This is a genomic window from Natranaerobius thermophilus JW/NM-WN-LF (genome assembly GCF_000020005.1).
GTDB classification, from domain to species: domain Bacteria; phylum Bacillota; class Natranaerobiia; order Natranaerobiales; family Natranaerobiaceae; genus Natranaerobius; species Natranaerobius thermophilus.
In genome coordinates this window covers 315,001-545,686 of record NC_010718.1, presented here as the reverse complement: position 1 = coordinate 545,686, position 230,686 = coordinate 315,001, and the positions used below count along the sequence as shown (strand labels likewise).

226 protein-coding genes, 1 tRNA gene, 2 rRNA genes, 1 pseudogene and 1 riboswitch (2 of these 231 running past the window's edge) are annotated in these 230,686 nt (G+C 36.0%); of the genes and pseudogenes, 45 read left to right on the top strand and 185 right to left on the bottom strand.

The annotated features are described in order from the left end of the window. The 34 genes from NTHER_RS02760 to NTHER_RS02600 all read right to left on the bottom strand — a co-directional run. A protein-coding gene (locus tag NTHER_RS02760) for a hypothetical protein (RefSeq protein WP_012447006.1) crosses the window boundary here: on the bottom strand, nt 1-125 show its 5' end (the start). 277 nt of this gene lie to the left of the window's left edge; the window shows 125 of its 402 coding nt (coding positions 1-125); its start codon is at nt 123-125; its stop codon lies beyond the left edge, outside the window. Nucleotides 126-242: 117 nt separating this feature from the next. Then, complete coding sequence (rodA, locus tag NTHER_RS02755) at nt 243-1,361, bottom strand: rod shape-determining protein RodA (RefSeq protein ID WP_012447005.1); 1,119 nt, start codon at nt 1,359-1,361, stop codon at nt 243-245. 76 nt (nt 1,362-1,437) lie between these two features. Then, nucleotides 1,438-1,677, bottom strand: coding sequence for a cell division topological specificity factor MinE (gene minE, locus NTHER_RS02750; protein ID WP_012447004.1), 240 nt, complete (start codon nt 1,675-1,677; stop codon nt 1,438-1,440). A gap of 13 nt (nt 1,678-1,690) precedes the next feature. Next, on the bottom strand, nt 1,691-2,488 hold the full coding sequence (gene minD / locus NTHER_RS02745) for a septum site-determining protein MinD (RefSeq protein ID WP_012447003.1): 798 nt from the start codon (nt 2,486-2,488) through the stop codon (nt 1,691-1,693). 14 nt (nt 2,489-2,502) lie between these two features. Next, on the bottom strand, nt 2,503-3,189 hold the full coding sequence (gene minC, locus NTHER_RS02740) for a septum site-determining protein MinC (protein WP_012447002.1): 687 nt from the start codon (nt 3,187-3,189) through the stop codon (nt 2,503-2,505). Nucleotides 3,190-3,330: 141 nt separating this feature from the next. Continuing rightward, nucleotides 3,331-5,202 (bottom strand): penicillin-binding protein 2, encoded by a 1,872-nt coding sequence (gene mrdA, locus NTHER_RS02735; RefSeq protein WP_052291933.1) that lies wholly within the window; start codon nt 5,200-5,202, stop codon nt 3,331-3,333. A 19-nt stretch (nt 5,203-5,221) separates the two neighbouring features. Continuing rightward, on the bottom strand, nt 5,222-5,713 hold the full coding sequence (gene mreD / locus NTHER_RS02730; RefSeq protein ID WP_012447000.1) for a rod shape-determining protein MreD: 492 nt from the start codon (nt 5,711-5,713) through the stop codon (nt 5,222-5,224). Further along, nucleotides 5,710-6,663, bottom strand: a complete 954-nt coding sequence (gene mreC, locus NTHER_RS02725; protein WP_012446999.1) for a rod shape-determining protein MreC — start codon at nt 6,661-6,663, stop codon at nt 5,710-5,712. Before mreC ends, mreD begins: the two co-directional genes overlap by 4 nt. A gap of 14 nt (nt 6,664-6,677) precedes the next feature. Continuing rightward, nucleotides 6,678-7,709: a rod shape-determining protein gene (locus NTHER_RS02720; protein ID WP_012446998.1), complete on the bottom strand. Its 1,032-nt coding sequence runs from the start codon at nt 7,707-7,709 to the stop codon at nt 6,678-6,680. Between the two features lie 113 nt (nt 7,710-7,822). Then, nucleotides 7,823-8,515, bottom strand: coding sequence for a RadC family protein (gene radC / locus NTHER_RS02715; RefSeq protein ID WP_148206796.1), 693 nt, complete (start codon nt 8,513-8,515; stop codon nt 7,823-7,825). Between the two features lie 40 nt (nt 8,516-8,555). Then, the gene (locus tag NTHER_RS02710) at nt 8,556-9,134 is read right to left on the bottom strand and encodes a Maf family protein (protein ID WP_012446996.1); all 579 of its coding nucleotides are present in this window, start codon (nt 9,132-9,134) and stop codon (nt 8,556-8,558) included. Nucleotides 9,135-9,153: 19 nt separating this feature from the next. Continuing rightward, a complete protein-coding gene (locus NTHER_RS02705; protein WP_041367331.1) occupies nt 9,154-9,411 on the bottom strand; it encodes a DUF4321 domain-containing protein in 258 nt (85 codons plus the stop codon). Nucleotides 9,412-9,447: 36 nt separating this feature from the next. Next, nucleotides 9,448-9,981, bottom strand: coding sequence for a Gx transporter family protein (locus tag NTHER_RS02700; RefSeq protein WP_012446994.1), 534 nt, complete (start codon nt 9,979-9,981; stop codon nt 9,448-9,450). A gap of 30 nt (nt 9,982-10,011) precedes the next feature. Then, nucleotides 10,012-11,073: an FAD:protein FMN transferase gene (locus NTHER_RS02695; RefSeq protein WP_012446993.1), complete on the bottom strand. Its 1,062-nt coding sequence runs from the start codon at nt 11,071-11,073 to the stop codon at nt 10,012-10,014. 85 nt (nt 11,074-11,158) lie between these two features. Then, nucleotides 11,159-13,405: a complex I subunit 5 family protein gene (locus tag NTHER_RS02690; RefSeq protein WP_012446992.1), complete on the bottom strand. Its 2,247-nt coding sequence runs from the start codon at nt 13,403-13,405 to the stop codon at nt 11,159-11,161. 19 nt (nt 13,406-13,424) lie between these two features. Further along, a complete protein-coding gene (locus NTHER_RS02685; RefSeq protein WP_012446991.1) occupies nt 13,425-14,924 on the bottom strand; it encodes a complex I subunit 5 family protein in 1,500 nt (499 codons plus the stop codon). A 6-nt stretch (nt 14,925-14,930) separates the two neighbouring features. Then, on the bottom strand, nt 14,931-15,299 hold the full coding sequence (locus tag NTHER_RS02680) for a sodium:proton antiporter (RefSeq protein ID WP_148206794.1): 369 nt from the start codon (nt 15,297-15,299) through the stop codon (nt 14,931-14,933). Further along, nucleotides 15,262-15,714 carry an MnhB domain-containing protein gene (locus NTHER_RS15000; RefSeq protein ID WP_012446989.1) on the bottom strand — a complete coding sequence of 151 codons (453 nt, stop codon included), beginning with the start codon at nt 15,712-15,714 and terminating at the stop codon, nt 15,262-15,264. Before NTHER_RS15000 ends, NTHER_RS02680 begins: the two co-directional genes overlap by 38 nt. A 4-nt stretch (nt 15,715-15,718) precedes the next feature. Beyond that, on the bottom strand, nt 15,719-16,000 hold the full coding sequence (gene mbhE / locus NTHER_RS14995) for a hydrogen gas-evolving membrane-bound hydrogenase subunit E (protein ID WP_012446988.1): 282 nt from the start codon (nt 15,998-16,000) through the stop codon (nt 15,719-15,721). Then, nucleotides 15,997-16,242, bottom strand: coding sequence for a Na(+)/H(+) antiporter subunit B (locus NTHER_RS02670; RefSeq protein ID WP_012446987.1), 246 nt, complete (start codon nt 16,240-16,242; stop codon nt 15,997-15,999). The genes mbhE and NTHER_RS02670 overlap by 4 nt, the downstream gene beginning before the upstream one ends. After that, the gene (mnhG, locus tag NTHER_RS02665; RefSeq protein WP_012446986.1) at nt 16,239-16,571 is read right to left on the bottom strand and encodes a monovalent cation/H(+) antiporter subunit G; all 333 of its coding nucleotides are present in this window, start codon (nt 16,569-16,571) and stop codon (nt 16,239-16,241) included. The genes NTHER_RS02670 and mnhG overlap by 4 nt, the downstream gene beginning before the upstream one ends. A 13-nt stretch (nt 16,572-16,584) precedes the next feature. Beyond that, a complete protein-coding gene (locus NTHER_RS02660) occupies nt 16,585-16,848 on the bottom strand; it encodes an MrpF/PhaF family protein (RefSeq protein ID WP_012446985.1) in 264 nt (87 codons plus the stop codon). Beyond that, nucleotides 16,838-17,344, bottom strand: a complete 507-nt coding sequence (locus tag NTHER_RS02655; RefSeq protein ID WP_012446984.1) for a Na+/H+ antiporter subunit E — start codon at nt 17,342-17,344, stop codon at nt 16,838-16,840. Before NTHER_RS02655 ends, NTHER_RS02660 begins: the two co-directional genes overlap by 11 nt. A gap of 77 nt (nt 17,345-17,421) precedes the next feature. Further along, nucleotides 17,422-17,901, bottom strand: coding sequence for a cyclic pyranopterin monophosphate synthase MoaC (gene moaC / locus NTHER_RS02650; protein WP_012446983.1), 480 nt, complete (start codon nt 17,899-17,901; stop codon nt 17,422-17,424). A gap of 74 nt (nt 17,902-17,975) precedes the next feature. Next, nucleotides 17,976-18,782, bottom strand: a complete 807-nt coding sequence (gene rnfB, locus NTHER_RS02645) for an RnfABCDGE type electron transport complex subunit B (protein WP_012446982.1) — start codon at nt 18,780-18,782, stop codon at nt 17,976-17,978. 38 nt (nt 18,783-18,820) lie between these two features. Then, nucleotides 18,821-19,396: an electron transport complex subunit RsxA gene (gene rsxA / locus NTHER_RS02640; RefSeq protein WP_012446981.1), complete on the bottom strand. Its 576-nt coding sequence runs from the start codon at nt 19,394-19,396 to the stop codon at nt 18,821-18,823. A 109-nt stretch (nt 19,397-19,505) separates the two neighbouring features. After that, nucleotides 19,506-20,126: an electron transport complex subunit RsxE gene (rsxE, locus tag NTHER_RS02635; RefSeq protein WP_012446980.1), complete on the bottom strand. Its 621-nt coding sequence runs from the start codon at nt 20,124-20,126 to the stop codon at nt 19,506-19,508. Between the two features lie 38 nt (nt 20,127-20,164). Continuing rightward, on the bottom strand, nt 20,165-20,698 hold the full coding sequence (locus NTHER_RS02630; protein ID WP_012446979.1) for an RnfABCDGE type electron transport complex subunit G: 534 nt from the start codon (nt 20,696-20,698) through the stop codon (nt 20,165-20,167). Continuing rightward, entirely contained in the window at nt 20,699-21,625 is a 927-nt protein-coding gene (locus NTHER_RS02625; RefSeq protein WP_012446978.1) for an RnfABCDGE type electron transport complex subunit D, read from the bottom strand. A gap of 34 nt (nt 21,626-21,659) precedes the next feature. Continuing rightward, nucleotides 21,660-22,982, bottom strand: a complete 1,323-nt coding sequence (gene rsxC, locus NTHER_RS02620) for an electron transport complex subunit RsxC (RefSeq protein WP_012446977.1) — start codon at nt 22,980-22,982, stop codon at nt 21,660-21,662. 101 nt (nt 22,983-23,083) lie between these two features. Next, on the bottom strand, nt 23,084-24,298 hold the full coding sequence (gene queG / locus NTHER_RS02615; protein WP_012446976.1) for a tRNA epoxyqueuosine(34) reductase QueG: 1,215 nt from the start codon (nt 24,296-24,298) through the stop codon (nt 23,084-23,086). 1 nt (nt 24,299) lies between these two features. Continuing rightward, a complete protein-coding gene (nth, locus tag NTHER_RS02610; protein WP_012446975.1) occupies nt 24,300-24,956 on the bottom strand; it encodes an endonuclease III in 657 nt (218 codons plus the stop codon). 34 nt (nt 24,957-24,990) lie between these two features. Next, on the bottom strand, nt 24,991-26,055 hold the full coding sequence (locus tag NTHER_RS02605; RefSeq protein ID WP_012446974.1) for a cation diffusion facilitator family transporter: 1,065 nt from the start codon (nt 26,053-26,055) through the stop codon (nt 24,991-24,993). Nucleotides 26,056-26,164: 109 nt separating this feature from the next. Continuing rightward, complete coding sequence (locus NTHER_RS02600; protein WP_012446973.1) at nt 26,165-26,353, bottom strand: ferredoxin; 189 nt, start codon at nt 26,351-26,353, stop codon at nt 26,165-26,167. Between the two features lie 121 nt (nt 26,354-26,474). Between NTHER_RS02600 and NTHER_RS02595 the strand changes: the two genes are divergently transcribed. Further along, on the top strand, nt 26,475-28,214 hold the full coding sequence (locus NTHER_RS02595) for a glycosyl hydrolase family 18 protein (protein ID WP_012446972.1): 1,740 nt from the start codon (nt 26,475-26,477) through the stop codon (nt 28,212-28,214). A gap of 82 nt (nt 28,215-28,296) precedes the next feature. Here the strand turns inward: NTHER_RS02595 and NTHER_RS14990 are convergent, their stop codons facing one another. Beyond that, nucleotides 28,297-28,845, bottom strand: coding sequence for a GNAT family N-acetyltransferase (locus NTHER_RS14990; protein WP_012446971.1), 549 nt, complete (start codon nt 28,843-28,845; stop codon nt 28,297-28,299). A gap of 251 nt (nt 28,846-29,096) precedes the next feature. Between NTHER_RS14990 and NTHER_RS02585 the strand changes: the two genes are divergently transcribed. Beyond that, nucleotides 29,097-29,807: a coenzyme F420-0:L-glutamate ligase gene (locus tag NTHER_RS02585; protein WP_012446970.1), complete on the top strand. Its 711-nt coding sequence runs from the start codon at nt 29,097-29,099 to the stop codon at nt 29,805-29,807. Here the strand turns inward: NTHER_RS02585 and NTHER_RS02580 are convergent. Beyond that, the gene (locus tag NTHER_RS02580) at nt 29,782-30,378 is read right to left on the bottom strand and encodes a PH domain-containing protein (RefSeq protein ID WP_012446969.1); all 597 of its coding nucleotides are present in this window, start codon (nt 30,376-30,378) and stop codon (nt 29,782-29,784) included. The genes NTHER_RS02585 and NTHER_RS02580 overlap by 26 nt on opposite strands. Nucleotides 30,379-30,566: 188 nt before the next feature. Between NTHER_RS02580 and NTHER_RS02575 the strand changes: the two genes are divergently transcribed. Beyond that, nucleotides 30,567-30,761 (top strand): DUF378 domain-containing protein, encoded by a 195-nt coding sequence (locus NTHER_RS02575; RefSeq protein ID WP_012446968.1) that lies wholly within the window; start codon nt 30,567-30,569, stop codon nt 30,759-30,761. A 232-nt stretch (nt 30,762-30,993) separates the two neighbouring features. Beyond that, a complete protein-coding gene (locus tag NTHER_RS02570; RefSeq protein ID WP_052291932.1) occupies nt 30,994-31,695 on the top strand; it encodes a cell wall hydrolase in 702 nt (233 codons plus the stop codon). A gap of 92 nt (nt 31,696-31,787) precedes the next feature. Here the strand turns inward: NTHER_RS02570 and NTHER_RS02565 are convergent, their stop codons facing one another. The 15 genes from NTHER_RS02565 to NTHER_RS02485 all read right to left on the bottom strand — a co-directional run bounded on the left by NTHER_RS02565 (nt 31,788) and on the right by NTHER_RS02485 (nt 48,465). Then, nucleotides 31,788-32,375, bottom strand: coding sequence for a uracil-DNA glycosylase (locus NTHER_RS02565; protein ID WP_012446966.1), 588 nt, complete (start codon nt 32,373-32,375; stop codon nt 31,788-31,790). Nucleotides 32,376-32,520: 145 nt separating this feature from the next. Beyond that, on the bottom strand, nt 32,521-32,736 hold the full coding sequence (locus NTHER_RS02560) for a hypothetical protein (protein ID WP_012446965.1): 216 nt from the start codon (nt 32,734-32,736) through the stop codon (nt 32,521-32,523). A 17-nt stretch (nt 32,737-32,753) separates the two neighbouring features. Further along, entirely contained in the window at nt 32,754-33,755 is a 1,002-nt protein-coding gene (locus NTHER_RS02555) for an ABC transporter ATP-binding protein (protein WP_012446964.1), read from the bottom strand. A gap of 3 nt (nt 33,756-33,758) precedes the next feature. Continuing rightward, entirely contained in the window at nt 33,759-34,742 is a 984-nt protein-coding gene (locus NTHER_RS02550) for an ABC transporter ATP-binding protein (RefSeq protein ID WP_012446963.1), read from the bottom strand. Nucleotides 34,743-34,754: 12 nt separating this feature from the next. Then, nucleotides 34,755-35,669 (bottom strand): oligopeptide ABC transporter permease, encoded by a 915-nt coding sequence (gene opp4C / locus NTHER_RS02545; protein ID WP_012446962.1) that lies wholly within the window; start codon nt 35,667-35,669, stop codon nt 34,755-34,757. 62 nt (nt 35,670-35,731) lie between these two features. Further along, a complete protein-coding gene (locus NTHER_RS02540; RefSeq protein ID WP_012446961.1) occupies nt 35,732-36,697 on the bottom strand; it encodes an ABC transporter permease in 966 nt (321 codons plus the stop codon). 111 nt (nt 36,698-36,808) lie between these two features. Beyond that, complete coding sequence (locus tag NTHER_RS02535; protein WP_012446960.1) at nt 36,809-38,530, bottom strand: ABC transporter substrate-binding protein; 1,722 nt, start codon at nt 38,528-38,530, stop codon at nt 36,809-36,811. 813 nt (nt 38,531-39,343) lie between these two features. Continuing rightward, nucleotides 39,344-40,504, bottom strand: a complete 1,161-nt coding sequence (gene grdD, locus NTHER_RS02530) for a glycine/sarcosine/betaine reductase complex component C subunit alpha (protein WP_012446959.1) — start codon at nt 40,502-40,504, stop codon at nt 39,344-39,346. Nucleotides 40,505-40,515: 11 nt separating this feature from the next. Further along, a complete protein-coding gene (gene grdC / locus NTHER_RS02525; RefSeq protein ID WP_012446958.1) occupies nt 40,516-42,069 on the bottom strand; it encodes a glycine/sarcosine/betaine reductase complex component C subunit beta in 1,554 nt (517 codons plus the stop codon). A gap of 119 nt (nt 42,070-42,188) precedes the next feature. Next, nucleotides 42,189-43,496, bottom strand: a complete 1,308-nt coding sequence (grdB, locus tag NTHER_RS02515; RefSeq protein ID WP_012446957.1) for a glycine reductase complex selenoprotein B — start codon at nt 43,494-43,496, stop codon at nt 42,189-42,191. A gap of 27 nt (nt 43,497-43,523) precedes the next feature. After that, on the bottom strand, nt 43,524-43,991 hold the full coding sequence (gene grdA, locus NTHER_RS02510) for a glycine/sarcosine/betaine reductase complex selenoprotein A (protein ID WP_012446956.1): 468 nt from the start codon (nt 43,989-43,991) through the stop codon (nt 43,524-43,526). Between the two features lie 57 nt (nt 43,992-44,048). Then, complete coding sequence (locus tag NTHER_RS02500; RefSeq protein ID WP_012446955.1) at nt 44,049-45,335, bottom strand: glycine/sarcosine/betaine reductase component B subunit; 1,287 nt, start codon at nt 45,333-45,335, stop codon at nt 44,049-44,051. Between the two features lie 48 nt (nt 45,336-45,383). Next, nucleotides 45,384-45,701 carry a thioredoxin TrxA gene (trxA, locus tag NTHER_RS02495; RefSeq protein WP_012446954.1) on the bottom strand — a complete coding sequence of 106 codons (318 nt, stop codon included), beginning with the start codon at nt 45,699-45,701 and terminating at the stop codon, nt 45,384-45,386. A 76-nt stretch (nt 45,702-45,777) separates the two neighbouring features. Further along, complete coding sequence (trxB, locus tag NTHER_RS02490) at nt 45,778-47,007, bottom strand: thioredoxin-disulfide reductase (protein WP_012446953.1); 1,230 nt, start codon at nt 47,005-47,007, stop codon at nt 45,778-45,780. A 336-nt stretch (nt 47,008-47,343) separates the two neighbouring features. Then, nucleotides 47,344-48,465 carry a DUF362 domain-containing protein gene (locus NTHER_RS02485; RefSeq protein ID WP_012446952.1) on the bottom strand — a complete coding sequence of 374 codons (1,122 nt, stop codon included), beginning with the start codon at nt 48,463-48,465 and terminating at the stop codon, nt 47,344-47,346. Between the two features lie 182 nt (nt 48,466-48,647). On the opposite strand from NTHER_RS02485, the gene NTHER_RS02480 reads away from it, so the two are divergent. Beyond that, nucleotides 48,648-49,256 (top strand): NUDIX hydrolase, encoded by a 609-nt coding sequence (locus NTHER_RS02480; RefSeq protein ID WP_012446951.1) that lies wholly within the window; start codon nt 48,648-48,650, stop codon nt 49,254-49,256. On the opposite strand, the gene rlmD is transcribed toward NTHER_RS02480, so the two are convergent. Continuing rightward, nucleotides 49,237-50,601 (bottom strand): 23S rRNA (uracil(1939)-C(5))-methyltransferase RlmD, encoded by a 1,365-nt coding sequence (rlmD, locus tag NTHER_RS02475; protein ID WP_012446950.1) that lies wholly within the window; start codon nt 50,599-50,601, stop codon nt 49,237-49,239. The two genes, NTHER_RS02480 and rlmD, sit on opposite strands and share 20 nt — an antisense overlap. Before the next feature lie 140 nt (nt 50,602-50,741). On the opposite strand from rlmD, the gene NTHER_RS02470 reads away from it, so the two are divergent. Continuing rightward, nucleotides 50,742-52,019, top strand: a complete 1,278-nt coding sequence (locus tag NTHER_RS02470) for a DUF401 family protein (protein WP_012446949.1) — start codon at nt 50,742-50,744, stop codon at nt 52,017-52,019. A gap of 81 nt (nt 52,020-52,100) precedes the next feature. Here the strand turns inward: NTHER_RS02470 and gatB are convergent, their stop codons facing one another. From gatB to proS, 31 genes are all read right to left on the bottom strand, one after another. Then, the gene (gene gatB, locus NTHER_RS02465; RefSeq protein WP_012446948.1) at nt 52,101-53,534 is read right to left on the bottom strand and encodes an Asp-tRNA(Asn)/Glu-tRNA(Gln) amidotransferase subunit GatB; all 1,434 of its coding nucleotides are present in this window, start codon (nt 53,532-53,534) and stop codon (nt 52,101-52,103) included. 2 nt (nt 53,535-53,536) lie between these two features. Next, nucleotides 53,537-55,012 (bottom strand): Asp-tRNA(Asn)/Glu-tRNA(Gln) amidotransferase subunit GatA, encoded by a 1,476-nt coding sequence (gene gatA / locus NTHER_RS02460; RefSeq protein ID WP_012446947.1) that lies wholly within the window; start codon nt 55,010-55,012, stop codon nt 53,537-53,539. A 17-nt stretch (nt 55,013-55,029) separates the two neighbouring features. Beyond that, entirely contained in the window at nt 55,030-55,317 is a 288-nt protein-coding gene (gatC, locus tag NTHER_RS02455) for an Asp-tRNA(Asn)/Glu-tRNA(Gln) amidotransferase subunit GatC (RefSeq protein ID WP_012446946.1), read from the bottom strand. Between the two features lie 84 nt (nt 55,318-55,401). After that, nucleotides 55,402-57,393, bottom strand: coding sequence for an NAD-dependent DNA ligase LigA (gene ligA, locus NTHER_RS02450; RefSeq protein ID WP_012446945.1), 1,992 nt, complete (start codon nt 57,391-57,393; stop codon nt 55,402-55,404). Between the two features lie 10 nt (nt 57,394-57,403). Next, the gene (locus NTHER_RS02445) at nt 57,404-59,584 is read right to left on the bottom strand and encodes an ATP-dependent helicase (RefSeq protein ID WP_012446944.1); all 2,181 of its coding nucleotides are present in this window, start codon (nt 59,582-59,584) and stop codon (nt 57,404-57,406) included. Nucleotides 59,585-59,659: 75 nt separating this feature from the next. Continuing rightward, nucleotides 59,660-59,929 (bottom strand): YerC/YecD family TrpR-related protein, encoded by a 270-nt coding sequence (locus tag NTHER_RS02440; RefSeq protein ID WP_041367320.1) that lies wholly within the window; start codon nt 59,927-59,929, stop codon nt 59,660-59,662. A 95-nt stretch (nt 59,930-60,024) separates the two neighbouring features. Continuing rightward, nucleotides 60,025-61,314, bottom strand: coding sequence for a phosphoribosylamine--glycine ligase (gene purD, locus NTHER_RS02435; RefSeq protein WP_012446942.1), 1,290 nt, complete (start codon nt 61,312-61,314; stop codon nt 60,025-60,027). Nucleotides 61,315-61,342: 28 nt separating this feature from the next. After that, on the bottom strand, nt 61,343-62,866 hold the full coding sequence (gene purH / locus NTHER_RS02430; RefSeq protein ID WP_274377063.1) for a bifunctional phosphoribosylaminoimidazolecarboxamide formyltransferase/IMP cyclohydrolase: 1,524 nt from the start codon (nt 62,864-62,866) through the stop codon (nt 61,343-61,345). A 2-nt stretch (nt 62,867-62,868) separates the two neighbouring features. Next, nucleotides 62,869-63,492 (bottom strand): phosphoribosylglycinamide formyltransferase, encoded by a 624-nt coding sequence (gene purN, locus NTHER_RS02425; protein WP_012446940.1) that lies wholly within the window; start codon nt 63,490-63,492, stop codon nt 62,869-62,871. Continuing rightward, nucleotides 63,479-64,561 carry a phosphoribosylformylglycinamidine cyclo-ligase gene (gene purM / locus NTHER_RS02420; protein WP_012446939.1) on the bottom strand — a complete coding sequence of 361 codons (1,083 nt, stop codon included), beginning with the start codon at nt 64,559-64,561 and terminating at the stop codon, nt 63,479-63,481. The genes purN and purM overlap by 14 nt, the downstream gene beginning before the upstream one ends. 34 nt (nt 64,562-64,595) lie before the next feature. Continuing rightward, a complete protein-coding gene (gene purB / locus NTHER_RS02415) occupies nt 64,596-65,888 on the bottom strand; it encodes an adenylosuccinate lyase (protein ID WP_012446938.1) in 1,293 nt (430 codons plus the stop codon). Continuing rightward, a complete protein-coding gene (gene purE, locus NTHER_RS02410) occupies nt 65,888-66,412 on the bottom strand; it encodes a 5-(carboxyamino)imidazole ribonucleotide mutase (protein ID WP_012446937.1) in 525 nt (174 codons plus the stop codon). Before purE ends, purB begins: the two co-directional genes overlap by 1 nt. Next, nucleotides 66,402-67,565, bottom strand: a complete 1,164-nt coding sequence (locus NTHER_RS02405; protein ID WP_012446936.1) for a 5-(carboxyamino)imidazole ribonucleotide synthase — start codon at nt 67,563-67,565, stop codon at nt 66,402-66,404. Before NTHER_RS02405 ends, purE begins: the two co-directional genes overlap by 11 nt. Nucleotides 67,566-67,717: 152 nt before the next feature. Then, a riboswitch (purine riboswitch) is annotated at nt 67,718-67,819 on the bottom strand. Nucleotides 67,820-67,858: 39 nt separating this feature from the next. Next, nucleotides 67,859-69,391: a glutamine-hydrolyzing GMP synthase gene (gene guaA / locus NTHER_RS02400; RefSeq protein ID WP_012446935.1), complete on the bottom strand. Its 1,533-nt coding sequence runs from the start codon at nt 69,389-69,391 to the stop codon at nt 67,859-67,861. Between the two features lie 45 nt (nt 69,392-69,436). Next, complete coding sequence (locus tag NTHER_RS02395; protein ID WP_158438196.1) at nt 69,437-70,180, bottom strand: tetratricopeptide repeat protein; 744 nt, start codon at nt 70,178-70,180, stop codon at nt 69,437-69,439. 162 nt (nt 70,181-70,342) lie between these two features. After that, on the bottom strand, nt 70,343-71,989 hold the full coding sequence (gene groL, locus NTHER_RS02390; RefSeq protein WP_012446933.1) for a chaperonin GroEL: 1,647 nt from the start codon (nt 71,987-71,989) through the stop codon (nt 70,343-70,345). A 26-nt stretch (nt 71,990-72,015) separates the two neighbouring features. Then, on the bottom strand, nt 72,016-72,303 hold the full coding sequence (gene groES, locus NTHER_RS02385; RefSeq protein ID WP_012446932.1) for a co-chaperone GroES: 288 nt from the start codon (nt 72,301-72,303) through the stop codon (nt 72,016-72,018). A gap of 257 nt (nt 72,304-72,560) precedes the next feature. Further along, entirely contained in the window at nt 72,561-73,073 is a 513-nt protein-coding gene (locus NTHER_RS02380; protein WP_012446931.1) for a MogA/MoaB family molybdenum cofactor biosynthesis protein, read from the bottom strand. Nucleotides 73,074-73,087: 14 nt separating this feature from the next. After that, nucleotides 73,088-75,016, bottom strand: a complete 1,929-nt coding sequence (locus NTHER_RS02375) for a molybdopterin biosynthesis protein (RefSeq protein ID WP_012446930.1) — start codon at nt 75,014-75,016, stop codon at nt 73,088-73,090. Nucleotides 75,017-75,031: 15 nt separating this feature from the next. Then, complete coding sequence (locus NTHER_RS02370) at nt 75,032-76,273, bottom strand: molybdopterin molybdotransferase MoeA (protein ID WP_012446929.1); 1,242 nt, start codon at nt 76,271-76,273, stop codon at nt 75,032-75,034. A 41-nt stretch (nt 76,274-76,314) separates the two neighbouring features. Next, complete coding sequence (locus NTHER_RS02365; protein WP_012446928.1) at nt 76,315-76,497, bottom strand: hypothetical protein; 183 nt, start codon at nt 76,495-76,497, stop codon at nt 76,315-76,317. A 252-nt stretch (nt 76,498-76,749) separates the two neighbouring features. Continuing rightward, nucleotides 76,750-78,198 (bottom strand): asparagine synthase-related protein, encoded by a 1,449-nt coding sequence (locus tag NTHER_RS02360; RefSeq protein WP_012446927.1) that lies wholly within the window; start codon nt 78,196-78,198, stop codon nt 76,750-76,752. Between the two features lie 197 nt (nt 78,199-78,395). Next, complete coding sequence (locus NTHER_RS02355; protein WP_012446926.1) at nt 78,396-79,217, bottom strand: ABC transporter substrate-binding protein; 822 nt, start codon at nt 79,215-79,217, stop codon at nt 78,396-78,398. A gap of 466 nt (nt 79,218-79,683) precedes the next feature. Further along, on the bottom strand, nt 79,684-80,469 hold the full coding sequence (locus tag NTHER_RS02350) for a nuclease-related domain-containing protein (protein ID WP_012446925.1): 786 nt from the start codon (nt 80,467-80,469) through the stop codon (nt 79,684-79,686). A 33-nt stretch (nt 80,470-80,502) separates the two neighbouring features. Beyond that, complete coding sequence (locus tag NTHER_RS02345) at nt 80,503-81,282, bottom strand: MBL fold metallo-hydrolase (protein ID WP_012446924.1); 780 nt, start codon at nt 81,280-81,282, stop codon at nt 80,503-80,505. A 4-nt stretch (nt 81,283-81,286) separates the two neighbouring features. Further along, nucleotides 81,287-83,533 carry a transglutaminase-like domain-containing protein gene (locus NTHER_RS02340; protein ID WP_012446923.1) on the bottom strand — a complete coding sequence of 749 codons (2,247 nt, stop codon included), beginning with the start codon at nt 83,531-83,533 and terminating at the stop codon, nt 81,287-81,289. After that, nucleotides 83,530-84,807, bottom strand: coding sequence for a DUF58 domain-containing protein (locus NTHER_RS02335; protein WP_012446922.1), 1,278 nt, complete (start codon nt 84,805-84,807; stop codon nt 83,530-83,532). The genes NTHER_RS02340 and NTHER_RS02335 overlap by 4 nt, the downstream gene beginning before the upstream one ends. Nucleotides 84,808-84,812: 5 nt before the next feature. Next, on the bottom strand, nt 84,813-85,763 hold the full coding sequence (locus NTHER_RS02330) for an AAA family ATPase (protein ID WP_012446921.1): 951 nt from the start codon (nt 85,761-85,763) through the stop codon (nt 84,813-84,815). Nucleotides 85,764-85,838: 75 nt separating this feature from the next. Next, complete coding sequence (locus NTHER_RS02325) at nt 85,839-87,086, bottom strand: DUF401 family protein (protein ID WP_012446920.1); 1,248 nt, start codon at nt 87,084-87,086, stop codon at nt 85,839-85,841. Between the two features lie 119 nt (nt 87,087-87,205). Then, complete coding sequence (locus tag NTHER_RS02320; protein WP_012446919.1) at nt 87,206-87,811, bottom strand: 5-formyltetrahydrofolate cyclo-ligase; 606 nt, start codon at nt 87,809-87,811, stop codon at nt 87,206-87,208. Nucleotides 87,812-87,960: 149 nt separating this feature from the next. After that, the gene (gene proS, locus NTHER_RS02315) at nt 87,961-89,412 is read right to left on the bottom strand and encodes a proline--tRNA ligase (RefSeq protein ID WP_012446918.1); all 1,452 of its coding nucleotides are present in this window, start codon (nt 89,410-89,412) and stop codon (nt 87,961-87,963) included. A gap of 492 nt (nt 89,413-89,904) precedes the next feature. Here proS and NTHER_RS02310 point away from each other — a divergent pair, with 492 nt between their 5' ends. Continuing rightward, entirely contained in the window at nt 89,905-91,053 is a 1,149-nt protein-coding gene (locus NTHER_RS02310; RefSeq protein WP_012446917.1) for a polysaccharide deacetylase family protein, read from the top strand. An 85-nt stretch (nt 91,054-91,138) separates the two neighbouring features. Here NTHER_RS02310 and NTHER_RS02305 read toward each other — a convergent pair whose 3' ends face one another. After that, nucleotides 91,139-92,419 (bottom strand): ATP-grasp domain-containing protein, encoded by a 1,281-nt coding sequence (locus tag NTHER_RS02305; RefSeq protein WP_012446916.1) that lies wholly within the window; start codon nt 92,417-92,419, stop codon nt 91,139-91,141. Nucleotides 92,420-92,530: 111 nt separating this feature from the next. Beyond that, the gene (locus tag NTHER_RS02300) at nt 92,531-93,796 is read right to left on the bottom strand and encodes a metal-dependent hydrolase family protein (RefSeq protein ID WP_012446915.1); all 1,266 of its coding nucleotides are present in this window, start codon (nt 93,794-93,796) and stop codon (nt 92,531-92,533) included. A gap of 227 nt (nt 93,797-94,023) precedes the next feature. Between NTHER_RS02300 and NTHER_RS02295 the strand changes: the two genes are divergently transcribed. After that, nucleotides 94,024-95,274: a Gfo/Idh/MocA family protein gene (locus NTHER_RS02295; protein ID WP_012446914.1), complete on the top strand. Its 1,251-nt coding sequence runs from the start codon at nt 94,024-94,026 to the stop codon at nt 95,272-95,274. Nucleotides 95,275-95,279: 5 nt separating this feature from the next. Here NTHER_RS02295 and NTHER_RS02290 read toward each other — a convergent pair whose 3' ends face one another. After that, a complete protein-coding gene (locus NTHER_RS02290) occupies nt 95,280-96,176 on the bottom strand; it encodes a diacylglycerol/lipid kinase family protein (RefSeq protein ID WP_012446913.1) in 897 nt (298 codons plus the stop codon). 90 nt (nt 96,177-96,266) lie between these two features. On the opposite strand from NTHER_RS02290, the gene NTHER_RS02285 reads away from it, so the two are divergent. Next, complete coding sequence (locus tag NTHER_RS02285) at nt 96,267-96,512, top strand: hypothetical protein (protein WP_012446912.1); 246 nt, start codon at nt 96,267-96,269, stop codon at nt 96,510-96,512. A 56-nt stretch (nt 96,513-96,568) separates the two neighbouring features. Here the strand turns inward: NTHER_RS02285 and NTHER_RS02280 are convergent, their stop codons facing one another. Then, on the bottom strand, nt 96,569-97,207 hold the full coding sequence (locus tag NTHER_RS02280; protein WP_012446911.1) for a cyclodeaminase/cyclohydrolase family protein: 639 nt from the start codon (nt 97,205-97,207) through the stop codon (nt 96,569-96,571). A gap of 168 nt (nt 97,208-97,375) precedes the next feature. On the opposite strand from NTHER_RS02280, the gene NTHER_RS02275 reads away from it, so the two are divergent. Then, a complete protein-coding gene (locus NTHER_RS02275) occupies nt 97,376-98,746 on the top strand; it encodes an FAD-dependent oxidoreductase (protein ID WP_012446910.1) in 1,371 nt (456 codons plus the stop codon). 1 nt (nt 98,747) lies between these two features. Here NTHER_RS02275 and NTHER_RS02270 read toward each other — a convergent pair whose 3' ends face one another. From NTHER_RS02270 to mtnA, 8 genes are all read right to left on the bottom strand, one after another. After that, a complete protein-coding gene (locus tag NTHER_RS02270) occupies nt 98,748-100,367 on the bottom strand; it encodes an amidohydrolase (protein WP_012446909.1) in 1,620 nt (539 codons plus the stop codon). Nucleotides 100,368-100,370: 3 nt separating this feature from the next. Next, nucleotides 100,371-101,111 carry a YczE/YyaS/YitT family protein gene (locus tag NTHER_RS02265; protein ID WP_052291931.1) on the bottom strand — a complete coding sequence of 247 codons (741 nt, stop codon included), beginning with the start codon at nt 101,109-101,111 and terminating at the stop codon, nt 100,371-100,373. A gap of 85 nt (nt 101,112-101,196) precedes the next feature. Beyond that, entirely contained in the window at nt 101,197-102,354 is a 1,158-nt protein-coding gene (locus tag NTHER_RS02260; protein ID WP_012446907.1) for an MFS transporter, read from the bottom strand. Nucleotides 102,355-102,487: 133 nt separating this feature from the next. Next, nucleotides 102,488-103,390: an ABC transporter permease gene (locus NTHER_RS02255; RefSeq protein WP_012446906.1), complete on the bottom strand. Its 903-nt coding sequence runs from the start codon at nt 103,388-103,390 to the stop codon at nt 102,488-102,490. Next, nucleotides 103,390-104,565: an ABC transporter permease gene (locus tag NTHER_RS02250; RefSeq protein WP_012446905.1), complete on the bottom strand. Its 1,176-nt coding sequence runs from the start codon at nt 104,563-104,565 to the stop codon at nt 103,390-103,392. The genes NTHER_RS02255 and NTHER_RS02250 overlap by 1 nt, the downstream gene beginning before the upstream one ends. Then, the gene (locus tag NTHER_RS02245; protein WP_012446904.1) at nt 104,562-106,094 is read right to left on the bottom strand and encodes an ABC transporter ATP-binding protein; all 1,533 of its coding nucleotides are present in this window, start codon (nt 106,092-106,094) and stop codon (nt 104,562-104,564) included. Before NTHER_RS02245 ends, NTHER_RS02250 begins: the two co-directional genes overlap by 4 nt. 203 nt (nt 106,095-106,297) lie before the next feature. Further along, nucleotides 106,298-107,440: a BMP family lipoprotein gene (locus NTHER_RS02240; protein WP_012446903.1), complete on the bottom strand. Its 1,143-nt coding sequence runs from the start codon at nt 107,438-107,440 to the stop codon at nt 106,298-106,300. Nucleotides 107,441-107,690: 250 nt separating this feature from the next. After that, nucleotides 107,691-108,734 carry an S-methyl-5-thioribose-1-phosphate isomerase gene (gene mtnA / locus NTHER_RS02235; protein WP_012446902.1) on the bottom strand — a complete coding sequence of 348 codons (1,044 nt, stop codon included), beginning with the start codon at nt 108,732-108,734 and terminating at the stop codon, nt 107,691-107,693. A 123-nt stretch (nt 108,735-108,857) separates the two neighbouring features. Between mtnA and NTHER_RS02230 the strand changes: the two genes are divergently transcribed. Further along, nucleotides 108,858-109,778, top strand: a complete 921-nt coding sequence (locus NTHER_RS02230; RefSeq protein WP_041366836.1) for a diacylglycerol/lipid kinase family protein — start codon at nt 108,858-108,860, stop codon at nt 109,776-109,778. Nucleotides 109,779-109,783: 5 nt separating this feature from the next. On the opposite strand, the gene NTHER_RS02225 is transcribed toward NTHER_RS02230, so the two are convergent. After that, nucleotides 109,784-109,981, bottom strand: a complete 198-nt coding sequence (locus tag NTHER_RS02225) for a DUF6485 family protein (RefSeq protein ID WP_012446900.1) — start codon at nt 109,979-109,981, stop codon at nt 109,784-109,786. Between the two features lie 105 nt (nt 109,982-110,086). Further along, nucleotides 110,087-110,263: a hypothetical protein gene (locus NTHER_RS15850; protein WP_012446899.1), complete on the bottom strand. Its 177-nt coding sequence runs from the start codon at nt 110,261-110,263 to the stop codon at nt 110,087-110,089. A 135-nt stretch (nt 110,264-110,398) separates the two neighbouring features. On the opposite strand from NTHER_RS15850, the gene NTHER_RS02220 reads away from it, so the two are divergent. From NTHER_RS02220 to NTHER_RS02190, 7 genes are all read left to right on the top strand, one after another. Further along, a complete protein-coding gene (locus NTHER_RS02220) occupies nt 110,399-110,593 on the top strand; it encodes a MoaD/ThiS family protein (RefSeq protein ID WP_012446898.1) in 195 nt (64 codons plus the stop codon). Nucleotides 110,594-110,610: 17 nt separating this feature from the next. Further along, on the top strand, nt 110,611-111,552 hold the full coding sequence (locus NTHER_RS02215) for a PP-loop family protein (protein ID WP_012446897.1): 942 nt from the start codon (nt 110,611-110,613) through the stop codon (nt 111,550-111,552). Nucleotides 111,553-111,573: 21 nt separating this feature from the next. Next, nucleotides 111,574-112,410 (top strand): P-loop NTPase family protein, encoded by an 837-nt coding sequence (locus NTHER_RS02210; protein WP_012446896.1) that lies wholly within the window; start codon nt 111,574-111,576, stop codon nt 112,408-112,410. A 147-nt stretch (nt 112,411-112,557) separates the two neighbouring features. Then, complete coding sequence (locus NTHER_RS02205) at nt 112,558-114,339, top strand: 2-oxoacid:acceptor oxidoreductase subunit alpha (RefSeq protein ID WP_012446895.1); 1,782 nt, start codon at nt 112,558-112,560, stop codon at nt 114,337-114,339. Further along, the gene (locus tag NTHER_RS02200) at nt 114,339-115,193 is read left to right on the top strand and encodes a 2-oxoacid:ferredoxin oxidoreductase subunit beta (protein ID WP_012446894.1); all 855 of its coding nucleotides are present in this window, start codon (nt 114,339-114,341) and stop codon (nt 115,191-115,193) included. The genes NTHER_RS02205 and NTHER_RS02200 overlap by 1 nt, the downstream gene beginning before the upstream one ends. Nucleotides 115,194-115,279: 86 nt before the next feature. Next, nucleotides 115,280-116,398 (top strand): mechanosensitive ion channel family protein, encoded by a 1,119-nt coding sequence (locus NTHER_RS02195; protein WP_012446893.1) that lies wholly within the window; start codon nt 115,280-115,282, stop codon nt 116,396-116,398. A gap of 162 nt (nt 116,399-116,560) precedes the next feature. Further along, nucleotides 116,561-117,445, top strand: coding sequence for a HesA/MoeB/ThiF family protein (locus NTHER_RS02190; protein ID WP_012446892.1), 885 nt, complete (start codon nt 116,561-116,563; stop codon nt 117,443-117,445). 61 nt (nt 117,446-117,506) lie between these two features. Here the strand turns inward: NTHER_RS02190 and NTHER_RS02185 are convergent, their stop codons facing one another. Beyond that, the gene (locus tag NTHER_RS02185; protein WP_041366833.1) at nt 117,507-117,881 is read right to left on the bottom strand and encodes a hypothetical protein; all 375 of its coding nucleotides are present in this window, start codon (nt 117,879-117,881) and stop codon (nt 117,507-117,509) included. A 114-nt stretch (nt 117,882-117,995) separates the two neighbouring features. Here NTHER_RS02185 and NTHER_RS02180 point away from each other — a divergent pair, with 114 nt between their 5' ends. Continuing rightward, nucleotides 117,996-119,900, top strand: coding sequence for an ABC-F family ATP-binding cassette domain-containing protein (locus NTHER_RS02180; protein WP_012446890.1), 1,905 nt, complete (start codon nt 117,996-117,998; stop codon nt 119,898-119,900). A 65-nt stretch (nt 119,901-119,965) separates the two neighbouring features. On the opposite strand, the gene NTHER_RS02175 is transcribed toward NTHER_RS02180, so the two are convergent. The 8 genes from NTHER_RS02175 to tsaE all read right to left on the bottom strand — a co-directional run bounded on the left by NTHER_RS02175 (nt 119,966) and on the right by tsaE (nt 129,563). Then, nucleotides 119,966-122,143 (bottom strand): O-antigen polymerase, encoded by a 2,178-nt coding sequence (locus tag NTHER_RS02175; RefSeq protein WP_158438192.1) that lies wholly within the window; start codon nt 122,141-122,143, stop codon nt 119,966-119,968. A gap of 76 nt (nt 122,144-122,219) precedes the next feature. Next, nucleotides 122,220-123,458 carry a glycosyltransferase family 4 protein gene (locus tag NTHER_RS02170; RefSeq protein WP_012446888.1) on the bottom strand — a complete coding sequence of 413 codons (1,239 nt, stop codon included), beginning with the start codon at nt 123,456-123,458 and terminating at the stop codon, nt 122,220-122,222. A gap of 5 nt (nt 123,459-123,463) precedes the next feature. Further along, nucleotides 123,464-124,840: a DUF512 domain-containing protein gene (locus NTHER_RS02165; protein ID WP_012446887.1), complete on the bottom strand. Its 1,377-nt coding sequence runs from the start codon at nt 124,838-124,840 to the stop codon at nt 123,464-123,466. Between the two features lie 4 nt (nt 124,841-124,844). Then, complete coding sequence (murC, locus tag NTHER_RS02160) at nt 124,845-126,242, bottom strand: UDP-N-acetylmuramate--L-alanine ligase (protein ID WP_012446886.1); 1,398 nt, start codon at nt 126,240-126,242, stop codon at nt 124,845-124,847. Nucleotides 126,243-126,674: 432 nt separating this feature from the next. Then, the gene (gene tsaD, locus NTHER_RS02155; protein WP_012446885.1) at nt 126,675-127,709 is read right to left on the bottom strand and encodes a tRNA (adenosine(37)-N6)-threonylcarbamoyltransferase complex transferase subunit TsaD; all 1,035 of its coding nucleotides are present in this window, start codon (nt 127,707-127,709) and stop codon (nt 126,675-126,677) included. Nucleotides 127,710-127,905: 196 nt separating this feature from the next. After that, nucleotides 127,906-128,397, bottom strand: coding sequence for a ribosomal protein S18-alanine N-acetyltransferase (gene rimI / locus NTHER_RS02150; RefSeq protein WP_012446884.1), 492 nt, complete (start codon nt 128,395-128,397; stop codon nt 127,906-127,908). Further along, a complete protein-coding gene (gene tsaB / locus NTHER_RS02145; RefSeq protein WP_012446883.1) occupies nt 128,390-129,100 on the bottom strand; it encodes a tRNA (adenosine(37)-N6)-threonylcarbamoyltransferase complex dimerization subunit type 1 TsaB in 711 nt (236 codons plus the stop codon). Before tsaB ends, rimI begins: the two co-directional genes overlap by 8 nt. Next, nucleotides 129,081-129,563, bottom strand: a complete 483-nt coding sequence (tsaE, locus tag NTHER_RS02140; RefSeq protein WP_012446882.1) for a tRNA (adenosine(37)-N6)-threonylcarbamoyltransferase complex ATPase subunit type 1 TsaE — start codon at nt 129,561-129,563, stop codon at nt 129,081-129,083. The genes tsaB and tsaE overlap by 20 nt, the downstream gene beginning before the upstream one ends. A 166-nt stretch (nt 129,564-129,729) precedes the next feature. Here tsaE and NTHER_RS02135 point away from each other — a divergent pair, with 166 nt between their 5' ends. The 4 genes from NTHER_RS02135 to NTHER_RS02120 all read left to right on the top strand — a co-directional run bounded on the left by NTHER_RS02135 (nt 129,730) and on the right by NTHER_RS02120 (nt 134,121). Further along, entirely contained in the window at nt 129,730-130,779 is a 1,050-nt protein-coding gene (locus NTHER_RS02135) for a PRC-barrel domain-containing protein (RefSeq protein WP_012446881.1), read from the top strand. Between the two features lie 265 nt (nt 130,780-131,044). Next, complete coding sequence (locus NTHER_RS02130) at nt 131,045-132,427, top strand: TldD/PmbA family protein (RefSeq protein ID WP_012446880.1); 1,383 nt, start codon at nt 131,045-131,047, stop codon at nt 132,425-132,427. Then, nucleotides 132,420-133,730, top strand: coding sequence for a TldD/PmbA family protein (locus NTHER_RS02125; RefSeq protein WP_012446879.1), 1,311 nt, complete (start codon nt 132,420-132,422; stop codon nt 133,728-133,730). The genes NTHER_RS02130 and NTHER_RS02125 overlap by 8 nt, the downstream gene beginning before the upstream one ends. Before the next feature lie 154 nt (nt 133,731-133,884). Then, nucleotides 133,885-134,121: a hypothetical protein gene (locus NTHER_RS02120; RefSeq protein ID WP_012446878.1), complete on the top strand. Its 237-nt coding sequence runs from the start codon at nt 133,885-133,887 to the stop codon at nt 134,119-134,121. 103 nt (nt 134,122-134,224) lie between these two features. Here NTHER_RS02120 and NTHER_RS02115 read toward each other — a convergent pair whose 3' ends face one another. Together NTHER_RS02115 and NTHER_RS16435 are read right to left on the bottom strand one after the other, a co-directional pair. Beyond that, a complete protein-coding gene (locus NTHER_RS02115) occupies nt 134,225-135,850 on the bottom strand; it encodes a recombinase family protein (protein ID WP_012446877.1) in 1,626 nt (541 codons plus the stop codon). A 23-nt stretch (nt 135,851-135,873) separates the two neighbouring features. Next, complete coding sequence (locus NTHER_RS16435) at nt 135,874-136,077, bottom strand: DUF6870 family protein (RefSeq protein ID WP_331446319.1); 204 nt, start codon at nt 136,075-136,077, stop codon at nt 135,874-135,876. Nucleotides 136,078-136,325: 248 nt separating this feature from the next. On the opposite strand from NTHER_RS16435, the gene NTHER_RS02110 reads away from it, so the two are divergent. Further along, complete coding sequence (locus tag NTHER_RS02110; RefSeq protein WP_012446876.1) at nt 136,326-136,754, top strand: hypothetical protein; 429 nt, start codon at nt 136,326-136,328, stop codon at nt 136,752-136,754. A gap of 149 nt (nt 136,755-136,903) precedes the next feature. Here NTHER_RS02110 and NTHER_RS02105 read toward each other — a convergent pair whose 3' ends face one another. Continuing rightward, nucleotides 136,904-138,079 (bottom strand): DUF2325 domain-containing protein, encoded by a 1,176-nt coding sequence (locus NTHER_RS02105; protein WP_012446875.1) that lies wholly within the window; start codon nt 138,077-138,079, stop codon nt 136,904-136,906. 587 nt (nt 138,080-138,666) lie between these two features. Here NTHER_RS02105 and NTHER_RS02100 point away from each other — a divergent pair. Further along, the gene (locus tag NTHER_RS02100) at nt 138,667-139,188 is read left to right on the top strand and encodes a DUF6557 family protein (protein WP_012446874.1); all 522 of its coding nucleotides are present in this window, start codon (nt 138,667-138,669) and stop codon (nt 139,186-139,188) included. 210 nt (nt 139,189-139,398) lie between these two features. Here NTHER_RS02100 and NTHER_RS02095 read toward each other — a convergent pair whose 3' ends face one another. Together NTHER_RS02095 and NTHER_RS02090 are read right to left on the bottom strand one after the other, a co-directional pair. Beyond that, entirely contained in the window at nt 139,399-141,183 is a 1,785-nt protein-coding gene (locus tag NTHER_RS02095) for a hypothetical protein (protein ID WP_012446873.1), read from the bottom strand. A gap of 136 nt (nt 141,184-141,319) precedes the next feature. Then, complete coding sequence (locus NTHER_RS02090) at nt 141,320-141,889, bottom strand: hypothetical protein (RefSeq protein ID WP_012446872.1); 570 nt, start codon at nt 141,887-141,889, stop codon at nt 141,320-141,322. Between the two features lie 531 nt (nt 141,890-142,420). Between NTHER_RS02090 and NTHER_RS02085 the strand changes: the two genes are divergently transcribed. Beyond that, nucleotides 142,421-143,812, top strand: coding sequence for an ISNCY family transposase (locus NTHER_RS02085; RefSeq protein WP_202943851.1), 1,392 nt, complete (start codon nt 142,421-142,423; stop codon nt 143,810-143,812). A gap of 96 nt (nt 143,813-143,908) precedes the next feature. Continuing rightward, on the top strand, nt 143,909-145,033 hold the full coding sequence (locus tag NTHER_RS02080) for an IS256 family transposase (RefSeq protein WP_012446870.1): 1,125 nt from the start codon (nt 143,909-143,911) through the stop codon (nt 145,031-145,033). Between the two features lie 25 nt (nt 145,034-145,058). Here NTHER_RS02080 and NTHER_RS02075 read toward each other — a convergent pair whose 3' ends face one another. The 8 genes from NTHER_RS02075 to NTHER_RS02040 form a co-directional block, all read right to left on the bottom strand. Further along, entirely contained in the window at nt 145,059-145,343 is a 285-nt protein-coding gene (locus NTHER_RS02075) for a hypothetical protein (protein ID WP_012446869.1), read from the bottom strand. Nucleotides 145,344-145,399: 56 nt separating this feature from the next. Then, nucleotides 145,400-145,714, bottom strand: a complete 315-nt coding sequence (locus NTHER_RS02070) for a hypothetical protein (protein WP_012446868.1) — start codon at nt 145,712-145,714, stop codon at nt 145,400-145,402. A gap of 275 nt (nt 145,715-145,989) precedes the next feature. Continuing rightward, nucleotides 145,990-146,304, bottom strand: coding sequence for a hypothetical protein (locus NTHER_RS02065; RefSeq protein ID WP_012446867.1), 315 nt, complete (start codon nt 146,302-146,304; stop codon nt 145,990-145,992). A gap of 514 nt (nt 146,305-146,818) precedes the next feature. Continuing rightward, complete coding sequence (locus NTHER_RS02060) at nt 146,819-147,403, bottom strand: tyrosine-type recombinase/integrase (protein ID WP_012446866.1); 585 nt, start codon at nt 147,401-147,403, stop codon at nt 146,819-146,821. 232 nt (nt 147,404-147,635) lie between these two features. Continuing rightward, nucleotides 147,636-148,292, bottom strand: coding sequence for a hypothetical protein (locus NTHER_RS02055; RefSeq protein ID WP_012446865.1), 657 nt, complete (start codon nt 148,290-148,292; stop codon nt 147,636-147,638). A gap of 97 nt (nt 148,293-148,389) precedes the next feature. Then, on the bottom strand, nt 148,390-149,352 hold the full coding sequence (locus NTHER_RS02050) for a hypothetical protein (protein ID WP_012446864.1): 963 nt from the start codon (nt 149,350-149,352) through the stop codon (nt 148,390-148,392). 245 nt (nt 149,353-149,597) lie between these two features. Beyond that, on the bottom strand, nt 149,598-150,143 hold the full coding sequence (locus NTHER_RS02045) for a hypothetical protein (protein ID WP_012446863.1): 546 nt from the start codon (nt 150,141-150,143) through the stop codon (nt 149,598-149,600). A 436-nt stretch (nt 150,144-150,579) separates the two neighbouring features. Continuing rightward, nucleotides 150,580-150,942 (bottom strand): helix-turn-helix domain-containing protein, encoded by a 363-nt coding sequence (locus NTHER_RS02040; protein WP_012446862.1) that lies wholly within the window; start codon nt 150,940-150,942, stop codon nt 150,580-150,582. A 137-nt stretch (nt 150,943-151,079) separates the two neighbouring features. On the opposite strand from NTHER_RS02040, the gene NTHER_RS15750 reads away from it, so the two are divergent. Continuing rightward, nucleotides 151,080-151,220 (top strand): hypothetical protein, encoded by a 141-nt coding sequence (locus tag NTHER_RS15750; RefSeq protein WP_012446861.1) that lies wholly within the window; start codon nt 151,080-151,082, stop codon nt 151,218-151,220. Continuing rightward, entirely contained in the window at nt 151,213-151,395 is a 183-nt protein-coding gene (locus NTHER_RS02035) for a hypothetical protein (RefSeq protein WP_012446860.1), read from the top strand. The genes NTHER_RS15750 and NTHER_RS02035 overlap by 8 nt, the downstream gene beginning before the upstream one ends. 236 nt (nt 151,396-151,631) lie before the next feature. Here NTHER_RS02035 and NTHER_RS02030 read toward each other — a convergent pair whose 3' ends face one another. The 21 genes from NTHER_RS02030 to NTHER_RS01940 form a co-directional block, all read right to left on the bottom strand. Continuing rightward, nucleotides 151,632-152,312 carry a hypothetical protein gene (locus tag NTHER_RS02030; RefSeq protein ID WP_012446859.1) on the bottom strand — a complete coding sequence of 227 codons (681 nt, stop codon included), beginning with the start codon at nt 152,310-152,312 and terminating at the stop codon, nt 151,632-151,634. 121 nt (nt 152,313-152,433) lie between these two features. Then, a complete protein-coding gene (locus NTHER_RS02025) occupies nt 152,434-152,997 on the bottom strand; it encodes a DUF6557 family protein (protein WP_041366829.1) in 564 nt (187 codons plus the stop codon). Between the two features lie 398 nt (nt 152,998-153,395). Then, the gene (locus NTHER_RS16110) at nt 153,396-153,530 is read right to left on the bottom strand and encodes an SEC-C metal-binding domain-containing protein (protein ID WP_202943861.1); all 135 of its coding nucleotides are present in this window, start codon (nt 153,528-153,530) and stop codon (nt 153,396-153,398) included. Next, complete coding sequence (locus NTHER_RS02020) at nt 153,512-154,120, bottom strand: hypothetical protein (RefSeq protein WP_012446857.1); 609 nt, start codon at nt 154,118-154,120, stop codon at nt 153,512-153,514. Before NTHER_RS02020 ends, NTHER_RS16110 begins: the two co-directional genes overlap by 19 nt. 190 nt (nt 154,121-154,310) lie before the next feature. After that, entirely contained in the window at nt 154,311-155,348 is a 1,038-nt protein-coding gene (locus NTHER_RS02015) for a PDDEXK family nuclease (RefSeq protein ID WP_012446856.1), read from the bottom strand. A gap of 59 nt (nt 155,349-155,407) precedes the next feature. Then, the gene (locus NTHER_RS02010; protein WP_041366827.1) at nt 155,408-156,085 is read right to left on the bottom strand and encodes a hypothetical protein; all 678 of its coding nucleotides are present in this window, start codon (nt 156,083-156,085) and stop codon (nt 155,408-155,410) included. Nucleotides 156,086-156,156: 71 nt separating this feature from the next. Beyond that, the gene (locus NTHER_RS02005; protein ID WP_012446854.1) at nt 156,157-157,251 is read right to left on the bottom strand and encodes a hypothetical protein; all 1,095 of its coding nucleotides are present in this window, start codon (nt 157,249-157,251) and stop codon (nt 156,157-156,159) included. 73 nt (nt 157,252-157,324) lie between these two features. Further along, nucleotides 157,325-158,227, bottom strand: coding sequence for a hypothetical protein (locus NTHER_RS02000; protein ID WP_158438190.1), 903 nt, complete (start codon nt 158,225-158,227; stop codon nt 157,325-157,327). Between the two features lie 115 nt (nt 158,228-158,342). After that, a complete protein-coding gene (locus NTHER_RS01995) occupies nt 158,343-159,251 on the bottom strand; it encodes a ubiquitin family protein (protein ID WP_012446852.1) in 909 nt (302 codons plus the stop codon). Between the two features lie 31 nt (nt 159,252-159,282). Then, a complete protein-coding gene (locus tag NTHER_RS01990) occupies nt 159,283-160,194 on the bottom strand; it encodes a copper amine oxidase N-terminal domain-containing protein (protein ID WP_012446851.1) in 912 nt (303 codons plus the stop codon). A gap of 30 nt (nt 160,195-160,224) precedes the next feature. Further along, complete coding sequence (locus tag NTHER_RS16105) at nt 160,225-160,515, bottom strand: abortive infection family protein (protein ID WP_202943860.1); 291 nt, start codon at nt 160,513-160,515, stop codon at nt 160,225-160,227. Nucleotide 160,516: 1 nt separating this feature from the next. Then, a complete protein-coding gene (locus NTHER_RS16100) occupies nt 160,517-161,029 on the bottom strand; it encodes a hypothetical protein (RefSeq protein WP_202943859.1) in 513 nt (170 codons plus the stop codon). 35 nt (nt 161,030-161,064) lie between these two features. After that, on the bottom strand, nt 161,065-164,001 hold the full coding sequence (locus NTHER_RS01980; protein WP_012446850.1) for a type III restriction-modification system endonuclease: 2,937 nt from the start codon (nt 163,999-164,001) through the stop codon (nt 161,065-161,067). Between the two features lie 11 nt (nt 164,002-164,012). Further along, on the bottom strand, nt 164,013-165,926 hold the full coding sequence (locus NTHER_RS01975) for a site-specific DNA-methyltransferase (protein ID WP_012446849.1): 1,914 nt from the start codon (nt 165,924-165,926) through the stop codon (nt 164,013-164,015). A gap of 30 nt (nt 165,927-165,956) precedes the next feature. Then, nucleotides 165,957-166,709 (bottom strand): DUF4391 domain-containing protein, encoded by a 753-nt coding sequence (locus NTHER_RS01970; protein ID WP_012446848.1) that lies wholly within the window; start codon nt 166,707-166,709, stop codon nt 165,957-165,959. A gap of 8 nt (nt 166,710-166,717) precedes the next feature. Continuing rightward, on the bottom strand, nt 166,718-169,969 hold the full coding sequence (locus NTHER_RS01965) for a helicase-related protein (RefSeq protein WP_012446847.1): 3,252 nt from the start codon (nt 169,967-169,969) through the stop codon (nt 166,718-166,720). 79 nt (nt 169,970-170,048) lie between these two features. After that, nucleotides 170,049-170,381 (bottom strand): YjcQ family protein, encoded by a 333-nt coding sequence (locus NTHER_RS01960; protein WP_012446846.1) that lies wholly within the window; start codon nt 170,379-170,381, stop codon nt 170,049-170,051. A 263-nt stretch (nt 170,382-170,644) separates the two neighbouring features. Further along, nucleotides 170,645-171,175 (bottom strand): hypothetical protein, encoded by a 531-nt coding sequence (locus NTHER_RS01955; protein WP_012446845.1) that lies wholly within the window; start codon nt 171,173-171,175, stop codon nt 170,645-170,647. 27 nt (nt 171,176-171,202) lie between these two features. Beyond that, nucleotides 171,203-171,427, bottom strand: coding sequence for a hypothetical protein (locus tag NTHER_RS01950; RefSeq protein WP_012446844.1), 225 nt, complete (start codon nt 171,425-171,427; stop codon nt 171,203-171,205). Continuing rightward, nucleotides 171,420-172,220, bottom strand: coding sequence for a ParM/StbA family protein (locus tag NTHER_RS01945; RefSeq protein WP_012446843.1), 801 nt, complete (start codon nt 172,218-172,220; stop codon nt 171,420-171,422). Before NTHER_RS01945 ends, NTHER_RS01950 begins: the two co-directional genes overlap by 8 nt. 375 nt (nt 172,221-172,595) lie before the next feature. Beyond that, on the bottom strand, nt 172,596-173,126 hold the full coding sequence (locus tag NTHER_RS01940; RefSeq protein WP_012446842.1) for a hypothetical protein: 531 nt from the start codon (nt 173,124-173,126) through the stop codon (nt 172,596-172,598). 394 nt (nt 173,127-173,520) lie between these two features. Here NTHER_RS01940 and NTHER_RS01935 point away from each other — a divergent pair, with 394 nt between their 5' ends. Beyond that, nucleotides 173,521-174,810, top strand: coding sequence for a hypothetical protein (locus tag NTHER_RS01935; RefSeq protein ID WP_012446841.1), 1,290 nt, complete (start codon nt 173,521-173,523; stop codon nt 174,808-174,810). 1,222 nt (nt 174,811-176,032) lie between these two features. Here NTHER_RS01935 and NTHER_RS01930 read toward each other — a convergent pair. The 3 genes from NTHER_RS01930 to NTHER_RS01920 all read right to left on the bottom strand — a co-directional run bounded on the left by NTHER_RS01930 (nt 176,033) and on the right by NTHER_RS01920 (nt 179,088). Next, on the bottom strand, nt 176,033-176,365 hold the full coding sequence (locus NTHER_RS01930) for a TM2 domain-containing protein (protein WP_012446840.1): 333 nt from the start codon (nt 176,363-176,365) through the stop codon (nt 176,033-176,035). A 140-nt stretch (nt 176,366-176,505) separates the two neighbouring features. Continuing rightward, the gene (locus NTHER_RS01925) at nt 176,506-178,113 is read right to left on the bottom strand and encodes a right-handed parallel beta-helix repeat-containing protein (RefSeq protein ID WP_041366824.1); all 1,608 of its coding nucleotides are present in this window, start codon (nt 178,111-178,113) and stop codon (nt 176,506-176,508) included. A gap of 33 nt (nt 178,114-178,146) precedes the next feature. Further along, the gene (locus tag NTHER_RS01920; protein WP_012446838.1) at nt 178,147-179,088 is read right to left on the bottom strand and encodes a YIP1 family protein; all 942 of its coding nucleotides are present in this window, start codon (nt 179,086-179,088) and stop codon (nt 178,147-178,149) included. 201 nt (nt 179,089-179,289) lie between these two features. Between NTHER_RS01920 and NTHER_RS01915 the strand changes: the two genes are divergently transcribed. Beyond that, complete coding sequence (locus NTHER_RS01915) at nt 179,290-180,501, top strand: hypothetical protein (RefSeq protein WP_012446837.1); 1,212 nt, start codon at nt 179,290-179,292, stop codon at nt 180,499-180,501. A gap of 200 nt (nt 180,502-180,701) precedes the next feature. Then, nucleotides 180,702-181,358 (top strand): polysaccharide deacetylase family protein, encoded by a 657-nt coding sequence (locus NTHER_RS01910; RefSeq protein ID WP_148206790.1) that lies wholly within the window; start codon nt 180,702-180,704, stop codon nt 181,356-181,358. Nucleotides 181,359-181,474: 116 nt separating this feature from the next. On the opposite strand, the gene NTHER_RS01905 is transcribed toward NTHER_RS01910, so the two are convergent. Both NTHER_RS01905 and NTHER_RS01900 read right to left on the bottom strand, forming a co-directional pair. Further along, nucleotides 181,475-183,025 carry a hypothetical protein gene (locus NTHER_RS01905; RefSeq protein ID WP_012446835.1) on the bottom strand — a complete coding sequence of 517 codons (1,551 nt, stop codon included), beginning with the start codon at nt 183,023-183,025 and terminating at the stop codon, nt 181,475-181,477. Then, the gene (locus NTHER_RS01900; protein WP_012446834.1) at nt 183,012-183,734 is read right to left on the bottom strand and encodes an ABC transporter ATP-binding protein; all 723 of its coding nucleotides are present in this window, start codon (nt 183,732-183,734) and stop codon (nt 183,012-183,014) included. The genes NTHER_RS01905 and NTHER_RS01900 overlap by 14 nt, the downstream gene beginning before the upstream one ends. A 513-nt stretch (nt 183,735-184,247) precedes the next feature. Between NTHER_RS01900 and NTHER_RS01895 the strand changes: the two genes are divergently transcribed. Further along, nucleotides 184,248-185,177 carry a DMT family transporter gene (locus NTHER_RS01895; RefSeq protein WP_012446833.1) on the top strand — a complete coding sequence of 310 codons (930 nt, stop codon included), beginning with the start codon at nt 184,248-184,250 and terminating at the stop codon, nt 185,175-185,177. Nucleotides 185,178-185,327: 150 nt separating this feature from the next. Next, on the top strand, nt 185,328-186,209 hold the full coding sequence (locus tag NTHER_RS01890; protein WP_012446832.1) for a DMT family transporter: 882 nt from the start codon (nt 185,328-185,330) through the stop codon (nt 186,207-186,209). 34 nt (nt 186,210-186,243) lie between these two features. Here NTHER_RS01890 and NTHER_RS01885 read toward each other — a convergent pair whose 3' ends face one another. Beyond that, nucleotides 186,244-186,540 carry a DUF2325 domain-containing protein gene (locus tag NTHER_RS01885; RefSeq protein WP_012446831.1) on the bottom strand — a complete coding sequence of 99 codons (297 nt, stop codon included), beginning with the start codon at nt 186,538-186,540 and terminating at the stop codon, nt 186,244-186,246. 304 nt (nt 186,541-186,844) lie between these two features. Between NTHER_RS01885 and NTHER_RS16225 the strand changes: the two genes are divergently transcribed. Then, entirely contained in the window at nt 186,845-187,621 is a 777-nt protein-coding gene (locus tag NTHER_RS16225; protein WP_012446830.1) for a J domain-containing protein, read from the top strand. A 136-nt stretch (nt 187,622-187,757) separates the two neighbouring features. Here the strand turns inward: NTHER_RS16225 and NTHER_RS01875 are convergent, their stop codons facing one another. The 4 genes from NTHER_RS01875 to NTHER_RS01860 are packed head-to-tail and all read right to left on the bottom strand — an operon-like array spanning nt 187,758 to nt 189,903. Next, nucleotides 187,758-188,138: a P-II family nitrogen regulator gene (locus tag NTHER_RS01875; protein WP_012446829.1), complete on the bottom strand. Its 381-nt coding sequence runs from the start codon at nt 188,136-188,138 to the stop codon at nt 187,758-187,760. After that, nucleotides 188,131-188,490 (bottom strand): P-II family nitrogen regulator, encoded by a 360-nt coding sequence (locus NTHER_RS01870; RefSeq protein ID WP_012446828.1) that lies wholly within the window; start codon nt 188,488-188,490, stop codon nt 188,131-188,133. The genes NTHER_RS01875 and NTHER_RS01870 overlap by 8 nt, the downstream gene beginning before the upstream one ends. Continuing rightward, nucleotides 188,453-189,214: a DUF1538 domain-containing protein gene (locus tag NTHER_RS01865; RefSeq protein WP_012446827.1), complete on the bottom strand. Its 762-nt coding sequence runs from the start codon at nt 189,212-189,214 to the stop codon at nt 188,453-188,455. Before NTHER_RS01865 ends, NTHER_RS01870 begins: the two co-directional genes overlap by 38 nt. After that, on the bottom strand, nt 189,211-189,903 hold the full coding sequence (locus NTHER_RS01860) for a DUF1538 domain-containing protein (RefSeq protein ID WP_012446826.1): 693 nt from the start codon (nt 189,901-189,903) through the stop codon (nt 189,211-189,213). Before NTHER_RS01860 ends, NTHER_RS01865 begins: the two co-directional genes overlap by 4 nt. A 308-nt stretch (nt 189,904-190,211) precedes the next feature. On the opposite strand from NTHER_RS01860, the gene NTHER_RS01855 reads away from it, so the two are divergent. Continuing rightward, nucleotides 190,212-190,421 carry a TOBE domain-containing protein gene (locus NTHER_RS01855; RefSeq protein ID WP_012446825.1) on the top strand — a complete coding sequence of 70 codons (210 nt, stop codon included), beginning with the start codon at nt 190,212-190,214 and terminating at the stop codon, nt 190,419-190,421. 91 nt (nt 190,422-190,512) lie between these two features. Here NTHER_RS01855 and NTHER_RS01850 read toward each other — a convergent pair whose 3' ends face one another. The 10 genes from NTHER_RS01850 to NTHER_RS01805 form a co-directional block, all read right to left on the bottom strand. Next, nucleotides 190,513-191,217 (bottom strand): BUD32 family EKC/KEOPS complex subunit, encoded by a 705-nt coding sequence (locus NTHER_RS01850; protein ID WP_012446824.1) that lies wholly within the window; start codon nt 191,215-191,217, stop codon nt 190,513-190,515. Then, nucleotides 191,201-191,968, bottom strand: a complete 768-nt coding sequence (locus tag NTHER_RS01845) for a molybdopterin-guanine dinucleotide biosynthesis protein MobB (protein WP_012446823.1) — start codon at nt 191,966-191,968, stop codon at nt 191,201-191,203. Before NTHER_RS01845 ends, NTHER_RS01850 begins: the two co-directional genes overlap by 17 nt. 11 nt (nt 191,969-191,979) lie before the next feature. After that, nucleotides 191,980-192,750, bottom strand: a complete 771-nt coding sequence (locus NTHER_RS01840; RefSeq protein ID WP_012446822.1) for an energy-coupling factor transporter transmembrane component T family protein — start codon at nt 192,748-192,750, stop codon at nt 191,980-191,982. Continuing rightward, on the bottom strand, nt 192,716-193,402 hold the full coding sequence (locus NTHER_RS01835; RefSeq protein ID WP_012446821.1) for an energy-coupling factor ABC transporter ATP-binding protein: 687 nt from the start codon (nt 193,400-193,402) through the stop codon (nt 192,716-192,718). The genes NTHER_RS01840 and NTHER_RS01835 overlap by 35 nt, the downstream gene beginning before the upstream one ends. A 76-nt stretch (nt 193,403-193,478) precedes the next feature. After that, nucleotides 193,479-194,165: an energy-coupling factor ABC transporter ATP-binding protein gene (locus tag NTHER_RS01830; protein ID WP_012446820.1), complete on the bottom strand. Its 687-nt coding sequence runs from the start codon at nt 194,163-194,165 to the stop codon at nt 193,479-193,481. Next, a complete protein-coding gene (locus NTHER_RS01825; RefSeq protein WP_012446819.1) occupies nt 194,162-194,674 on the bottom strand; it encodes a molybdopterin-dependent oxidoreductase in 513 nt (170 codons plus the stop codon). Before NTHER_RS01825 ends, NTHER_RS01830 begins: the two co-directional genes overlap by 4 nt. Beyond that, the gene (locus NTHER_RS01820; protein WP_012446818.1) at nt 194,667-196,214 is read right to left on the bottom strand and encodes an alkaline phosphatase family protein; all 1,548 of its coding nucleotides are present in this window, start codon (nt 196,212-196,214) and stop codon (nt 194,667-194,669) included. Before NTHER_RS01820 ends, NTHER_RS01825 begins: the two co-directional genes overlap by 8 nt. A 27-nt stretch (nt 196,215-196,241) precedes the next feature. Further along, nucleotides 196,242-196,793 (bottom strand): ECF transporter S component, encoded by a 552-nt coding sequence (locus tag NTHER_RS01815; RefSeq protein WP_012446817.1) that lies wholly within the window; start codon nt 196,791-196,793, stop codon nt 196,242-196,244. Between the two features lie 35 nt (nt 196,794-196,828). After that, nucleotides 196,829-197,974, bottom strand: a complete 1,146-nt coding sequence (locus NTHER_RS01810; RefSeq protein WP_012446816.1) for a molybdopterin-dependent oxidoreductase — start codon at nt 197,972-197,974, stop codon at nt 196,829-196,831. A gap of 460 nt (nt 197,975-198,434) precedes the next feature. After that, a complete protein-coding gene (locus NTHER_RS01805; RefSeq protein ID WP_012446815.1) occupies nt 198,435-198,785 on the bottom strand; it encodes a winged helix-turn-helix domain-containing protein in 351 nt (116 codons plus the stop codon). A gap of 223 nt (nt 198,786-199,008) precedes the next feature. On the opposite strand from NTHER_RS01805, the gene NTHER_RS01800 reads away from it, so the two are divergent. The 3 genes from NTHER_RS01800 to NTHER_RS01790 are packed head-to-tail and all read left to right on the top strand — an operon-like array spanning nt 199,009 to nt 201,304. Then, nucleotides 199,009-199,845, top strand: coding sequence for an ABC transporter substrate-binding protein (locus tag NTHER_RS01800; protein ID WP_041366819.1), 837 nt, complete (start codon nt 199,009-199,011; stop codon nt 199,843-199,845). A 27-nt stretch (nt 199,846-199,872) separates the two neighbouring features. After that, a complete protein-coding gene (locus NTHER_RS01795) occupies nt 199,873-200,577 on the top strand; it encodes an ABC transporter permease (RefSeq protein ID WP_012446813.1) in 705 nt (234 codons plus the stop codon). Beyond that, entirely contained in the window at nt 200,570-201,304 is a 735-nt protein-coding gene (locus NTHER_RS01790) for an ABC transporter ATP-binding protein (RefSeq protein ID WP_012446812.1), read from the top strand. Before NTHER_RS01795 ends, NTHER_RS01790 begins: the two co-directional genes overlap by 8 nt. Nucleotides 201,305-201,514: 210 nt before the next feature. Here the strand turns inward: NTHER_RS01790 and NTHER_RS01785 are convergent, their stop codons facing one another. After that, nucleotides 201,515-204,307 (bottom strand): YheC/YheD family endospore coat-associated protein, encoded by a 2,793-nt coding sequence (locus NTHER_RS01785; protein WP_238526132.1) that lies wholly within the window; start codon nt 204,305-204,307, stop codon nt 201,515-201,517. 129 nt (nt 204,308-204,436) lie between these two features. Here NTHER_RS01785 and NTHER_RS01780 point away from each other — a divergent pair, with 129 nt between their 5' ends. Further along, nucleotides 204,437-204,748: a carboxypeptidase-like regulatory domain-containing protein gene (locus NTHER_RS01780; protein ID WP_012446810.1), complete on the top strand. Its 312-nt coding sequence runs from the start codon at nt 204,437-204,439 to the stop codon at nt 204,746-204,748. 135 nt (nt 204,749-204,883) lie between these two features. Here the strand turns inward: NTHER_RS01780 and NTHER_RS01775 are convergent, their stop codons facing one another. The 5 genes from NTHER_RS01775 to NTHER_RS01755 all read right to left on the bottom strand — a co-directional run bounded on the left by NTHER_RS01775 (nt 204,884) and on the right by NTHER_RS01755 (nt 209,390). Next, on the bottom strand, nt 204,884-206,488 hold the full coding sequence (locus tag NTHER_RS01775; RefSeq protein ID WP_012446809.1) for an ABC transporter permease: 1,605 nt from the start codon (nt 206,486-206,488) through the stop codon (nt 204,884-204,886). Next, a complete protein-coding gene (locus NTHER_RS01770) occupies nt 206,478-207,386 on the bottom strand; it encodes an ABC transporter ATP-binding protein (RefSeq protein WP_012446808.1) in 909 nt (302 codons plus the stop codon). Before NTHER_RS01770 ends, NTHER_RS01775 begins: the two co-directional genes overlap by 11 nt. Further along, the gene (locus NTHER_RS01765) at nt 207,355-208,026 is read right to left on the bottom strand and encodes a TetR/AcrR family transcriptional regulator (RefSeq protein WP_012446807.1); all 672 of its coding nucleotides are present in this window, start codon (nt 208,024-208,026) and stop codon (nt 207,355-207,357) included. Before NTHER_RS01765 ends, NTHER_RS01770 begins: the two co-directional genes overlap by 32 nt. Nucleotides 208,027-208,271: 245 nt before the next feature. Then, nucleotides 208,272-208,997 carry a DUF421 domain-containing protein gene (locus NTHER_RS01760; RefSeq protein ID WP_012446806.1) on the bottom strand — a complete coding sequence of 242 codons (726 nt, stop codon included), beginning with the start codon at nt 208,995-208,997 and terminating at the stop codon, nt 208,272-208,274. A 186-nt stretch (nt 208,998-209,183) separates the two neighbouring features. Next, the gene (locus NTHER_RS01755; RefSeq protein WP_012446805.1) at nt 209,184-209,390 is read right to left on the bottom strand and encodes a cold-shock protein; all 207 of its coding nucleotides are present in this window, start codon (nt 209,388-209,390) and stop codon (nt 209,184-209,186) included. A gap of 158 nt (nt 209,391-209,548) precedes the next feature. On the opposite strand from NTHER_RS01755, the gene NTHER_RS01750 reads away from it, so the two are divergent. After that, a complete protein-coding gene (locus NTHER_RS01750) occupies nt 209,549-210,694 on the top strand; it encodes an aldo/keto reductase (RefSeq protein WP_012446804.1) in 1,146 nt (381 codons plus the stop codon). On the opposite strand, the gene NTHER_RS01745 is transcribed toward NTHER_RS01750, so the two are convergent. Next, the gene (locus tag NTHER_RS01745; protein ID WP_012446803.1) at nt 210,656-211,852 is read right to left on the bottom strand and encodes a DUF362 domain-containing protein; all 1,197 of its coding nucleotides are present in this window, start codon (nt 211,850-211,852) and stop codon (nt 210,656-210,658) included. The two genes, NTHER_RS01750 and NTHER_RS01745, sit on opposite strands and share 39 nt — an antisense overlap. A 209-nt stretch (nt 211,853-212,061) precedes the next feature. Between NTHER_RS01745 and NTHER_RS01740 the strand changes: the two genes are divergently transcribed. From NTHER_RS01740 to NTHER_RS01725, 4 genes and pseudogenes are all read left to right on the top strand, one after another. Beyond that, on the top strand, nt 212,062-213,270 hold the full coding sequence (locus NTHER_RS01740; RefSeq protein WP_012446802.1) for a DUF1576 domain-containing protein: 1,209 nt from the start codon (nt 212,062-212,064) through the stop codon (nt 213,268-213,270). Continuing rightward, nucleotides 213,270-213,620, top strand: coding sequence for an ATP-binding protein (locus NTHER_RS01735; RefSeq protein ID WP_012446801.1), 351 nt, complete (start codon nt 213,270-213,272; stop codon nt 213,618-213,620). Before NTHER_RS01740 ends, NTHER_RS01735 begins: the two co-directional genes overlap by 1 nt. A 291-nt stretch (nt 213,621-213,911) precedes the next feature. Next, a pseudogene (locus NTHER_RS01730) lies at nt 213,912-214,223 on the top strand (pseudouridine-5'-phosphate glycosidase); the annotation flags it as partial. 10 nt (nt 214,224-214,233) lie between these two features. Then, nucleotides 214,234-214,866 (top strand): protein-L-isoaspartate(D-aspartate) O-methyltransferase, encoded by a 633-nt coding sequence (locus NTHER_RS01725; protein WP_012446800.1) that lies wholly within the window; start codon nt 214,234-214,236, stop codon nt 214,864-214,866. A 119-nt stretch (nt 214,867-214,985) separates the two neighbouring features. Here the strand turns inward: NTHER_RS01725 and NTHER_RS01720 are convergent, their stop codons facing one another. From NTHER_RS01720 to NTHER_RS01635, 18 genes are all read right to left on the bottom strand, one after another. Further along, nucleotides 214,986-216,014 carry a M42 family metallopeptidase gene (locus NTHER_RS01720; RefSeq protein ID WP_012446799.1) on the bottom strand — a complete coding sequence of 343 codons (1,029 nt, stop codon included), beginning with the start codon at nt 216,012-216,014 and terminating at the stop codon, nt 214,986-214,988. Nucleotides 216,015-216,120: 106 nt separating this feature from the next. Further along, entirely contained in the window at nt 216,121-216,936 is an 816-nt protein-coding gene (locus tag NTHER_RS01715) for a M55 family metallopeptidase (protein ID WP_012446798.1), read from the bottom strand. 46 nt (nt 216,937-216,982) lie between these two features. Beyond that, entirely contained in the window at nt 216,983-217,987 is a 1,005-nt protein-coding gene (locus NTHER_RS01710) for an asparaginase (protein ID WP_012446797.1), read from the bottom strand. Nucleotides 217,988-218,019: 32 nt separating this feature from the next. After that, nucleotides 218,020-219,027 (bottom strand): 1-aminocyclopropane-1-carboxylate deaminase/D-cysteine desulfhydrase, encoded by a 1,008-nt coding sequence (locus NTHER_RS01705; protein ID WP_012446796.1) that lies wholly within the window; start codon nt 219,025-219,027, stop codon nt 218,020-218,022. Between the two features lie 55 nt (nt 219,028-219,082). Beyond that, entirely contained in the window at nt 219,083-219,433 is a 351-nt protein-coding gene (locus NTHER_RS01700; protein WP_012446795.1) for a type II toxin-antitoxin system PemK/MazF family toxin, read from the bottom strand. 5 nt (nt 219,434-219,438) lie between these two features. Then, nucleotides 219,439-219,690, bottom strand: coding sequence for a CopG family ribbon-helix-helix protein (locus NTHER_RS01695; protein WP_041367295.1), 252 nt, complete (start codon nt 219,688-219,690; stop codon nt 219,439-219,441). Between the two features lie 164 nt (nt 219,691-219,854). Beyond that, entirely contained in the window at nt 219,855-221,027 is a 1,173-nt protein-coding gene (alr, locus tag NTHER_RS01690) for an alanine racemase (protein WP_012446793.1), read from the bottom strand. Between the two features lie 171 nt (nt 221,028-221,198). Continuing rightward, nucleotides 221,199-222,224 (bottom strand): hypothetical protein, encoded by a 1,026-nt coding sequence (locus NTHER_RS01685; protein ID WP_158438188.1) that lies wholly within the window; start codon nt 222,222-222,224, stop codon nt 221,199-221,201. Nucleotides 222,225-222,291: 67 nt separating this feature from the next. After that, the gene (locus NTHER_RS01680; protein WP_012446791.1) at nt 222,292-222,735 is read right to left on the bottom strand and encodes a CBS domain-containing protein; all 444 of its coding nucleotides are present in this window, start codon (nt 222,733-222,735) and stop codon (nt 222,292-222,294) included. Between the two features lie 65 nt (nt 222,736-222,800). After that, nucleotides 222,801-224,402 (bottom strand): bifunctional ADP-dependent NAD(P)H-hydrate dehydratase/NAD(P)H-hydrate epimerase, encoded by a 1,602-nt coding sequence (locus NTHER_RS01675; RefSeq protein ID WP_012446790.1) that lies wholly within the window; start codon nt 224,400-224,402, stop codon nt 222,801-222,803. A gap of 210 nt (nt 224,403-224,612) precedes the next feature. Then, nucleotides 224,613-225,026 carry a Fe-S cluster assembly scaffold protein NifU gene (gene nifU, locus NTHER_RS01670; protein WP_012446789.1) on the bottom strand — a complete coding sequence of 138 codons (414 nt, stop codon included), beginning with the start codon at nt 225,024-225,026 and terminating at the stop codon, nt 224,613-224,615. Between the two features lie 14 nt (nt 225,027-225,040). Then, nucleotides 225,041-226,219: a cysteine desulfurase NifS gene (gene nifS, locus NTHER_RS01665; RefSeq protein ID WP_012446788.1), complete on the bottom strand. Its 1,179-nt coding sequence runs from the start codon at nt 226,217-226,219 to the stop codon at nt 225,041-225,043. Further along, nucleotides 226,212-226,667, bottom strand: coding sequence for an RrF2 family transcriptional regulator (locus NTHER_RS01660; protein ID WP_041366811.1), 456 nt, complete (start codon nt 226,665-226,667; stop codon nt 226,212-226,214). The genes nifS and NTHER_RS01660 overlap by 8 nt, the downstream gene beginning before the upstream one ends. Nucleotides 226,668-226,847: 180 nt before the next feature. After that, nucleotides 226,848-227,225: a holo-ACP synthase gene (acpS, locus tag NTHER_RS01655; protein ID WP_012446786.1), complete on the bottom strand. Its 378-nt coding sequence runs from the start codon at nt 227,223-227,225 to the stop codon at nt 226,848-226,850. Between the two features lie 36 nt (nt 227,226-227,261). After that, on the bottom strand, nt 227,262-228,188 hold the full coding sequence (gene glsA, locus NTHER_RS01650; protein ID WP_012446785.1) for a glutaminase A: 927 nt from the start codon (nt 228,186-228,188) through the stop codon (nt 227,262-227,264). A 195-nt stretch (nt 228,189-228,383) separates the two neighbouring features. Further along, a tRNA-Asn gene (locus tag NTHER_RS01645) sits at nt 228,384-228,458 on the bottom strand. A 12-nt stretch (nt 228,459-228,470) separates the two neighbouring features. After that, a 5S ribosomal RNA gene (gene rrf, locus NTHER_RS01640) occupies nt 228,471-228,587 on the bottom strand. 125 nt (nt 228,588-228,712) lie between these two features. Then, nucleotides 228,713-230,686 (bottom strand): 23S ribosomal RNA (locus tag NTHER_RS01635) (it continues 1,157 nt past the right edge of the window).

The window sequence follows — 230,686 nt, the reverse complement described above, 5'->3', positions numbered from 1 at the left end:
GAATCTTCCTTATCATATGAACGTGATTTTCGCGATACACCACTTGTTCTTCTGACCTGGTGACGCTTTAGGCGAGACCGTAATGCTGGTCGTTTTTTACTTGTAGTTCCAGAAAACATTTTCATAGCTTGTCACCATCCTTTGAATCTATCCTTCTATATTTATGTATATAAATCTTGAGATATTTTATGAATTAAAAAAGTCCTTCTCAAGTGGGACATCCCCATGAGAAGGACTTGAATTCAGAACATTATTTTATGTCTTCGCATACCTACGTTAAGAACTAATCCAATGGCCATCATATTCATCAGATAACCACTCCCCCCATAACTAATAAAGGGCAGGGGTAAGCCAGTAACTGGCATCATACTAACAGTCATAGCTACATTCACTACCATTTGGAATAACAACATAGTAGCCACTCCTCCACAAATAACCGTTCCGTAAAAGTCTTTAGACAAATAAGCTATTTTTAAAATCCTGTATATTAAAATCAAAAATAACAACAAGACAATGGATGCACCAATCAGGCCAAATTCCTCACCAATCACCGAGAAAACAAAATCGGTATGAGCTTCTGGTAAAAATTCCAACTTATTTTGAGTTCCTTCAAATAGACCTTTACCCGTAATTCCTCCCGAACCAATTGCCACCATGGATTGCCATAGGTGAAAACCATCTCCCAAAGGGTCAATATTGGACGGATTCAAAAATACAATAAGTCTTTGCCTTTGATATTCATGAAGTAATAACCAAAAAGATGGAACTCCTACTAAAATTCCTGCACCAATTAAATAACCAAGTAATTTTAATTTAACTCGATAAAAAAACAATCCTCCAAATAAAATAGCTATAAAGACCATGGCAGTTCCTAGATCAGGTTGTAAAAAAATCAGACCCATGGGCACTAGCACATGACCTATAGGAAGTATTAAGTCGTAAATATCTTCAATACCATTCTTTTGATCAACTAAAAATTTAGCTAAAGTTATAATTATAATTATTTTGGCAAATTCTGCTGGTTGAATATCGATAATACCTAAACTCAACCAACGCTGGGCACCACCCCCTGCTGCTCTACCCAATCCTGGTACAAAAACTGCAGTTAGCAATAACAGATTGATTATATATAGTGGTTTAGCTATTCTTAATATGCTATGATAGTCAATACTCAACATAGTTAATAAAACTAATAACCCTGCCGCAATATAAGCAATTTGCCGCCTTGTATAATAATAGGAATCACCCGTGGGATTTAGCTGGGTAGCACTTGTAATTATAATTACCCCAATAACTGATATAAGTAATACTACTATCAATAACGTGTAATCAAAATTTCGCAACAATTTTTTATCAAACATATCTCTGCTAACCCCACTTCGATTTTATTTACTTTATATATTATATATCAAATAGCCCATCTATGTAAAAGATGGGCTATTTCTGTCTTTTGATACTTTTTACCATCATATTAGCCTCTAGTTGGGCAGAATTTCTACCTCTTGTAAGATTCACTTCACTTGATTCCTCATCAATTTCCATATACTTATTAATAACGTCAATAATTTCCTGTTTAACTTCTTGTAATAGCTCCGGAGACATGTTGGCCCGATCGTGAACAAGTAAAAGACGCAACCGGTCTTTAGCAATATCTTTACTCATATTTTTTCTTAACATTCTACACTACCCCCTAATTAGCTAATCCGATAAATTTTTTCAATTTATTCATAATCCCAGAGTCATGATCTAAAGTCATGAGAGGCACTTTTTCTCCCATTATCCTCCTTGTTATATTTTGGTATGCACGACTAGCCTTTTTACCCGTCTGACTTGCTAGTGGTTCTCCCTTGTTAGTGGAAACAATCACCTGTTCATCGTCAGGTACTACTCCCAGCAATTCAATTGACAACAAACCTATAATATCATCTATGTCCAACATATCATTTCTATGTACCATATCAGGTCTAATTCGATTGATTATTAATTTATGGTCATTAATTTCTTCAGCTTCCAATAAACCAATTATTCTATCTGCATCCCTTGCAGCTGTAACTTCTGGAGTAGTTACTACAATTGCCCTATCTGCACCTGCTATTGCATTTTGAAATCCCTGTTCTATACCGGCCGGTGAGTCTACTATTACGTAATCAAACTTACTCTTCAATTCGCCACATAAATTTCTCATTTCATCTGGATTAATAGCTGTTTTATCCTTAGTTTGAGGTGCAGGAAGCAAATAGAGATCAGGGAAACGCTTATCTTTAATTAAGGCTTGATTTAGTTTGGCTTGTCCCTGTGTTACATCAACCATATCATATACTATCCGATTTTCTAAACCCAAAATTACATCCAAGTTACGTAAACCTATATCGGCATCCAATAAAGCTACACTTTTGTTTTTTAAAGCTAAACCAGTGCCTACATTGGCCACAGTTGTAGTTTTACCGACACCACCCTTACCACTGGTAACAACAATAACCTCTCCCATACAATTAGACCTCCTTACAATTTATCAGTCAGAGTTTTTTGGTCTATATCTTCGACAACTATTTGATTACCGTTAATAAATGCCCGCTCCGGATATTGGGGAACTGGCTGAGCATCGTCAGGGGCACGGGAAACTATATCAGCTATTCTTAATTGGCTAGCCATTAACCGTAGTGCCATAACAGAGGCTTCCGAATCACCATCTACTCCTGCATGACAAATACCTTTTAGTTCTCCAAACACAATAATATCTCCATTGGCTATTAATTCTGCTCCCGGATTAACGTTGCCTATTATAATAATCGTTCCGGGAAATTCAACTTTTTGCCCAGATCTAATAGTCCGTCGGATTACCAAGCTATTATTGATACGATAATCTTGAGATTCTTGTTTACCTAGTTCTTTCCGAAATGTTGATGGAAAGCTAACTAAAACTTCTCCAGAATCTGAAATGATTTCTCCAAGTTCTAAACGTGTTTTTTCTGAAAATAGCCGAGTAATAAGATTTAATTCATTGGAATTTAACTGCTTGTTTTTTACTTGAACTTTGACTTGACCCTCTTGAAAAAAATTTTCAGATTGCTGAAGCTTTGTATACATAATTTCTAACAATTCATCAAAGGGATATTCGCCATCTAGTAAAATTAAAAGTCCCTTTTTAGTTCCTTTAAATTCAACAGGTTGATGCTCTTTGTTGATCATATACTACTCCCACCTCAAAATAGATCCATTATTTTTGACAAATATTTATCTATTAGGTAATTATTCTTTTTATCTTTAAAATTTTCCTGCCAAGCTAATAAAAAAAGGGGCCTACAAGCCCCTTAATTTTATTTTTCAGAATTATTCATCAACATAGCCTGAGTCAGTATCCATATCTAATTCTTCAGGTTCTTCTTCATCTTCCTCCATTAAGTCAAAATAGTAATCAATTAAAGCCCTTGCAACAGGAGTAACTCTACTTGAACCGCCACCGTGTTCAATAAAAATACTAAAAGCTATTTCCGGATCTTCATAAGGAGCAAATCCTACTATCCAACCATGAGACGGCCTTCCTGCCACTTCCGCTGTCCCTGTCTTTAATCCGACATCAAATTCTAGATCATCAAACATCCAGCCAGCAGTGCCTCCAGGTTGGGCCACTTGTCGCATCCCTTCTTTTACCAAATCCCAATTTCCTTGAGAGATATCCAACTCATTAAGAGTTTCAGTGCCGGTTTTTTCTACAATTTCACCTTGAGAGTCAGTCACTTCACTAACTAGATGAGGCCGGTAGTGGATTCCTTCATTTGCTAACATAGCAGCATAATTAGCTAATTGTAAAGGAGTATAAGTATGATAACCCTGGCCCATAGCAGCTATGATGGTTTCTCCCGGATACCAAACCTGCTGTTCTGCTTCTTGAAAATGTCGCTCTTTATATTCTACCCCGGCTACTATCCCGGTATGTTCACCATCTAAATCCTCAAGACCAGTAGTCGCACCAAATCCAAAATTCCTACTCCATTCGGATAGTAGATTGATACCTAAGCGATGTCCCATTTCAGAAAAGAACACGTTAGAAGAATATTTCAAGGCATCAACTACGTCTATTCTACCAAGGGCACGATTTTGAAAGTTCCTCGGTCTTGGCGGATTCCAGTATCTACCTTCATCTAAAATTGTTTCTTCGGCTGCCAGCTCATTTTCTTCAAGGGCAGCTAAGGCTGTTACCATCTTGTAGGTTGAGCCTGGTGGATAGGTTTCAGAAATAGCTCTATTTCTGAGTGGCCGTGTGCTATCTTCTATCAAATCAGCATAATTCTCGTATAATGTATTGGGATCATACTTAGGTAAGCTGACCATCGAAAGTATTTCACCATTATCAGGATTCATAACAACAGCAGAGGCCCCTCCTAGGTGATCTTCATATTCTTCCCCTTCTTCTTCGCGGATGGTTTCAATGGCATGGTCCAAGGATTCCGACACAAATTCTTGAAGTTCAACATCGATGGTTAGGTGCAGGTTATTACCTGGAATTGGTTCTTCTTCACCCATATTATTGATCACTCGACCGAATCTATTAACTTCTACCTGGCGAAATCCAGGTTCTCCCCGCAGCTCTTCTTGGTATGTTTTTTCTAGCCCCGATTGGCCTACAATATCACCTGGCCTATAACCTTCTTCCCCCATGCCTCTATCTAACTGTGTCCTGGTGATTTCACCGGTATAACCTAACACATGACCTAATAATTTGTCCTGTGTATAGATTCTATCTGGCTGTATTTCGAGAATAACTCCTGGTAATTCCGTCCTTTTTTCTGCCAAGTGTGCTACCTGTTCATAACTCAATCCTGATTTTATTCGTATAGGTTCAAATTGACGAAATCGTTGCGAATCAATCTTATCCTTTATTTCTTGTTCTTCAATTTCCAGGTAATCACTTAAAAAATAGACCACCTTTTCTTCGTCAGCTCCACCTACATCCATAAGAGATACCGTATACCCAGGGGTGTTTTTAGCCAACAATTCGCCATCCCGACCATAAATTTCTCCTCTCGGTGGGTCAATAGTTATCCTACGCATGCGGTTTTCTTCTGAAACTTGTTCGTAATAATCCCCTTCTAATACCTGTAGATAGGCAAGGCGCGCTACCAGTATGAAACACAAAAAAATTGTAATTACAAAAAAAGCCTGTATTCTTTTAAAAATAACTTTATCTTTCTCTTCAGACATTAGCATCATCCACCTCTGTCTAATACTTAAATAAGTAGCCGCCTTTTTTAAATAAAGGTTTAATATATGAATACAAAATTATACCAATTAGGCTTTGCAGTAATATAATAGCCCAAAACTCAAGTTTAGCTATGTTGGCGAAAGTAATTCCTGTCTCATAGAACAATTCCATTAAAGCCCAATATGTTAGTTCAAAGATGATATTACTGAAAAATATAGCCAGAAACAAATTAAGCAAGTTCCCATAAATAGCCTTATAAAGTGATAGATAACCTATCAAGTATGCAGCCAGTAAGTATGAAATAGCAAAAAAACCTATTGCCCTGCCAATCATAATATCTTGAATTAATCCTACGGCCAGGCCCATTGTTCCTCCTGCAACTCGACCCATCATAACCGAATAGATCAGTACTAATAGTAAACCCAATTCTGGTAACTCTATATAAGGGCCCAAGCCTATACGAACAATATTAACCATAACAATTGCTAACAAGAAATAAAGATGTTTCATTCTTCCATCCCATCTTCCTCATTATATTCTTGTTCCCCATCTTGGTACCCATCATCTTGTTGAAGAGATTCATCCTCGGACTCCTCTAACTCTTGCAAGTCTTGGTAGTCTTCTTCGTCAATATACTTACCTCCATCTTGAATCAAGAAAACCTCTTCTAATCTAGAAAAATTTACTGATGGTTTTATTATTGCTTTATTGGTAAATCCACTCATCTCTTCTTTAAGCTCAACTACTTCTCCAATTACCAATCCCTTAGGAAATACAGGTCCAAGTCCAGAAGAAATAATTTTGTCTCCATCGGACAATTCGGCATCCTTAGGAATATTGATCATTTGTAAATCTCCTGAAACTTCATCTTTACCTTCAACAATGCCCATTTCCCGAGTGTCTTGGATTAAACCACTGACAGCACTATCAGGGTCTATCAGTAACAATACTTTGCTAGAAGATCTGCTTACAGAAATAATCTGGCCTACTAAACCGTTATCAGTGACTACTGGCATATTTAGTTCAACACCGTCTTGCCTTCCTTTATTCAACACAATAGTTCTGTTCCAGTTATCAGCGGACCGACCAATTACTTTAGCAGGTTTCAATTCGTATGCTTCTCGCTCCTCAAATCCAAGCATATCCCGTAACCGTTGGTTTTCTTGGCGAAGTTCTTCAACTTCAACTTCTAACCGTTCATATTCTGATAACTTGTCTCGAAGTTCCCTATTTTCTTCACTTAATTCTTGTAACTCTGCAATAAAAGTATAGGCAGCCTGTATCCGGCCACCTATACCGCTAACAATTCCTTGAAAGGGAGCAGTTATTTCGATCACAGCTTCTTCAACAAAAGTTAATTGTTCCCGCTCCTGCTTGGTCCAACCAATAATCGTAAGTAAAAAAATAACTATAACTACTAAACCAATTGCTCTTTGAAATTTTCTAAAGGGAGCAAACAAGGCGCTTGTCACTCCTAACTAATCTTTTTTGAGGTAATTGTTACCCTTTTTAACAAGTCAAGTTGATTTAAAGCCTTACCTGTACCAAGGGCAACGCAGTCTAAGGGGTCCTCAGCAATAACTACGGGCATTCCAGTCTCTTGAGCAACTAACTTATCCAAACCATGGAGTAAGCTACCTCCACCTGTCAGGACAATCCCCTTGTCCATTACATCAGAAGATAACTCAGGCGGAGTCTGTTCTAAAGTTAATTTTATTATTTCCAAAATATTATTTACCGGCTCTTTTAAAGCTGAAGCTATTTCTTCTGCTGTAATAGTTTGATTATGTGGAAGCCCTGAAACCAAGTCTCTTCCCCTGATTTCCATATGAGTATTCTCTTCAAGATAAGCACTTCCAATTGTCATTTTAATTTCTTCGGCTGTTCTATCTCCTATCATTAGGTTATATTTTTTCTTAACATATTGTATTAGAGCTTCATCTAGTTCATCGCCACCAAGCCTAATCGACTTGGAAGTGACTATTCCTCCCAGAGAAATTATGGCTACTTCTGTTGTGCCACCGCCAATATCTACCACCATACTTCCCGTGGGTTCTTCTACAGGAAGCCCAGCTCCTATGGCAGCAGCCATGGGTTCCTCTATTAAATGAGCTTCCCGGGCGCCCGCTTGATTGGTAGCGTCTAATACTGCTCGTTTTTCAACTTCAGTAACTCCAGATGGAACGCAAACCATCACTCTAGGTCGAAAAACAGTCATTCGCTTATAAGCCTTATTTATAAAATGTCTTAACATTGTTTGCGTCACATCAAAATCCGCAATAACTCCATCTTTCATAGGCCTTATGGCCACAATATTACCGGGTGTACGCCCGATCATATTTTTAGCTTCAGATCCGACAGCTAGAATTTCTCCGCTATTTTTTCTAATAGCAACAACAGAGGGTTCTCTCAGAACTACATCTTTGCCTTTAACATATACAAGTGTATTTGCTGTTCCCAGATCAATACCGATATCTTTTGAAAAATAATTTGCAATAAATTTCATGTTCAAGCTCCTTTCGGGAGATTAAGATAATATTTTTACGCTTTTATTAGCCCAGTTATAGCTAAATTAAATTATACCAATCTTTGTTTCAAAATAGCAATAGGTATGATATGTCATAAGTGATTTTCTCTGGAAAAACTATAAAACTTTTGATGACCAATAATAACGTGATCCATGATAGGTATTCCAAGTAAATCACCAGCTGCCACCAACCGATTTGTTAATTTGATATCATCTTGACTTGGTTCAGGATCACCACTAGGATGATTATGAACTAGTATAACGCCGCAAGCTGAAGCTCTAATCGCCCTATTAAAGACTTCACGTGGATGAACTATTGTTGCATTTAAGCTTCCTATAGATATCAAATCTATTTTTAATAGATAACTTTTGGTATTTAGCATTACTGCCAGAAAGTGTTCTCTAGTTTCGGTTTTTAACCTAAAATTCATCAGCCGAAAAATATCTTCGGGGCTTGTAATTTTGTCCATGGTCAATTGTTCTCTAGCCATACATCTGTTAGCTAATTCAAAGGCTGCTTTCAATTTAATTGATTTTGCATAACCAATCCCTGGAATTTCACATAATTCAGAGATAGTTGCCTGTAAAAGGTTAAAAATACTCACATAATTTGAAAGAATAGAATTTGCCAGGTCTAAAGCCGAGCTTTGTTTAGTGCCAGTACCTAAAATTATAGCAATCAATTCAGAATCGGAAATAGCTTCGGGCCCCAGTTTTAAAAATCTCTCCCTAGGACGATCAGCTTCTGGGAGAGATTTAATTGTCCTATATGGTGTTTTTTTCACGCCCTCACCTCTAAAATTATAGTCAACTTCCAAATTCCAACTACTTGAGTACCTGTACACCAAAGGCTTCCAGCATTTTAGCAAGCACAGACAGCGGAAGACCTACCACATTATAATAACAGCCGTAAATCTTATCTACGAATAACGATCCATAACCCTGAATACCATATGCTCCTGCTTTATCCATGGGTTCACCAGTAGCAATATAATTTTCTATTTCAAAGGCCTTTACATTCCTAAACCACACGTCAGTTATTCCTCGATCTGTTAAAATAATTTTATCACTTGCATTTACAAGAGCTACACCTGTTATTACTTTATGCTTGTTACCGCTCAAAGTAGACAACATTTCTTTAGCGTCAGTCTCAGATCTTGGTTTTTCAAGAATTCTATTGCCAAAAACCACCATTGTGTCAGCTCCAATAACCAATCCTTCTGACTGTTTATTAGCCACATCATTGGCTTTCGCCTTAGCCAATTCCACAGCTCGTTTTTCTATTGGTAGCTGATAAAATTTGTCTTCATTGATATTACTTGGACAAACGGTAAAATCCAAATTCAATTGTTGTAATAATTCCTTACGCCGAGGTGAAGCAGATGCAAGACACAAATTTGTCATCAATGGACCTCCTAGCATATTACAATCTTCTAAACAACCAAATTGCGAGCAGAAGACCTATAACTCCCGCCAAATTTAATTTTATTAATAACGAAAATTGTAAATAAATGAAATTGAGATCTAGTTCTACAGGGCTTGTAAATCCTACCTCCCTGCTTATCTGTAGTAAAGGAAAATATTGCCCAAAAAATTCCCCAATTAAATTACCCAAGATCCCTCCTACAGCAAAGATAAGCAGTAATAACAGAAAATTAGTTCCTGACGATCCTTTATGCATTGCCAATTAAATTCCTCCCTAATGGCATCTAGACCCTTATACCCTGGTAACATGTTGCAAGTTAGTATAAATAACATCAATTATCAAAGTAGAGACCAAACCTGTAAAAAGTCCCGTGGGGATAGCAAAAATCAGCAAATAGGGTAGGTATAAAAACAAAATTCCCAGTTGTTCCATAAGCAAGCTTGCCACAAATAGTTGAGCTACATTATGCGTGACTGCCCCTAATAAGCTTATACCTACCAAACTAAGAATACCTTTATTTTTTAACGGGATAGTTATCGCCATAACTGCCATACTCAGTACCGCACCTGTTAAACTAAGGTAAAAGGGAAATCCTAAAATAGTACCCCCAAGCAAGCTTCCTAAGAAGACCCTTAGAACTGCAACGAACATAGCATCCTTGGCACCATATAGCACAAGGGCTACCAGGGTTATGATGTTAGCAAGTCCCAGTTTGGCCCCAGGTAAAGGGAATGGATTAGGAATAGCTTGTTCAACTAAGTGCAATACCAAGCCAAAAGTTACCAGTAATCCTAAATATATCAGCTTCGATAAGTTTTTATTCATGGGACAACTTCCTTTACTAGAAATATAATATTATTTTAACTGTTGATCTTTGTATTGATCGGGAATTTCAATCCCATCCAAACCAGAAGTCATATGATATTCACCGTTATCATCTACTATAATAGCTTCAACGTCATCCAGTTCTTCAAAAAGTTCTAAACTTCCTTCTAAACCCAGTCCAAAAGCTCCAGTTGACAAAATATCCGCCCTAATAGCATTATCTGCCATAACTGTGGCACTAATCATACCTTCGGTTGGGTAACCGGTATAAGGATCGAGAATGTGATGATATTTAACCCCGTCCTCTTCAAAATACCGCTCATAATCCCCAGAAGTGTCCACAGCTTCTCCATTCAATTCTAAAACTGCAAAGTAATTTTGTCGATCTCTGGGGTGAGTAACACCTATCCTCCAAGGCTCGTCATCGTGTTTTGGACCAACTGTATTGATATCTCCACCTGCATCGACCAAACCAGATTCGATATCATGTTCTGCTAAAACCTCGGTGGCTCTATCTACAATATAACCCTTTGCAGCTCCACCTAAATCAAGCCTCATATCTGAGTCAGGTAAATAAATAGTGTGTTTTTCCTCATCCATTTCAATTTCATTATGATTTACAAGAGGAAGTAATTCAGAAATTTCTTCATCACTTGGTAAGTGATGTTCATCTTCTCCAAAACCCCAAAGTGTTAACAGGGGAGCAATGGTTACATCAAAATACCCGTCCATCTGTTCACCTAATTCTATTGATTCAGCAACTACTTCCCAGGTTTCTTGGGATACTTGAATAGGTTGTTCACCAGCATTGCGATTAACTTCATCTATTTCACTACCAGCTACATGTCTTGACATTTTGTTTTCTAGGCGATTGATTTCATCTTTAGCTGCATCAATTGCTTCATCGGCAATAGACTCATTCCTAGCTTCAACAATAATATCAACCCTGGTGTCCATATAGATTCCTGTATCTCTATATTCTTCTACTTCGTAGTCACAAGCCATCAATGAAGTCATCATAACTAGCAGTATTGTAAATATAGTTAACAGTTTAATTAGCTTGGCTCTAGATTGAGATTTGTTTGTATTCATATAGTAACCTCCTTAGAGATATCATAACATTAAAAACGTTTAAATTGATAAAAAATTACGGGGTTATCTTTGCCAATATTTTCAACTAAAATATTCTATGGTAAAAAATTAAGATCAGTAAAGAAATTCCTAGCATAAAAGCTATCACAAAAGAATCAAAGTTTAGATTTTTAACCGTTAATTTTGATGGATCAAAATTAATCTTACCCAAGAAACCAGTCCTGGCTTTTCTATCCCGGGTAACATACTTACTTACCTTTCCCTGTTTACTAGAAGCCTTTTCAAGTTCTGCTTCAAACTCTTTTTGGGCTAAAGTTTTATCTCCATCTTTTGAAACAGGCCAAAGAACTGTCATAGAGCTTGCTTTTTCACCTGTTGAATCATAGAATCTATCAAGCTGACGGTCTAATTGACCAGTCTTTTCTGATAACTTCATAGCGCCTTCACCACTCTTATCATACGCATCAGTTAGAGTTTTGTCCAGTTCACTTAATTTTCGACAGACCTTAACAGAGGTCCTTCCAGTAGTTTCATAAAAATCTTGCACTGAAACATCAAAGGTGGTTCCTAATTTTTCAATCCCTGACATAAGTTTTGTAATGGCATTTCGATAAACTAAGGCTTCTATACTTAACCAATAGGGCGGAGTAATTCTAGACCAGTGGAATTTTTGATCAGCAAGAGTTATTGTGCCAGCAATTAAAAATACAACAACTACCTTGGACAGATCTTTACTTGTAAACAAATCCATACCTTGTAATTGTGAAGTCACAACTTCACTTTCGTAAGGAAAGCCTGCCATAGTAGGCATAACGAACTGTTCCAAAACAAAATTCGGGAAAACACCGATAGCGATTATTAACACTACGAATACTGATACCACAACTTTAATTATAGGGGCTACAGAAAAATTGGTGTTTTGCCATTCTTGAGGTAGTTTCCCCAAAAATAACCCCCTAAACAATTTAATAAAATAGGATACTGTTAAGGCACTTGTAAATACAAAAATTTTATCAGCAATAAACATAGCCGTCCCTGGTGTTAAATACGAAACTTCAGATAATGCATGATGCAATATGGTTTTACTAGCATAACCATTGAAAAGAGGCACACCAGCTATTCCTAGTGCAGCAATGATAAAAGCAATTCCCATAAATGGCATTTGTTTGAACATACCTCTTACCCTGTCTATATCTAAGAGATGAGTCCTGATAAATATAGCACCGACTATTAAAAATAAACAAGCTTTGAAGAGCGCGTGATTTATTACATGCATAATTCCACCAGCAAATCCTATGGGACCATCTGTACCCAAGTATACAGCAGCACCTAAACCCATAATAATAAAACCGACTTGACTCACGCTACTGTAAGCTAACATTTTTTTAGCACTGGTTTGTAATAAAGCCATTAAGGCTCCCAAAACCATTGTAATAATACCGATCCAAAATAGTCCCATACCCCAATTTGTAATATATTGCTGGTACAGTTCCACCTCTTGGCTTGAAGCCGGTCCCATAACCATCAAAAATACCCGCCACAAACCATATACACCTGTTTTTATCAATAAGCCCGACAAGATTGCACTAGCAGGTGTAGGAGCTACTGGATGAGCTTTAGGCAACCATATATGCAATGGTACAATCCCGGCTTTAATTCCAAAACCGATAATAAATAATAATAACAGAACAGGAATATTAACTCCAGCTGCCACCATATCTCCTAACATAGGAGCGATTTCCAGAGTTTCCAGGTTAAAGTACATAATAAATAATCCAAATAATATAGCCAAACCGCCACCTATCCCTAAAAATAGGAATAGATTACCTGCTCTCATAGCATCTTTATCTTCTTCATGAATTACAAGGACATAACTGGTCAAACTCATCATTTCAAAAAATACAAACAGACCAAACAAGTCTCCTGTTACAAATACACCTAAAGTAGCACCAAAGGTGAACAACCAAAAAAAGTAAAACCGATTGCGATTATGTTCATGACTGATATATTCTGTTGCATATAAAGTCGCTAAAAACCAAATCAATGAAATTAGAGCCGTAAATAAGAAACCAAGTGAGTCCAATCTAAAAATCAAACCAATTTCTAAAAACCACTCTATATTATACTGAACTATTCCCTGTTGTACCAATGGATACATCACTGCTAACAGTACAAGAGGGACAGCAGAAATAATGACTGTATAGATATCTCTAAGCTTTTCTGAAACAGAACTTATTAAAATAACGCCAAAAGATCCCAATAAGGGGACAAATATAATTAATATAGGCAATATTGACGTAAATTCTGCTTGTTCTGTTACCAGATCCGTCATGGACAACGCCCCCTTTAAATTACAATTCCGGCATTAAAAATTCTACAGCAGGTTCTACCAAGCTCAAGGGAAGTGCCGGATATAATCCGATAAAAATAATCAAAAAACCACATAAAACGATGGGAAAAAACATTTGCCAGGGTAGCTTGTTACATTTTATAAAATTAATGTCTGCATCCTGCATATCTCCAAAAAAACTGTTGACAACTATCGGCAAATAATAGACACCATTTAACAAACTACTCACTAGAATAACTAGTACAAAAAAAGGCCTCCCCGCATCTAAGGCTCCTAAGGCCAAGTACCATTTACTTATAAAGCCATTAGTTCCCGGAATCCCAATCATAGCAAAGGCTCCTAAAGTGAAACATATCATGATTAAGGGATAACGCAAGCCCACACCATGCATATGAGATATCTTGCGGATACCCGAAGTATATATGATAGCCCCTGCAATTAAAAATAGCATAGATTTAATTATAGCGTGATTTAAAATGTGAAGCAATCCACCTTGAAAACTAGTAAGACTCAATAATCCTATTCCTAAAAAAACATAACTTATCTGAGCAACAGAAGAGTATGCCAACATTTTTTTAATATCTTCCTGAGCAATAGCAAACATGGAGCCCAGAATCATACCAGCAGCAGCAAACCAAAGAAGAATTTCTCCAACTGGCATTAACTCCAAAATTTCTTCAGGAAGAACAATAAAATAGAATCTTATTAAAGATACTACATAAACTTTAATAACTAATCCACTCAATACTGCACTAGAAGGGGATGGAGCAGAACCGTGAGCATCCGGCAACCATACATGCATAGGAAACAATGCACTTTTGACTCCAAATCCCACAAAGAACAGCGCCACAATGGCCATAATTACAGTCGGATATTGCTCAAAATTAACCGCCAATTCTTGAGCAATATATGTCATATTTAAATGACCAGTAATGATATATAGCAATGCAATCCCCATCAAAACCGTTGCAGAACCCAAGGCATTTAACATTAGATACTTTAAGCTTGCTTCAATGGTATCTTTATTTTCTTTAACGCATATTATGGCAACCGAAGTCAATAAAGTTATTTCTAATAATACGAATAAGTTGAAAATATCATTGGTTAGAACCATTCCTATCATAGAAGCCATTAATAACATGTATAAAGGATAATATAATGATAAAGCATTTTCCTGCAATTCATGATGTAAATCACGAGAAGCATACAATAAAGCGAGAAAACCTATCCCTGTTATAATAAGTGTCATATATACACCTAGATAATCTACATTAAACTCAATCCCCCAGGGCGGGGCCCATTCACCTACAACGTAGGTAAAGGGTCCATTACTGGAAACTTCTATTACAAGATAAATAGCTATTACCAGCATCAAAATCATGGCAGAGAGTGAAACATATTCATTTAGATTTTTTTTGATAAAATGTAATCCCGGTAATATAAATGATACGAAAATACCGATTAAAACTATAATGATTGGCAGGTGAAAATGGCCTTCCAATTAAAATCAACCCCTCATTTTGGAAATTTTGTCCGCATTCAAAGTGCCATAATATTTGTATATTTTCACAATTAAGCTAAGTAACAATGAAGTAATACTAATTGCTATGACAATACCAGTTAGTATTAATGCGTGGGGAAGAGGATTTACATATACCTCTTCATTTCCGGTGACTATAGGTGCCCGTCCACCGGCAACATATCCACCAGAAACGAACAGTAAAAAAACTGATGTTTCCATGATATTGAGCCCAATTACCTTTTTTAATAAATTAGGATGAGTCAACATGGTATAGATACCAATCAAAAATAATAGAATTGCAAACAAAAAATAGTAATTAGCGGCTATGCTTTGTAATAGACCCAATTTTACCATCCTCGCTTTCGAGAGTACTTAATAAGTAGAATAATTTCACCAAACTAAGAGCTACTTTAAAGCCATTAGCCACATTAAACCAGTTTCCATGTAATGAGATCGGTACAGGAAAGATAATTATCAAAAAGATTATCCCGATCAAAAACGTATATAAACCTGTTATAGCTTGCATCATCATGCCTTTGTGCTCAAGCATATCAGAAAATACTTTCATTTTTGAGTTTATCGTGATTCCAGGGTCTACTTCAGCCCCTTTATATGTTAATCGATACAATATTAACCCAGCTCCCAGAGTTGCTCCTCCGGAAAAACCTCCACCTGGAGAGACGTGTCCAAAAACTATTACGTATAAACCATACATTATCACAAAGGGGATCAGTGCCCTGGCAACGACTCTGAGTATAAGGTCTCTCATGGTATCACTCCTTCTTATTGCCTTCCATTACCAGCAGTACTCCGGTAATAGCCGTGTATAATACTGTGATTTCACCGAAGGTATCAAAAGCCCGGTATTCTACCAGTACTGCCGAAACAATATTACTATTTTCCGTTTCTTCAGGACCCTGTTCTAAATACCTTTCGGACACTTCATTGAAAGCCGGATTATCTTCTACACCAAATTCGGGTAGTTCAGCAACCACTAACAGCATAGAATATCCTATCATTAAGAGTAACCCGATTGTAAAGAGTTGCTTAATCAATCTTCATACCTCCTCGTTCTGCTGATAGTGACAACGAAAACCAGAGAAGTTACTCCTGCACCAATGGCAGCTTCGGTAATTGCTACATCAGGGGCATGAAGTTGTTCCCAGGTTACAGCCATTACCAGGCTGTAGGCACTAAAAATTATCACAGCACTCAATAAATCCTTAGTCCGTTCTACAGCAAGGGCACAAACAACTAAAAATGATAGCAGTAAAATATTCAGCACATGATGTATCATGAATTGCCCTCCTCTTCTGTCATATCTATATATTGAGTATCGGGATACTGGGGCATTCTAGTGTGGTAAGAAGCTCGAGCAATAATATGGGCCGCCGTGGGATGAGTTATCCAGATAAAAACTATTATAAAAACGGTCTTAAGAGTGGCAATAGTTAATGGTTGTGCCAAAATTAAGGCTAACAAAAGCAAACCAGCACCCAAAGTATCACATTTTGTAGTGGCATGCATTCTGGTATAAACATCCGGCAATCGAATCAAACCCACTACTCCGATAAAGAAAAAGAATGTTCCACTGATTAACAATAAAATTATCAATATATCTAACATTTTTACCCCTCCATCAGCAGCTACCGTGTTCTACATACTTGGCAATTCCAACTACCGTCACATAACTGATCAGTGCATAAACTAGTGCTACATCTAAGAAGAACTCTTGTTGATAAATATAAGATACCAGGGCAATGATAGTCACAACTTTGGTACTAATTATATTTATAGCCACAACACGATCAAAGCAGGCTGGTCCTACATAAGCCCTGTACAAACTCACCATGATTAAAATGGCTAGGGCTATTGCCGTATACATAAAAAAGTTACCTACCATGTTTACCTTCCTCCTCCATCTTTACCAGGTAATCTATCATATACCAATCCAACAATCCTTGAACATGGGATTTTGTCAATCCGTGAATTATAAACTCGTCCTCTTCTATCTCTACGGTTAAAGTACCAGGAGTCAGAGTGATGGAATTACCTAATATGGCTTTAGAAGTATCGGTATTTAGCTTACCTTTGAATCTTACAAAGGTCGGCGATAAGTCCATATTGATTGATAATACAATTTTGGCTACCTGAATATTGGCAATTATTATTTCATAGATTAAACTACCAATATATATTATCAATCTGCCAATATTCCGAAATATTAAAGGGAAGCGATATTCCACAGTCAACAGATGTTCACTGAATAAGTACACAATTCCAATACTGGCAATAGAGCCTACTACTATCCCAAAGGAACTGAGCTCACTGACCATAATTAACCAAAACACTAACAGTAAGCAAGCAGTACCCAGATAAGTATAATCTCGTCCCTTCATAAAGGAAAACCCCTTTGAATTATATTATTGTCACTAATAGTTTACTCCTTTGTCCAAAAAAACACAACAGGGGATTTTTACTCATTTTCTATTTCACCACTTTGACCACCAGATTTTTTGGCCAATCGTATATGCTCTATCTTCATAGTTTTATCAATAGATTTGCACATATCATAAATGGTTAAAGCAGCCAAACTAACCCCTGTCAAAGCTTCCATTTCGACTCCAGTTTTCCCTGTAGTTTTAACAATCACTTCAATATCTATTTTACAATTTTCTTCATCAAAATTAAAGTTTACTTCAATTCCAGTTAACATCAAAGGATGGCACATGGGAATAAGATCTCCCGTTCTTTTAGTCCCCATTATAGCTGCCACACGAGCCACTCCTAGTACATCACCTTTTTCCATTTCGTTAGTTTTAACTTTTTGTAGTGTATTAGCTTTCATGTAGATAGATCCACGAGCAACTGCCCTACGACTTGTATCAGGTTTTTGATTAATTTCTACCATTCTAGCCTTTCCTTGATTATCTAAATGGGTAAATTCATCAACCATGAATTTAACACCTCCCAATAACAAAAGCAGTGCGAAAGGGGTAACCCCAATCGCACTGTCCCTTGTACTTAATATTATGCCTTTGTAGTATATTCTAGATCACTAGTTATACAATCTCTAGGGCATTTTTCCTTACATTTTCCACAGTTAACGCATTCGTGGCTGTCTATATAGGCCAGGTTATTTTCAATAGTAATAGCATCAACAGGACAAACCTTGGCACAAACACCACATCCGATACAACCAACTTCACAAACCTGTCTAACTGTTTTCCCCTTGTCACATGAATTACATCTAACATGGTGTTTAGTATTTGCATTAATCATTTTAATGACATCTTTGGGGCAAGTATTAGCACACTTATTACATCCTGTACATTTTTCTGGATCAATATGAGGTATCCCATTATCTTGCATTTCAATGGCATCAAAAGGACAGATGTGTTCACAAGTACCTAAACCTAAGCAACCATAATCGCAAGCTTTAAATCCGTTAGCATACATCATAGCTGCTCTGCAGTCCTGAACACCATCGTAATCAAATTGTTCCTTACAATGTTCACTTCCACCAAGGCATGCCACTTCGGCTACATATCTTTCCTCAGATTCCTCATGGCTAACTCCTAAAATGTCCGCAATAGTCTGGGCTGTATTTTCTCCGCCTGGAGTACACCCGTCAATAGGAGCTTCTCCATTAGCTACAGCTTCTGCAAAAGCGCCGCAACCGGGATAACCACAAGCCCCACAATTAGCGCCAGGTAAGCTCTCATCAATGGCTTCCACTTTTGGATCTACCTCTACTGCGAATTTTTGGGAAGCATAAGCTAGCACCAGGCCAAAAAACAGCCCTAATCCTCCTAGACTCAGTACTGCTGCATACAATTATTTCACCTCCCAAGTTCAACCTCTACCTCTATTCATTATATTACACCAAGAAAACCAGTAAAAGCAATGGAAAGAATTCCTGCTATAATAAATGCCACTGAAGCACCTTGAAATAAATTGGGCATTTTAGCGAATTCCAACTGTTCTCTAATACCTGCCATAACTACCAGGGCTACAGTAAAGCCTATGCCAGCTCCAACGCCATGAATTGTAGATTCTAGTAAGTTGTAACCTTCTAAAATGTTTTGCAAAGCTAGGCCTAAAATAGCACAGTTGGTAGTTATTAAAGGCAAATAGATCCCAAGTGCTTTATATAAATTAGGACTTACCTTTTCAAGTAACATCTCAATAAACTGTACTAGGGAAGCAATTACTAGAATATATGCAACATATTCTAGATACTCAGCTTCAAAGGGCACCAAAATCATTTCATGGATTAACCAGGTAATAATTGAAGCCAAGGTCATAATAAAAGTTACGGCTAAGCCCATTCCCACTGCTGTTTCTACTTTTTTGGAAACTCCTAAAAAAGGACATATTCCCAAAAACTGAATCAATACTATATTATTGACAAAAATGGCGCCAATAAATATCGCCAATAATTCTTCCATTATTAAGCCCCCTTTCCACTCTAGTTACTACCAACTCAGTAATCACTTACTCTCCCTGTATTACTATATCGACTTACAAGGTACTTTAAGTAATAGCAGCCGTTTCTTATTAATCATACTGCAAACGCTTGTAGACTATATTCATTAGGGCTAGAAGGATACCTAGGGCAAAGAATGCACCAGCTGGTTGGATGAAAATCAAGGCTGGCTGAAATTCTAATCCAAAAGCCCCGAATAGTTCATGGAGTACAGGCCAACCAAACAAGCTACCTTTACCGAATAGCTCTCTAACTACTCCTAGGGACAGTAACCCCAAGGTAAAGCCAATACCCATACCCAAAGCGTCTCCAATGGCTGAAGTTACTTTTTCTTTGGAGGCAAAGGCCTCAGCTCGTCCCAAGATTAAGCAGTTGGTGACAATTAATGGAATAAATATTCCCAAAGCAGCGTGAAGATCCGGTGTGAAAGCTTCTAAGAACATGTCTACTATAGTAACAAAGGTTGCTATAATGACTATATATGAAGGAATTCTTATTTTTTTGGGAATAAGATTTTTAACTAAAGAAATCACTATATTGGCAGCAAGCAAAACAGCCATTGTAGCGGCACCTAAACCCAAGCTATTCATAGCAGTTTGTGTAACAGCCAAGGCTGGGCACAGTCCTAAAAGTTGCCTATACAAACCATTTTCTTTTAGTAAACCTTGCGTAAAAGCTTCACTAAATTTCAATAAAGTCACCCCCGTTTCCTGCATTTAGTCAGTTTTCATTAGTTTCCTAAATAATCTTCAACTATATTGTCAAGGGCCAATTCGACACCTTCTATTACAGCTTCACTGCTCACTGTAGCACCTGAGATTATATCTACTTTTTCCTCTCCCATGATATCTTGTGAGGCAGATAAACCGATAAATTGTTGTAACCACTCGGGTTCCTCTATTTCACTACCAAGTCCAGGTGTTTCAGCATGAGATAATATATCAACACCACTAACGGTACCTTCTGCATCGGCAGCAACCATCATTTCAATTCTTCCTCCGTATCCTCCTGGATCAACTACAGTAGCTACTCCGCTCACTTCACCCTCTGTTTTCACTACATAATATTCTTGTTCATCAATCTCGTCGATGATAAATTCTTCTGCTTCAGGAAAGAATTCAAACATGGAGTTTTCCAGTTGCTCCATTCGCCTTTCCTGGATGATGGGATCAGTATAAGAATTGGAAAAACCTAGCAAGGTGGCTGAGAGCGCAGCAACCACCATTAAAACTCCACCTAATTTTAACAGATCATTAAGTTTCATTTAGTTGGACACCTCCCCATAAATTTTGGGCCTGGTATACTTGTTAATAAATGGCACTAGGGCATTCATCAGCAAGATTGCATATGTCACTCCTTCAGGTGCAGATCCGAACATCCTGAACAATGCTGTGAAGAGGCCACAACCGAAACCAAATATCAATTTACCAGTCTTAGTATAAGGTGAGGTTACCATACAAGTAGCCATATAAACCGCAGCAAAAAAAGCACTGCCGCTAAATAAATGATACATAATATCCTGGCCAGTTACTAAGGCCATTACAGCTACAGCACCCATATATGCTGCCGGTATTCTAATATCAATATGACCTTTTACCAGCAGGAATACAGCACCTAGTAAAATTGCTAATATTGATGTCTCACCAATAGAACCCCCAGTGGTTCCTACAAACAAATCAGACAAGGATACCGCATCGGAATCCACTACTAGTGGAGTAGCCGCTGTTGCTGAATCAAAATCAACGGCTTGGAATGGCTCTGTCCAATGTGTTAAGTAACTGGGCCATGCTAGCACAACAAAAGCTCGCCCTACAAGTGCTGGATTGAAAATATTGTAGCCTAATCCACCAAATACATGTTTTCCTACAGAGATAGCTATAAACGCTCCAATGGCTACTACCCACCACGGAGTTCCAGGCGGCAAGCTCAATCCATAAATAACCCCTGTTACGGCGGCACTCCAATCGCCTTTAATTTTAGAAAGACTTACAGATTTATGAACCATAACTGCTTCGCTCACCATGCAAACCACCGTAGCCACAACTACCATCCAAATTGAATATAAACTAAATAACCAGGCACTGACTATTAATGGTGGAATCAGAGCAATCAAAACATCTCTCATTATACTGTCTACTGATTCAGGTGTTCGCAAGTGTGGTGAAGAAGATACTACTAATTTATTCGCCATTCTAACTACCCTCCAATCTCTTCTTAATTAGAATTTACTTGTTTTGCCGTTTTGCCATTATTTCGCCTTTAGCCACCCTGATATAATGTACTAGGGGACGTCGAGCAGGGCAGATATAGGTACAACAACCACATTCAATACAGTCGAGAGCATTAAAATCCTCTGCTTTGTCTGGGCGTTCATGCTCCATAAAAGTCCCTAGTAAATTGGGCAATAAAGAAATCGGACAACTGTCAACACAACGGCCACAGTTTATACATGGTCTTTCTTCAAAAATCTGTACCTCTTGATCAGTTAGAAGTAAGACACCGGATGTTCCTTTAATCACTGGAAAATCAGCATTTGGCTGACTAATTCCCATCATAGGGCCACCCATAATGATTTTTCTCGTTTGATCCCCCATTCCACCTAGCTGTTCAATCAAATCTGAAGCCAGGGTTCCAAGTCTAACCATAAAGTTACCCGATTGTTCGATTCCAGGACCAGAAATAGTTACAACTCTCTCCAAAATTGGTTTATTAGTCCTTAAAGCATCAGCCACAGCTAAAGCAGTGCCGGTATTATTTACAACACAACCTACATCCATGGGGAGTCCGCCTGAGGGAACCTCTCTATCTAAGGCTGCTTTGATCAGCTGTTTTTCCGCTCCCTGAGGATATTTAGTTTCAAAAGTCATCACTTCTAAAGAGTCATCATCAGTTACCAAGGAATTCATAGCCTCAACAGCATCAGGTTTATTATCTTCAATGGCAATTATGCCTCTGTCACAGTTGACGGCTTTCATAATAGCCCGCAACCCAAATATAATTTTTTCTGCTTGCTCAACCATGAGCCTGTGGTCTGATGTTAAAAAAGGTTCACATTCAGCACCATTAATCAACACCGTATCAATAGGCTTGTCCTCAGGAGGAGAAATTTTAACATGAGTTGGAAATGTAGCACCTCCTAAGCCGACGATTCCGGCTTCTTTGACTACATTTTTAATTTCTTCAGCTGAGAAGCTATCCAAATTAACTGTTTGTTCTTCATCCTGATAATCCGGTTCATCCTGCCCATCAGATTCAATTACTACAGTTTGAGATGTGTTACCTAAAGGATGATTATACTGAACAATGTCCACAACTTCACCAGATATGCTGGCATGGACTGGAGCTGATACAAATTTATCACTTTCTCCAATCTTTTGACCTGTTTTTACATAATCCCCAACTTCCACAGTTGGAGTGCAGGGGGCACCAATATGCTGCTCCATAGGTATATAAACTTTTTTGGGAAGTTCCAAGGATTCTATAGGCTTGTCCTTAGTATCTTTAAAATGACCAGGAGAAATGCCACCTGGAAAAGTTTGATTAGCCATCACTTACCCTCCCTTGTTAAAGATTTCTCGATTTAGATAAAAAATATAACAAACTCATCACAATAAAGTATTTTATCATAAGCTATATTTTAATAAAAGACTTATTTCGACAAATTTAACAGTGAAGACTTCAGTTCATCAATTACTAGCGGGTCTGATTCTTTCAAATATTGCTGCTCCAATTTGTGATATATCCAACTCTTTTTATGAATAGGCAATTGGGTACTAATTTGTTCCAGAGACCAGGGTACATGCGCCCTGATAATAGGACTTGGATTAGCTAATGTTTCTAGTATAAGTGGTAATCCCTTGGGATCTTTTAAATTTCCCAAAGCAATAACAGCATTTCTCTTAAGAACTTGTTTGCCGCGCCAAAAGACTGCATTATCCTTATACTTTTTTCTAAATGTTTGATTGCTTAAATTTAAAATTTTAGTTATTTGAGGATACAGATCTTCTATTGTCAGGTGTTGTTCATCCCATTTTGGCAAAGAAAAGGTTTTTACGCAATCATTATTAGTGGAACCAAAATTATTACTTGAATTTTCAGGGCAAACATTCTGACACTCATCACAGCCATATAAATAATCTTTAATAATAGGACGTTTCTTGCGAGGAATTATTCCTTTGACCACTGTTAGGTAAGCTGCGCAATTTTCTAGTTGTATTTTACTCTCATGATTAGAGTCTTCCAGGGCTTTCCCAGGACATACTGTAATACATTCATCACAAGATTTACAAGTAGAAAAAATCTCATCGACAGGTTGTTCATTAGTAGGTAACATTGTATCAGTTAAAATTCCACCAATTACCACAAAGGAGCCATAAGTTGGATTAATTAAACAACCATGTCTGCCTGGGTAACCTAATCCAGCTCTAAAGGCAAGTTCTCGCTCAGCAAAAGGGCTGGTGTCAATAAATGTTTCATAAGTCTCCGAGATGATATCCTCATTTACCAAATCACTAGCTAAATCTTGCAAAGCTTTCTTAACTACTAAGTGATAGTCTCTTCCCCAGGAAATTTTCGAAAATCTACCTCGTAACACGCCATCATCTGGCTTTGGGGGATGATTCCCATTAGACCCGCCGTAAGGATATAGGACTAAAATGACAGTTTTTACCCAATTTGCGTATTTAGAAGGATTTACTCTAGTAGCTAAATTTTGTGATTTATTGATAAATGGCATCAGATGCCCTCGAGCTTGAGCTTGCTCCTGTCTTGATTTCCCTTCTTTATACTCATCAGGAGAAATGACTCCAGTAGAAACAAAGCCATTATTTAAAGCCATTTGTCGCAGTTTGCTTAAGCTGTTCATATTATCTCCCCGTACTGTTTGGATATTGATAGTTATCATGATAGTACTTACAATGTTCTATAATACTGCAATTTTCACATTGAGGCTTCCTGGCCTTACATACTGCTCGTCCGTGGTATATTAATAAATGATGTCCTACATTCCAGTCATCTCTATCAAATACTGACATAAGGTCTTGTTCCACTCCGCGGGGGTCCTCTTTATCAGTCAATCCCAATCTTTTGGACACCCGTAAAACATGAGTATCTACCGCAAAGGCAGGAATGTTAAAAGCATTAGCCAAAACTACATTAGCCGTTTTTCTACCTACTCCCGGTAGTTTTTCCAATTCTTCTCTCTTAGCAGGAACTTCTCCTTCATATTCATCTACTAAAATTTCACATGTTTCCAGGATGTTTTTACTTTTGTTTTTATATAAGCCAGCCCCTTTTATTATTTGTATTAGTCGTGGGCGGCCAAGTTTTAAAATATCTTGAGGAGTATTAGCTAATTCAAATAGTTCTTTAGTAATTTCATTAACCCTAATATCAGTACACTGAGCCGATAAGATTGTTGCAATTAACAACTCAAAAGGTGAGTTAAACTTTAAGGCAGTTCTCGCACTAGGGTAATTAGCTTTCAACTTAGATAATATTTGTTCAGCCTCTTTTTTCTCCATAAATACATCATCCTTTAACACATCATCCTTATTTTCAAGATGTTCTCTCCTTAGCCTCACTGCAAATAGCTTCATGGCAGTCACTACATTGAGGAACATCATCTTTGCAAGGATTTACATGAATTAAAACATCTCTAATTTGTGGTATTTCATGGATAATCTTGTGTTTAGCAGTTCCTGCATAATGGTGTCCCTGGGCCACAGTTTTATTTCTATCAACACACACTTTAATATCAACAAATACGTCGGTACCATGATATCTAGCCTTTATATCATGTACATTTTCTATCCCCTCAGTTTCATTTACGATTCTTTCAATTTCCGAAATCACTTGTGTTGTAGGGGCTGTATCAATTAATTCTTTAATTGATGTTAAATATATTTCTATACCTACTTTAAGTATTAAAACAGATACTATCAAAGCTCCTAAAGGGTCTAAAGCGGGAAAACCTAGACGAGCCCCTGCAACCCCGATCAAGGCTGCAACTGAAGTGATAGCATCAGAACGATTGTGCCATGCGTCAGCCTTTAAAGCACTACTTTGATAGCGTTCACCCATTGTAATATTGTAACGATAAAGTAATTCTTTCACTATTATTGAAACAAAAGCTCCTATCAATGCCCCTGTTCCAGGCAAAGTAGCCGGTTGAAAAAACATATTGATGGCATTATGTCCAAGTAGCAAAGCTGTTACAATTAACACCAGAGCAACTACTTTAGAAGCCACTGATTCAAGTTTACCATGACCGTAATGGTGAGAGTTGTCCGCGGGTTTATTGGCAAATTTTATACCCAAAAAAACTATTCCACTAGATAGGATATCGCTGATGGAGTGAAATGCATCGGCCAACAAAGCAGCACTATTAAAGAAAATGCCAAATATGGCTTTGAAAATTGCTAAAGCACCGTTAACTGTAATAGTTACCAAGGAAACTTTTTGAGTTGATGAACTATTAATTTTGTTGCTTCCCATAAAATCGCCCCTCAAACTTCTAACTAGCAATTTAAACATCTTACTAGCAATTTTGCAAGAAAAGTCTTCTATTTTTCCGGGATATTCTCCTGTAATAATACTAGAATATGAATGATAAAGCAACAATGATACTAGCCCACCAAATACAATTTCACCAATATAAGAGAGGCTGTTCCAAAACTATTGAGAACAGCCTCTCTATAAGGTATCCAAAACGATATAACTTTAAAGTTAGTTATAATTCTTTAATAGCATCGGTAGGACATCCTTCTACCGCCTGTTTAGCTTCTGTTTGGCTATTTTCAGGTACTTCTTTTGCTTTTTCCTCAGCCTTTCCATCATCATTCCATTCAAAAACCTCAGGACACTCATCTACACAGAGACCACAACTTATACATAGATCTTGATCAACTTCAACTCTCAAAATATGTTCCCCCTTTTCATGTTCTTAATAATTAATCAAGTAACTCGTTTCTAAGGTTCTCAAAGTTACCATTTTTTATGCTATAATTATGACAAATATTAAAGAAAGGAAGTCAAAAATAATGGAAGTTCAAAAAAAGACTGTTTTAAAATTTAATATTCCAACTTTAATTTTAGGATTGATTATTTTCATTTTAATCTTGGCTAGTTTACTTACTTATCTCTACCTCACACCTAGTCGCCAAAAGGTAGAACCCTATCCGGACTCAGAACAAACACGACTCATTTACGAAGACCAAGATTTAGGAACTGAAAATACTGCTTTAGTAGAAGATGAAGTTTATTTGTCAAAAAGTTTTATTGAGAAGTCATTAGACCCCTACATATATTACGATGATCAGGGTGACTACATAACAATAACTACCAAAAATAAATTTTTCCAAATGCAAACAGATAATTTAACTGCTGCAGTGAATGATGAAGAAAGAGAATTACAGTTCTCTCCAAAACTTATCCAAGGTGAGCCTTTTCTTCCCTCGGATATTTTGGAAGAACTCTACCCTATCACTGTCCAACATAATCAAGATGATAATTTAGTCTTAATAGATAATTTAGAAAAACAGGTACTTAAAGGATATGCCAAAGAAAACGAAACAAGGGTTAGAGAAGAACCAAGTATTCGAACTGGAATCATAGAAAGTTTGGACAAGCAATCTAAGATAACCATATATCATCAAAGTGGAGATTGGTTTTTTATACGGACCGAAAAGGGTTATTTAGGTTATGTTCAAAGTAGTGATATAACTTTAGATGAACTTTCAATTAGAGAAAAACATATTGAAGACGATGATGTTGATCCCCCTAGCCGTCCCTTCGGGGAACCCATTAATTTGACCTGGGAACATGTAATCAGTGAAAATCCAAATCCCAATGATCTCCCTGATTTACCAGGGGTGAATGTGATCAGTCCCACCTGGTTTCACTTGCAAGATCCGGAAGGTAATATTGTCAACCAAGCAGATAAATCTTACGTAAATTGGGCCCATGATAATGATATGCAAGTATGGGGGTTGTTCTCCAATAACTTTGATCCAGATCTAACTTCTGAGTTTTTAGAAGACCCTGAGGCAAGAAGGAATGCAATTGAACAAATTTTGCTTTATTCTGATATATATAATTTAGACGGTATCAACTTAGACTTTGAAAATATTCATATCGATGATAGAGATGCCTATACTCAGTTTGTCAGAGAAATTTCGCCTTTTTTAAGGGAACAGGGGTTAGTGGTTTCAATTGATGTGACCTTTATATCTCAAAGCGAAAATTGGTCTTTAAGTTACGATAGACATGCTTTTAGCAAGACCGTAGACTATATTATGGTTATGGCATATGATGAACATTGGGGGGATAGCCCGGTAGCAGGTTCAGTATCAAGTCTTCCCTGGGTAGAAGAGAATTTAGAAGAAATTTTATCGGTGGTTCCCAATGATCAACTTATCTTAGGTATCCCTTTTTATACTAGATTATGGGAAGAAGAAAAGAACGATGATGGCTCAATTTCAGTGTCTTCATCTGCCTATGGTATGGAACAGATCAAAAACATATTAGAAAACAATGATGCAGATATCACCTTTGATGACGATACTAAGCAATATTACGCTGAATATGAAGATAACGACACACGATACAGGACCTGGCTTGAAACTGAAGAGTCAATTAAAAAAAGGTTAAATTTAGTTCATGAATATAACTTGGCAGGTGTTGCCTCTTGGAGAAGAGGATTTGAAAAAGAGGAAATCTGGGAGGTAATTAAAAACAAGATGGGAATCCCTAAGGATCCGGGATCTAAAATAACTGATTGATAAAAGAAAGCAGGGTATATACCCTGCTTTCTTTTATGTGTATAAATGTATAAATCGTATTAGTTATTAGTTCAATTTCTATTTATGGTGACAATCTAGCAAATTTAGTTTTATGAATGCTCATAATCTTCCAGGTTAACTCGGGATATTCCGAATCCATCATCTTCCCTGTTTCTATAAAGCCACATTTTTCATATAATCTAATAGCTCTTTGATTAAAAGATGCCACTTTTAACCAGGCTTCTTCTAGACCTTTTTCGAAAAATAAATAAGCTAATAACTCGCCAATAGCAACTTGCCCTATTTCTTTGCCCCAATGATCGCGCCCTAGTCTAATAGCTATTTCAGTGCGCCGCTTTTTCCATTCAACTTGTCTATACCTGATATAACCTACAGGAATTTCTTTAAAAAAATCATCCCACATAACAATGGTAAACCAACCAGGTACATAACGTGTTTTAACCTGTTTCTTGAAGTCAGCAACAGCTTTACTGGAAGGTTTACTATTTTGCCTACCTAAGTCTAAATAATTTGACAAAGGTTCTTGCCACCACTTTTGATAATAAACAAGGTCGGCCATTTTTGGGGGTCTTAAATAAACTTTACCTAGGGATTGACATGAAACTGCCATGCTGACCTCATCACCCCTTTCTGAACCACGTTAATATCCTACAAAGTATTTTTATCTGCAAAATTCGTCTACAGTCAACTTATATTTCGAGGTTTTTTTAATTTTTCCTTCTCATTTATTAATTTTTCGACAAAATGAGCAGCCAGGCCTAAATCATAATAAACTTTAGTGCTTATTTCCTGTATCCTGATATATTGTGTTCAAACAGGGAATAATAAGCTATTGAGAATTAAGTCGAGGAGTTGTCGAAAATGACTGCAGATAATCCTAATAAAACAATGGCTGGAAAACCTCTAACTGTAACAGTTAACAATCAAAAATTTATGCGTAAAGCCATCAAAACACATTTTATAACTACCCAAGATAGTTATTTAGATATTATTCATAAATACGTAGGGCCTATTCATCGGGAAAATGATATTTTAGCCGTAAGTGAAAAAGTCATTTCCGTTACACAAAATCGTTTAGTTTATAAGTCCCATATCAGAGTTGGTACACTGGCTAAAATACTGTCAAAATTTGTCCATGTTACTCCTGCCGGTAAAGGTGTAGGTAATCCTTATAAGATGCAAGTAGCCATAGAATCAGCTGGAGTTTTACGTATCTTAATAGGTGCTTTATTAGCAGCAATTACTCGGCCCTTAGGTATCAAAGGAATATTTTATAAAGTGGTAGGTAATGAAGTTTGGGCAATAGATGGATTTAATGATCTGGCCTTTGACTATTATGACGATAAAGGAGTCTTGACGCCTGAAAATCCAACTGAAATTTGTAATGTAATTCAAAATGAACTTGGAATTAAAACTATTATAGTTGATGCCAATGACATTAATGTGGAAATACTTGGTAAATCTCAAGGTGTATATTTATCTGATGACACTATCAAACAAATCTTACAGGATAATCCGGCTGGTCAAAGTAATGAGCAAACTCCCTTTATTCTGGTTCGAGAAGTCGAATAAACTGTACCCTTTTATTGATTTCCTCAATAAATTCAGCTTCATTTTGTGGGCTTATACCAATGATTCCACTTTTTGTTCTAATCAACACTATATCTTTCATTGCCCTAGTTGAACACATGAAAATTTTACCTTCGCCGCGATATGAGTTGACCCACTGGGCAAAACCCGGAACTATCACACCTATTCCTAGAGAAGGAACCAAACTTTTGATTTCCACCTCATTGACCAAATATAAATCAATTTGGTAAGCAAAAGGGCCAAAATGTAATACTAATTTATCTCCCGAAAGTTCATATTTCATATTGAAAAACCATATTAACAATAGAATGCCACATATAGCAAGGATAATAAAAATTCCAATGGATACTAATGCACCTAGTCCTCCTGTAATTCGATAAGACAGAAATGCAACCCAACTTAAAAACGCAAATAACAATGTCAACAATAAAAGTGATAACCATCCAAAAGATTTCTTAGGATAAAAAAAATAATTATTTCTCATTAATTGTTCTTGATTGCTGGAATGACCTTCTACGGATTGTATGCCAGGCTGATTAGTGTTACTTCTCATAAAATTATTCCCCTCAATCAATATATTAGTTGAAACCTTCTCTTTCTTAGTTTGCTATATAATGATATCAAAAAATTCATAGATAGTTAAGTCATTTTGATTCTATTTATTATGTAATATATAAAATTTTCCTGGGAATAATACTTGTGAGGTCAATTTACTAAAACATACTTAAAGGAGTGAAAACAATGGATAGAGTAGCTCTTATACTGATGATTATTGGAGCCATTAATTGGGGGCTTATTGGCTTTTTCGGTTTTGATTTAGTTGCTAACCTATTCGGAGGTCAGTTGGCTCCACTAAGTAGAATAATATATGGCCTTGTCGGGTTAGCAGGTTTATATTCAATTTCATTGTTGGTTCGAGACAGAGAACAAGTTTAATTTTTATTTATGTGAGAGACCGCCTAAGGATGGCGGTCTTTTTTATATTCTTGGCAACCAAACCATATTAACCCAAGATCTAATATTATGTTAACAAAATAAGTTTGAAGATGTTTTTTAATCACATTCTGTTTAGATTACTATACAGGAAATTTTACTGATTTGTAAGCTTGTACCCCCCCTGTTATAATCGATGGAGTACAATTTTATGTTAACAAAAGGGGGGATCAGATTGTTACGAGTTTCAAAAGTGCTAGTAGTTTGTCTGTTAGTCAGTGGGTTATTATTCACATCCTTAGGAGGTGGCCAAGTTCAGGCAGCTTCTGAAACCCACACAGTATCTTCCGGGGAAACTCTTTGGAGAATTTCCCAGTGGTATGATGTATCCTTGGAAGATTTGAGAAGTGTAAACAACATATGGCACAATTATATTTATCCTGGACAAACTTTAACAATTCCATCAGGTCAGGAAACTGAAACCAAGGAATCCAGTAATGAGATTCAGGAAACTGAAACCGAGGGATCTAATAGTGAGAGCCAGGACACTGAAAGTGAATCTAGTTGGCGCAGACTAGATATATCTAGTTATGAACGAGACTTAATCGCCCGTATAGTTTATAGTGAAGCCAGGGGAGAACCCTATGAAGGGCAAGTAGCTGTTGCCTCAGTAGTTATCAACAGAGTTCTCGATAATCGATGGCCAAACAATGTAGAAGGGGTAATATTTGAACCATTAGCATTTACACCTGTTCATAATGGCCAATTCTGGCTAACACCAAATCAAACTGCCTACGATGCTGTAGAAGATGCACTCAAAGGTTGGGATCCCAGTGATGGAGCGACCTTCTTTTACAATCCCATCACCGCTACATCAAGCTGGATTTTCACTAGAACGACAATTAAACAAATTGGAAGCCATGTATTTGCCTATTAAGCATTAACGACTCTCCTTTTGGAGGGTCGTTTTTTAATTAAAGGTCTATAGCAAGGTGGTTAAGATGTTTTTTTCGCATACCAAATTACAAGTTAATCGATGTCATTGTTAGTTAATTCCATATATTTTGCTTTTAAATTTTGTAGATCTTCCCATGATTCCTTTTTTTTGGCTGGATTCCTCAGTAAATAAGCTGGATGGTATGTAGGCAAGATATGTATTCCTTTGCGTTCTAACCAACTTCCTCGGGCTTTAGTAATTTTCATATTTTTGTCTATTAACCCCTTTAATGCGGCTCCTCCCAAGATAACTATAATTTTAGATTGAATTAAGCGGATCTGCTGTCGTAATATAGGTAAACAAGTATCCATCTCTTCTTGATTCGGGGTTCTATTATTAGGTGGTCGGCATTTGACTATATTAGTAATATAAACATCATCTCTAGAAAAATTTATAGCTGCTAACATTTTTGTCAATAATTCTCCCGCCGGTCCAACAAAGGGGCGTTGCAGTTCATCCTCTTTTGCCCCGGGACCTTCACCTATTAACATAATATCGGCTTGTTCGTCCCCTTCACCAAATACTACCCCATTACAAGTTTCCCTTAAGTGACAATTTTTACATATAAGTGCTTCTTTCTTTAGCGATTCTAAATCTGTTAAATGGGTATAGGATTGCACAGAAATATCCCCCTTTATGAAAGTTAACTATTTTTTATTATAAAATAAAAACACAGCTATTACCAGTAATTGACTGGCAGTAGCTGTGTTTTTTAGAATGTGCTTTTAAAAAACAGTCACTGACATGACAGTTTATTAATCAAAGTTAAACAAAGATCAGAAAAAAGAGCATAATCAAGAATAAGTAACTAAACAAAATTATAAGGAATCGCGGAGCGAGAACACTCGCTGCTGCCACTGTTAAAGCTACGGCATCTTTCCAGTCCATGTCATCCACATTATCTTGAACTATTTGTTGAGTTTCGCTGTCTAAATCCTCATTTTTATCTTTTTTTACTCTAGCTCTATCTTCAAAAAACATGGGATTCCCCCCACAATTTAATATAAATGGCACTCCACATAGTGATCTGGAGCAACCTCTTTAAATTCCGGAACTTCTTGGGAACATCTCTCTTCTGCTTCTGGACAGCGCGGATGAAATTTACAACCCGAAGGTGGATTTGCAGGACTGGGTATAGTCCCTTTTAGAACTATTTGTTCTCTAGCCCCTCTATTTCTAGGATGAGAAGGCGGTATAGCTGATAGCAGCGCTCTTGTATATGGATGATGTGGATTGTCAAACAACGCTTTCTTGTCTGCCAGTTCAACTAAATTCCCTAGATACATAACACCAATCCGATCACTGATATGCTTTACTACACCTAAATCGTGAGCAATAAATAAATAAGTTAGTCCCATCTCTTCTTGTAGATCCATCATCAAATTCAATATCTGGGATTGAATGGAAACATCAAGGGCAGACACAGGTTCATCAGCTACTATAAATTCTGGATTTAATGCCAGGGCTCTAGCTATTCCAATCCGTTGTCTCTGACCTCCACTAAATTCGTGGGGATAACGACGAACATGGTGACCCTGTAAGCCACTCTTCTCAATAGCATCTTTTACCCGATCTCTTAGTTCTTTGCCTCGAGCAATTCCGTGTTCTTTTAAAGATTCACCAACAATTTCTGACACATTTAACCTGGGATTTAAAGAACTATAGGGGTCTTGAAAAATTATCTGCATTTTTTGACGCAAATTTTTCATTTCATGTTTATTCAAATTATAAACATCTTGACCTTGATAGAATACTTCCCCTTGAGTTTTTTCTAATAACCTTAGAATGGTTCTACCTGTTGTTGATTTACCACAACCTGATTCTCCTACCAAACCCAAAGTTTGCCCTCTTTTTATATTAAATGAAACGCCGTCCACAGCTTTCACGTGTCCAACTACCTTTTTTAGTAGTCCACCCCTAACAGGGAAGTGTTTTTTTAAATTATTAACTTCGAGGATATTTTCTCCTGCTTCTGGCATTCTGTTAACTGCTTCCTGCATTTATTAGCCCACCTCCTTATCTTCCGAATACAACCAGCATCTCACCTGGCGACCATTTAAATCCATAAGGGGTGGCATCTTTTCTCTACATTTAGTCATTTCATGATCACACCTGGGATGGAAGGGACAACCTTCTGGCATAGTCAATGGATTGGGAACAACTCCTCTAATAACTTTTAACCGCTCGGCTTCTGTATCCATTGTTGGTATCGATTCATGTAATCCACTTGTATAAGGATGAAGTGGCTTATCAAAGATTTCAAAAATATCAGCTTGTTCTACAACTTTGCCAGCATACATAACTACAACCCGGTCAGCCATATCTGCAATTACCCCTAAATCGTGAGTTATAAGGGTTATTCCAGTGTCATACTGTTCTTTCATATCCTTAATGAGCTCTAAAATCTGTTTTTGGATAGTAACATCCAAAGCTGTGGTAGGTTCGTCAGCCAGTAGTAGACTAGGATTACAAGATAGTGCCATGGCGATCATAGCTCTTTGTCTCATACCACCACTAAACTGATGCGGATACTCATCAATGGCTTCATTGGCACGGGGAATGCCAACTGTTTTTAACATCTCAACGGCATGATTGCGTGCTTCTTCCATAGACATATTTCTGTGAAGCAGTAATGCTTCCATAATTTGATCTCCCACTGTAAAGACAGGGTTTAGTGATGTCATGGGTTCCTGAAAAATCATAGCAATATCATTACCACGAATATTTCTCATTTTATTTTCTGGTAACTCTAGCAAATTAGTACCTTCGAAGTTAATTTCACCACCTACTATTTTCCCCGGTGGATCTTGGATGAGTCTCAATATCGACATGTTACTGACACTTTTTCCACATCCTGATTCACCGACAATTCCTAAAATTTCTCCGCGATTTACGTGAAAGTCTACTCCGTCCACAGCTTTAACGGTGCCATCTTCTGTATAAAAATAGGTCTGTAAACCCTTTACTTCCAAAAGTGTGTCGGACAAAAAGTGCACCCCCTACTCTTTAAGTTTAGGATCAAGAGCATCTCTCAGCCCATCTCCCAGTAAGTTTAGACTCATAACAGCCAAGAAAATCATAATACCCGGTGGTACCCACTGCCACCATCTATTTCGAATAATATAGGATTCTTGGGCAGCAGATAGCAAATTGCCCCAGGTGGGAGTTGGTGGACTTACCCCTAATCCCAAATAGCTGAGAAATGATTCAGTTAATATCGCACCCGCTATACCTAAAGTAGCCGAAACGATAATTGGAGCCATAGTATTGGGAATCAAGTGTTTTATTATTTGGGTACGGTCACTAAGACCTAGAGCTTTAGCAGCTTCAATAAATTCTTGTTCTCTCAAGGATAGAATTTCCGCTCTTACAATCCTGCAGATACCCGGCCAACCAATAATTGCTATTACCAGCATGATATTGTAAATACTTGGTCCCAGTATGGCGACGAAAGTTAAGGCAATTGGTAAAAATGGAAAGGACATAAAGACGTCGGCTATCCGCATGATAACATTATCAACTGCTCCTCCGTAGTAACCTGCGATACCTCCCAAAGTTACACCGATCAAAATCCGCAGTAAAGTAGCAAAAATACCCACAGATAAGGAAACTCTACCTGCATACAAAAGCCTGGTAAACATATCTCTGCCCCTGTCGTCGGTCCCTAGAATGTGTTCACTATCTGGCTCGGCATCGGCATTAGCATAGTCAATAGTATCCCTATCATGGGGCGTCAAAAATGGAGCAAAAACCGCTCCAAAAACCAGTATTAATAAAACAATCAGCCCGATCAAAGCTAATCTATTTCTCTTAAAGCGTCTCCATATAAGTTTAATAGGACTTTCAACTTCCTCAGACAAGCCATGAGATTGAACTTCTTGACTTGTACTTTCATTCAGTTCATTTTTAGCCAAGTCATTCCCCCCTTTAGGCATACAGATATCAAGTATTATAAATAAATTATTTTTTAAAGAAATTAATCATACCTGATTCTGGGATCTACAAAGGCATAGGCAATATCAGCTAGTAGATTTCCGAGTAATATAAATATGGCAAGGAACAAGTTTACTCCCATCATTAGTGGATAGTCACGCTGCATAACTGCATTATAAGCCAACCTTCCCATACCAGGCCAGCCAAAGACAATTTCTACTACTAGTGAACCTGAAAAGAGCATGGGTAACTGAAAGCCCATTAAAGTGATAATTGGAATCAATGCATTTCTAAGAGCGTGTTTGTATATAACGATTCTTTCTTTTAAACCTTTAGCACGGGCAGTCCGAATATAATCCTGTCTGATAACTTCTAGCATACTAGATCTGGTGTAACGCATAAAATGTGCAGCACTGCTAAGGCCTAATACAATAGCAGGTAAAACAAGGTGATTTGCTACGTCTAATATATTCCACGGAAAGGGAAAGTCCGCTCCAGAGGTCTGCATTCCCCCAGTGGGGAACCACCCCAGAGCAACTGCGAAGACGCGCATCATCACCAATCCAAAGAAAAAGTTAGGAATAGATACACCGATTAAGGCAAACACCGTAAAGGCATTATCAACACTGGTATATTGGCGGGTAGCCGATATAATCCCTGCTGGTATGGCTACTACTAGAGCTAATAAGAATGCACCAAATGATAATATAAAAGTAGGCCCTATTCTATGAGCTATGAGAAAACTTACATCTCTTCTGTACTGAAACGACATACCCATATCGCCTTGGAATAGATTTCCCATATAATCTAAGTACTGTATATGTACGGGTTGATTTAATCCGTATTGTTCTTCAATACGCTCTCGAGCTTCTGGTGTCATATCCGGGTCTTGATGTAAACTAGCCAAGGGATTTCCAGGTGCTAATTGAAACAAGCTAAAGAGAAAGACAGTAATTCCTAGTAACACAGGGATCATTATCAGTACTCGCCTAACTATATAAGTTCCCAAAAGTATATCACCCCTTTATTTTAGCCTGAATAATTGTTTTAATAATCTGGGCATGTGAGTGGCACATGCCCAGATGGGGTTGTACTCGCTATCTTAGCTACTTATTTCTAATTATTCTTCGTAGTCTGTTACTTCCCACTCGTGGATATTCCATGTCAAGTGTTGGAATGCAGTTGGTTCATAGTTTTCAACTCGGTCATTTGTGGACCAAATCTCTTTGTTACTGTAGACAAAGATATAGGGTAGATCTTCATTAAATAGTACACCTAGTTCATTGTAAACTTCTGCTCTTTCATCTTGATCAAAGGTTTCAAGACCTTCTTGCATCAATTCTTCTGCTTCTTCGTTGTGATACATTCCGTAGTTTAAGCCAGCATCGGCATATTCTACACTAAAGATATTAGATGGATCGGGTTCGGCTGATAGTGACCAACCCATATTCCACATATCTACATCTCCGCGGTCCTGATCAATTCTGTCGGTCAAGGTATTGAAATCGTAGTTTTCGATTTCTAGTTCTACTCCTATTTGTGGCCATTGTTCTAAGGCTAGAGTAGTTAAATGTTCGGACCATTCGTTGTCAGCAATGGTTTCCCATGTAAAGGATAGTCTCTCTCCGTCTTCATTTACTCGATACTCTTCATTGTCATCCCACTCATAACCCGCTTCATCAAGTAGTTCATTGGCCTTATCAGGGTCATAAGCATAATCGTTCATATCGTCTTCATCGGGATATGCCCATGATACGGGTGAAAACGGAGTGTATATCGGTTGAGCCAATTCATCTCCAAACATTCCATCAAGGAAAGCTTCGATATCAAGGGCATAAGCTAATGCCTGCCTAACCTCTTGATGCTGCAAGTGTTCATCTTCGTGGTTCAAACCAATATAAGTATAGGCATTATCAAAGAAAGTTAATGCTTCCTGATGGTCTATATCTTCTAACATTTCCATATTTTCTGGAGTTGAACTTACCTGGACAATATCAGCTTCTCCTGTTTCAACCATTGGAATTTGTTGTTCAGTTTCAGTTTCTTCGTAGATTATTCGATCCACATTTGGTGCACCATGGTAATAGTCTTCAAAGGATTCTAAGATAGCATGTTGATCCGGACTGTATTCTACAAGTTCGAAGGGACCACTTCCCATTGGGTCGTCTGTTAAATCCTGGAAGTCTTCATAGTTTTCAAAATCATAATAATGTTTTGGCATTATCATTACTGCAAAATCAAATATGTTATCAGCACTAGGTTCTTGAGCTTCAACTACCAAGGTATAATCATCTTCTACTGTAATTCCTTCTAGCTCGTCAGTTTCTCCTTCTCGAAATTCATCTACACCCACTATATCGTCGGAAAAGCTGGAGCGTGGTCCGTCGTAATCAGGGTGAGCAGTAACTTCTAAAGAAAAGGCCACATCTTCGGCAGTTATCTCTTCTCCATCGTGAAATTCCCATCCTTCACGTAAGTGGAAAGTGTATACAGTGCCATCTTCTGAGATTTCATAATCTTTGGCAACTGATCTCTGATCAGTTGTTAACTGTCCATTTTCATCTACTGTAAGTAGTGAATCAAAAATCATACCTAAAACCCAGGAGTCATAAACACCACTGTATAAAACTGGATTGAAAATTCCTTCTAGATCTGGACCTCCAATTACAATTTCATTAGGTCTTTCTACAGCAGGATTATCTACTTCTGCTGGAGCCTCTTCTTCTTCCTCTGCTTCTGGATCCTCCTCTTTAGCTTCTTCTGGAGGTGCACAGCCACCGATGGCTACAGCAGTAGCAAACATCAATGCCAGAAATAATACAAATAACTTTCTGCTACTCATTGAAAAATCCCCCTCATCTGATATTTTGGTTCTGTCCGTATTTTGACACTTTATTTTATCTCACTACTTTTTGAAATCACCTCCTCAAATTTCAATTTTTCAAAAAATATACATGCCCCCTCCTTTGTTTTAAAAAGTGATTAAAGTTATTAAATTATACTAAACTAAGCAAATAAGAATTTAATACAAAGGAAGGATGTATATTACATACTCGATTTGGCAATGATAGAATATGAGGTAAAGTTGGAGTTATCTTACAGTGTTAGTAACTTTTAAGAATAATTAAATAAATATCAATTTTCAAAGAATATCGAATAGATTTTAGCCAAGAGATTATAAATAGAAGATTTTTGTTACTGTCTTAAAAAAAATGTGAGCATGTACAACGAGTATGTGCTAACATAATTCAGAGAAAAATCGAAAATAGTAATCTAAATTTTCCATCAACTTTAGTTCCTTGGAAGCTAGACCAGTGACTCATCTGAGTTATTGGTAATTTAACTAACTGCGATTACGCAATATCTAGTTCATAAATTTATGTTCGGGATAACTCAATTCGCTAACAACCCTTTAATTAATTAAAACTTTTACTTTTTATTTCCGATTTATTAAATATTTGCATATATTATAATAAATAGCATTAGGATATGCAATACATTTTACTATCTTTTTTAACTTTTTGGTTAAGTTTTTAATTTTTTAAAATTTTTTAACAATCTTAGTATTTAATTGTTATATTTAAAGAGAACTTTTTCAAATAAAGTAAATAGATTTGTAGACTGCAACCGGCCGCCAATGCGGCCGGTATTTTATTTAACTTAGATAACCATGTTCTCTGAGGATTTTTTCTGCTTCTTCTTTATCTTCAGGAGCAACCATGACTACGGGACCAGCACAGCCCATTCCCGTTTCTGCATAAACGTCTTCTTTCCATAAAACCTTTCGAGCATCTTCTAAAATCATGATGTCCATACCTGAGATTTCTTCACTAACAGGTTTTTTGGGAGGTGGTGTGACTTCTTCTGTTTCTCCTGCATCTTGACTAGATTTCGATCCTTCTAGTATCTCATTTAAGCCAGCCTGTTCCGCTTTTTTAAATTCTTCATTAGTTAATTTAACTATGCCACCGGCACTAGCTTCTGCTGCAAATTTAATAGCACCGGCAATCACTGGGGCACCAGAAGCCCTAGAGATAATGTTCACGACTTGCTTTTGATCTTTACCAACTCCAGGCCCATAACCATAACCTAAAGACTCGTAACTTCCACCTGTGGTATAGGCTGAGAAGATTTTCATTAGAAGGTTTCCTGTTAATGTATCAGTGACCATTACATCAGCTGAACCTGCTAGTAGATCGTTTCCTCTCATGACGAAGCCACCATCTTGTCTGGCCGATTCTGCAAACTCAATAGAATAACCATTTTCTTTTAAGTCAATAAGTGCCTTTTCTACTTGTTTGGCTCCATCCACATTCAGTATCCCAATTTTAGGATCAGGGTTACCTAAGGCCTTGGCAGTAATCACACCGTAAATGGCATTTTTAATCATGGCCTCAATCCGATTCATTCCGGCTGTACCTGTAGTCGTGGCTATTAACATTTCTTTACCTAACCCAGGGGTGATCACCTTTCCTACTGTGGCCGTTCCAACTGGGAAATTGTAATGCATAGTTACTGATGCATCGGCTTCCCCTTTTGATAACAAATCTTCCATAGTTTTGTGGACAGTTTCCTCACAGTCTGTCTCTTTAGCATATGTTAGTTTAGTGTCTACTTTAGGCCCAACTAGAGTAATATCTATTCCTGGGTTTTGTTGCTTTGCCAATTCTGCACCTTTAACCACTTCTTCAGGACCATGTTCACTTCCCAAAGTTGTTACACAAATTTTAGATTTTTTACCGTATTGACCGGACTCTAAAGCTTCAGCAAGTTCATGAAAAACTTCTGATAATTGATTTTTAACTTTTTGAGACAAGATTTCACCCCCTAACTGTCTGACTCGTTATCTGCATTTTCAGATAAAGAATCTGCTAAGTCCCGTAACGAACCAGCTACTATTTGTTTGATTTCCTCTTTTGAAACTGTTCCTTCCTCATCTACATCACCTTGATTAGGTTCCATTACAAAAGAAATTCCATCAAATAAGTTAGTCAGTCGCCCTAAGAATAAACTACCTTTTCCAATTATCATGGCTTTACTTATCTCGCCCTTATCAAGCATACGCCTAGCGTGACCAACAAAGGGGACACCTGAAGGAATATGTCCTTGAGTAGGTGCAAAACCTGGCATGCCTCGTTCCTGCACAAAATTCATCATGTCTTTCTTCTCTAACTGACCTTTTTTAACACCTAAGGCACCAATCATCTTATAATTAGAAGCTGGTACATCACCGGCACCGGCAGGTTGAGTCAGTTCAGGGTTTTGCATTTCTACCGAATATTTATCTATATCTGTAACCGTTAATCCCAATTTTTCTAAAGGAGTTGTTGTTAAAGAGGAAATCACAGCTTGAGGAGCAGAACCTGTACCTACATTGTGTTTACCTATAGCATCAGTTCTGATAATGGGGTTTTGACCATCATTTTTACTTATTAAAAGTGCCAATCCTCCTAAACAGTCTTCAAGCACAGGCATTTCCTGCTTAACATGATCCTTACCATTCATTCCGAGTTTTGCAACTGCCCCACCTGCTACGATAGCTACTTGTTCATATACTCCTGCTTCTACTAGTGCAGCTGCATTAATCATTGCATGGGCAGGAGCAGAACAAAATGTCCTTACATCGGAACCAGTAGCATTTTCACAACCAGCTATTTCTGCTATTGCCTTGGCAAAATTGCCTCCACCTCTTTGGTTAACATCTCCACATGCTTCTTCACTGACCTCCATTACATAGTCAGTTTGTGATAAATCTACTCCTTGCTGATTCCCTAAGTGCAGTAATGCCAAAGAACCTGAAGCTTTTGCCATTAAATTTTCAAGCATAACATGAGCATTTAAATTTTGGTCGGTTTCGTGGGCAGATTTAACACAACCCACCAAATTATCATCTATATATAGAGGTTCTCCATTACCATTATCAACTATCTCCTTTATTTCATCTTTATTTGTTCCAGAGAGTTTCGCCACATGGTCTTTTGTTATTACAGGGTTTTTTTCCAATTTAGGTTTGATTTCGTTAACAAAATTTTCTTCCAATTTAACCAAATCAAATGAATCACTAATTTGAACTAAACCGAAAAACTCATCCTCTGGCATGATTTCTCCCCAGTCACTATACCTATCACCTTGATCAAGGTTTTGATACCAAGGTTTTTCTATTTGAGCTAGTTCATCAGGAGAGATATTTCCAATGTAAGTTTGATTAGGGGGGTATTTAACGGCATCTTCAAAAGAACGCATGTAATTAGGAAGATTTTTTAAATAATCACTTTCTGGGTTTTTGTGTCTATCTGATTGCTGGGTCGAACCATGATATTTCATCGTATTGGGAGCATGCACAAGAATATAACTGTTACCACCAACTACGGAAGCCGCCATATAAGTCACCTCCATCTCATCTTAATTACTAAGAAGTCCTTGTCCTTTATCTCGAATAAAGGGGATAAGCATAGATACTTATCCCCTTATAAATAGCAAACACATTCCATCAATTGTCACTAGTCCTCAAAAACAGTTTGAGTTTCTAGCTCGGTTTCTAAAGCTTTGAGTGCTTTATCAACCAGATCCTTTCTCACCTTAAATTCTTCCTCTTCGTCTAGTTTTGGATTGCCCAGTGGATGTGGAATAGCTACAGCTGGAACTATTCTATTAGCTCCCACAGTCTTTGAAATCGGCACTATTGAGGCCACATGAACCGCTGGTAAACCAGCACGCTCGTATTCTTTAACCATCGTTGCACCGCAACGAGTACATGTGCCTCAGGTGGAAGTCTGTATAACAGCATCCACACCGTGATTCTTTAGATCCTCTGCTATTTCAGCCGCATATTGTTGAGCATTTCCAACAGAAGTTCCATTTCCTACTGTAGAATAGAAGTATTCATGTAACTCAGCAATTCGACCCTCTTGTTCAAGTTTCCTAGCCGCATCCAAGGGAAGAACTCTATTGGGATTTTCATTGGCATAAGTTGGATCATAACCACCATGTGCAGTTTCATGGCTTTCTGCTGTCAAAGTATCCATGCCTTTTAATTCATATTTTCCATATTTAGAAGCACTGGATGACTCAATTCCATCGGGATTTCCTTTAGGTACAATTCCACCTGAAGTTACCAAGGCAATTTTAGCATTTGCCATATCTTTTATAGCAGGTTGAGGATCAACCCGATCAAAGTCTGGCATGGGATATTCTGTGTCGAACTTCTCTTGATTAAGTTTTTTAACCAGCATATCCACACCCCGTTTGGAACCGCGCTCCTCAAAAAAGACATTTTTGCGAATTCCTCGGGGGATATAACCTTCTTCCTTAGGAGTTCCCAGTTCTTCGCCTCTAAGAATTTTCTTAGATAATTCGGCTATGGCTGGAGCAGCTTTTCTCATGCCAGCAGCGGAATCTGATGTTTCAATTATATAGGCATACTTTTTGTACATATCAACACCGGGGTTCTCCGGATACATACCTGAAACTACAGGTAGTTCAAACTCAGTTGCAGCCAGTTCAGCAACGCCGCCAGCTGCTGTTCCATATCTCCCAGCATTAAAGGCTGGACCAGTAATTACCAGATCAGGGTCATAATCCCGTAAGACTTTACGAATTTCTTCTTTAGCCTCTTCGGTATTAGAAGAGAAATAATCATCACCACAAATGATAGTGGCAACAATTTCACCTTCATCTCCTAATTGACCATTTAAAGCGGTTCCAGGTCCAACAGGTTCTTCCTTCACAAATGGCGCCGTATCAGCCTTTTCCTCACCACCGATCTGGCCAAAGAACTGGTTTATATAATGGACTATTTTTTTAGACACCTTCGTCCCTCCTTTCTTCAGGGGAAATTACAAGAACTTACAATACTTTTCCCGATACTCTTTGACCTCTTGTATAATTTCATCAACTTCAAGTACCATTTCCATCATTTCTACCTGTTCTTCGTACACCGAAGAATCTACAGCTTCCTTCACTTCCGGTTCTACTATGTGATAACATTTGAGTCCTAACTGGACTCCCGCCAATGGACCTGCAAAAGTTGGGTCACCATTAGTAACAGTTTCAGTTGCTAGTCCTGAACCTTCTGCATCTGCTCCTCCTATGATTACAATCAAGTTTTCAGGACCGTGTTTGTCAGTTAATTCTTTGACCCGCTTTTGATTTTCAAGGTCCATGGCACCTGCGGACGTTCAGACGAAACATTCAGTAGTGCTGTATACAACTTCTGCTCCTGTTGTTTTGATGCACTCTTCAATAGCAGGGCCAGGGATGCCATCGCGATCACCTAAGATAACTACTTTTTTACCTTCAAACATAAACTCACCTCCACTTAATAGTAATATCTTTAAATTCAGGTATATGTTAATTTAAAGTTAAGCTTCTATAGCTCCGAGCTTGTTAAATCCAAGTTGATTTGTAGCACCTGTGATTGTTTGTAATTCCACCTCAATACTTTTGTCGTGTCTTAAGCTCCCTTCAAAACCACCAGCAATAGAATCTGCAGTCTCCAGGATGCCAACAACTTTATCCATAGGAGGCAGTACTATGGTTTCATTGGCATTACCTGCAGTAACAACTGCATCAGCTTTAGGGTCTGCGTCAGCCAAGGACTGAGACGCCCCATCTCTACCGGCATACTCATCTGTGACTAAAACTGTCTTAATTCCCTTATCTTCAATCTTGACACAATTCATGATCAAGTCTGTATCGGGGTTACCAAAACCTTCTTGAGAAACAATGACTCCGTCAAGGCCTAACATTTCAGCAAGTTTAGCCGTATATCCTGAAGAACGTTCCTTAGCAGCCAAAGTGACGTTTTCATTAGTCAAAATTACTCCACAGAAATTTATATCCTTTCCATGTCTGGCATATAGATCTTTAATTATTGGGTTGTTTAAATGATGGTAAGTAGTATTTTTGTCGCAGGCTGATACACAGTTACCACTAACTATAGCCCCATCTAATACTTCTGTAGGATAGATGCAGGTAGGAATAATTTCTTTTGCATCTATACCATACACCCAAGTATCATGAAGTAAACCTTGACTTTGAAGCATATAAACATACCCAACTTTAGGCAAGTTCGGATACTTAGATTTCATTTCTTCCACTGGCAAAGCTTCGTAATCTTCTTGTTCGTCGGCTTGTGCATCTTGACAAGCTTCGGCAATATAGCGAGCAGCTTTCAATCCAGCTAAACGAAGAGCTTCTTCATGTTCATGGCTCTTCAAGCCCTTGACTGGCTCACAGTTCACAACAAGGTTTAGAGTTTTAGAAAATGGTGAGTAGTCAGCTCCTGGGCCATCCATGTCTATAATTCCCTCTTGGAAACCTACCAATTTCCCTGTAGTCACTACACTCATGCCATTAAAGGTTTTGGTTGTACCACTTCCTACAGTAGAAACTTTTCCTAGTAAGCCTGGGAATAATTCACCTTCTCCCTCCACTTTAATACGAGGCTCTATAACATCTTTAACTGGTATAATGCGAACAGATTCCCCTGGCTTAACAACTTCTATTTCTATTGAGCCAATTCTATCGTCTTGTTTTAATTCTTCTATCAATTCATCCTTATTAACAGTGACTACTCCATTTTTATAACTTGTTTCACTACCCAACTTCACGTCTTTAACATTAACCTTTTCAAGCCTCAGGCTCACACAATTCACCTCCTTGATTAACTTCACTTTTCACAAAAATCATAACAACTAAATATGCTTCTTTACCTCATCTTCAATCTCTTCAGCTTCTAAATCTTCTCCTGTTAGAGTAGAGATTTTTTCTCCATCTTTGTAAAATACAATTGTTGGTAGGTTTAATACTTTTTGATTAATTGCCAATCTTCTATTTTTACTAATGTCAAGGGCACAAAATTTCATCTTATCCTTGTATTTCTCAGCCATGTCTTCAATTTCTGGTTTTAGTTCATTACAAGGTTCACAGTTAGGACTGAAAAAGTCTACCATTACCACTCCTTCTGCTTGTAAAACTTCTTCTTCAAAATTATTTTTATCCACTTCTTGCATTATGCCACCTCCTCCCTAATATTATTAACATAGTTTATACTTATAACTTACCACTATCCATTAATCATCAAAATTTTTAGACAAGATCTTGATAAAAATCGGCTAATTTTTCTTTATTAACCTCTTTACCTGTTAAGCTAGCCACCACTTTTTTATTGCGGACAGCAATAATTGATGGAATTTCATTAATTTGATAATTATCAGCTATTCCAGTGCTCTTATAGGTGTCAATGTTGACAATCTTAACTTGATTATCATTCCCAACTACTTCCTCTAGTTGAGAAATAGCTTCCATACTTTCTTTTACTGTAGGACTCCAAAACACCACTATAACTGATTTTTCTTGGGAAGGCTCTTCTATTTTTTCTTCAATATCTTGCCTTTCCTCTAAAAACCTTTCACAAGCAGTTGCTGCAATAGCTCCGTCGGCACAAGCTGTTACAACTTGCCTCAGGAATTTATCATTAACATCACCTGCAGAGTAAACTCCTGGTACTGATGTTTCCATCTGATCATTAACTTTTACATATCCTTGTTCTGTTAACTCAACCTGGCCTTCTATGAACTCGGTTTTTGGTATTGTCCCTACAAAAATAAATACACCATCAGTTTTGACTTCACTGGTTTCACCGGTCTTTATGTTTTTGACTACTACGCGATCTACCAGCTCATCTCCTTTAATTTCCTCAACTACCGAGTTCCAAATATAATCTATTTTGGGATTTTCAAAGGCTCGTTCCTGAATAACTTTTGTAGCATCCATTTTCCCTTCCTCATGAACCACTACAATAGTTACTTTTTTGGCAAAACGAGTCAAGTAAATAGCTTCTTCTACAGCAGCATCTCCGCTTCCAATTACGATAACTTCTTGGTCAGTATAGAAATCCGCATCACAAGTGGCACAGTAGCCAACTCCTAATCCTCTAAATTCATGTTCTCCTGGTAAACCAAGGGTTCTAGGCTCTGCCCCAGTTGCCATGATCACACTTTTAGCATGATATTCCTCGCCTTTTTTGGAAGTTACCACCTTAGGATTAGAGTGCAAGTCAATTTCTTTTACTTCTCCTTTTAAAAACTCACATCCAAATTTTTCCGCATGCTCCGATAAGCTTTTTGCAATATCAGGGCCTGTGGCCTCTTTAAAACCTGGGTAATTCTCCAGTTCCCAGGTTGTTGACATTTGTCCTCCGGGCTTCCTTTTCTTTTCTAAAATAGCTGTTTTAAGCTTAGATCTGGAAGCATATATTCCGGCAGTTAATCCAGCAGGGCCACCACCAATTATTAAAACATCAAATACATCAGACATATATTTCCCTCCCCTAAATAAATTTAAACCGTGCCTTGTACAGCCAAAACAGAAAAATAAAGCATCACAGACAATTAATGCCAATGATACTCTATAATTATCCTATGTTGCCTTTATGTAATATACCCTAAATATCTCATTAAATTCACCTATCTTTTGTAATGGAAAAATTAATATTTTTTTAAAAAATCGAACCAATATTTTGCTTAAATTTTCTGTCTATTTATATATTCAATACATAAATGGATAATCCTGCTAAAAAATAATAGTTTTAAGTTTTGCAGTTTTCTGTCTATTCGGATTTTTCAAATAATTATTTACTAATATCTATACTATCTATAGGTAATTTTTCAACATGCTTAAAATCTTATCAGCTCTAGGAGGACATCCAGAAACATAGTCAGAGCAGTGCCTTGTACACTCTCCTACACCCAAATGACCTTCGATATAATCTCGTGTCCATTTATTCACTCCTTGACCAAGGGCAATTTTTACTTTAAGTTTTTTTAAACTTCCTTCATCTTTTAAACGCATTAATGCTTGGTATACTGAACCTGTACAAGGTGAACAAGCCATATCCTCTTCCAAATAGCTTTTCAATTCATTCAAGAAAGGTCCCCTTGTCCTAAAGAAGTCCATTTGCCGTCTATTTCGATTTAGTTCTACTATCTCATGTTTTTCTGGATGATATACGGAACCTACCCCGGACTGGCCTGCTAATTCAATATGTGAAGGCAGTTTATCACTAGAATATCCAAGTAAATGAGCTCCGTAAGAATCAATTAAGACAGGATCAGTTCCCATTAATATCCTACCCATATTAACAGGATTTCCGCCTTCTTCAAAAGTCAAGTCTCCTAAAATAGCATCAACAATAGTTAAATCCGGGAAAAGAATTTGATTTAAAGTAGCTATATAATGATCGAGACCTTGTATATGAAAATTGCGTTTCTCACTATCAGGAAGACATCCTTTTAGGTTTTTGAGAGCGCATGTTACATCTGTTTGACAGTGTGCCTTTAATACTGGTACATTTACTAATCTGTCAACTTGTAAAGGAGGAGTTGCGATTTTTATAGTGTGATCCTTGAATGTAATGGCTTTAGTTGGAACTGTTTTAAGATCAACTAAGGGAAGATTATACCTATTAGATATTGCAGTGTAACCACATTTCTCAAAAGAAGCTTCTGTACTAGCTCCTACCCATGAGCTCTCCATTATGATTAGCTTTTTAAACCCCCTGGATAAAAAATGTTCTACTATTCCACTAACTAGCTCTGGAGAAGTAGTAGCTCCCGATTCAGAAGAATTGGGAAGCACCAGATTTGGCTTTAGACCAATTTTTGCATTATAATTTAGTTCGGGAAAAGGAGGATACTTATCAAATAGTTCCTTGACCATGGATTTGGGATCGTCTCCATAGCTTATGTATATTGCTTGAGAGTTAATTTTATTCATCCTGTACCTCCTTTGCCTTTTTAAAATTAGGCTTTCTTTTTTTTAAGATCTTTCCTATAATTTATTTAGATAAGGTTAAATATTAAAGTTATGTTTAGATAAGGTTATATCAAAGTTGAATGTGGATAGCTTTAAAATTTTTATATAAGTTAATTCCTCAATCATTTGAAAGGAGTTAAACTATGAATAGACCAGATATTATATCTAAATTTAATAACCGCAGTTCATCCATTATGGGTATCAAAGTCAAAAATTCTGTCCTGCTTCCCTTAGTTTCAATCAATCAAGAGTGGCAATTGATATTTCAGGTCCGGTCTCAACAAATAAAATCCCAGCCTGGCGAAATTTCTTTCCCTGGAGGGAAGATAGAACCGGGCGAGAGTTCACGTAATGCCGCTATTCGCGAGACATCAGAAGAGTTGGGCATTCAAACTAATTCCATTTCCATTTGGGGACAGTTGGATCTACTGGTAACCCCCTTTAATATGATGATTGTACCTTATATAGGAGAAATTCATACATTACCAAAGGATTTTAACATTAACTTACAGGAAGTATCCGAAGTTTTTACCGTCCCACTAGATTTCTTTGTCAAGGAAAACCCTTATAAATATAGAATGCAAGTGGGAATTACACCACCCCATGATTTTCCTTTTAATTTGGTGCCCGGTGGTAAGAACTATCCCTTTAAACAGGGGGAATACCCCTCTTATTTTTACATTTACGGTGATTACGTTATCTGGGGGTTTACAGCCAGAATTATTAAAAACTTTATAGATAATCTATCTTAGTTAGGATACAAATCACTTCTATATGAGTGGTTTGTGGAAACATATCAACTGGTTGAAATAATTCCGGATAATAACCAAACTCAATCAATTTTCCTACATCCCTAGCTAGAGTAGCTGGGTTACAGGAAACGTAAGCTATCTTTTCAGGTCTGATCCAATCTAAGCTTGTTAACAGATTTTCATCACATCCTTTTCTAGGTGGGTCCATAATCACAATTTCAGGCGAATAATCCTGAATTATGGATTCAGTTTTTTCATCTTCCGCCCGTGCCTGATAAAACCAGGCATTCTCTTGTCCATTGATATTCTTATTAATATTAGCATCCTTTACTGCTTCCTCTGCTATCTCTATACCCACCACCTTACTTGCATTTTCAGCAGCAAGTAAAGAGATGGTTCCAATGCCACAATAAATATCCATTACATTCTCTACACCTTTGAGTTTACATAATTCAAAAACTTTTTGATAGAGTACTTCTGTTTGACTGGGATTAACCTGATAAAAAGCACCAGCAGATACACGAAATTTTTTATCAAGCAAATTATCCATCAAATACTCTCGACCCCATAGGGTCTTAAATCTATCGCCTAAGACGTTTCCTCTTGGTTTCTTATTAATATTCTGTACTATCCCGACTAAGTTAGCCATACCATTCTTTAGTGGCTCTAGAATCATTTGTTTGTTGTCAATTTTTTCGGATCCTGTTACAAATGTCAATTGCACTTGATCAGTTTTGTCTCCCACCCTAGAAATAATATGTTTCAGCTCACAGTTATAAAATTCTTTTTCGTAGCTGTCTACTAAATTACGCATTTTTTCTAATACTTCATTGTTTCCATGCTTCTGAATCATGCAGTGGTCAATTTCAACTAAATTTTGGCTTCTTTTTTGAAATAAACCAAGCCTTGGTTTTCCACCAATGGGTTTCACTGGTATCTGAAATTTATTTCTGTAATACCAAGGACTTTCCATTCCAATGGCAGGCAAAACTCGTGGATTTTTTAAACCAGCTACCTTTTTCATCTGATTAGCTACTAAATTTTCTTTGTACTGTAATTGACCTTTATAAGACAAGTGTTGTAATTGACATCCCCCACATTCTTGAAAGAACGGACAAGGAGGCTTAACTCGCTGGCTTGAGCGATCTTGATGTTGCAGGACTTGGCCTCTGGCATAATTTTTTTTAACTTCTGTAATGGTTATTCTAACTTTTTCACCAGGTAAGGCAAAAGGAACAAAAATTGCGAAATTCCTATACTTGCCTACTCCTTCACCCTGGTGATTTAAGTCATGTATAGTTAAAGTTAGTTTTTCTTCCTTCTTCACAGGTCTAATATCTGGCATAGTTTATTACCCCCTTTGTTTTACCATATAAAAATTTTTAGTCCCTAACTATTTTCATTTTGTTAACCCTTTGTTAAACTATATCATTAGAATCCAAATCAATAAAATATAATTTTAAAATAAAAAGGGGTAGTTGTATTATGGAGATTTTAGGTGTTTTCATAGCAATCATTACAATAATATATCTTGTTAGAAAGAACAAGCATTTAGGGGGAGCCATGACCTTAGGTGCTTTAATAGTTGCTATTTTTTCAGGAATGACTTTACCCGAAAAAGCTGATACCTTATTTTATAGTGTCACTCACCCCACTACTGTTAATATTATGCTGATTGTTTTAATGATAAATATTTTCAGCACTATGCTCAAAAAAACTAATAGTCTCGACATTATGCTCAATAGTTTAACTAAATTATTGCCGGATAGACGAATTTTACTAGTAACCATTCCATCTTTAATAGGAATGCTAACAGTACCCGGTGGTGCAGTATTGTCCGCCCCTATGATACAAAATGCTGGGGACCAAATAAATCTATCCAAAGCTAAACTAGCGGCCGCAAACATGTTTTACCGTCACGTTTGGCATTTAATTTTTCCTCTAATTCCCAGTATAATACTTATATCTGAATTAAGCCAGGTTCCATTGAGGTTTTTCATTCTTTTCAATTTACCCATATTTTTAGTCACTTTTATAATCGGCTTTAAATGGTTATTCAGAAATCATCGCCATAGCTTTTACTCCCATGAAGAGAGTAGTCAATCTTATCAAACTACCCAAAACTATGATAGTGATGAGGAAAACAATAATTTAATAGCATTTCTCAAAAGTATCTATCCTCTAATATTGGCAGTAGGATTAGGAATTTTCTCTCCTTTGGATATACCTGTGTCATTATTAATCGGTGTCCTGTTAGCTTCATTAAATTATTTAGATTGGAATGAAAAACCTGTAATTCAAATACGTAATAGAATAATATATTCAATTAAACAATCTAAATATGGTATGGTGCTAACTATTTTAGGAATTATGATTTTTAAAGATTTTGTAGAGGCTTCTGGAGCTGTGGAAACCATGACCGAGTCCTTATTAGCTTCAGGAATTCCTTCTATTTTTCTTGTACTTTTAGTGCCACTTATTACAGCTGCTATTACTGGAGTTAACTCGGCAGCCCTTGGGATAAGTTATCCAATTATGGCACCCTTAATGAATCCTCATGATGGTAATTTAGCTCTTTTAGGGATATTTTATGCTGCCAGCGTATTTGGCTATTTTTTATCCCCATTTCATCTTTGTCTAATTTTAACTAAAGAGTATTTTCAAACTACCTTTAATAGTCTGTATCGCGAATTAATATTACCGGCAAGTTTTATGTTAATAGGTGGTATCATTGTAGGTGTTTTCTGGGGAGTATTAAGTTAATATTAGACCTTAAAAAAGTTCTGCCCAAACAAGGGGCAGAACTTTTTGTCATAGCCATTGGATCACATTATATTAGATGGACTAGTTCTCCAATTTCTCCTGTAATAATTCATTAACTTTTTGTGGATTAGCTTTTCCTTTCGTTTTCTTCATAACCTGACCCACTAAAAAGCCCATAGCTTTTTTCTTTCCTCCGCGATAATCTTCTACGGCACTTGGGTTTTCTGAAATTACTTGATCAATAATTCCTTCCAATTCAGATGTATCACTTATTTGCACAAGGCCTTTTTCTTCTACAATTTGCTTTGGTGATTTATCATTTTGATACATATCTTCAAATACTTCCTTGGCGATTTTATTACTGATAGTTCCTTCATCTTCCAACTTTAAAAGCTCTGTCAATCTTTCAGGAGAAATATTAGTGTCTTCAATTCCGATCTGGTCTTCATTTAAAACTCGAGAAATCTCACCCATTATCCAATTAGCTATTTTCTTTGGTTCATCATAAGTTTTAACACATTCATCAAAGAATTCAGCCAAGGATTTATCGGCAGTTATAACTGAGGCATCATATTCTGATAAGTTGAAGTCTTTAATAAATCTTTCTTTCTTATCATTGGGAAGTTCGGGAATTTCCTGACGTACTTTTTCGATCTGTTCTTCTTTCATAACTACTGGAACCAAATCAGGGTCTGGGAAATATCTGTAATCATGGGCTTCTTCTTTAGACCGCATGGAGATGGTGATGCCGCGATCTTCGTCCCACCGTCTAGTCTCCTGGATAATTTCTTCACCATCTTCAAGGGCTTCTGCTTGTCGCTCCACTTCATAGTTAAGAGCCCTCTCTACAGCTCTAAAGGAGTTCATATTCTTAACTTCAGTTTTTGTACCAAATTCTGTACTACCCACTGGTCTTAGAGACACATTGGCATCACATCTTAAGCTTCCTTCTTCCATCTTACAGTCCGAAACATCTGTATACTGTAAAATCGCTTTTAATCCTTCTAAAAAGGCTTTAGCTTCTTCGGGAGAACCTATATCGGGTTCTGTGACGATTTCAATTAAAGGTACTCCAGTTCTGTTAAAATCAACCAGTGAGCCGCCTCCTCTTTCCGAATGAACAAGTTTCCCGGCATCTTCTTCCATGTGGATTCGGTTAATTCTAATGCGTTTCTTTTCGCCATTAACTGTTACATCTAAATATCCGTTTTTGGCGATGGGCAAGTCAAATTGTGAAATCTGATAAGCTTTTGGTAGATCTGGATAAAAATAGTTTTTCCTGTCAAATTTACTAAAATCAGCAATTTCACAATTCAGAGACAGGCCTGCCTTAGCAGCTAGCTCCAATGCTCTGTTATTTAGAACAGGAAGAGTGCCCGGCATTCCCAAACAAATAGGACAGACATTTGAATTTGGCTCATCACCAAAGCTAGTTGAACATCCACAGAAAATCTTGGTTGATGTTAATAATTCAGAATGCACCTCGAGACCAATAACAGTTTCGTAATTTGCCATCGTTATTTCCCCCCTTGATTATCTAATCCCTGTTGGGGTGCGTTTTTAAACACCTGTAACATTTGTTCAATTTTATGAGCAACTTGAATAACCTTACCCTCATCAAAGGCCTTTCCGATAACCTGTAATCCTACAGGCAATCCATTGCTAAAACCACAGGGTATAGAAATGGACGGCAGTCCTGCTAGATTAACAGGTGCTGTACAAATATCGTTTTTGTACATAGTGAGAGGATCATCCACATTCTCACCTTCCCGGAAGGGGACAGTTGGAGTAGTTGGCGCAATCAGTACATCACATTCAGAAAATACCTGTTCAAATTCTTGTTTAATCAAACTGCGAACTTTTAATGCTTTTAAATACAAGGCATCATAATAACCTGCGCTAAGAGCATAAGTACCTAACATCACTCTTTGTTTGACTTCATTTCCAAAGCCTTCTTTGCGTGTTTGATTATACATGGTTTTTAAGTCATCTGTTGCAAATCGTTGTCCATATCTAACACCATCAAAACGGGCTAAATTACTTGAAGCCTCAGCTGGAGCAATTAAGTAATAAGCACTAAGAGCGTGTTCTGTAGTTGGCAAAGACACCTGTCTGTAATTACCAGCCTCAGGCTCAATAGATTGTAAACTTGATTCTACCAAGCTCTTAACATCGTTGTCGACTAATTCGTAGTATTCTTTTGGAATTCCAATAGTTAACTCATCAATATCTTGATTCAGGAAATCTGTATGATTGGGAACCTCTAAATCCACTGAAGTAGAGTCCATATGGTCATGGCCACTAATTATATCTAAAGCTAACGCGGTATCTTCGACATTTTTGGATAGTGGACCTATCTGATCTAGTGATGAGGCAAAGGCTACTAATCCATAACGGGAAACTCTTCCGTATGTAGGCTTCATACCTACTACACCGCAAAATGAAGCTGGTTGTCGGATAGAACCCCCAGTATCAGAACCCAAAGCAAGAGGCACTTGTGCCGAAGCTACACTGGCGGCAGAACCTCCACTGGATCCTCCAGGAACTCTCTCGGTATCCCAAGGATTACTGGTTACAAAAAAGGCCGAGTTTTCAGTAGAAGATCCCATGGCGAATTCATCCATATTAGTCTTTCCAACTATAATGGCACCGGCTTCAGCTAGCTTTGATATAACCGTGGCATTATAGGGCGGCACAAAATCTTCCAGAATTTTAGAAGCACAGCTTGTCGTCACATCCTTAGTACAAATATTGTCTTTGATGGCAACGGGAATACCTGCAAGGGGACCCAATTCTTCACCCTTAGCCCTTTGAGAATCAATTTCTTTAGATTGAGCCAAGGCTTGTTCCTTAGTTAAAGTTATATAAGCTTTTATATGGTCTTCAGTTTCTTCAATTCTGTCATAAACGGATGTAACCAATTCTTCCGAGCTAAAATCCCCTTGTTCAAGGCCTCGTTTTACTTCCATTAATGTTAGTTCATGAAGTTTCATTTTATCACTCCCCCGCTTTATTCAATTATTCTTGGAACTTTAAAATAATTGCCTTCTGTTTCAGGAGCATTTTCCAAAGCTTTATCATTGGTTAATGAATTATGGACTTGATCTTCTCTGGTAACATTTCTTCTTTCCAGAGCATGAGCCGTTGGTTCCAATCCTTCTAAATCCAGCTCATCAAGTTTTTCCTGCCACTCCAAAATTTGAGATAACTTATCCTGAAACATTTCGACTTCCTCTTGGTCAAGATCCAATTGTCCTAGCTTGGCCACGTGAAGGACCTCTTCTTTACTAACCTTCATGAAAATTCACCTCCTAATCAGACAACAAGTATTTGGTTTGAATAATTTTATATATTCTATCTTATCTGGCTTACAGTCATACCTTTACAAAAAATCTTCTAAATCACTTTCTTCTATAATTGTTAATCCCAGGTCTTGCGCTTTGTCACGCTTTGAACCGGGGTTTGCTCCCACTAATACAAAATCTGTATTACTACTGACATTACTGGTCACTTTAGCACCTTTTGCTTCAATCAAATCAGTCAATTCCCTTCTGGTGTAATTATCAAAAGTCCCCGTAATCACTACTAACTTACCAGTTAGAGATGGATCACTACTCTTGTTTTGTTCCGTGGGTTCTTTCATATTGACTCCAGCTTTTTTAAGTTTTCTGATTAAATTGTGAGTATGTTCTAATTGAAAAAAGCTTACTATACTGGTAGCCATCCTAGGTCCAATATCATTTATTTTAGTCAGATCCTCTATTTGTGCTTTCATCAAATTGTCCAGATGCTCAAATTCAAATGCCAGTAATTGGGCTGCTCTTTTACCTACTAACCTTATCCCCAGGCCGTATAATAACTTGTTAAATGGATTTTTTTTACTTTCCTCTATAGCTTGCAACAAGTTTTCTGCAGACTTGTCCCCGAAACCTTCCAAGTTCGATAATTCATTTTTAGCCAAATAGTAAATATCCGCCACGTCCTTTATTAAACCGTGAGAATATAATTTTTCTACAACTTTTTCTCCTAATCCTTCAATATCCATAGCATCTCTAGATGAAAAATGTATTATTCTTTCTTTTGCTTGGGCAGGACAGCCAGGATTTATGCACCTAAGTATAGCTTCATCATTGATTCTTTTGGCTTCACTTTTGCAAACTGGACAAGACTCAGGATAGACAAATGGTTGTTCGTGACCAGTTCGCGCTTCCTCTTTAACTTTTACCACTTCTGGAATTATATCTCCGGCTTTTTGAATGATGACCCGATCACCTATCCTGACATCTTTTTGTCTGAGGATATCTTCATTATGCAAGCTAGCTCGTTTGACTGTAGAACCCGCAATCCTTACAGGTTCAAGTTCCACTACAGGGGTTAAGGCTCCAGTTCTACCTACATTAATAAAAATATTATTCACTTGACTCTCAGCTTGTTCAGCAGGAAATTTATAAGCTATGGCCCATCTGGGGTTTTTAGAAGTGGCACCCAATTGTTGTTGTAAGTTATAATCGTTTAATTTAATAACAACTCCATCAATTTCATAGGGAAGTTTTGTCCGCTTTTCCTGCCATTCTTCACAATAAGAGATAACTTCTTCCATGGTTTCAAATTTCCTGATGTAAGGATTTATTTTAAAACCGAGATCCTTCAATTCTTTTACCGCAGAATAATGACTATCTAAATTTTCACCCCTTATATATGGAACACTGTAGGGGAAAAAGTCTAAGTCTCTTTTGGCCGGTATTTTAGGATCTAGTTGTCTTAAAGAACCGGCTGCAGCATTTCGGGGATTGGCAAATGGATCTTCGCCTCGTTCTGCCTTTTCCTGATTCAAACGCTCAAAAGAAGCTTTAGACATAAAAGCCTCACCCCTGATTTCAATATCTAGGGGTTTAGATAACTTTAAAGGTATGGATCTCACTGTTTTGACATTAGGAGTAATATCTTCGCCAGTTGTCCCATCGCCCCTGGTTGCTCCTCTTACTAAAATCCCCTGTTCATATCTTAACGAAAGAGCCAAACCATCAATTTTTAATTCTGCCACATATACCGGGTCTGTTTTTTGGGTATTTTTGCTAACTCTTTGGTGGAAATCTAGTAATCCTTTTTGGCTCTCGGCATTTTCCAAGCTCAACATGGGTATTTCGTGACTTACCCGAGGGAATTTATCCAAGGGTTCTCCACCTACTCTTTGTGAAGGAGAATCAGGGCTTTGATATTCCGGATAAGTTTGCTCAAGCTCTATTAATTCATTCATTAAAGCATCAAATTCTTGATCAGATATCTCAGGGGCGTCCAAAACGTAATAACGATGATTGTGATATTCAATTTTTTCTCTCAGAGCTTCAACTTTCTTTTGAATATCTTTACTCAAATGCCACACCTCATTTCAGTTTCTTAATAGGTGCTACACTAGCAGCGAGTTTTTTAATGCCGGCACCGTCAAAGGAAACTGTCAAAACCCAATCACTACCAGCTTGCTGGGCTTGCAACACCTTTCCTTCTCCCCATTTTTTGTGGGAAATCAAGTCTCCTTCCTGATAACTTTCTTCCGCTAAGTTAACATTTCTCTTCCCGGAAGGACTAGTTTTATCTGAAAAAGAAGAAATTTGAGTTTGTGGTGGCTCATGGGAATTTTGAGTGCTAGTTACTTGTCCTTGTCCCGATAGTGTCTGATGTTGAGTATCCTTTAAGTCCTCTCCTATTTCCGAAACAAATCTGGATGGTTGTAACATTCTTGTCATACCGTTAAGGGTTCTCTCTCTAGCCCAGGTTAAGTACAACACCTGTTCAGCTCTGGTAATTCCTACATAGCAAAGGCGACGCTCTTCTTCCATAGACGCTTCACTGTCATAGGTACGAATATGAGGAAAAACTCCTTCCTCTAAACCTGTCAAAAATACCCCTGGAAACTCAAGTCCCTTGGCACTGTGAAGAGTCATCATCACAACTTGTGCTTGTTCCTCATCTTCCCATGTATCTATATCACCCATTAAAGTACTGTGGGTCAAAAATTCCTGAAGGGTTTCCCCTCCTTCTGCTTCAAATTCTTTGGCCATAGAATAAATTTCTCTCACGTTTTCCATTCGAGTTTCAGCTTCTTTGGTATTTTGAGATCTAAGTGCTTCCAGATAACCGGATTTTTCAGCAACTTCTTCGATTAGTTCCCTTACAGTCAAGTATTCCCTCATCTTTCGAAAATTACCAATCATATCAGTAAACTTTTTAACAGAATTTTTTCCTCGTTTACTAATATCGGTATAGTCTACTTCTAAAAGGGCATCAAATAAAGTAATATTGTTTCTATTAGCATAGTCCTTCAATTTATCTACGCTGGTCTTTCCAATTCCTCTTTTTGGCTCGTTAATAATTCTCTCTAGTTGGCTATCAGATTGTGGACACTGAACAACCATTAAATAAGCCATTATATCTTTTACCTCTTTACGGTCGTAAAATCCAGTCCCTCCTACAACTTCATAAGAGATCCCCATTTTTCTAAAAATATCTTCCAATACCCTGGACTGGGCATTGGTTCTGTAAAGTACTGCTATTAGAGGCAGTTGATATCTATTGGCACGGATTTCTTCAGCGATAAAGTATGCTTCATCTCTTTCGTCATCAGCTTCGTAATACTGCAAAGGATAACCCTCATCATTGTCAGTCCACAATTCTTTGGATTTACGACTAGGATTATTTGTAACTACTTGATTGGCCGCTTCCAAAATAGTCTTGCTTGACCGATAATTCTTTTCCAATTTGTAAACCTGAGCATTGGGATAAGTTTTTTCAAATTCCAAGATATTTTTAACATCGGCCCCTCTGAACAAATATATTGACTGATCATCATCGCCCACGACAAAAACATTATCCTGAGGTGGCGATAATAAAGAAATCAACCTATTCTGAGCAGGGTTAGTATCTTGAAATTCGTCAACCAAAATATATTGGAATTTATTTTGATAGTATTGTAATCGATCAGGGTATTGTTCAAACAATCTTAATGTCAATAGAAGTAAATCATCAAAATCTAAGGCATTCTCTTTTTTTAATCGTTTCTGATACGCTTCAAAAACCTCATCATAGGGATAAAATAATTCTCTAGGATCCTGTAGATTATTTTTTACACCACTTATCTTTTTAGCTACAGCCTGATGAGGATATTTCTTTTTATCCAAATTAAAGTCAGCTAACAAATCCTTGACTATTTTGGTCTTATCCCTAGTATCGTAGATCAAAAAATCCTTTCCATAACCCAGTAGATCAATTTCACGTCGCAATATCCTAACACAAGCTGCATGAAAGGTCGATACCCAAGAAGGTGCATCACCTTCTACGATAGTCTGCACTCGCTCTTTCATTTCACCAGCAGCTTTATTAGTAAATGTAAGGGCTAAAATTTGTTCAGGGTGAATGCCCTTTGTTTCTAATAAATAAGCAATTCTATATGTTAAAACTTTTGTTTTTCCACTACCCGCTCCTGCAAGTACTAAAACAGGGCCATCACCGGCGGTGACAGCAGCTGTTTGCTCTTGATTTAATTCTGCTAATTGTGATGATACCACCATTTACCACCCTTCCTTAACGAAATTAGGAAGAGTAATCCAAAATATTCGGACTACTCTTCCTAATGTCAGCGTTACTTACTGTTCTTTTTGGTTAAGTTTTTTTAAAGCTACTTCGTATCCACCAGCTCCATAGTGGAGAAATCTTTTAACTCGACTAATAGTTGCGGTACTGGCACCAGTTTTTTCCTCAATATCTTGATAAGTATAACCTTCTTTCAACATTTTTGCTACTTGAAATCTCTGGGCAAGTGCTTTGATTTCAGTTACAGTGGCGACGTCTTCAAAAAAGCTGTAACAATCTTCAAGCGTTTCAAGGCTCAAAATAGCCTTGTAAAACTGATCCATGTAATCGTCCTGTACATTTCGGATAACATCACCCCCGAAGAAAATAGGAAATTCTTCCCTGATAAATATTACCTGGTTGTCCCACTGGTATTTTATCATTTTAAAGTCTGTAGGGCAATATCATTGCGGAAATGTTTTCCATCAAATTCAACGGTACTTACGCCTTCGTATGCATTTTCTCGGGCTTCCTTCCATGATTCACCAATACCCGTCACATTCAAAACTCTGCCTCCGGCAGTTACAGGTGTTCCATTTTCACTGGCTACACCGGCGTAATAAAGATTAACATTATTCCAAGTCAATAATTCTTGAGGGATTTTTATAGGAAAACCTTTTTGATACTCTTTAGGATATCCCCCTGAAGCTAGTACTACACAAACAGCTTTTTCAGCTTTCCAGGACAATGCATCCTTCAAAGGCTCCTTTAATTCAGTTTCTAAATTTCCAGCTACTACCCCCATTATAGGTTCTAATATGTCCGTTTTTAGTAATGGCAAAATTGCCTGGGTTTCAGGGTCTCCAAACCTGGCATTAAACTCTAATACTTTTGGCCCGGAATCCGTCAAAATTAAACCTGCGTACAGAATACCTTGGTATGTAACACCTTGTTTCTTTAAAGCTGTAATAGTTGGCTGCATAATGTTATCAACAATCCATTCTAGCTGTTCCTGAGAAATTGATGGTACAGGGGCATAAGAACCCATTCCTCCCGTATTAGGACCTTGATCATTGTCATAAGCTCTTTTATAATCCTGGCTAGGTATTAATGGAAGTACTTTATGGCCATCACTAAAAGCTAATAGAGACAGTTCTTCTCCTTCTAGATATTCCTCGATTAATATACTGGTATGTTCTGACAAAAAGTTTTCCACTGCCTGTTCAGCTTCCGAAATTTCTTCAGTTACAATCACACCTTTTCCGGCATATAATCCATCAGCTTTCACCACAAAAGGAGGTGACATATCCTCCAGTGCAGATAAACCTTTTTCTAAATTGTCTAGCCCTGCATCACCTTCAATATATTCAGCTTTCCCCGTAGGAATCCCATATGTCTGCATTAATTGTTTAGCAAACCATTTACTAGTCTCAATTTTAGCTGCTTTTTGACTTGGTCCAAAGATATTCAAACCTTTACTTTGAAAATGATCCACTATTCCTTGTGAAAGGGGTTGTTCTGGTCCCACAATCGTTAAATCTATATCTTTTTGGATTGCTAAATCAGCTAGTTTGTTAATGTCAGTTTCCTTAATATCAATACACTCCGCATCTTTCGCTATACCGTGATTCCCAGGAGCTACATATAAATCAGTCACCCGACTACTTTCTGCTATTTTTTTAACCAGGGCATGTTCACGCCCTCCTGAACCAATTACCAGAACTTTCACCTTAAACCCCCCAGCTTTCAGTTTAAAATTAATGTTTAAAATGACGTATACCTGTAAAATACATGGTGATTCCTGTTTCTTGAGCAAGATCAATTGAATCTTGATCTCTTTTCGAACCTCCCGGCTGTACAATAGCGGAGACACCGTACTGACTGCATAATTTCACAACATCATTAAATGGGAAAAAGGCATCTGATGCCAAAACACTGTTTTGGGATTCCTTACCGGCATTTTCTAAGGCGATTCTAGAAGCCCCTACCCTGTTCATTTGACCTGCTCCTATTCCCAGAGATTGACCCTCTTTTACAACTACAATGGCATTAGATTTTACATGTTTGACTATTTTTTCGGCAATTATCAAATCATCTATCTCTTCTGGTTTAGCCTGTTCCCCTGCAACTCTATCCCAATTTTGGGGATGAGGATGATGATAATCAGCTTCTTGACATAAATATCCAAAGGTTGTAGATTTTATCTCCACTTTATTTCCAACCATCTTTTCCAAATCCATCTCCACAACTTTAGTACCTGATTTTGACTTCAATTTTTCTAGGGCGCGAGGCTCAAATTCTGGTGCAATTATCACATCCAAGAAAATTTCTGTCAGCTTGGAAGCAAGTTCTTCCGTTACAGGACGATTACATGCCACTATTCCGCCAAAGATGCTCACAGGATCACCTTGGTATGCTTTATCATAGGCTTCCTCAATAGTATTTGAAACTCCGACACCGCAAGGATTAGTATGCTTGACGGCTACCACTGCTGGTTTTTGGAATTCATGTACTAACTTTATGGCAGCATCTATGTCCTGGAAATTGTTGTAAGAGAGACCCTTACCTTGATGTTGGATAAATTTTTGACTCTCCATTAATAGGCTGGCCTTTTGATGTGGATTTTCACCATAAGGTAGCTCCCGGGATTCTAACAAATTAAATTCAGGAAATTTCAATTCCGTTTCATCATCTTTGTTAGTATCAACACTTTCAAAATAATTGAAAATAGCTTTGTCATATTGAGCTGTATGTTTAAATGCTTTCCTGGCCAAAGTTTTTCTGAATTCATCTGTTAATCCATGATATTGTTTTAGTTGCTGTGTTAGCACTTCATAATCAGTAGGATCAACGCATACACCAACTCGATACCAATTTTTAGCAGCAGCTCTTATCATAGTAGGTCCACCAATATCAATATTTTCCATCACTTCTTCTTCAGTAGCTTCAGCTTTTTGCATTACTTGCTCAAAAGGGTATAAATTGACAATTACTAGATCAAAAGTTTTAATATCCAATGACGATAATTCTTCATTTTCTCTATTTTTAGCCAGGATACCGCCGTGAATCTTAGGGTGAAGAGTTTTTACTCGACCTGATAATATTTCTGGAAAACCGGTTACTTCTTCCACTGAATAGACTGGAATTCCATGGGTTTGTAAATGACGCAAAGTACCTCCCGTAGAAACAAGTTCTACCCCCATGTCTTTCAATTCCTGTGCAAGAGTTATTAGGCCGGTTTTATCATATACACTTAATAAAACCCTGTTTATTTTTTGGATAGTCAATTTTCCACCACCCACCTTTTGTGATTGTCTACAATAACTTCACCTTTTAAAAGCGCTCTTATGGCAGTTATAATTAACCGTCTTTCTTTATTTTTTATCTTTTCCCTGAGCTCATCCAAACTATCATGTCGTTGAACTTTTACTTCTTCCTGAAGTAATATAGGACCTGAATCCAATTCTTCTGTAACTAAATGCACAGTACAGCCAGTTACTTTAACACCGTGATCGTAGGCTTGCTTTACGGCATCAAGCCCTTTAAATGCAGGTAATAACGAAGGATGAGTATTGATAATCCGATGGCGAAAGTTCCTAATGAATTCAGGAGATAAGATTCTTAAATAACCAGCTAAAACTACATAATCTATTTCTTGAGCAGTTAACACTGCCAACATTTCCTCTTCCATAGCCTGTTTACTTGTATAATTTTTAGGTTGAAACACTCTGGTCTCAATCCCAGCTTTTTCTGCCCTCGTTTTTGCTTGACAATCTTGTTTATCGGTCAAAAAAAGAGCCAGTTCCCCGGGAATATCTCCTCGCTTTTGAGCATCAATTATAGATTGAAAAATTGTTCCCGATCCTGAGGCTAATACAGCATATCTAGGATCTTTATTTATCTCCATTTACAAACATCACCCTTTCTCCACTCTGAACACCATCACCCTGTTGTTGGGATAGTTGTTCTACCGTCCCAATAATTTCAGCCTTTTCTCCCTGCTCTCTAAGAAATTCGCAGGCTTGCTGAGCTTCTTCGGCAGGTAATACTACTGTAAATCCAATTCCCATATTAAAGGTTCTCCACATATCGTGATCAGGTATATCTCCAGTTGTTTGAATTAATGAAAATACAGGTAACACCATCTTTTGCAGTTTTTGTAAATCAAGGGAAAAAGATAAATTATCAGGCACTATTCTGCTCAGATTATCAGGAAGGCCGCCTCCGGTAATATGAGCCATACCCGCTACTGAAAACTTTTCCATTAAGCTCAAAACGGGCTTTACATATATCTTAGTCGGTTTTAACAGTTCTTCTCCCAAGTTAGTTTCTAAGTTTGAAGGAGTTTCGTCCAGTTCATATTGACCACCTTCTTCTTTAATTAGGGTCTTTCGGACTAAAGAAAGACCATTACTGTGTACTCCTGAAGACGAAATCCCTATTACTTGATCTGTTTCTTTTATTGATGAACCATCCACAATATTATCTTTTTCAACTACCCCAACACAAAAACCAGCCAGATCAAATAGGCCATTCTGATAAAAACCTGGCATTTCCGCCGTTTCTCCACCAACCAGGCTGCAGTCAGATTGATGACAACCGGCAACTATTCCCTGGATTATGTCCTGAATCAAATCCTCTTCTAAACTATCCATGGCAAGATAATCCAAGAATATCAACGGTTGGCCACCTTGAGCCAGTACATCATTAACACACATAGCTACCAAATCTATTCCGATAGTATCAAATTTGTTTGCCAGTCTAGCTAATTTTAATTTTGTACCAACTCCATCAGTGGCTGCAATGTATACAGGATCATTATATTCACCTTTGGGTTGAAAAAGAGCTCCAAATCCACCTACACCTGATATAACATGTCCTGATGCTTCTGAGGAAGTTAACTCTTTTATGTTTTCCGCTATTTTATTTCCCTTGTCCACATCCACACCAGCTTTACGATAACTATTTCCAGTCAAAGAAGTCCCCTCCTTCTTAATCCTCAAATATAAATTAGATACCTAATCTCTCAAAAATATAATCCACGTTTCTGGTATAATAAGTAGGGTCGAAACAATTATCTATTTCTTCTTTATCGAGAATCTCCAATACCCTGGAATCTTGTTTTAACAGCTCTTGGAAATTTTCGTCACCTTCCCACGACTTCATTGCCAATTCTTGAATTAAATCATAGGCCTTCTCTCGAGATAAACCTTTATCAATCAAGTTAAGTAACACTCTTTGACTGTATATCAATCCATTAGTGGTCTTTAAATTTTGTTCCATGTTGTCTGGATACACATGCAAGTTTTCCAATACTTTAGCCAAAAGATTGAGTAAATAATGAGATAAAGTAGTACTATCGGGAATAATTAACCTTTCCACAGATGAGTGTGAAATATCTCGTTCATGCCATAGAGGTTGATTTTCAAAGGCTGCCTGGGCATTACTCCTGATAACCCTACTTAGACCTGAAATTTTTTCACAATTAACAGGATTTCTCTTGTGGGGCATGGCGGATGATCCCTTTTGACCTTTATAAAAAGGTTCTTCAACTTCTCGAACTTCCGTTTTCTGTAGATTTCTAATTTCAGTTGCTATTTTATCCATAGTTCCCGCAAGAATTGCGAGAGTTGACATTAATTCTGCATGTCTGTCCCTTTGCAAAATTTGTGTAGAAGTTAAAGCTGGTTGTAAGCCTAATTTATGGCACACATATTCCTCGACATAGGGAGAGACATTAGCATAAGTTCCCACAGCTCCCGAAATTTTACCAACACTGATATTTTCTTTAGCCCTATCTAGTCTTTTTCTAGATCGTGACAATTCATCGTAGAACAAAGCAAATTTCAGACCCAAGGTTGTAGGTTCAGCATGGACACCGTGGGTTCTTCCTATAATAGGATAATCTTTGTATTTCCGGGCCTGGTCTCGCAAAATCTGGAGCACCCTGTCAAGTTCTTGCTCTATCAATGTCAAAGCATCTCTAATCAAAGATGATAGTGCTGTATCAACAACATCTGAAGATGTAAGACCGTAATGAACATATTTTTTTTCTGGTCCTAAAGTTTCAGATACTGCGCGCGTAAAGGCAATCACATCATGGCGCGTCTCCTTTTCCAATTCAAGTACTCTTTGTGTATCAAAGTAGGCATTGGATTTAATTTTATCTACTGCTTCCCCAGGGACTTCTCCTAGTTCAGAAAAGGCTTCACATGAATAGATCTCCACCTGCAACCATTTCTTAAATTTATTTTCCAAGCTCCATAACTGCTTCATTTCCGGCCTTTGATAACGCTCTATCATCAGCTTTCTTCCTTTCTTTTCAAATATTGTTCGTGACCTATTTTTTGTAACTCTTGCCCCTTCTCTAAAACCTTTTGACGATTTTGTTCTTGATAATCATTCAAGGCCTGGGACACCCTCTCTTCATAACTTCCTATCATTCTTGCAGCTAATAGGGCAGCATTTTTAGCACCGTTAATAGCCACTGTTGCCACTGGAACTCCTGCTGGCATTTGAACAATGGAATATAGTGAATCCATTCCACTCAAGGAACGAGTCTTAATCGGAACACCTATAACAGGAAGTTCCGTCAAAGAAGCTACCATCCCGGGTAAGTGAGCAGCACCTCCAGCTCCGGCTATAATAACTTTGATTCCTCTATTCTTGGCTTCTTGTGCGTATTGATACATTTTTTCCGGGGTCCTGTGAGCGGAAACTATATCTACCTCGTAGGGAATTTGAAATTCTTCCAAAACATCACAGGCATCTTGTAAAACAGGTAGATCAGAATCACTTCCCATTATCACTCCAACTTTATAATTCATCCAAGATCCCCCTTTTATCAATAATTTCCAAGTTATTGACTTTAGATACAAGGTCCTGTTCATTTTGTCCAGTAATTGTGATATGACCCATTTTCCTTCCAGGACGAGTTTCTTGTTTACCGTACAGATGTAAGTAAACACCTTCGTGGGTCAGAAGTGAATCATAATTGGTAATGGGTAGTTCTCCCTGCTCACTTCCCAGTAAATTGATCATCACAGCGTTCTTTTCTAGTTTAGGATGAATTAAAGGTAGACCGAGAATACTTCTTAAATGAACAGCAAATTGACATAAATTACAAGCTTCTATAGTGTAATGGCCCGAGTTATGTACCCTGGGTGCGATTTCATTTACCATGATGCTGTCATCTTCGAGAAGAAAAAACTCTATTCCATAGATACCTGGTTCTGAAAATATTTCAAGGATTTTTTCGGCAGTACTTATTAATTGATCTCTTGCATATGAACTGATATCAGCTGGAGCTTTGGTTAAATGTAATATCTCATCTTTGTGAACATTTTCTACTACAGGAAAAACTGCTGTATCACCATTGGCGCTTTTGGCAGCCATAACAGACAGTTCTTTATCAAATCTTAAGTATTTTTCCAACATTAATTCCCGATTTTCTCCTGCCATAGTCTCTAATTTCCGTAAATCAGATTCATTTTCAAGTAAGATATTACCTTTTCCATCGTATCCACCATGGCATAATTTAGCCATCACTGGAAATTTGAATTTATTAAGTTCTGAGGCAGCTTGTTGATATCCTTTGGCATACTGAAAAGACGGCACAGCTATCCCGTGTGTTCTTAACAGCTCTTTTTGTTTTCCTTTATGTTGAATTGAAGCTAAAGTAGCGCTTCCTGGTCTAACTGGCACCCCTGCTGCTTCAATTTCTTGTAATCCAGACACATGGATATGTTCAAATTCGTATGTGATAATATCACTAAGTTTGGCCAGAGTACGATAACCATCTAGATCATCAAAGGATGAGACAATCTGTTCATCAGCAACTTGGGCAGCTGGAGATTGTTCTGTTGGGTCCAAAACCACAACTTTTAAGCCAAGTTTTTTTGCTTCAAAGGTCATCATTCTACCAAGTTGTCCGCCACCAACTATTCCCAAAGTTAGTTCAGGTGAATACAGGGAGTACATACAACAACCCTCCATTAAAATATTTCAAAAAAACCCAGGCAAGTAGGAATCGAGAGAAACCTACCCGCCTGGGCTTTTATCCCTTCGGTGTACCCTTAATGGGTGAGTACCACTCGGTCCGGTCAGGTTTGGTTTTGACACCCCCGGAACCCTAGATACCCTTTCTCTCTCGTAGCCAAATGATTCTCGGTCATTAGGTAGAAACTTTCGGGCCTTATTCCCGAAAATATACGAGAGTTTACGGTTTAAGTTCGTATATTAATATAATAACAGTTCCGGTCAAAATTGTAAAGTTACTCCCACTCAATGGTTGCCGGGGGTTTTGATGTAATATCGTAAATAAACCTATTGACTCCATCCACTTCGTTAACTACTCTATTAGAAAGTCTTTCTAACACATCATTTGAAAAACGATACCAATCTGCAGTCATTCCATCTTCACTATTTACAGCCCGAAGTATAATTGGATAATCGTAAGATCGTTCGTCACCTTTTACCCCAACAGTTTTTATATCTGGTAAGACGGTAAATAGCTGCCAGATATCATGATAGAGTCCAATTTTTTTCAACTCATCAGAAACAACAGCATCTGCTTCTCGTAAAATGTCTAGTTTTTCTTTAGTAATCTCTCCTAAAACCCTAATAGCCAGGCCTGGTCCTGGAAATGGATGTCTTTCCACAATTTCACGATGAAGTCCCAGTTCTCTTGCAACTTGACGCACTTCGTCTTTGAAAAGGGAATTCAATGGTTCGATTAAAGATAAATCCATTTTCTCAGGCAAACCGCCCACATTATGATGTGATTTAATCACACTAGCTGTCTCAGTCCCACTTTCTACCACATCGGTATATAAGGTACCTTGAACTAAAAAGTCCACATCGCCTATTTTACGGGCTTCTTCTTCAAAAACCCTAATAAATTCTTCCCCAATAATTTTTCTCTTTTGCTCTGGATCAGTAACACCCTGGAGCTTATTTAAAAACCTATCACTAGCATCAACATAAACCAAATTGATATCAAATTCTTGTTCAAACAATTCCCTAACTTGGTCTTGTTCATTTTTTCTCAATAACCCATGATTGACAAAAATACAGGTCAAATCATCACCGATAGCCTTTTGAACAAGTAGAGCAGCCACTGTAGAATCAATTCCACCAGATAAACCGCAGACTGCTTTTCTACCCTGGGCTTCTGTTTTGATTTGTTCAACAGTTTCTTCTATATAAGATCCCATAGTCCAATCGGCTGATAAATCTGCTATATTAAATAAGAAATTTTTTAACATTTCACGACCCTTTGGTGTATGCATAACTTCCAGGTGAAATTGAACTCCGTAAAGGTTTTTATCCGGGTTAAAGAGACCTGCAATAGGAGTGTTTTCAGTCTTTCCCATAACTTTAAAGCCAGGAGGGACTTGTTCGACTGAATCTCCATGGCTCATCCAAACTAGTAAATCACTAGACACACCTTCTGTAAGAAGATTCGGATTTTCTATTTCTAGTAAAGCTTTACCGTACTCTCTTTTAGTGGATCCAGTAACTGTTCCACCAAGTTTCTTGGCCATTAACTGCATTCCATAACAAATACCTAGCACAGGAATTCCAATCTCAAAAATTTCTGTATCTAAATCAGGCGAACCCTCTTGATAAACACTACTTGGTCCACCTGAAAGTACTATGGCAGCAGGGGATAATTGCTTCAATTTATTAATAGAAATATTGTAAGGATAAATTTCACAATAAACATTGTGTTCTCTGATCCTTCTAGCTATTAGTCGACTATATTGTCCTCCAAAATCTAAAACAATCACAAGTTCCCTTGACAAGCTGTTCCCTCCTTAATTAATCCACTATTTATTGACTGGCCAATTTTAATTATCCTCTTTTTCATCATTGTTTTCATCTACATCTTCATCTTCTTTTTTTACTTCTTTTTCATTATCTTTTTCATCTAGATATTCTTCCTCAAATTCTTCTTCCCATTCTTCCTTATCCAAGTCCTCTTTTGGATCCATCTCTTCAATTTCCTTCAGTTGTTCTGCCTGAGCTATCAATGTCTCAAATTGCTCCCGTTCTTGTTCAGCCAATTGGTCCTTATCTAAAATTTTATCCCATTTATCTATTGCCTCATCATATTCCCCTTCATTTAACATCATAAAGGCAGAGATGTGTAAGGCATTTACATTTTCAGGATCTAATTCAAGAGCTTTTTCAATAGATTCTTCCGCTTTTTCAGTATTTTGAGTAGTATACGCAGCAGTTGCTTTGTCCACTAATAATTCTGGATTATCTTCATCAAGTTCAACGGCTGATTCGAAGTTCTCCAAGGCTTTTTCGTAGTATTCGATAGCTCCTTCTTCACCTTCTTGTTCCATTTGAATAGCTACTTGCATCTTAGCATTACCTAGGTTTCTCAAAGCTGTGACATTTTCTGGGTCAGCTTCTACTTCAGCTCTTAAATGGTCAACTTGCTCTTCCATAGCACTTAAATCAGCTTGTTGACCCCCATCTAAAAATCCGAGAGCTCCTGCGCCAGCTCCTAACACTACCGAAGCAATAAATAATCCCGCCGCAACAAAAGCAATGTTTTTCAAAGCCTTTTTCTTCGGTTTCATGAAAAAACTCATATTAACTAACTCCCCTTCTATTTAATACTATTTTTATATTCTTGCTTAATAAATTATATAGCTTGCTAAATGCAATGTCAAACAAAAGACCCCGGTCCTTTAAAGGGGACCGGGGTCTCTAATTTCTAATTACCTATTAGGGGAATGGGCTTACATTCCGGGCATTCCGCCCATGCCTCCCATTCCTGGGGCGCCACCGCCCATGTCTCCATCATCGTTATCGTCCTCATCTGGTAGATCTGCTACTACTGCTTCAGTTGTTAAGAACATTGCAGCGATACTTCCTGCATTTTCAAGGGCGCTTCTAGTAACTTTCTTAGGATCAACTACACCAGCATCGAGCATATTAGTGTAATCGTTTTCAAGGGCATTAAATCCTATGTTTGTTCCTTTTTGCTTAACTTGTTCAGCAACTATGGAGCCCTCAGCACCAGAGTTATGTGCCAATTGACGTACAGGTTCTTCTAGAGCACGTCTAACGATGCTAACTCCTGTAGACTCGTCACCATCCGCTTGAACTTCTTCAAGGGAAGGTAATACATCAATTAGGGCTGTTCCACCACCAGCTACGATTCCTTCTTCCACAGCAGCTCTAGTAGAGTTAAGTGCGTCTTCAATTCGTAGTTTCTTTTCTTTCATTTCAGTTTCAGTAGCTGCTCCAACTTCAACTACTGCAACTCCTCCAGCTAGTTTAGCTAAGCGCTCTTCTAGTTTTTCTCTATCGAAATCTGAGGTAGTTTCTTCAATTTGAGTTCTTAATTGAGTAATTCGTTTTTGGATATCTTCTTCATTTCCATAGCCATCTACGATAGTTGTATCGTCTTTAGTGATGGTGACCTGTCTAGCTCGACCTAACATGCTGATATCAGCATTCTTAAGTTCAAGTCCTACATCTTCACTGATTACCTGACCACCTGTAAGTACGGCAATATCTTCAAGCATAGCTTTTCTTCTGTCACCAAAACCAGGAGCTTTAACTCCCACACAAGTGAAGGTTCCTCTCAACTTGTTAACAACTAATGTAGCCAAGGCTTCGCCTTCGATGTCTTCTGCGATTAACAGAACTTCTTTACCTTGTTCAACGATTTTTTCTAGTACTGGTAAAATCTCTTGGATATTACCGATCTTCTTATCGGTAATCAAGATGTATGGCTCTTCTAAGTGAGCTTCCATCTTTTCATTATCAGTTACCATATAAGGTGAAACATATCCTCTATCAAACTGCATACCTTCAACTACGTTTAAATCAGTTTTGAAGCTCTTGGATTCTTCTACTGTGATTACTCCATCTTTGCCTACTTTTTCCATAGCTTCAGCAATTAGCTTACCTACTTCTTCGTCATTAGCTGAGATTGAAGCAACTTGAGAAATGGACTCTTTATCTTCAACACTGACAGCGTTTTTCTGCAACTCTTCAACTGCTCTATCGACAGCTTTTTGGATTCCTTTTCTGATTATCATGGGGTTGGCACCAGCAGTTACGTTCTTAATTCCTTCATTAACCATAGCCTGTGCTAGAATAGTTGCAGTAGTTGTACCGTCTCCAGCTACGTCATTGGTTTGAGTTGCAACCTCTTTAACCAACTGAGCTCCCATATTTTCATAATTATCTTCTAAATCAATATCTCTAGCAATAGTTACACCGTCATTTGTTATTTGAGGTGAGCCAAACTTTTTATCAAGAACAACATTGCGACCTTTAGGTCCCAAAGTTACTTTTAAGGTGTCAGCTAACTTATTTACACCTTGCTCTAATCTGGCACGAGCATCTTCTCTAAATTTAATGTCCTTTGCCATAGCACATTACCTCCTTTATGTGGGTTTTATTCTATAACCGCCAAGATATCATCCTGGCGCATGATTAAGTATTCTTCACCATCAACCTCAACTTCATTTCCAGCGAATTTGGAATAAACCACTTTATCGCCTGCTTTTACTTCGGGTTCCACTTTGCTTCCATCATCCAGCGTTTTACCGCTTCCAACCGCAACTACTTCGCCTTCTTGGGGCTTTTCTTTAGCCTTTTCGGGAAGTACGATTCCACTTTCTGTTTTTTCTTCGGCTTCCAAGATTTTAATTACAATACGATCTCCCAGCGGTTTTAAGTTCATCTTGAACCCTCCTTTTATGTTGTATTTATGTATATCAAACATTTTATTAGCACTCACTAATGTCGAGTGCTAATCACATTTATTATATTAATAGATGTAGTTTAGTGAAGCAAGAGGATTTTGAAAAAATTGCAAGTAAATATAAGCGCTCAGATCTAATTATCTCTCACTTCCTCATTTTAGCTCCACTAAACATTTTTTTAGACAACCATTCGCCCACAATCATTATTCTTGCCTATATTTTCAATTTTATACCATTAATTTGCATTATTTTTTTGGGCACAGTTTTTAGCTTGGCCTGTTAACGTTTCTAAGGCATGGGATAAGGCAGGTTTAACAGTATTAAAACACTCGGTGACAGCCTTTGGGCTTCCTGGGAAATTTATAATCAGCGTTTGGTTTCTTATACCGGCAACCCCTCTACTCAACATTCCATGAGGTGTTTTTTCGATACTCATACGCCTCATCTCTTCTTGAAAACCAGGCACCTGTTTATCAATTACATCCTCTGTAGCTTCAGGTGTAAAATCTCTAGGGCTTAAACCTGTTCCTCCAGTTGTAAGAATCAGATCTATACCTTGTCTAACCCAATCTTCCATTAGAGATCCAAGTTTTTTGCGATCATCTGGAACAATCTGATATTCTTCCACATTAATGCCGATATCGCTATTTTCTAAATACTGCTTTAATAGCTTGCCACTCTCATCAACGCGTTTTCCTTGAGCACCACTATCACTAGCAGTAATTATCCCTGCTTTATACAAAGTCATCCCATTCACCTCACTTAACAGTGTAATATCTCACCACTTGCAGATAGATCATATCCCGACAATTCATCAATAGAGTGCTTGAACTCCTCACTTCTAATCACCTTCAGTATATGTTGGATACCTTCCCAATCCCAAAAATCACGAGGAATTGCGATGTCATAACGTTCTTTGGATACAGGTATAAAGTCCAAATCTAAAGCTTCTGCAGCTGCTCTAATTCCTAGACCGCAATCCGCAGTACCTCCATTGACAGCAGCTGCCACAGATAGGTGATTAACTTCCTCTCTATCATAACCTGTAAGTTGTTCAGAAGAGATGCCTAGTTCCTCTAACTTATAATCAAGTAATATTCTAGTGCCTGCCCCTTTTTGACGATTAACCATTTTTACATCTTCTCTTTTTAAATCCTCCAGGCCGTAAATGTTCTTGGGATTATCCTTAGCTACCAATAATCCTTGTTCTCTATAAGCTAAATTAACCAGTATAATATCTTGATCGGACAGGTATTTTTTTATATGAGGGATATTGTATTCTCCAGTTTCTGGGTCTAACAGGTGTACTCCTGCCATATGAGCCTCACCACGTTTTAAAGCCATAAGCCCACCCATGCTACCGACATGGGCTGAAGATAAAGTATAAGGCGGGTACCTTTTGGACAGTTCATTGGATAAAATGTCTAAGGAGATATCATGACTTCCTATTCCTACAATTGTACTTTCGATATTTTCTTTTGACCTGTGGAGCTTGACATCTATCTCTTCACCTTTTTCCAAACCTTCTCGCATCTGGGGAATTACAATCATACCATCGGATTTAACCAGAGACATGATCATACTAGCTCCTCTTCCTAAAGGAGTCGCTACAAACTTATCCCCTACTTTTCCAACTTTCACTCTGAGGTACTCTTGGGCATTAAAAGAAGATACTACCCTCCTAGATATTTTAGCCGTTATTTCTTCCTGTTTGGGTACCGATTTGTTTTGCCATTTATACAGCAAAGGTTTAACGAATAACTCCATGGCAAGCACAGCAGATACCGGATAGCCGGGAATACCGATGACAGGAGTTTTATCAATGATACCAAGAATCACTGGTTTTCCTGGTTTTATCGCCACACCATGGGAAATCACTTCTCCCATATCTTTAATAGCTTGATAGGTATAATCTTGTGCCCCCGCTGAAGAGCCTGCATTTACTATAATCAAATCATTCTGCGGTAATAAACTTTTTATTGTTTCCACAATTAAATCGTAATCATCGGGTAGTTTATCTTCCTTAGAAGGTTTACCACCCCATTGAGAAACTAAACCTGATAAAACTCGAGAGTTAAATTCAACTACATCCCCTGGTTTTAATCTTTCTCCTGGTTCAACAAGTTCAGTACCAGTAGGTACTACAGCAACTCGAGGTTTAGGTTCAACAGTTACTTCTGTCACACCTCCAGCCAGTATCGCCCCAATATCAACAGGACGAAGTTTTTGCCCAGCCGGAACAATTAATTCGGTAGCTACCAGATCTTCCCCTATAGTCCTAACATGCTGCCAAGGCGCCACCGACTCGACAATTTCCACCTCATTCCTGCCAGCCCAGTCAACGTCCTCGATCATAATGACAGCATTTTTATCATGAGGTATAGGTGATCCAGTATCAACTAATTCTGCATCTTGAGGGGTTGTTAATATCTTTGGGTTTCTCAATGAAGCCCCTTGAGTTTTTTTAGAATCAACGGCTATTCCATCCATAGCTGAAGCATGATAATGGGGTGAAGAAACCTTTGCAAAGACAGGTTCTTTTGTAATTCGTCCATGGGCATTCTCAGTTAGAATAGTTTCTCCTGCTAAAGTATCCGCTTCCACCTCAGAAAGAGCATTGAAAAAAGTCTCTAAGGCCTCATCTAAAGGGGTGTTATCTAGATAAACTTTCCTTTTTTTATTTTTTTTCATGTTCATCACCTCTCATTAACACTTGATCACTTCTATTATTTCACCTTGAGAATAACCTTCAGTGTTTTGGGGAATGCGCACCAATCCATCAGCTTCGACAAGTGTAAAAATTAAACCCGATTCTCCTAACACTGGGAAAGCTTCCGGAAACTCTCCTGGTTCACCTTTTAATGAAACTCTGACAAAGTCTTCTCTACCACCTTTTGAAGATATATTACGAGCCAATCTGGCCTTAGTTATATTTTCAAACCAGTCTCTACCAAAATTAGCAACACCCGATATTCCATAAATGGCAGGTTTAACAAATAAATCAAAGGTAACCATAGCGCTGACGGGATTTCCCGATAAGCCAAATACAGGGACATTATCAACGATTCCAAATATAGTTGGCTTACCAGGTTTAACTGAAACACCATGAAAAATAATGCCTGGTTCTCCCAAGTCTATGGTCTTAGCTGTCAGATCACGAGTGCCAACAGAACTGCCCCCAGATAAAATCACCATATCACATTGAGTAACTGCCTTGTCAAAGCTTTCTCGAAAATATTGTGGCTCATCTTGTATTATTCCGTACTGTATAGGTTTTCCACCTAGTTTTGTGACAGCAGCACTTAAAGCCCAGGAATTGATATCTCTAATTTTACCGCCAGATAGAGGTTTTTCAGGTGGTATTAATTCATCCCCCGTTGAGATTATTCCTATTACAGGTTGATGATAAACAGATATTTCTAAAATTCCTAAGGCAGCTAAAGCACCTATATCTTGAGATCTTAGTCTATGCCCTTTTCGTAATACAGTGACACCTTCTTGAGTATCTTCCCCTTTTTCGATGACATTTTCGCCTCTAGCTACGGATTTGTTAACAATGATAGAATTATCATCGAAGGTCTCCACATCCTCAAGCATAACTACAGCATCTCCACCTGAAGGAAGCATACCTCCTGTAGAAATTTCCATAGTTTCATCTTGATTCAAAGTTTTATGGGGCTCTTCTCCCATTTCTATCTTACCTTTATTAAATAACACCGCAGGTAAAGATTCCGAAACACCAAAGGTATCTTTAGCCTTGACTACATAACCATCTACGGTGGACCTAGAAAAAGGAGGTAAGTCACTGGGAGCTTTTATATCTTGAGCTAACACCCTTCCTAAGGCATTTTCTGACTTGATTTGCTCTGACTCAAGACCTTCAAAATACTTATCTATATTTGCAGTGACTTTCGAAATAGCTTCTTCTACTGATATGACCTGGAACAATTGTATCCACTCCTTAAACTTAATCCATTAACTACTTGTTATTAAAAACAACCTAGCTGACATTTAACAATTTTTAATTTTAATTCATCAGCAACTTCCCCTACTTCACTTAAAGCACAGTTAGTCTTTTCCGCTATTTCAGTACACTTGGCGCAGGAAATTCTTCCATCAACTGCTTCACTTTTTAGCATATTTTCTAATTCAGACCGTTTTTTTTCGCCCATAAAAAAACCCTCCTCTGTAAAAATTTACAATTCCCAATTCTCAGTTCATAATACTTTAAGTTATTATCCTCATGTATATATTCCTCATAAATTGTCGTTTTCCCTGCAAAAAAAGAAGGTTGTAGCTTTGCTACAACCTTCTTTTTATTTTTAGCGCTTATATTTAGTTGTTAATGCTGTAAAATTAAAATTTTACAGCATTAATATTAACTTTTATACAGCCTTTTTTTAATATTGTTAAATAACACAATTCTACGCAAGCCATCTATTAACGGTACTTTCTATTCCTTTTAATGGATGTTTTTCTTTAAAGATTTTATAATAGTAATATTCGATTTTAGATTTAAAAGTAAAGCTCGTATTCTTCTGGGCATTTCTATATTCCTTATCTGTAATTTGGTTTTTAATCTTCTCCTCCATAACACCTTCATTGCCAGATCCTATTCCAAATTGTACTTTTTTACGCCATAGTACCTCTTCTGGTAACATGCCATCAAAGGCCTGCCTTAAAATGAGTTTTTCCATACCTTCATCAGTAATTTTCCAGTTACAGGGTATCACCCTAGCAAAATCTATAACATCTTTATCAAAAAAAGGCATACGACAGTCTAAAGCATGGGCCTTTGTCATTCTATCTACCCGCTGTAGCCCTCCATTGTGAAGTCCCTTCAACAAATGTTCCAATTCCCTGTTCAATTCACTGTCCGTTGAACAATCCTTAAGATGGTGATACCCACCAAAGAGTTCATCCGCTCCTTCCCCTGACAGCACTACTTCCATTCCGGATTCCTTAGCTAAGTATGCAACTAGAAAATTGGCAATTGAACTATTGACCAATTCTACATCAAAGGATTCTAGATAATATATTACTTCCGGAAGCACTTTCATCATGTCGTCATAATCATATGTGTATTCTTTATGCTCGCTATTTAAAAATTCGGCAACTTTACGGGCTTTCATCACATCATCGCTACCTGCAACACCAACTGCAAAAGTTTTAATTGGTTTATCAGTAATCTTATCAAGGGCCGCTGCAATAATGGAGCTATCTACTCCCCCGCTTAGAAATACACCAATATTCTCTTGATCTGTTACATTTTTTCTAACTGCTTCAATAAGTAATCTATTTAATTCTTCAGCTTTCTGGTTATAGCGCTGGCTTCCTGGAGAAGCGTGTATATTTGCTTGGAAACCAGGTATCTTTTTAAAAGTTGAGAAACCCTCAGTTGAAGAATAGTAAGTCCCTGGTGGAAAGATTTTGATTTCTGCATCCGGGTTCAACTCTTCTAAAGCTTTAATTTCTGAAGCAAACATTAAGCCATTTTCACAGTTTACATAGTATAACGGCCTAGCACCAAAGGTGTCCCTTGCAGCCACTAGTTCATCTCCATCTGAAAGAATAAAGGTAAAGGCATCACCCAATTGTTTGATAAACTTGGTACCTTTTTCTAGATAAAGATTTAACAGCTCTTCTCTGCTGATTTGTTTCCCTAGATAACTTGGCTGACCATCTAAAACCAGGGTGGCTGCTCTTTTTTTTGTAAAAGAAGGCTCCCCTTGGCTTTTGACCTGTCCTAGGAAAGAATCGGCCATGGTATAAGTTTCCCTAGCATCAGGCCCTCTGTGTTCTAATTTACTCAACATGGTCTCTAACTTCTCAGAATCTTTCAAATCACCTTGTAAAGCTACAATACCGCTCATAAAATTAAATTATCACCTCTTTTAGAGTTCGTTAAAGGATTTTTAATTTTGTGCTAGTCACTCTCTATCATACCATATGCAGTAAACAACTCAAGTTGACTAATTTTAGTTAAAAGACTTTGTAATCAACTAAGGAAAGCTGTATCCATATTACCAGTATTTGTTTTAGTTATATTAGATATAGCTTCCACAAACTGCTACTTGGGACGGAATAAGACATTATTATTTTTTTGGTATTGAGAAATAATCTTTTCCCCCTCTTCTGACAATAAAAATTCTACTAGATTTTCAATTTTTTCTGTTCTAGTTTCAGGTAAATCATCAATTTGCGGTATAAGTATACTATAAATATTTTCTAGTTTACCATTTCCCTCATATAACACTTCTAGCTCGAAATTCTCATTACTTGCTTGTAAAGATGTATAGGTTGCATTATCTGACAGGGTATAGGCTTGCTTTTCTTCAGCAGTTCTCAAAGTTTCACCCATCCCTTGCCCAACGGATAAATACTTATCTTCTTCAGGAAATTCACCTAAGTCCTCAAATAACTGGCGTTCCCTTCTATGGGTCCCTGAATCATCCCCACGCGAGATAAACTCTTGTTCAGATTCTATGATGGCTTGTAAAGCTTCATCTACCTCCTTTACTTCACTAATTCCCGCAGGGTCATTTGCTGGGCCTACAATTATAAAGTCATTTTCCATTAACTCATGTCTCTCAATAAAATACCCTTGTTCAAGCATTTCAATTTCCTGTTTCGGGTCATGAACCAGCACGAGATCTACATCACCCCGTTTCCCTAAATCCAAAGAAGCACCAGTTCCTCTAGCTGTAATCTGAACCTTTACTCCTTCTTGCTCATAGTATTCATCCATTAAAGTCTCTATTAAGTTAGAGTCATAGACGCTTGTAGTAGTTGCCATAATCAAATCTTTATCCTCATTTTGTTGACAAGCAGTTAGAACACTCATAAAAACTAAGGTAATTAATAAAAACATAGCTAATTCAATTCGAGTCATAGTAGATTCACCCAACTTTTTAAATTTTTTTATTAAAAATTTGTATAATTACTTAAAATGTGTCCATATTAAGTAATGAGGGTTCGCAATGACCGAGCCAAGGTCGCTTAGGGGTCTTACAGGATAAGGCTCCTAAGCGGCCGGCCGAAGGTCGATGCTGGGTCTTTTTTAAGGCCTGGCATCGGCCGGAGGGAAGATCCCTACAGGTCAATTACTGGCTTCTGAATAGTCGGAACTACTATTTAGAGGTCACCTGAGATCTGTAGGGATCGAGCCAAAATCGTGATGGGTTCCTTAAGGGGTTATAAGGGGTCGAGAGATTTCTTATAGCTCTTTGGAAAGGGATCCATCACGGTTGGGGAAACGGCTAGTGTAGGTTCTGACATGGTCCTGTGTACCCGAGAGGTTGCACAGGGCTAACATAGAATCTACACTGGCCCGACCGCAGGTCATTGTGGGCTCTTTTTTATGTTCGTTTATTTTTTTGATTAGCTAAATCAATTAAGTTGTCAACCAAACAATTTAGCCTGCTGATATCACTTAAATGGTCTAATTTTTCTAAACTATCGATATACTCTATTAATTCATCATGATATAATACAGGAAATTCTTCACCACATCCTCGATTTGACAGCAAACAACTGTTTCTTGGAAAGACCAAGACCCCTTGCACGGGTAGTTCTCCCATTTCGGCTTCTGATAATAAACTCTTAAACTCCGCCACATTTCTCTCCAATTGTTTTAATGGATTTTTCATAGGTTTTTTAATAGCATCAGGGTTATTCAAAGGTGCCCGCAACCATTTATAATGACAAGGATGAACAAATAGTTTTCCTCCCAAATGTTTTGTCTCAACTATCACAAAACCCGCTGGACCAACAATAATATGATCTATTTCACAGGGCGAATTATTAAAAAAATAAAAGTTATTTATTAAGTAATAGCTGTCAGATAATTGCTCCTTAAGATGTTCTCTTACTAATTTTTCACCTGCTACACCCTTTTCAAGAGCTGTTATCTTTTCTGTAAGTCTAAATATTTGCTGTTCAAGCTTGTCCAGTTCAGTTTTATCATAGCATATATTCTCTTGTATTTGTCGCTTTTTTGATTTGTTAAAAGTTATTATTTTTAACAGTTGTTTCTTTAAAAGTCTACTTTTTAACTGCTTGAAGTTACTTTGTGTTTTTTTTAACTCCTCATTATATTTGTAAACCCGATTCAGATTACTTTGTTTAAAATCAATGATTTCCATAAAATCACTTCCCCAGAAAAAATGGACAGAAAATCATACTAAATATGACGTTCCTTCTACAGCCAGAGAAGTATTAGGATGTATCTGTTTAGATTCCCGCAATAGCTTTCTCAAATCAGCCCTTGGATGGAAATGCGATATCACCATATGCTTTACCTGGGCCTCTTTGGCTAAACTGGCGGCATCTCTTGCACTCATATGTCTCTTTTCTGGTTCTTTTTTCCATTCTTCTTCTAGGCTTGCTTCAGTTAGCAGCAAATCCGCTCCTTTTGACAAGTTAATAATGTCTGCAGTTGAGTTATCTTCAATAGTTTCGTTGTCATAAGCATTATCCCCTGTATACACAAAAGCTTTTTCTTTGTATTCAACACGGTAAGCCGCACAATATAAAAAATGGTTTGTGACAGACCAAGAAATTTTTTTATCTTCTATAATAATATCTTCTCCCTCAGCTAAAAACTTAATATCAAAGCCAGGATATTCTTCTAATTCAGCCACTGTATCTTGGGGGTAAGGGGGAGTGTATACCGGCAATTTGCTTGTTACTTCCCCTCTGCTTTGCAGGTCTTCATAGGCATGTCGCAGTGCTATTAAGTCTGCAACATGATCACTGTGATGATGAGTTATAAATAAAGCGGATAATTGAGATAGATCCAGATAGTTCTGCAAATTACTCAAAACCCCATTACCACAATCAAATAAAAAGTTATCCTCCCCCGCTGTTAGTAGATAACCTGAACAGTTACTATTTTTAGCAGGAAAGGGAGCATATCTACCCAATACTCTAAGCATAAAAGCTTTGGTCATTTTCATGTAATCACACTCCTGTTAGTTTAGACAATAATAATTTAATACCAAGCCTAATAATTCCTATAGAAAATCTCAACAGTCCAACCCTAGATAAATAAACTTTTGCAGTTTTTAGAGGTAGTTTATTTAGTTCCGTTTCTTTAAATCTTTTACTTATTACTATATCACTATTAGAAGAATAATAACTGATTTCGTAATATCTTTTCAAATCATCCATATCTTTTGCTAACTCGGGAATCTCGACCTGGTACTGGGAAATAATTTTAGCTGGGGTTTCATCAGGTTTAGGTTCTTTATAGTATAGTTTTCTCAAAAGTATCATCTTTTCATACAAATCTATAGGATCTTTAACTTGGGAAAGATTAGTTATTACGACTAATGTACCACCGCCTAAGATTGCCACCGGAATTATAAACAAGGAAAACCAGAGTGGTTCAACAAAAACAGGCTGTTTTTCTCTAGGTTGGACAATTTCATCCTCATCTTTTTCAGATTCTGTGTCCTCTAGATGTTCTTCTTGATCTATTAAACCAGTAGTAATTTCATAAGGTTGAGTTGATTCAAAAACAACCCACCCGTAACCATCCAAAAATACTTCTACCCAAGCATGGGCATGATTGCTTTGTGCTAACATGCGATCAGTTTCAATTGTATCTGCTATTTCGGCATCTATCAAATCTTCATCTTCCGGATAGAGAGGAACTCTATATCCTTCTACATATCTCGTAGGAACATCTTGTACCCTTAGCAAAACAGCCATGGCAGAGGCAAAATAAGTACAATAACCTTTTTCATGCTCAAATAAAAATTTATCTACGAAGTCTTCTTTAGGCGGATGTTCCGGCATATCAGTTTCGTATGAATATTCCGTGCTTAAATAGTTCTCAACAAGCCGAGCTTTTTCCAAATTATTTTCAGCTTCTTCCGTAATTTCATTAGAAAGTTGTTTAACTCGCTCTGGTAAGTGTTCTGGAAGTTGAATATATGGAAAAAGGTTTACAATGCTTTTTTCAAGTTCCTCTTGAGGTTCAATATTATCCAGATTTACATCACTGATTATTTTCCCTTTCAGTTTGTAATCACCCTTAAATTTCCCTTCGGAATAAGTCATGTTCCCATAACTATCTATCTCTAAGTTATAATATTCCTGCTCTTTTCCAAGCTCTACATTGTTAGTCGGAAATAAACCAAAAATGTCTTGTTCACCTTGTTTATAAGACACAGTTACTTCCAGTTCTTCTTGATAAACATCTACATATCGAAAAGCTTCCTCCAAGTCTTCACTATCCTCAGATTGAACCGCATCCCATGAAGAACCATCGTAATAATCATTCCCCTGTCCTCTTAAGTATAAGGCTATAGGAAATGACCCTGATTCTAAAATTATTTCAGCTACAATATCGGTAGAAGTAGTTAGGGCTCCACCCAAATCACCACCTGGCTGATAACCTACTTCCCGCTCGACTTCCGTATCCTCGGTTTTTTCAACATTTTTTTCATCTTCTAATTGTTCCTCTTCTTCCCCCTCACCTACTGTTATTTCGCCATTGGTTTCGGCACTTCGTAGTTCCTGCAAAAAGGGAAAATATGTTTCAACAAAGCGATAACCAGTTTCAAAAGTAACTGGACCCATATCTTTTGGAAATGCAGCTACTACTAATGATGTAATCAGACCCAAAATTAAAATTCCAATCTTATAAGACAATTTAGCATAGGAATATGATTTAGTTCTCAAATGAAATAGGGCTGAAGTGGGAACAGCCAATAATAAAAATAAAATCAATTCTTGTTCGGCCCTTGGATAATGTTGAAACCATAAACCTATATAAGCAAGTGAACCAACTATCACCAGGTGAAAATTCGTCTTTCCTCTATTAATAAAAATCAGCTGTATTAACATTAATCCAAACAATACCAAAACACTAATCCCTGTAGCAACTGAAGTTCCAGCAATTCCATGGTTAATCCAAACTGCTGTTTCTGTTAAAAAATCTCCCCCTACCTGGATAAACAACTCTCTGATGGGGTCTGAAAAATACACCATTATGCATATAAACGAGATAGCTACTAAAATACTTATTCCACTGACTTTAGGAAAATAAAACACCATCAAAGCAATAGCTCCAGCAACTACTAGCCATGTCCATTGAGGAGAATATCCAAAAAAGTCAACAAAGGATGAAACCAAAAAGCAATTAGTAATTAGTAATAAGATAAACTCTAAGTATCCACCGCCTTCACCGCTCTTGGTCAAGAGGTGAACACCTCCTTAATTGCAACTTGACCCCTGTAATAGTTCAATTGATAAGCAGGAATTGTTAAATCTTTTATATCAATATTTTTGCCTTTCTGGTCTATTAGCAAAGTTATCTGTGTCCCACCGGAAGCCAGTGTTTTTAATCCCTGCTTATAATGCCTATCTAAATAAGGGGTCAACCACAAGATCTTGTTACCTTTCATAGTTTGAGAAGTCCTCTGGAAGTAGCTAGGCAGGTTTTCGCTGGTATTTCTTTTTAAATCGGTAAACAATTTTCGGGCCAATTGCCACTGATTTCTGCCTGAAGAGGGCGGTAAATATCTTAAATTATCATCAATAGTTAGAATCCCCAGTTGAATGTTGTTATCAGAAAAATATTTCACTACTGATAAGGCTTTTTCCAATAACAGATCCTGTTGTTCCCGCGAATAGTAATACTTTTTTGAAAATTCAACGCATAATAATAACCGCTCATCACCAGTATTTTCAATCCTTTTTACATACAACTCCCCTTGCCGGGCCGAAACTTTCCAGTTAATTAATTTGAGTGGATCTCCTGATACAAAGGGTCGTAAGTCATGGACTTCCATGTAATCCATGGGCTGAAAAAAAGTATTTTTTTTCCTAGTAATTCCCTGGGGATCACTACCGCTAGCATCGAATTGACCTATAAAAGACAACAAGCGGGGTTGTACGGTAACTAATTCTTTTTCATCAAACTTTTTCTCCACCAAAAAGACACTAAAAGGAGAAAAAATTCTAATTTTCATAGGTCCTATATAAAACTTTCCTCTAGTATAACACTTCACATCAAATACACGTTGCCACCCCCCTAGTGGATTAATATCAGTAACTTCAACCCAACTATCAACTTGCCTATCATTGAAGAAAAATTGAAATATTCTGGTATGATTATCATCTTGTTTCTGATCTTGATCAAATAGCTTTTGGTTTGCGCCCGACATATCACGATAACTCCAGTTATTTGTTAATAATTCACCATAGGGAAAAGGTAGAAAAGATTCGTTAAAGAGCCTTATTTTAATACTGGTAGACTCTTTCCTGATCATGACCTGATCCTTCAATTCTATATCTAGTTCCAAATTCCAAGCAGTATATAAGAGCCAAGCTAGGGAACCCCCCAACCATAATACTATAAACCAAAATAAAATCCAATAAACCGATACACCAGATATAAATGCTAAAATCAACACTGGTACAGGAATAAAAAACACTTGTTTTTTTATAAATCTTACCTTAAATTCTTCCACTTAAATCACCTAAACCTTCCGGTATTACCAGGCACCCTAACTTTATTAATTATATCTTGTATAACCTCCTCGTTTTCTAATCTTTCCAACAGGGCTGCTTGATTTATTACAAGTCTATGACTATAAACTGGATAAATCATCTCTTGAATATCATCGGGAAGAACAAAATTACGGCCTGCAAGACAAGCAGTTGCTTTGGCAGATTTGATTAAGTGTAAAGTTCCTCTGGGGCTAATTCCCAATTCAATTTGTTGATGCTCTCTACTTTCACGAGATAACTCAGTTGCATATTCTAATATACTGTCATCAACGTAAACCTGCTCAATTTCTCGTTGAATTTTTAATAACTCTTCAGGATTCATGATATTTTCAACATAATTTAATGGCTCATAATAAGTAAATTTATTTAAAAGACTTTTTTCTTCATGCTTTGGCGGATATCCTAAAGTAAGCTTCATGGCAAAACGGTCAAGTTGAGATTCGGGCAAGGGAAATGTGCCTTCATACTCTTGTGGGTTTTGAGTTGCCAATACAAAAAACGGTTCAGTCAGATAACGAGTGGTCCCATCTACTGTAACTTGTTGCTCTTCCATGGCTTCAAGAAGAGCTGATTGGGTTTTAGGTGAGGTTCTATTAATTTCATCAGCCAGTAAAATTTGGGTGAATATAGGGCCTGCTTGAAAGTCCCATTCACCAGTTTTATTATTGTAAACTGTTACTCCTGTGATATCTGCCGGAAGTAGATCCGGGGTACATTGTACTCTTCTGAATCGAAAACCAATGGCTTTAGCCAGACCCTTTACTAGTGTGGTTTTTCCTACTCCAGGCACATCTTCAAATAAGATGTGCCCATTAGAGGAAATACCAATAACCAGTTGTCTAATTATTTCCCGTTTCCCCAGAATGGCCTGAGACAAGCTATCAATTAAATTTTCCAGTTTATCAGAGGAATCCATGTAAAAACTCCTTTTAAAAATGGTGGCAGAAGCAATCCTTTATTAATGTAGTTCTGCACTTATAACATAATTCCTTTAAAAAAGTTGCCAGAAAAAAGCTGTTAAGCCTGCTCCAAGAAGCATCATAAGAATCAATGGCACTACATGTAAATACATTCTAAAAAAGGCTACCTCAAAATATTCACGCGTTAATATTAAACACAAATGCATAGGTGATATCAAATAACCAGTTACACCACCGGCAAATAACAATCCCATAAGTGGAACGTATTCAGCGGCAGGAAAGAGAGGGCTTAACACAGGATAGATAATACCAACTCCCGCAATATGATTTGCAGTTAAAAATCCCGTCACAAAAGTAGCAGCCAAAATTAAAATTTCTAAACTAACTCCCAAGGATACCATCCAATTTGCAATCAAATTTATAGCACCCGAAGCTTCAACAAAATCTTTAAATACCATAATTCCAATTATTGCAAGAACCATATTAAAGTTCATTCCTGCTTTTACATATTTAAAACGATTCCTGATTTGTTCCATTATATATTGTTGACCTTCTTTAGTTTCCAAATAATTTATAAAAGCCAAAATAGTTCCTAAAAGTAGTGCAATTGGCAAGTATATATCAAAAAACATTGCCATAAATACTGCTACTAGAATAGGTGAAATGCTTCTGATAAAACTGGTAAAATCACGAATTCGTGAACTACTACTGGAATCAGATTTTTGTTTGTAATCAGTAACACCATAAAAAAGATAATAAAAGCTGACTAGGAAAACTATTATTACTATTGGTAAATTAAACAGTAAAAATTGATGCATTTCTATATCTCCCATTTCTGTTACTAAAATCAACGTTGGATAAAGGGGAAATACAAAATACCATAAATGACGGAAAACAATATTAGCTGCACATAACTTTTCCCGGGAAATATTTATCTTGTCACCAGCTTTCTCAACCATAGGAGCTGACAATACCGCTCCACCTGGTACTGTTAGTAAACCAATTAATGAGGGAAGGAGTACTATCAAGATCCTAATATCTTTAATCAGTCCTCCTAATTTATTCAACATAATATCCAAGCTACCAGTTTCTTTAAGTAAGCTACCTAAAATGCCGATTAAAAACACAATTAATACCAATTTTATAGTCATATCATCCTTGATAGCAGCTAGCAAAGTTCCTCTCACTGTACTTAAAGGCATTTTAGCCATGATAGCAATTACCGCAGATGCTATTAACATTGAAGCTCCTATGGGCACTCTTCTGTAAGTTAGTGACATAATTACGACAAGTCCTAATAAAACACCGGCTACTTCCAAAATCCTTCACCCCTTCTCTAGGCGTGATACTGTAAAATTTTATAAGTGAAATTGAAATTTTACAGCTAACAACATTCAACTTTAAAACAGCCTTACTTTAATGCTACAAAATAATTGACTTATTCTCTTTGCCCTGGAAACGATTTATTAATAAATCGAGTTTGTTTTTCCGTTATGATTGCATGTACTGGCTTATCCCATGAATCGCGTGGAAGTTTTTCAAAAATCTGAAATTCATAAGCCAGGGCTATATTTTTTGTGCTAGGTGCTAAACTATTAATAAATTTATCATAATATCCGCCACCAAAACCCAGGCGATACCCAGACTCATCAAAGGCTACTCCCGGTACTATTACAATATCGATATCAGAAATAGAGACTGATTTTGTAAGCTCAGTTACAGGTTCAGGAATGCCATAAGAACCTGGTTGTAAATCTCTATCTAAATCATTTATTCTTACAGGCTCCATCTCATTAGTCTGTTTAAAAGTTCTGGGAACACAGATACCTACACCTTTGTCTAGTCCATATTTAATTAATGGGTAAGTGTCTACTTCTCCTTTTGTAGCTATGTAAGTCATTATCATAGCTATGTCATCAGTTAAAAATTTAGTTATTAAAGTATTAATAATTTTATCACTGGCAGATCTGCGAAATTTTTCTGTTATACTTTTTCTTTTGGAAGTCATTTGTTTTCTTAACTTTGCTTTAACTTCTTTTCCCAAATTATCACCCCTTCAAATAATATAGTATAAAGTTAAAAAAAGGGGAAGCCCTTATTATATTTAGTAGGACTTCCCCATCATCACTGTTTTAAAATCCCTAAGATCATAGTTATTAGTTATTAAGTCTATTAGTTATCAAGTGTTTTGACTTAATATGCCCTGGCAAAAAACACTTCCTTATTATCGTCATTATGATAGCCACATGCGATACAGCTACCCCCTGTTTCAGCCTCAAAAGGAATAACTCTTATTGTGGCTTTGGTATCATCTTTAACCTTTTCTTCACATGCTTGATTTCCACACCAATAAGCCTTAATCATTCCTCGTTTTTGTTCCAGAATTTGTCCTAGTTCATCTAAACTCGAAGCTGTATGGGTATTTTCTTCTAAAAAGTTCTTAGCTGTTTGAAGCATTTTGTTTTGAATATCCTCAATTAATTCCTCAAGTTTATCTATTAGTTCATCACGTTTAACAAACATTTTTTCATCTGTATCCCGTCTTACAAGGACAACTTGATCTTTTTCTATGTCTTTAGGTCCAATTTCAAGCCTGATAGGTACTCCTTTCATTTCCCATTCATTGAATTTCCAACCAGGAGTATGTTCTTCTCTGTTATCTAATTTAACTCGGAATTTATCTTTAAGCTCTTGATATAGTTTATCGCTTTCTTCCAATACCTGTTCACGCTGTTTTTTAGGTGTAATTGGAACCATTACCAGCTGGTGTGGTGCTACTTTTGGTGGAATTTTTAGGCCACGGTTATCACCATGTACCATAATCAATGCACCTATTAACCTGGTTGAAACACCCCATGAAGTCTGCCAAACATATTTCCGCTCATCATCCTGATCTAAGAAGGTGATATCGAATACCTTAGCAAAGTGTTGACCCAAATTGTGACTGGTACCGGCTTGTAAAGCTCTACCATCTGACATCAAGGCCTCAATACAGAAAGTTCGCAGAGCTCCAGCAAACTTTTCTTTTTCCGATTTCAAGCCATTTAACACAGGAATTGCCATGTCATTTTCAACAAAATCCTTATATACATCAAGCATTTGTAAAGCTTCTTCTTCAGCGTCTTCTTCAGTTCTATGGGCGGTATGTCCTTCTTGCCATAGGAATTCAGAAGTTCTCAAGAAAGGTTTTGTGGATTTTTCCCAGCGAACCACATTGGCCCACTGATTTATTAATACAGGCAGGTCTCTCCATGATTGAATCCAATCGCTGTACATTTCACCAAACATAGCTTCCGAAGTAGGCCTGACAGCTAAAGACTCTGATAGTTCTTCATCTCCACCTTTAGTAATCCAGGCAACTTCAGGAGCAAACCCTTCTACGTGATCTGCTTCCTTTTGTAGTAAAGATTCTGGAATAAATAACGGAAAATAAGCATTTTCGTGACCCGTCTCTTTGATTCTACGATCTAGGCCTTCCTTCATTTTTTCCCAAATTGCATAACCATAGGGTCTAATCACCATACAACCTTTTACAGGAGCGTAATCCACAAGTTTAGTCTTTTTAATCACATCCAGATACCACTGGGAATAGTCTTCAGATTGAGGGGTTATTTCTTTAACGAATTCCTCATTGTTTTTAGACATATGATCCCTCCTTAGTTTCAAAGTCTTATAAATTTAAACTTTGTTTCAGTTGATTGTTGATAACTTAGATTTAGAGTTATCAACTTCAGAATACTAACTCCATAAATTAAAAAAATCCCTCGCCCTCCAGGACGAAAGGATTTCTTCCGCGGTACCACCCGGTTTGGCCACAAGGGACCCTCTTAATTAATAACGGATTGACCCGCTCCCCAGTTTACTCGTTAGGACGGGTTCAAGGGACGAACAGGAAAGACTTCTCAGCTATTAGTCTTCTCTCTGTACCTGTCGAAAATCCTCTACTATTTCCCAACACTGAGGAGTATACCGATTATCACAAGATTTAAAAGTATTATAGCATAATTTTATAGTTACGGTCAATTTTAACAGATTATGATTTCAGCAGGTATTTAGACTCTTAACAGAGAATATTTTCATTGATATACAAGGCAATTCAAACTAAGATAAATTCCAAAAATAGGAGGCTTTTAACAGATGACTAAAAAAACTTTTCAAACCAAGTCATTTTCAAACTTATTAACAGTAATTTTCTGCTTAAGTATGATTACAGTACTGGCAATTCCTTTGATAGGATGTCAGGATGAAGAAACAAAATCTCCAAAGGAGTCACAAGAAGAAACAACAGAAAAAGATGAAAAATCTGAATCTGAAGATAATAAAGAAAAAGATGAATCACAAACAGATGAAAACGAGGAGAACCCTGAAGAAACCATAGACTTTCAAGAGGTTCAACCCAATGAACTGGGAGATGTGATGATTTTAATGTATCATCAAATTGGTGATGAAGAAGACACCTGGCAAAGAACTCGCGAAAATTTCAGAGAAGACCTGGAACGTTTATACGAAAAAGATTATCGACTGGTAAACTTAATGGATGTTGTTAACGGAAATATTGATCTGCCACCGGGAAAAACTCCGGTAGTATTAACATTTGACGATGCTTCAAAGGGACAATTTGGTTATATTGAGGAGGATGGTGAAAAAACCATCGACCCTGATACAGCTGTTGGAATTATCCTAGAAATGAAAGAAAAATACGATGATTTTACTATAGGAGGTACCTTTTACGTCAATTATATACCTGTCCCTTTCAGGGACAAGGAATTATACGAAGAAAAAATAGCTCATCTGGATGAGCTAGGATTTGAAATCGGAAACCATGGATATAATCATCTAAATCTTAAAGATTTAGATGCCCAGGAAATTCAAGAAGAATTGGGACGACCCCATAAAATTACCGAAAATATTATACCTGAATACCAGTTAGAAAGTTTAGCCTTGGCCTTCGGAGCTTGGCCTGGTCAAGATGATCTAAAAGAATTTGTATACTCAGGTGAATACGAAGATATTGAATACGAACATAATGCGGTTTTAAATGTCGGGGCAGAGCCAGCTAACTCCCCTTTCCATAAGGATTTTGATCCCCTGGATTTACCCAGGGTCAGGGCAGATCAAAAGCGCATGGACCAATGGTTATCATACTATGAAAACAACCCGGAAAAAAGATATGTGAGTGATGGCAATCCCGATACTATTACTATTCCTCAAGAACTGAAAGAAGAGTTAAATACGGATTTTAAAGATCACAAAGAACTAGAGATCCAAACTTATACTGTAGACTGATACACACAGAACTGATTCATAAATGTAGCCTAAATGTAATTAGATAAAAACAGCACCTGCTAAAAGCAGGTGCTGTTTTATTTCATTAATTGGCTTCTTTAAGTTCACTATCGAATTCATAACCTAATCTGGATTTTATGTCTCTGTATTTTTCCATTATTTCATCTCTAGAATTACCAGGGACATCAATGATAGCGTATCTAAAGCTTTCTAGGTTTTGTTTATAATCAGATAACTTGCTATTCGCATCAACCAAATTCTTAACTGTTACTTCGGGATACAATTCATTTATCTCTTTCAAGTTTCTTTCCATTGGAATTCTAACTATATTTCTATCTGCAAACTCTCTCAATTCAAAGTTGAAACAATACTTGTATCTTCTTTCAATATTTGTTTGTTCTTCATCAGGTTGTTTGCCTACTGCGAGATCACAAAGGGACTTAACTAAATTAACTCCCTCTACAGATTCAATCATTTTCGCAAATTGAAATGCCATTCTTGAATTAACTTCAATAATATATACCTGTTTTTTATCTTGATCAATTCTTAATTCTACATTGAAGAATGTATTATCCAAACCAAGTCCTTTTACTGCTTGTTCTACTACATTTTTTACTTTTGTATCTAGTTCTTCCGGTAGTTCATAGGGATATTCATGATGGCTGAAACTGATTTTCTCATCCCAAAAAGCCGCTTTAACTAAACCGTAAATTTTGACTTTCCCTTGAAAAATATATCCGTTAACAGTCACCTGTTCACCTGGTATGAGCTCCTCACAGATAAACTTATTACAAGTATCTAAGTTTTCCTGGTTTTTTAAATGAGAAGCTACATGGATTGCATCTAAATAGTATTTATTATAAGAAGTGAGCTCTTGAGTCCTGTCCTTAATAAGTTCTCTCAAATCATCATAAGAATTAAGTTTTTTACTGGAATAGGACATATTAGCCCTAACAGGTTTGACAAAATAGGGTGGTTTAATGGGGAATTCTTTTAAGAAGTATGAATCCAACCAAAATCTGGGTGTAGCCTCTGGGACATATTTTTGCTGTAGTTTTCTAGAAATATACTTGTTCTGGCAGTTAATCATACTTTCAACTGAAGTACACATTTTACCAGTCTTTTCAGCAATTACATTGGCAAATACACTTGTCATATCCCTTGTTCCTATAATTCCATGATATCTCTCAGGCTCCTGATTTAACAGTTCTATCATTTCTTCTAAATATTTTTGGGTACCCATTTGAAGTATTTTGTCTGAAGTTTCTGTTTCAACATTGTAGTTTTCAAGATACTTAATGTTTTCTTGTATAATTGGCACTTCTTTCTCCCCACATAGAATTAAAACATTAAATTTCTTGGACATATAATCACCTCCTTAGTGGATCTTCTGGCACCTTGTTGAGCCAAGTTCAAAGGATTTTAAAGCTATCCTTCCTGACCTTATTCAAGGTAATTATATACTAAGGAGCGATTATTATGCCGACTGGGATGAAATGCTGCTGTGTTTTCCGCTTCGTTGATCTTTGACTATCTCTCCATCTTTCATTACAAATCTAATATTATCTTTATCTGTTAATACATCTATATTTTCAGTTGGATCCCCGTCAACTGCTATAATATCTGCTTTCTTTTCCTGGGAGATAGTACCTAGTTCGTCTAATAAGCCACAAGCTTCAGCGGAATACTGAGTGGCACTTCTAATGGCCTCACCGGGACTCAGCAGCCCTTCACTTACAAGAACTTTTAATTCTTGAGCATTGTTTTCGTGATAATTATATGGAGTGCCCGCATCCGAGCCACAAGCTATTTTAACTCCAGTTTCAATAGCTCTATCGAGAGCTTCTAGTCGTGCTTCCCTTTTCTTTTTCAATTTATCCACTATGAATGAAGCTACACCACCCTCTTTACCATGTTTACTCATAAAGTAATCGGGAGCAAGAGTAGGTACTAAATAAACACCGTATTCTACCATTAATTCATGGGATTCATTATCGGCAAATGTTCCATGTTCTATGGTGTCAACTCCTGCTCTAACAGCGTTTTTAATTCCTTCGGCACCATGAGCATGAGCTGCTACTTTTTTATTCAGTTTTTTAGCTTCTCTAACTATAGCTTTAATTTCTTTTTCGTCAGGTTGAGTAGCTCCTGGAACCCCACCAGGGTTCATAATAGCTCCAGTTGCCATTAACTTTAGTAAATCTGCACCCATCTTTAGCTGTTCTCTGGCAGCCAGCTTAAAACCATCATAACCATCGGCTTCCCGATATAAACCGTAAAAGTACTCACTTCCTGGGCTGGTAATAGATAAGATTTTACCACTGGTTAAAATCCGGGGCCCGTTAATTATTCCCCGTCTAACAGCTTCTTTTACACTGATATCTATCCAGTTAACTGAACCACAATTTCTCACAGTAGTAAAACCTGAAAACAAGGTGTCCTCCATAGCTCTAGAGGCCCTAATCGACCTTAACTTGTCCTCAACGAAGTTTTCATCAAAGGTATCAGCCATCCCGTGTAAATCCAGATGAATATGACTATCTATCAATCCCGGTAACACAGTATGCCCACTCAGATCATAGTATTCGGCCTCAGGGTATTTTTTCTTTAGTTCTTCTCCAGGATTTTGGCTGTCCACATCTATATCTATAATCTCATTATCTTGTACAGCCACTGCACCCCTGGAAAAGACCTTGTTAGTTTCTCCAGTGAATACTTTGCCACAAGCTAGAATTTTAGTCATACAACCCCCTCCTTTATGCCTCATGCCAGAAATTTGGGAGTGTATTCCAAAGTAAATTTTAATAAGTTCAGCAAATTTTTTCAAGGATACTTTTAGACGTTGTATTTTTGTTTGTTTATTAACTTATGATAATATTGAATTGAACCAGTCATCACGCATTCTCATGACTTTACTCATGAGAGATTAATAAACGCTACCTAATCGAAAAAAGAGGAAGGAATGATTCAATGTCTTACAGCATAGCCTTAATTGGAGCAGGACACCGAGGAAAAGATATCTACGGCAAGTTTATAAAAAACCACTGTCCCCAATTAAAAATTACTGCAGTGGCTGAACCCAATTTATATAAAAGAAAACTAGTGGCTAGAGAACATCAAGTACCTTCACAAAATCAATTTCACTCCTATGATAAGCTACTATCTCAAAATAAACTTGCCGATGCTTTACTTATTACTACAATGGATCACGATCATTATAAGCCGGTTATGAAAGGTATTGACAGTGGATATAAAATTCTGGTGGAAAAGCCTATAGCACCCAATTTTCATGAATTTACAGATATTGTTAATAAAGCTTTTGCCACCAAGGCAGATATCTTAGTTGCCCATGTACTGCGATATACTCCTTTTTATCAAAAACTAAAGCAATTGCTGACAGATGGTACAATTGGAAAAATAAAAAGTATTCAACATATAGAAAATGTGGGTTATTTCCATTTCGCACATAGTTATGTAAGAGGTAATTGGCGCAATGAACAAGTTTCGGCACCACTGTTTTTAGCAAAAAGCTCCCACGACTTCGATTTGTTTTCATGGCTTTTAGATAGAAAAAGCTTAACGGTTTATGCTCAAGGAGAACAACAATATTTTACTAGGGAAAATTCGCCTGAGAAGGCAGGAAAGCGCTGTTTCAAATGTCAAGCTGAAAGTAACTGTCCTTATTCCGCCAGACATATCTATTTAGATAAACATCTACCCTGGCCTCAAGAAATAATTGATTCCATGCCACCTAGATATCAGCGCTATTTAGGAGTCCGGTTTACCAATCTGGGGAAATGCGTGTATCAATGTGATAATACTATGCCCGAAATTTTAACTGCATCTTTAAATTATGAAGACAATATCCAGGTCAGTTTTACCCTCACAGGTCTATCAAAAGAAATGAATAGAACAACCACTATCTTTGGAACTAAGGGAGAGCTAAGAGCAGATTTTGCTCATAGTCAAATACGACTAATGCCTTTCAGAGGTCAAGAAAAGACTTTTGAAGTAACTAAAAAAGCTGGAGCCCACGGAGGAGGAGATTTGGGGTTAATGGAACATTTTGATGGCTTTATTAAGGGAGGAAATCTATCGAAAGATGCTTCCACTCTAGAAGAATCCATAGAAAGCCATATTACAGCTTTTGCGGCAGAACAATCAAGAATTACTGGAAAAACTGTTGAAATAAATAACTTAAGGAGACAGTTAAAATATTAATTACTTTAATATTGACAATGCAAAAAGGGTAACTTCTGATTTAAAACCTGTACTTCCAAAGGAAAATCGGGTCCCTTTTCACCATCTACAACACAAACAACATCACTATCGGTTTTATTATCTAATTTAATTTTAAAAGTGTTTTTTTGTATATAAGTAACCCGATGATCATCCAGATGATCACCTCGTAATATTTTAGGGAATAAAGAGGCAAGGGATAATAAAGTTCTTGATTCCTTAATTACAACCAGATCCAATTTACCGTCTCTCAGAGAAGATTCAGGTGCTAGGCTTTTAAAGCCCCCGGCTCCTTTCCCGTTTAGTACAAGAAGCAAATAACCTTCAATTTCTTGACAATTAACCCCATCATCTATAAAAAATGTTATAGGTTTAAAATTAGGAATTTGCTTAATAGCTTCGAACCAATACGCCCACATGCCGATCCGTTGTTTCAAAGCTGAATCTGTTTTATAAGCTACATCAACAAAAATTCCCGCACCAAGAACATTAATAAAATAATTGTCATTGACTTTCCCCACATCTAAATAACAATATTCTTCCCTTTCCACAGCGGTTAAAATTTGCTCTATTTCTGGAGTACCCCCATATAACTGATAGGAAAAATCATTAGCTGTTCCAGAAGGATAGGGAATCAATACAGGCAATTTCTCATCAGCTAAAGGTGACAAATAACTTATCAATGTATTTAAAGTCCCATCACCGCCAAAAGATATTAGCCATCGAGTCTTTGTCAAATTATCCATCAGTTGTTCATAAAAATCTGTCTCAGTTAAGGCTATTGATTTAACTTGAAAATTTCTTTCTTTAATTTTCCTCGTCAAGTCCGATAAGTTTTGACTTTGGACATGACCAGCCTTGGGATTATAAACAATCAAAAACATATTTATTTTCCTCCTATTATCAAAATACAAGGTATATGATACAATTTTAGTGATTGATTCATAAAATAGGTAAACGAGGTGAATCTTAACATGGAATTTCTGATTATTGGATTAATTGTAATTGGTATTATAATATACTTTATTCGCCAAAAGAGCAGTGTAACCTCTAAAGAAAATCAACTTCGTAAAAAATGCAAAGCTTTGTTGAATTTACCTCCTGAAGAAGCAGATGACACTTTAGATCGTTTAATTGAAAGACAAAAAGAAAAACATCCCGGAAAATCTGAAGAATGGTATTTAGACAAAATTTTATATGACTTAGAAAAAGATAAATAATAAGGGAGCAGACTGGCTCGCTCCCTTATTAACATACCATGTATTCATCAGGATAGCTACATTTTTTCGTCGACCATACTCTGAATTTTTTCTTTCAACTGTTGACCTTCAGTAAGAAGTTTTTCCACCTCTTGCTCCACTTGCTTCTTGTAATTTTCATCTTTTAAATCACTCAAATTTATTTTTACATTGTAGATAGCACCTTCAATACCCGCATAAGCCATTAATGCTCCTACACCAACATCAGTTATTGCATTTGGATTCCCATTCCTAGCAAAGGCTTCCTGTAACTGCAAGACCTTCAAGCATTCCCTAGCAGTTTCTAAGGGAACCTCAAGAGCTGTTTGAGTTGCTTTTTGAAGAGCTTCCCTTCTCTTGGCTTTTTCCTCTTCAGTTTCTTTGGGCATTTTTACAGCAGCCATCACCTCATCAAAGGCTTCTTTATCCCTATCAATTAAATTATCCAAATTAGTTTTTATTTTTTGAACTTGTTCAAATTTTTCGTCTAATTCGCGTTGCTCTGCTTCATCCAAATTTCGATATCTCTTTTTTCCAATTGTTAAATTACCTACCATAGTGGTTAAACAACTTCCCAGGCTTCCAGCTAAGGCACTAACACTGCCTCCCCCCGGTGCTGGTTCTTTACTTGATAGCACCTCCAAAAACTCCTCCACTGTCTTTTCAGTTAAAGACATCCAAATCCCTCCTTATTAATAGCTCTATATAATAAATTATCATACCATATTTTGGTACGTCCATAATTTATGTTAAATAATAAAAGGACATTTTTATAGCAAAATAGAAATAGTTATTAGTTATTATCATTATTAATTATTTTAAAATATACTGAAGGAGGAATATTTGTGGCTAAAAAAGTTATTATCATTGGGGGAAATGCAGCGGGATTGAGTGCAGCCAGTCAAATTAAACGTCAAAATCCACACTGGGATACCATTGTCTTTGAAAGAACTGATGAAGTTTCCTATGCCAGTTGCGGCATTCCATATTATATTCAGGAACAGGTAACAGATTCTAGTAATTTATACGCTTTAAGTGCAAATAAACTTAAACAGGACAGGGGAATTGACCTTCGTCTTCATACAGAAATCATGAAAATTAACCCCGAGGATAATAAAGTTATATACAATTCGAAAGATTGTCAAAATAATCTTTTAGAAGAAAGCTATGATTATTTATTAATTGCTACAGGAACTTCTCCAGATTCCAAGGGAATAACTATAAATTCGGATAAAGTTTTTTCTGTTAAATACGTTGGAGATGGGGTTAGAATAAAAAATTATCTAAAACAACAAACTCCTAAAAAAGTTGCAGTAATAGGAGGCGGTTACATCGCCTTAGAAATGGCTGAATCTCTCAAAAATTTAGGTTTAGACACTTATTTTATTCACCGTAGAGATCAGCTGAATAGGGCTTTTATGCCAGATATATCTCAGGAAGCTTTACAAGTTTTAGAACAAAATAATGTCAATTTGCTTTTAAATACTGAGGTTACGAAAATTGAAGATAAATCGAATAATAAAGTTGCAGTTACTACAGAGAGTGGTAATTCGTTGGAATTTGATATGATCATAACTGCTATCGGAGTCCGTCCCAACACCAGTTTTTTGAAAGAATCAGGAATAGAGCTAGGCGTTAATGACACCATTAAAACTTCTAGATATATGCAAACTAATTATTCAAATATTTATGCTGCTGGGGATGTAGCCGAAACCGTAAATTTAGTCACCCAAAAGTCTGTTTTCTCACCTCTAGCACTAAAAGCAAATAAAGAAGGTAGTATTGCCGGTAGTAATATTGCAGCTGAGGCACATGTTGAAAAGTTTCCAGGTGTATTAAAGACTTCTATATTAAAACTTTTCAATACGGGAATAGCACGGACTGGTTTGACGGAAAATGAAGCTAATCAGGAAGGATTCAATGCAGAGACGATAGTAATAGATTCACCTAATAAACCGGGTTATTATCCCGGTAGTAGGAAGTTGAAAACAGTAATTGTGTTTGAATCTAAAACCGGCAAACTTCTGGGAGCTCAATTAATTGGTCCAATAGAAGATGCCAAAAAAATTGACACCTTTGCAGTCTTAACGCAAACAGGTGCCACAGTAGATGATATATATCATTTAGATTTGTCTTATGCACCACCCTTTTCCCCCGTATATGATCCCGTTGTTTTAGCGGGACGGGTAGCACGAAAGCAATCACAAAAGTCTTAATTTACTTGACTATTTTGCCGTTAATAAAGACTTTATTTACAGAAAGGGAATCAAGTTCTTGGGGAGGAGTGCTATAAGGATCCTCCTCCAGGACCACCATATCTGCACAATAACCAGGTGCTAGCTTTCCTTTGACCTGTTCCTCAAAGGTGGCATAAGCAGAATTTACAGTATACATCTTAAGGGCTTCAAAAACTGACACTTTTTCCCAGGGATGCCATCCTCCACAGGGATTATTATTAGCGTCTTGTCTGGTAACTGCTGCCTTAATTCCTAGTCTCGGGTCAAAAGGTTCAACAGGACAGTCTGAACTCCCAGATACATTGATCCCCTTATCCAACATAGTTTTCCAGGCATAGGTGTTAATACTGCGAGCAAAGCCTAGGCGCTCTTCTAATAGTCCATAATCACTTCCAACAAAATCAGGTTGAGCATCTACTGAAATGTTTTGACGAGCAATTCGATTAATCAGATCCAAATCTGTCAATTGACAATGAATTATTCGATGACGATAATCTCCACCAAATTTAGCCTGGATTTTATCAATGGAGTCTAAAAATAGCTCAATAGCGTAATCACCAATACCATGACATGCAATTTGTAAATGATGACGTGCTGCACAATCCAAGAGGGAATCAAGACTTTCCGGAGTATAGGTTACAATACCGAAATTTTCTTGATCGCCTAAATAGGGTTGTCTAAGTGCTGCAGTCTTTCCTCCAAGAGAACCATCTAATAAAACTTTTAAAGGACCAAAATTTAAATAATCTGTAACTGAACTTTGGAAATAAGGACTATACTTTTGTATAAAAGTAGTTATTTCTTCTTCAGAAGATAATTGAAGTTGTAAATTCACCTTTACGGGGAGTTCTCCTTTTTCCGCCAGGGAAAGGTAAGCATTCATAATCATATCTTCGCCACCTGGAATCGCCTTTAAATCATCAGATTGGACAGAAGTCAAACCCTTATCAATAAAAGCTTCCCCAGCCAACTTGATATATTTCTCCAGGTCTTTTTCCGAATAAGAAGGTAGGATATGTGATAACAAGTTTTGGGCATTTTCTGCCAAAACTCCATTAGGTTTCCCATCTTGGTCTAAATAAACTTTCCCACCCTCAATTTTCTCGTTATCTTCAGCGGTGATCCCTGCTAAATCCAACGCATAGCTATTTACTCCACTTACATGAGTACACTTTCGCTTCACTATCACTGGATGACATTGTGAAATTTGATCCAATATCTCTCGAGTAGGGAAATCTTTTTCTTGTAAATTTTCTTCATCAAATCCCTGTCCGATTACCCATTCATGTTTTGGAATATTGTTATTGTCTATATAATTTTGAACTTTAGCAATTAATTCTCTGAATGAACTGACATCACTTAAATCTACAGTTGAAAGAGCCATCCCATAACTAAGAAGATGTAAGTGACTATCATTCAAACCAGGTAAAACCGTCTGACCACCTAAGTCCATTTCCTGGACACTATTATTGGAAGCTAAATTATCATCTCTAGTACCTAGTTGAGCTATTTTTCCGTTTTTTAACAATATTTGCTCTGCATAAGGTACAGATTCGTCCATGGTATACACACGACAATTCTTTAAAAGGATTTCACTCATTTTTTAACCTCCATAGCTTGTTTTTTCTGAAGAAGAGGAAGATGAAGATTTCCTCCTTCTCAACTCATTGAGTAGTTCAACCAAATTCTGATGTCTAACCTTTTTAGCATTATACCCCCCTATCTTAAAGGCTAATTGTACAGAAAAACCAATAGTAAGTGCTATAATTACTGTGCCAATCCCCACAGGTCCTCCCAAAAAATAGCCAATAATCAAGACAGTAGTCTCAATAATACCTCTAATTAACCAAACAGGTTTGTTGGTATGCTTAACTATTCCTACCATCAAACCATCCCTGGGGCCAGCACCCAACTGGACTCTTAAATAACAATAAGTCGCCCACCCTATGGCCTGAATCCCTAGTATTAACATAATAAATTGAAGTAACAGGTTTTCAGGAGTAAAAAATATACCAAAACCGTCTATTATATCTACAAATAAACCAATAAAATACATATTAAAAATACTTCCAAGACCGGGTTTTTCACCTAAGAAATAGGAAATAACCAGTAGCATAACTCCCGTCACCTGCATTACCTGGCCCAGTGTCAGAGGGATATGATGGCTAACCCCCTTATGAAAAACGTCCCAAGGACCCATTCCCAGGTCAGCATAAAGTGTCAGTAATATTCCTATTGCAAATAATACGAACCCAAGAAATAACATGGGCATTTTTTTAAGCAGTTTTTTAAATGCGGGATCTTTTATGATATTTTGACAACCACTTATTTTCTCAGTTTTCATACAAATCAAAGCCTTCCTTTTTAAGGTTCTTATATATAAATTATTTCGAGTGTAGAAACTTTATAATATTATACTAAATGAATATCTAATTTGAAAAGGAGTATTTTCGCATCAAGATTACTCCCAAAACTACAGTCACAAAACCTACAAATACAAAAGATATACTATAATCGATCATCGCTACCAATATCCCAAAGATAAAAGAACCCATGGCAATTGATATATCTATGGCACTCTCTTGGATGCTTAGAGCTGTAGCTCGTAGCTGCTCTCCAGAAACTTCAATCGTCCATGTAAACAGAGCAGTTATTCCGCCTCCAAAACCAAAGCCAGCAATCAAGCTACTTAGCAAGAAGAAAATTTCATTATAAGGAAGCAGGGCAAAGATAAATAAACCTAGTCCCATTAAGGTAAGAAATGGCCATGGCACTTTACTTCTTCCCCAATTATCTGTTAGATATCCTGATAACACATTTGCTATAATTCCAGCAATTCCAAAGATAGTGAAGTAAAGTCCGGGGTTGGCTATTTCAGTTACTTTTTCAGTGTACACAGACGCAAAAGTCTGTAAAATACCAAGGGAACAGGCAATGATTCCAGTTCCTAAAAAAATAACTCGAGCATTTTCCATTTGGAAAGCATTCTTAAATCTATCAATAAATGTTGTATCAACATTTCCTTCGGATCCCTGGGATGAAATTGTTGGTATTTCTATGAAGCATGCGATAACAAGAGCAAGCAAACCAATTATAGCTCCTAAAGTGAACCAAGCCTGGTAGTTAAAGCTATTGATTGTTGAAATGGCAATCCAGGGACCCAGTAACAGGGCTAAAGTATTTATTAAGCGATATCCACCCATATAAACACCACTTTTACCTGGAGGAGCCATGTCACCAACTAGAGAACCTCCAGTTGAGAAAAATGCAGCTAATCCTATAGATTGGAATATCCTGATACCATAAATATGCCACAAATTATTGCTGATCAAAAATAGAGCTGAAGCTCCTGAAAAAGCTAGTATACCTATAAACAAAGGGAGCCGCCGCCCTTTTACATCGGCCAAAGGACCGAAGTAACCTCTAAACAAGATAGCCGATATATAAAACAATGCATTTTGAAAACCAACATGAAATTCACTGCCATTTAAATCTATGACATAAAGAGGAATTACTACTACAAATGAAAAGAAATTAATAAAAACCAATAATGCTACTACTAGTAAGAGGATAAAATTCTTAGTCACTAACAGAGCGCCTCCTTTCTGCGTAAAAATAACTATAAGCCACACTATGTGGCTTATAGTTATTTTTAGGGAAAGATCTAACTTTTACCTTAACTCTTACCACAGACTCAATCAAGTCTATTGTAGATTCAAGTTATTTACCACCTTTATAGTATGGTTTACCAACGGCCCTCGGTGGTGTAGCCCGACCAATAAGCCCTGCCAAGACGATTATTGTTACTACATAAGGAATAGCTCCAATTAGTTCAGAAGGAATGTATGGAATGTCCACCCTAATAGCAATAGCATCAGCAAAACCGAATAATAGGGCAGCACCTAAAGCTCCAAAGGGATTCCACTTACCAAAAATCATGGCAGCTAAAGCGATGAAACCACGACCAGCAGTCATTTCACGTACAAAAGAACCTGTTACACCCAAAGAAAGATGTGCACCAGCTAAACCGGCTAAGGCACCGCTAATAACAACACAGATAAATCGCCACATGTTTACATTAACACCTAAAGTATCTGCAGCTTCAGGATGTTCTCCAATTGCTCGAATTCTGAGCCCCCAGGGAGTCTTAAAAAACAAAATCCAAGTTATAGGAACTAAAATTAATGCAAAGTAAGTTGTGGGCGGAAAACGAATTACATCGAACAGTACCCAGGCTGGAAATCTTGGTACACCTGGTGAAGTACCGGAAACTTCAAAAATTACCTGTAATAAAAATAAGGTGATTCCAGTAGCAAAAATATTTATACCTGTAGCACTTATAATTTGGTCTGCTTTAAATTGTACAGATACTAAAGCGTGAAGAGCTGCTAGCAACATGCCGGCTATAATACCGTAAATCATACCAATCCACGGACTACCGGTAAGGGCAGTACCATAAACAGCTGCAAATGCGCCAAACAACATCATACCTTCTAAAGCAATATTAATAACACCCGATCGCTCGGAAAAAATCCCACCTAGCGCCGCTAGTAGAAGGGGTGTGGCAAGTCTAAAACTGGCAATTAATATGGGAATATTAAAAATTTCACCTAATAATTCCATTATTTAGCCTCCCCTTTAGCTTTTCTTCTGGCAATGAATATCTTAAACATCTGGAAACTTGCTACAAAGAATATCACTAGAGCCTGAATAATTATTACAATTTCCCTTGGAACACCTGCAAACTGCATTTGCAGTCCTCCCTGAGAAAGAGCACCAAATAGTAATCCCCCTAGGATAACACCTACAGGATGGTTTCTACCTAATAATGCCACGGCAATTCCCGTAAAACCATGGCCGGCATCCATACCCTCCACAAAACTTTGATGGGTCCCAAGGGTTTCACTTATTCCTGCCAAGCCTGCAATGCCACCACTGATTAACATGGCAACTACAATTTTCTGAGACACGTTTATACCACCGTATTCGGCAGCAGGGGAGTTTAATCCAACTGCCCTGATCTCATAACCCAATGTGGTTTTCCAGAGTATATACCAGACTATTACAGCAACAATTAAAGCAATTAAAAAGCCACTGTGTAAATTTATACTAGTATGGTCAAAGAAATTAACAAATGGTAAATGCTGTAAAATAGGGTGTTCAGGCATTTGATTAAATTGGAATAGTTCAGCGGTTTCCTGAACATAAGGAGTAGCCTGACGGCCTCCTTCTCTAAAACGGTTTATACCATAGTAAATAGTAATGTGAATGGCAATGTGGTTTAGCATAATGGTATTTATAACTTCATGAACCCCTAGTTTAGCTTTTAATATACCGGGTATACCTGCCCAAATACCCCCTGCCAACATTCCAGCTAAGACCGTCAGTGGCAAATGTATTATTGTGGGAAGACCTTCAAAGTAAAATCCGACTAAACCAGCAATAAATCCACCCATTAATAGCTGCCCTTCGGCACCTATATTGAATAGGCCTGTCCTAAAAGAAAAAGCTACAGCCAGTCCTGTTAAAATTAATGGCGTAGATCGGTGTAAAGTTCCCATGAAATTCGTAAATGAACCAAAGGCTCCGTCAAATAAGGCATAGTAAGCATCTATTGGTGATTGTTCCGCAATTAAAATAAATATAACTCCTACTAATAAAGCAACCAATATCGATGCCAGGGACATAATTAGTTCAGATGCGGTAGAACGGACATTCTGACTAGACATGACAGCGCCTCTAACTTTTTCCATAGCATTATTAACACTTTCGTTAATTTTATTTTTCGGCTGCGTCATTTAGAAGCCTCCTTCTCTAAATTAGACCCCGTCATCAATGCTCCTAACTGATATTCATCAACTTCTTCTGAATTAACTACATCTACAATACTACCATCATAGATGACAGCTATTCTGTCACTGAGAGACATAATTTCATTTAAATCTGCCGAAACAACTAAAATTGCTTTTCCTTGATCCCTCTGCTCTATTAAGTTTTGATGAATGAACTCAATGGCTCCTATGTCAACACCCCTGGTTGGCTGTGACGCAATTAATAGTTCAGGTTCTTGTGAAAACTCTCGTGCAATTATCACTTTTTGCTGATTACCACCAGAAAGGGACCTGGCTTGGACATGATAGCCTGGGGTGCGAACATCATATTCTGAAATTAATTCTTTTGTATAGTCAATTATATGATTGTAGTTCATTCTATAATTAGAAGCAAAAGGTTTTTGATAATGATAACCTAAAATCATATTTTCTGCTAAGTCAAAATCCAGAACTAAACCTCTTTTTTGCCGGTCTTCAGGAATATGGCCTATTTTGTGTTCTTTTATTTGACGAGGAGTCAAACCAGTTATATCTTGTCCACTGAAAAAAATATTACCATTTGTAGCTTGTCTAAGGCCAGTTAAAACCTCAATCAGTTCTGTTTGTCCATTTCCTTCAACACCAGCTATTCCTAGAATTTCTCCTCCTCTCACATCCAAGGAGATATCCTTTACAATGGGCACTCCACGACTGTCTTTGGCTGATAATCCATCTACCTTTAAAACAACATCCTTCGGTTTGGCCACGTCTTTATCAACTCGTAATAAAACTTCTCTTCCAACCATCATTTTGGCTACTTCTTCCTTTGATACTGTTGAAGTTTCAACAGTACCCACTGATTGACCATTTCGCAAAACAGTTAATCTATCTGAGATTTCTTTAACTTCTCCTAATTTGTGAGTAATAAATATGATGGTTTTCCCCTGTTCTTTCAATGACCGAAAAATCTCAAAAAGTTCTTCGATTTCTTGTGGAGTGAGTACAGCAGTAGGTTCATCAAAAATTAATAATTCAGCGCCCCTATACAAAATTTTAACTATTTCTACTCTCTGCTGCATACCAACTGAAACATTTTCTATCCTAGAATTAGGATCAACTCTTAACCCGTATTTGTCGGAAATTTCTTGCACTTCTTTCGTGGCTGACTTTTTGTCAATAAACAGTGTATTTTTCCTGGGTTCACTCCCAAGGATAATGTTCTCCACTACAGTTAAGGGGTCTACAAGTTTAAAGTGCTGATGTACCATTCCGATACCCAGTTCAATTGCTTTCATAGGATCATTAAGATCCACTTTTTCACCATTATAAAGAATATCTCCTTCATCTGGAGCATAAAGGCCGTAAAGGATGTTCATTAAAGTTGACTTCCCTGCACCATTCTCACCTACAAGGGCATGGATTTCCCCCTTACGAACCTGCAAATTAACATTATCGTTGGCTTTAACCCCAGGGAAAACTTTTGTGATATTGCGCATTTCTAAAATATTCTCAGCCATGGAAATTTTCAATCCTCCTTTAGGCCTTCTCATTTCTTATGAAAATGGCTGTATTAAAGTTGAATATTAATAACTGTAAAATTTCAATTTTACAGTTTCGACAACTAAATATAACAGCTTTTATGAAATAATAAAAAGACAAAAAAGAAACCTTCAGGCGCTATTACGCGCCTGAAGTTTGAAATTTATTATCCATTACGAAATTAATAATCCTGTCTTCCAGTTTCCATCCAATCTTCGACTTCGATTTCATCATCGATAATATCTTGCTTGATTTGCTCTATTTGGTCAGCATGTTCAGCAGTTATCTCTTCTTTCATTTCTTTAATCAATTCAAGTTCTTCTTCAGTGATTGCATCTAGTTCTACTGCTTCTTTCTCTTGTACATCTAGTTCATCTAAGCTGGATAGTCCTACACCATCATCTTCTAAGCTGAATTCGCGAGTGATTCCACCTTCGAACTCATCTTCAACAACTCTCTGAACAGTTTCATAAACAGCTACATCAACGCGCTTAAGCATACTAGCTATAATATGACCAGGCTGAATATGGTTCTGGTTGTCGTCTACACCAATTGCATACACATTATCATAGTCGGATGCTATAGTGAATACACCGTCACCTGTTCCACCGGCAGCATGATAAATCACGTCAGCACCTTGATCCACAAAGCCTTCAGTTATGTCCGTACCTCTTGCAGGGTCTCCAAAAGAGTCTGCATAAGAACCTAAAATTTCAATATCTTCATCCACATACTGAACACCTTGAACAAATCCGCCTTCAAATCTGTGAATTAGTGGACCATTGACACCACCAACGAAACCTACCACATCGGTTTCAGTAACTTTGGCAGCCAAAGCTCCTGCTAAGAAAGAGCCTCCTGGTTCGTCAAATACCAATTCTTCAAGGTTTTCAGGAGTTTCTTCTTCATAACTGTGATCAACAATAGCCACGTTCATATCGGGATAATTTTCAGCTATTTCTTTAACTTCTGCTTCCATTTGGAATCCTACACCGATTAATAAATCAACTTCATCTTCAGCAAAAGTAGTCAAAGCGGGATCAAAATCTGCTGGGTTTTCAGGCTCAATGTAGTCCCACTCAAAGTCAAACTCTTCTTCAGCCATTTCCATTCCTCTATAAGCTGAATCGTTAAAAGATTGATCTCCTAATCCTCCGGTTGAGAATACAATCCCAACTGTAGGAACATCTTCCTCTTCTTCAGCAGCTTCACCATTTTCACCGTTTTCCGGATCCTCTGCAGGGTCCTCATCTGTTCCACATGCTGCAAAAACAAATACTAACATTCCTGCCATTAAAATAGCTAGAAATTTTTTACTCAACATTATTACCCCCTTCTTAATTTAGCTAAATTTTTTTACCAACCGTACCATTATGACCGTATTATTTTGATTGTTCAAGAACCACCTCCCCCTTGAACATCTAGATAAATTTTGATTTTAATATTTTTTATAATAAATGTCTGACTATTTAGTGCATATCGGTGCATAAAGATATTTGTACGTCATAGATAGTATATCAGTTTTTTACTAATTAAAAAAGAGAAATTTTCAATCTATCGACATCAGCAATCACTTACTCCTGAATTGTCATGATTTCTCTGTTATTTGGTCCAATAATTCCTTTTTCTGTAATAATACCTGTTATATTTTCAGCTGGTGTGATATCAAAGGCTGGATTATAAACTTGTATGTCCGTAGGAGCTACCCGCACTCCGTCTATTTCTGTTACTTCCTTGCTACTTCGCTCTTCTATAGTTATATCATCACCGTTTTTAGCCTGAAAATCAATAGTTGACACAGGTGCCACCACATAAAATGGGACCTTATATTTTTTAGCCAAAATCGATAACATAAAGGTTCCAATTTTATTAGCTGTGTCACCATTAGATGCAATTCTGTCAGCACCAACAAATATTACATCAATATCCCCATTTTTGATTAAAACGGCAGCCGAAGAATCCGGAATCAATGCAAAGGGTAATTGTTCTTGTTTTAATTCCCAAGCAGTTAACTTAGCGCCCTGTAATCTTGGTCTTGTTTCATCAACATAAACAAAAATGTCTTTATGATTATAATGGGCTTGTCTAATAACTCCTAAGGCAGTACCGTAACCAGTAGTGGCCAACGCTCCTGTATTACAATGTGTCAGGATTTTATCTCCATTTGAAATTACTTGATCACCAAATTCAGCAATGCGATAATTTCTTTGCAATTCCTGATCACTAATTTTATGGGCTTCATTTAAAATTATAGGATAAATATCTTCAGGGGCTGTATTTTCTTCCATAACTTGACCCAATAATTTATTCATTTTATTCAGCGCCCAAAATAAATTCACAGCTGTAGGACGAGCAGATGATAGTTCAGATATCGCTCTCTTGGTTTCTTGTTGAAATTTTTCTTGAGATTCATTGATAAATTCACGGCAAGCCAAAGCAACACCATAAGCACCTACAGCCCCTATTAATGGAGCACCTCTACAAACCATTTCTTTAATAGCAAAGTGAACATCTTGATAAGTTTTACATGTAAAGTATTCTTCCTTACCAGGTAATTTTCGTTGGTCTAACAAAAGCAGCTCATCATCCTCAAATTTAAGTGGTTTCACAGAAACCAATATTATCCCTCCAATCTATGTTTACTTTTTGTATTTATTTAATAACAGTACTATTTCCAAAACCGTTCTCCTTTTGTATAATTAAAAATGGTAAAAATAACTAGTGAGGGGTATAATAATAATATGTGTGAAAAAGAAATAGGTGTTATCATCAACCCAACAGCTGGTAAAGGTAAGGCAAAACAAGTTTGGAACCAAATTTTACCTTTTTTGAAAACAAAAAAAATTAATCTTCGTTATAGATTAACAAGTAGTCCCAAAGAAGCAGGTAAGCTAGCAAGTGAGCTTATTCAGGAAGGTTGTTCTAAAATTGCAATTATAGGCGGTGATGGGACTCTACATGAAGCCATTAACGGCCAAAATATAATTAATGATCGAGTGGCCTTTGGAATAATACCTGCAGGAACAGGTAATGACTTGGTGCGAACATTAAATATTCCTAATGATCCACTACAAGCCTGTCAGGTTATTCTAGATGGATATTACCAAAAAATTGACCTGGGATTGATTAATGGTGAAACATATTTTGTTAATACCGCTGGAGTAGGCTTTGATGTTGAAATTGCTAAGCTCATGAATTCTAATAAACGATTATTTTTCAATGGTAAAGGAAGTTATTTCATTTCCATATTAAGAACTTTAATTACATATAGCAATCTCAATTTAATTTTAGAGACCGATGATAAATCTACTGAGATCAGTAATTGTTTTTTACTTTCCATAGGTAATGCAAAATACATCGGTGGAGGCATCAAACTTATACCCTCAGCAAAGCCTAATGACGGCTATTTTCATCTTTTAATCGCCAAGGATATAAAAAGAACCACAGTTGTACGTAAATTTGCTTCGATCTATAAAGGGAATCATGTTGATAACTATCAAGTCATGGAAATTAAAACAAAAACAATTAAAATCGAACCCGGTACAAAGAATACCGGGTTGTCAATCAATTATCACTCAGATGGAGAAATATATGGAAGTATCCCTGCCCATATTCAATTAATTCCTCAAAAACTTCCAATAATAACACCAAAGAATAATTGATTAATTTATTTCATAACTATTTGGGCAAATTTTTTAAAGGATCTATCATAAGTTTTTTCAACATCCTCAGGGAAACAACAAGCAGGAAGTTGTTCCATTTTTAAATGATGATGTAAGCACTCGCAACAATTACCTTTTCTCGGACATCCGGGGTATGTACAGTTACATTTTTCCAAGTTTTGTTTTTGCTTGTCACAGTCCATAGTCTCCCTCCCCCTTAGCTATGTTAATAATTGAAATGAGTACTGAAAATATTCTAACAAAATCCCAATTAGATAGCAAAACTCATAATTTAGCATAACTACAGTTTATCCAAATAATTTATAAGTTTTCACTGTAACTGCAATTCTATGAGGATCTACTTTAATATGTTCTCTTTCTTCAGGCTCATCTTCAAAAAACCCTGAAAATACAACCATTCCAGCCATGATTAAAACCAAAACTAATAAAGCCAAAAATAATATAGTACCTTTGCTTTCGTTCATCCTTCATTCCTCCATTTAGAATCATTTATTTAAAGTATTTCCCCTTAAGAGTAAGTAAATTCATGGTTGCAAAGACCTTGATATTCTAGTAAACTTCTCCGATAGGAAACCCACTGCTAAAAGGAGGGTGCTCTAATGAAGGTGACTTTAAAAGGCACTAACCAGGTTACTGAGCTTTCAGGAAATAAAAAAGTATCAAATATTTTATCCGAATTAGAATTAAATCCCGAAACAGTAATTGTTGTAAAAGAAGGACAAATTTTAACCCATGATAAAATTGTCAAAGATCATGAAAATATAGAAATTATCTCAGTTGTTTCAGGCGGATAAATTGGAGGTGACGAACCTTGAAATGTTTCAAATGTGATTCCCAGGCAATCTTGAGAATCAAAAGACACAAGGCAACTTTATGTGAAACACATCTGGTTGAGCACCTTCAAAACCAAATGATTAAAGCAATCAAAAAATTCAAAATGTTACCTCCTAATGAAAAAGTTATCGTAGCTATCTCAGGGGGAAAGGATAGTTTGGCTCTGTGGGATATGTTACTAGATCGCGGATACAAAGCGGATGCATTTTATATCGACCTGGGTATTGATGAATATTCAAAAACCTCAATGGAAAAAGCTCAAAGTTTTGCCGAAAAAGTTTCAGGAAATCTTTATACGATTTCACTACCAAAATTGTATAACACAGGAATCAAAGAAATCTCTAGAAACAACCCTAGATCCGCATGTTCGGCATGTGGATTAATAAAAAGATATATTATGAATATCTTCGCCAAATATGGAAATTATCATGCTGTTGCAACAGGTCACAATTTAGATGATGAGGCATCTTCTCTGTTAGGAAATACTCTCAGATGGCAAACTGGGTACTTGAGCAGGCAGTCTCCTAGTATGCCATCAAATAATGGCCTTGCTAAAAAGATTAAACCTCTATGTCGTTTGGCAGAGAAAGAAACAGCCGCTTATTGCATTACTAAAAATATCGATTATATCTTGGAAGAATGCCCTATGGCACAGGGTGCCAGTAGTTTTGATTATAAAGAGGTATTAAACAATCTTGAACTAAAGTCACCTGGGACTAAAGATCAGTTTTATCTAGACTTTTTGCGTACTGCCCAACCATATTTCAAATCAAACAAACAAGATATTACTTTGGTAAAATGTCCAACATGTGGGGAACCAACAAGTCAAGATAGAGATTGTAGCTTCTGCAGGCAAATGAAAAGTAATCAATTAGACCCTCTTAAAGTCAAGGAGGAAATCTCCGGTTTTTTCAAATAAGAAAGGTGGCTTAATAAAGAAATGTCGAAAATATATGCTTTATATGGAAAAAGCGGCACTGGCAAAAGTCACCGCGCCATAAGTATTGCTTTCAATTACAATATTCCCTTGATTATAGACGATGGCTTATTAATATATAAAGGCAAAAAAATTCCCGGATCAATTTCCGGCAAACAGGAACAAAATCGTATCAGAGCAGTTAAAAGAGCAATTTTTGACGATAATGACTATGCACAAAAAATGAGTGCTAGACTACAAGCACTAAACCCTTCAAAAATTTTAATAATCGGTACTTCGCAGCACATGATAAATAAAATCATCCAAAACCTTAAACTGGATCAACCTGATCATTGGATAGACATTTCTGAAATCACTTCTACCCGAGAACGTAAAAAAGCTAAATACCATCGTGATAGGGGTCGTCATGTTGTACCCTTGTCTCCTGTAGAAGTCCGTAAGACTTTTAAGGTTCCATTATTGGACCGCTTGAAACTGCTTATACCTAATAGGGGAAAAACAGAATATCTAGGAGAACAATCCGTGGTTAAACCTAATTTCCATTCCCTTGGCGGAATTTATATTAAAGAAAAGGCTCTTGAGGATATGGCTTATTTTGCCTTACATCATGATTTAACAGATCATGATGTCAAACAAATTAAAACAATAAAAATAACTAACAGTGCCCAGTCAACCAGCATAGAAATTCATTTAAAACTAGGTTATGATAACCCATTGCATCTGACTGCAAAAAGTTTACAAGCTGATTTACAAGATAAAATAAAAAAATTGTCTGGTTTAGACTCCCTTACAATTAAAATTATAATTTCTGAAATAGATGTACCCGATAGATTTAAGTAAAGCCCTCCTGGTTTTTTGACCAGGAGGGCTTTTTTATACTGTTTCAATAGTAAATATTGTATTTATTATTCAAAAAAAGGGAAAAATTACATTTTAAAGAATTGTAATAATAGTAATCACTATATATAAAAAGAAGAGGTGTTTAGATTGACGATAACAAGTAAAAACATTTTACTTGGAGGTGCAGCTGGTCAGGGACTGGACACTTCCGCAAATCTTTTGGGAAAACATTTAAACAGATTAGGATATCAAATTTTGCTAACTAAGGACTATATGTCTAGAATTCGTGGAGGTCACAATTTTTATCAAATTAAAATTGATAATCAAGCTGTGAAAGCTCCACAAAAAACAACGGACATGCTCTTTTGTTTTAACCAGGAGACAAATGAATTACACTTTGACAAAGTAAATAAAGGAGGAATCATAGCCGGCGAAATATCAGACAGTAAAGAAATAGAGATTCACCAATCTGATCAAGAATCAATCAGTTTACATCTACCCTGGAATCAATGGGCAACCAAGATCGTTGAAAATCCCAGGACATTAAGTACTGTAGCACTAGCATCCATGGCTTACTTTTTGGGACTATCTGAAAATAAGTTAATTGAATTGATTAATCAATCTTTTAAGGAAAGTTTAGTGGATATCAATGAAAAAGCCGTAAAAACTGGTTATCAAAGAACCAAAGAGGCAATAAAAGAACATAACTTGCTGACTAAAATCAAGGAAAGTTGGCTAGAGCCAATAGAAAATCAAGATGAAAATGAACAAATATTAATTTCTGGAAACGAAGCTACTGGGATGAGCGCCATTGCTAGTGGCTGTAAATTCTTCTCCACTTATCCCATGACCCCTTCCACTGGTATCATGAATTATTTAGCAAAAAAACAGAAAGAAGCAAATTTAGTAGTTGAACAATCTGAAGACGAAATTGCTGGTATAAACAAAGCCCTCGGGGCTTCATCAATGGGAGTCAGAGCTATGACTGCCACCTCAGGAGGAGGTTTTTCATTAATGGTAGAGTCTCTGGGCATGAGCGGAGTTGCCGAAATTCCCCTAGTAGTAGCAAATGTTCAACGACCAGGTCCAGCTACCGGTTTACCCACCAGGACCGAACAAGCTGACTTACAGTTTGTATTAACGGCTGCCCAGGGTGAATTTCCTAGAGCCGTAATCAGTCTAACCTCTATCGAAGATGCTTTTTATAGAGTTAATAAAGCTTTTGAAATTGCCGAAAAATATCAAATTCCCGTAATTGTATTAAGCGATCAGTATTTAGCCGATTCAACCGCCTCTTTATCGCCATTTCAGTTTCAAAAATTAAACTGCCATGACTATACTATTAATGACCAAGAGTTGGCCAGACAAAAACAACAATATGGTAAATACGTCAGGTATGAATTTAATAGTGAATCAGGCATTTCGCCTCGGGCTTATCCCGGACAGTACACGGGTGAAACGGTATTGATAGACAGTCACGAACACGATATTTATGGAAATATTACTGAAGATTCAGAGATCAGAACAGCTATGGTAGATAAGCGGATGAGAAAACTTGAAAAACTTAAATCAGAAATGTCTTCTCCAAACTACTACGGGGCTGAGAATCCAAAAACAATTTTATTAAGTTGGGGCTCCACCGAGGGAATTATTCAGGAAGCTGTAGATAATCTAAGAGCTTCGGGATATTCAGTGGGCTCACTACATTTTTCCGATTTATTTCCTTTTCCTGATACAACTTTACCAGAATTAGTAGACAAATGTAAGTTTATTTCTGTTGAAAATAATGCAACTGGGCAATTAGCCCAGCTAATTGCAAGAGAAACTGGTATTCAAGTTAGTCAAAAAATATTGAGATATGATGGTAGACAAATTACCTGGGAAGAAATTTGTTCCCAATTGAAATCTCTGATAAAGGAGGACCAATAATGACTGGAACTTTAGACTTCGAACTCGAACGTAAAACAAGCTGGTGTCCTGGTTGTGGTAATTTCCCAATCAGAAAAGCCCTTGTTCAAGCCTTAGAAGAGTTAAATTTAGCCCCTGACAAAGTTCTTGTGGTATCTGGAATTGGCCAAGCCGCAAAAATGCCACACTATTTAAATGTTAACGGTTTCAATGGCCTGCACGGCAGGGCATTGCCTTCAGCGGTGGCAGCCAAAGTTGCCAATCCTGATCTTCAAGTAATCTTGGTAAGCGGTGATGGGGATTCCTATGGAGAAGGAGGAAATCACTTTTTACACAATTTAAGAAGAAATCCTAATATTGCTCACTTTGTTCATAATAATCAAATTTATGGATTAACAAAGGGCCAAGCCAGCCCAACTAGTGAACTGGGAATGGTAACCGGCATTCAGACTAGTGGAGTAATTAATGAACCTTTAAAGCCTCTTTCAATGGCTATTTCACATGATGCAGGATTTGTCGCCCGAGGTTTTAGCGGTAAACAAGATCATCTCAAAGAGTTAATGAAGCAAGCTATAAAATATCCTGGTTATGGCCTTGTTGATATATTACAGCCCTGTGTTTCTTTTAATAAATTAAATACATTTGCCTGGTACAATAATAGAGTATCCCAGCTAGAAGACCATGATCCCATGGATAAAACTTCAGCAATACAGAAAGCAGAGGAATGGGGAGACGAAATACCTATCGGTGTATTTTATAAAAGTCAACGTCCTCCCTTTGAAGAACAGTTACCAGGTTTAAAGAAAGGGAATCTAGTAAAAAATCGAATTGTAAATCCGGAAGATATGGCTTATCTTCAAGAAGAATTTAAGTAAGCTTTTACAATATGCAGGAATATTAATTCTATAGATGTAATTATATTAGCAAGAGTTAATTTGGTATTAAATTTTGGAGGGGTTGGATGAAAGCCAATATTTTCGAAATTCTGGAAGTAGACAATTTGTTTGAATTGGGTATTAATTTAGTAACCATTGTAGTAGTTATCATCCTAGCGTATTTAGCATATCAGGTAGGCCTCAAACTAATTAAAAAGGTAATGAAAATCGAAGAGTCAAAGTATGTGAGTGCCGATGCCGGAAAAATAATCTACTTAGGTCTAAAAACCTTATTAAAGTACGGACTAACCTTTCTAGTAATCTTAATTTCCCTGGAAATATTTGAATTTGAGGTAATCGGGCCAGAGGAAGTACGAACAATTGGTACAACAATACTCAAAATCATTGGTATAATTATTTTAGCTAAAATTACTATTAATTTAGGTAGACAGCTAATTGATCATGTATTTGACCCTGAACGAGATGAGGAAAGAAAGTTAATCAACGAACGGCGCAAAAAAACTTTAAACGGTCTATTAAAAAGTTTGTTACTTTACGTAGTCTATTTTCTAGCTGGTATGATGATTCTAGAGAACTTAGGTATTAGAACCAGCTCGATTTTAGCAGGTGTAGGAGTACTGGGTTTAGCCGTCAGTTTTGGTGCTCAAAGTTTAATCAAAGATGTTATCACAGGGTTCTTTATAATGTTCGAAGACCAGTACAGCGTAGGAGAATATGTTGTAGCAGCCGATGTTTTTGGTGAAGTACAGGAGTTAGGATTGAGAACTACTAGAATTCGAGAATGGACAGGTCAAATTCATATCATTCCCAATGGAGAAATAGGAAAAGTTACCAATTACAGTAGAGGGGAAATGATGGCATTGATAACAGTGGGAATTGCCTATGAAGAAGACATTAATAAAGCCATCGAGGTTTTAGCAAAAGAAGGAAAACAAGCTGCCCAAGAGCTGACTTCGATAGTAACTGAGCCTGTAGTGCAAGGTGTAACAGAACTAGCTGATTCAAGCGTGAATATCAGAGTGATCTGCGAAACTATTCCCGGTGAACAATGGGCCATAGAACGTGAACTTAGAAGGCGCTTTAAAATGGCTTTAGATAGGGAAGGTATTGAAATCCCTTATCCTAGAAGGGTCATTATCGATAACTCAAAAACCACAACTTCTGACAACACTTCTGAGGAATAAGTTGCCTACAGGCAACTTATTCTTTTTTTTACAAAAACTACTAAAAGGTTTTCAAACAATTTCACAGAAGAAGAATAACAAATCGTATATTTTCAGTTATATTTCTTAGTTATCCTTGAAAGTATGTTCTATTATTCTTTTACAAAGGAGGTGAAATCAGTAGTGCCAAATAACACAAATAATAATTTGATTGAAGATTTACATAATGTAAAGACCCAAGCTTCAGCTGGTAGTGCTAATCTTAATGTCATCACAGTGGAAAATGAATTACAAATAGCCGAAGACAATCAAGTGACTACTAAAAAGGTACAACAAATATCCTTAAAGGAACAAATTTTACCTACTAGATATTTAAGAAATTACGGAACTATGGGATTTGAAGGCCAGTCAGCATTATTAAAATCTTCAGTAGGCATAATAGGAGCTGGAGGTCTAGGTGGAACCATAGCTGAATTACTTGCAAGAATGGGAGTGGGCCATTTAGTTTTAATTGATAACGACCAATTTGAAGACAACAATTTAAATCGCCAGGTCCTATCTCAAGAAAGCAATTTAGGGGAAACAAAAGTTTCAGCTGCTTACACTAGAATCACAAATATTAATTCGGCAGTTTCCGTCTCTCCTTATACATTAAAGCTTAATTCAAATAATGCCCCGGAATTACTTGCAGATTGCGATATATTAATTGATGCTTTGGATAATATGAGCACACGTTTTATTTTACAAAAAACAGCTAGAGAACTTGAAATACCCATGGTACATGGAGCCATTGGAGGATTTTCTGGTCAGGTAACTACAATTCTACCAAATGATCGAGGACTAGAGACCCTATACTCCAGTCTATTGGAAACTGATTCGGAGCAATATCAATATCCTGACAAACTAGCAGAGGTTGAACTCGGAAACCCTTCCGCTACACCAGCTATAGTTGCATCTTGGCAGACTCAAGAAGCAATCAAATTTTTAACTAATAAAGGAGATTTGTTACGGCATCGATTATTATATTTGGACTCATATACAGGGAATGCTGAAATAATCAAATACTAATTAATAACGAAATATTATATATTCATATACTAAAACCGCCCACTTAGGGCGGTTTGATTTTTTATTGGGATTCTACTAAATTGTGTATTATAACTTCTACAGAATGTAATTCTGGTGTTAGTAGTAACTGTTCATCAGTAATTTTATTACCGGAAGCAGTAATTACTGGCTGATTAGTTTCTTTTTCTCTTAAATAACCCTCTTCACAAAAATATTTTTGAGGATGATTCCAATAAATGATTCCCCCCGACTCCCCCTTTAGTACATTCCCAAAATAATCTACGGCTACTCCTTGTTCAAAAGCTGTTTCTGGATCTAAGTCTTTTATGAGGTCCTGTGAAGAAACTTGAACTGTTTGTTTGCTTGCATGTAAACCGGATACTAAAGCCATAAGCAAAAATATAAGTACCAAAAACATTATTAATCTCCTCCACATCTTTATCCCTCCCTCCTATCCCATTCTATGCCCTAGTTCTATTTATATTACTATTTTTTATTGCAATAGTTTGTTATAATGTAAATTCAAACAACAAATACAAGGGTGAAGCAAATGAGCTTATTGAGAGGGGAAAATCTTACAAAAGATTTTGGAATTCATAGAGTTTTTGAAAACATAACTTTTCAAATAAATCCGGGAGATAAAATTGGACTAATTGGTAAAAATGGTGCTGGTAAAACCACCCTGGTTAAGCTCATCACAGGAGAGCTTATCCCAGATTCCGGAGAAAAACTTGCACAAAAAGGTACTAACATAGGGTATTTATCCCAAGAACCTGACTTTGAGAGCGACTCTAGTCTATATGATGAAATGGAAAAGGTTTATTATGAACTGGTTACAATTAGCAAAGAATTGCAGCGTTTGGAGACACTGATGGGTGAAACTAGCCAGGAAGAATTACCCCAGGTAATGAATAGGTATTCACAGCTTAGAGAAAAATTTGAACAAAGTGGAGGGTATCAGAAAGACCGAGATATCAGAAGCGTATTAAAAGGTCTGGGATTTCGTGAAGACGAGTTTCATAAACCTATAATTAATTTCAGTGGTGGACAAAAAACCCGCGCTATATTAGCACAAAAGCTCCTGGAAAAACCTGACTTATTAATTCTAGATGAACCTACTAACTATCTGGATTTAAACGGCATTTCATGGCTTGAAAATTTTTTACAAAGTTACAGTGGCAGTTTTATTGTCATTACTCATGACCGTTATTTTCTCAACAAAACTGTTAATAAAATTTGGGAACTAGAAGCTAACAGCTTAACAAGTTATTCAGGTAATTATAATGACTTTATAACTAAGAAAAGGGCATTAAAAGAAAAACAATGGAAAGATTATAAGCATCAACAACGCAAAATCCAAAAAACCCAGGAATTTATTAGGCGAAACATAGAAGGTCAAAAAACTAAACAGGCCCAAAGCCGAAGAAAACAATTAGAAAAGATGGATATTATTGAAAAACCCCAGGAAGAAAATAATGATATGAAATTGGACTTAGAAACCAGTGTAACCAGTGGCAAGGAAGTAGTCACTCTATCTAAAATCACTAAAAACATCGCCGATCAAAAAATTATCCCAGAACTTAGCTGTAAAGTCTTTCGTGGAGAAAAAGTGGGAATTATTGGCCCTAATGGCTCTGGCAAATCCACATTATTAAAATTACTGGCAGGACACTACACACCCACTAGTGGAACCATAAATTTTGGTACAAATGTGATTACTGGTTATATCGACCAGGAACAGGACGAATTATCTCGAGAATTAAGTTTGATAAATGAACTCAGAAAGGAATTACCTCTTACCAAGGAAGAAGAAATCAGGCGTATCCTGGGGAGATTTCTATTTCCTCCGGAACAAATGGACGAACTAGTAGAATCTCTCAGTGGTGGTGAGAGAGTTAGGTTGGCTCTAGCAAAATTATATGTAAGAAAAGCTAATCTATTATTACTTGATGAACCAACAAATCACTTAGATATTGATGGTAAAGAAAACCTGGAAAGGGCATTAAACAATTTTCCAGGTACATTGATCATGGTCTCTCATGATCGATATCTTTTAGATAAAGTTGCAACAAAATTGATTTCATTTTCAACGTATCCACCACACTTTTTTGAAGGTAATTTCACTGAATATCAAAACAAAATGCTTAAATCTAATAATGAACAAGACAGTTCCACTCAGGAAAGATCTAAAACAAAAAAGAAAAAAGGAAAATCAGATACTAAAAACAATCAAAAAGACTCTAAGACATCAAAAAATAACAATGAACAGCTAGCAACACAATTATTTGCTGAAATTGAAACTTTAGAAATCGAACAGGAAGAGCTAGAAGAACAACTGGCCGATCCTGAGTTATATCGAGATAATGAAAAAGCAAGAGAAATTAATTTAAAATATCGTGAATTGAAAACAACCCTGGAAAAAAAGTATAAAGAATTAGATGAACTGGATTTTTAGACGTAAATTTCCAGAAACCCTAGTAAAAATCTCTAGTATTGATCAGAATTCTTTCGATCCACTAATCAATCAACTTCGCCTTGCGGGAGCGGTAAATTTATCAGTAGTAATGGGGGAACTGCGAATATTAATAAAGTTGCCGCCGCAACTACACCCGAATCATTGACAACAAAAGCTACAATACTTCCCATGACATTTCCCTGTAAAGCTCTAATAACTTGTAAATTTTTATGCTGTAACTTGTCAAACTGTCGCCCTGGTTTATATAACAAAATAAAAATTAACACACCAACAAAGGAGAGTAATACCTTACTCCAAACAGAATAACGAATTAAGGATATGTTCATGCTAATTTTCCTAACAATCACCATGTACAACTCTCCGATTCCTTGCCCCCTTACTAAATCAATAGTTCTCCCTATATGACTGACTGTGTCACCTCTAAGATTAATCACTACAAAAATCGCCCCAAATATAATCAACAAACCAAGGACAACAATAATCAACTTGTTCACTTTGTTTTTATCAAGATTAATCTCATTATAGTGGATAAATGATATAGTAATTAAAACTCCTAGAGTAGTTATAACACCACCCAGGTTCGCACCTAATTGTGGATGGCTAAATATAAATAACATTAATATTAGGGCTAGAACAAATACACTAAATGTTCTCTTGGGAGCAGAGCCCAAACTGAATATTGCCAGTACCGTTGAACCAATTAATATCCCCATATACTCATTCCCGAGTCCATAATACCGGGCTCCTGAAATAGGGTCATGCCCTAATACAGAGGCATGTAATAAGGAATTACCTAAAAATGTATCTAAAATTACAGCCCCACTCACTAGTAATGAAGCTAATCCCATAGTTTCGATAATCCCCAATTTAGTCCTCATGAGATAAACTATTCCCACAGAACCCAGGATTAAAATCAGTGCAGCTGGAAATAAATCAATGGGCGACAGTCCCCCCAAAATCAAAAATAACAACGGGCTTATAATTATTGCCAACAACCAAATATCCATTTTCGGAATCGTGTTTTTAGAGAAGAATATAGCTATAATCCCCAGCACCATTAAAAAGATTTTTATAAAAATAAACCCTTGTACCAAGGCTGGTCTTTTCTGATACGTGCTCAACATGGATTGATATTTATCCTCAAGATAATTTGTTGAGACGTTTTCCGGAATTATCTCCATGGGAGCCCCTAAAAATTGGGACGAAGTTTCCAGACCTGTCTTTCTTAAAATAGAAGGAGCAAAATCCATATTAGCTATGATACCATCTCTTTGAGTTGTATCAGAAGTCAATAAGTTTGTACCTTGTTGTGAAACAGGATGAATTAACATATAGGTAAGGCGTTTTCCTTCAAAATAGTTTTCTCTAGTAGGTGCAGGATTTAACAGTACAATCTGATGAGTTTCTAAGTGTTCATTGGCGCTTTTCAAAGCCTTGTTAATTTGATTATAATATTTAAGTCGTAATTCCTGTTTTCTCTCCTGAGACATGTAATCCCCGTAATAAGTTAATCTTTCCAGATCTCCAAATTCATAAGCCTGAATTTCATAACCCTGTTGAATGCTTTGTTCTAAAGTTTCTTCATAGCTAGAAATATCAGACTTCACACCAAAAGGATGAGCACTATCTTGCTGTAAAGTTTGTTCCTGGGAGATATCGGCATTTTCGATAATGCCCTTCTGATCCATAAAGACCAGAGCACTATACCGCCTGGGATGGTCCGTATCAGAATTCCCCCATAGTTTTAGCTCAATTCCTTCATCCCGTAGCTTAGTACCTAATCCTCCTGTTTTCACAGGGTGCATTAAATCATCGTTTTCTTCTGTCAGTTTTGGTATTCGAGGTATTAGTGCTAGATCCCCATTTTTTACAGCTGGTGAAGCGCCTAGATTTCTACGATACAACTCTTTTCCCGTTGCTTGCTGGTATTTTTCCTGTGATTCTAAAGCTAGGGCCAGTTCATCATCACATGTAGATCTTGCCCCTGTACCTAAGGTGAGATATGCCGCCGAAGGATGATAACTTTCAGCAACACCAGTATTGATTAAACCCATAGCCCCTTGGGAAGCCATTTTCTCTAACTCTGGAAGTTGTAATTCCAGTGCCTTTTCCATAGAAAATGAAGGTACCATAAAAATTATGAGATCACGTTCAGGATCAAGGGCCTTTGGATAGACATTTTGTTCACTTGCTTCACCATGACTTATATTAACAAAGGACACTAATAATAGTGTCAATAACAAAATTCCAAAACACTTTCCTCTCACATATAATGATTTAGTTTTAATGAAGTGGATGTTAAACCCTAACATTTTTAGCCACCTCATTGTATGTTTCAACTATTTCTGAAGTCATCTTTTTGTCACTAAAGTTTTTCAACGCTTTGTAATAAGCTTTAAAAATTAATTGCCTTCTAAGATGTTTATTTTTCAATATTAAAATAATTTTTTGAGCTAGTTCTAGCGGGTCATTTCGACGAATTAACAAGCCCGTTTCACCATGAGACAGTATTTCTTGTAACCCCCCAGTTCTGCTAGCTATGACAGGACAAAATGACGCCATGGCCTCTACTGCTGTAATTGACTGGCCCTCATACCTGGATGGAATACAGAGAGCATAGGATTGTTTTAAAATATTTGATATATCTTTGCGATAACCTAAAAAAGTTATATAAGGTGCGATTTTCCATTCCCAAGACATCTGCTCATAATAATTTCTCCAGGGGCCATCACCAGCTATTACAAATTGTAAATTCATAGAATCAATATATGATTTGTATTTATCAACTAATATTTTTATAGCAGTTAAAAAAGTATCTAAACCTTTATCCGGCATCATCCTACCGATATAGGTAATTAATTTACTGTTGGGCCTGTGATAATTGCCACCAAAAATGTCATCAACATTTTGATGATACTGAGAAATGGGAATTCCATTATAGACAACTTTACATTTATCCTCTTCCATACCTATGGAATGCAGTTCTTTTTGCAGTGCTTTAGATACGCACAAAACTTTTTGAGGCCGCTGCAGTACCTGTTTTGACATCAAATCAAATACAGTTCTTTTGGTTGTGATATTTCTTCCCCAGGTTTTGTATCCATGTAAAGTACTGATCCATGGAATTCTTAAAAAGGGAGAAAGACCATAGACAACAGCCGATGCTTTGTATCCATGGGAATGAATAATATCTGGCTTGACTTTGGAAACAATGTTCCTTAATCTATATACATTATTAGCCAGTACTTGTATATTCAAACCATCGGTAATTTCAAGCTGATAATTATCTGATATATTCAAACTATTCATATCGTCTTGAGGACCACAAAATACAGGGATTATATTGTGATTTGGTAAATTCTGATCTAAAATTTCTAAATGTCTTTTTATTCCACCTTCAACTGGGCGATACACTTGCAATACCTTCATATTTTTCTGAACACCCTTTATACATAATTGTTTTAGTTCTTTTAAATTATCACGTTTGTCACGACCTATATGTATTATTTCCCTGAAAACAAAAAAACATAACGCCATTAGCGTTATGTTAATAGATCAACTGTGACATTAAACTCCTTTTCTAAGTCTTTATAATGCATACCAAATAGGTCTAAGCCATTTTCAAAGGGTTTGGCAGGTAGAATCAACTGTTTAATGTCTATGTCTTTGTGCTTAGAGTAACCTTTTGTCAGTAAATTATTCAATTTTTTGCGAAAGTCTGCAACTGTTAACAAACCTGCACATCTAATATTGCCACCAAAACTAGAGTTTTTTACAATCTGGACTTCTTTAGCTAAATCTTCGTTTAATTGGTTTAAAGCTAGTTTAATAGGATTATAACCCAATTCAGAGACTAATATTTTTGTAACCGAATTTCTAGGGTATTTTTGGGCTACTTTGTTGATTTTATCTATTACTTCCCAACTAATATCAAAGTTAACTGCTATACCCGAAGGTTCTTTAGCTACTTTCGGAATTTCACAATCAAATTTGACACCATCTCTCAAGACTGTTACTTGTGGATTAGCTCTTTCTTTCAGTTTATTGAAACCATCCACTCTACTAGCCACTGGATCGGAATCTACTGCCAAAATTTGATCACCCGTCATCAAACCACTATGGGTAGCTGCACTATCAGGGATTATTCCCTCAACAATACAGTTCAAATCAGTGATATCAGGAGGTTCAATCAGAACAGGGTAATTTACTTTTTGATTAATCTTAGATAGGGCTTTTTTCATTGTCTGTTCCATATTACTAGTAATTTGATAGTTTTTAGTAGAAAATCGGGTGTATCCCGGAATAAAAACTCTACAAGACTTGGCCCCATAAAATTCTAAATGAGTAATTAAATCTTCCAGTTGATTCTCATCTAAGATCTGGGGTATCCAAACAGTACTTCCATGATAATCAATATTATTTACTGCCAACTGTTCTAGTATAAACTTAAAGTCCTCTTGTCCAGTATCGCCCATCAGATAGTATCTATCCTCTGCTTTTAAACCATTAACCGAAATGTTTAGTTCCAGAGGTTCTAAGCTCTTTAAAAATTCGATTTTATCCCGATCTAAAAAGGAACCATTAGTCGTAATTTGGATAGTAGTGTCCTTAAATTTTTTCCTAATCAATGTCAAGATTTCAAGAATATCTGGATTAACAAAGGGCTCACCCTCAGTAATTCTAGTCGCAGACTCTCCGATGATAATTTTTTTAGTGGGATCCAAAAAATCCAGTAGTTCTTTGATCTTCTTGACGGACAAATAGGGAAGCGAAAAAGTTTGTAATTGATCTGGATTTTGCTTATTGCTGCAAAATACACAGTTCAAATTACAACCGCTTCCCAAAGGTAAAATATTATTTTGTGAAATTGTTGTAATTATTTCATTATAAAACTGATCCATAGGGCTCTGATAACACATTTTATTAACCTTCACTGTTAAGTTGCTTTTGATAATCTTCGTCAACCAGCCAATGGGCAACTTTCCAAATATCACCAGCACCCATAGTTATTACATAGTCACCTTTATCTACAATATTAGACACAATTTCGGCTATATCTTCCATGTCATCAGTCACGTAAACTTCTAAACCAGGTACATTTTCTTTAATCTTATCCTTAAGGTTTTTCGAATTCGCACCTGGAATTTCGTCTTCACCGGCAGCAAAAACTTTATGAAGAATGACAGTATCAGCTTCTTCAAAGGAACTTGCAAAATCATCCATAAAATATTGAGTCCTAGTAAAGCGATGGGGTTGAAAAATTGCAATCACTTTATTATCGCTTTGTTCTTGAGCAGTTTTTAAGGTTGCTTTTATTTCTGTGGGATGATGTGCATAATCATCCACTATAGTAGCACCTTGAAGTTGACCAATTTCCATGAATCTACGCTTGGCACCGGTAAATTTTTGTAATGCTCTTTTTATTGCAGTGGGAGAAATCTTTAAATCCAAAGCTACAGAAGCAGCTGCAAGTGCATTTAAAATATTGTGCTCTCCTGGAACCATTAATTCTACTTTAAAGCTATCAGCAAGGTCACTTTCAATAGTAAACTCTGTCGTACCTTTGTTTAACTTAAGATCCGTAGCCCTAAAATCAGCATCCTGGGAAAAGCCAAATGTTTTACAGTTCTTAGACATTCCTTCTAATAAGTAATCATGGTATTCACATTCAGAATAGATAAATACCTTCCCAGAATCGTCGATATTTTCTATGAATTGTCTATAGGATTTTAAAAGTTGATCAAAACTGCCATTATAGTGTTCTAAATGGTCTGCTTCAATGTTTGTGATAACTGCTATTTGAGGACTATACCTTAAGAAAGAATGGTCACTTTCACAGGCTTCTGCTACTACATACTCACTATCACCCACTCTCGCATTGCTTCCAAAGTTTGGTAGTTCTCCTCCAATTATACAGGTGGGATCAGCAGAAGCTTCTTCGAGAATCAGTGATAACATTGAAGTGGTAGTAGTTTTTCCATGGGCACCAGTAATGGCAATCCCATATCTGGAATTTATTAATTCTGCCAATAACTCCGATCTGTGCCACAAAGAAATACCCCGTTGTTTAGCCGCCAACAATTCAGGATTATCCCCAGGAATTGCCGTAGAATATATGACAAGATCTACACTATTTATGTTTTCAGCTTTATGGGATAGATAAATTTCAACTCCCAGTTCTTTCAAAAAATCAATTCTGGAAGAACTTGATATATCAGAACCCGATACTTGATAACCTTCTTCGATAAGCACCTGGGCCAAAGCACTCATTCCGTATCCACCAATTCCTATAAAATGTATCTTTTTAAAGCCCTTTAGCATGAAAATCCCTCTCTTCTCTCTAGACTACAATTTTTTTCATTAAAATTAAACACCGCTCTACATTATACCACAAATAAAAGCATATTTTTAGAATAGTATTCTCTTGGTGGTCATATATTATGTTTATTGAAGAAATAACGTTTTACTCCCAATACAGATGAGCTGACATGTTATAAAAATAATTTGAATATTAAATCAGTCCACAATTTCCACAGGGATATCCACAGAAAATTTATCAAATTCACCGCATTTTTGAAAGTTATGCACATTATCCACAAGTTTTTTACATAAATCTGTGGATAATTTTAAGAAAATAACGAATTTCTTTAGTAAACTAAGTTTTTAAAAATAAAATAAGGGTTACCCACCTTAAAATATCCACATGACTAGCCGTTATAATCTAGCTGTTTAATAAGGTGGACAACCCTTTAATTATGGACTCAAATTGGGGACCGCATTCAGATCCAGGGAAGCAATCCAGCCACGACGATAGTTATGATAACCCAGTGCAGCTATCATGGCTGCATTATCAGTACAGTACTCCAGTCTAGGAAGAAATAAATTTATTCCCTCTCCAGCAGTTGTTTCCTTAAAATTCGCTCTTAACTGTCCATTAGCAGAAACTCCTCCCGCTAGAACTATAGTATCAACCTGATTATCCCGAGCCGCAGAGATTGTTTTCTCCACAAGTGAGTCAACAACCACCTGTTGAAAACTTGCGCATATATCAGAGCTACTGTATTGTTCACCTTTCATTTTTTTCCGGTTCAAATAATTCAATACAGCACTTTTCAAACCACTGAAACTAAAATCGTATTCGTTTTCTAGCTTAGGTTTCGGAAAATCAACATTAGGTTGGCCCTTTTGAGCTTCCTTTTCAACAGCTGGTCCACCCGGATATCCCAGGTCTAAAGCTCTAGCAATTTTGTCAAAGGACTCACCGGAAGCATCGTCTCTACTGCGCCCCAGAAGCTTCCAATTATCGTGATCATACAAATAGTAAAGATTAGTATGGCCTCCTGAAACTATTAAAGCAATTAAAGGGAAACTAGGTAAGTTTGAATCTTTATCGTCGTCAGCAAGTATAAAATTGGCATATAGATGTGCTTTAATATGGTTAACGGGAATTAGAGGTATCTTTAGAGAATATGCTAAAGATTTAGCAAACGATACACCAACTAATAGTGGGCCAACCAGTCCAGGACCTTGAGTAACAGCTATGGCATTGATATCATTCATATTTAACCCTGCTTCGTCAACGGCCTTACTCACCAGTGGAGGAAGCAATTTTGAATGTTCCCTTGAAGCTATTTCTGGAACCACCCCTCCATATAAGGAATGAACATCGGTTTGAGAGCTAACTACATTACTTAAAACCTTCTGACCATTTGAGACTACAGAAACTGCTGTTTCGTCACATGAAGTTTCGATTCCTAGAATATATACAGTTTCTCTTTGAGTTTCCATATAAATCACCTTTCTTCTCAATAAATCTCAATTTGTATTTGGCTGTATTAAAGTTGAATGTTGATAGTTGAACTTTTTTCACATCCATTATTTTGGGCTGCTACATCTAAAAATCCCTAACAGTAGAATTAAAGTTTCCTGATCACTGCTCCTCCCTGAATCAACAACGGAGTATAAAAAACCTTGTATTTAACAACTAATGGTTATTCTCCATACTTTTATACATTATTAAAGCATCCTCGTTGTTATCACGATAATAATTAGGCCTAATCCCATAGATTTTAAAACCTAAAGCCTGGTATAACTTTTTAGCAACAGTATTGGTTTTTCTGACCTCTAGGGTTGCTTTATTGGCTCCTCTATTCTTGGCATGTTCTAATAGAGCTTCCACTACCAACTTACCTGCACCTAATCCACGGTAGTTAGGAGAAACTGCCACATTTGTGATATGGGCATCTGTTCTAATTAACCAGTATCCTCCATAGGCAAAAATAGTTGGTTGCAAATTACTATTTATATCCTCAAAAACCAGATATGTAGCGAGAAAGTTTTCTTGTAATTCATGGCGAAAAGCATTCTCAGACCAGGGAGAATTGAAAGACTGTCCTTCAATTTCTAGTACCTGATCTAAATCATCTTGGGTCATTGCCCTAATTCTAAATTCTGGAAATAAGTCTCTGCTAGCCATTATCTTCTTCCTCCCGCTTCCTTTCTGCTTCAGATTTTCTTAAGTATAAAGGAGTCAATTCCTCCGGAGCACAACCTTCCCCAACATTTATTTTATTTAAACCAAGACGGGCTATAGAAAATCCCCTGTTAAGTTCTAGGTCACCAGTACTATAATTTACAGAAGCAACTACATCTGATAACAGCTCTTCCTTATAAGGAGAAAAACCATCTCCGACAAAGGTAATGATATCCCTGTCTGTTAAATCATTATTCAGCTCCGCTATCAAATCTTTAGGTTTCATGATGCTGTAGTCCCAAACCTGTTCAATCTCTTTTTCATTAACATAATATAGTGAAGTGTACAATTCCTGCTTTTTTGCATCCATAATCGGACATATATATCCCAAAGTTGCCCTTTGATAAGCCAGGGCATCTAAGGTACTTACTCCCACTAAGGGAATCTCATTTCCCATGGCAAGCCCTTGGGCAGTTCCAATACCAATTCTCAGCCCGGTAAAGGCACCTGGTCCTCTCGAAACAGCGATACCTTCTATTTCATCAATCTTAATTCCTAAACTATCTAATAATTTATCAATCAACGGCATTAACCGCTCCGAATGTGTTTGGAAATTATTCAGTATAAATTCACCCATCAATTTATTCCCGTCTATTAATGCAACACAACATGTTTTAGTGGCAGTGTCAATTCCGAGTACCTTCATCACTAAACACCTCTTGTCTCAATTTTGATACCAGTTCTTGGTAATATCCCCCATAGGGTTCGATTATTATTTGTCTGCCTTCAGGGTCAGCTCCAAGTTTCAAGCTCACCTGTAGATAACTATTTGGTAACTCAGGTAGCTTTTCACTCCATTCAACTACAGAAATCCCTTTTCCATATAAAAATTCCTCAATACCGAGTTCCAAAAATTCTTCCGGATCTTCTATACGGTATAAATCAAAATGATATAAAGGTATAGAACCCGAATACTGATTCATTAATGTAAAGCTTGGACTTGTAACTGGTTCATCAATATCCAAGCCCTGAGCTATTCCTTTAGTAAAAGTGGTTTTTCCAGCACCTAAATCTCCTGTCAATAGAACAATATCTCCCGGACCGAGTAATGCTGCAAGTTGTTCGGCTATTGAGATGGTCTGCCGCTCTTCTATGGTATTTATGTTCATATATTCTCGCCCCTTTCATCCGTGAACAGATCAGCAAATAACACTGTTATGCCTTCTATAAAATTTATTATATCATTCTTCCTGGTGAAATTCATAGGCGCTATTATAATTATCAAGCAATGTGGAAAACTAAGACAGTCATAATATAGTAAAAGGGGGTATACAAATGAGAAAAAATGAAGTTGTTTCTTTACCTGTAATATCCATTGATACTGGTAAAGCCTTCGGTAAAGTCATTGATATAATCCTTGATGTGAACAAAAAGGCCGTCACAAGTATTATGTTCGGTGAAGGTAAGTTCTTTTCTAATCGCCCATCACATCTTGTCAGTCTAGATAATGTTCAAACCATTGGACCCTATGCCGTTACTATTCCCAGTGAACACGTAATTTTACAACAAGGAGAAACGGAATGGGAAAGGGAACATTTAGAAAAATCTCCTATTGGTAAAAAAGTTATCTCAGATCACGGAGAGTTTTTAGGAATTTGTAACGATTATCAGTTTAATTTTCCAGGAGGTCAATTGGATAGCTTAATCCTATCCAAAAGCAAAAGAGCTGAACAGCTTTTTGAAGTTCCAGCCCAACAGATTGTCACATTAGGTACTGATTACATCATCATGTCTTATTATGAACAAGAGTCCACATTAAATACCAGCCCGGTGACACCACAATCTGATATTCCCGACTATCAAGAACCAGATCAATTAATCGGCAAAATAGCTACCCAAACTGTTCAGGATGGTCAAGGAGGAGTAATCATTTTTGAAGGTGAAAAAATTACACCAGAGGTCGTTGACTTGGCTACACATCATAATGTTTTAAAGACCTTGGCATTTGTAGCTAACGATCAGCAAACTCCACCAAGATTCGCCCAACAAGCTAGCACCCCGGGAGCACAGTACTCAGATGCAAGGCAGAGATACGAACCTGATCAGGAGTGGCAGACCCGACTCAAAGAAATACTAGACCAGGCCGGTGGTGATATTGAAGAAAAGCTGAAAGGCTTTTTAATTAACAAAAAACCCGCTTATAATGTGGTATCTCAAGATGGCCACATAATCAAAGAAAAAGGGCAACCAATTGAAATCAGTGATATCGAACAGTTAAGGGATAGAAATGATTTAATGCGCTTGGCTGCATCTATTACAGCTACTGAAATTGATGATTTTATCACATCCTTAGAACAGAAATTTCAACGATTAATGAAAAATTAATCAAAAAAATTTTATATTAGTTATTTACACAGGGCTGCTACTATCAGGAGCAGCCCTTGATTAATTGTCTGCTTTAATAATTATTTGTTTATTAATTTTGATTAGAATTAATTGTTTGTTTCATTGATAGTTATAATATTTTAAGGATAATACGAATAATAACTTTAAAGTTTCTATTTTTATCAAAAGGATATCAAATAATCCATCAAGAATTTATAGTAGGCAAAGATACATCTATTTTAAACAATAAGGAGGTTGAACTATCTTGAGAGACTTTTTACAATCCGCTCTCAAAGGGAAGTCTGCCGATTTTATAGAAATACGAGTCCAAAAAACTTTACAAAATAGAATTGAATTCCAAGGCCAGGACTTAGATAGAATTGATTCTTCAAATGACTATGGTGGAAATGTTAGAGCAATAGTAGATGGAGGAGTTGGATTTGTCTCCTTTAACAAATTAGACGATATACATGAAAAGGTTAATTTGGCCATTGAACAAGCTAAATTAATTGGCGATAGGATCCCTGAAAATACTAGCTTTTCTGATGTAGAGCCTGTAGTTGATCATGTCACTGTTGAACCACAAGAAGATCCTCGCAAATTGAGCTTAACCCAAAAGAAAGAGCTTTTAGAAGAATACAATGATATTATACTTAGTTACGGGAAACCGGTTACAAGTTCTAGAATTAGATATTTTGATAATTTTACAAAACTTTACTACATAAATACTGATGGCAGTTATATTGAACAAGAGAAATTAGATTTAGGTGGCGGCATTATAGCTATTGCAGCTGATCAGGGTCATTCACAAATGTCAGTTGTGGGTTTTGGAAGTTCTGATGACTTCGGTGTTGTTAGGAATTTACATGACCGAATAAATAAAGCCTGCCAAAAAGCCACCCAAATGACCAAGGCAGATCCCATAAAGGGTGGCAGTTACCCCGTGATTTTGGATCCATCCTTGGCAGGTGTTTTTGTTCACGAAGCTTTCGGACACTTAAGTGAAAGTGATCAACTCTACGAAAACAAACGTTTAAGAGAAATTATGAAATTAGGCACCAAATTTGGTGGCAGACACTTGAATATATACGACACCGGTGATACACCAGGTGCCAGAGGATATTTAAAGTATGACGACGAAGGAGTTAGAACCCAAAAAACAGATTTAATTAAAGAAGGAGAACTAGTAGGAAGACTCCACACCCGTGAAAGTGCCGCTAAAATGGGAGAAAAACCAACTGGAAATGCTAGGGCAATAAATTATAATCATCCTCCAATTTGCAGGATGCGAACAACATGTATAGCACCCGGGGACGCCACCTGGGAAGATATGATAAAAGACGTGAAACTGGGAGTTTATGCAGTAGATGCTTACGGCGGCCAGACAAACGGTGAAATGTTTACATTTAAGGCCGGGGAAGCCTACATGATCAGAGATGGAAAACTTGCAGAAATGGTTCGGGACGTGAATTTGACCGGAAATGTCTTCGAAACCTTGAATAATATAGATCTGATTTCTAGCGATTATCAGGTTAAAGATACTGGCGGTGGATGTGGAAAAGGTGAGCAAGGTCCCCTCCCAACCAGTCAAGGCTCACCTTCGATCAGGATTCAGAATGTAATTATAGGAGGGAAATCCGATGGATAAACTGCTCTCTTTAGCAAAGAAAAAAAACGAACAAGCAGAACTGTTTGAGGTGTCTGTAACCAGGACTCCAGTTGAATTCGAAAATAACAAACTTAAAAACATAAAAACCAAAGAACAAAAATCCACAGCACTAAGGTTGATCTCTCCAGATAATCGCCTGGGTTTTTGCACTACTACTTCTACTGAAGACAAAGCTGAAGATCTGTTAAACAAAGCCAGAGAAACCAGTCAGTTTGGAAGAAGTTTTCAACCCAGTTTACCTAAAGTTAATCCTGAAGAATTAGATAATATGTACGATCAAGATGTTATGGATTTACCTACTGAAAAAATGATAGAAATGGGCGAAGAAATAGTAGATAGTATTAGAAGTAAGAATTCCGAAGCTTTAGCCAGTGCCAGTATTGAAAAAACGCAATTACAGGTGAAAATCAAAAATTCCGAGGGATTAAATACCGAGTACGAAAGAACTGCCTTTTCCGTAAGAGGTGGAGCTATGTTATTAGTAGGAAAAAGTTTTTTGCGTATCGGTCAAGGTAAAAAATTACCCCGGCTATTCACTGACCTGACTGCTTTAAAAAATGAATTGATGCAGGACTTACATTACGGTTCTAAAGAAAAAGAGATCAACAGTGGCAGCTACAAAGTAATTTTTGCCCCGGAGGCCATGAGCGATTTTATGCGACCAATACTGGCCAGCCTTAACGGTCAAAGTGTAGAAAAAGAAGTTTCACCATTTAAAGATAAACTCGACCAACAGCTTTTTGATGAAAAAGTGAATTTAACTGATATGCCTCATCGTCCATTTTCGCCGGGAATGTGTCCTGTTGACGATGAGGGAGTACCAACAAAAGAAACAGACCTAATAAAGAATGGAACTATTAAAACTTTCCCGGTCGATCTATTAACAGCTCATTCTCTAGGTGTAGAACCTACGGGACATGGTATCAGACAAAGCCCTTATTCTTTACCCGCTCCGGATTTACACACATGTGTCCTGTCACCAGGTGAAATGGCTTATCACGATATGATAGGAGAGTTAGATCGAGGGATTATCATAAAAGATTTAATGGGTGCTTGGGCAGGTAATCCTTACAGCGGTGAAGTTAATGGCAATATTTCTTTGGGCTACTTAGTTGAAAACGGAAAAATTATTGGAAGAATTAAAGATTGCATGGTAGCTGTCAATGTATTTGAAGCTTTACAAAATCAGCTAGTTTCCTTTAGCCAGGAGGCTAAATGGATAGGTAATAGATTATTCCCTTACGCATTACTAGAAGGTATAGACATAACTGCTAAAAATTAAATATAACCTGATTTACAAAAGCTGTTCCCTTGTTAAACTGGGGAACAGCTTTTTTTCTTTACTTCGATTTATTTCCCATAGTCCTGACATTATCTGTAACAAATGTGAATACTTTTTTATAAGAAGCTTAATCAAAAACTCTGGGGGAGTTGTTATGTTTTTTACTGTTAATTTTAGAAGAAAGATGTCTACTATTATTATGATAGGATTTTTCATCTTTATTGGCTTATTCGGTTATTTTTCGATTTATCATCAAGAAACCGCCACTGTCATCCCCGTTGTTAACGAAGAGGAAAAAGAAGAGGAAGAAGAGAAAAAAGCTCCTATCTACTCTGTTGAAACTGACCAAAATAAATTGGCCATTTCTTTTGATGCAGCCTGGGGTGCGTAATGTTTATTACACACTCATTAATATAGCTCCTAAAACCCTATTAAGGATTTAAACTATTTCGAAATAGAAATAAAAGTGGCAGCGAAAATACTGCCACTTTTTATCATAGTGCCACACTTGATATTTCAGATTTCAATTCTTGAGCTAATTCAAATGGCGAAGCTCCAGCGAATTTGATTTCAGATATTTGGTCGGTTCCTACAGTTATGGTATCTATAAGTTTTAAAGCTATTTCTCTATCTATTTTGTTAATTTTCAGAAAGTTATTATAAAACTTTTCTAAGTCCTTAACTTTCTCCTCCCAATCATTAATTACAGATTCTTTGCTTGATGAAACTTGTAATTTCCCCAGTTCATTTTCTATGGTATTAATTTCATTTACATATTCAGACCTAGTCTCTTTATATTCCTCTTGGTCAATTATACCATCTGCATACTCTTCCCTTAAAATTTTTAAAGATTCTTTTAAAGTTTTTAGGCGATTTTCACGCTTTTTTCTTTTAATTTCAATAACATCCTTACCACTTACTTCTTGGTATTTCTTTTTTATATCGTTCAAAAGAGTTCTAATATCAATTGTAAGCTTAATAATCAAATTTAATTGCTCTATGACCACTTCATTTATAACTTTTGTTTTGATATTATGATTGGAGCAGTATTTCTTCCCATATTTAGCATAGGTACCGCACATATACATATCCCTATCACTTCTATATACCATCTTTGAGCCACAATCCTCACAATATACAAGTCCTGAATACACATTATCTGGTAAAACACTCGGAGAGTCATTATTCTTAACATTTTTACTTCTACTATTAATTTTTTTCCCAACTAACTCAAATGTTTCATCGTCAATAATTTTCTCAACTGCATTATCTACTTTGATTAACTCAGACTCTCCACTTTTTTTTCTACTATTAATTTTATAGTTAATTTTTGGATGCTTTCCCTGTACGAGTGTGCCATTATAAATAGGTTCTGTTAAAATTTTCCTAATAGTTGAAGGACTCCACAACCTCCTATTAGCTCTTGGATTTTTATAGTTTGATTTTTTCATTTTTTTATAAGCAGAAGGTGATGGTATTTTTTCAGCATTTAATATTTTAGCTATAGCTGAAAACCCATAACCTTTTAAATATAAATCCACTATTTTCAATATTATAGGTCTGACCTCTTCATCAACAATTAACTTATGCTTATCATCAAGGTCTCGTTCAAATCCATAAGGTGGAGAAGCCCCTATAAATTTACCCTCAATCATTTTAGTTTTTAGCGAGCTTTTAACCTTTTGTGAAATATCACTACAATAGTTCTCATTCATTAATCCTCTTATCTTTCTTTCAAAAGCCTGGTTTTCAGAAGCAGTATCTACATTATCAACCACTCCAATAAATCGTGTCCTGTATTTTGGAAATATTTCTTCAAAATAAACCTCTGTTGCCACGTTTCTTCCAAACCTGGACGCATCTTTCGATATTATTACATCAATTTTATCATTTTCAACTTCTTCCTTCATTTTTAAAAATTCAGGTCTATTAAAGTTTGAGCCAGTATAATCTAGGTCCACATATTCTCCTACTAACAACCATTTCTCATTATATTTAGTTTCACGATCTTTGATATAGTTTTCAATTATTTTATCCTGATTTTGAATACTTTCTTTCTCTCTATCACCATCTACCCTTGAGTAACGCATATATTTTGCATATTTTATTGTAGTAACCATGCTGCACCTCCTTTTCTAAAATTTTAAGCACTACCATATTTTTCAACAAAATATTTGTGAATCAACTCATCAATAGGCGTTTTACTTTCATTAAAAGCTATTTTAATCGGTTTTTCATTTTCTCTTTTCACGACATAAGGATTTTCTTTCTCCTTAAGAAATTTTTCAACTCTTTTTTCCTTAGATTCACTGAGATTGACTTTACTACTTAATTCATGATTGTTAATAATAACACCTCCTTTAAAATGATATTGTTTAAAATGTTTGTCCTATTAACTGGACAAAAAAATTAAGCCACCTCAAAGTGGCTTAAGAGAAAAATTATCTGTATTAATGTAATTGCAATAAAAAAACCCGTTTTCTCTGGACGCTTACTCTTATAGCGTCTAGGAAAACGGGTAATTAAAATCAAAAACTTGCCTGGATTTTATTGTAAATTTGTGATATTATGTAAACTAGAAATGGAGGTGATCACTTGATTGATTTTAATGCCATAACTAGTAAAATTCATGAACTTCAATACATATTAGAGAATAGTGTTAGAGATGAACATGTGATAATTGGATTTGTTCTGTTATTTATACCGCTTATGATTTTTTTAAGAATACGTGAGAAAAAATGGAAAAAACGAAAAGAAGAATTAATCGAATATGCAATGTTGCTTATAAAAGAAAACCAACAACAAGAAAGAGCCAAACAGAAAGAAACGCCAAAAAAACAAAATACAAGAAAACCAAAACCACAAAAACAATATGTACAAAACGTATATAGAAATGATATTGATGAAACGTCACCACCTATTACCGAATCACACAGACAACCTGTGGATCAACAATATAATCCTTGCCAGGATTTTTTTCAAGGATTTCTTGAGTATTATCCACCTACCATGCCCTGGTATTAATAAGATAGCAATAAAATAGAATTAATTCTTTAAACTGAAAACTCTCCCCTTTTATAAGAGATTTTTATAAATTTCATCAGACGTGGTAAATCCCACGTCTGATGAAAAATTTTTAGCTCAAGATTTTTAAGCATACATCTTATCAAAATTTAGTTGTTTCCAGCTGAACGACTACAATTTTTGCAATCATACCCAAGGTAATCTTCTACAGCGTATCTAAGCGAGTCAAGCCCTGCATTATTCACAAAGACAACTTTCTTAAACTTCTTCAACTGGAAGTGTACACTGTGAGAGCCATAATCTGTCACATGAAAAATCACATCAGTTGCTTGGGCTTTTTCTTTAACTAGATGATGATCATCATTACCATCTAAAAAAATAAATTCACCATTATAAATTTCAATGATATTTTTGTAGCCGTCTTTTCTCTGAGTATCTCCTATCACCAGCACTTTACTACCCGAAAAATTATTAGAACTTTGCTGTTTCTTATATTTCTCCAACTCACGCTCTAGTTCTTTGATTCTTTTTTCTTTTTCGGCTAACTCTGATTGGAGCTTGTCTACAGTTTTGCTATATTCTTTTCTTTCTTCTTCTTTTTGGGACCAGTTTTGTAAGGTTTCTTCCTCTAGTTGTTTCATATACTTGGTATCAATTTCTTTGTAATCATTTGCCGATATAATAGCTTCAATTTTGTCTTCACCTGTCTTATTAAAATAGTAGAGCACCGTTCCATGATTAAGAATTCCATCTTGTATTAAAACAGAAAGGATATCAAATTTCCCTTGCTCTTTTATATTCTTAACAAAATTTAAATGGGGTTTTATGGGATCAAATTCATTTTTAAAAAATCTTTGTATTTGATTTTCGTGGAGTTCAGGATGATTAGTAACTACCTGAATTATTAAATAGAAGTTTAGTAATTGGAAGTAGTTTTTATCCTTCATATATTGTCCCATTGATGATTCTGAGTCTAAATATAAGCTCTCTACATCTTGCATGAATGAAAATATAATACTTTCTTTTAACAACTCCGCTATATTTGCATCATTTCTTAATTCTGATTGCTTATAGTATCTTTTTGCTAATTTTTTAATAGTCCATTTAAATGCGTCTTCATCGTTTTTATAAAGTTTATCTTTTTTATTTTTGGGAAGCTTTACTAAACTTTCAATCATTTGAACTGTTTTGGAAGTGTCATTTCTCAGTTCTAGTTCAAAGTGCAAAATAAAGAACTGAAATGTAATCACATCCGTATAAGTTATCCCTTCTTCTTCTAGTACTTCAAGGATCCTTTTACTATTTTCATCCAAATTAAACAACATGATTATCAGCCCCCTTAAAAAGTTTTTAAAATAAAAATACTCCTGGTAATCAGGAGTACGCTTAAAGAGATATTCGATTAAAATCACACCGCTTTCGAGTGCTAAATTTTTTGGGAGACATATCACCTCCAAAAATATATTATGATATGTTATTGAGCCAATAACATTCTTAACCGACCCATATCTTGTGACTTCTAGTTCCTGTTATGTCAAGATTTATGGCAATTTTACTTGGGATAGATTTATGACCCTTAGTGTTACAACACCATTGGTTTTTAGATCATCTTGTTAGAAGTTATTTTGAAGAAGTATACTTATATTAAGTTTCTGCAAGGTCCTACACATCATAAACGCACCCTTACTATAAGTCCTGTAAAAACTTTCGTAGCAGGGTTTTCATCTGGTTACTATCAGGTAGATTTATATACCCTTATAATGTATTACCCACTTCTTTAATATCAATGTATTAGCTTCTTTATCTTTTAAATCTAATGAACGTAGTACTAATTATTATTAGCCCCCTTGTGTTCTATTAAAAAATGTGGTAAAAATCTGATTATCAGATATAGAAAGAAGAGGTGAGTTCTTTGCTTTTCAAGGATTTATTTAAGCAAAATGTGAATTTTGTGGCAGAAATAGAAGATAAAATCGTCGAACTTTTTCCACACGAAAAAGAAAATGTCGAAAAAGGCAATTACAGAAAACTCATGAATCAAATACTCAACCTAAAACCTCTGCTAGTCAATCTCATCACGGATATTGAAAAAATTGAGACAGACGAAGGTATAATTTACGATTTTGGGGTAAATGAATATCATTCGCCTAAGGACAAGCTTAATATTAAGAAAGAATTTGTTCTGGAACATGTACCCTGGGAGGCTTACCTTGGAATAGAAATCAGTGAGACCGACCTTTTAGAATTCGGTTCTATTGAACTTATAGCTATATTCTTAGAAAACATGGCTGGACTTGGCTTTGATTACGAAGATGGATTATCGATTAGGATGGATTTCTTGGAAAAAGCTAATGTTAAGCATATTAAAGGTGAAGTTATAGAATCTGATGTAGAGTTTGGAGATAATTATTTTGATGGTGATGAATTTCAATAATTCTACCTAGCATTGGACATATTATTTACTTTTTAAAGCTTACAAAACCTATAACCGTGGGATATTTCTAACAATAATGAAAAGGGTGGAACAATAGGCTTTAGTATTATTATATATAGCTTATTGTTCCACCCTTTTTACAATATAACTAAATTAACTGATATGACGGCTTTTAAGAAGAATAAAATTTCTATTTAGTGTCCATTATAATTACAGCTCATGATCTTCAGGTTTTAATAATATTTTAGGATAACCCTTTGATTTTATATTAAATTTGCTCTTCAATTTATTATTAGCAGGTTTTAAGATATACCCTTTATCAATAAGAATAGGGATAACTTTCTTAAACTCTTGCTTCAGTCGTTCTTTTTTAATTCTTCTACCTGATACTTTAAGCCCTGCCAATAGTTTGTCATGAGTATATCCATAATGGTATATCTGTGACTCTGCTTTTTCTAATATTTTTTCTCTTACTTTAATACCAAACTCACTGATGTTTTCATTTGAATGGTAAACTTTTTTAGCAAGTTCTTCATCATAATTTTTCACGTACACTTGACTTACAGTATTTATGGAGAAGCCTTGTTTCCTTAAATCAAAAGCTCTGTTTTCAATCTGGTTTTTAATCTCATAGTAATTTGGGACACTGTAAAAATTGATAACTCTCCTGTTATTTTCTCTAGCTCGTTTTAAAGATTCTTGAGTGACCTTATGGTTCTTAGGCGGATCCACTTTGTTAAGTAGACCCAACATGCAAAAAAGGTTAAGATAAGCATTTACTTTTTCTATAGGCTTATTTTTTTCCCTTGATAAGTATCTATTAGAAGTAAAAAATACAGCTTCTCCATTTTCATCATGTAATTCTGGAGTTATTTTAGTAAGTCCAATATTAAGAAGTTTCTCAAGTATGATAATTCCATATCTTGTCAATATATCAGTACTTTTCATTTCTTCAAGTTCATCTTTTAAGAAAGTCAAGTTTGCTATATACTTATTTTTCTGTCCCTCCATCCATTTCGTAGAAACCAGTTCTATGTTAAACGTATTAGTTATTTGAGAAATTATATCTTGCCATTTTGTCATTCCGTCTAACTGTAATAAATCAATAATTGTAAGTCCTGATCTACCATTATATGCTCTACAATTGGAAGAATTGCAAAAATATTGGTATCTCCCATTCTTCTTAGAAATAACAGCGGATGGATTATTATCGTGATGATAAAAACAATTGAAACTCTTATTCAGTAGTACATTGGTTTTTAAGTACTTTCTTATATCCTGTTGTTTTGCTACTTCAAAAAAGTCTGATATATTATAAATTTTGATCTTGTTGTTAACTCGTTCTATTTGTCCAGTATTTTGCTGATTTCTTGCTTTTGGCTTTTCAGTTTCAGCGTAAAACGACGAACGAATTTCTTCTTGGGTGTAGAGCTGATCAGGATTGATTTCTACAATTTTTCCACCAAACTTAGGGCTAGGGACTCTCATAGCTTGTCCCAGCCTATTAGTTACCCCTGTACAACTCCCGAAGTATTCAGCCATCATCTTTTGGGTATCAATAAATCTTTCAAGCACCTTATGTCTTTTACTTTCTTCTTCTTTTAAATGCCAGTAAGCATGAACTCCATTGGGGGTCATTACAATAGCTGTAGGTTTTAGCTTTAGTTCTTTCAACATCTTAACTGTTTCATTTTTCTTCTGTTCTTTTTGAGTTGCATCTTCAAACTCATGAAAATCAATGTCGATAAACTGTGCATTAACTCCAAAGATATCATCGTTCTTAGTCCCACCTGGATTTGTGATGAAATAAACTTTGTAACCTTGATCTGCTCTTGCTTCTAGCTTTTCTACAAACTGATTTAGTTCTGACAGGTCATTTAGTCTTAATTGGGGGTTATCTTGTTTTTGAGTGCCCCCTGTCGAAACTAGCTGAAAAATGATGTCCTTTTCATGAAACAGCTTAAAAAACTTTTGAAGATTTACGTTTTGTTGCATTTTAACACCTCCTGTAAAGTAATAAATCCCGATCGCAAAAAGCGAACGGGTATGTAATGGAGGTGTGATTTTTAAACATAAAAAAACGCCCCCTCAAATCTCTTGAGGGAGCTAACAATATGAAGTCATAGTAGTTTTACGGGTCACTGTTAACAGCAGTCTCTATCATCTGTACAAGGTCCTTAATATTTGCAATATTATTCTCACCGTGCTGACTATCTAATTCTTGGATTCTTTTATCAGATTGTTCAAAAAACAATTCATCTAATTGGGCTTTATGCCAGTTTTGAATAAGGTTTGTATGGTTTTCAGTTAAAACTAGTTCTTCTTTTTGTAGGTCATAAATTCTGCATATCCTATTATCTAAATCTTTTACAATTTCTAGTCTATCTTGAATATTTTCCATTCTTTCTATCTTTATTATTGAAGCTTTAACTAAAGTTTCAGATGCTAGATGTTTCAGATGCTTTTTGCTCCTGCAATGTTTGATTAGTGAAAATGGCCAACTAGCCGATGGGGTTCTAATGGAGTAGCAGCAAATGGCTTCTTCACTATGCTCATCAGGAGTCCACCTTTGTTTACTATCAAATTCACCTTCTGGATGAGTATCTCTATTTTTTCTATCTTCATACATCTCTTTAACTTTTTCTTCGATCTCTATGATTGGTCTGTTAAGTATTTCCATACCGTCAAATTTAGTAATCATTTAATCGTCCTCCTTTAACATTAAAATAGCACCCACCCCAGCTGGGCAGGTGCAATAAAGTTTATAAACTAACCTAATATTTTGATAAACTCATTAAGATTTGCCGCTTGTTTGGTTTGCGTTTCACCAACTGACTTAAGTTCAGCCTGTCTAAGTTTTGCAATCTTTTTAAACAACTCATTTGATCCTATATAATGTGATTCTTCAACAAACCAGAGCTGGTCTCGATTTACTATCGATAGGTTCGAAGATCTGTCTATTATTGAACCGATACTTTTACCAGGGTCTATAACTATATTTAAGTCATTATCTATATTACTGACTTTTTCTATTTTGAAAATGACGGCTTTTATTAAGGGATGACGTACAATATTTTGTGTAAAGGTTGACTAAAACAAAAAAAGTAGGGTATCCTCGGAATTTGGAGAAAAAACCCAAGCCGTTTTTACGGCTAGAAAGGAGGATACCCTACGTTGAGTAGTGTACCAAATTCCGAGCAAAAAAATCAACTAGAAGAAATCATGAATGTAATTGTTCTGTGATATTGTCACCCCTAGAATGTTCTGTGAAAATGTCACTATGACTAAAAAGGTGACATATCAAATGACCCAAGAAGAAATTAAAAAACTAAATATTATCAATCAAACAATTGATGGCTACTTAACCATTAGAGATGCAGCACGAGCTTTGAACCTCAGTGATCGACAAATTAAACGACTGAAGAAAGGAGTGCAACTAGAAGGACCCAGTTTTGTCATACATAAAAGCCGAGGTAAAAAGCCTGATCATTCTGTTCCTGAAAGTACTGAAAAACATATCATTTCTCTAAAGTTAGAAAAATACCCAAATGCAAATTTCACTCATTTTACAGAACTTTTAAACGAGCGAGAAAAAATCTCTATCAGTAGGCCAGTTGTTCATAGAATTCTTAGTAAAGCTGGAATTTCTAGTCCTAAAAAACATAAAAAGAGTAAGAGTCACCACAGACGCAAACGCAAGGACAGAATGGGACTTTTAGTACAAATAGACGCCTCACCTTATGACTGGTTTGACACTGGCTTTGATTGTGATTTACACGCTGCTATCGATGATGCCACAGGAGCTTTGCTAGGATTATTTTTTGTTGAAAATGAATGTCTTGAGGGATACTTTCAGATTATGCATCAGTTAATTTCAAACTATGGTATTCCTGCAAGTCTTTATAGCGATAAGCACACTATTTTTAGATCACCTAAATCGGACAAGCTTTCGATTGATGAACAGCTCGCAGGTAAACAAGTTAAGCCTACTCAATTTGGTGCAGCTATGGAAGAGTTAGGAGTCACTATTATACCTGCTAACTCTCCACAAGCAAAAGGACGAGTTGAAAGGCTTTTTGATACTTTACAAAGCAGACTGCCCACACTTTTTAAGCTACACAATATAACTACCATGGAGAAAGCTAATGAATTTTTACAAAAAGATTTCTTGCCTGATTTTAATAAAAGATTTGCCCTAAAGCCCGAAAATGAGCTATCGGCTTTTACCTGTTTAAATCAAGATATTAATCTTGATCATATACTTTGTTCTAAATTCAAAAGAACTGTGGACAACAGTGCCACTTTCTCTTTTGAAGGAAGTTACTATCAAATTTTAGATAAAAATAGTCAACTGGTTCCTAAATCTAAAGTTACTGTCCTATCTAATCCTAAATTTGGAGTTAAAGTAAAATATAAAGATATGGTGTTTGAAACTCAAATTGTGGACAAGCCTTCAACTACTAAAATGACCAAAAAAGTTAAAACAACGCAATCACCTAAAAATAGAATAGTCCCAGATGAAAATCACCCTTGGAGAAAACAAAGTGAAAGAACAAATCTTAACTACGACCTGACTGATCAAGAACTTTTAGATACTATACTAAATACCAGGGACCGAGTTTAAAACTCGGTCTACCTTCCTGGGGGGTGACATTTTCTCTGAACAAATTTATGCGTTTTTAGGTGACATTTTCAAAGAACATTGACACTAGAAGAAATCATGAAAAGTTTTGTTCAGGAATTTCTTCAAGAAAAAATTGAACTCATCATGCGTGAAGAAATTAGAAACTTTTTAAAAGAGCAAGACGAAAAGAATTATCGAAACGGCTATTACACACGTTCTCTAGACACCTTGTTTGGCCAAATCGAAGATCTTAATGTACCAAGGGATCGAAATGGTGATTTTCAAACCCAGCTAATAGAACCGTATCAAAAGCGTGATTGCTGGCTTGAAGAAGCTATCATCAGGATGTACCAAAAAGGTATGAGCACTCGTGATGTAGCAAAGTTCATTGAGACCCTTTTAGGCGATTCTTATTCGCCTAGTACGGTAAGTAATATTACTGAAGTAGCTTTAGAAGATATTCAAGAGTTTCAAAACAGGCCACTCAAAAAGCGTTATAGTGTTCTCTACCTGGATGGCATGAACATCAAGCTGCGGCGTGATTCAGTAGAAAATGAGTCTGTTTACATAGCTTGTGGTGTCGATGAAGAGGGGTACAGGGAAATACTAGGTTTCTACGTTGGTGGTAGAGAAAACGCCTTGGGTTGGCAAGAACTATTAAATGACCTGCACTCTCGTGGTGTACAGGAAGTATTGCTAGGTGTGTTTGACGGACTTCCTGGTTTGGCTGATGCTTTCAAGAAGGTGTTTCCTAAAGCTGATGTCCAGCAGTGCGTCATTCACCAGGTTAGAAATACTTTGAATGCCGTAAGAAAAAAAGACCAGTATGAAGTTGCTGAAGACCTAAAGCCTATATATAAGTCTTTTTCTAAAGAAGAGGCTCACCACCATTTCGAAAAATTTAAAGAAAAATGGGGTTCAAGGTATCCCCGTGTTGTAGATTCCTGGGAAAAGAATTTGCCTAATTTATTAACTTTCTTGGATTATCCATCTGATATTCGAGCTGTTATCTACACTACAAACTGGATCGAGAGAACTATTAAGGAAATTAGAAAACGTCTAAAGACTATGAACAGTTTAACTAGCCCAAAGGCTGCCGAAAAAGTGATCTTCTTTGCTATTCAGGACATCAATGTTCGATGGGCTAATAAAAAACTTCGTGGTTTCAAACAATGCCAGCACAAGCTACAAGAAATGTTTGAGCTAAGATACGACTGTTAAGACTTTTCCGAGGGCCCTACGCCCTTTACACAAAATTCTTGACACTACCTATTAAGGTTTCTACCGCTAATATCTTTAAGTGATTTTCAGTTTTGCAATGATCATATAGTTCTAATTTGTGATTAATATTAAAGCAGCAACTAGCCTTTTCTTGGGTTTCACTCGGATACCATATACCATCATAAAAATATCCTTCAGGCTGAAGCTCTCCTCTATTCCTTTCAACTAGTAACTCTTCAATACGTTCTTCTATCTCTGTTGGCGTTAGAGCCAGTATTTCTGTTGAATGAAAACTTGTAACTTTACTCATGCTTCACCTCCTTGAAATAGTTATAATTCTGCCTGGGCTATACTCCCAATCTCTAACTAAGCTTCATCAAGATAATCAGAAAGCTCTTCTACCAATTTCTGTGAGTTTATATTTCGATCTTCAGCCCAATCGAAGACTTCATCTACACTTAATGGAAGAATCACACTGTTACCGCTATAACTGTTAGTACCGACTTTTTCACCATATTCACTGAGTGCACCACCTTGAGCATAAAGAAAGTATCTGTCGTTTTTTGTTTTATATAACTCTTCAATTACATACTTAGCGTCATTTAGATCACCGTACTTATATGAAGCAATACGTTCAGCCTTATCAGTATCGTAAACCATACCATTGTGAATCCTTTTCATAATTTATCCCTCCTTAGTTTTTTGAATTTTCTGTTTTCTAAAAACATATTTAAACTAGGCCATTGTCATCACCCCCAAAGCCCCTTTTAATCTTTACTCCTTAAACTCTAAACATCGATTTTCAACAAAAAAATAGACGGTATACCAAGTTTCAAAAACCAGGTATACCGTTCAATGACTTGCTGTTATACTTTTGTGTGAAATCAAATTTATCTAGATACTCTTTCAATATTTCTACATTAAAAATTAGAGCCAAAGGCGTACCCAGGCTCTAATTAAGCTTCATCTAGAACTTCTGAAAGCTCCTTCAATATCTTCTTATCATCAATTTCTCTTCTTTCTACCCAATCTAGGACTCCTTCTTTAGTTAGTGGTATGATCGTGTTGCCACCACTGTAACTACTATTTCCTACGTTCTCAAAGTATTCGGTTTTAGGGCCTCCTTCACCATATAAGAAGTACCGCCCGTTTGAAGTTTTATAAAGTTTTTCTTTAATATAATTGAAGTCCCCCTTGTGTGAATAATAGTACTCAGCTAAAAGCTCCGCCTTATCAGTATCATAAACTAAACCATCAATAATTCTTTTCATGATAATCCCTCCAATTAAAGTTTTTGTTTGAATTTTCTGTTTTCTTGAAGCATATTTAAACTAGATCATTATCATCACCCCCTGTAATAGTTTCCTTGATCTTGATATTCTTTTCTTCTAACTACTCTCATACAAATCGGTACACGTGAACCGATTTTACATGTTTTACCATACTTCTTGATTCATCTTGATTTAATGAATAGCTGAACAACTCAAAAATTTTCCATAAAATAGAAAAATCCGCAGGGCTTATCGGAGAATAAAATCCCGACAAGCCTGCGGAGTTTGGCTCAAACGTAAAAAAACACATAGGTATCCGTTATCCTCTGATGGAGGACACTTTACCCACAAAACATTTATATTTTGTTGTGCGTGAAATAGTTACTATTATGAATATCTTCTAATAATATTATAAACAATTATCTGATACCTGTCAATAAAAAAGTGTTATTTTATTGTAAAAATGTATTATTATTCTAAATTTGATTGATATACATATAGATGAAACCTCATTTTACACCAATTGATTGTTCTTGCTTATCTTCTGATACATTTCGTCTTGCTGTCTGGTTGTAAATTGAAAATATACCAGGGTGCTAGCTATGTTCCTATGTCCCAAGTAATGCTGAAGCTCTTTCACGTCCAGACCCGTTTCAGCTAGGTGAACTGCTATGGAGTGCTTCATCACGTGGAAATGCCAATTTGTAACATCTTTTATTTTTGCTTTTTCACAGTACTTCTTCATAATCCTGTCCAAATTCTGCCGTGAAATTGGTGACCTTTTTTGGCTTTTGAACATTATCTCGTTCTCTTTCAATTGATAGGATTTGATATATTTCTTAAGGTAGCGAGCAGTTTTATTATCCAACCTAATTGTATTATTAAGAGAGTTTTTGTTCCGTCTAACATATAGTTCATTCATCTTTGGATTAAAATCTGATACCTGTATCAACCCAACTTCAGAAGCTCTCAACCCGCACCGATAAGCTATCCTAAACATGGTTATATCACGTAGCCAGTGCTTATCTTTGCTTTTCTCTATAGTTCGAAACAATTTATCTAACTCTTTTTGGGTCATGAATCTTACAGTTTCTGTCAATAATCTTCACCTCCTCTGCTTTAAAATATGGTCAAAAAGACCATTTTGACCATTTATAAAAATTGGATTTACACTTCTATGACGGGATTTATAGCTTGTATCGCCTATTCAAAACTAAAAACTAGACATTACTGTTCATTTTTAGGGGGTCATTTGGTGATATATCTCTATCTTATGTCTATATTTTACACTATATATACATTAATGTAAATATTGCATACGGGCATATTTTTTAGTTGTTAATATATAGATAGACAGCTCGGTTAATGAGTTCTGATTTGCTTATACCCAACCGTTTAGAATGTTGGTTTAGTTGAAAGTTTAAACTTGCTTTTTCAACAATACTGCTTTGTTGGTCCAAAGTTCCTTGATAATCTACTTGTTCCATATCATCACTATCTTTATACCTTTGTACTGCTTTATAGATAACATCTGTTCGTGTTGTATCATTCTCAATACAATAGTAATCGAGTTCTCTACTCAACTCAGGGTTTAAATAAAAGTTAATTACTCGTCTACTAGAGCTGCTCTCTTCTCTACTTTCATCTATTCTATTTAACTTAATAGTATAGCGAATAATAGCAAAATAATTTGCCGACTCATTTCCAAAGTAGTAATGTAAAGCATAAGAAAATAGTTCTGACATCGTTAATCCAAGTTTGATTGCTTGCTTTTTAAGTTCTTTCTTTTCTCCACTTGGAAGATATATGATAATTTTCTGATACTTGTCACTATATCTATTCTTTATACTTGGAGACCCGTCATCTAAATAAACTTTAGCAGCATATAAATAGAAATCCGATAGAGTTACCCCTAATCCTTTTATCGCCTCCTTAGCTTTTTCATGCAGTTCCTTATCTACACTCATTGTAAAAGTTGTCTTGGACATTGCCATCAGCTCCTCTAACAGCTATTTATAATACCAGCCATCGATTAGTGTGTATTGCCTTAATGTCATTATATCATTGATGTCTAACCTGTGTTTATCAACTATCTACCTCTTCAATAATTGTTTTACTAAATTGTTTTTCCATTTTATATCGTTTCTTTTCATCCCTAGAAAAAGCATAAAATTTATTATCACTTTGAATTTTAACATCTTCTAACTGTTTACGGTTTTTAATATAGACAAATGCTGTTTTGGGCGGGATATATAGTTCTCGCCTCAGATAATTATCACCTGTAATCAACTCGGCTAGATAGATGTCTTTGTTTTTATAATTATATTTCAAGAAAGCTCCTGACGATCCAGCATATTCTAATTGGTTATTGTAACCATTCTTCATAATTTCTTCAAACTCCTTCATATAGTAGTTTTGGTCTTTTAATATATTAGGGATAACCTCTAGTGACATATCCCAGGTGATGTACCGTAATGGCGGGCTAAATATTTTTTTGCTTGGATTGTGGTTTGCTATAACAAAGTTTAGTCCATTTTCTCCGTGAGATTTAGCAAATGCATATACTCTGTTGAGAGCATCTACCCCTGCTTTTTTGTTTAAGACATACAAGAATATTACAGGATCACCATCTATAGCAACATCGAAAGGATCAAAACTCTTCAGTTTCAGAACCTTTTTGGCTCTTCTGGCAGGCATCATGTTTGGTATTTCATTGTATAAGCTTCCCAGTAAATAATGAACATCCAGCTCATCGTCTCTTGGTTGTACAGAAGTTGGGTTTAAAGTAGGACGAAGGAGCTTAACCGTTTTACTAGAAGCGTATAAGATCGCTGACATTCTCTTACCCATTTTATTCTCACTTTTATAATAGTACTTCTCTTTCAGATAACCACTTTTCTTCAATTGCTTTAATCTTTCATAAGCATACTTTCTCTTATTTTCAAAATGCACTTGTATAATTGCCTCGGTAGGCAATCCATTAAAATCTATAACATCCTCCAACATCTTCACATCTCGATCCTGAAGCTGTAATTTCTTCTTACTCATTCTACGACCCTCCTTTCGTCTAAATATTATTAAGGATAATTTAAAACTCTATTGACTAATTCAAACGGAGTAACATTTCACTTAATACTTATCATTAAAATAAAGGCAGTTTCTTATAGACTGCACTGTTAAGCTTCAACCTTATTTGAACAGTGTAGACTGACTTTGTAAATCTACCCTAGAATGAGATTGGATTGTTAAAGTCAGGGGATAAACCCTATCGAAAACAGCTCTAATTCTAGGGGTTACTTAAACTGACTAGTAATCATATCACCTACCTTACCATTGTCGTGGACTACATAAATTTCTGTCCTGGGTGCCTTTTCTTTCTTTAACTTAGCTTCTGACAGCAGTGTCACATTGTTTAGATCATCATCTTCAAGAACACCGTTATAGACCAATCCATCTTGTATAAACTTCGACAGAAAATTACCAACATCACAGTTTTTATCCAGATAGTACCGAATATAAACTATTGCGGGTTTTATTGGGTCTAGGTTTTGACCTGCAAGTGCTCGCTTTATGATTGAGTACCAGTAGTCCCTAACTTCTTTGTGTTGTCTATTGGTGAAATTCCCATTTTCAAAAGTCTGGAACTTATAAATGCTGATTTTTGGTGCTACTACGTCAACTGTCAGCTTCACTCCATTCTGATTTTTTTCTAGCTTAACAGTTGAATCTCCAGTTTCAACCTCTTCTAGTAATTCTAGTTCATGTTCTTCAGAAGCTTTCGCTAGTTCAACCTGAATTGCTGATAGGTCATCCTGGACTTTTCTGATTCTGTTTAACATGGCCAACCCTCCTTTCCTAGAATTTTTGTAACAATATAAAAAACCACAGGCTTGTGTAGTAACAAACCTGCGGTTAAATTTACTATTTATTGATAATTATTGCCAATTATTAAAAAAGAACATAGAAATCCGCCGAAACTAATCGGTGGACAAAATACCAACACTAAAATATCAATTATACAGATCTCTATAAATATAAAAGAAATATAATAAGACAATTGATTATCCTTTGTCTTATTTATCTATCTTAATTGTAGCACCTTTATAGTGTTATGTCAACAAGAAAATTGTTAACCATGTAAAGTAAGGCACTCTAACCCCTGTCATTAAGGTTAAATATCACATAAGTATTTTGACGTTAACTTCGTTTCTAACATGATATGTAAACTTCATCATTAATAGACATTGATGCTATATATACATTAATGCAATATAATTACCCCTTTACTTTCAAATGAGGAATAACAACTTTCAACATATCAAAAATCACTTCTATCTCCTGATCAGAACATCTTTCTATTAGATTTTCTAATTCTGCTCTTTCTGTGGATCTTTCAGATTTCTCATCGTTATTAGGTTCTCCAGTATCAAATACAAAAGAATCAATAGAAACCTTTAAAACCTGAGAAATCTTAGCCAAAGTTGTTAAGCTAGTATTTCTCTCCCCTCTTTCTAACTGTCCGATATGATGTTCTGTCACACCTATCAATCTTCCAAGCTTTTTTCTAGAGAGATCAAGCCGTTCTCGTTCTTCTCTGATACGATCTCCAATTCTACTGGTATCTATATGCTCTATCATGAAAATCCCCCTATTGCTGTAGCTTTTATTATTACTATATCAAAAAAATATGTATCTAATAGACTGTTATTATTATTGTCTATTTGTTACATTTTTGATACTATTATTTTAATAGCTATTATAAAGGAGGACTTTCTATGGCCGAAAAACGTGTATGTCCTTTTTGTGGTAATAGTAATTACTCTGCTGATACAGGTGAGATTTGGATTTGTACTCACTGCAAGAAGGAATTTCATAAAAAAGAAAGTCAAGCTACAAGGAGGGGAGCATGTGGCTAGTGAAAAAAGACATGAAAAGATTAGAGAAATCGAAGAACTGGTTAACGACCTGAAAGCTCTACTAAAAAAACACGGAGAGAAACTAGATCTTAAGACTGATACAGAAATTATAGAAATAGCATCACAACTTAACAAAGTCCTTGAAGATTACAACGAAAAATATATAGAAAAATAACCCTGCCACTCATGATGTGCATCTTACCCATTAAAAAAGACTCCGAAATCCTGTTAACAACTGCCATGACAGTTTATCAAGGATGCACATAGATGCACATGATAGCTGAATAGTCGTTGATCGGTAACAAAAAACCCCGATGCACATCTTGGGGAATAGTAACATGGATATTTCCCGCCATCAAGGGATTTTGTGATGTGCATCCATGTGCATCTTCACTTTAATCCTAGCTCATTCTAATTCTTTTCACATAACTTTTCACAGAATTCTAAATACTCTTCCTTCAGCCTAACAAAATCATCAGCATATATCCCAATTCTGTACTTAAATTCCATCGAATTTATTAGTTGTTCACTTCGTTTACTACCACCGTTTAAATAGTAGCTTACTATTTTTTCATATATCTTTTCTTCATCTGATGTGTCGAGAAATTTGGCAAAATGTGATAGTTCCACCTTCCATAATCCAGTTATTTCAAGCCATTTGACGAAGTAATTAAAAGGCTCTAAGTTACTTTCTTTGTTTAGTTTTAACAAGTGATCCCTTATAATGCTTAACCTTTTATGAAGTTCATTCTCAGGAATATCGGTTGTATATAGTTTTCCAGTTTGTTTGTAAAAATTATATGACTTCATCCAGCTTCTAATCAAACCTTCTGGATCATACCCCTCTTGATGGGCTTTATTACTAAAATGATTATAGTCATCGCTGTTAACTCTTATTTTTCTGCTATAATCTAACTGATCTTCAGTAACTTCAATATCATTTTTGAGATAGCTTTCCAGTTTGTTTTCGATATAGTCTGAAATCCATCTATTAATAACCCCTCTGAAATTACCACTTATACTCTTCATTTTTTTGGCATCTTTCTCGTTTAATCGAAGTATTAATGGCTTGTCTAAAACCTTTTTCGCCAAGTTATCACCCCATTTTAAGTATGCTAATAATACTAAAAAACAAGGACAGGCAAGAACTCTCCTGATTTCCCGTTTTTTACAAGAACGGTTGAGTTCTAAGCCTGTCCATTATGGTGACAATTTATTCTTCAGTATCCTCATCATCAAAATCTTCATCTTCGTCATCTTCAGAAACTATATATAGTTTGATTTCATCTTCGTCATCAATGTTGAGATCTTCTCCTTTGTAGTTGTTCAATATAGCTTTTATGAAATCATTCTTTTGGGATTGAACGCTCTTACTATCAAATCCATATACCGTCATTTCATGAATCATAACAGCTAATATTTTTGTCGGCCTGTAAGCTATCAGTATTCTTTCATCAATTTCCATACCCAATATTTCATCCCAAGAGATAAAGCTTAAGCTGTAATCGTTATCTTCTGTATCTAATTTATTTTCAGGAGATGAGTACCTCTGTGCCTTAAAGCCATATGTTATTTTTTTATTAATCATGCACTTCCCTTCCTCAATTCTTACGATAAAATTAGCTTCCTTTTCTTCGATTGTTAACAGCTCGTTAAAAACTTTTCTGACATTACCGTTCTCGATATGGCTATTGAGGTGTGGATACATTTCTTGAAATTCCTGTTCAACTTCCTCTACAGAATCCTTATAAAGCATTAACAATCCTTTCAATAACAAAACCATCACCATCCTTTGAGGGAATTTTAAGTTAACCTTTCGTAAAACCAAAAAATTTCAAAGACCAAAATAAAAAAGCCTGGTCACTTTTCCTTGAGCTTCCTTGATAAAAATCGCTTTTATCGAAGTCAAAGTGATCAGGCTTATCTCTTGAGAATGACCGTAATATTTTAGTTTTGTTTGAATTTTTGAGTTTGGATATGAATAATAAGAATGGTTAAGTAATGGTGTGAATTAACGCAGTGATAATAGTATACATTCGTGAAAATTTTGTGTCAACCAGCTATGTCAAATTTTCTCAAATAAAAATAAAAGCTTGAATAATATCAAGCTACGTAACAGTCAGTTTCTCTTCTTGATTTTAATACCTTTTATTCCTCATACATTTCTTAAGGCTATTAACTCAAACAACACTTCTTATATTTCTTACCACTGCCGCAAGGACACGGCTCATTCCTACCGATTTTGTTGTTACTTTGTTTAGCATTTGTAAACTCCTTTTCAGGTAGTGGTTTTAAATGCGGTTTCTCCATCTTATGAAATATTTCGTTAGGAGTATCCCGTTATTTTCCCATATCCTTGTGTTATTCGCCAAATCCATAACAAGCTGCATCACTTCTTTTGCTTGGTCTTCGCTATCAAAGCTCAAATCCCTGCGATTAAACTCTTCAAAGACAGTGCCCATTGAAAATCCAAGCCCACAAATCCCCTGAATATCTTCACAGATCTCCTGGGCTTTGTCTTTGTCACCGTCAAAAATATTTTTTGTTACATAACTGAGCAATGCCTGATACTCTTTATTTTTCTCAAAGTAGAATTCATCTTTGTACTTTAGCAGTTCCTTTTTGTCGGGAATGTAATAAGGTTTATTTCTTTTTTGAGCTAAATACCATTCGAATTCATCAAATTCTAATATAGTCTCAGACACAAAGTAATCTCCGTGAATTTCGACAAAGTAATCGCTTAATTGTTGTGGTTCTTCCTTTAATATATTGTCTAAGTCCTCTAATTTAATCCTGTCAGTGTTTTGCATATTGTAAATTTCCGCTACTTTTTCTTTATGTACTAGGCCATATAAATTCACTAGTGAAATGATATAGTCTAGGATTAATTGCTTGTTCATGTTTTAACCTCCGATCTGATTCAAGAATTTTGAAGCCAATTCAATTGGACGGCTAATTCTAATGTAATTTAATGCAATAAAATCATCATATAAAATCTTATTAACGCTTCAATCTATTTTACATTAATGGCATTTATTTTGGATTAGGGAAGTTTGTATTTCCCATTGATCACCAGCTATTTATTTTCAGTTAAACATTTATTTCCTCCACCCATGTTTCTATCCAGGTTTTAGTATGATCAATAACTTTTCCCAAAAATTCGTCGTCTTGAAGTAAATCGCTGTTCCATTCTAGTAACTCCTTAATATCTTTCTTATCTTTTTGATCTTCAATTAAAATATCTTCGTTTTGCTTCTTAATTTTATCAGATAAGGCTTCACAGATTTTCTCATTCATATCTAGATCCTCAAATTGAATGCTAGCACCTAATTTCAATTCCCCACTATCTTCCAGTTTAATACCAATTGAAAACTTACTAGATTCTAGCTGAAAAGAAAGTACTCGATTGGGCTTCTTAGTTGCATATGATATGTGGTCATAATACAAGTCTAAAATTTGTTCACGCACTTCCTTAAGAAATTTTTCCGTATCACTACTTTCAATCGAAGGAGCAGAAACCCTCGGCTCATCAAAACTTGATCGTACATCTGGGTCTATATCAACTACAGTTAAATCTCCTTCATTATAGTAATTGAAAGATACACATTGTATGTCTATATCAAACTTCTTTAGATAATCTGCCGTACTAAGCACATCTTCACTGATATCTTGGGCCACTATAAAAATTCGCTGACGTTGATTTATCTGTAATGAAAACTTATCTTTATCGGAATTTTTGCCAAAATAATCACAATATGCCTCAAACAGGTCACTGTACTTTATATCATATTTCTTAAAGTGCTTTTTGGCTATATTATTTAACTTATCATAATCCATTCTGCTCACTCTTGCTGCGTACTCTAGTGCCTGAGCAATAACTTCTCTTGGAGTTCTACCTCTTTTTAGCTCTATAACAAGAAGATTACCTTGCTCATCAATACCTAAAAGGTCTTCACTTTTTTCAAGTGGTTCTTCTTGTTTTATGAATAAAATATTTTCCCCTTCAGTTATAATAGTAGGATTTTTAATAATCCAATGCTCAAGCTTTCTTTCATAACTTTCTTTAGCAAAATCTCGTTGAGGTATCATCTTAAATATATCTGAAGATGACACTTTATAAAGGGGCATTTATATCACCTCGCAAATCATTCTTTCAATGATACTCTTATAGTAAATAAAGGGTGAAATCAATCAATAGGGTCGGCCCATAACTCAAAATATCCCATGGTTTCTGTAGAATAAAAATCATATTCTATATCCTCCATTACAGTAATCATGTCATGTTCCGTTATATCTTGTGGAGATACATCATAAATTCCTAATTCTTCAAGAATACCAGTTATTTCTTCTTCTGACTTTTCAGGGTGTGCAGCATTTACCAAAGTATACCACGAAGCTGCAATAAGTGATCCATCGACTTCTGATCCTAGCTCCCAATCTACTCCAACATGTTCTAATTCATTTGTTTTATAACAAATATCACCATACACATTTAAGTAGTTAGTTATTTCGTAGTCAAACATCATGCGAGGATCAACAAAAAGAACTTCAACTTCTTCATTCACTCTTAAATTTGGTGCACTAACTTCTTGTGCGACTTCATTCCATTTCTCCCAAAACACTGTCCACTCGCTACCTTCAATTGTTTCTCCCTCTGAGGGGTCTACGTACTCAGCACCAACTTCATCTGGCGATGGCAAAGATGTCTCAGTTTCTACAAATTCATGAATATAACCATTATCTTCAGATTCTTGCTCTTCTTCAAGCATTGTATCATTTTCTTCACTGTCATTCTCTTCCCCACAGCCAACAATACTGAATAATACAATCGCTATCAATAATAACAATAAAACTCTTTTAAACAACAACTATGCCCCCCTTTTTATCAATAATATCAAAATTTACTAATATTATAACTACCTTAACCCGAAATATTTCAAAGCTCAACCTCAAAATCTACTTCTTCACCAACTTCCTGCCAATCCTCGTCTTGAGGTGCACCGATTACTATCCTAACTGTTTCTACTTCCTCTGCTTGAGACTGCTCTAGCGGATATATTAAAGTACCTTCTTGAGTAACGCCACCCATAAACTCCCCTTCAATATGATCACTCATCCACATATCTGATTCAAGCTGTTCTCCAGTATTAGTCACTATTTGTGCTTGACCAGCATAGAAAATCAAATCTTCATCTGAGGTGTTTTCTACTTGCAGATCAAGCTGAATATACTCTAGCTGTTCAGTATCAAACATTTCCGCTGATTGAGGATTGAGGTCCCCTGAAACTGCATTTACTTGTTCAATGTCAATTCTAAAAGGTCCTGTTTCTATTGCATCAATATCATCATTTTGAGCAATTAATGTCATATCTCCTGCTTCTGTAGTAACTGTATCACCCACTTCTGCTTCTCCTTCATCTATATCACCTGCAGCTTCATCACTTTCTTCGTCCATACCATTTTGTTCTACTGATTCATCTTCAAAATCTAGCTCGTCCATTCTTTCTTCGATATCATCAAACAGCCAATCATATATTTTCCATTCACCATCTTCTAAGTGCAGTTCGACTTGTTGATCATGGCTAATATCCTCTGCATCTTCCATAGCTTCTAATAAAAACTCTTCTGCTTTTTCGTCCATCTCTTCATCAGATGCACCTTCCATGGCTAAAGCCATTAGCTCTTCAAAACCCTCTTCAAAAAAAGTAGCAAATGTCTCATGTAAATCTGGTTTTGTAACTGTCACATCAACAATGGCTACCTCTCCATCTTCTTCATAACCTTCTGCTTCTACTGTAAATCTTTCAAAAAGAACCTCTTCAATTTCATCTACTTCCTCCATTTCCATATCTAAATCGCCAACTTCATCTTCCCTACCATCAATGACTAGTTCAAGAGCTCCCTCTGTATCTCTATCTTGAAAGAGTCCCCAGTATTCATTAACTACTTCATCTGGCGGTGTTGGTGAGCCACACCCTGCTAAAAACAGGGCAGTAACGACTAATAAGATAAACATTGAAACTTTTCTCATGAATCAACACTCCTCTCGCTATAAATTGATCTTTATAATTCGTAAAAATAAAAGGTTTGGAAAATAAAGGGCATTAATTTAATAATTTATATAATATTGAATCTCTACCTGGGGGATCATCCCCTACTTGTTCGCCTACTGAATATTCTGTGATGTCAGGAAAAGCTGCTATAGTTTCTTCTCCAGTTTCAAGGTACATTGTCATAACAGTTTCTACCCCTCTTTTGTTCTCTTCGTCCTCTATGTGTTCTCTCGAAATCTCATAAACATTGTAACCATAAATATTTTCAAATCTGTCTCCGTAAAGTTCTATTACCTCTTCCTTTTGGTCAAGTGTAATGGTACTTGAAAAAAATTCAATCGCTAGCCCTGCGGGGTCTGGGCGTGAAGAAATATCAATCGTAACCTCTGCCTTTCCCTCTTCATCGATTGAAGTTATTTTTTCATAACTATCCTCTGGAAGCCAGCTTTGATCAAATGGCAAATAATGATCTGTTGTTAACTTATAATCGTCTTGTAGTGGCATTATTGATGGGTTAAGTTCAATAAATTCGAAGCCTACTTTTGTTCCTTCTATTAGATTAGTGTGAGCTGTAATAGTAAGAGTACCTTCTGCAGTAGTTTCCCATTCAAATTGTTTTATTTCTATTTCTAACTTATCCTTTAATTCATTTATTTTTTCTTCTTGTTTTTCATCTTTCTCCTCCTCTTCTTCAGTTTGTTCAGTTTCATTAGAAAAAGCATCGTTATCTGCTTCAATATCTTCTTCGGCTATTGAAGTTAAACTTCCTGTGACTAAAACAAAGGATACAGCTGTCATTATCGCATAATTTTTTAATTGACTTTTGTTTAATAGAGCAGTAATTATTCCTACAACGCTTGCAATAAAAACTGTGAAGGTAATAAAGAAAAGAGCCAACTCTATATCCTGTGATACTATAAAAAGCAGGGCAAGAATCAAATACGGGATATACACTATAGAAGCTAAAATCATTTTCCATTTTGTGTTCGAACGATATCCTGGTATTTTTCTGATATATTTTTTGATTTCCGAAATAATAGTTACACCTCCAAAATTTCTTTAAACATATTTAAGCCTCCACAACCTCAGTCACAAACTCCCCCGTTTCATCACTATAGAAAGCATTTAACTCAGTAACTTTTCCTTTTGCCCAGTTTTCTCGTTGATTAGTACTAAGCCAACTATAAACATCCCTCTGCCAATAATCTTCGTGAATAGTAGCTATGTAAAATTTAGTGCTTGGGAATTCTTTACTTAACTCTTTTATTTTAGTTACATCATTGTAAAAATAATCAAGAGAGGCTTGTCCACTTAAGAACTTGAATTCAATGATAGATAAATAATCCAGAAAATAATTCTGATCTTTGCTGAGCTTAACTATACACATATCAACCCAAACTCTCTTCTTGGTGCCTACATAAAATTCAGTATATATTCTGATATCATTATTTATAAAATAATCATCTCCTAGATCATTTCTCAAATGGTGATAAAATGCGTTAACAAGAGTACCTTCTCGGTATAACCATCCTTCATCATAATCTTTTTTTATCTTCTTCCAAGTGTTTATAATATTTTTATGTAATTCATTACGGAGATTTTTAATACTTTTACTGCTTCTATGATCTACTAGATCGCTTTGCTTTTTAAGCATTATCGGTTTATTTCCTTTTACTAATATTAACTCTTCATTTTCCATCACTGCAGCTATTGCAGTCGCATGTCTAGGGGTTAACCCCTTAAAATTTTCTTTAATAAACTCACCCAGACCGCCCTTGATTGGTTGATCCATGCTCGCACCTAGTGGGTACCAGGTGCCATCATCGATAAAGAAGTTTTTCATGATATGAGTTATTTGTTCTTTAGTTACATTAAATTTTGCTTCACCCCAGGTTATTTCTAAATTATGAGTTAGTTTCTTATACGAAATTTGTTTACCTCTGCCACTTAAAGGTTTGATTGTTGGAATTGGTATCAACCCCTTTATTCAAACATTATTGATCCCAACTCTATTTCTCAAAAACAATATCTTTATTAGAAATACCATTGTAATGTATTTCGTTAAGCTGCATTCCTTCAAAAACATTGAACCGTACTTCTGACGAAAGTTCTTCACCTTCATAGATCCATTCACTTACTTCTGGATGGGGTGAAGAAGCTCGATATGAAAAATTCTCTTTCCATTCATCGTAACGTCCATGATCATCATATGCATCAGCATCCCAATTTCCAACTGAAGCCCAATCATTTGATTCAGCACTCTCATTAACAATTGTAAAAGAGATAATAGCAAATTCTCTTCCATCTTGGGCCGTAAATTCTTCGTGATTTACACTATAACTTATATCATTTATAGTAATCTCTAATCCTTCAACTTTCAACGCTTCCCCAACTTGTGCTGTTTTCTTCCCTTCACTGCTTTTAGAATCCATTTCCTCTTCTGTAGTTTTGCTAGTTTCAAGTTCAGCTATAGTCTCTTCAATCAAAATTTCAGGAATATATATACGCCCATCTACTGTTTCGCCTTCTTCTTCCCAGTTAAATAAGGTTTCATCATTTCTATACACATAGCCATCGCCTTCTACCGTTAAATTGTACTCTTCGCCATACTCTTCGATAAATTCCCTTAATGAAATTTTGTCTTCTTTCTTTTTATCCTCTTCTTCTATCCCATTTAGCTCTTGATCATCCGAACTTATAAGTACTTTATTATTTTGTCCATCCCATTCAACAGAAGCTCCTAGAGGTTCAGCTACGAATCTAGCAGGGACCATAACTCGCCCATCAATCATTTGAGGAACAACATCAGGCTCTATTTCTTCATTGTCAACAAATAGACTTATCTCCTGGTGAGAAGCTGTACCACTAACTGACAGTGACAGTAAAATCCCTACTATTAAACCCATAGTGAACTTTTTCAATGAAAACACCTCTTTCTTGATTGTTAAAAGCTAATTATTACCTTTCTTGTGTGTTTGCAACAAAAACAAACACATAGAACCTGAAATGTTAACAGCAAACTCAGCTAATCTTGAATCGGGTCTATAGCCTTTTTTACCTTTACCATGAGCATCACCATATGCGTTTCTAATACTTCCCAATCCGCTAACCACTCCTGAACATCCGCCCAAAATTTGTTTAAATAATTCTTCATTATGCTGACTAGGTGATAAATTTAACTCCTTTGCCACTAATTTATATAAGTCTTGTATTTTTATATCATTCTTATACTCAATCTTCATTTCATCTAATATGTATTTGAAATACACTTTCTAGTAAAGTTCTAGCACTAGTTATAGCACCATCGGGGTCTGATTGTTTTCTTTCTAGAGCTTTTTGCCAAGTTATAATTATGTAATCCGTACTTATTTCTTCAATACTTTTATTGAGATACTCAGCATGCGGAGAATAAGTATACTCATCGTGAGTTTCTAAATAGTCAATCAGTGATGAAAATTCATTCCAAATAAAAACTCGTCTTTCTTGATAGGAATCATACTCGTTTTTTATAAAATGCCAATACTGGTCTAATGTTCGATTATTTTTTACCCAATCTGGCAGTTTACTTTTTGTATCAGGTCTTTTTAGAAAATACTTCCTCAAGTATTTATAATGTTCATCATCAGATGGTCCATCTTTTGTAGCTCTATTTACAAGCAGTTTTTGAAGATACTCAGCTTTTTCAAAATCTGAACTTAGGTCTTCTAGATTAGGGAGAGAAATATTACCTTCTTCTCCCAGACCAAATTCACTCAACTATACCACCGCCTGTAAGATAAATTTAGAAGCGATCAAACATTCTCAATAAACTCTTCAAAATTATCTTTTTTCTCAAATTCAATGTGATTTCCTAGTGCTTCAAAATGCTTCTCACCACATTTGATTTTTCCTTCTTCTCTCGGTCTTAATTCTTCGAATAAAACGCTTCCTTTAGTTTCAACTACAAAATAGAGCCTTTCTTCACCGTCCTTATCAATTAATACTGCCCAATCAGGATTATAATCTCCTAACGGTGTGTCTATTTTAAACCAATCAGGGAGCTTTGCGTACACTTTAACTAGATCATTATTTTCAAATTTTTGGGCAAAATCGGCTTCAACATCAGAATCACAAATCACATGATCATAAACAGACTTTTCACTTTTCACGAGATTCTTGGAAAGATAACCAAAAAGTTCTTCATTTTCAAATAGCTCTTGAGCATAGTAAGCCTCTTCACCGATTTTTTCATATTTTATCCCGTCAACAATTAAATGTCTCATCTTCGTTTTAATAATCTTGCTAACTTCATCCATAAATTTTTGAGGATTATTTTTAAACTGATAAAGTTTGCCTGATTCTTTTAGTATCCGTACTATGGTTTTTCTTGTAAGGCTAGTTTCATTTTGCAGGTAAGTTATAATATCAGGAAGTCTAAATTTAGCATCATCAACTACCATAGCATAACGACCTTTTTCTTCCGCTACAGTCCCTGCTGCACTAATATCTACTTCTCCTTTTGTATATATAACTTTAGCTTTATCAATCATTAAGTTCTTTTTAATCTCTTCTACACATTCTTGAATCAGTTCTTCCGTATCAAATTCAACATTATAAGTAGTTTTATATTTAATCCTATCCCAAAGTTCTTTAAATTCAGGGCTCAAATACCTTTGCTTATTCAATTTGATTTCCTTCTTATCATCGGCGTTATTGATACGCAGACTTCCTGCAATCTTTTTAAGAGTTGCAACTACCTGGTCCTCTACTTCTTTATATTCTTCTGGTACCTCGAAATTTTTGTTTTTTATATCTTCTTTTAATTTGTCGGTAATTTTGCCTTGATCATCAATATATTCTTTAGATTTCAGATCATTCCATAATTCTTCGGAAGCATTTTGTTCTAGATACTGATATTCGCCCTCTCTCTCGACTTTTAAATTAGCAAAAGTATGTTTTTCAACCACTCCAAACTTAATGCCTTCTTCTTCCTCAATTTCTTTCTGAAGAGCTTTTGCAAAGTCTTCATAAGATTCATTAGCCATTACAGTTAGAGTGTTTATATTAAAGCCATGTCTTCTCTCACCATTTTGATCTACTGCTAACCTAAGTCCTCTACCGATTTCTTGTCTTTTCTTTATTTCAGATTTTGTTTCATTCAAAGTGCAAATTTGGAAAACATTGGGGTTGTCCCAACCTTCTTTTAGAGCTGAATGTGAAAAGATAAATTTGAGTTTTGAGTTGAAGTCAAGTAATCTCTCTTTATCTTTCATTATCAGGTTATAAGTATCTTCATCAGCCTGGGTATTACCTCTGGTATCTTTTACTTTACCCTTTCTATCTTTTGAAAAATACCCGTTATGAACAGCTTCAGCTTCCGTTTCAATATCAACGTCATTAAACAATGTTCTATACTTTGGCTTTTGAATAATATCCTTATATTCCTCTTCAAACCAAATAGCGTATTTCCCTTTCTGGGGATTTCCTTCTTCATCGTAATATCTGTAATTAGAAACTCTATCTATAAAGAATAGACTCAAAATTTTAATACCTTCTTGTTTAAGTCTCAATTCTTTCTCCAAATGCTCTTCAATGGTCTTCCTAATCTGAGTACGCTTAATTACTTCATCGTCTAGCTCACCTCTGACTTCACCCAATTCAATATGTTTTCGACTTGTAAAATCAACATATTCAGAACCTTCTTTAGCATATATCTCACTCACAATATATCCACTATACTGTTCACGACCTCCAGATTTTTCGAATAAGTCATCACCTTTTTTAACTTGTACACTTTGTCTTTTAATCCCTCCGTTTTTAGTCCGCTTATCAATTTCAATTTTTGCTGTAATTGGTGTCTTACTATTATCTACACTTACTAACCGCAAATAAGCGTCATTATGGTAATCTTTTGATGTGACACTAGCTACTTCGATTTGTTTTACAAGCTGTCTTTGATAAGCATCCACTGCATCTAATTTATACATTAAGTTATGTTTCTTCCTGTGAGTAGCAGAATATCTCAATGTGCACAAAGGATTTAAAGACATAACCGCATCTTCTGCTTTTTTGGTAGAAACAGTTGACTGAGGTTCATCTATTACTACAATAGGGTTAGTATCCCGTATAAATTCTATTGGTTTTAATCCATTAGTCCTTTCATGGTCGTTATTTATGACATTCTTATCCTTATTAAAAGACTGAATAGTCATAACCATAATTTGAATATGGTCACTAGTGGCAAAGTCTCTGATTCTTTCAATATTTTGGGATTGATATTCATAAGCTCTAAACATCACATTGTCATACAAGAGCTTGAAATGATCTGACATAATATTTATAGATTTAACCACACCTTCTTTAATAGCAACTGAAGGAACAACAATAATAAATTTCTTAAATCCATATTTCTGATTAAGTTCAAATAGCGTTCTCAAATAAACATAGGTCTTACCCGTTCCCGTTTCCATTTCTACTGTAAAATGATAGTCATCTTTTTCGATATTTTCAGTCTGTGGTAATCCATTTCTTAATTGAATCTTTCTAACATTTTTAAGTATATCTTCTTCATCAAAGCTAGGGTCTAATTTATTCCCAACCCCTATATTTGTTTCATGAATACCAATTTGTCCTGATAGATTAGCAACAGTAAAGTTTGAATGCGTAATAGGTTGTCCTTCAAATATATCTACAATTGATCTAATAGCCTCTTGTTGAAAGTCTAAGTTAGGATTAAATTGTAATTTCATCTAAACACCCCCTAGATGCTCATTATTTCTTCTATACCATGTCGTTTAAGTATTTCTATTGCATTAGTTTTAGCAGCATCACTCTGAAAACCGTTGTCTTTAAATACTACTCTTGTGATTTCTGGATCAATGTCTTCTTTTAGTTTAGCTATACTCTTTACAACATTTAATGTTATTTCATCATCTAAACAAACAAATAAAGCACCAAAACCGATATTATAAACCTTTTTGCCATCAATCTCGGTAGTTTCTATAGGGAAGGTTAAATCAATGCCATATTTAAGCATAATTTCATATACCACATCTTCTTCAGTTCTTCCATCAACAAAGTTCTCTACCATGTCTTCAAGAGTCATTTCTAAGTTGTCATAATCAGGGTTCCATTCTTTAAGGTTTGATGAATCTAATTTGAACACTTTAAAACCTGTATCTAAGTTTTCTATACCTTCTTTATCTTTGTTTTCATCAAGGATTTTTTCTCCTGCTCGGCGTATGCGTTCTTTGCCTATCTCGGAAATATTTTTATAACCAGCCTTGTATGCTTCTGATTTTTCGTCTGACTTCTCAGGTAGTTGCACCATTATATATTTTCGGGTGCCACCATCTTCAGCATTTTTTTTGATTGTAGCGTGAGCAGTAGTAGCGGCCCCTGAAAAAAAGTCTAATATAATAGAATCTTGATCAGTTGCTATGGTAATAATATCTGACAATAACTTAACAGGCTTGGGAAAATCAAAAATTCCACTTCCTAATAATTCTTGTACCTCTTTTGTTCCTTTAATAGAAATTATCTCCTTATCTTTCCATACTGTTTTGGGTATTTCAGTTAATTTGCGATATTTCTGATATATTCGGATTATACCATCACGACCTCTTCTTGCTACTAAATTTTTATTTTCTTGCTGCCTAGCAGATTCCTTCCCCCATCTCCAAACACTTTTCAAACCATTGGTTATCATTGGATAAACCTCTTCCCATCCTTCTTGATAGTCAACACTTACTTCCATAAATCCATTCTCATCTACATTATCAGTATTAACATAGAATGGATATCTTAAATTTGGTCTGTTACTAGAATTAAAAGCTCTAGTGTTTTGATTTCTCAGTTCTTTAATGTTAAAGCCTCCAAATTCATCTCTATAAGTAAATTTTTTACCTTTGATATCAATCTCATTTAGAGCTAAGTTATCAATGTTCTTAGCATAAACATAGATTTTCTCATGTGATTTTGCAAAAAAACCATACCTACGTCCTTCTGTTTTTACTATGACAGTTATTTCAGCAACAAAGTTTGTCTCGCCAAAGATCTCATTACACACTTTCCATAGGTTACCTGATTCGTTATCGTCAATGGAAATAAATATTACTCCTTGATCGTTAAGTAAGTTTCTTGCTAATTTCAGCCTTGGATACATCATATTCAACCATTTAGTATGAAATCTTCCACCATTTTCTGTATTAGTACTATTTTTCTTTCCTTCTTCATTAATTTGACCTGTTATTTTAAGATAATTATTTAAGTTATCTTGAAAATCATCTTCATAAACAAAGTCTCCACCTGTATTGTAAGGTGGGTCTATATAAATCATCTTAATACTACTGTGATAAGTCTTCTGAAGCAACTTTAATACTTCAAGATTATCTCCTTCAATAAACAGATTTTCAGTTTCATCCCAATTTTTACTTTCTTCTTTGCAGGGCCTAAGTGTTCCAGTAGAAGGCGTTTGTGATAATTTAATAGCTTTAGATTTACCGTTCCATTCGAATCTATATTTTTCTTCTTTGTCTTCAATATACTCCCCTAATATTTCTTGCAACCTTTCAAAATCTATTTTACCCTCACTTTCCACTTCAGGAAAAAGTTCCTTGAGTTTAGAAATATTTTCAGCTACTATGTCTTTACTTTCACCGTTAAATTTTTTCATTGCAGTTACCCTCCCATACTTTTGTCAGATTTAGCTGTTTAGCTTATCAATTAAGTTTTTCTTCTCTTCTTTTAACTTTTTTATCTCTACATTCATTTTCACCTTCTTATTAAAATGATCTTCTTTTTTTAAGTCACTCTGGAGCTGAGATATCCTTTGCTCTAGATCCTTAATCTCATCATGAATTTGCTTGAGATCATTAGCATCATGTTCTAGTAAATATTCATCAGCATATAATGAAACATTGAAAATGTTTATCCTATCAACAAAATCAGAATAGAACCAATAAAAGTTAGTAAATGAGAACTTTGTTATATCAAGGCTCTTAATGAATTTCTTGTCATTTTTATTTAGACTTGCTAAGTCAACCCAATCAGTAAATATCAACTCTTCATAAGTATTTCGGCTCTCATCAGACATATTCACTCTTTTATGAGCTACATTGAAAAGTATCTTTTGGCCATAATTAAAGATAATAATCAATGGATAAGGTATTGTTAATTGAATGATTTCAGCAATCCGCTTTATATGGCTCTGTTCTCTTAGGAGTACTTCAATCACAGCAATTTCTTCATATTCTCTTTCTTTATCATTATACGGTAAAATATTTATTGTGTCAGGCTTAAATGAATAGAGCCAGGTTATCTTTTCTATGTTTTTAGATAATAATTCCTGATCTTTTTTCCCTAAATAAGCATTTTCGTAAAATAGTTTCTTATATATTGGCTTGTTAACTTCGCACGAATCAGGAACTTTCATATTTTCAGATAATATCTCCTTCATTATTTCACCTACTTAATTATCAAAAATGATATTAATTCAAAGTCTTCAATGCCTGAAAATAAGTTCTGTTGAAGAGTTGTCCCACCCTTGCTAAATAAAGAAGCGACACCTTTTTCTTGGGTTTTACCTATAATACTGTTAATTGCTTTTTCTAATAGCTCCGAATACTGATCCATATATTTTCCGTCTTTAGTTTCCTCGTTAAACGCTCCCACCAGGTCATGGATCACTTCATTTTTCCCTTTGCACAGTTTTCTATAAATGTCTAATACCTTCTTGGTGTGAATATAAGTGTATTTAACTGAACCATCTTCTAATACATAAACCATATAATATGGGTATAGAGGGTTGTTTTCTTCTGGTTTAGCTGAATTGTAGACCTGCCTAAGTGTAAAAATCACACCAGGTTTAGCTTCTTCGTCCAACTCACTGTTATCAGCTATAGCATACATGCCTAAGGGAGCTTTACTTAATTTAGCTCTATTATTTTTCATATATTCCATTAAATCCATTTTAAAATCATTAAAAGTAAGGTCCGTTATTGAAATACCTCCTGAAATCTCCTCAAGGTCAATGACTTCTTCTTTTAACTGTTGAAGCTGTTTTTTCCTATATTCAAGGTCATTCATCTTGTCCTTATCATCAGTATTTATTACATTCTCTTCCCCTGTAGCAGAAATATCTAATAATACCATCCTTCCTGATACTCGTGCTTCTAGGTTGATATATTCGTCTAAATCAAGGTTAGGCCAAAAATTAACAAGTTGAATAGATTCATTCGTTGACCCTAAACGGTCTATTCTACCAAATCTCTGAATAATCCTTACAGGGTTCCAATGTATATCATAATTGATTAAAAAATCACAGTCCTGCAAGTTTTGCCCTTCTGATATACAGTCTGTTGCAATCAGAATATCTATGTCTTCTTTGATATGGGGATAAACGGAATCCCTTTCTTTTGATCGAGGGGAAAAGTTAGTAAGGATAGCATTTAAATCTTTTCTCTTTATTTTCTTAAGCGTTGTTTGGTTTGATCCAGTTCCTGTTACCAGGGCAGAATGAATACCAAATTCATCTCTTGCCCAACTAGATATTTTTTCATATAAATATTCTGCAGTATCCGCAAAGGCAGTAAAGATTACCACCTTTTTATTTCCTTTATTAATTGGTTTTGAAATTTTATTAGAGATGACTTCTTTTAGTTCGTTTAGTTTGGCATCACGTTCTTCATTGATCTTAAAAGCTTCTATTAATAGTTCCTCAAGTATTGATTTATCATCTTCTAAGTCTTCTTTTAGCCTAATCAAATCCAGATCTTGCAGCAAAACTTTGATTTTACTTCCTATAAGTAGATCTTCATAGGCATCATCATCTACTTCAATATCCTCTATACTCAAATCTTCTTCATAGTCAAAGTTATTTCGCTCTATTTTCTCAAGTATATTGTCAATTTGTTGTAACAACTTTGATACCGTCAAACCAAATGAATTAATGGAACTTTCCATTCTTTTGAGGATATTAACCCTCATTAGGTTAACTAAAGCTTGTTCACGGTCTGCCTGTTTAAAAATAGACTTCCCGTCTTTAACTTCCATATCGTATTTTGCACTATACTCTTCTCTTTTTTCAGGTAAGACGTATTTCAACGGTGAATAGGCACTTAAATTAAGATTTCTGATCTTTTTATTTACATATTGTAGCTCAGGAAACTCATCAGCCGTATCAATTTCTGAATAAATGTTTTTGGGTTTTTCTCTTACAGGGAATTTGCCCATCTCATTAATATCGTAATACTTCTCAATGTGTTTTCTAGACCTAGCAATTGTTATAGTGTCAAGTAATTTAAAATAACCTGTATTCATCATCTCAACAAACTTGTCTACTGTTCGTTCGCTAGAGGGGAGTTCTTGCCATTTATTAAATACTAATTGAGCTTTTCTTAAGGTTTGCTCAACACTGTTTATCCCTGCTGACTTAAAAGCGGTATCTTCGCCTTCTGTTATAAATGCAATTTGATTTTTTAAATCATTCATCCTGTTATTAACTGGTGTTGCAGATAGCATTAAAATTTTAGTTTTGACACCTGATTTGATCACTTCGTTAAGTAGTCTAGAATATCTAGATGGTTTGTCTTTTCTTGGGTTACTGTTTCTAAAATTATGAGATTCATCAATAACTATCAGATCATAATTGCTCCAATTAACGGTCTCTAAGTTGATTTCGCCTGAATATCCGTTGTACCTACTTAAATCGGTATGGTTTAGCACATCATAGTTAAAGCGATCTTTAACTAATAGATTCCTTGTATCGTTTTGAGTATAAATGGTCCAATTCTCTCTGAGCTTTTTAGGAGCAAGCACCAGCACTCTATCGTTTCTTAGCTCATAGTACTTAATAATTGCCAGGGCAGAAAAAGTTTTTCCTAGACCTACAGAATCTGCTATTATACAACCGTTATATTTTTCTAACTTGTCAATAGCACCAACCACACCGTCTCTTTGAAATTTATATAGTTTATTCCATACAGAGGAATTTTTAATGCCAGTTTGTGTTTTTACAATATTTTCTTCGGTAAGCTCATCCAAATACTCATAGAATATATTGTATAGTGTAACAAAGTAAATGAATTCAGGAGTATTCTCTTTGTAAATCACCTGCATCTGCTCTAAAACTTTATCCTTCACGTCTTCGACCTGGGACTCATCATTCCATAGTTCATCAAATTGCTGTAAAAAGTGTAAGGTTTCTTCCTGACCATTTATGCATGTGTTCATGTCATTTCTATTAGAAGTAGAAAAACCGAGACCATCTGCAGTAAAATCAACCGTACCATTTATTGATAGGTTATCATCAGGGTTCTCAAGAAAGATCAACCTTTGATGAGCTGGGTTTTTTTCTTTTAAAGATTTCATTTCTGCTTTATTTTTTATCCATTCTGCACACTCTTTAGCTATGTAAGCTTGGTTTAATTCATTTCTCTTTTTTATTTCAAACTCATTACCTGATAATTTGCTTTCTGTCGATCTATCAATAAAATACTGTCTTTTGATTTCTTCCTGTTTATCCTTTGTAAAGCTCGGTTCTGTAAAAATAAACCGCATTTCATCGACCTTTTTAAGCTCGTTATAAAGTTCTTTAAAAGCATAAATTGTAAAATAAGCAGAAATGACAGATAGCTTTGATCCTTTTTTGATATTTTTCTTTAGTTCTTCTCCTACTTTGCCATTTCTTTTATTGTCTAGCATTTTAATTTGACTCATGTTAGACCTCCAAAACTATCGATGATAGTTATGAGCTAATATTAGCTATTAGATTCTATAAGGGCTAATACCCCATATATTAAAGACCTGGAACAGTATCTTTGAGTAATTTGGCAGCATTTATTACCTTAGCTGTCTGTGAATTTTCAATCAAAAAATTCAGTCCTTGAAGTCTAATTCTGGGACTGTGGATAGATATACTAATGTCACCTTTAGCTCCTCTGTCAATATTTAACCCTTTTATTAAGTTATTTTCTTCCATCATCTCTATAATTAAAGTCCATCTAGTTTCTGAAATATCTAGTGCTTCATGGCTGATTTCTTTTTCCCAATTAAATTGTTCTTCATCCATAGCTTTCTCTAAACGCTCTAAAATCTGAAAAATAATGTCCATAGTTTCTTTTGCACTCATACCATATCCTCCAATAATGTAATCCCTTCTCCTTTATAGTCTTGTACCAGCAAAGTTATTAACTAGTTCTTAATATTAGTATTTCGACTTTTACCTTTTAACTTCCTTTGACGAACTTTGTCTAATCACGGCAAATAACAAAATAAAATGAAATTTTATAAACCAACCTATCATCATTTACAACAACATAAAAAATCAGAGGAGATTAACTCCCAACCCTCTCCCCTGATTTCAGTCACAGTACTAAAAAGTATTGTTTCAACCTAAAAAGGCACATGTGTAGGTTCTTTCCTATCTTTTTGACAAGCTATATACCCAAAAACAAAATCTTTAACCGAACTCTTCAAGTCATCCACCGATGAATTATTAATTAAAGATCGTCCATACATTCTCTTGTGTTCTCTTTCAAGTAACAATAAAATCTTCAACCCTGTCTGTCTACAGTTAATTAATGATAGCTCTACTGAAAACGCTGACCCCAAGTAATAGAATTCATTTTCGAAAATGTAAGCAACCTGTCTGATTTTTTCTTCTCTGCTTAATTCCAAATTACTTTTTTTCCTGTGAGCTCTTATCTTATGTAACAACATATCCTGGAATTTCAAATTATTCTTATGATGCAATTTAGGCGGTTCTTCAATCACTTCGTATTCGATGACCTCACTGCTCACGCCTTCGTCGGGTTCATCGTCTTCATAGATTTCATCTTCTAGTTCCTCTTCATGATGTAGATCTTCTTGGTTTGTCACTCTAGAAATAGGAAACTCTATAACTTTACCCTTCTCACGAGTCACAATGTCACCTCCTTAAGGTTCCAATCATTATATAAAGTCTTTCATAAACTTTTTATCTTCATCGTCAATGGACATCTCCTCTGGTTTAACGTCCTCTTCATTCTGATGTATCCCACCCTCAATATCTCGCTGGATTAATCGTTTAATGTAACTGCTAAAGTTTGTTCTTTTGCTCGCATGTTCAAACATCTTTGCCTGATCGGGGTCATTAAGGTTGAAAGCTACACTTCTGATTTTTATCTTTTTACTCATATAGACCACTCGCCAGAGCATAGTATCCCAGCACATTAGCCCATTTGCTATGTAGACCGTTTGGTTTTAAGACTTTAAGATTCTTAAAATGACCAGTCAAGTAGGGTTCAATCTCTTCAGCAATACCTCCAATAAGCCAAACCCGATCATCCTTATTCCACTTATGGCTTTTCCTTATGATAGCGTTGGCCATTTCTTTTACGTCGTTGGTTAAATTGCTGTTGGCACCAAAATTAATTGTAAAACTGTCCTTATCAACATATCGCCTGTCCAGTATTGTGGCAGCATTTATCGTTCCTGAACCAATATCTAGCATTCTTACACAACCACCCTGGGGATGAATCCAAAAAGCAGAAGCACCCTCAGCTGCTACCTGGCAGTTAAGTATCCTGATCGTTTTCTTCACACCGTTAACAGTCAGTATGTGATCACCTTCGAGCATTTCCTTAATTCTTTGTTTTTCTGCTTGCGTATGGCTTGAGATGGGTTGTCCAACTACGATTTTGAAATTATTATCATCACAGTACTGATGGAGAGCTAATAACACCCGAAGTAATCCGTCCCTATGATATTTGCTGTCACCCATCATACTTCCGCCGTATTCACTTTCAAATTTAGCTAAGCTACCTGCAAACCCTCGTTCTCCTTGATATTCCCACTCCATGTCGTCGGATCCGTGTTTTTGGTTTAATTTTCGTTCACGGTATTCTCCAATGTCACTGTAAAAGCTGTACTTGCCGTGGGAGTTAACTACTTTCGTCTCATAGTTCCCCGCATCGACGGCAACAATCATTATAGACCACCTCCCGAAGTTATTAAGGGGTTAGTAACTGGTTAGTAACTGAATTGATACAGTGAAAGGCGTTATTAAGTAGTTAATAACCAATTAAAAGTAAGTTATAAAATACGATATGATTCTTTATTCAAGTTTAATTCATGCACAAAGCATCCACTATTTTATGTAAACTAACTATATTATAGTGCACCTGGATAGATTTTAAAATAGAAAAATCGTACACTTTCCAATTTAATTCCAAAATTAAATATCTAATTTCTCGTTTAATCAGTGAAACAAGCAGGCAGCAAAGTACAAGTTTTTCAAATAAAATAGCAGTTCTCTATGATGAGAAAACTGCCATCTATAATATCAAGTCTATGATTTTATTACTTAGACGCCCCGTTCTTTTAAATAAGCTATAATAGTATTTACATTCTCTAAATTTTTTCCGTAATCAACAACCTGATAATGTGTAGGTTCACTAGAAACTAAAACATTTGTAACATTGTCACTTTTATCTGTTAATACAAAAGACACTGTGTCTCCCCAGGTATCCCACGTTTTACCTGTCTTGGCGGTAATAACTCCTTGAGAATGGTCTTTATTTTCTATTTCCGCTTTATTTAATTTATCTAGCGATTCTATGCAGAGATCATAAGCTTTTTCATAAGATACTGGCAGCTCAATTTCTTTGGATTGCTTAACATCATAATCACTTTCTGATCTATTAATAGTTTTTTGTTTGACTGATCTGTTGTGTAAATACCCAAGCACTCCTGCCATAAAACCACCGAATATTGCTCCTGCTAACAAGCCTGATACAACACCTGACATTCCATGTCTCAGTGAAGTGAAAATTCCCATGAGTATACCAAAAGGAATACCAGTACTTAAAAAGATTCTTATGAGCTTCTTTAGCATATTCACACTTCCTTCCCACTAAAGAATCAACGATTTTATTTTGACACAGGGTAGCGAGTATTGCAATTCAAATCATATTACCTAGTTTATTATACCGATTATACTAATAGCTAAAGCAAACTAAATTAATCATTTGGGGTTTGACTAAACCCAAACAATACAACAAAAAACCTTCTTGCTAAAATTTTCTCACTCAAGTTAAGGAGCAAATTCTAAACAGAAAGGTTTGTGACATTTAATAATAAAAGTTTATAATAATCACAGTACTACATAAATCTTTTTTTCTCCTGCTAATTTTGGTAAAAAGTACATTGTATAACATAATTTGCAGGAATTTAGACGAAAAAATTGAACCTTCTAATTAGAACTAGTAAAAACCACTGGAGGAGATATTATGCAAGACATATATAAAAAACCTTTGATTCTTTTAGGTTTTATTTTATTACTACTGATTACTGGACTTGTTATACCCGATGAAGAAAAAAGCGAAGCTGATAGTGAGGAGCAACATGCTAGTGATAGCCATAATCAAGGAGATACTTCTGATGAAAAAGGTGGGAAGGAAAAGTTCCTAACAATCGAAGAAATAAACGAGATTGCAGAAGAAAAAGCAGAAGAATATAGTAATTATGATTTATTAGAACTAACTAGAAAAGATGACTATAAGGGACTAGAAACAAACCTTGAAACAAGAGCTTATGATGAACAATTTAATAACAGAGAATATCTTTACAAGCAATTATTAAGAGCAAGAGATTATGGAGCAAAATATGTACCTGATGATGAAACAATGCGTAAAAATTTATTTATTATGGACTTATTAAACTTACAAACAAAGTTACCTCAACCAGAATATGACACTGTAGTTCCAGGAATAGATTATGAAGAATTTCAACATCTCAAAAACAATCTACCAGATGATTTCAAAAAAGATAAGCTACAATACAATGATGGTGAAGAATTAAGTGATAGACTAATAAATCCTAGTACTGAATTTTTATATGCTAGTAATGAAAATAATGATATTGATTCTAGGTTCATAGAATTAAACATGACTTTTAATGATTTTAATGATAGTGTTTATCACAAATTTAACGATGATAAAACACAAGCAGAATTTGTCTCCTCTCCTGATTTAATCAATTTTATAGAAAATGCTTCAGGATCATCAGATTTAACCAGCATGATAGGTTTTTTAATTATTAAAACAGCAGATGAAGACAACCAATTTGATATACCTGCCGATGAAAATGCTTATAAAGTACCTATATATTTATATATAGAACCCATACCTAGAGATAAGCAATTTGAAAAAATGGAAGAAAAGGATTTAAAATTTGGCGAAGCTCATAAAATAGGACACAAAATAAATGAAATTATACATTTTGAAATTATAGAAGATGACAATTTACCTATAAAAGAAGTAGATTCTGAAAGAACTCTAGAATATTATTTTCCAGAAGAAACAATGGAAGAAAATGAATATTACAGGGAAGAATTCTTTTATAAAATGCGTGCACATCCACAATATAGAAATAGAAGTATATACGGAGATGAAATGTTACCTGCTAGATGGCATGAACAAAGCCCTGCTAGGATTGTAAGTATATTTAGAACGATTCAAGACGATCATCGTATACCAATTGATGACCCTGATAAAATTAACAGTTTATTCTTTTATTAATTTTAAAAAATCAACCCTGAATATATTGATACTCATTAACAGCCTTTGGTAGCCTAACCTCTGGCTGTTTTTATTTTGTAACATAGCCAATCAAAAAAATAATATTTAAAATTTTCACCCTCTCCTTGTTACATAAGAATAAAAGTGGAAAATACCAACTCCCAAAACCCCCATTCCCAAGGTATCCCAAAATTTTCCTTAATAATAAAAGTGGAAAATGAGCAGTAAAATTATTCCTATATATTCTAAAAAGTTCCATAAAATTTCCAGCTCAAAGCGAATTTTGAATAATAAAAGTGGAAAATCAGGAGTTAAATTTTAGGTTATTTGGTATGTTTTAGGTGATGTTGCTTAATCATTTTTTGGGTGAGAATAGAAAGATAATTTTTGGAATATATCGGTGATGTTTTATTAGAATTTGGGGGATATGTGAGATTATTTTATTCGGGATTGGGGCTTAGTTGCTAAGTCACTTGAGAGTGATTAGGGAACAACTTAAGTAGGCTTAATGGGTCTCTTATGTTCCTGAAAGAGTGGTGAATTAGAGGTGACCACCTTAAAATTTTGATGGTAACACGACCAAAAATGCGGGTTTATACGAGGATCAGAAAGGATCTAGCATAGTCTGTAAAAGCTGATGTGTCAGGGGAGAAGAGATTTATTAAGACGTACTAAATACTAACTCAAGAAGACACCATCAGAACATGAAAATAATAATTACCACTTATCCTCAAGTTCACATTAATAATGCTTATTTATTCACACATTTATCAACACTTTTTGGACTCACTTATTAATAAAAAAATCCACCCCCAGTAGTAAAATTTCATGATCACCAAAGATCAACTGCGTTACTTAGCATCACCTAAAGGGGTGGATTTATACTATCGTGTCCTAATTTTACCTTGCAGATTATTCCAGAATTTTTTACCGTTTTTTTATTAGGGGACAATAGCATCTTACATACTTATTCATTACACAATTAACATTGATACATCACTCTAAACAGATCAATATCACAAAAAAACTCCTTCTTGAAATTTTTCACTCATTTAAGGGATCATCTAAAATAACTCCTTTTTTATTTTTATGACAATAGAAAAAGAGAGACTTCCCCAAAAGTTACTTCAGAGACAGCTCCCTTTTTTTGACACTTTAGACTAACTTAATCAATTATCAAATTAAAATAGATTCAGTTTTTCAAATCCAATGTTTTTTTACTCTATTCTTGCTGTTCATTGCTATCAGTATCTAATGTACTTTGCTGAACTCCTTGACCAGGTGATTGACCTTGAAATTGTGTTGAATAATATTCCTGCTGTTCTTTATTAATTCTTTCTGCCGTTTTATAGGCATCATAAATCATCCAAATCCAAACAATAGGGTATGTAATAAATCCAATCATTACAAATATTAAAAATGCATTTATTACCTGAACTATCATAATAGCAATTCCTTTACCTATCTGGCCATTATAGATCTGCCCCAAACCTGCCCATAGAAAACTCAAAACAGCTGCTACACCTGGATTTTTAACCTGAATAGATTGATACAATTTTATACCTCCTAACTGATTTAGTTTAAACTGTACTTCTTTCTACCTTTACTGCCCCCCTTTTTTTATAATTTTCAAGATTGACTACAAAAAGTCCTTGGCAACATGAACATCTATCACATGACTAGATCTAAAAATTTTTATTGAGATTCAGCTATGTCGTTTGGAACATTACTTTCAATTTCATTATCGCCTAAAAAAATGTCTTTGTCTCCCATTTCTAATGAAAAAATTCCTCCGCCATCAATTTGTGCTTTATTGTCAACAATGTGATTATCTTCAATAATATGATCTTCATAAGTCGCCGAATTAGTTAACGCTATTCCTCCTCCAAAGCCTTCAGCTTCGTTACCAACAATATCATTACCTATTATTTTCCATTCATAACCACCATGCATAATTAAAACACCACCACCATCTGGTTCATCAAAACCAAGTTCTTCAATTTCTCTAGCAACATTTCTTTTTATTTTATTATTTTTTAAAACTCCTTCTTTTGATCTGAAATCATACACTCCGCTCCCTCGATTATCTACAATCTCATTATCAGTGATATTTATTGTGGTGTTGTCTAATGAACTTATACCAAAACTATTATTATTATGGATTAAATTGTTAATAATGTCTACTTCAGCATCAAGTGTATAAATTCCTGAAACCCAATTTTTCGTAATTTCATTTTCTTTCACTAATACTTCTGGAATCTTAAACTCTGACTCAACTTCCCCTTTTTCCGTTACTACAGGTACTTGATCACTTTTAATTGAGATACCAGTCATTTCATCTTCATCACTAATCACGTTGCTTTTTATTGTAGCTGTTGAGGAGTTAATAAGAACACTCCCACTTGGTTGTGAATATCCAATTTGACGCATACCCTCTAACCTACTATCTACATCAGAAACTTCTGCAAAATTGTTTTCAATAATGTTATCCTTTACTTGAAGTTCAGATTTATAATTAGCTAAAATAGTCACACCTAATTTTGTCGAATTGTCTTTAATATTATTATTATCGATTAATGCTTCAGAATGACTATAAGCACTAATTGTACTAACTCCATCTTCTGAAATGTTATTAGATATCACATTATCACTAATTTTTATGTCCGACTCTTTCACCACTTGAATTGCACTTGCATCAAACTCAGTTTTATTATCTTTAATCATATTATCCTCTACAACGGCATCTGACTCATTTGAAACAGTAATTGCTCCACCATACGTAGCATAATTATCATGGATTTTATTGTGTTTTATGGCAGCAGAACTATCATCGTCAATTAAGACACCACCACCCAAAATCCAGCTTTCTGCCACTTCATCAGAATCTGGAATGAGTTTTAGCTCAATTTCTGTTCCAGTGCCTCCTGTAATAGTAAAACCACGAATTTGTGCATCTTTACTCTCCCCACTTTGAAAAGTTACCACCGATCCATCTCCCCCGCCATCGATGATTGTTTCACTCACAACCTCTTCATCATGGGGATCTGTGCTCATAAGCGTAATATCTTTTCCTTTAAAGTCTATAGTCTCCTCATATGTACCTGGCTCAACCATAATAATCTCGCCGTCTTCAGAAGCATCAATGGCTTCTTGAATGGTTTCATAATCTTCTGGGACTATGATATCTCCTACTTCTTCGTCACCAGAGCAGCCTGTAATTATAAATGACATAAACCCTATAAGTGCCAAAGCAATCGCACTAGTTTTGAGTTTAGGTAAATTCAAATTCTCCCATTTTAACAACATATTATCCCCCTTAATCTATTAATTTTCGCTTTATACAATTGATCCCAAAATATTAAATACTAAGAAATAAACTACAACTAATGATAAAGGCGTATAGATCTTTTCCTTATGTAATTCAACTATACCTAGATAAAATATACCTATAAACTGTAATATGTTTGCCAGTCTAAAAAGATAACTATCTAACCCTATGCCAAAGGGGTTCAACACTAATGCAGCACCCATAAGTACTAATACTGGAATAAATACAAGGCCAATTTTTTCTATCATATAATCCAGGGATATCTGCTTGTACTCCCACTTTTCAAGAATAGCCTTTCCTATAAATAATAATAGTCCAATTGATATAGCTAAAGTAAAGCCTTCTCCGATCATTGAAGTGAATATTTGTGTGAATTCTGGAGAACGAGGGGTAAAAACTAAATCACTCATCCTATATAACATCGTGACGACAACGACTGAGGCTAAAGTGATGAGTCCTTCTTTTTTAAAACTTAAATCCTGATCGTTTAAGTAAATATAGGGATCTTTTAAGAAACTTTTAACAAAATTAAAATAAGTACTCGCTGAGCTTTTTGTATAATCTAGCATTTTTCGTGCTTTTTCTTGTGACTCTGTGACATTTTGCTTTATGGGTGTCGTCTTTTCTTCTTGTCCACTGTCAGGCTGGTTAGTAGATGGCTCTGACTTTGAAACTTCAGCCACTTCTTCAGTCCTTTCTTCTTTTTTAGAACCTTTATTCACAGGCAGTTGTACACCTACAAAACCTGCTATTAATAACGCTACACCGACAGCTCCTATACCGTAGCCTGTGTACTGCAGGATATTACCCATTCGCATCATTGATTCTCCTTCTTCCATGTCTTTAAGTAGGTATGTTTCGTAGCCGCTACTATGATAAGAGTTGCCCGTAAAAGCCATTACAACCGCTGCTACAATCAATATCAAACCAATAATAACCTTTTTGTCCATACGATAACCTCCCTCTAATAATAAGATTTAAAAAAATCGACATTTAATAATAAAAGCTTATAATAATCACAGTACTACATAAATCTTTTTTTTACCTGCTAATTTTGGTAAAAAAAAGATTATATAACATAATTTGCAGGAATTTAACCGTAAAAATCGAACCTTCTAATTAGAACTAGTAAAAACACTGGAGGAGATATTATGTACGACATGTATAAAAAACCTTTGATTCTTTTAGGTTTTATTTTATTACTACTGATTACTGGACTTGTTATACCCATCGAAGAAACTAGCGAAGCTGACAGTGATGATGATTATCTAACAATCAAAGAAATTAATAAGATTGCAGAAGAAAAAGCAGAAAAATATAGTGATTATGACGTGCTAGAATTAGCAACAAAAGATGAATACAAAGGACTTGATACAAGTATTGAATTTAATGATAATATTCACAATAATAGAGAGTATTGGATAAATTATCATCTAAAAGCTCATGATTATGGTGCTAAATATGCTCCTAATGAAGAAGAAATAAAAAAGAACTTATTTATAATGGATTTATTAGACCTAGAGTTACGCCTACCTCAAACCAAGTATGATACAGTAACACCTGGAATTGATTATGAAGAATATCAACATTTTAGAAATTATTTACCTGATGAATTCGATGCGGATAAAATAAAACGTGAGGAAAATAAGCAATACGTAGAAGAAATCACTAAAACTAAAGAATATCTAAAAAATAGTTCAATTTTTGATTTTCGTTCAAGGTCATTTGAACTATTAGGTGATAGTTCAACAATAACTTGGAAATTAAAAGAACATTTTTCAGATGAAAAATCACAAGTTAATTTTATGACCACTCCTGATTTAATGAATTTTATAAGTAAGGATAATACTATGTCTCTTAAAACAATAGCAGGATATATAATTATTAAAACTTCTGATGAAGATAATAAGTTTGATGTACCTGCAGATGAAAGACCATATAAAGTACCTGTTCATGTATATCTAGAATCCAAAAGTAATGAAGAACAAGAAAAAATAATAGAAGAAAATGATGTTGGATTTTGGGACATATCACTTTATGCTCATAAATTCAATAAAATATCACACTTAGAAATTATAGACAATGAACATTTATCAACGGAAAAAGTTGATTGCAAAAGAACAATTGAGTACTATTTCCCCTATGAAAAAATGGAACAAATCGGTTATGAAGAAATAATTCCTAAATTAAGAAGAACACCTCGTTATATGAATAATAGTAGCCCAAATCATTATCATGCAATTAAGCCATTTAGATGGCACGAACAACGTCCTCACGTGTTATATCACGTATACGAAGATATAACACCTTCTTATATTGAAATAGACGATCCCGATGTTTTAAATGAAATGTTTTTTTATTAATCTCCTAAAACAGACGAAAAAGCTATATGTTTATTATAATTATTAACAGCCTTCGGTACTTTACCGCTGGCTGTTTTTATTCTGTAACATAGCAAATAAAAAAATAATTTAAAACAATATCTCTTTAAGATTTTCCAGAAAATTTCTTGTGGGCACTGTGTTAATTACATTCAACTATTCTTCATTAACTTTTACTATTACTGTGTAATAAAGTTCATGCAGCCTGGGGTGCAGAAAGAACACATGACATACTGGACATTTTAGATGATTATAATATCACTACAACTTTCTTTGTAACAGGATTCTGGTTAGAGAATTACCCCGAGATGGGAAAAGAAATTGTAGAAAGGGGCCACGAATTAGAAAATCACAGCTTAACTCATCCTCATATGACTAACCTGGAAAAGGAACAGATAGAACACGAAGTGGAAAGGGTTCATCATCAAATAGTAGATCTCACAGGTCATGAGCCAGAACTGTTCAGGGCACCTTTTGGCGATTACAATAATCTTTTAATTGATACACTAGAAGAAATGAACTATTATCCTATTCAATGGAGTCTTGATTCGATGGATTGGCAGGCACCAGATGCCGATTATATCGAAAAGAAAGTTATGGATGATGTGGGAGCCGGAGATATAATCCTATTCCACAATAATGCTACTTACACACCCGAAGCCCTGGACACAATCTTGGAACAGTTAATCGGGGAAGGCGAAGAAGAAGGATATGAAATAGTTCCAATTTCGGAGTTGATTTATAAGGATAATTATGAGATTGATACCAATACGGGAGTTCAAAAGCATGAATCAACTTCTATTGATCTAGAAAACAGTGACTTGGATGAAAATGATTAACACCGCCTAAAATGGCGGTGTTTTTCTTGATCCTTTTTTAATATAGTTATAATGTTAGTAAATATTTGTAGTTAGAGTTTATAGTATATATCTTATTAATTTCTAGTTTTAATTATTTACAGTTTTAAACACCACTTACTAGTGAATATAAGAAAAACAAAAGAATAAAGTAATATTAAACCGATCAACAAATTAATCACTAAAGGATTCCATAATACTAAATTAGCTATTGCAATAATGGTTGTGAAGTGTAAAGCCATAATTAGTAATTGAATGATTTTTCTATAAAAACCAATTAAGTCAATAGTAGCTAAGTTAACAATTAACCCAAGAATTGTCAGTAAAATGTTCATACCAATCCCCACTATTAAAATGCTGAACAATTTTTGAAACTCTAAGTTCCCTGATCCCAAAAACACAAAAGTCCCGAAAACAATTATCGCTATTATGTGATTTAATATGTTTTCAATAATAGGGAAAATACTTACTGATAGAATTTTCTTCCATCCTTTTGTCGGTAGTTGGTAAATTAATAAGCGCTTCAATTCTATAGCAGCCTTTCCTCCATTCCAACTACTATAAATGATAGGTAATAATATTAGCCACATAGATAGATTAAAATAAGCTACGATCCACCCTAATCCACCACTAACAACAGTCACAGCAATTAAAACTAATTTCAGTTCATTTAGTTTTAACCGCTCCCAATATATTAAATCTTTCCAGACAATAGCACTTAAAAAACCAGTTCCAATATTTAACCTGGAAATCAACTGTCCTGGATTCGGTCGTGATATAGTCATCAAAGCCTCCTGAATATCCATTTCATCATTGGTAGATTCTGAAATACGTTGAGAAGATAACATTGCTGTTATAATAGGTTCCCTAGAATTTGGTAAACATTTAAAAGCAAGTACAATTGTCAAACCTATGAGAATGATGCCTAGAAGTATATCAATATAAGGTAAGTCTAGTCTTGTGAAGAAACCAAAACTTATCAAGTTGAATAGCCATTCCAAAGGCCAAAGAAAATTATTGATTAGTTCTCCCCATGTTTCAATCAAACTAGTAGGACCATCTATAATAAGTTTAGTTAAAACATAGGAACCTATAGAAACTCCAATTATTATAAAAATCAGTTCTATGTTAATATTAAACCTTTTTTTGATTCCATAGGTTAGTAAAGCAAGACTTTGGCTCCAAATATTTAATAGTAACAGCCCAAGCCATGTTATTACCATCCCAGTAGTTAAAATTCCATCCGTTAAAAAAATAATCAGAGCATATGTAGCGACAAGTGTTGTTATAACATTAAACAATAACTGCTTTCCAAAAAAGTATCCAATAATAATTTTGGTAGAAGAGGTGATTTCAAAAATCAATTGATTGCTAGCATACGGGACCTGTAACGGAATTCGCTTACTTCCAATAGCGATATTTAGTCCAATAGTTATTATAATTAACAAATATATTAGTTCCTCGCTATAAATCACAAACCATTCAGAAATATCAGTAGAATGCGAATAGTTTGAACTAACAAAAGAAAAAATAACAGCTATTCCAAACAACAGCATTCCTAATACTTGAAGTTTAAATTTTTTAGCTTCTTTAATACGATTAATTATACTTCTTTTTTCCAAATATAGTAACGCTTTAACGGCACTCATAATCAGTTACCTCCAAGAAGAGATCCTCGATTGATAAATAATCTTTCTTTTTAAGTTCAGCCATTATGCTTTCCTTACTTTGATCTCTAATTAATTGTCCACGATTAATTATTAAAATTTTATCAGATAACCTATATAAATCATTTAAACTATGACTTGAAACAAAAATAATTCTATTGTCTGATTTCAGTTGTGAAATTAATTCTCTTAGTTGATATGTAGAATGTGGATCAAGTCCTGAAAAAGGCTCATCTAATAAAATAATTTCAGGCTCACGCAATAGGGATAAGGATAACATTAACTTTTGCTTCATTCCTTTTGATAATTCGCCAGCAAAAGCTGTTTCCTTATCATATAAACTAAACCTTTCAATTAAGGATTTTGCTCTAATTTCCCAGTCAGAAATATTATAAGCAATTCCCATAAACTTAAAATGTTCCCATACATTAAGTACTGGAAATAAGTCAGGGCGTTCAGGCATATAAGACACAGAACTTTTACTATAGGGATCGTCTGCTTTATATATATTAACTGATCCTTGGGTAACTTCTAAGAAACCGGCAATAATTTTAAGTAATGTGCTTTTTCCTGCCCCATTTGGACCCACTAACCCTACTATCTGTCCTCCATGAATTGTAGTGGAAAACTCTGATATAGCTTGAACTGATTCAAACTTTTTTTCTATGTTGCTTATATCCAACTTTAACATATAATCATATCCCCCTTCTACAATAGAATTAGGTACCATTATATAATGTTTTTAATAGTATTCTGTATATTGAATTATCCACCTCCACATTCGTTTGTATAACCATAATTTTCTATTTAAAATCCGATCATCATATTTAATCACCCGGTTATTGTAAGAAATTAGCATTAAAAATAATGTTTTACAGGAGGTGGTATGTCACCGCTGAAATTAAACGTAGACGCCAGTTTTCGGGGTATTAGTCTTAGAATATAAGCAGATAATGTAACATTCATAAAGTATTTAAGACATCGCAACGGTGTCTTTTTTTATTTATAGCGCTGTAAGCAAGGTTAGTGAAACACTTGATAGGATGACTGTCTTCATAGAAAAGATATTTTTGCTGTGGAAAATGAATTTTTATTAACTTGACAAAAATTAGTCCTATCACTAGAATTGTTACTAATCTATAATATCACTAATATCATAGATTTACTCATTTCAATAATCTTATAGATTACAAGGGAGTGGAGAGTGAGACCTATTGAATTAACATCGGATAAAATTGGTTATGTACTGGTTTTTTTAGGTGCTTCAATGTGGGGAACCACAGGCACTATCGGAAATCCCATCTTTGAAACTAATCTGGATACAATGCAAATTGTCAGTGCCCAGACTAGTATAGCCGCTTCCACCTTGATTGTTTATCTATTTATCACTAAACCAGGTTTATTAAAAATCAAGTTCTCTCACATACCCTTTTTTATTATGTTTGGCTTAATAACTCAAGTGATCTATGCCTATAGCTATTTCAATGCAATTAGATATATCGGAACTACCGGTGCAGTTATTTTATCGTTCACAGCACCTATTTTCGTCTGCCTATATTCAAGATGTTTTTTAGATGAAAAACTAACTAAAGAAAAGATCTTGGGACTCACTTTTTCTATAATAGGATGTTTTCTAACAGTTGGTGGATTTAATATAGATCAATATGACATAACTCCCTTGGGCATAGCTTTTGGTTTAATGACAGGTCTATCCTTTGCTTCATATACTGTGATGGGTAAAATAGCCCTAAGTGATTACTCTTCTTTAACTGTTACTACTTATTCACTATTTTTTGGTGCTATAACCTTGAGTGTCTTTTACCCACCGGTTGGTGGGTATCTAAGTGATTTTGATACTACATTATGGTTAAGTATATTAGGACTTGGTCTAATACCAACTGTATTAGCCTTCATTTTTTACACTAACGGACTTGATAAAATAGAATCAAGTAAAGCAAGTATCATTTCAACTGCAGAAGTGATTTCAGCTACCATCTTAGCTTATTTAGTACTAGGAGAGGAATTTACACCTTTAAGAGTGATAGGTATTTTTATGGTAATTATAGGTGTTATCGTTACTAGAACCAGTTCAACTAGTTCTTTAAAAGAACTGGTCTCTAAACCTACTCGGTAGTACCCACGAATATATTAGATCATATGTAATCAATAATAAAATAATAGGGACTTGGTAGCGTTTTTCCCCCAGCTTAATTGGGGCTTTTTATTTCCATAAACAATCATGATTAATAAATTCTATTTAAATCGTTTATCTAGGAGGTACACTATGAGACTTAAAGGGGTAGGATTCATTATGCTAGCCGCCATATGCTGGGGGCTCAGCGGTGGAATAGGAGATATATTAATGAATAAAGGTTGGGATCCAATTGTAATTTCCTTCTACCGAGGTGCTGTGGGTTTGGTCTGTTTTTTCGCCTGGTTTCTTCTTCGCTCCGGACAAAATTGGATTTCATCTACTCATTTTCACATATGGTCTGTTTTGGCAGGGGTAGGTGTTGCTGGAAACTTCACATTTTATTTTTTAAGTATTGAACTTTCAAGCGTTGCGGTGGCTGTAACGTTAATGTATACTGCCCCAGTCTTCGTTTTATTAATTTCCATTTTGTTACGATTAGAACCTTCGACTTGGTTTAAATGGGGAAGTATTTTTGTTGTTCTTATGGGGATTATCCTGCTTACCGGTGCCTACAATATTGGATCAATTTCATCAAGTTTTAGTTTTTTGGGAACAGCCGCTGGAATTGCTGCCGGTCTATCTTATACTTTGTTTATATTCGGTTTTAAGAATGCTTCATCTGTAGGAAAACCCCAAGCAAGCTTAACAACCGCCTTCTTTTCTTTTTGCCTGATTCTTTTTATGATTATGGATAAGGGACAGGCAGTTCAGGTGTTGACTTCAAGGGACATAGGGTGGTTTATTTTACTAGGAATCATGGGGGCCGGAATTTCATTTATACTTTATGTAATAGGCATCCGAAGAACCACCCCGACTAACGCTTCCATGGTGGCCATGGTAGAGCCAGTAACCGCTTCATTATTCGGTGTTTTTTTGATTGGAGATTCTTTGACCTTCATGCAATTGTTGGGAATGGCCCTTATTCTGGTTACCACCACTTTATTCAGTGTGAAACAGACCACTGAAAACTAAAAATCATTAAATGGTCATTTGGCATGACTACGGCTTAACTATGTAATCCTTTACAACCTCCTCCTTTCCAACAGTAAATTGATTTTGTTATACAAGCTAGGGATCTTTTAGAAAATAAAGTGCTTACACACTTTTCTTTGGCTTGACATTTAATATTCTTACAAAGGTTATGGTTAATGAAGTCCGTTAATACTAAATCTAATTCAGAGGGTAGTTCCATGGAACGTTCTTTTCTGCCTGTTACATGTTTTACTCGAGTCGCACCAACTTCTTGTTCTAAATATTCCTTAATCTTGTCTACTTTGTCACCACCTACAATTAGAACCGTCATATGTTTAGCCCTCCCGTATGCTTGTGATCAATTTAAGACTACCCATTGAGAAACATTCTAGATTAAAAGTAAAATATCAGTGGTTGAAAATGAGAATCATTTTCAACCACTGATATTAGTTTACACCACTAGCTATTTTATTGTCAAGCATTATACATTAGGTTCAAAATAATGTTTAATAAAATTTTTTGTCGACTACGTTCTATAAGTGATACAATAACTGTCAGTTAGTAGATATTTATAATTCAGTGTAGAAATAGAGTAGCACTCCATTTCTGCCATATAAAGAGGTGCTTTAATTTAAATGAACATATTAAAACAAGGTATCGGTAAACTTATATATGTAACTTCTCTAACAATATATAAGTTTTTTGATTTGATTATAATTTTTTTAGAAGCAAGTGTATCACTTGTCAAAAGTATTATGAGCTTATTTTTTGGTTTAGTGATGGTTGGAGGCTGTTTTCTATTACTTATATTAATAGGTCCAGTCACCTTAACTCTATTAACAAACCCACGACTACTAATAACGGTGATATTTCTACTCATATATCCGTTATTAGGAACTATCCTTACAGCTTATAGTAAATATTTAAAGTATATGATTACCGAATATTTATTTGACTATGCTAATTTTCTTATAGATGGTAAAGAACGACGATTTAATTCATTTTTAAAATACGGTGAAGAGTATAAAAGATTTGAATATGAAAGAAAAGAAAGAGAACGAAGAGAAAGACAGTACCAACAACAAAAACAGTGGGAAGAAACATTTAGAAGATGGCAACAACAATCAGGTTATGGACAAGGCCACTATGGTCAATACAATTGGCACGGTAATCATAATACCCATACGAATCCAAATGTTAATTTAAAACAAAAGTATGAAGAAAGTTGTGACATACTAAATGTAGATTACAATGCAGATAAAGATGAAATAAGAAAAGCATTTAGGAAGATGGCTAAAAAATATCACCCAGATATCAATGACTCTCCTGAAGCAACAAAAACTTTTAAAAAAATAAATAATGCTTATGAGTTCTTAAGTGATAATATAGAAAGATATAAAAACATTCAGTAGAAAAGGCAACACAACCGATCATGAAAACAGTGACTTTAATGAAAATGATTAACACCGCCGAAAAAGGCGGTGTTTTCTTCGAATACCTTCATAAAGTGCAGATTGTTCAGTGATCAAAGATAATCTATAAATATATTTATAGATTATCTTCTAATTTATCCCTTAATTCATCATCGAGTAAATGGGTGATTCCTGCAACTCTTTTGACTTCTAAAATAAAAGAAATTCCCTTACCTGGCTTGTTAAGTTCAGCTTCCTTAATAATAGCATCTAGTATATCTTCAGCATCTTCTCGTGGTACTAACGTGAGTATTATTTCTTTTTCTGGCTCTATAGTTATCCCAAGTAATTTAGCTTTTTCTCGTACTCCCGTGCCTCGTCCTCCTAGAACTGTACCCCCTTCAGCTCCAGCATTTTTTGCCGCTTCTACTACTAATCTAGATCGTCCTTTGTTTACAATAGTAATTATCAAATCAAATTTAATTTTACATTCTTTTCCTCTGCACCTTTCAGTCATTTTGTGAAGCCTCCTTTAACAAGTGTGCAATACCATCAACTTTCTTTAAATCCACTATAAAAGTAATTCCGGTTCCTGGTTTATTAAGTTCACATTTATCTAAAATTTCTTCGAATACTTTATCTTCTAATTCCTGCTTTACAATAGTTAAAACAACCGCCCTTTGTTCATCTATAGAAATACCAAATACTTTTCTAAAGTCTTTTATACTAGTACCTCTAGCCAATAATGTTGTTCCACCTTTTGCTCCAGCATCTTTCGCTACCTGACAAATCTTTTTGGCTTTCCCTTTTTTTACTATGGTCACTATTACACTATGATTCTTTTTCTTCATATTCAAGGTCTCGTTCATCTTGTTTCTCCTTTCTTGAATAAATTAAACCCAATATTAGTACGGATAAAATCGGAATCAAAGCTACCAATGCTATCATCCCAAATCCTTCAATCAAAGGATCTCTACCTTCAATTTCAGATGCCACACCTACTGAAAAAGCCATAATAAATGTAACCGTCATTGGGCCAGTAGCTACTCCTCCAGAGTCAAAAGCAATGGAGACAAAGTTTTCTTTCGTAATAAAAGTAGTGGCCAAAGCCAATCCATATCCTGGAAGTAGTAAGTACATTAATGGTATACCAACGATTATCCTAATCATTGCCAAAGCAATGGATAAACCTACACCTAATGACAGAGTTACTAATAATATGATTTGTGGAATATATCCTGCAGATACTTTTTCTACCTCATCACTTAAAGCCCTAACAGCAGGTTCAGCGAAGGTTGCCACAGCTCCTAGAATGAAGCCTACAGGAATAACAAACCACTTTTCTGTATGTTGAACCAAACCCTGTCCCAATAATTCTCCAATAGGTAAAAAACCTACATGTACACCTTGTAAGAAGAAAACTATACCAAGAAAAGTTAAAATAACACCTTTAGCCATGTTGGCAACTTCCACTCGTGGAAGCTTTAGGTACACTAATTGAAAGTAGGCAAAGAAAGCTATCAATGGAAGTAAAGCTATAAAAACTTCTATAATGGTATTCCATAGGCCTTCAAAAATAACAACTTCACTCACCCGTAAATCACCCCCAGTATCATCACTCCGATTATCGGACCAATTGATGCTAATGCAACAAAACCAAAGTTGTCATTAGCAGTGGTTCGGCTGCTTAATACAGAACTCACACCAACACCTAATGCTATGATAAAGGGGGCTGTTAATGGACCTGTAGTTACCCCTCCCGCATCGAAAGAAATAGGGACAAAATAAGTAGGAGTAAAAACAGACATAATAAAAACTCCAATATAGCAAACAATCAATATATACTTCAACGGTATGTCTAAAACCACTTTAATCATAGACAGAGATACAAATACCCCTACACCAATAGCAACAGTATAAATTAATACATGATGAGGAATAGCACCATCAGAGACCATGTCTATTTGAGAAGCTAACACCCTGACATCTGGTTCTGCAGCTGTCACTAAAAAACCTAGTAAAAAAGCATAGAATACAACAAGTCCTAATTTCCCGGTTTGCGGAATTGAGTTTCCAATGGATTCACCCATAGGAAGTAGTCCTATGCGTATACCGACGAGGAATAATATTAAACCTAAAACTACGAAAATCAATCCGACTAAAAATTGTAAAACTTCTTCAGCTGGAGATGACAAAGCAACTACTTGTAACAAAAATACAACAATAGTCAGAGGAAGCACAGCCTGTAAAACTTCTATTGTAATTTCTTTAAATATTCTCATTGGGATTTCTCCTTTTAGCTTTATTAGTAGGGACAGCAATAGTTAAGAATTCCCTTATTTGATCTTCGTTACCCAATACAATTAATTTATCTCACATTGCAGTTTGAATAATTCCACTCTAAATGACCAATAATTCCTGTTGTTATTTGTTTTCAACATTTTCGTATATAACCCTTTTGAAAATTTCATTTATTATATATATGACGAGTACATCGAAAAGAAAGTTATGAACAATATGGAGCAAAGATTCCTTAAATTATAAATAAGTTTTTGCTTTTTGGAAACCATAAAATCAGGAGGTGAGGCAGATGCAAATAAGTGGTAGAAATAAAATCACAGGTACAGTAACCAATGTTAATCCTGGCACAGTAAACTCGGAAGTAGAAATTGAAACACCTGGGGGTGATAAAATTGTAGGAATGATAACAAAAAGTTCTCAGGAAAGCATGAAAATTACAGAGGGCGAACAAATAACAGCTTTAATAAAAGCGTCTTCCGTAATGTTTATAAAAGAATAGTTCCTATTACAGCAGAATCGGAATACAGCCATGGACTAACTTTTTTTGGTTAGCCATGGCTTTAGCTTTAATTACATTAAATCACACTAAACTACCATTTATATATATTATATTTTACTTTTTCAGGTACTACTATTTCTCTGCGCTTTTCAATATTAGATAGTTCAATTAAAACCTCATTTGTTATGAAACTTGATGACAGTAAAAATCTATTTTTGAAGTAATCAAAAAGTTCTTTAGTTAGGTTCAATTTATAGTCAGTAAAAGGTGGATCATAACTGATGCAAAAAGCACACAATTTACCAATATCCTTTGATAGATGTCCTTTTTCAACTGATTCAAAATCTAGTCTGTAAATTTTGTTTTTGTTTTTATCAATAATGAAGTTTCTCAGATTCATATCCCCTAAAATAACGTTGTTTTTATAAGAGTCTACAGCCAATGCATTATAAACTCTTTCGAGAGTTTTACCTAGCTCATTAATTAAAGAATTTCCCCCTTTGAATAATTCATCAACCAATAAAAACCCGTCAATATATTCTGTTATTATTATTTTATTAGAACTATATAGAAGTCTTGGTACTGGAGCATCAATCTTTGATAGCTTATTTAGAGTGCTGAGTTCTTGATAATATTTTCGGTAATTAGTAAATGACTTACAAACTAAAAAATGTTCTTCATTGTTTTTAGTAATTACTTTTAATTTTAGTACTTGATTCTTCTTACTTTTAAATTGTTGTACAAAGTCATAATCTTTAATTTGCCAATTTTTAATGAAATTATCGGGAAGTACCATTTTTATCACCTATTGTTATTTCAATTCTGGCATTTTTCTTGTACCCATCTAACTCTTTTACTACACCTTCAACAGCATTTCTAAGTATGTCTTGTACAAAAGGAACCATGTCTATTTCATGACCATCAACTTTAAGTTGAACTGAATTTTCACTTCCAATAGGACAGTCATTCCTATCCCTCTCACCCCTTAAAATTTCCCCTGTTAATTCCTTGCATGAATATCCACATGTTCCGCAACATTTTTCAGGTAAATTAGGAAGAGCAGGAAACACTTTTTGCTCAATCAAATCTACCATTTGATCAATATTAGTGATTGTATTAATCACTGGTATCCCTTGATATTCTTCAATTTCATTAGAGATTCTACCGGAGATTGCAAATACAGTTTCATCAAGCTTTGCTTCGATTTCTTCTATATTATGGGCTGATATAATTTTAGGAACAAAAAAATCCTCAACACCTTCTAATACTACGTAATCATGGTCATACTGCCTAAGTATATCCTGTACAGATAGACGTTTTTTGTATAGAATATCTGTTTCAAAATAGCCTCTTGCTGTAACCAGATCCGCTCCTGCTTTATAATGTCTATCAGTATTAGTACCTTCTTCATCAATGGCAAACTTCTCATAGTGAATTTCTTTAATTGACCCTACGGAATACCGTCTTTTTGTTAATTCAGTAATAATATTTTCAATAATTGTTGTTTTACCAGATCCTGTAATACCTGCAACTGATAGTACTCTCATGTTATACCCCCTTACCCTGCTAAGTTAATAAAGTCCCCGAAATAAATTGATAATATAGCTGCAGTTATCAAACCTGCAGAAAACATCACTGCATAATCTTTTATAGATAAATGTAATACCCGATAACTTGTCCGAGTTGGATAAGCTCTGAAACCTCTCATTTCTACGGCTATGGCCAGTTCCCTGGATTTCACGATAACACTTGATATCATTGGCATTATCAGGTAGGAATAAATTTTAATTTTTTTGCCCCATGGGACTTTTTCTAATTCTAGTCCTCGTAACTGAATAGCAGTGATTATATCAACTGCTTCTTCTTTTAACAATGGCAAAAATCTTATTGCTATGGCAACCATAAACGCTAATTCATAAGGAATTTTCCATTGATAGAGACCTTGAACGATATCCCTTGAGCTGGAAGTACCCATAATAGTGGCTGATACAAGTATAATCATAATCCTGAGAATTATGGATATACCCCTGGTAACCCCTAAGGAGGAAAGAACAGTAATATCACCGATACTAAATAACTCTTCTCCTCCAGAGGTGAAAATACTTTGAATAAAAACCATGGCAACAAAAATCCACAAAAATTTTCTGAGCTTATAAATTGCCTTTAGAACTTCACTCTGGAAATAAAATGATATACCAAGGGCTACAATCAACACTCCTGTCATCAATACTAAATCTTCTAGAAACACTGCCAAGCTGGAGAGACACATTACTATAAATAGTTTAGTCCTGGGATCATATTGATTGTTCTGCACTTGTTCGTGTGTCACTAATAATCTCACCTCCAGCTATCTTAATAATCCTATCAGCATATTGAGTAACAAATTCGTAATCATGACTTATAATCAGCATACCAACATCGTTATCTAAAAGCTTCTTTAATATTTCCAAAAGTTCAGACTTACGTTTTATATCTAAAGCTGTTGTTGGTTCATCTAAAATTAAAAAATCAGGTTTATTAATTAGTATTGAGGCTAGAGCAAGGCGCTGTTTCTCTCCCTTACTTAAATAAAAGGGAAAACTAGACCTTAAATGATCCAGGTGAAACAAGGACAACATGTCATTTACCAATTCACTTATTTCATTATCTGAGAACCCTCTGACTTTTAATACAAAGGACAGCTCTTCTTCCACAGTTGGAGCAAATATTTGTCTGTCTGGTTCTTGAAATAGATAACCTATTCTTTTTCCAATTTCTCCGAGGGACATTTCTCTGGTATCTTTATCGTCAATTAATACTTGTCCTGAAGTTGGTTGTAAAACCCCCGCCATTAATTTTCCCAGGGTGGTTTTACCACTTCCGTTAGCACCTATTAAAGCAGTCAATTTACCATCAGAAAGAGTCAAATTCATCCCATCTAAAACCTGTTCTGTACCATTATAACTATAGCTTACATTATCAACTCTAATCAGCTTTATCACCCCTAACAATACCTATTAGAGTTTTTGAACCTCTCATGACTAAAGTCACTAGAATACGTGACGACTGGTTCTTAAGTTATAAACTTCCTGTAAAATCAGTCAGTTTCCCACCATCTAAAAGTTTCACTCTATCAGCTATATTTAGATTAGCCATATCATGCTCAACCATAATAATTGTTCTTCCTTCATTCTTTAGATCAATAATTAAATCTTTGATCATTTTTTTACCATCAGGATCTAATTTGGACATGGCTTCATCAAAAATTAGTATTTTAGGATTCAAGCTTAAAACAGAGGCTAGAGCTATTAATTGCTTTTGTCCTCCAGAAAGATGATGAGGATTTTTGTATCTTTGTTGTTCCATTCCTACTTTTTTAAGGGATTCATCAACCCTTTTTTCTATTGCATCTCTTGCAAAACATAAATTTTCTGGTCCAAAAGCAATCTCATCCTCAACGGTAGGTGAAAACAACTGGGTTTCCGGATTTTGAAAAACGATCCCCAAATTAGTAGCTATTTGTGATAAACTTAATTCCTGTGTGGATCTACCATTAATTAATACTTCCCCTTCCATAACTCCTTGTTTTATTAAAGGAATAATACCGCTAATACAGTAACACAAGGTACTTTTCCCGCATCCACTAAGGCCTACAATTGCCAGTACTTCTCCTTCTTTGACCTTTAGGTTGATATTTTGTAATAAATCACTGCTGTTACTGGGGAACCTGAAGCCAAGATTATTTATCTCGACAGGAAAACTCAATTTACATCAATCTCCATTAAAAATTTATTCCACCGCTGTCCAAACTCATCCTGGCGGATAATTACCTGATAAGGACCTGATCCTCCTTCTTCTTTTGGTGAAAGGGGTTCCCCGTTAACTTTGTACACAATATATACATTTTCTTCATCAAGTACCTCATCCGGGGTTAAGGCAACGGTATAGCCGTCAGCGGCTCTAGTTACAACCTGTTCAGAGTCTGATAAAGAAATGTCATATTCCTCAATTAAATCCTTCATTAAAATACCAGTATACATATTATCCCTATCAGGACTATCACTGCTTCTTAAAGTTTCTTCAAATTCATGCTCATCGAGTTCTAAAATATCCTCAAACTCTACAGTGGCAATATCTTCTCCATCAGATTTTAGATAAATTTCAGCTTCCCTTTGACTTTGTAACCTGTCTTCACTTTCTGCAGCATTTAAATAGGCAAATACCACCACTATTACAATAAGTACCGCCGTTGCAGCTAAAACCTTTTTAGTCATTAATTTCACCTCCATCAAATTTCCAGTAAGGCATAAACATATCTTCAGTCATTAGTGAATTGTGATCTCCACCTTCCTCGGTTTCATGCATGCCATGATCGGCATAGATAATTACTTTACCTTCCCAAGTGGTTACCAGTTCTTCTACAAGTTTATCATTCCAGGCTATAGCTTCCATAGTCTCTTCAGCCATATCGCCATAATCGTGTCCAACTATATCAACATCTTTGTAGTGAACAAACATTAGATCATAGTCTTTTGACATTTCATTTAAAGCATTTTCAGTTTTTTCATAATCAGTACTCCCATCATCGTTCCCATCCATAGATAGTATTGGATCAATTTCCAACTCTATTGTTCCCTTAGGACCTATAATAGCCGTTGATTTCTTCCCGTGATCTTCACAATATCCAAAAATTGTAGGAACTTCTGTGCGCCTAATCCCTCTTTTGTATACACCATTAATATGAGGAAGCTCTCCTGTTAAAGATGATGCCACATTAACTGGTGTTACCGGGGGATATGTCACCATGGCTTTCTCTGGAGCAGGGAGTTCCTTTAAAAATGGCGCATACCCATTGTCGATTGCATATTCATACTGATGATAACCCAAGCCGTCTATTAAAATAAGCAGTACTTGTTCATCTTGGGTTAACAGCTCCTTGGAATCATGGTAAACCTCTGTAATCATTTTGTCAGGGGGGTCTAATACGATTCCTGCAGCCTGATCGATTTCTATATCATCTCCAGCCATATAACCAATATTATTTTTATTAAGAACAAAGGTACCATCTTGTCGATAATTTTCTACTTCACCTTTTTTTCCAACTACAATAATTTCATCGCTATCATCAAGGGTTACGTAGTTCTCAATATCAATTATTTTCTTTCGATTAAAAGTACTGGCTTCTAAGTCTTCACCATTTTGACTCACACTTGAACTCCCTCTGTACATAGTTGAAACATGATATCCATTTTTGTATATCTCACCCGGAGAAATGCTAGTTATATTTTCTCCTGGTTTTATGATATTGAAGCCATCTTCAAGGGATAAATTATTAGCAACCACTGCAATACTTTCAATATCCTTGATATTGCTGCTTACGGGGTGGTTATTATTGATAGCTTCCCAACCATTTTCCTGCGTAAATGCAATATAACATTCATCTAAATTATCACTTGATATAGAGGCACTGAATCCGTCATGACTAACATAAAGAACCTTAAAATCTTCAGTATAAGGTTGTGATTTGTCCAGCAGCTTATTTAATGGTAATGCTTCTAATTCTTCTTCTCTGTGTTCGAGGCTTACAGTGTCAGATATATCATTTATATTTTCAATCGAAACAAAATCTTCTACATCACCTACTATCTCTAAAGGTTGTATATAGTCAATGTCCTTACTCTCTTCTTGAGAAGTGTCATCTCTACTGCATCCTAAAAATAATAGAGAGAAAATAATTGGAATAATAATGACAACAACAACAAGTTTTTTATACCGTTTTATATTCCAGTTTATTTTTTTGTCTAATATCAGCATTGAATCCCTCCTTATACTTGTGTCAGCTTATATCTGAAGTTTACTTTTAAACTGTTTTACTACTGCGTTGGCTATAATTCCTCCAAGTCCTCCAGATAAAGAAGCTGCCGATAAACTTAGTACCAATGGAATAAAGGGCAGCCTAAAAAAGACCAGGTTTACCAGAAAAGTCCCGCTAATATTGGCAGCTATCCCGGCCACAAAGCAACAACCAATACAGCATCCTCTATGTCTCGAAACTAAGAATATTAAATCTACTGCTAGACCTGGTAATATATATGTGAATAGGCTCATAAATCCGTGGGTTCCCAAAAAACCAATTGCCATGATGACTATAGCCTGAACAGCTGCAATTAATGTAGCTGTCCCTAACTTACCTACAAGACCTGCACCTATTACAATCCACATCATGTAAAAACCACCGGCCACAACACCACCAGGTATGAACAAGGGCCCTGTAATAATATGGGCTAAAGGAACAATAACGGGTTTTGTAGCAAGTCCCAAACCAGCCATCAAAGATATGACGATTAAATCAAATATGGAAAATCTTTTTAGTATCGTATTAATTGCAGCCATTCTATCCCACCTTTCACTAAACTACTTTCTAATAGTTACTTTACTGGTCGTATAGATAATAGGTCTTTTACGGCTTTACTTCTTGGAAGCCCATCAAAAGCTGATGAAACTTCTCCACTATCTCTAATGTAAACAATACCTGAAGATAAATCTTCACGATCTATTTCCACGGAATATCCGTCAATTGCCTCAAGTTCATATTTGTCAGATTCAGAAAGGCCAAACTTGTCCACTAAATCTTTTAAAGATACACCCGTATCATCTTCTACTGACATCTCTTCAAATTTTTCCATTCCTTGTTCTACTGAGAAGAAGCCAGTTTCACCTGTTAAAATCCAAACTAGGTCTCTAACATGCATCCCCCGAGGGAGTTCTGGAGACCTAAAAGCAGGCGTGTTATCTCCTTCGGTTAAAATATAAGCATCGATAAAAGTTTTATACTCTTCATTTTTGTCAAATCCATCTGAAGCCAGTAAGTAGACGTCCTGGGTTGTATCTAAATCTGAAAATAAGTCTGATGTTTTAACAGCTTTACCTTCATCTTCGCCTTCATAATCAATCTCATCTAATTCTAATACCAAAGTCTCTAAAAAGTTAATTTCTTCTAGTGTAGAAGCTTCTTGGTCACTAATTTCAGCATCATAGCCAACTAACTCTATCTCTACCAGATTACTAACCCAATACATTGCTTCTTCTTCAGGAATAAATGCCCTAATTGGTCTTGTATCTTCATGCAAGGGTTCATTATCAATTTCATAAGCAAGAATAACATCCCTATTCTCTAAAATTTCATCTGGTACTTTAACTGAATAACCATCACCGGCTGTTAATCTAATGGCATCTAAATTATCACTGTCTTTATCTATTAATGCTAATAGATCTTTAAATAATGTTCCTTTAATTGGATACTCATCCTCGATTTCACCGTCATCATCTGTTCTAACTATGTCTTCTGTTACTGATTTTAGCTCCATCAACTCTTCTACGCTAAACTCAAACTCTCCATCTTCTTCACAAACAATTGTGATTACATCCTTTTCTCCCGGGTATTCATCGGCAACTTCTCCATTTGCACTATCCTCTTTTTGATCAGTCATATCTTCCCCTCCACATCCAGTTAAAACAACTAACAAAGATAAAATGACAAACATTTTAACAAAACTTTTAAATAATTTAAACATTTGAATCCTCTCCCTTCATAAATAGAACGCTTGTTATATTTGTAACTTATTATACCATGCGATATGTTTTGTTGTACATAGCGAAAAACAAAAAAACTCTCTCTTTAATAATGGCTTGTATTAATGGAGCTGTTATATTTATTGTTGATACTGTAAATTTTCAATTGACGGATTATTCGGATTTGACAGTACTCTTAACGAGTGAACATGATAAGTAAACAGAGGACAAGATCAGCAAATAACATGCTGCTTATTTGCTGATCTTATTCAAGGATAAATAGTGAAATTTTACAGTTATCAACGTTCAATTTAATACAGCCATATTAATAAAAAGGGGGCTCGTTATGTCTGTGTTGACATATCGCTATATATATCTATTTTCAATATTTTTATAAGAATTCCTTCCTTAAGGAAGAATAAAATTTTAATTCGCTCAAAAAAATTTATTTGAGTTATTATTCTAGTCCTTAAAAAAATTAGAATCTAAAAATTCCTCAAATTGTTCTTGTACATAATTCTCAGTTTTGTGGTATAGCTCATCATAGTTTTTTAGCAGTATATCTCCTTTTTCAGTAAGAGTAGTCCCTCCACCACTTTCCCCACCATATTTTTTCTCAATCAATTTACAGTTAAGTCTATCTTCTACTTTTTTTAATCTTCCCCACGCTGTGCGATATGACATATTTAGTTTTTCGGAAGCTTTACTTATAGAACCTGTTTCCTTTATTGCTAAAAGTAATTTAAGTAAACCTTCCCCAATTATCAATTCACCATCATTGTTTTCTACCCAAAGCTTAAATTTAATTTTCATTTTTACACCCCTAGTATATAATATCATGTGATCAATTCAATTAACAAAAAGTATCCTCCAAAAATTTGTTGATCTAGTTTATCATTACAACATATTTTTACAAAAATTTTAATATAGTTAATTATAAAAATTGCAGGATTTTAAATTTTTATATAGAATAATTATCATGCGCTATGTTTGTCACGACATAGCGTTAGCTTATAGTAATGAGGTGATTACAATCATGTTACAAAAAACACTAGCTTTGATTTTGGGATTAACATTAACTCTAACTTTAATTGGATGTTCTGAAGATGAAACATCGGTATTAACTATGGCAACTACAACCAGTACTGAAGATTCGGGATTATTAGATGAATTGTTGCCAATCTTTGGAGACGAAACAGGTTATGAAGTGGATGTTATAACTGTTGGGACTGGACAGGCTTTAGAAATTGGACGAAGTGGTGATGCGGACATTTTACTTGTTCATGCAAAGGAACTGGAAAAAGAATTCGTTAACGATGGTTACGGGACTGAACGTTTTCCTGTAATGTACAATGATTTCGTGATCTTGGGACCTACAGAGGATCCAGCGAAAGTTTCAGAAGCCAATGATTTAGACGAAGCAATGTCTTTAATCTATCAGATAGGAAAAGAAGGAGATTCCACCTTTAGCTCAAGAGGAGATAAATCTGGGACTCATGTAAAAGAGACCACCCTTTGGGAAGAGTTCCAATTAGACATTGAGGGAAAAGAATGGTATGATTCCTTAGGTCAAGGTATGGGAGATACTTTAATTGCGGCTAACGAAATGAGAGCTTATAGTATTTCAGATAGAGGGACTTTTCTTTCTATGGAAGATAGTATAGAAAATCTCCAAATTGTCTTTGAAGATGATGATATGCTTACAAACCCGTACGGAATTATCCCAGTAAATCCTGACACCCATGAAAATGTTAATTACGAAGCAGCTAATGAGCTGGTAGAATTCTTTGTGAGAGATGATATTCAGCAAAAAATTTCCGAGTTTGGAATTGAAGAGTACGGCCAACCTTTATTTTTTCCGAATACCGACTAGACACTCATACTTTTATGGAGGGACAATATGGATGCATTTATATCCGGACTTTCAGAAGCTATAGAGTTATTAATCAGTTTTGACCCTTATGTGATGAATATAATTTCAGTTTCAATGATGGTATCAGGAATAGCTCTTTTAATTGCTGCCATAATTGGGATACCATTAGGTGCTTTTCTTGGTTTGACTAATTTTCCTGGTAAACATCTGGTGGTTGCTCTTTTATATACTGGCATGGGTTTTCCACCCGTAGTCATTGGCTTATTTGTTTTCATCTTATTCTCAAATGTTGGCCCTTTTGGTTCCTTGGAGTGGTTATATACGACAAGAGCCATGATTGTTGCTCAATCTGTCATATCTTTTCCATTAGTAGCAGGTTTCACTATGACTGCCGTTATGGGAGTTAATCAAAATCTTTTGCTCCAACTAAAAGCTCTCGGAGCTACTAGACGTCAAATCCTTTGGGCAACAGTTAAAGAAGCAAGACTCGGAGTTTTAGTATCTGTTATTGCAGGTTTTGGGGCTATTATATCAGAAGTTGGTGCAGTTATGATGGTGGGAGGAAATATTGCAGGTAAAACCAGGGTCCTTACAACTGCCATTGTTCTAGAAACAAGACAAGGTAATTTTGGACTTGCCATGAGTTTTGGGTTAATTCTTTTAACTATAACTTTCATTGTTAATTTTATCATGCTACATTTTCAAAAAAGGAAGTTGATTGGCCGTGACTGATAAAGTGATATATAATCTACAAAATATTTCTAAGACCTATAGTGATAAAACTGTGCTAGATATCGATAGCCTAACTATCCGTAAAGGTGAAATTTTAGGTTTAGTTGGTCCAAGCGGTGCAGGGAAAAGTACATTACTGCGTATTTTGAATTTTATTGAACACACTGACAGTGGAGAAGTACATTTTCTAGGTAAGGTATATAATAAGGACAGCTTACCTGATTTGCATACTCGACGAAAAGTTACCACAGTTTTTCAAAGGCCTTATTTAATGACTAGTTCAGTATATCAAAATATTATTTATCCTCTAAAAATCAGAAAGCAAAACTATGATTCCCAAAGAGTAGAAAAAATCATTAATAAACTAGGGTTAACACAATTAAAAAATCAAAGAGCTGATAAATTATCAGGTGGAGAAGCTCAAAGAGTATCATTAGCCAGAGCGTTAATTTTTAATCCTGAAGTAATACTCCTTGATGAACCAACTTCAAACTTAGATCCTGCCAATGTAAAAATCATTGAAGACATGATTGCAGACTATAGAAATGAATTTAATGCAACTGTCGTAATGGTCACTCATAATGTATTTCAGGCTAAAAGACTGGCAACTAAAGTCAGTTTACTTTATAAAGGTAAAATAGTGGAAATAAACGATAAAGACGAGTTTTTTACTAATCCAAAGCATAAAGTTACAAAACAATTTTTATCAGGAGATCTTGTATATTAATTTAATTATTTTGCCAATATGATAACTTCATAAACTCGAGGCAGAAAGGATTTTCACAAATCTTATAACACAAGATAAAAAAATAACCGAGGCAGCAGATTAACTGCTACCTCAGCCAGTTTACGTTCTATCATGATTTAAAGTCTAACTTTAAAAGAAAACTTTAATTTTTAGCTGATTTTGTACCCATACCGGACATTAACAGTTCCATTAACCATATTCCATTTGATCTAAAAGGTAAGTAGCATAAAGTATAGGCATAGATAAAATTCTTCTATAATCTATTTGTGGCATTACGTTATTCAAACCAGCTATATCTGGTTTACTATTTGCTTCAATTAACCATAACTGTTGATTTACATCCACCGCTACATCAAGTCCAATCTCCCCTTGCATTCCAAAAGAAGCTTCTATAGCATCACATATTTTGGTAGTAAACTCGTGAAGGATTTCCCAACCAGGGATTGGGTATGCTAATTTATCTCCTGGAACAACAATCAGCTCATCAGCCCCACCGGCAACATTAGTTATAACTGCATTTTTTTGACCTATCCTAATTGAAATAACCGTAAGGCTCCAACTGTTAGAATGATCCTTCTGAGCTAGAATTCTCATATCAAAGGGGCGGCCATTTAGATTAGCCAAATAAACAGGCTGTTGGACAATTCCATTCTCTCCTACAAGTTCAATTACAAATTTAATTAGTACCTTCTTATCTAAAAAAGTCCAAGTTTCTACTGTTTTCCCCCCTATTTCGCAGCAATACCCATGATTATAATTATAAATTCTAACAACTTCTGTACCATGGCTTCCATAATTACTTTTACAATATATCATTTGATATTTTGCTAACATTTCATGCAAATTGTTTGAAGTTAGTATTCTAGTCTCTGGTAAATGTTGTTTCAATTCTTCAAAAAAGTTGACACTATCCCATGTTTCCCATTTACCAAAAAACCTCTTATTATTAATTGCTTCTAGTTCACTAAGATTTTGTCTTAATGATTGATTTTGCTCCTTTATAGTCTGTCTTCTAACAGGTTCACCGGGGTAAGTAGCTTGATCATAAAGGATTTGAGGAAACTGTAACTGAGATTCTCTCCACTTTTGCGAATTTATATCATAATATAGTCCTTTAATGGTTTGCTTATTCCAATCTATACTTTCTAAATCAATACAATAAAACATAACACCGTATTGACTTGCTAAATGTACGGTTTCATCCAATTCTGTACCCTGTTCGTTGCTTTTTAAGAATTTAAATGTAGTTGATGAAATAGTGATCCCCATTGTTATACCAAACTGGAGTTTGGATCCTTTTTTAGCAATAAACTTTACTAAGGTATTGCTTGGAATAGCAAAATCTTCGTAAGCTTTACTATCAAGATAAACAAAATTTGGATCACTATCAAAATTTTGTTGTTTAACTATCATTTCCTCACTCTTTTGTCCAATTTGTACTTCTACTTTATCGTATTCATTTAGCTTAAATAATTTTATTTGATAGTTATTCAAATATATTGGCGGATACTCTAATTCATTTCCAATAATTTTATTTGGACTTTTCTTAAATTGAAAGACATCATTTTTGTTGTATTCAGAGGTCAATTTTTGTTTTGGATGAATTTTAGCTGGGTCAAACCCTGATAATTCACACCCTAGAAGTATGGGGATTTGGTTGATTCTCTTTTTTAGCCCTTTATTTTTTAATCTGTTAAAACTAACTTTTAAGGGTTTACTATTCACTTCTATTAATGAAATAGCTCCATTAGCTTCTAATGCCAGGTCAACTCCTAGCTCTCCTATAAACCCATATTTTTCTTCTAAAGATGTGCCAATTCTTTTGGAAACAGATATTATCCTATTTTTTACGTACTCCTCTTTGCCTGGAAATACCCTTTTAAGCAGTTTATCTATAGCTATTACCTTACCACCACTTCTTGGACTTGTAATTATACTATCAGTTGGTGAAATACGAGCATTTATTCCCGTTACCTCCCATTTATAACGATGTCTTCGTTGTAACATCACCCTAATATCAAAATTATTCCCTAAGAAAGTCCCTAAGGTTATTTTCTTTTGAATTACATACCCCCTAGAAATATCTAAAATTTCATTGATTTTTTGTATAGCTGAATCTAGATCTTCAAATTCATGCTTGATTTGATCGTTATCTGATTCATTAGTTTCATCTTCTAAACTGTATTTTAGTATATATTTTTCGTCTTTTTTTTCTAATGAAGCAATTCCTTTACCTTTATACATTTTATCCGGTTTTAATATGATGGCCTTGTGGTCATTAATAAATTTTTGCAGGTTTTCTCGAGAGTAATCTATAAAAGGCGGAATTACTCCTTTTAAATAGGGGAATGTTTTTAAAGATTCGTATGTTTCCAGTTTGCCAATTTTAACAGGCCAGTTATAAATAAATGTGTTAAGACCATGAGTATTTACTAAGGACCTTAGTTTGTACGAATCAGCCCTTCCTTCTAATCCAAAGCAACGGTCATATACTACTTTAGGAAAAGGAAATTTCTTTTGTGACCAGTTTGAATCTTTATCCCAATAATGTCCTGTGACTATTAGATTATTTATATCAATATCTTTTAGAGTAAAAAAGTAAATTAGTCCATTTTTTTGTGCCATCCAATTTTGAAAATTCGAGTATATACTATCAAAGTCACCAATCACTAGTTTTTCGTGTTTACTTTCGCTGATTAAAACACCCAAAAAAGGACCTAATTCAAGGCCTTGTTCAGTTAGTTTCAAATTTAATTGATAGGAATCGGATAACATTAACTCTTCTTTCACTGATTCTGTCATATAAAAAATATTATCAAAACCTTTTTTAGAAACAAGCTTTAGCTTAATCCAGCAGGTTCTGTTACCAGCAATTAGCTGAACATCGGTTTTCTTTTCCCCTAAGCTTTTTAAAATTATATTTTCTTTATCAGATATTGAAATAACATTTTCATTGCTGGTCATTATTGTTACTGGAATCATAGACAAGTTATTCACCTCCTTACAACATATAATGTATTAATATATATTTTAGTGAAGTTAATAATCAATTCTTGATTAAAAATGACATAGTATTATATTGAATAAAATTCCTGAGTGGAGGTGTAATTATTGGGTCATGAAATGAAAAGGGTAAATTTACAGGCTAAAGAAGGTGAACAACTCAATGTCAATATCAAAGTTCATGATGAAAAAAGAGCTATAATCCACGGAGTCGTAGTTGATAAAGATAATAAACCGATAAAAGATGCTGTAGTATTACTTTTTAAAGACTTAAATTATGATCCTTGTAAGGTTGAACCGTACTACAGTACTTTTACAGATGATTGTGGACAGTTTATTTTTGGACCTTTACATCCCGATTGTGATTACACAATTAAGGTATGGGCTAATGGATCATGCACTTTCAACCTTTACAAGTAAGTTTAATTAAAGTACTTAGGTAGTTTATATTTAAATAAAAATTCCCACCTATAGGCTATAGGCGGGAATTTTTATTTTTAAATTATTGTCGCTATTATATTTAGTTGTTGAACTAGCTAAGTGCGGCCGTCCTACTTATCCCTGTATATCTCGATTATTATATCCCTTAAATCCAACTATCATTAAAACAAGTGCAAATACCGTCATCACTATAACACTAAAATAATTCATTTCTTCTACGGGCAGTTGTGGAATATTGCCAAAGGGCGACAATTTAGCCAGCCATTCGGGAAGTTGTAATATACCACTCAGATATACCACGAAAAAAGAAAAACCTAAATACAACCAAGTTAATACTGTAGCTTGAGGCCAAATACCAATCAGTAGTACTGCTGCTCCAATCATAACCCACATAGCAGGTAAATATACCATGGCAGAATTAAAGGCAGTATAAAATGGAATAGGCTCCTCCATTACTACTGTTCCTGCTGACCATAAACCCAGCATAGCAAGTAAAAGCATAATGAAGCCAGTAAAAAGTGAAATCACCAACATACTTGCCATTAATTGATTTCGTGAAACAGCTCGAGTCAAGAGATTTTCTGTTCGATTCTTGTTTTCTTCTCCTCTTAATTTCAAGATCATCATTAAAGCTGGTACAGTACTTAATATTGAAATCACTACCATTAAAAGGGTCAAAAACTGTTCCGTTAAAGTATGACCCTGTCCGGGAGGCAGAATTTGCTGCATTATTTCATTGTCAGTGAAAAAGGCTTCTAAATCACCGAAAACAGAGCCATAAGATGCACCTAAAACTAGCATCCCAATAGCCCAAGCAATTATACTAGTACGTTGCAGTCTCAACCCTAGGCCTAAAGGGCTTAGTAAAAAAGGTGTTGCCTTCCTTCTACCTGGCCTGGCCGGTATAAAACCAGCTCCCAAATCTCTAATTGAATTTAAATACAGGGAGTAGGCTACGATTCCAAAAGCTGCTGCTAAAGTTAGTAATATAGGCCACCAGTAATTATTTACATATACTTCTGATCTTAACACCCAACCTAAAGGAGAGAACATAGATAGGGTTTCATTGCTCACATCACCAATAGCACGAACAAGATAAGCTAGACCCAAAAATCCAAAAGAAAGTCCAATCGTGCTCCGGGTATTTGCGGACAACTGGGCAAATAAAGTGGTAGAGGCTGCAAAAATCATCCCAGTCACCCCGACTACTGCCCCGTATAGTAGTGACCCTTCTAATTCCATATTTTCAATACCTAAAGCAAATAGTCCAAAACCTAAACAAAGGGCTAAAATAACATTTATTCCAAAAGAAACTATTATAGTGCTTAAAACATTGGAAAGCCTTCCAACGGGTAGGGAGCGAATCATTTCTATCCTACCCTCTTCTTCGTCAGCCCTGGTGTGTTTGATAATAAATAAAATATTCATAATTGCTACGGCAATTGCCGTAAACAGTAGCATTTGATGTCCCATCATAGCTCCGATAGTATAATTATTTAAGCCATAACCTGGACCTACCATTGCTGTCATAGCAGGGTTTCTCATGGTTTGTGCAATAGCCTGTCGTTCTAGTTCGGTTGGATATAACTCAACAAAACCTTGGGCAGTAATCATGGAAATTAAAATAACTGCTGTTAACCATATTGGAATACTAATCCGATCACGACGCAATATAAAACGTACAAGTTGACCTGTATTACTATACATTTTATCTGCCATCAGAACTCACCCTATCTTCACTGTAATAGCGCATAAACAAGTCTTCTAATTTAGGTGGAGCACTTTCCAATTTGATTATGTCAAATTGACTAAGATATTTAATGACAACTCCCAATTTCTCTGAATCAACCTGAAAAGATAGTCTATTGCCCTGTTCTTGAATGTCATGAACTCCATCGAAACCTTCAAGAGATGTTGATGGTATAGCTTGCTTGGTCTCAACCATGACATCAGTTCTAGTTAAATGACGTAGTTCATCTAGAGTACCCGCTTCTATAATTTCACCTTCTTTAATGATACTCACTCTATCACATAACCGTTCAACCTCGGATAGTATATGACTTGATAGAAAGATGCTTTTTCCAGCAGCTTTTGCTTCGTTTACACATTCTTGAAAAACTCGCTCCATTAAAGGATCTAAGCCTGACGTAGGTTCATCAAGTATATACAAATCTGCATCTGAAGCAAAAGCAGAAATCAAAGCAATTTTCTGACGATTGCCTTTAGAGTAGGTCCTACATTTTTTACTAGGATCTAGATTAAATTTATCAATCAATTCTTTCCGACGTTTTTTATTCAGCGAACCTCGAAGTTTGGCAAACAAATCAATAACTTCTCCCCCGGTAAGGTTCGGCCACAAATTTACATCACCAGGAACATACGCAATTCTCTTATGCAGTTCTACTGCGTCATTCCAAGCATCTTTTCCAAAAATAGTAGCTGCACCCTCAGTTGCCTTTAAAATTCCCAATAAAATACGAATTGTAGTAGTCTTACCCGCTCCATTCGGCCCAATGAAACCAAATATTTCACCTTTTTTAACTTCCAGGTTAACCTTTTTTAGAGCAGTGAACTTCCCAAACTTCTTAGTAATATTGTCTGCTATCAAAATGGTCATTTTTACCCCCCTCTTGTCTATAATAAACTTTTTTCAATATATCTAAATACTGATCCAATTCATCCCAATAAGGTTCATAATCAATTTGTGATAATTTCTGGCCCTCCAACTTCTTGAGTATCTCTTGTTCATAACCCTCAAGAGTCCAGTAAATAAGTTTTAGGATTTTATCCGAATCAATATCTTGGCGAAATAAAGAAGTGTCTACATTTCTAAATAGTACTCTATAACCATATTCTCTTGCATCAATAAAGCGCTTTTGTAGTTCCTGTGGTAATTTAACATCTTTATTTATATAAATTGAACCCAAAAAATTAAAAACGTGAGGATTTTCAGCATATTTTTTCATTTTTATTTGTGCGATCTGTCTATATCTTTCTATAAAATCAACTACATTTTCATTAATATGGCCGAGGTACTCATTAGTCACATAGTCTATGGAATAATCAATTAAATAGTAATAAAGTTCCTTTTTATTCTTGAAATAGTAGAACAGCATACCTTTGCCAATCCCCGCTTGCTTAACTATTCGATTTGTAGAAGCTTTTTCATACCCATGTTCTGAAAACTCTTTTAAAGCAGCAGTTATAACTCGGTCTTGTTTTTCCGGTTCTATATTGGTAAATTTTTCTGTCACCATGCATCACTCCTAAGGATATTTTTCTAGATTACACGAATTGTTCTAAATTGTTCTAATAAATTTCACTTTTTTTGACCACATTGGTCTAGCTTGATTGATATAAGTATATCACCATCGACCATATTGGTCAACTAATTTATATTAATTTTAAAAACAAACAAAACTCCCCTCAAGGTAACAAAATTATCACTAGCTGTTATCCTGAGGAGAGCGCAACTTTTCTATCTCTACTAACTTGTTTTAAGTCAAGAAGATGATGAGGAGGAAGGAGGCGGCGTTTTTTGTTTATAAGCGTATTTATCCATAGGACTTACATATAGATTAAATTGGGTATCTAAACACGCATAAAAAATTTCCTGAGGAGAGTCAAAACCGCGCTTGTTTAGCTCACTTACTAACCATTCCTCGGATAAATTAAGTTCTTGTAAATGCCCATATTCTATTTCCCCATCCATGATCAAGTGAACCGGGATACCGTCAAAGGATGTTTGAATATTTAAATCTTGTCTAGTCACCGGTCGTTTATCACTTTTGGTGATAACACTCATCTGCCCACTTGGCTCCACTATAGCGTATTCCACATCTCTAATATTGTGTACATTCTGCTGACGAAGCTGAGAAATTAGGTCATTTAAATCAAACCTGACTTTCCGCAACTCATTTTCCAAAATTCTACCCCTTTCAATAACCACACTAGGGGTCCCAGTAATCAACTTTTGCACGAGTTTATTCTTCAGCCCCCATTTGACAAAAAGAACTTCTAAGCTCATTAAAGTAAATAAAGGAATGACACCGATATAAATGGGCATGGTTTCATCTTCTATAGTGACAACGGAAATCTCGGCAATCATGATTGAAACAACCAGGTCAAAAGTAGACAGTTGACCAACTTCACGCTTACCTAAGATCCTCATAATCAATAATATGGTGAAATATATTACAACAGTTCTGAGAAATATGGTTAAAGCCAAAGCTAATAACCCTCCTGATCTCGTTGGTGTTACAAATTATAATTCTTTTATTATTGTCGCTGTTATATTTAGTTGTTGAGCTGTAAAATTGAAATTTTACAGTTATCAACATTCAAGCTTTAATACAATCGATATAAAAATAAACAGTAGGACAGCTTGTTCCTGTCCTACTGCCGGTTAGATCATCTAACCTTCCATGACTACAACATTTTCAGCTTGGGGTCCCTTGTCCCCTTGGGTAACTTCAAACTCCACTTTTTGACCCTCTTCTAGGGTCTTAAAGCCTTCTTGTTGAATGGCTGAAAAGTGGACAAAAACATCTTCTCCATCATCTTCCTTCTCAATAAAACCATAACCTTTTTTAGGATCGAACCATTTAACAGTTCCTCTCATCGTTATTAACTTTCCTCCTTAACCAGTGTTCTGTTACTTACTCTTAACCAAAAAAGCTAAAATAATACATTTTCAAAGGAAAATCATGAAATTTTAGAGAATCAAAATATATATGGGACCATTTAGAACAAATTTTAAAATATCAGGAGGGAATAATTATGCAATTTCGAACAATTCCCAAATTAAACATTTCTGTATCTGCTTTGGGTTTCGGATGTTTGAGATTCCCTATCCACAATAATGACTACGAAAATATTGACGAAGAACAAACCATTAAATTGCTCCGTCACGCCATAGACAATAATATTAACTTTATCGATACTGCATATCCATATCATGGAGGCAATAGTGAAACAGTAGTAGGAAAAGCATTACAAAATGGTTATCGAGATAAAGTTTATCTAGCCACCAAGTTACCTGTACCCAAAATGGAAAGTGAAGAGGATTTCGATAAATTTTTGGATGAACAACTTCAAAAACTAAATACAGATTGGATTGATTTCTATTTCTTACATGCTTTGAATCCTGTGAACTGGGAAAAAACAAATAAATTTAATTTATTAACCAAGCTAGACAAAGCTAAACAGGAAGGTAAAATAAGATATCCTGCCTTTTCCTTTCATGCCGGTACCGAATTATTTAAAGAAATCATTGATGCTTACGACTGGCCATTAACACTTGTTCAATTTAATTATCTGGACGAGTATCATCAAGCTGGTATAGAAGGAATCAAATATGCTGCCCAAAATGATGTCGGAGTAGCTATTATGGAACCTCTTCGTGGTGGTCGGCTGGGCCAAAACCTTCCCCATGAAGCGAATAACTTGTTTAACTCAGTTAACGAGAATCGTTCTCCCGCTCAATGGGCTTTAAGTTGGGTATTAAACTATCCAGAAGTCACCACTGTATTGAGCGGAATGAATAGCTTTAAACAGTTAAAAGAAAATATGACCATAGCTACAGATACTTATCCCAATAGCATGACTAGAGAAGAACTTAAAACCATCGAAGATGTTAAAGAAATATATAAGGAGCGAATTCAAATAGGGTGTACTGATTGTAGATATTGCCTGCCCTGCGAACCGGAAAACATTCCAATTTCATCGATTTTCAACCTGTACAATGAGCTGCACTTATTTAAGGATCAAGACAAAGCCAAACAGACTTATCAAAAATTAATCGACGGAGAAAGAGATGGAGGAAGATGCATAGAATGTGGAGCTTGTGAACAGGAGTGCCCACAAGATATACACATCAGAAGCTGGCTAAATAAAATTCATAAAGAATTGCAAGCGATTAATTAGTTTTCCTAGCTTTCCGCGAAATTCAATATTTACAGCCTTTTCAGGACAGAGTTCATGACAACAGTAACATTCAATACAATTATCAGGTGTTATAGTATAGAGATTTTTATCTCCATTAGTGCTTCGTTGTGTTTTAATAGCATCAACAGGACAACTTTTTTGGCAGATACCGCAGTGAGCACAGCTATTACTATCTATTTGAGGGACAGTTCTTAACTGGTTAATTACAGCTCGAGTCAGCCAGGATGGTACCATTTCAACAAACCTGGTATCAGGTAATTGAAAATTATCAACGCGATATTTAGAAATATTGTCAGGCAAACTAATTTGACCTAAATCTGCCGTTCCAAATTCCAATGCTTGTGCCATCCTGGTAGTTTTTACTTGTAGTGGACGAAAGCCGATAATATTACACGCTACTTCATCAAGGGCCACTCCATCTTTACTTGCCAAAATTAAACCCAAGTCTTTTCTAGTACCAGCCGAAGGACCATTTCCTTCCATAGACCAAATTCCATCCATAATTGTCAAATCAGGTTTGACCGTATCGTATAAAACAGATAATAAGCGTGAGAACTCATCGGTATCTGGATATTTTCTGTGTAAATCCCGCTTTTGATTCCCAGGTAAAACTCCGTACATATTTTTAACTGCCCCAGTGAAATACGTCAGGCCGTGGGTTTTTAGTTTAGGCAGGTTGATTATAACATCAGCTTCTATAACAGGTTGAGCTACATAGAATTGATAAGTATTACCTTGGACTTGAGAAGTCATTTCTACAGAGCCAGCTTCATCAAAATTTACAATTTCCGCACCCGCTTCCTCAGCCGCCTGTTGTATACCGCTAATCTGAAAAGCCCTGTTCGTCCTTGAGCCTTTACTGGTCATACCACCGGATGAATCACCTACTATGGGATTAGCTCCTAGTTCTTTAACTAGTTCGCAAATAACTTTCACAAGTTGTGGGTGGGTAGTGACTGCTTGTTCTGGTTCTTTAGGGCTCAACAGATTAACTTTCAGTAAGACTTTATCACCTTGATTAACTAATTTCTCTAATCCACCGAAGTAATTAAGGGTTTTGATGACGGTTGATTTAAGTTGTTCATGTTTGTAATCTAAACATCTTTCTATACCAACTTTTACAAGTTTATTTTCCAAGATCAATTCCTCCCAAAAAGTTATCTAAGCTATCTTTAAAATTAGTCTAAATTTTAATATCTGTTAACTGTTATTATAACAAAATCATCTTTAAAAAAAGATTAGTTACTTTTCAAAATTTATGCTAAAATATACTCGTGACTCTAACAAGGAGGTGAAGTAATATTAGTAGAAAAAGACATATTTTCTTTAGCAAAGAGTTTCTAATAGTGCTATTGTATTTATGTGCTTTAATTATTGCTGGTTTTATTTTTGGCTTTGAGGAAGGATTCATTCAAGATTTACGTGAAATCACCACAGTACCAGCTGTTCTAGTTACTGACTTTTTTGTTGTTGGAAGTTTAGGAGCTGCTCTTGTAAACTCTGGTCTTGTAGGAATTGTAGGTTTGTTTTTTGCATTTTTCTTGAAAGTTCCTATCAAAGGACCCATAATTGCAGCTATTTTTACAATGGCTGGCTTTTCTTTTTTGGGAAAGACTATTATTAATATTTGGCCGATATTTTTAGGGGTATGGCTATATGCAAAAACCCAAAGGGAAACTATCCACCATTACATTTTAAATGCTTTATTTGGAACTGCCCTTGCGCCTATAGCTTCAAGTGTTTCCTTTGGTCTCGGTTTAGGAATTTGGGGAGGTTTGATATTAGGAGCTTTAGGAGGTTTTTTAGTGCCACCCCTAGCCGGACATTTCCTAGCTACTCATCAAGGTATGAACTTATATAATATTGGCTTTACAGCAGGTTTTGTGGGCACTTTATTTGCGGGCTTATTTAGAGGTTTTGGAGCTAGTAAGGATCTGGTAGAAATGTGGGGTACCGGCTTTAACCCGGCAATATTTATACCATTAACAATATATTTAAGTTCCATGATAATTGTCGGACTAATCTTAAACAAAGGTCAGTTAAAACCTTATTTTGAAATTCATAAAATGTCCGGTGCTCTGGTCTCGGATTTTGTCACGCAAAAAGGTATTGGATCAACTCTTATGAATATGGGAATAGTAGGTTTAATAGGTACCCTTTACGTAATAATTGTAGGAGGAGAGCTAAATGGACCAAGTATGGCGGGAATATTTACCATAGTAGGATTCGGTGCTTTTGGTAAACATTCCTTAAATATGACCCCAGTAATGCTAGGAGCTTTCCTTTCCTTACAGCTGTTTCACTGGAGTCCCACTGAAGCCGGGCCAATTTTAGGAGTATTATTTGGGACAACCCTTGCCCCGATTTCAGGTAGTTTTGGACCAATAGCCGGAATCATTGCCGGATTTTTACACATGTCTATGGTAATGAACGTAGGATATTTACATGGAGGATTAAATCTCTATAATAACGGCTTCGCTGGTGGTTTAGTAGCCACTATGATGGTAGGTGTATTAAAGCATTTCCAAACTGATTCCGAAAAGGAGGGTGACTGATGACCGCTAGATGGAAAAGAATCAAAGGGCTTATGGACGAATTAATTACTAACTCATTTAAAGCAGGTGCTACTGTCCTAGAATCTAAAATTATGGATGAGGACGATAAACACATTGTGTACGTAAAAGATAATGGCAAGGGCATGTCTGAAGAAAAACTAGAACAAGCCAAAAAACTATTGGACCAACCTAGAAGAGATGAGTTAGAAGAATATTATGGAGAACTTGCGGGGAGAACTGCCAAAAATTCTGGCTTATCTATTGTGGGCATGATGGTAGATGAGTTTGAGATTAAGTCAGAAAAGGGACAGGGAACTGAGATAAAATTAATTATTTATAAAGAGGATTAAGAATTGATCATTAGTTATCACCTAGTGGTATTCTGCCGCACAAGGGACGTGATGTTATATTATGAATCATAACGGAATCTGCGTAATTGGAGGGGCCAAATAGATATTAAAGCAGCTAAATTGACTGTTTCAACAAAACAAGTGTTAATAATAATCTCTTGGGATTACTCGCGAGGAGTGACTAAAGTATGGAGAGTGGCGAAATGCTAAAAAATAGCCCAAGTTATTTGCATTTTTCACAGACAGTAGCCCAAGCAATTAAAAATCGTCAACCTATCGTGGCACTGGAGTCTAGACTTACCTCTAACCCTAGAATACTTAGAGACTCAAGGGGTTCCAGTGATAGGGTTGCAAACTGACGAGTTCCCTGCCTTCTACACAAGGACAAGTGGTCTCCCTATACCAGAAAAAGTTGATTCAGTCTCAACTGCTAGTGAAATTATGCAAACAAAGTGGGAATTAGGTAAAGAAGTAACTCCTTTTCTGCTCTCTAAAATCGAAAAAACCGGGGGCAAAAGCCTTGACGCAAATATAGCACTAGTAAAAAATAATGCAAGAAAAGCAGCTGAACTGGCCTGTGAATATAATTACCTAGAGCAGTGAGGTGTATATCATGAAAGATAAGTTTTCAGCACAAAGAGAAAAAATGGTCCAAAAGCAGTTAGCCAAAAGGGATATTGAAGATCCCAAAGTTTTGGATGCATTTAGGAAAGTTCCCCGGGAAGAATTTATAACAGAGTCTAAGCAGCATCAAGCATACGGGGACCATCCTTTACCAATAGGTCATGGTCAAACCATATCCCAACCTTATATTGTTGCCATGATGACACAAGCTTTAGAACCAAGTTCTCATGACATAGTCTTAGAAGTAGGTACAGGTTCTGGTTACCAAACGGCTATTTTAGCTGAGCTAACCAAAAAAGTATTTTCCCTTGAAAGAATTCCTGAGTTAAGTGAACAGGCTGGGCGTATTCTATCTAAACTAGGTTATCAAAATATTGTTTTAAAAATATCTGATGATGACAACGATCTAACAATTCATGAACAAAAAGAATTTGATAAAATAATCGTAACTGCAGCTGCCTCCCAAATTCCTCCTGAATTAACACAACAGTTAAAAGAAGGAGGAACCCTGGTGATACCAGTAGGAGAACTTATGTTTCAAGAACTACTAGTGGTCACTAAACATAATGGAGAATTAAGGAAGAAAAGTTTAGGGGGATGCAGGTTTGTTCCATTAAAGTAAAACCTCCAGTTTAGCTAATAAAGACCCCAATCCTGTAATATAGGGATGGGGTCTTTTATATGGAAAGCTAAGTTCAGTTGTAATTAGCATCTCCAGATAAATTCGTTAGCATCTCCAGATTAAAATTCGTTAAAATTTGCTTCAGCAAGGAAAGCAGATAGTAAGTTTACTGACGCATCTAAATCCTCTTTATGGATCATTTCATTGACTGTATGTACATACCTGCATGGTATAGATATTGTCCCCACAGGAATTCCAGATTTGCTTCTCTGGATTGAACCAGCATCGGTTCCTCCTTTAGGTAGTATTTCCATTTGATGATTAATATCTTTTTCATTGGCTAGGTCTTTTAATGTCTGAAGTACTTTTCTATTAGTTATGCTAGCAGAGTCCATAATTTTAATAGCTGCACCTTCACCTAATTTGGTAACCTGTTCTGATTCCTCGCTTCCTGGAGTATCTGCCGCTATAGTCACATCAAGGGCAATGCCTACATCAGGCTCGATGCCATAAGAAGATGTCATGGCTCCTCTAATACCCACTTCCTCCTGAGAGGTAGCTACAAGATAAATATCTGCATCATGGTCCTTAAGCTGTTTTGCAGCTTCTAACATGACATATACTCCCACTCTGTCATCAAGGGATTTACTACTATACATGTTCCCGATTTCTTCAAAATCTTGTTTTAGGGTGACAGGGTCACCGATTTCTACCAATTCCTTGACTTTTTCACCAGAAAGACCCAAATCAACAAAATAATCCTTTACTTGAAGTTGTTTTTTCTTCTCTTCAGGACTCAAGACATGAATTGGCTTAGTAGCTGGGGCTAAATTGCCAATCAAGTCTTCCTTTCCATGAACAATCACCCTTTGAGCCATTAAACTTCGGGGATCGAAGCCACCTACAGGCTGTAAGCGAATAAATCCATTCTTATCGATATGCTTTACTATAAAACCTATCTCATCCATGTGACCAGCAACCATTACCTTTTTGTTTCCATTACCTTTTTTAAGTCCTATTACACTTCCCAAGGGATCTACCCATACTTCATCGCAAATTTGGTTCATTTCTTCTTTGATTAATTCCGCAATAGGCTCCTCTCTTCCCGGTATTCCAGGTGTTTGAGTGAGTTTTTTCAATAGCTCCATAAATTCATTCCTCCTCTGAAATAAGTTATATTTCAAAAATTAATGACCTAAATATCCAGTAAATATCCTTATCAAGCTACCAAATATCAATAGCTATTTTTCACTTTTATCTAACAAGCATTAGCATAGCTTGCATAGCTTCATATATAGATAGCATATCATCATGCTGATAGATAACAGTTGTGTTTTCTAATTTTGTATTAGGTAATTGAGCAGCCTTTTCTGCCATGCCCCGATCTAAAAAGCTCATAGACAATTCTAGGGGTTTTTCTGCTGTTAAGATTGTATATTTCTTCTTGGACAGCTCTGACACTGCTTGTGTGGCGCGTTCCTCTATTAATTTACAGGCCTTGGTGGGAGTCATACACTTAGCAGCTGACCTAGATAAGGCAGATTTAACAGCAACTGTCTTTAATTGTTCCCCAATCAAATCTTTGGTATTGGTTGTTACCCTGTCGTCACCTGTAACTAAACCAACGGGGACTTGATAATAACCTGCAAGATAGCTATTCATCCCCGGTTCTCCTACCTCTAAACCATTCAATTTAATTTGTTTAACTGTCCCCCCGCTGTATGAATGGGAGAGTATACCAGGATCTCCTTTTTTAGAATGATAGCCAATTAAAAACACTAGATCAAATTCTTCCGTTAAACCAGCCATCATTCCTTGAGGCTTAGGAGTACCTGTAATTAGCTCGGCCTCAGTTTCTAAATTTTCAATCATCAAATTAGTCATGGGGCCATGGGCATCGTTTACTACTACATGTTCAGCTCCTCCTTGATATGCACCTTTGATAGCGGCATTAACTTCTCGAGTCATTAAATCGCGAGCCCTTTGATATTCTGAACCCTCGGGATTTACATGTTCTCTACCTACTACTCCTGTTATCCCTTCCAAGTCCGCAGATATATACACTTTCATAGTATTTCCCTCCAATTTTCGTTTTAACTATTTATATTAAATTATATTACACAAAATTAAGGGTAAAAGCTGGTCGAACTTGTCCTACTATATCCTTTTTAGCATTTTTTATTTCCTGGTAATGAAACTTTTTAAGCTGTTCCAGTTCATTATCGGTAATCAAATCTAATTGGCAAAGAACCTCCACGGTAATGGGAGCAATAACCTGATTAGAGCCGTCATCAACTTTAATGGTAACCCCTAAACCTTTGTCGGGAACGGCAAAACTGAATACTCCCTGAGCACCACCCTTAGCTACAACTTTACCGTCCATTACTTCCATTAATTTTGAATTGAACCTTTCTGTACCGGCTACCATTTTAGGATTAGTATTCATAGCCTGTGCCACTACTCTATAACTTTCTTGTAGTTCTTGTTCCATTTCTTGAGAACCAAATAATGCATAAGAGTATGCCATGTTATGTATTGGTAATCCAAATACTGGGACACCACAACCATCTTGGGCCAACTTGATGTCAGCTTCCGGAGTTTCTGTCACTTTAGAAATAATAGATATCATTTCTTGTTGCACAGGATGTTCTGTTTGCCAATAATTATCGTAAGAAGTCTCCATCAATTTAGCTAAAGCCAGCATACCAGCATGTTTTCCGGAACAATTGTTATATATTTCTGTTTCTTCCTGATCGTTTCTTATGAGACGTTTTCGTACTTCCAAATCAACTGGAGGATGTGTACCACACTGGAGATATTCTTCAGTTAAACCGATTTTATTCAAAATACTTTGTACTGCCTCAGTATGAATATCCTCTGCGGCATGAGATGCACACATAACGGCTAGTTCCTTATTAGTAAATCCAAATTGCTCCACGCCTCCTCTTTGTATTAAAGGGATGACTTGTAAAGGTTTGGCCGCACTTCTCCAGTAAGTAACTTTATCGGCATCTCCCAATTTAGCAAATAATGTACCCTTTTTATCTACTACAGCAATGGTTGCTCTATGTAAGCTTTCCACTAAATCTCCTCTAGTTTTTTCAACAGCTACTTTACTCAAGAATCTCCCCTCCCAATAAATCAAATTATAAATTAGTTATTTTTACATTCCTCTTCATAGGCAAATACAGCCGGCATGCCACCGGTATGCCAGAAGATTATTGGATGCTCTGGATCAAAGGAGGATCCTGGTCCTGATAATGTATTAGTTTCTTTTAAATGAAGTAAACCCTTCATTGCCTTACCGGTATACACAGGATCTAAGATGACTCCTTCTGCTTTAGCTGCAAATTTGATTGCGTCAATTGTATCTTCATCGGGGATCCCATAACCAGGCCCTACAAACTCATCAAAAATTTTCGGAATATTTTCTCGAGATACATTAAGCGAATATTTATCTACCACTTCATCAACAAATTCTGAAATAAGATTGTTCATGGTATCTTTAGATCTACTGACACTAATTCCTACAAAATTTAGGTTTAAATCCCATAGATTATTTGCCAGTACTAAGCCAGCCAGGGTACCACCTGATCCTACTGGTAAAACCACCGTTGCTTCACCTATATTCCTATTATCAAGTTGTTCTCTTAATTCTAGAGCTGCTCTTACATATCCCATTACACCAATTACATTAGAGCCACCTAGAGGAATAGTATAGGCTTTATTACCTTGATTTTGTAATTCGTCTCGTAACTGACTAATTTTCTGATCTATTTCTTTTTCGTCCTGAACCAGATGGAAATTTGCATCCATTAATTGATTTAGTAATACATTACCATTGGATTTCTTGCCCTGATCCTTTAAAACTAATTCGGGTTGTAAATTATATTTCCTAGCAATGGCAGTTGTCAGGCGAGCGTGGTTGGATTGAAGTCCTCCTGTTGTAATCACTGTATCAACTTCTTTTTCTAAAGCATCATAGATCAAGTATTCAAGCTTTCTTACTTTGTTTCCTCCTAAACAAATCCCAGTAGTATCATCTTCTTTAATTAATAGTTGCTGATTTAGCTTGTCCGACATATTCTTGCTTTCACGTAAGGGCGTAGGTTCTGATACTAATGATACTCTCTTTGTTAACGCTTTCTTAAACTCCTCCATAAAAAACCTCCTCTACCACTTTAAAATATAAAAAACGCAGTGATTACACTACGTTTTAGAATTCTATTAATCCAAGACTGATCTTAATTGCTTCACTTATTTTATTCATTAATTCTTTATCAATATGGGTGATTTTTTCTTTTAACCGCTGTTTATCGATTGTGCGAAGTTGTTCAGTCAATACAACTGAATTTTTATCTAAATTATAATCTTCAGCGGTTATTTCTACATGGGTCGGAAGTTTAGCTTTTTGAATTTGAGAAGTGATTGCTACTACGATTACAGTGGGGCTGTACTTGTTACCGATATCATTTTGTACTACTAAAACTGGTCTGACTCCACCCTGTTCTGAACCGATCACAGGGCTTAGGTCTGCATAATATATATCTCCACGTTTTATATTCACTTTTCTCACACTCCACTAACTATATCTTCTGCTAATTGATTAGCTTCATTCTCAGCCTCCAGTGCTTCATTAGCTATCTCCAAATTGATTGAGGCCATCTCTTGATAACCCTTTTGCATCCTCTCACGAATTTCTCTTTTTCTCCTCTCCTCTATATACAAGCGCATAGCTTTTCTGACAAATTCACTTCGACTGCATTGTTCATTAGAAACAATACCGTCGATCTCTTCTAGTAGATTTTCTGGTAAACTTATCATAATTCTTTCCGTTTTTGACAACTCAACCCACCTCCTGGAACTACAACTCTCCTGTCTAGCGTAAAAATACAAAACAAGGACAAGGAATATTATAACTAGCTCATTATCATTATGCAACAAAATATAGCGCCTTATACAGACTAGCATTCACATTTTGTTACAAACTAATACATTTTGCTATTTAAAGATTTCTTTTTGATTAATTTGCCATTTTTTAGATATAAACGTGGCACTCGTTTGTCCACCATAGTAACTATTTCATAGTTGATAGTTCCTAGTTTATCAGCTATATCCTCAACTGTAATTTGAGTACCATCTTGTTCACCAATAATAACTACTTCATCTCCGATTCCAATCTCCGGTACATCGTCACCTAGGAACATGCATTGGTCCATACATATGGCTCCTACAATGGGCACTCTTTTACCATTAACTATGACTTCACCTATATTAGATAGTAATCGTGTAAAGCCATCTGCATAACCAACTGGTAATGTGCCAATAATACTTTCATCTTCAGTAATAAACTTCCTACCATAACTTATAGAAGTTCCCTTGGGAACTTGTTTCACATGGGATACTTGAGTTTTAAGACTCATTACTGGTTTTAGTGAAATTTTTTCCTTCATGTGCGGAGAAGGATATAAACCGAATAAGGCTAGTCCAACCCTAACCATATCAAAATATGCATCTGGCAAGTCAATAGTAGCAGGACTGTTAGCAGCATGTTTTAGAGGAATTTCAATACCTTCATCTTCTAACATCTTTAAGGCTTTTTCAAAGCTATTGATTTGCTGTTGTGTATAAGTCTTATCTTCCTCATCTGCTACTGAAAAATGCGTGAAAACACCTTCCACTTCTAAGGATGGCAATTTGCTAATATTTTTGACAAACTCAGCACTATTTTCTGGAGCTATTCCTATCCGACCCATGCCTGTATCAATTTTTACGTGAACAAAGGCAGTTTTCCCCATTTTTCTAGCGGTTTGAGAAAGGGCTTCTGCCATTTCATAGGTATAAATTGTGGGAGTGATACCATATTTCAAACATACATCAACATGCTCTACAGGTGTATAGCCAAGAATTAAAATAGGAGCAGCGATTCCTGCTTTCCTTAGTTCCACAGCTTCGTCTAAAATAGCTACACCTAAATAATCTACACCTTGATTCAATAGTTCTTCGGCAATTTCAACAGCTCCATGACCATAACCATCAGCTTTAATGATACCCATGATTTTTTTATTGTTCACATGCTCTCTTATCCGATTAAAGTTATAAGAAAGATTGTCCAAGTTAATTTCAGAAAAAGTCGGTCTTACAGGAATAGATTCAGACATATTGTCACCTCACACCTCATTATGCACAATTATAAAGGTAGTCCTGTAAATAATCAAATTAATTACACCTAAATAATATATTCAATGTAAAAGAAAATTATCCTCCCTTAAATATATTTTTTAAAGATTCTACTAAATCAGAAAAAATAGTGGACCTCCAAAAAGGCCCACCTACTTACTTACAAAACTCTTTGCCAGTGATAACATTTTTTCTTCGTCCTCAGCTCCTATAATTGTAAATTTTATATCTCCATATCGCCAATAAATAATATTCTTGTCTTCTACTGTTTCTAACCAAAAATCTACATTCTCTTTTGATTTGTGTTCATAATCACCTTCATCGGATAAAATACTTGGATCCTCCTTATCTTTATTTTCTAGGAGGGTCTGGGTAACAATATACTCTTCCTCTATTTTTTCCTCTATTTCTTCAGCAATTATTCTCATAGAAAGCCAGTCAGAATGTTCACAGGCGTATATTGATTTAATAAACTCATCATCTAACTCTGGTACTTTGGGATCAAAGTTAAGTGCTAGTTCATCCAAATTTTCCTTTTTATACTCATGTAATTCACATTTAGGCTCTAAAGGTTCTTCAAAGGCCATTTCTAATAACTTTTCATCAAAGTCAGTATGGCTTATGTGAGATTGATTCCACTTAACTTCTTGATAAACAAGTTCTAGATAAGGTGAAGATTTATCTTCTCGATATAATTGGATTTTTTCGGGATATAACCCTTTATCCAGGTATAATCTATAAGTTCCAAGACCCGATTCCTTAAAGACACCTTCAAGTTTGTAACCTTCTTTAAGACTGGCAACCTCAGGGGTCAATTCACCTGCAGCCATTAATTCCAAAAAATTAATAAATAAAAAGGATAACTTATTTGATAAATCCCCTTCCGAAATATGGTAGTGTTCCTCTAAATCCCGGTGGAAAATATCTATTTCTCCATTCTTGGCAATAAAGGTTTGGTGACTTCCTGTAGCTTGATTTTTTTCAGTTATATCAACTCTTAATTTATTAGGATGGAGATATCTTTCCTCAACTGCGTAGTCACGTAAATTTTCTGCCCCTTCCTCTCCTACCGTTAAATGTCCGCTTAGGTAATAATCATCAAGATCAGCCAAAGTTTCTTGAGACCAAGTTTGTAGCTCCTCTGTGGTTAATTTTTGACAAGAAGTAGTAACTACCATAAGAGTTACAGGGATTATAATAAGTATAAATATTCCCTTCACTCTAGGAATTTGTTCCACCTCCGATCTATAGCAAAGCTTTCAGCAAGTCAGCCCTGCTGACTATTCCCAACAACTTTCCTTCTCCCACTACGGGCAAACGTTTTACATTTTTTTGATCCATAGTAGTAGCAATTTCCTCAATGCCAGCTTCAGGGCCAACAGTAACAACTTGGTCAGACATTAAATCCTTTACTTGAGTAGCTACATATTTTCTAAGTTGTTCAAAAAATTCATCCTGACTTTCAGTAAAGACTATGCCACCTAAAAATTCAATATATCCTGGAGGAGAAATCCGTTTGTGTTTTCCAAGTAAATCCCCTTCAGTTATTATTCCAACAAGGTCATTTTGTGAATTAATAACTGGAATTCCGCTAATCTCCCTATCTGCCATAAGTTTAGCAGCTTCCTCAACAGTACTTTCAGGGGAAACTGTCACTATATCCGTTGACATTATGTCTTTTGCACGCATGTTATTAACCCCTTTCTTGTAATCTTTTGGCGTTCTTAAACTGATATTTTTAAAATAATCTCTGATTAACTTTTATCGTTAAGATATTGAAATGCATCTGGTAATGAATTCCACAGATCAGTTGCTGTCATACTTGCTTCTCCACTTTGGGATCTAGCTTTTTCACCAGCAATTTTATGGAGATATACACCAAGAATGGCACCTTCTTCAACAGTCAAACCTTGACCAATTAAAGAAGTAATGATACCTGTTAATACGTCACCACTACCTCCCGTTGCCATCCCGGAATTACTGGTGGATACAATATAAGAACTACCATGGGGAGAAGCAATTATAGTCGGTGTCCCTTTAAGTACGATAACAGAATTCCATTCCTGAGCACTTTGTGTCACCAGATTTATTGGATTAGATTTAATTTCATCTATTGATTTATCTATTAACCGACTATATTCTCCAATGTGTGGTGTTAGAACTTTAGGTGTAGCAGAACTACTAAGCCAATTAGTATTCCCCACTAAAACATTTAAGCCATCTGCATCCAATACAAGGGAAGTGTTAAAATCTAACAGAGCTTTTTTTACAACTTCTTCAGTTCCTTTTTCCGTCCCCAGGCCTGGACCCACAGCCATAACATCTGGACCGTGTTCTAAACCAGTGACAGTTTTTTCTAATTTTTCGTGGACTTGTTGTGCTAAGACACCGTCCTTTGATGGTAAACACCAAGTCATAACTTCTGAACCTACTTTTGATTGAGCCGTTCTTTCTTCTGATTCAGGTACAGCCCATGTAACGAGTCCAGATCCACTTTTTACAGCGGCCATTGATACTAATACCCCAGCACCCAACATATGGCTAGAACCTGCTATAATAGTCACTCTACCATAATGACCTTTATGGGTATCAGGCAAGCGCTGTGGAAGTAGGTTAGCCGCACTACCTTCGGTGACTAGATAATTTTGTGATTCGTTTTTCGTTACAATCCAATTGGGAATCCCTATAGGCACAGTCAGTAATTCTCCAGTAAAATGGGCTCCTGGATAAAATAATAAACCTGTTTTTGGTTGAGCGAAGGTTACTGTTATATCTGCCATGACGGCATTACCATCAACTTCTCCTCCTGAGCCAGAAACCCCTGAAGGAATATCTACACTGATAGTTAGACAATCTTTTCTTCTACTTTGGTTGGCAATTTGAATACAGGTATTAAATGGTTCTTTAGGTGCACCTGCTAAACCTGTACCGAGTAATGCATCAAGGATAATATCTGATTCAATAATTAGATTGTTCAGAGAAGTTAAATTATCCGTACTTCTTTGGTCTATTGTATGTATTTTAATGTCATCTCTATGCTTGATAATTTCCCAATTTGTCAGGGCATCTCCTGAAAGTTTATCGGCCTTACCGATTAAAACCAAGCTAACATTAATTTCTTTCATGGCCAGCTGTCGAGCTACTGCAAATCCATCCCCACCGTTATTTCCAATCCCGGCTAAAACAGTGACCTGAGTTTGATTATAGTCGGCCTTCATGTTGTTTAAGAAATTTAGGACTACATTAGTAACGGCAGTAGCGGCATTTTCCATCAGAACTATCCCGGGAATTCTACCCTCATCTATGGCCATTTTATCAATTTGAGCCATTTCCTCTGGAGATACAACCTTTAGCATGAAAAACCTCCTAACATTAAGTTTAGATCACTTATTTAAAGAGTATAAATATACAGTTAACTACGGTAAGAATGGCTTAATTAATACTTCTCCAAAAAACAGATAGTCCCTGCTTTTTAGGCAGGGACTCCTTGTATTTAGTGGAAAATATGGAAATTAATTTATCATATACTATCTCATTTTATATTGACTCAGATTAATTTATGGATTTTACTGGGTTTCATTGGATTCGTCTTCATGTTCTTGTTCTTCGTCATCTTCTTCTCCCAAATAATTTTTAATGGCCTTAGTTAGAGCATCAGCAGCCAAATTAGAACAGTGGAGCTTATTTTTTGGTAAACCATCTAATTCATCAGCTACATCCTTATTCTTAATATCTCTAGCTTCATTAATATGCTTTCCTTTTGCCATTTCAGTTACTATGCTGCTTGTAGCAATAGCTGCTCCGCATCCAAAAGTTTTAAATTTAATATCTTCTATTTCTTCATTGTTATTAACTTTAATGCTAATCCTCATAATATCTCCACAAGTTACATTTCCTACTTCACCAACCCCATCAGGGCTTTCTACCTCTCCCACATTCCTCGGATTTTGAAAATGGTCCATCACTTTCTCATTATACATCTATCATCCCTCCATTAATTACTGTAATTAGCTTCTTTACCCTTCCAAATGGAAGACATATCCCTTAATCTGTTGACTATTTCAGGAACAGCTTCGATGACATAATCAATTTCCTCTTCGGTATTATCTCTACCTAATGTCAATCTAAGAGAACCATGAGCAGTTTGATGACTTAAACCCATTGCCATTAACACATGGGACGGATCAAGAGAACCAGAAGTACAAGCAGATCCACTAGAAGCTGCAATCCCCTTCATATCAAGGTTTAATAACAGGGATTCACCTTCTATATATTCAAAACTCATATTGACATTATTGGGAAGTCTGCGTTCAGGGTGTCCATTCAAGCGACTATCTTCTACTTTAGAAAGACCTTCAATTAATTTGTCTCGTAATTTTTGAATGTGTTTTCCTTTAGTATCTAATTCTTCAGTGGCTAATTCTATTGCTTTACCTAAACCTACAATTCCTGGAACATTTTCCGTTCCTGGCCTGATTTTTCGTTCTTGAGCCCCTCCGTGTACTACTCTCTGTAATTTAGTGCCTTTTTTGATATATAAAGCGCCAATTCCCTTGGGTCCGTAAAATTTATGGGCTGAAAGAGTTAACATATCTATCCCCAAGTCTTGAACATCGATTGGGATATTCCCTACTGTCTGAACTGCATCTGTATGGAAATAAACATCATTATCTTTAGCTATTTCAGCCAGTTCTTTGATTGGCTGAATAGTTCCAACCTCGTTATTACCATGCATGATAGTAATTAAAACAGTGTCTTCATTGATGGCTTCTTGTAAGTCCTTGGGATTAACCAGACCATATTTATCAACTGGTAAGTAGGTGACTTTATATCCCTTTTCCTCCATTGCTTCACAAGTATCTAAGACAGCATGATGCTCAATCTGAGTAGTAATTATATGATTTCCTTTATCTCCTATTTTTTCAATAACACCTTGAATAGCTAAATTATCCGATTCTGTGCCACCAGAAGTAAAAATAATCTCCTCTGGTTGAGCATTAATGGCATTGGCCACTTGTTCTCTAGCCTCGTCAACTGCCTTTCTCACTTCTCTTCCAAAGCTGTGGATACTGGAAGGATTTCCGAAATTATCCTGTAAATATGGTTTCATTGTTTCAAATACTTCTTCACGCATAGGAGTTGTAGCTCCATGATCAAGATAAATTTTATTCATTATGTTCCCCCCTTAATTTTTCGATATCATTATCTGTAACGGCTAGATCTTGCAAGGTGAATTCATCTAATACTTCAGATATTCTATCTCTCAATTCCAACCATACTCCTCTGGGAGCACATGTTGATGACCTATCACATTCAGTATTTTCGCTATTTGTTGACTTGGCCACACAACTAACTGGTGCAATGGGGCCTTCTACAGCCCTGATAACATCTCCGACTGTAATTTCTTTTGGGTGACTTGCAAGAGTATAACCACCTTTTGCACCTCGAACACTTAAAACCAAGGAATTTCTTCTGAGATCTAAAAAAATTTGTTCCAAATATTGGTAGGATATATCCTCTATTTTGCTTATTTCTCTCAGGGAAATAGGGCCTTCATTGTAATTACATGCTAAATGGACTAAAGCCCTTACTCCATATTCTCCTTTAGTAGACAGTTTCACATTCACACACACCTTTCTTCTCGGCTGAACTTAGTTTTCCACATTTTTTTATAATAATCCAACATTTTGTGTAAAATGTCTAGCTTAATACTAGGGTTTTAGTTTAAAAAATAATCCCGACCTCTTTAGTTAGGATTTGTTTCCATTTTATAGTTTTGTTTAATAATTGTCAAGTTTAACTTAATCACTCCATAAAATGGCATTGGCAACTGCTGAAGTTTTAGAATGTGAAATAGATAAATAAACTTTTGTTACTCCCAATTCCTCGGCTTTATTTAAAGCCTCGCCGTGTAAATTTACAACTGGATATCCTTCATCAGCAGTTAAAATTTCGATATCTTTCCATCTAACTTGGCCTATTCCCGTTCCAAAAGCTTTAGCAACTGCCTCTTTGGCAGCAAAACGACCTGATATGTATTCATTTGGATTATGTAAAGTCATAAGCTTTTTTTGCTCCCTATCAGAAAAAAGTTTATTTACAAATTTCCAGGGAAATTTATTATATACTTTTTTGATCCTAGCAATCTCTATGATATCTACACCTAATCCTATTATCACACGCTTACCTCCCCAAATATCATTAAACAATACTAATTAATAAATTCCAACTTGTAAATAACTTGTTAATTCCTCCAGGACATTAAAGCCAACTATACTTGTACCTTTATTATTTAAGGCTGGACCGTATAGACCTATACCCATATAACCGGGAACTACTCCAATAATTCCACCTCCAACACCACTTTTAGCAGGGATACCAACCCTAACAGCAAATTCACCAGATTCATCATAGAAACCACTCATGGCCATAATTGCGCGGACAATTTTACATACCTTGGCAGGTATCAGCTGTTTTCCTTCTATATCTTTTCCGTCATTAGCGAAAATATAAGCTATTCTACTTAAATCTTCGGCAGTTACTAAAATAGAACAATGTCGGAAGTAAGTTTCTAAAATCTCTTCTACATTCCCATTAATAACATTGGCATCCTTCAAATAATAGGCAAGGGACCTGTTCATATTTCCTGTTTCTCTTTCAGATAAAAAAGCATTTTCATCGACTTGAATGTTTTTATTATCAGCAAGTGCCCTGGTAAAGTCAAGAATTCGTTCAAATTGTTCGCCTGCTGTTCTACCTTTTATCAATGATGTTACAACAATTGCACCCGCATTGATCATTGGATTTGGTGGATAAGCAGAACTCATTTCTAATGGTAATATGGAGTTAAATTTATCTTCAGTAGGCTCCATCCCTACCCTACTAAAAACTAATTCTTCTCCATTATCCATAATTGCCATAGCTAAAGTTATTATTTTCGAAATACTTTGAACAGTGAATGGTATTTGAAAAGACCCATAGTAATGTGAATTTCCATCGAGTTCAGTTATATGTATTCCAAAGTCTTGCTTATTTGCATTCATTAATGCAGGAATATAAGTTGGTAATCTACCATCATGGGCCAAGGGACGATTATTTTCTACAAATGCCCTTAATATCTCCTGATTAACATTATTAATCATATAATCCCCCATTCTATCTTAATTTTAAGTAGTCGAATTATAGTTCTTGATCAGCTATTCATCCTTAAAAAAGATCAGCAAATTACGTCCTGTTATTGCAGCTAATTGCACACTATTATATAAAAAAAAAGACCTTTATAGGTCTTAGTATAGCAAAAATCGATTATTTTATTAAGGGTTAATTGTTAATAAATATGGCTCCCCAGGCAGGATTTGAACCTGCGACCTACCGGTTAACAGCCGGTCGCTCTACCGCTGAGCTACTGAGGAGCGTTTATTAAAGCCCGGCGAAGACCTACTCTCCCAGGAGCTCACGCTCCCAGTACCATAGGCGCTGGAGGACTTAACTACTGTGTTCGGCATGGGAACAGGTGTGGCCCCTCCGCAATTTTCACCGGGCTTACTTTAGACTTTAATCAAATTTAAAATTTTAATCTCAAGCTTAAGTAAATATTCCAGTTGTAAACCTAGAACTATTTATTTAAACTTAAGTTTGTTCTTTGAAGACTGCACATTGAGAATAGAGGGTCAAGGCCTCGACCTATTAGTACCGGTCAGCTAAAGGGATTGCTCCCCTTACACCCCCGGCCTATCGACCAGATCATCTATCTGGGGTCTTACCCTGGACGAGCGCCAGGCTGGAGACCTCATCTTGTGGAGGGCTTCGCGCTTAGATGCCTTCAGCGCTTATCCCGTCCGGACGTGGCTACCCAGCGGTGCCCTTGGCAGGACAACTGGTACACCAGGGGTCCGTCCGTCCCGGTCCTCTCGTACTAGGGACGGCTCCACTCAAGTCTCCTACGCCCGCGACAGATAGGGACCGAACTGTCTCACGACGTTCTGAACCCAGCTCACGTACCGCTTTAATGGGCGAACAGCCCAACCCTTGGGACCTACTTCAGCCCCAGGATGCGATGAGCCGACATCGAGGTGCCAAACCTCCCCGTCGATGTGGACTCTTGGGGGAGATAAGCCTGTTATCCCCGGGGTAGCTTTTATCCGTTGAGCGACGGCCCTTCCACACGGAACCGCCGGATCACTAAGCCCTACTTTCGTACCTGCTCGAGATGTCTCTCTCGCAGTCAAGCTCCCTTGTGCCTTTGCACTCTGCGCGCGATTTCCAACCGCGCTGAGGGAACCTTTGGGCGCCTCCGTTACTCTTTGGGAGGCGACCGCCCCAGTCAAACTGCCCACCTGACACTGTCCCGGAACCGGATTACGGTTCGCGGTTAGAATTTCAGTACTGGAAGGGTGGTATCCCACGGATGGCTCCACCGAGGCTTGCGCCCCGGCTTCTACGCCTCCCACCTATCCTGTACATCCAATACCAAAACCCAATGTCAGGCTGCAGTAAAGCTCCACGGGGTCTTTCCGTCTAGTCGCGGGTAACCTGCATCTTCACAGGTATTTCAATTTCACCGGGTCCCTTGTTGAGACAGCGCCCGAGTCGTTGCGTCTTTCGTGCGGGTCGGAACTTACCCGACAAGGAATTTCGCTACCTTAGGACCGTTATAGTTACGGCCGCCGTTTACTGGGGCTTAGGTTTGAAGCTTCGCCTTACGGCTAACTCCTCCCCTTAACCTTCCAGCACCGGGCAGACGTCAGCCCCTATACTTCGTCTTACGACTTAGCAGAGACCTGTGTTTTTGGTAAACAGTCGCTCGGGCCTCTTCACTGCGACCCCCTCGGGCTCATGTATAAACAATCACCCTAGCGGGGCACCCCTTCTCCCGAAGTTACGGGGCCTTTTTGCCGAGTTCCTTAACAAGGGTTCTCCCGGTCGCCTTGGGTTTCTCACCCTGCCCACCTGTGTCGGTTTACGGTACGGGCACCCAAGAACCTCGCTAGAGGCTTTTCCCGGCAGTGGGGGATCGGTGAGTTCGCTACTTCTAGTTTCACTCCCCATCGCGCCTCAGATCGTTACAGGGACGGATTTGCCTATCCCTGCTACCTCGGTCGCTTGGACGCGGATAACCAACACCGCGCTCAACCTACCCTACTGCGTCACCCCATCACTCAAACGGTTCTTAGGTGGTACTGGAATTTCCACCAGTTTCCCATCGCCTACGCCTTTCGGCCTCGGCTTAGGTCCCGACTTACCCTGAGCGGACAAGCCTTCCTCAGGAAACCTTGGGCTTTCGGCGGACAGGTTTCTCACCTGTCTCTCGTTACTCATGCCGGCATTCTCACTTCCCTACAGTCCACCGCACCTTCCGATGCGACTTCTACCCGTAGGGAACGCTCCCCTACCCTCGCGTGGCACTTAACCTAAGCCTCTAAATTTGGCTTTAGCTGGTTTGATTTGGTGGTTTTTTGCTTCGCTTACAACTATCAAAATCGCTCGCAAAACATCCACGAAATTTCTAGTGCTTTGCTTAACCTAAAAGATTAGGTTAAGTGCCACGCAAGCCATAGCTTCGGTGACAGGCTTGAGCCCCGGAAATTTTCGGCGCAGGATCGCTTGACCAGTGAGCTGTTACGCACTCTTTAAATGATGG

Bases quoted from the DNA above. Each gene is read 5' to 3' on its own strand.
- rodA (WP_012447005.1), bottom strand. From the start codon at position 1,361: ATGTTTGATAAAAAATTGTTGCGAAATTTTGATTACACGTTATTGATA.
- minE (WP_012447004.1), bottom strand. From the start codon at position 1,677: ATGTTAAGAAAAAATATGAGTAAAGATATTGCTAAAGACCGGTTGCGT.
- minD (WP_012447003.1), bottom strand. From the start codon at position 2,488: ATGGGAGAGGTTATTGTTGTTACCAGTGGTAAGGGTGGTGTCGGTAAA.
- minC (WP_012447002.1), bottom strand. From the start codon at position 3,189: ATGATCAACAAAGAGCATCAACCTGTTGAATTTAAAGGAACTAAAAAG.
- mrdA (WP_052291933.1), bottom strand. From the start codon at position 5,202: ATGTCTGAAGAGAAAGATAAAGTTATTTTTAAAAGAATACAGGCTTTT.
- mreD (WP_012447000.1), bottom strand. From the start codon at position 5,713: ATGAAACATCTTTATTTCTTGTTAGCAATTGTTATGGTTAATATTGTT.
- NTHER_RS02720 (WP_012446998.1), bottom strand. From the start codon at position 7,709: ATGAAATTTATTGCAAATTATTTTTCAAAAGATATCGGTATTGATCTG.
- NTHER_RS02710 (WP_012446996.1), bottom strand. From the start codon at position 9,134: ATGACAAATTTGTGTCTTGCATCTGCTTCACCTCGGCGTAAGGAATTA.
- NTHER_RS02705 (WP_041367331.1), bottom strand. From the start codon at position 9,411: ATGCATAAAGGATCGTCAGGAACTAATTTTCTGTTATTACTGCTTATC.
- NTHER_RS02700 (WP_012446994.1), bottom strand. From the start codon at position 9,981: ATGAATAAAAACTTATCGAAGCTGATATATTTAGGATTACTGGTAACT.
- NTHER_RS02695 (WP_012446993.1), bottom strand. From the start codon at position 11,073: ATGAATACAAACAAATCTCAATCTAGAGCCAAGCTAATTAAACTGTTA.
- NTHER_RS02690 (WP_012446992.1), bottom strand. From the start codon at position 13,405: ATGACGGATCTGGTAACAGAACAAGCAGAATTTACGTCAATATTGCCT.
- NTHER_RS02680 (WP_148206794.1), bottom strand. From the start codon at position 15,299: ATGGTAAAATTGGGTCTATTACAAAGCATAGCCGCTAATTACTATTTT.
- NTHER_RS15000 (WP_012446989.1), bottom strand. From the start codon at position 15,714: ATGAGAGACCTTATACTCAGAGTCGTTGCCAGGGCACTGATCCCCTTT.
- NTHER_RS02670 (WP_012446987.1), bottom strand. From the start codon at position 16,242: ATGATACATCATGTGCTGAATATTTTACTGCTATCATTTTTAGTTGTT.
- mnhG (WP_012446986.1), bottom strand. From the start codon at position 16,571: ATGTTAGATATATTGATAATTTTATTGTTAATCAGTGGAACATTCTTT.
- NTHER_RS02660 (WP_012446985.1), bottom strand. From the start codon at position 16,848: ATGGTAGGTAACTTTTTTATGTATACGGCAATAGCCCTAGCCATTTTA.
- NTHER_RS02655 (WP_012446984.1), bottom strand. From the start codon at position 17,344: ATGAAGGGACGAGATTATACTTATCTGGGTACTGCTTGCTTACTGTTA.
- moaC (WP_012446983.1), bottom strand. From the start codon at position 17,901: ATGGTTGATGAATTTACCCATTTAGATAATCAAGGAAAGGCTAGAATG.
- rsxA (WP_012446981.1), bottom strand. From the start codon at position 19,396: ATGGAAGAATTATTGGCGATATTTATTGGCGCCATTTTTGTCAATAAT.
- NTHER_RS02630 (WP_012446979.1), bottom strand. From the start codon at position 20,698: ATGAAACTTAATGATCTGTTAAAATTAGGTGGAGTTTTAATGGTGGTT.
- NTHER_RS02625 (WP_012446978.1), bottom strand. From the start codon at position 21,625: ATGGCGAATAAATTAGTAGTATCTTCTTCACCACACTTGCGAACACCT.
- rsxC (WP_012446977.1), bottom strand. From the start codon at position 22,982: ATGGCTAATCAAACTTTTCCAGGTGGCATTTCTCCTGGTCATTTTAAA.
- queG (WP_012446976.1), bottom strand. From the start codon at position 24,298: ATGAACAGCTTAAGCAAACTGCGACAAATGGCTTTAAATAATGGCTTT.
- nth (WP_012446975.1), bottom strand. From the start codon at position 24,956: ATGGAGAAAAAAGAGGCTGAACAAATATTATCTAAGTTGAAAGCTAAT.
- NTHER_RS02595 (WP_012446972.1), top strand. From the start codon at position 26,475: ATGGAAGTTCAAAAAAAGACTGTTTTAAAATTTAATATTCCAACTTTA.
- NTHER_RS14990 (WP_012446971.1), bottom strand. From the start codon at position 28,845: ATGGCAGTTTCATGTCAATCCCTAGGTAAAGTTTATTTAAGACCCCCA.
- NTHER_RS02585 (WP_012446970.1), top strand. From the start codon at position 29,097: ATGACTGCAGATAATCCTAATAAAACAATGGCTGGAAAACCTCTAACT.
- NTHER_RS02580 (WP_012446969.1), bottom strand. From the start codon at position 30,378: ATGAGAAGTAACACTAATCAGCCTGGCATACAATCCGTAGAAGGTCAT.
- NTHER_RS02575 (WP_012446968.1), top strand. From the start codon at position 30,567: ATGGATAGAGTAGCTCTTATACTGATGATTATTGGAGCCATTAATTGG.
- NTHER_RS02560 (WP_012446965.1), bottom strand. From the start codon at position 32,736: ATGTTTTTTGAAGATAGAGCTAGAGTAAAAAAAGATAAAAATGAGGAT.
- NTHER_RS02555 (WP_012446964.1), bottom strand. From the start codon at position 33,755: ATGCAGGAAGCAGTTAACAGAATGCCAGAAGCAGGAGAAAATATCCTC.
- NTHER_RS02535 (WP_012446960.1), bottom strand. From the start codon at position 38,530: ATGAGTAGCAGAAAGTTATTTGTATTATTTCTGGCATTGATGTTTGCT.
- grdC (WP_012446958.1), bottom strand. From the start codon at position 42,069: ATGGCGGCTTCCGTAGTTGGTGGTAACAGTTATATTCTTGTGCATGCT.
- trxA (WP_012446954.1), bottom strand. From the start codon at position 45,701: ATGCAAGAAGTGGATAAAAATAATTTTGAAGAAGAAGTTTTACAAGCA.
- trxB (WP_012446953.1), bottom strand. From the start codon at position 47,007: ATGTCTGATGTATTTGATGTTTTAATAATTGGTGGTGGCCCTGCTGGA.
- NTHER_RS02485 (WP_012446952.1), bottom strand. From the start codon at position 48,465: ATGAATAAAATTAACTCTCAAGCAATATACATAAGCTATGGAGACGAT.
- NTHER_RS02480 (WP_012446951.1), top strand. From the start codon at position 48,648: ATGAATAGACCAGATATTATATCTAAATTTAATAACCGCAGTTCATCC.
- rlmD (WP_012446950.1), bottom strand. From the start codon at position 50,601: ATGCCAGATATTAGACCTGTGAAGAAGGAAGAAAAACTAACTTTAACT.
- NTHER_RS02470 (WP_012446949.1), top strand. From the start codon at position 50,742: ATGGAGATTTTAGGTGTTTTCATAGCAATCATTACAATAATATATCTT.
- gatB (WP_012446948.1), bottom strand. From the start codon at position 53,534: ATGGCAAATTACGAAACTGTTATTGGTCTCGAGGTGCATTCTGAATTA.
- gatA (WP_012446947.1), bottom strand. From the start codon at position 55,012: ATGAAACTTCATGAACTAACATTAATGGAAGTAAAACGAGGCCTTGAA.
- gatC (WP_012446946.1), bottom strand. From the start codon at position 55,317: ATGAAGGTTAGTAAAGAAGAGGTCCTTCACGTGGCCAAGCTAGGACAA.
- NTHER_RS02445 (WP_012446944.1), bottom strand. From the start codon at position 59,584: ATGGTGGTATCATCACAATTAGCAGAATTAAATCAAGAGCAAACAGCT.
- NTHER_RS02440 (WP_041367320.1), bottom strand. From the start codon at position 59,929: ATGGATCAGTTTTACAAGGCTATTTTGAGCCTTGAAACGCTTGAAGAT.
- purN (WP_012446940.1), bottom strand. From the start codon at position 63,492: ATGGAGATAAATAAAGATCCTAGATATGCTGTATTAGCCTCAGGATCG.
- purB (WP_012446938.1), bottom strand. From the start codon at position 65,888: ATGATAGAGCGTTATCAAAGGCCGGAAATGAAGCAGTTATGGAGCTTG.
- purE (WP_012446937.1), bottom strand. From the start codon at position 66,412: ATGAATTATAAAGTTGGAGTGATAATGGGAAGTGATTCTGATCTACCT.
- NTHER_RS02405 (WP_012446936.1), bottom strand. From the start codon at position 67,565: ATGTACTCCCTGTATTCACCTGAACTAACTTTGGGAATAGTTGGTGGC.
- NTHER_RS02395 (WP_158438196.1), bottom strand. From the start codon at position 70,180: ATGAAACCGAAGAAAAAGGCTTTGAAAAACATTGCTTTTGTTGCGGCG.
- groL (WP_012446933.1), bottom strand. From the start codon at position 71,989: ATGGCAAAGGACATTAAATTTAGAGAAGATGCTCGTGCCAGATTAGAG.
- groES (WP_012446932.1), bottom strand. From the start codon at position 72,303: ATGAACTTAAAACCGCTGGGAGATCGTATTGTAATTAAAATCTTGGAA.
- NTHER_RS02380 (WP_012446931.1), bottom strand. From the start codon at position 73,073: ATGACTTTGTATAAAGCAGGGATAATTACTGCTAGTGATAGTGGTGCT.
- NTHER_RS02375 (WP_012446930.1), bottom strand. From the start codon at position 75,016: ATGAAAAAAAATAAAAAAAGGAAAGTTTATCTAGATAACACCCCTTTA.
- NTHER_RS02365 (WP_012446928.1), bottom strand. From the start codon at position 76,497: ATGGGCGAAAAAAAACGGTCTGAATTAGAAAATATGCTAAAAAGTGAA.
- NTHER_RS02360 (WP_012446927.1), bottom strand. From the start codon at position 78,198: ATGAGCGGTATTGTAGCTTTACAAGGTGATTTGAAAGATTCTGAGAAG.
- NTHER_RS02355 (WP_012446926.1), bottom strand. From the start codon at position 79,217: ATGACTCGAATTGAATTAGCTATGTTTTTATTAATTACCTTAGTTTTT.
- NTHER_RS02350 (WP_012446925.1), bottom strand. From the start codon at position 80,469: ATGGAAATCATTGATTTTAAACAAAGTAATCTGAATCGGGTTTACAAA.
- NTHER_RS02345 (WP_012446924.1), bottom strand. From the start codon at position 81,282: ATGAAAATGACCAAAGCTTTTATGCTTAGAGTATTGGGTAGATATGCT.
- NTHER_RS02330 (WP_012446921.1), bottom strand. From the start codon at position 85,763: ATGGATTCCTCTGATAAACTGGAAAATTTAATTGATAGCTTGTCTCAG.
- proS (WP_012446918.1), bottom strand. From the start codon at position 89,412: ATGTCTAAAAACAATGAGGAATTCGTTAAAGAAATAACCCCTCAATCT.
- NTHER_RS02310 (WP_012446917.1), top strand. From the start codon at position 89,905: ATGACTAAAAAAACTTTTCAAACCAAGTCATTTTCAAACTTATTAACA.
- NTHER_RS02305 (WP_012446916.1), bottom strand. From the start codon at position 92,419: ATGTCCAAGAAATTTAATGTTTTAATTCTATGTGGGGAGAAAGAAGTG.
- NTHER_RS02300 (WP_012446915.1), bottom strand. From the start codon at position 93,796: ATGACTAAAATTCTAGCTTGTGGCAAAGTATTCACTGGAGAAACTAAC.
- NTHER_RS02295 (WP_012446914.1), top strand. From the start codon at position 94,024: ATGTCTTACAGCATAGCCTTAATTGGAGCAGGACACCGAGGAAAAGAT.
- NTHER_RS02290 (WP_012446913.1), bottom strand. From the start codon at position 96,176: ATGTTTTTGATTGTTTATAATCCCAAGGCTGGTCATGTCCAAAGTCAA.
- NTHER_RS02285 (WP_012446912.1), top strand. From the start codon at position 96,267: ATGGAATTTCTGATTATTGGATTAATTGTAATTGGTATTATAATATAC.
- NTHER_RS02280 (WP_012446911.1), bottom strand. From the start codon at position 97,207: ATGTCTTTAACTGAAAAGACAGTGGAGGAGTTTTTGGAGGTGCTATCA.
- NTHER_RS02270 (WP_012446909.1), bottom strand. From the start codon at position 100,367: ATGAGTGAAATCCTTTTAAAGAATTGTCGTGTGTATACCATGGACGAA.
- NTHER_RS02265 (WP_052291931.1), bottom strand. From the start codon at position 101,111: ATGAAAACTGAGAAAATAAGTGGTTGTCAAAATATCATAAAAGATCCC.
- NTHER_RS02255 (WP_012446906.1), bottom strand. From the start codon at position 103,390: ATGGAATTATTAGGTGAAATTTTTAATATTCCCATATTAATTGCCAGT.
- NTHER_RS02250 (WP_012446905.1), bottom strand. From the start codon at position 104,565: ATGACGCAGCCGAAAAATAAAATTAACGAAAGTGTTAATAATGCTATG.
- NTHER_RS02245 (WP_012446904.1), bottom strand. From the start codon at position 106,094: ATGGCTGAGAATATTTTAGAAATGCGCAATATCACAAAAGTTTTCCCT.
- NTHER_RS02240 (WP_012446903.1), bottom strand. From the start codon at position 107,440: ATGTTGAGTAAAAAATTTCTAGCTATTTTAATGGCAGGAATGTTAGTA.
- NTHER_RS02230 (WP_041366836.1), top strand. From the start codon at position 108,858: ATGTGTGAAAAAGAAATAGGTGTTATCATCAACCCAACAGCTGGTAAA.
- NTHER_RS02225 (WP_012446900.1), bottom strand. From the start codon at position 109,981: ATGGACTGTGACAAGCAAAAACAAAACTTGGAAAAATGTAACTGTACA.
- NTHER_RS15850 (WP_012446899.1), bottom strand. From the start codon at position 110,263: ATGAACGAAAGCAAAGGTACTATATTATTTTTGGCTTTATTAGTTTTG.
- NTHER_RS02220 (WP_012446898.1), top strand. From the start codon at position 110,399: ATGAAGGTGACTTTAAAAGGCACTAACCAGGTTACTGAGCTTTCAGGA.
- NTHER_RS02210 (WP_012446896.1), top strand. From the start codon at position 111,574: ATGTCGAAAATATATGCTTTATATGGAAAAAGCGGCACTGGCAAAAGT.
- NTHER_RS02200 (WP_012446894.1), top strand. From the start codon at position 114,339: ATGACTGGAACTTTAGACTTCGAACTCGAACGTAAAACAAGCTGGTGT.
- NTHER_RS02195 (WP_012446893.1), top strand. From the start codon at position 115,280: ATGAAAGCCAATATTTTCGAAATTCTGGAAGTAGACAATTTGTTTGAA.
- NTHER_RS02185 (WP_041366833.1), bottom strand. From the start codon at position 117,881: ATGTGGAGGAGATTAATAATGTTTTTGGTACTTATATTTTTGCTTATG.
- NTHER_RS02180 (WP_012446890.1), top strand. From the start codon at position 117,996: ATGAGCTTATTGAGAGGGGAAAATCTTACAAAAGATTTTGGAATTCAT.
- NTHER_RS02170 (WP_012446888.1), bottom strand. From the start codon at position 123,458: ATGGCGTTATGTTTTTTTGTTTTCAGGGAAATAATACATATAGGTCGT.
- NTHER_RS02165 (WP_012446887.1), bottom strand. From the start codon at position 124,840: ATGTGTTATCAGAGCCCTATGGATCAGTTTTATAATGAAATAATTACA.
- murC (WP_012446886.1), bottom strand. From the start codon at position 126,242: ATGCTAAAGGGCTTTAAAAAGATACATTTTATAGGAATTGGTGGATAC.
- tsaD (WP_012446885.1), bottom strand. From the start codon at position 127,709: ATGGAAACTCAAAGAGAAACTGTATATATTCTAGGAATCGAAACTTCA.
- rimI (WP_012446884.1), bottom strand. From the start codon at position 128,397: ATGGCTAGCAGAGACTTATTTCCAGAATTTAGAATTAGGGCAATGACC.
- tsaB (WP_012446883.1), bottom strand. From the start codon at position 129,100: ATGAAGGTACTCGGAATTGACACTGCCACTAAAACATGTTGTGTTGCA.
- tsaE (WP_012446882.1), bottom strand. From the start codon at position 129,563: ATGAACATAAATACCATAGAAGAGCGGCAGACCATCTCAATAGCCGAA.
- NTHER_RS02135 (WP_012446881.1), top strand. From the start codon at position 129,730: ATGAGAAAAAATGAAGTTGTTTCTTTACCTGTAATATCCATTGATACT.
- NTHER_RS02125 (WP_012446879.1), top strand. From the start codon at position 132,420: ATGGATAAACTGCTCTCTTTAGCAAAGAAAAAAAACGAACAAGCAGAA.
- NTHER_RS02120 (WP_012446878.1), top strand. From the start codon at position 133,885: ATGTTTTTTACTGTTAATTTTAGAAGAAAGATGTCTACTATTATTATG.
- NTHER_RS02115 (WP_012446877.1), bottom strand. From the start codon at position 135,850: ATGGTTACTACAATAAAATATGCAAAATATATGCGTTACTCAAGGGTA.
- NTHER_RS02105 (WP_012446875.1), bottom strand. From the start codon at position 138,079: ATGTTGTTTAATTTGGATGAAAATAGTAAAAGGATCCTTGAAGTACTA.
- NTHER_RS02095 (WP_012446873.1), bottom strand. From the start codon at position 141,183: ATGCAACAAAACGTAAATCTTCAAAAGTTTTTTAAGCTGTTTCATGAA.
- NTHER_RS02090 (WP_012446872.1), bottom strand. From the start codon at position 141,889: ATGATTACTAAATTTGACGGTATGGAAATACTTAACAGACCAATCATA.
- NTHER_RS02080 (WP_012446870.1), top strand. From the start codon at position 143,909: ATGAAAAGTTTTGTTCAGGAATTTCTTCAAGAAAAAATTGAACTCATC.
- NTHER_RS02075 (WP_012446869.1), bottom strand. From the start codon at position 145,343: ATGAGTAAAGTTACAAGTTTTCATTCAACAGAAATACTGGCTCTAACG.
- NTHER_RS02070 (WP_012446868.1), bottom strand. From the start codon at position 145,714: ATGAAAAGGATTCACAATGGTATGGTTTACGATACTGATAAGGCTGAA.
- NTHER_RS02065 (WP_012446867.1), bottom strand. From the start codon at position 146,304: ATGAAAAGAATTATTGATGGTTTAGTTTATGATACTGATAAGGCGGAG.
- NTHER_RS02055 (WP_012446865.1), bottom strand. From the start codon at position 148,292: ATGTCCAAGACAACTTTTACAATGAGTGTAGATAAGGAACTGCATGAA.
- NTHER_RS02050 (WP_012446864.1), bottom strand. From the start codon at position 149,352: ATGAGTAAGAAGAAATTACAGCTTCAGGATCGAGATGTGAAGATGTTG.
- NTHER_RS02045 (WP_012446863.1), bottom strand. From the start codon at position 150,143: ATGTTAAACAGAATCAGAAAAGTCCAGGATGACCTATCAGCAATTCAG.
- NTHER_RS02040 (WP_012446862.1), bottom strand. From the start codon at position 150,942: ATGATAGAGCATATAGATACCAGTAGAATTGGAGATCGTATCAGAGAA.
- NTHER_RS15750 (WP_012446861.1), top strand. From the start codon at position 151,080: ATGGCCGAAAAACGTGTATGTCCTTTTTGTGGTAATAGTAATTACTCT.
- NTHER_RS16110 (WP_202943861.1), bottom strand. From the start codon at position 153,530: ATGGAGAAACCGCATTTAAAACCACTACCTGAAAAGGAGTTTACAAAT.
- NTHER_RS02020 (WP_012446857.1), bottom strand. From the start codon at position 154,120: ATGAACAAGCAATTAATCCTAGACTATATCATTTCACTAGTGAATTTA.
- NTHER_RS02015 (WP_012446856.1), bottom strand. From the start codon at position 155,348: ATGCCCCTTTATAAAGTGTCATCTTCAGATATATTTAAGATGATACCT.
- NTHER_RS02005 (WP_012446854.1), bottom strand. From the start codon at position 157,251: ATGAGAAAAGTTTCAATGTTTATCTTATTAGTCGTTACTGCCCTGTTT.
- NTHER_RS16105 (WP_202943860.1), bottom strand. From the start codon at position 160,515: ATGAAGATTGAGTATAAGAATGATATAAAAATACAAGACTTATATAAA.
- NTHER_RS01980 (WP_012446850.1), bottom strand. From the start codon at position 164,001: ATGAAATTACAATTTAATCCTAACTTAGACTTTCAACAAGAGGCTATT.
- NTHER_RS01975 (WP_012446849.1), bottom strand. From the start codon at position 165,926: ATGAAAAAATTTAACGGTGAAAGTAAAGACATAGTAGCTGAAAATATT.
- NTHER_RS01970 (WP_012446848.1), bottom strand. From the start codon at position 166,709: ATGAAGGAGATATTATCTGAAAATATGAAAGTTCCTGATTCGTGCGAA.
- NTHER_RS01965 (WP_012446847.1), bottom strand. From the start codon at position 169,969: ATGAGTCAAATTAAAATGCTAGACAATAAAAGAAATGGCAAAGTAGGA.
- NTHER_RS01960 (WP_012446846.1), bottom strand. From the start codon at position 170,381: ATGAGTGCAAAAGAAACTATGGACATTATTTTTCAGATTTTAGAGCGT.
- NTHER_RS01950 (WP_012446844.1), bottom strand. From the start codon at position 171,427: ATGAGTAAAAAGATAAAAATCAGAAGTGTAGCTTTCAACCTTAATGAC.
- NTHER_RS01945 (WP_012446843.1), bottom strand. From the start codon at position 172,220: ATGATTGTTGCCGTCGATGCGGGGAACTATGAGACGAAAGTAGTTAAC.
- NTHER_RS01940 (WP_012446842.1), bottom strand. From the start codon at position 173,126: ATGCTAAAGAAGCTCATAAGAATCTTTTTAAGTACTGGTATTCCTTTT.
- NTHER_RS01935 (WP_012446841.1), top strand. From the start codon at position 173,521: ATGCAAGACATATATAAAAAACCTTTGATTCTTTTAGGTTTTATTTTA.
- NTHER_RS01920 (WP_012446838.1), bottom strand. From the start codon at position 179,088: ATGGACAAAAAGGTTATTATTGGTTTGATATTGATTGTAGCAGCGGTT.
- NTHER_RS01915 (WP_012446837.1), top strand. From the start codon at position 179,290: ATGTACGACATGTATAAAAAACCTTTGATTCTTTTAGGTTTTATTTTA.
- NTHER_RS01905 (WP_012446835.1), bottom strand. From the start codon at position 183,025: ATGAGTGCCGTTAAAGCGTTACTATATTTGGAAAAAAGAAGTATAATT.
- NTHER_RS01900 (WP_012446834.1), bottom strand. From the start codon at position 183,734: ATGTTAAAGTTGGATATAAGCAACATAGAAAAAAAGTTTGAATCAGTT.
- NTHER_RS01890 (WP_012446832.1), top strand. From the start codon at position 185,328: ATGAGACTTAAAGGGGTAGGATTCATTATGCTAGCCGCCATATGCTGG.
- NTHER_RS01885 (WP_012446831.1), bottom strand. From the start codon at position 186,540: ATGACGGTTCTAATTGTAGGTGGTGACAAAGTAGACAAGATTAAGGAA.
- NTHER_RS16225 (WP_012446830.1), top strand. From the start codon at position 186,845: ATGAACATATTAAAACAAGGTATCGGTAAACTTATATATGTAACTTCT.
- NTHER_RS01875 (WP_012446829.1), bottom strand. From the start codon at position 188,138: ATGACTGAAAGGTGCAGAGGAAAAGAATGTAAAATTAAATTTGATTTG.
- NTHER_RS01870 (WP_012446828.1), bottom strand. From the start codon at position 188,490: ATGAACGAGACCTTGAATATGAAGAAAAAGAATCATAGTGTAATAGTG.
- NTHER_RS01860 (WP_012446826.1), bottom strand. From the start codon at position 189,903: ATGAGAATATTTAAAGAAATTACAATAGAAGTTTTACAGGCTGTGCTT.
- NTHER_RS01855 (WP_012446825.1), top strand. From the start codon at position 190,212: ATGCAAATAAGTGGTAGAAATAAAATCACAGGTACAGTAACCAATGTT.
- NTHER_RS01850 (WP_012446824.1), bottom strand. From the start codon at position 191,217: ATGGTACTTCCCGATAATTTCATTAAAAATTGGCAAATTAAAGATTAT.
- NTHER_RS01845 (WP_012446823.1), bottom strand. From the start codon at position 191,968: ATGAGAGTACTATCAGTTGCAGGTATTACAGGATCTGGTAAAACAACA.
- NTHER_RS01825 (WP_012446819.1), bottom strand. From the start codon at position 194,674: ATGACTAAAAAGGTTTTAGCTGCAACGGCGGTACTTATTGTAATAGTG.
- NTHER_RS01820 (WP_012446818.1), bottom strand. From the start codon at position 196,214: ATGCTGATATTAGACAAAAAAATAAACTGGAATATAAAACGGTATAAA.
- NTHER_RS01815 (WP_012446817.1), bottom strand. From the start codon at position 196,793: ATGGCTGCAATTAATACGATACTAAAAAGATTTTCCATATTTGATTTA.
- NTHER_RS01810 (WP_012446816.1), bottom strand. From the start codon at position 197,974: ATGTTTAAATTATTTAAAAGTTTTGTTAAAATGTTTGTCATTTTATCT.
- NTHER_RS01805 (WP_012446815.1), bottom strand. From the start codon at position 198,785: ATGAAAATTAAATTTAAGCTTTGGGTAGAAAACAATGATGGTGAATTG.
- NTHER_RS01800 (WP_041366819.1), top strand. From the start codon at position 199,009: ATGTTACAAAAAACACTAGCTTTGATTTTGGGATTAACATTAACTCTA.
- NTHER_RS01795 (WP_012446813.1), top strand. From the start codon at position 199,873: ATGGATGCATTTATATCCGGACTTTCAGAAGCTATAGAGTTATTAATC.
- NTHER_RS01785 (WP_238526132.1), bottom strand. From the start codon at position 204,307: ATGATTCCAGTAACAATAATGACCAGCAATGAAAATGTTATTTCAATA.
- NTHER_RS01775 (WP_012446809.1), bottom strand. From the start codon at position 206,488: ATGGCAGATAAAATGTATAGTAATACAGGTCAACTTGTACGTTTTATA.
- NTHER_RS01770 (WP_012446808.1), bottom strand. From the start codon at position 207,386: ATGACCATTTTGATAGCAGACAATATTACTAAGAAGTTTGGGAAGTTC.
- NTHER_RS01765 (WP_012446807.1), bottom strand. From the start codon at position 208,026: ATGGTGACAGAAAAATTTACCAATATAGAACCGGAAAAACAAGACCGA.
- NTHER_RS01755 (WP_012446805.1), bottom strand. From the start codon at position 209,390: ATGAGAGGAACTGTTAAATGGTTCGATCCTAAAAAAGGTTATGGTTTT.
- NTHER_RS01750 (WP_012446804.1), top strand. From the start codon at position 209,549: ATGCAATTTCGAACAATTCCCAAATTAAACATTTCTGTATCTGCTTTG.
- NTHER_RS01735 (WP_012446801.1), top strand. From the start codon at position 213,270: ATGACCGCTAGATGGAAAAGAATCAAAGGGCTTATGGACGAATTAATT.
- NTHER_RS01725 (WP_012446800.1), top strand. From the start codon at position 214,234: ATGAAAGATAAGTTTTCAGCACAAAGAGAAAAAATGGTCCAAAAGCAG.
- NTHER_RS01720 (WP_012446799.1), bottom strand. From the start codon at position 216,014: ATGGAGCTATTGAAAAAACTCACTCAAACACCTGGAATACCGGGAAGA.
- NTHER_RS01715 (WP_012446798.1), bottom strand. From the start codon at position 216,936: ATGAAAGTGTATATATCTGCGGACTTGGAAGGGATAACAGGAGTAGTA.
- NTHER_RS01705 (WP_012446796.1), bottom strand. From the start codon at position 219,027: ATGGAGGAGTTTAAGAAAGCGTTAACAAAGAGAGTATCATTAGTATCA.
- NTHER_RS01695 (WP_041367295.1), bottom strand. From the start codon at position 219,690: ATGATAAGTTTACCAGAAAATCTACTAGAAGAGATCGACGGTATTGTT.
- alr (WP_012446793.1), bottom strand. From the start codon at position 221,027: ATGTCTGAATCTATTCCTGTAAGACCGACTTTTTCTGAAATTAACTTG.
- NTHER_RS01685 (WP_158438188.1), bottom strand. From the start codon at position 222,224: ATGGTAGTTACTACTTCTTGTCAAAAATTAACCACAGAGGAGCTACAA.
- NTHER_RS01680 (WP_012446791.1), bottom strand. From the start codon at position 222,735: ATGCGTGCAAAAGACATAATGTCAACGGATATAGTGACAGTTTCCCCT.
- NTHER_RS01675 (WP_012446790.1), bottom strand. From the start codon at position 224,402: ATGCTAAAGGTTGTATCTCCAGAGGAAATGGCTCAAATTGATAAAATG.
- nifU (WP_012446789.1), bottom strand. From the start codon at position 225,026: ATGTATAATGAGAAAGTGATGGACCATTTTCAAAATCCGAGGAATGTG.
- nifS (WP_012446788.1), bottom strand. From the start codon at position 226,219: ATGAATAAAATTTATCTTGATCATGGAGCTACAACTCCTATGCGTGAA.
- glsA (WP_012446785.1), bottom strand. From the start codon at position 228,188: ATGATTAATAATGTTAATCAGGAGATATTAAGGGCATTTGTAGAAAAT.